The organism is Bacillus sp. L381 (assembly GCF_030284525.1).
GTDB lineage: Bacteria > Bacillota > Bacilli > Bacillales > Bacillaceae > Bacillus > Bacillus amyloliquefaciens.
In genome coordinates this window covers 1,495,210-1,725,895 of the sequence record NZ_CP127224.1, presented here as the reverse complement: position 1 = coordinate 1,725,895, position 230,686 = coordinate 1,495,210, and the positions used below count along the sequence as shown (strand labels likewise).

Genomic DNA, 230,686 nt, shown 5'->3' with positions numbered 1-230,686 from the left:
ACTCCGTTTCAGTTGCCCCCGGCTTTAATAATATAAACGGGCGGTGAATGATTTTTTGATATGTAAATACACCGTTTGTTACGTCTACAATTCCTTCAGATTCCATATGTAAGTCTTCTTTATCCAGACCGCTTCTTTCCATCATTGCCGCGAGCGTTATAATATAACAGGTCGCGGCTGCTCCAAGCAGCATTTCATCAGGGTTTGTGCCTTCTCCCGGTCCGTCCATTTCCTTAGGAATGGACACAGCCGTTTCCAGCCGGCCGCTTTTAATATCGCCGACGCCGTTCCGATTTCCGGGCCAATTTGCTTTTAAATAAAAATGATGTTTTGCCAAGGGGCAATCCTCCTTTTTTTTCAGTTTACTCAACTTTCACTGGTTTGTCTTATTTTAAGCTCAAGAATACTCTTGATTGATCACTCTTTTTATCGTACGGACAAACCGGTAAAATTCCTCCGTTTTTGTGAATTCTCTTTCACGGTAATCAAAATTATCAAAAAACGCTTCCCGTTGTTCTCTGCTGATCTCAAGCTGTATGCTCAGCCCGGTTTGGGTCTGGTTATTGATATTTTCGATGTCAACTCCGGACAGCCCGGTTCTTGAGGTTGCCAATTCTGCAGAAAATCCGTTTCGTTTAAGAGCTTTCACCAATTTTTTCGCCCGCTTCCGGTCACTTCCTCCGACAAGAGTGTTTTTCTCGTCGCTTTTATAACCGTGAACCGCGATAACATAACGGTGCTGTTTAATGCTTTTGACTGCTAAAGGCTCATCGAACTTGGTGCTCGTAATATGAAGGGTCTGGTTATCATGCGTTTTTAATCCCTCAAACAGGTAGGTTGAAAAATCATCTCTGAAAGAGCGGACGATCTCGCTCACCCCGCCCTCAATTCTGCCCCCGTGCGGCGACATGATCAATACCGAGCTCCCCTCTTGCTTATTGTACGATATATGATAATCATCGGGGTCTTCGTGTTCAGCCAGATCTTTAAAATCTGTGTATGTATCAGAGGAATTCGAGGGATCAGGGTCTGACGCATAATGAACACATCTTATTAGTAAGACCATTGCTACGATAATGATGACATTAAGTAAAATTCTCTTCATCAGTTCTCCTTTTGTTCTCCTTTCTGAAAAATGAAATGTTCATTATATGGGTTCTTGTCAATAGGTCTTATCTTAACATTCTATTCACATTATCATCAGTGAAAAACTTCCCGGTTTCGAAAAATCAATGGATTGTCACGGTTCAAGCCTTCAGATGCCGGGTATCAGTGAAAAAAGGTTGAGAGAAGGCAAAAAAAAAGGGAGGAATGCCCGAATTTTCAGGGACGGTAGATTGACAGAGGAAACGGAAAACATCAAGAATACGCTCTTAAAAATGCAGATCCGCCTCCCGAAGCAAATGCGCAGGACAGAATGGACTCCGTCAAAAAGGTTCTCATCTGCCTTTTTGTACAGCAGAATGCCTTCACAGCCCGCTCATCCCCTTTTTTAATAATAATGGTCCGTTTTGAAATCGAGCCGTCTTTTTTCATATATATAATATCAATTGGAAGCTGCTTTTCCAAGGAATGTCTCAATATCATGTTCATATTTATACCTCCTTCTGTCGGCTTCATTATAAACGAACAAATGTTCGATTTCAACTTATTCATTTCTTTTTCATCTGAAAAAGCCGCAAGTAACCAGCTCTCTGAAGGACAAACAAACTGACCGAACATACAGCCTGTTCATATGGTATAGAGAGAATCGCCAGAATGGGAGGAAAAGTATATATGTTTGGTTACTCAATGGTACAAATGGTGCGGTCAAATGCTCATAAGCTGGACTGGCCGCTCAGAGAAAACGTATTACAGTTATATAAACCTTTCAAATGGACGCCTTGCTTTTTGCACAGTTTTTTCGAAGAGAAGGTAAAAAACAGAAAGAAAATGTCAGTCATCATTGAATTCGAAGAGGGATGCCACGAATCAGGTTTTCACAGCACAGGACAGGTCCTATCAAATGAGAAACGCTGCACTATAAAAAAGCAGTTTCAAACATTTAATTGCTGCAGCGCGGAAGTCACCCCATCCGCCCTTCATATGCTTCTTTCTCAATGCCGGGATATCCGTAAAATCTATTTAAACCGTGAAGTAAAAGCACTTCTTGATACAGCAGCGGAATCTTCCCATGCAAAAGAAGTGACCCGAAACGGCACCGTATTAACAGGGAAAGGCGTAACCGTTGCCGTTATTGATACCGGAATCTATCAGCATCCCGATTTAGAAGGCAGAATTACCGGATTTGCCGACTTTGTAAACCAAAGGACAGAACCGTATGATGACAATGGCCACGGCACTCATTGCGCCGGTGATATCGCGAGCAGCGGCGCTTCCTCTTCCGGAAAATATCAGGGACCGGCGCCGGAAGCCAATCTGATCGGTGTCAAGGTATTAAACAAATCAGGATCAGGAACCTTGGCTGATATCATTGAAGGAGTGGAATGGTGTATACAATATAATAAAGAATACACCGAGAACCCGATCCGGATCATCAGCATGTCGCTGGGCGGAGAAGCGCTCAGATATGACAAAGAAACGGATGATCCGCTCGTCAAGGCCGTTGAAGAAGCATGGAACGCAGGAATCGTCGTCTGTGTCGCCGCGGGCAACTCCGGTCCCGAAGCACAAACGATTTCAAGCCCCGGCGTCAGTCAGAAGGTCATCACAGTAGGCGCCTATGATGACAATGATACTGTCAGCAATGAAGACGATACGATTGCTTCTTTCTCAAGCCGCGGCCCGACGGTATACGGAAAAGAAAAGCCTGATATTCTTGCACCCGGAGTCGATATCGTATCCCTTCGTTCTCCGCGTTCATATCTTGACAAATTACAAAAATCAAACCGTGTAGGATCCTTGTATTTCAGTTTGTCGGGCACATCCATGGCCACTCCGATCTGTGCGGGCATCGCCGCCTTAATCCTTCAGCAGAATCCGCAGCTTACGCCTGACGAAGTGAAAACACTGATCAAACAAAGTCCGGATAAATGGACAAATGAAGATCCGAACATTTACGGTGCGGGCGCAGTGAACGCAGAAAACGCCGTACCGAAAGAATAACCTTTTTTCTCATGAGAAAACGGGATCGTCTGTACCGGCAGATGACCCCGTTTTTCAGTAAACAGCTGAAACCATTATAATGAAGAAACTCGGAACTCTTCATATCCCGCTGTCCAGAATAAAAGATGAATGCAAGACAGTGTATTTCTGAAAAAATAGGGAATAAGTATGGTGTAGATAAAAGGAGGAATGACAATGGCACTCACAAACACCGAACTGTCTGAATGGCTGCAAAAGCAAATCGGACAAACGCTTGATATCAGAAAAGGAGAGCTGACAGACAGCCGGAATGAGATTTCTGATATGGATCAAATCATGCTTCACCTTGATGATGTTCTCGTCCGCCGAACAAATCATCCCGATGACTATGTAGCGGACGAAGAACTCGTCTTAAAAGGGCAAGGCACAACCTATACGGAGGAAGGCAACGTACCGCTCCCTCAAGATGCGTATGAAATCCCTTTGCTCGGCGACATTACTATCCAAAAGGAGCAAAACGGATTAAAGGTACATACAGATCGGGCCGTTTATACAATCGGGACCCGAAAAGAGCAATAAAACAAAAAAACGCCCTGAATCAGCGGCGTTTTTTTATTGGTTTTTTTCTTCCGAATGACCGTGGAACATCGTGAATGCGCAAAGCATAATACCTAAAATAATGATAATCGGGAGCCAGATAACAGCAAATTTATAATCCGGTTCAGCAAAGGCGCCGATAACCGCCCCGAAGCAATACAGCACCAAGGCAAGCGCGCGCAAAACAGCATCTCTCGTAAACTGCTTCCGCTTGTCCGATTTGTAAAACTTTGCGGTGAGATCTTCAAAAAAATTAGCAAGCGTTCCCGTTAATACGGTCGTGGAAATCCCGGCTACACCAAGTTTTCTCGCGGCTGTCGTCTGCATTCCCATTGCGAAGCTGAGCAGTATAATCAGCACATAAACAGAAATGCCCTCTGCAAAAAAGCAAGAGAACAGAGCAAACAGGAGCAAAACAGCTCCTTCAATAACCAAAACCGCAGTTACGGCAGGCGGCCAGAATGATTTCTTTTTATTGCCGACAAGCAAGGCGGCGGCAATAACGCCGGCAATAAATCCGATTAACGAGGTTAAAGATTTGAGTACGGCAAGGTGCCATGAGTTGCCGATCGCGAGGCCGAACAGAACGATGTTCCCCGTCATATTGGCGGTAAAGACATGCCCTAAACTTAAATAACCGATCACATCCACAATTCCCGCAGTTAAACAAAGAAGCAAAAGTGCAATATTTCGGTATGTAGTCACTGTCAATGTGATCCATCCTTTCTCATGCCGATTTCCAACATATAAGTTTACTCTTCGCGATTTCATATGTCCAGCCGGCACGCAAAGCAAAAAAACTCCGGCGAACCGGAGAAGGTTACTGAACGATAAATAATACTCTCGTGCCGTCGGAATATCCGCTCATTTGATTTCCAACCCATGAACCGGCTCCGCGATTATCTGAGGGGGTTACATATCTGATGTCAGCCCCTGCCCCGCCTTCCGTACAGACTGCCATCGGCCATTCATCACGGTCAAACCCGGGCTTTGTCGGAATGCCTTTCAATGATTCTTTCCTTCTATGCTCAGCTCCGCCGCGATCAATTGTACAAATGTCAGAATGCCCTGCCGAAATGGCGTCTTTTATATGATTTCCCGTCTCCGGATATTTTAACAGCGGGAAATACAGCACCTGATCGTATCGGGACGCAGCTTCAGCAGTATTCTCCGAATGGATGCCGGCGTCCATAAAGCCGAACTGTAGAGAGATCACCAAAAGCAGACTTGCCGTCCATTTCATAAACGCAGTCATTCACAGCCTCCTTAAGAAGTTGATATGAAGCGTAAATATGTATATTAGCCAGACTTAGCGCGCATGATGAAATGGAAAAAAAAGTATTCCATTTTGTTGATAATCAACGAAAATGGCGGCTTTGCGATTTGTCTGTTGAACCGGCTTCTGTTTCCTTATATAGTTTAGACATACTTATGAGCCGTTGTAATCAGGGTCTTCGGCGGATAATAGGAGGAATGCCGTCCGGTCGACAGGCACCGGATATTTGTTATGTCTTTTTCAAAAACATGAAGGCGGGGAAATCAAGATGGAAAAAATAATGTTTCACCCACACTCATCCGAGTTTCACGAAAACCCTTTTGCGGTACTAAGCAGATTCAGAGAGCAGGATCCTATACATAAATTCGAACTGCAGCGTTTCGGAGGCACCTTTCCGGCTTGGCTCATCACGCGTTATGATGATTGTATGGCGTTTTTAAAGGACGGAAGAATTACAAGAGATGTAAAACGGGTCATGCCGAAGGAGCTGATCGCGAAGCTGAATGTCAGTGAAGATATAGATTTTGTATCAGAGCATATGCTGGCAAAAGACCCTCCCGATCATTCACGCCTTCGATCTTTGGTGCATCAGGGATTCACTCCCCGGATGATTGAGCAGCTTCGCACCGGGATAGAACGGATCACAGAAGAGCTGCTTGATGAAATGGAAACAAAAGCAAATCCTGATATCATGAGAGATTTCGCCGCACCGCTTCCGTTTATCGTCATTTCCGAGCTGCTCGGCATTCCGAAAGAAGACCGTGCCAAATTTCAAGTGTGGACAAGCGCGATGGTCGACACGTCAGAAAGCGGACAAGATGCGACCAACCAGGCGCTCAGAGAGTTTAAACAATATATGAAAACACTGATCGAAGAAAAAAGAAACCACCCGGGTGAAGATCTGACAAGCAAGCTTATTTACGCAGAAGAAGACGGCCAGAAGCTGAGTGAATCAGAGCTGTATTCCATGCTGTTTTTGTTAGTCGTCGCCGGGCTTGAAACAACGGTTAACCTTCTCGGCTCCGGCACACTGGCGCTTCTTCTCCACAAAGACCAGCTGGAGAACATAAAGCGGCAGCCCGACATTATCCAGACGGCGGTCGAAGAGCTTTTGCGTTATACCTCTCCCGTCATCATGATGGCGAATCGATGGGCGATTGAAGATTTCACGTATAAAGATGTTTCCATTAAAAAAGGCGATATGATTTTTATCGGCATCGGTTCAGCCAATCGGGACCCGGAATATTTCGATGAACCCGATACATTAAATGTGGCGAGAACACCAAACCGTCATATCTCTTTCGGTTTCGGCATTCATTTCTGTCTGGGAGCCCCGCTCGCCCGGATGGAAGCATCCATTGCCTTTAACGCGCTTTTAAAACGGTTTCCGAATATAGAGCTGAACGGCGCGCCCGAGGATTTGGCATGGAGAAAAAATGTGTTTTTAAGAGGGCTTGAAACATTGCCTGTCAGATTTTGATATCCGCCCCCTTTTTGGGGGTTTTTTAAATATCTTATAAACAGGAAACATAAATTTATATAAATATTTAGTACATAGTAAATTTAGTTCTGGTTCAGGCAAAAAAGCTGCCGGATTGCTCCGGCAGCTTTCTCTATTACCGTTTTACCAACTCATTTGTTTCGTCCAGCTTTTTCCTGAACGATTTAAGAAAATTGGCGCTTATCGTTCCTTTATTTGCGTACAGCTTTTCGCAAAATGCCGTAATGGCGTTTTGCGGCTTTGTTTCCGACAGCATTGTAACATGATTGGAAGAGTGCACGTCCAGCAGGTGAAACTGTTTCATCTGCCGTTCCCATTCTTTCCAATACGCATCATGATCTAACGGAACCTGTTCTTCCTCTGCTGTGAGATAACGTTCAAGATCCCCGAGAAACAAACCGCTTTTATTTCGGAAATAGTAGCATTGCAGCGCTTCCGGATGAGGCAGCGGCTTCATGTCATACTCTTCCATTTTGTAAGCGAGCTGCGTCTTCATCATTTGCTCCAGCTGTATCCGGATCGCTTCTTCTGATTTTGGCAGGCCGCGCTCTTTGGCAAGTGTGATCAATTCTTTCATTACATCTTCTTCCTCAGCCTGAACGGTAATGTCTTCCCTGCTGATCAATGTCTCTTCAGGGTTTTCAGGCTTGAGGTATGCCGTAAGCATCGTATTGATCGTTTGCAGCATGACTGACTTGATAGATGGTTTTCTTTCTTTCCATTTTTCACTGTACGGGGTATCGATCATGACGGCGCTTTTCACCGTATGCCCTTTCTCCTGCAAGAGGCGCGCTGTTTCATATGCAAGCATGCCGCCCAAGGAATATCCTCCGAGGTCATATGGGCCTTTCGGCTGTACAGCTTGGATGATTCTCACATAAGAAGCGGCCATCTCTTCAATTCCTTGCAGCGGGTCTTTCCCTGTCAAACCCCTTGCCTGGATGCCGTAAAAAGGACGTTGGCTCTTTTTGGCAAAAGGCTGATACGCTTCAACGCCTCCCGTTCCTCCGTGAAACCAAAAAACAGGACGGCCTGTTTCCCTTTCATTTAGCTTGACGAGTTCGGGAAAATTCCCGCCCGCATCTTGCGATTGGTTCGTTTTTAACAGCACGCTGAGCTCCTGAAGAGTGCCGCAGTTCTGAAGAGCTTCCAGACTTATACGGCTGTCTGCGTCCTCAAGTTTTTTCAGCAGCTGAATACATGAGAATGAATCGAAGCCGTATTCAGTCAGCGGCTTATTTTGATCAATTTCCGCCGCATCCATCCCCAAAATGTCAGCCACAATGTCAGCCGCATCCCCGCGGCGGAACTGAGAGTTCTGTGAAACCGGCGGAAGGCTGATGTCTTCTGTCTGACCGCCTTTCCAATACTTGTGTTTTTCAAAAGGGTATGTCGGAAGCGGCACTCGTTGAACAGATTTACCTTGGTGGAGTCTGTCCCATGGAATGTCCGCGCCTTTAACCCAGCAAAACGCCAGCTTTTCCAGATTATTTTCTGCCAGAAGCGTCTCCGTGACGACTGTACCGAGTGTCCCTTCCAGTAAAACGCCGATATCTCCTGATCCAGAATGCTGACTGCCTGTAAAGAAGCTTTTCATTCCTTTGCTTTCTTCGAAAAACTCTCTGTAATCTGTCAGTTTTTCCAGCAGTTCATCTTGATTGCGGGCAACGAGTGCCAGGCGGCAACTCATCGCCTCACGCCCGATCTGAAGCGTATAAGCAATATCCCGCAATGACGGAATATCTTCAGTTTTTATGAAAGCAGCCAGCTGACCTGCGGCCGCCTTAAGCCGATCTTCGCTCTTAGCAGAAAGCACGATAAGCTGCGGTTCATGTGCAGATTCTGTGTCTTTCAGACGCGGGCTGTACTGTTCCAAGACGACATGCGCATTCATGCCGCCGAAGCCATAGCTGTTAATTGCGGCCCGGCGCGGAATCAGACTTCCCTTATCGTCGGTGAGCTGTGTCCATTCTTGATTATCTTCGGTGAAGCGGAAGCGGCTTTGCTGAATGGTCATTTGCTCATTTGCAGCTGTGAAGCCGGGAATGCCCGGGATAGTATGATGCTTCATGGCCATCGACACTTTCATAAGGGCTGCCAGTCCGGAAGCGAGTTCGCCATGGCCGATGCAAGGTTTCACAGTGCTGATATAACAAGGCGCGCTTTCCTCCTCATTCGCAAACTCGCCGTAGCCCGCTTTGATTGCATTGAACTCCAGCGCGTCTGCCATTTCGGAGGCAATGCCGTGTGCTTCAATGTATGTGACGGTTTGCGGATCGACATCGGTGCCCTCGTACGCTTTTTTCATCGCGGCCTTCATTCCCGCCGGGTTCGGCGCGTGAAGCGACATGCCCTTACCGCCATGAGACACCCCGGTTCCTTTAATGACCATGTGAATGTGATCACCGTCTTCAATTGCCGCCTCGAGCGGTTTTACGATGATGACGCCCGCCCCTTCACTTCTGACAAAACCATCGGCATCTTTTTGGAAAGATTTCGCCCGGCCGTTTTTGCTTAAATATCCCATTGAATCAAAACCGATAAAGCCCTTCGGCGACTGCAGAATATTGGCGGCGCCCACGACAGCCTGCTCACATTCGTTTTGACGGATCGATTGAACCGCCCTGTGCAATGCCACAAGCGTTGACGTGCAGGCAGCCTCGTAATATTCACTCGGCCCTTGTAAATTCAAGGCATATGATATCCTGTTCGGAATGATGGACGGAATGGCTGTTCCATTGTTTGGATCGCTATTGCCCGCGGCAACGAAAACGCCTGTCGGTCTGCTTGATAACGCCTTATTGGTCAGGCCCGCATCCTCCATTGCCTTCCACGTATGCATCAAAAGCAGAAACTGCTCAGGCCCCATTTGCGACGCTTCTTTAGGAGAAATTCCGAAAAAGAGCGGATCAAATTCTCCGACTCCGTCAATAAAACCGCCCCATCTGAGGCTTGTGTCATCCTCATCATCGGCGTAACGGCGCCAGTCCCAGCGCTCCGCCGGAATTTCTGAAATACAGTGATCTCCGTTTACGGTGTGTTCCCAAAAAGACTGAATATCCGGAGATTGCGGAAACTGGCCTGACATACCGATAATGGCGATTCCTTGCTTGATCTTACTGTTATCACAAGAGGGATGCTGTTCCTTCGGCAAAGTTTTCGCTTCTTCCGTTACCGAAGCCTCTGCTGTATGCTTATGAACGGCAAGCAATTGAGAAAATCTGCTCTCATGTGCTGACGCAAAGTAGCGGGTCAGCTCTTCCGCCGTAGGATACTCGAAAAATAATGTTGGATTCACATCGATTTCTGCCTCTTCGCCGATCTCTTTTGTCAGTCCGATCAGGCTCGCTGAATCAAGCCCCAATTCCATGATATTAGCATCAGAACGCAGGGATGGAGCAGATCCATCCATCATCTTGGCGAGCTTGCCAAGGATATAGCTGCGGATATGGTCTGTCAGACTTCCGGCAGAAATCGATTCTCCCGCGCTTTTCACAGTCGTTCGAGCCGGCTGATTCACCTGATCCGCTTCCGGGCGGAACCGTTTCAGGGCATAGCCTTCATAACACATAACCACTTCAGACCGGCTGTTGATTACATCTGCGTTAAACAGGATTATCTCCCCTGTTTGTCTGGCCAATTTGATGTGCAGCCAGCAATCAGTGAGATTTTCCGGGCTGCCGAAGGTGACGGAATTAATGCCGAACGGCAGATAGCTTTCTGCATCCGCTTGGTCCAATAAAGAAAGCGCGGACAAGTAAGCACTGTTGGCGATTAACGGATTTATGGCATAATTTTGTGAGTCGCCATTGTTCAGATTCAGCTTTGCTAACACGGCATCAGTGCCTTTGTATAGGCGGGTGATCGTTTTAAATTCTTCTCCCCACACGACGGTTCCCGTTCCGTCTCCGTACAACTCATCTACCCGTCCCACTTCACGGTAAGAGCGCTGAATGGCCGCCAGATCTGCGTGCCGCTTCTGAAACGGATACGGACTGCACTCGGCATACGCCGCTGCGCTCCAATCAGGAGATGTACGGCTGCGGTACATCATGCACAGTTCAAAAGCATCCCCGTTTTGTTTTGATTCTGTTTTCAGCTCAATGCGATCGTCTTTTTTTACGGTAATGGGATTAACGTAATTCAGTTTTTTAATTTGTCCTCCTTCTGCATCGGGAAAGAGATGATAAAACTGATCGGCCGCCAGACTTTTGTATGTAGCGCCGACGAGTACAGGTTCTCCGCTGAATTGATGCCCTTGCACATATGGATCATCATCACTGTATATCGCCTGAACGCCGGCCGCGTTGTCTGATTCACCGAAATGAAAAGAAGTCCGGCGGTCAAAAGCATAGGCCGGCAGATGAACGGCGTGCTCTTGCTGCACCTGGTCAAATGCGATATTCTCTCCTTTTTCCCATTGCCGCGCACGATAGGCGATAGCAGAATCGGAGAAATTGAGATTCGGCTGATCCAAGCGGTAAGCGGCCAGCTTTTTCACCAGTTCCTGAACGGTTGAAGCCGTAAATGCCGCCCGGTACTCCGAATGATGCGTTCTTTTTTGCAGCGCGGATGCAACAGCGGCCGGATGAAGAGATGGCGTTTTTTCTAAAAAGGCCGCAAGTCTGTCAAGATAGGCTTCAAAACTCCATTTCGTTTTCGCTGACACAGGGAAAATATATTCCTCGGAGCTGTTGAGGTTCTGATGGAAATCTGGACTGATATATTCTTCTACGATCAGATTCGCATATGCCCCGCCTGCCCCGAAGGAATTAATCATGCTTCTCCGCGGTATGATGTCTCCCGTCTCGGCATCCCTCATACGCTCCCAATGCTCGGTTTTTTCCTGCAGGTAAAAGGCTGTTTGTTCAAGCGCGATATTCGGATTTTGCGGTTTAGCGTTAATGGTCGGAACTAACGTTTCCCGCTCCATTTGCAATAGCACTTTTGCGAGCTGGGACATGCCGGAAGCCGCCTCTAAATGGCCGAGATTTGACTTAACGGATCCAAGCGCGCAAAAACGTTTTTTATCGGTATATTGCGAGAACGCGTTTGTCAGGGCAATGACCTCAATCGGATCTCCCAATACCGAGCCGTTTGCCGCTGATTCAACATAACTGATTGTTTCCGGATTTATTCCGGCCTTGCTGATGGAAGCCGCCATGAGCTTCGCCTGCTGTTTCGGATCCGGAGCCGTATACATCTGCCTTCCTCCGCTATGGCACAACGCGCTGCTTTTAATGACACCGTAAATATGGTCTTTGTCGGCAACCGCTTTGGAGAGCGGCTTCAAGAGCACCGCCCCGACCCCTTCGCCCGGCATCAGGCCCGTGCCTGTTCCGAAGCTTTTACTTTCACTTCCCTGTTCAAGCAAATTCGCCCGTTCGAGCGCATCATATTTAGACGGTTCAAGCGTGAGATTAACCCCTCCGGCAATCGCCATGGAACAGCTGTTAAGCTTCAGGCTTTCACAGGCGAGATGAATGGCGCTCAGTGAGCTGGAGCATGCGGTCGTCACGCCCATGCTCGGACCCGTTAAATTGAAAAAGTGAGAAATCCGGTTGGCGATGTGCCAATCCCCTCCGTTAGAGCTGAGTGCGGCTTTTTCCAATGACGGGATATTCCAAAAATATTGATTGTACATACTGCCCATAAAAACACCGATGCCGCTGTCTGATTCCTGCCATTTGTTTAATCTTTCTAACGAGTAGCCGCCGTTTTCAAATGTTTCCCATACAGTTTCAAGGCTTAACCGAAGCTCAGGCGTCATCTCCATTACATGGTCTTCCTTGATGTCAAACAGGTGGTGGTCAAAAGCGTCAATATGCTGCAGAAAGCCGCCGTATCGTGTTTTGCGGTCTTCTTTTCGTGTTTCTTTTGCCATTGTTTTCAGAAGACCCGACTTCCATCTGTTTTCCGGAGCTTCTGTAATACAGCTGTCTCCGGCTTTTAAATGCTCCCACAGCTCATCAAGTGTTTCGGACTCCGGGTAGCGGCCGCTGATGCCGATAATGGCGATGTCATCCCGATCAGAGCGATTATCGGCGGCGGTTTCTGTTTTCGGCTTGGGCGCTTCAGCCTCTTTGGATTCAGTGATAAATCGCCGTGTTTCCGTTACAAGCGGCACCGGTTTTTCTGTTACTGGTTCCAGCTGCTTCGTTTCAGGAGGCGCTTGTTCAGCTCCAAAGGCCTGTTGCAGCTTATCCGGGTAAGTGTCCAGCAGATACTCGGCAAGTTCTTTCGTATTCGTGTGTTCAAATAAGACCGTTTTCGGCAGCTCGCCCGTCAATGTTTCCAGTTCACGGATAAAATTCACCTGCAAAATGGAGTCGATGCCGTATTTTTCAAAGCTGGTTTCCGGCTGGATGCGCTCGGGCGCAAGCTTTATCGACTTGGCTAACGTTTCTTTTATGAATTGCACCGTCCGGTCTGTGACTGAGAAAGCCGGTGCTGTGAATTCAGCCGGCTCTTTGGAAGCCGCAGTTTCTTCAACCGCCTGCGCGTCCGGCTGCTTTTGCCTGATGACGCCGTCGCTTTCTGCCGCCACGATCTGCTGACCGAGCTGATGTGACGATTCCGCCATAAATGTAACGTACCGATATCCCTCGCTTTCCAGCACAGACTGCCACGCTTCAGGATAGAGCCCCGGACATCCGGGGATGCGCAGTTCGGCGTCCTCATAAAGCCACCAGCCTTCCAAAAGACCGAATGTCAGGTGAGAATAAACCGAATGGCTGCTGATCTCATTTAATAGCAAAATCCCGTTCTTTTTGAGCACGGCTTTGGCATTGCGAAGCGTCTGCCGAATATTTTTTGTCGCGTGAAGCACATTTGCCGCAATCACAACGTCATATGCGCCCGCGTCTACATCCTGCAAAGCCGGCGGCTCTTCCACATTAAACCGCTTATAGGTCAAATACGGATTGTCGGGACCGTATTCTTTTTCAGCATGCAGGAAAAAGGCCTTCGACAGATCGGTGTAGCAATATTCTTTTACATGATGCTTGTACTCTTTTAATCTTTTAAAAACGGTCGCGCTTGTCCCGCCCGTACCCGCTCCGATCTCTAATATCCGGATTTCTGCGTTCGGGTCTTCTTTCAGGCGTTCTTCAATAAAAGCTGTCAATGTGTCAGCGAGCACCTCATTAAAGTAGTCTGCCGTTTCATTATTTTTATAGATTCCCTCCACCAATTCCATTGAGGAATCAGGAAACAGAACATCAGTGGCAGAAACTCTGCCGGATAAAATATCCGGCAAAGCTCTGAGGGCTGTCTCCACCAATGTGATCATCGCCTGTTTGCTGCTGTCCTTGAGTAAAGGAGCTTTCTTTTCATCCCATTCTTGCCACAGCACGTCGGCATGCTCTATCGGCCCCGTTAACACATACATACTGCCTGACTGTTTTAAAAAGCCATTTTGCACCAAGATAGAGATGCTTTCTTCCAGCCACCTGCCGTAAAACCCCTGCAATACAGGCTGCGTCTTGTTTTCTGTAAAAAATCCGACAGATTTCAGCTGGCCTGCCAATAGTTTGTAAAGAAGATCTTCAGTGTTTTGCAAAGCCGTCCCCTCCTTAACTCAATTGTTGTACATGTCTTGTTACTTTAGGCTGATAGCTTCGCAGTTTTTGCATCGCCGAGCCGTGATGTTCAGGGTATACTTCTATCATTTCTTCCGGTTTTTCCACAGGCTCTTCTGCCTGTTTCATCATGACGAATTGATTCAATGGGCCGCCTAGCAACCGCTCAAGCGCCGCCATCGCTTCCGGTGCTTCAATCGATCCGACTCCTGCCTGTTTCATCCGTTCTTGATATTCAGCAGATGACACGATTCCGACACTGCCCCAGTAGCTCCAATTCATCACCGCCGCCGAATACGGACACACTTGAGCCAAATGAGCGGCAAAGGCATCTTTGAAGCTGCATCCGGCCGCATAATTGCTCTGTCCGGCCGCGCGTGCAAATGATTGAACAGACGAGAAGAATAAAGCAAAGTCCAGCGGCTCATTTCGGAAAACGCGGGCCATATTCACGCTGACATTGACTTTTGCAGCGAGCACACTTTTAAAACGGCTTTCCGGCATATTTGCCAGACTCTGATCCTCTAAAACGATTGCGGAATGGATGATTCCGTTAATATGCGGGTGCGTGCGTTTGATCGTTTCATATGCACGTGTGAGCTCATCCGGATTTGCCGCATCTGCTTCAATATAAATTGGCGCCGGCCCGAATTGGCTGAGTCTGTCGATTTTTTCCCGGATGGCGCTGTTATGTTTTCGTCTGCCGATCCAAACGACGCGTGCCTGATACGTTTTCACGGCATATTCGCTCCAAGCCTCGCCGATGCCGCCGGCGCCGCCGATGACGACGTAGACGCCGCCTTTTTTGTAAGCAGGCCGGCTTGACACCGGCTGCTGCACAGGAATGAGACGCTGTTTGTACCAGTGATTGTTCCGGTACGCCCATGTATTGCCTTGCTCATCAAACGGCGCTGAGAACAGCTCCGCCTTTGAAACATCTTCCGGGCTTCCGGCATCAATCAGCCTTGTTTGCCAGCTTGGATACTCTTTTGCGAGCGAGCCGACCAAACCGTGAATGCCTGCATGAGCCGGATCAATAGTGTCGTCCGGCTGTACGGACTGTGTTTGTATTGTGACTGCGGTCAGGCTGATCCGCTTGCCTCCATATCCTAAAGCAAGCATTGCCTTGATCACTCTGTAAATCTGGATGACGCCCGCATCCTGAGCTCTCACCATGTCACTGGCGGTGTGAAAAGGGGCGATCCATACGATATGGCTGAATGGCCCTCTGGCTTTCATTTCAGCCGCAACAGCCTCTATTTCATCCTCCGGAGTGATATGGAGCCTTTTTGCAGCAGGATGATGCATTTGAAAAGCCGCGCTCTCCTCATCTCCCGCGATAAAGACAACCTCTTCCGTCTCACATGCTGGGCTTTGGCCGCGGAATTCCGCGAGATCCCATACCGGGGCCAGAAGGTTTGCTCCATTTAATGATGTTTCCGGCGCAGGGCCTTCCATCATTCTGGAAGAAATCCCTTTAATCCTGACACAGACCCGGCCGTCCTCATCACATAAATCAATGTCCAGCCGCTGAATTTTTTCATCCGTTCCCCGGGAGCTGACATACGCCCACATACTTGTTGTGCATGGATTGAAAATGTCCAGTTCCTCAAGAGCGAACGGCAATGACAGCTGGTTATCATCTGCGTGCAGTTTCAGTCCGATTGTCGCTTGCAAAGCTGAATCAAGCATGCATGGGTGAAGAACATATTGATCTGCCGTTTCTTCGAGGAAGGAAGGCAGACGGAGCTCAGCCAATGCTTGATTGCTTCCGATGTGAATCTGCTTAATTCCTTGCTGTCCGGGACCGTAATCAATGCCGATTTTGCTGAATAAGCCGTAACACTGCTCAGAAGTCAGCATACTGTGGCCGCATTGAGCTTTCAGTGCGCCTATATTACGCTGCGGAGCCTTCCCGTCGGTGAGAATGCCGGCAGCCCCCTGACAGTGTATCTGTCTGCCGCCTGCTTCTGTTTGTGAAGCTGTGTAAATGTCATACACGATTTCTCCGTTTTCCCTCGGAACGAGGCTGATCTGCGCTTCAATCGGACGGCTCCCCGCTTCAATCGGACGAACCCAGACGATGTTTTTCAGGCGGATGGCAGACGGACGTTCCTTTTGTCCTTTTACTGCCTGAGTAACTGCCGCCCTGGCCATTTCCAAGTAAGCGACACCCGGCATGACCGGTTTGCCTTTAATCAGATGATCGGTGAAAATCGTCTCTTGCCCCGTAAATTCGGAGCGGAAACGCTGCTCTGTTAAATCCGATACGTTTTCGTGAAGAAGCGGATGCAGCACCCTGGCCGCAGCCACGGCGTGCGGTTTCTCGGCTTTTGGCCGGTTGTCCGTGATCCAATACCGCTCTTTTGCAAACGGATAAGTAGGGAGACTCATTCGACGGGGCTTGATATCAGCATACAGGCCGTCCCATTTGATATCCGTGCCTAGAACCCACAATTCCGCAAGCTTGTCATTCTCTCGGCGGCTGATCAGCTCTTCGATATCCGATTCGCCGTTTCCGCCTGCGGCACCGGCTTTCAGCGCGGTTTTACCCGCTTTGCCTTTATAAATACCCGCCGCGTCATAATGTCCTTTTGCACAGCTATTCAGCTTGTCCCGCAGCTCTTCAGCCGAGGAAGCGATGATGGCCGCTCTTTCTTCCATGGCATCACGTCCCTTCTGAAGCGTGTAAGCAATACCGGCAAGATCCTCATCCGTAAAAGGAGCTTGTGCCAGCTGCTGCGCCTGTTCTTGCAGACGTTCTTCTTCTTTGGCCGACAGCACAAAGATTTGAGGATGTTTGACAATGGCGGTTTTTCTTTCTTCCCTCGGGATATATTCTTCAATGACGACATGGGCGTTTACGCCGCCGATGCCGAAAGAACTGATTCCCGCGCGGCGCGGCAGGTGATTGCCGTTTTCGTCTTTCAATGCCGTCCATTCTCTTTTTTCCTGTACGATGTAAAACGGACTGTCCTTCAGTTTGATATACGGGTTGATGACCTCGCTGTGGAGGCTTTTTGCGAGTGTTTTATGCTTCATCTGCATCAGCACTTTGATCACACCCGCGACACCTGCTGCCAGCGATAGGTGTCCGATATTGGTTTTGGCCGAACCCAACCCGCAATGACTCGCGTAAACGGCGGAATCGCCGGTTTTTTCGTACAGCTTTTGAAAGGCGGATTTCAGGCCGTTGATTTCGACCGGATCGCCAAGCTCCGTCCCGGTTCCGTGCGCTTCAATATAAGTGACTGTTCTCGGATCAATACCTGCTTTGTCATAAGCCGTTCTGACGACTTCGGCCTGGGCTTTCGGGTTCGGTGTCGTCAAGGAGTTCGCGCGTCCGCCGTGATTAACCGCGCTGCCTTTGATGACGCCGTAGATATGATCGCCCGCTTTTTCTGCTTCTGACAGCTTTTTCAGGAAAAGAATCCCGGCACCTTCACTGACCGCAAATCCGTCCGCCCGGTCGGAGAACGTTTTACATTTCCCTTCTTTGCTCAGCGCGCCGGCTTTGTCATAAGCAATGTGGCCTTGCGGGGTGACGACGGTATTCACGCCGCCGGCGATAGCCATATCGCAGTTCCCGTTTTCAATGGCGCACACGGCGTGATGAATCGCGACCAGTGAGCTGGAGCAAGCCGTGTCGATCGGTTCACTCGGCCCGTGCAGATTGAGCATATAGCTGACACGGTTCGGCCCAGCTGACGGGCTCATATTTGCGGCTGACGCACCGCCGATATCCAAGTCCGAAAATAGTGAGCCGTATCCGGTATTCCCCGTGCCGATGTAAAGGCCCGTTTTCGTGCCGGAAAGGCTTTTAGCGGAATATCCCGCATCTTCTATCGCTTTCCACGCATACATCATTAACAGGCGCTGCTGCGGATCCATCTGTTCGGCTTCCAGCGGTGAAATTCCGAAGAACAGCGGATCAAAATCCGCAACTCCGTCAATAAATCCGCCCCACTTTACATTTGTTTTGTTGGCTTCATTAAGCGGGTCACCGTAATACTCCCGCCAGTCCCAGCGGTCCGCCGGCACTTCTGTTATGCAATCTCTTCCCTCTTCCAAATTACTCCAATACTCATCGATATTTGCGGCCTTCGGAAACACTCCGCTCATACCTACGATAGCGATCGGTTCCGGTTTATGTTCAACCGCTGTCTGAACAGGCTGTACGGCAGTTTTTGCAAAGCGTTTGTTTCCTGTCAGCCTGATGCCGCCGTCATCTGTTACGCGGCTTTGTTTTTCTTCTTTTTTCGGCTGTGTGCTGCCGGTAAATTGTGTTTGATAGTCTTCAGCTAAATGATGAGCCAAGGCTTGAATCGTCGCATATTCAAAAAACACGGTCGGTGTCAAATCAAGCTGATAAGAATCATTCAGCTTGTTGGCAAATTCCGTCAGCGTAATGGAATCAAATCCGTATTGATTGAATTCCAAATCGATATCTATTTCTTCAATATTTATTTTCAGAAGTCCGGAAACCTCTTTTGCCAGCAATTCCTGAAGTTTTGCCGTCAGGTCTTTCGGCGCAGGCGTTTCCTCCGTTTTCTTAACCGGTGAAAAAGCGGCTGCTGGCGTCTTTTGAAGCAGTTTTTCCCGCATAACGGCGCGGTTTCCTTCCATGACGAGCACACTTGTTTTCCCCGTGCTCCATGCTTTGTAAAGCGCTTCTATTCCGGTTTCAGTGCGCATCGGCACCACGCCGGTTCTTTTTTCGGTGAGCTTCGCCATTTCTTCATTGACTTGCATTCCGCCGTCTTTCCAAAGCGGCCAATTGATTGACAATGTGTGGCCGTGGCGGTACATTGCCGTAACCAGCGCGTTGCGGTATGCCGCATAGCTGTCCATAAACGCGTTTGCCGCGGCATAATCCGCCTGTCCCGCATTCCCGGTGACGCCGGAGATGGAGGAGAAAACGATGAAAAAGTCCAGCGCTAAATGCTCGGTTGCTTCATCAAGGTTGACAAATCCGTCGGTTTTAGGCGCTAATACACTGTGAAATTCTTCGGTTGTTTTCTTCGCGATATACTGATCCTTCATCACACCCGCGCTGTGAATGATGCCGTCAAGTCCGCCATATTCCGTTTCAATTGTTTTGACCAGATCCGCCGCAGTTTGAGCGTTTGTCACGTCAGCCTGTTTGTATTCCGCTTTCGCTCCGAGTGATTCAAGCGATTGCAGCTGCTGCCTCTGATTTGCGCTTAATGCGGAACGGCCTGTCAGAACCAGTGTCGGCTCTTTGACGTTACGGGCGATTTCTTTCGCGAAAATAAAGCCGAGGCCCCCGGCTCCTCCGGTAATAAGGTAAATGCCTCCGTCGTTCCAAGGAGTGCGTATTTTACTGCCGGACACGGCCGTTTCTTTTACATCAGCGCTGTATCGAATGCCGTTTTCATATTTGATATGGCCGTCATCAACACATGTTTTATTTTCTCTGATGATGTCTGTGATTCTGCCGTTTTCCGCCGGCTCTATTTCAATCAGCTGGGTTTTCAGCCTTTTATGTTCCAGGCCGGCTGTTTTTAACAGACCTGAAATCCCTGAGAGCAGCTGATGCTTATCTGTTTTAGAAAGAACCGCCTGGATGAGTACGTCTCCTTCCGTCTCTTCCTTCAGCTGTTTTTGCAGTGTCTCCAATATCTGCCCGGTATAATCACGGAAGCGCGCCGACGCTTTCTCATGCGGGGAGGTCATTTCAATGCACTCGGCTCCCGCAGTTTCAACGGCTTGTTTCAATCCGGTGTCTGTATCACAAAGCATCACGATATGCCGGGCAAAAACAGGTTCCGTTTGAGCGGCAGTTTCAGTGCTTTTGGTCCATACGGGCTCAAGCATAAGCGTTTCCGGGGCTTCTTCTTTTTTCTCAGGTTCTTTTTCAGCCGTTCTGAACGACAAACCTTTCAGCCTTACGCAAACCTTGCCGTTTTCATCACAAATATCAAGATCGCGTTTTTCAACCTGTCCGGCTTTATGGTCTTCAGAAAGTCTGGCGTATACCCACATCCCGGCAGTGCACGCGCTGAATACTTCGAGCTCCTGAACCGCAAACGGAAGCATCAGTTTTTCATCATTTGTTCCGGTCAATATGCTCGATGCCTGCAATGCAGAGTCCATTAAGCCCGGATGCATGACATACTGCCGTACCGTGTCCGCACAAGCCGGATCAAGCGACAGTCGGCCCAATACGAAATCATCACCTGTATAAATCGCTTTGACACCCCGGAAAGCCGGGCCGTAATCAAAACCGATTTTGCGGTACATATCGTACACTTCGTCTGCAGAAAACGGTGTCTCGGCGGATCGTGATTTCAGCTTTTGCAGATCAATAACCGGAGCCTCTGCGTCAGGACGGACTGATACTGCTCCTTGGCTGTAAACGGTCGGCTGATCTGTTTCAAGGCCGCTGTAAATGTCGAATTGAACGTCATTTGCAGTATCAGGAACGAGACGGATATTGACATGGATCGGCTCGTCTTCAATGGTGATCGGCCGCACCCAAACTGTATTCTTAAGCTTGACGCTTCCTTGTCCGGCCGGCACTTCAGATGCCTGTTCCATTGCTGCGCGCGCCATTTCAAGATGCGCCACTCCCGGTAAGATCGGCACGCCTTGTACAACATGGTCCGCAAGGTAAAATTCTTCGCCGGTATAGGTTGAAGTAAACCGCTGTTCGGCAAGGTTTGATGTATTTCTGTGCAGAAGCGGATGAAGCACGTCTTGCGTTCCGGCAGAAACAGTGCTTGTTTTTTCGTGTTTTCCGATGCGTTTTGCCGCCCAATAGCGGTCTTTTGCAAACGGATATGTCGGCAGGCTTATGCGTTTAGGCGGCCGGTCTCCGTACAGCTTCGCCCAATCGACGTTCAGCCCTTTCACCCATAATTCGAGCAGCTTCGCGTATTTGCCGCGTGCCATCCATTTTTCAACGGCTTCTTGAATTTCTTCATCATCTGTCAGCATTTGCAGCGTGCCTTTGTCTATTCTTCCTCTGTACAAGTCCGCGTTCTTATCTCCATTGACAAACTGTGACAGTTTTTCCTGCAGTTCTTCAGCGGATCCGGCAATAACGGCCAGGCGTTCTTCCATGGCGTCTCTTCCGATTTGGAGGGTATAAGCCATAGAGACAAGGCCGGATTGATCGAACCGCTTTTCTGTAAGCACACGTTTCAGCTGTTCGGCTTGTTCTTTCAAGCGTTTTTCATTTTTGGCGGATAGAACGAAAAGGCATGGATCGATATGAGAATGATCTGCTTCTGCTCTTTCTTGCGGAATGTATTCTTCGATGACGACGTGGGCATTTACCCCGCCGATGCCGAATGAGCTGATGCCCGCGCGGCGCGGCTGCTCGTTTCCTCGTTCGTCCGTCTGCGTCTTCCATTCCTTCGTGTCCCGCACCAGATAAAACGGGCTGTCTTCAAGCTGAATGTACGGATTTACCGTCTCACAGTGAAGACTTTTGACTAATGTTCGATGCCTCATCTGCAGCAAAATTTTAATGATTCCCGCTGCTCCCGCGGCAAGGGATAAATGGCCGATATTCGTTTTGACTGAGCCTAAGCCGCAATAGCCGGACGCTTTCTCTTTTCCGTCTGCAAACGAGCTGAACGCTTGTTTCAGGCCGTTAATTTCAACGGGATCCCCAAGTTCTGTACCGGTGCCGTGCGCTTCGATATAAGAGACTGTTTTCGGATCAATGCCCGCTTTTTTGTATGCGGCTTTAATGACTTCCGCCTGTTGTTTCGGGTTAGGCGTTGTTAAAGATGCCGCACGGCCGCCATGATTTACTGCGCTTCCTTTAATGACGCCGTAAATATGGTCTCCATCCGCCTCCGCCGCTGACAGTTTTTTCAGGAAAAAGAGTCCGGCCCCTTCACCATGGGCAAAACCGTCTGCTTGATCGGAGAACGTTTTGCATCGTCCTTCTTTGCTCAGCGCGCCCGCTTTGTCAAAGCTGATATACACATCCGGAAGAACAATCGTATTGATTCCCCCCGCTAAAGCCATGTCGCACGTCCCTTCTTCAATTGAAGAAACGGCATGGTGAATGGCAACAAGCGAGCTTGAGCAGGCCGTATCAATCGGTTCGCTCGGGCCGTGCAGATTGAGCGTATAGCTGACACGGTTCGGTCCGACAGACGGACTTGTATTCGCCGCGGATGACCCTTCAATCGTCACATCGGCATTGGCTAATAGAGAACCGTAGCCGGTATTTCCGGTCCCGATAAACACACCTGTTTTTGTGCCTGAGAGACTCTTTGACGCGTATCCGGCATCTTCAATCGCTTTCCACGCGTACGTCAGCAAAAGACGCTGCTGAGGGTCCATTTGCTCCGCTTCCCGGGGTGAAATCCCGAAAAATAACGGATCAAATTCAGCAATTCCATCAATAAATCCGCCTTGGTTGACATTTGTTTTATTAACTTCTTTTGCGGGATCCCCATAATAGTCCCGCCAGTCCCAGCGGTCTTTCGGAATCTCGGTCATGCAGTCTTTGCCTTCTTTCAGGTTTTTCCAGTAAGCTTCAATGTCTTCAGCCATCGGAAAAATCCCGCTGATGCCTACGATTGCAATCGGTTCCGCCTTCTGATCCCGCTGTACTGTCTGCGGAAGTGTCTCTGGCAGAGTGCGGCGGCGCTTAACGGCCGGGCGTGTATTTTGAGTCTCTTTTACCGGTTTTGACGATTGAACCGTTTTTGTATTTACCGCAAACCGTCCGGCGAATTCATCCTCATATTCACTGATTAAATGAACGGCAAATTCGTGGATCGTCGGATGATCAAAGAAAATCGTCGGCGTTAATCTAAGCCGGTACGTTTTGTTCAACTGATTCGTAAACTCGGTCATCGAGATAGAGTCAAGCCCGTATTTTGTCATTTCTTCATGAGCATCAATTTTGTCAAGTTTTACTTTTAACAGTGAGGCCGTCTGCTGTTTTAAGAGATGCTTCACTTTTTCAAGCAGGCTGTCAGCGTCAATCTCATGATGTACGCCGGTCTCAGCTTCTGGATGATCATTCTCTTTTCGGAACAGTTTTGCTTTCATGTTTTTCACGTCTCCTTCAAGAACCGTCACCCGGGCTGCCCCGCTCATCAGGCCTTGATATAAAGCCTTGATGCCAGCTTCTGTGCCGAGCGGTGCGACTCCCGCCTCCTGCATCAGCATATCTTCTGTCTGCTTTCCCGCCTGCATTCCGCCTTCTTTCCATAACGGCCAGCTGACAGAAAGCGTCTTTCCGTATCTTTGTCCTGCGGCTTGTAAAGAACTGCGGTACTCGGCATACATCTCCATAAAGACATTTGCAGACGCATAGTCAGCCTGGCCGACGCTTCCAAGCACACCTGATAAGGATGAAAAGACAATAAAGACATCTAATTTCTCATGCTGTGACGCTTCATCAAGATAGACAAGGCCCTTCACTTTCGGAGCGAGAACGTCTTGATATTCCTCTGCCGTCTTCTTCACCATGTAGTTGTCTTTTATAATGCCGGCACTGTGAACGATTCCGTCCAGCTTGCCGTGCCGTTTGCGGATATTGCGGATGAATCGGTATACTTCCGCTTCATCCGTGACATCAGTTTGCTCGTAGAAAACAGAAGCGCCGGCAGCACGTACTGTTTCCAGCAGGTCTTGCTGCTTTTCTCCGGGAGCGGATCGGCCGGTTAATATGATGACGGCGTCTTTTGTGCGGTTTGCGATCTCTTTTGCAAAGATCAGGCCTAAACCTCCGGCTCCCCCGGTAATGAGATAAACGCCTTCGTCTTTCCACGGAATGTCCGGCTCCGCTTGAGAAATGTCCACCTCTTCCCAATCAGCAGCAAAGCACTTGCCGTTTTCATATTTCACATGGACGCTTTCGGCATGCATACGGTTTTCGGACACTTTTTCCGCTATGCCTTTAGGACTTTCTTTCTCATCAGCTTCTATCATTTGACAGATCAGCTTGGAATGTTCAAGACATGCGGTTTTGAAAAGACCTGTAATGCCTGAGAACACCTGCTGTAATCCTGCTGAGCGCGTAACAGCCTGAAGAAGAATGCGGCCCTTCGGCTTGCCTTTCATTATGGTTTTAATATGATCAAACAGCTGACCCGCATAGGAATGATACCGCTCTGCAATAGATGCGGGACGCTCATCCAAAATAAAGACGCTTGCGTGTTCAAGCTTTGCTTCGATCGCTTGTTTAACGGCTTCATCGTACTCACAAAGGAAAATGATATGCTGTTCATACGAAGGCGCGTGATCCGCCGCCGGTTTCTGCCGCTCCTTCCAGACCGGTTCAGCCAGTAATGTATCCGTACGGCTGACAGGGACGCCGGCACCCGCGTTTTCTTCCATGATCCGCGTTGAGAATCCTCTCATCCGCACGCAAAGCCCGCCGTTATTGTCATATAAATCGATATCAGCTTTTTGGATAGAATCGCCGGCTTTATTGTTCGCGCTGAATGTGACGTACACCCACATGTCATCAGCACATGGCTTCAGTACGTCCAGCTCCTCTAAAGCAAACGGCAATGCGGCTTTGAATGGTTCCCCGCTTTCTGCAAGCAGCGCTCTTGTTACGTTCTGCAAATATTCGGCGGCCTGAAGCGCACCGTCCATCATACTCGGATGAAGGATATAATCAGCTTTTGTGTGAGAGACGGATTCAGGAAGCTTCAATTTAGCAAGCAGCCGGTCTTCGCCTTTGTATACAAGCTGCACACCTTTGTATCCGGGTCCGTAATCAGCTCCGATCATTCCTTTATAAAACGCTTCAGATTCGATTGTTCCCTGCGTGCACTGGCGCTTCATCTGCTCAAGATCCGCCGTTTCCTCCGGTCCCTTTCGGATGATTTCAGCGATGCCCTGATTATAAAGAGGAGCTGCTTCACTGCTTGAATCGTTCCCGCCGTACATTCTGTATTGAATCTGCCCGTCTTCTTCTTCATAAAGTCCGACATGGACACTGACAGTCTGCTGATCGGCTATCACCGGGCGGACCCACACGATATTCTTTAAGCGAAGGCCCCAAGATTCCTCTGATACCCCGCCGATACTTCTCTCTGCCGCGGCCCGTGCCATCTCAAGGGTAACGGCGGCAGGCACGATCGCCATTCCTTTAATGATATGCTCTGCAATAAAATACTCTTTTCCCGTGAATTCCGAGCTGAACCGCTGCTCCTGCAAAACGGATGTATTCTGATGGATCAGCGGATGCAAAAGCTTCGTATCCGTTTGCTTCACAGTTTCTTCCGGCCAGAAGCGCTCTTCGGCGAACGGGTAGGTCGGCGCACTGATTCGTTGCGGTGCGGAATCCTGATACAATAAGCCCCAATCGACACGCACCCCTTCTATCCAAAGCGCCGCGATTGCTTTCAGCTTTTCTTCCTGTGTCTGGCACGCCGCAAGCTTTTCCATCTCCTGAGGTGACGCTTCTTTATTTCTCACTTTTTCGCCCCGTAAGATGTTTTGATCATTGCCATTGATGAAATCCTGCAGCTGACGCTTCAAATCGTGACGATCGTTACTGATAAAGACGGCTCTCTCTTCCATCGCCTCACGTCCGGTCTGGTACGTAAATGCCAGATCATGCAAGGAAACATCGGTTTCGGCTTCATTCAGAAAGTCGGATAAACAAGCTGCATAGGCAGTCAGGCGCTGCTTATTTCTCGCTGACAGCGGAACGATATAAGGCGGCCGGCCGTCATTTGAGCTGCTGATCGTTTTGTTTTCATATTGTTCAAAAATGGCGTGTGCGTTTGTTCCTCCGAGTCCGAATGAGCTTAACGCTGCGCGGTGCGGCGTCTCTCTCTCCGGAAGCGGTTTTCTCTTGTCCGCCACATAAAACGGCGAACCGCTGAATGTGATATTCGGATTCGGTGACGTGTAATTAATGGTAGGCGCCAGCTCCCGATGATATAAACTCATCGCGACTTTGATGCACCCGGCAAGGCCCGCCGCTGTATCCAAATGTCCGATATTCGTTTTTACGGAGCCGATCCCGCAATACTGCTCCTGATCCGTGTAACGTTTATACACTTGCTGCAGCGCGGACATTTCAATCGGGTCACCCAATGTCGTTCCTGTGCCGTGCGCTTCGATATAGGAAACAGTCTCCGGGTGAACGTTCGTGCTGTCTAGAACTTGCTGGATGACGTCAGTCTGTCCCTTTACACTCGGTGCGTAAAAACCGACTTTATCCGCTCCGTCATTGTTCAGACCGATGCCTCTTAGCATAGCGTAAATGTGATCTCCGTCCTGAACGGCTTGTGACGCTTTTTTCAGAAGAATGACGGCCGCTCCTTCTCCGCCCGCCATACCGTCGGCTGAAGCGTCAAATGCCTTGACATGCCCGTCGCTTGAAAAATTCAATCCGGTTTGATGTACATAGCCGATACTGGTCGCAGCATGCAGAGTTGCTCCGCCGACGAGCGCGTAATCCGATTCTCCGCTCGTTATGCTTTGATAGGCTGAATAAAGACCGACTAATGATGACGAGCAATTTGAATGAACGAAATAGCTTGGCCCTTTTAATCCGAGCTTATGGGAAACCATCGTCGGAATCGTGCCGCTCTGCGCCAACACCCATGACACATAGCCGTCAGGAGATTCATGGCCTTCTGTCGTTTTTTCCGACAAAAGCGACCGATACGAATTATTGCTTGCCGACATATAAACGCTTGTCTTCGGAATCTCTTTGGATACATATCCCGCGTCCTCGACGGCTTTCCAAGAATGAAGCAGCAAAAGCCGAAGCTGAGGATCCATAAATTCTGCGTCTTTCGGCGAAATGTGAAAGAATTCAGGGTCAAAGAGATCTTTTCCTTCTATCGTCGATAATGCCGGCACATAATCGGGATTTTCGATCAAATCTTCCGGTACGCCTGCTTCCCGAAGTTCTTCTTCCGAGTAGAAACGGACGCTTTCTTTTCCTTCTCTTAACTGCTTCCAGAACTCATGATGATTTTTCGCGCCGGGGAATTGACAGGAAATCCCCACTACCGCTACGCTGTCTTCAAAGTAAGACGGCACTCCGTTTTGAGCCGTTTGTTCTCTTTCTCTCTCATCTTGGGCAGGCGCCTCTCTCTCAGCGGCCTGTTTTGTTTCAACAATAAATCGGCTGATCGCCTGAATGGTAGAGTGTTCGAATAAATCCGTGACGGTAAAATCACATTCCAGCTCCTGTTTAATGCGTTCTGCTGCGGCGACAGCCAGCAGCGAGTCGCCTCCCACATCGAAAAAGCCGTCTTCGGTTTTGATCCCCGCCGTATTCAGCAGGTCTTCCCATATTTCGGTCACTTTCGCTTCCGCCTCTGATAACGGCAGACTGCCCGTCTTTTCAGACCGGTGAACGATCACCTTGCGCTTTTCCAAGTCTTTGCGGTTCACTTTGCCGCTCGGTGTTAACGGCAGCGCATCCAGTCGGATAAAATGGGCAGGCACCATATAATCCGGCAGACCCGCTAAAAGATGTTTGCGGAGCGCTTTTTCATCTGCCGTATGACCGGAGCGGGCAGTATAATAAGCGGTCAGCTTTTTATGTCCGTTCTTTTCCTGAACAACAACCGCCTGATCAAAGATATCCGGATGTTCGCTCAATTTTGTTTCAATCGCTCCCAATTCGATGCGGAAGCCGCGGATTTTCACTTGACTGTCAATACGGCCGGCATATTCTATATTTCCGTCAGGCAGCCATCTAGCCAAATCGCCTGTTTTGTAAAGTTTTTCTCCTTCACTAAACGGATTATCAATAAATGATGCCGCCGTCAGCTCAGGCTGATTGTAATAGCCTCTGGCCAGACCGGCGCCGGCCACGCAAAGCTCGCCGGCCACACCGTCCGGGACGGGGCTGAGCTTTTCATCGACGATATAGAGCCGCGTGTTGTGGATCGGTTTTCCGATCGGCGTATTTCTGCTTGTGATTTCCTTATCGCCGCAGCTGTAGTAAGCGGCATAAATGGATGTTTCCGTCGGGCCGTATATGTTTTCAATTCTGGCCTTTTTGAAGATGGAAACTGACTTTTTGACCAAGTCTTTCGGAAACGCCTCTCCGGCCACCATCACATATTTCACAGGGCCTTCCTCTGTAAATGATGTATGCCGCTTTACCGTTTCCAGAAATACATTAAACACGGCAGGAGCAAAATTCAGATGCGTCACCTGGTGAGTTTGGATATATTCCATGCAAAGCTGCGGATTTTTTTCTGCACCGGGCGGCAAAATGACAAGCCGTCCGTTTCCGATAAACCAGCCGAATAATTCAGAAATCGAAACGTCAAACACGTAGTTCGTTTTTAACAGATAGGCATCCTCTTGCGCGACCGGATACTCGGCTTCCAAAAACTGCAGCGTGTTCATAATGGCCCTGTGCTCAACCATGACGCCTTTTGGTTTTCCCGTGCTTCCGGACGTATATAGGATATAAGCGAGGTGATGCGGTTTTGAACGCGGCGCCAATTTTGCCCCGCCGGCAGGGCGTCCGCTGTTTTCGATCTCCACCGTGCTCACACCGCCGATGGTTAACCGTTCAATCACGCCGCGTGTTTTTGCTTGTGTTAATACGATTGAAACGCCGCTGTCAATCAATACGTGCGACATCCGTTCGTTTGGAAAAGCCGGGTCCAACGGCACATACGCACCTCCCGCTTTTAAAATGGCGAGGATGCCGATGACCATCTCAAAAGAACGCTCCGCACAAATGCCGACCGGGCATTCCGGTGTGACTCCCTTTTCTTGCAGATACACAGCGAGCGCCGTGCTTCGTTCATCTAATTCGCGATATGTAAGGCTGTTTTCACCGAATGTGACGGCTTCTCTTTCAGGGTGCCGCCCGGCTTTTTCTGCAAACACTTCATGAATGCAGCGCTCATTCGGCTGATGGGATGTGCGGCTTTCATCCCGTTCCTGATTGAGCAGGCCGGAGCATGCTTCAAAAGCGATCTCCGGATCAGAAAGCACTTTTTCTGCCAGCTTCATATAATGCTCCGCCATCCGTTCGATGGCAGAGGGGCTGTAGACATCCGGATTGTACAGAAATTGCAGGACTGTTTCTTTTTCTTTTTTATAGACTTCAAGCGCAAGCTCAAATTCGCCTTCCTGATGAATGTCTTCTATCATTTCAATCCCGAGTGATTGATATTGTTCTGCCAGCTTTTCCGCTCCTTCTGTCCGGAAGAAGTTTTGATAGAAAAACGCGGTTTGAAAAACAGGTGAAACAGCAGGCGAGCGTTCTATCTTCAACTCTTTTACAAGCGCTGGAAACGGATACGCGGCATGGTCTAACCCTTCTGCAAGTGTCATCTGAAGTTCCTTCAAAAAGGCGGTAAAGGTTTTTGCGCCGGCCTCCCTGCTTCTGACCGCGATCATATTAATAAAGTATCCGATCACAGACTCAAATTGAGCCTCAGAACGCCCCATCGTCGGCATGCCGACGATGATATCTTCCTGATTCGTATATTGATAGAGCAAGCCTTTGAAAATAGCGAGATACACAACAGATTCATTGACATTATTTTTTTGGGCGCAAACTTTAATCTGCCGGTTCAGTTCATCAGGAAGCAAGCGCTGATACGCCTGCCCCCTGCAAGTTTGAACCGATGATCTCGGGAAATCCGACGGAAGCTCAAGCACCGGCAGCGGTCCTTCCAGCTGCTCTTTCCAATAAGAGAGATGCGTTTTTCCAGCTTCACTTTCCAGCAGTTCTTTTTCCCAGTTCACAAAGTCATGATAATCCGCGGCCTGCCGAAGCATTTCAGGTTCTTTGCCTTCGCCTGCTTTTACATAGGCGTCCAGCAGCGCCGACATAAACGTCATAAGAGACACGCCGTCAAAAATGATATGGTGAATGGTGATTAACACGATCGATTCCCGCTTCGCCCGCCGGAACACTTGAACGCGCAGGAGCGGACCGGTTTCAAACGCAAACGGTTCTTTTGCTTTTTCTTTAATAAACGTTAGAGCGTCACGCCCGCTTAATTCAGAAAGGTCCATTTCTTCAAGCGGAAAATTCATCTCCGAATCTTCAATCTGATACGGAAGGCCGTTTTCCTCTTTTATCACACTGGTCAAAATAGGGTGCTGGCGCTTCACAAACAAAAGGGCGTTTTTGAATGTCTCGATATCCAGCTTTTGAAATCGAAAGCATAACGGAATGTTATATGCGCTCATCTCCGGAAACATTTTCTGAAGCATCCACAAACCTTTCTGGCCTTCTGAAAGCGGACGTTTTGCAGTTGTCCGCTTGAAAGCCTGAAGCTCTTGTTCTACCTCAGCGATGGTGAGCGTTCCTGATCTGTAGGCATCGAGAAGTTCTTTATGATTCATAGGTCTTACTCCCTTCTATGATGTCTTGCACTCTTTTAAAATCTAATGTCCCCTCAGAGACCCGTTTCATCATGGCGATGATCTCCTGATCCGTATACTCCTTGCTTTCCGGAGCGGCGTCTTCTGTTTCGGTTTCTTCCGTCCTGTAAAACGTTTCGATCGTTTCTTTGTGTTCTGTCAGGTAGTAGTTCATGACGTCCCCGAGCGTAGCATAGCTGTAAAATAACGCCGGAGTGACTTCAATGCCGTAATGGCTCGACAAAAGAGCGGCAAATTTGGCTAAATAGATGGAATCAAATCCGAATTCCGCCCAGTTTTTATGCAGGACGAGCTTATCTTTGGATATTTTCAGCAGACTGTGTATCAGCTCTTTCAAATCCGCTTCGAGCTGTTTTTCCGTGCTTTCTGCCGGGATGCGGCGGCTCACGGTTTCCGGCAAAGCTTCCGGTTTTGATGACTCATCTTTCCGGATGCCTAAAAATCGTTCGGCACGGCTTCTTTTGCCGGCAATGACGAGGCACTGGGTGTTTTCTTGAGAAATGATGCGCTCAAACAGCTCAATGCCTTCATCTGTTTCTAACAGGCGCTGGCCGCTTGATTTCAGGTACATGCCTGTCGTCTCTTCACCGCCGACGGCCATTCCGCCGTTTTTCCAGACGGGCCAGTTTATAACAAAAGCGTTTCCGCTGTCTGATTGTTCGTTTTTATAGTGGGCGTACGCCATTTGGAACCTGTTCGCCACTGCGTAATCACAGCAGCCGAAATCCCCTAAAACAGCCGATGTGGATGAAAAGTAGCAGATGAAATCCGGCGTTTCGTTTTTCAGCCACTCGTCAAGAAGCAGGCTTCCGTTTATTTTCGGTTCAAGCGTACCGCGGAAATTCCCGATTTCATTTTCAAAGACGGATGTTCTGCTTTCGATGCCCGCCGCATGAATGACGCCGTGAATGGCTCCGAATCGTTCTTTCGCACGCTTAATGCAGTCGCCCATTCCGATTGGATCACAAACATCAGCTTCGGCGTAAAGAACACCCGCACCGAGATTTTCCAGTTCTTTCATTTTTTCTTTCTTTTCTTCATTGATCGGCGATCTCCCCGTGAGAATGACATTTGCGTGATAATTCCGGGCGAGGTGGCGGGCAAATAAGTAGCCGAGCCCTCCTAATCCGCCTGTAATGAGATAAGTTCCGCCGGTTCTGATCCTGCTGTTTTCTTTCGTTAATCCGGTTGGTTCAGTGTGATAGACATACCGTTTCCCCTCTTCCAAGAAAACGGTATGGTCTGTTTCAGCCTTCAGTTCGTCCAAAATGGTTCCCATCCAGTCTGTCATGGCCGCGCCGGCTTTTCTGAAGTGGCCGGTAATGCTTGTTTTCGGGAGAACAATGCCGAGCGAACGCTCAAAGCCGATCCATGATTCCAAGTAGCACTTTTCCAGACCGGATGCATATTCACCCGCCAATAACAATTTTTCCGGCAGCAGACCGGTCTCGGCCATTGCCTTGAGAATATAGACGATACATGAATAATCTTCTATGCAGCTTTTATCTTCAAGCGCCCATAAATACAAAATGGCAGAAACTTCACCGTACTCTTTTTGAATGTCCGCAAAAGCGTTCACATATGATTGCGGATCTTCCCGCACCACCTGACAGCGGCCGGAGGATAAAGCCTCATACCGGTCGCCCTGAGCGATAAATATAACGTCAGCTTCACTGTCATACGATCTGATCGCCGAGACGGCTTCCTGCTGCTTCTTCTGATCAGATAAGAAAGAAATCACCGTCTTGATTTTCTTTTCTCCAACAGCCGGCAGAGCCTGTTCTTTAAGAACTTCTCGGAAAGCCATCACTTCAAACTGTTCCGCCGGATCATTTTCATCGCCCGCCGCTTTAACGGGCGCTGCCTTACTTTGAGCAGGCTGCTGATGCCAGAAGCGCTCTTTCGCAAACGGATAAGCAGGCAGGCTGATGCGGGCCGGAAGGCGGTCTCCGTATAATTTCGCCCAATTGATATCTAATCCTTTTACCCAAAGCTCAAGCAGCTTAGAATATTTCCGTTTGCTGATCCAAGCGTCTAAGATTGTTTCCATATCATCATCCGCCGCAAATACGGCAAGCATCCGTTTGTTTTCTTCCGTACCGTCACGGTGCATTCCGGCGGTGTCTTTTCCGGAGATAAATCCAGTCAGTTTTTCTTCAAGTTCATGAAGTGAATGAACGATAAAGCCGAGACGCTCTTCCATCGGCACACGGCCCGTCTGGAGAGTATAGGCTATTCTCATAAGATCACGGCTGCTGTATCGTTTTTCACGGATGGCGGCTGTAAGCTGTTTTGCTTTTTCAGTGAGCCGTTCGCTGTTTTTCGCGGACAGGACGATAATAGCGGGCTGATCACCAGGCGATTCATCAGGCTCTTTATCTGCAATATATTCTTCTATGATGAGGTGGGCATTTGCTCCTCCTGCGCCGAAGCTGCTTAATCCGGCCCTTCTCGGAATCTCTTTGCCGCCGATGACGGGACGTTTCCACTCGCCGAGCTCCTGCTGAACGACAAACGGTGTATATGCGAACTCAATATTCGGGTTCAGCTGACCGGCATGCAGGGACGGCGCAATTTGGCGGTCTTTCAGCTGGAATAATATTTTTGTCAGACCGGCGATGCCCGCGGCGCTTTCACAATGGCCGATATTGGATTTTGCGGAGCCGATGGCGCAAAACTGTTTATCTGTTGTATCCTCTTCAAATGCTTTCGTTAATCCGGCGATTTCAATCGGGTCCCCTAATGCGGTCCCCGTGCCGTGGGCTTCAATATAACTGACGGTGCGCGCCGGGACGTTTGCCCTTTGAAAAGCCTCTTTTATTAAGGCGGCCTGCGCGTTCGGATTCGGAACGGTGTACCCGTTCGTTTTGCCCCCGCTGTTAATGGTGCTTCCTTTAATCACACCGTAAATGTGATCGTTGTCGGCAATCGCTTGGTCTAACGGCTTTAATACGACCGCGCCCACTCCTTCTCCGTCTACAAAACCGTCCGCGCGGTCTCCGAACGATTTGCACGTGTCGCTTGCGGAAAGCATGTTCATGACTGACAGATTCATATAATGGATCGGGTCGGTTACGATATTTACGCCCCCGGCAATCGCGCATTCACTTGAACCGCTGTATATGCTCTCAAGCGCCAGATGAATGGCCGTCAAAGAAGAAGAACAGGCTGTGTCAACGGCAATGCTCGGCCCTTGGAAATCAAAAAGGTAAGACACCCTGTTGGCAATGGACCAGTAGCCGTAGCCTGTCGGGTAGTTTTTGTTCATCGCTCCGGCAAAAACGCCGATTTTTCTGCTTTGGCACAGGTTGTCAGGCGTATAGCCGGCATCCTCGATACTCGCATACGCCGTTTCTAAAAATAATCGCTCCTGCGGGTCCATGCGCTCCGCTTCCAGAGGAGAAATCTGAAAGAACAGCGGATCAAACTTGTCCATATCCTCAATGAAGCCGCCCCATTTCGTATAAATAGAGCCCTCTTTACCTTTTTCTTCATCATAGTAATCCTGCCAATTCCAGCGTTCCTGCGGGATTTCTTCTATGCAGTTTTTTCCTTTTTTAATGTTAGCCCAAAGCTCAGCCGCTGTTTTTGCCTGCGGGTAGCGTCCTGAAACGCCGATGATGGCCACGTCGCGAACCGAACTTTGCCGGACGGCCTCTTTGGCTGCCCGTTTTTCTCTCCGCCGCCAGTCAGTGCGAAGCGGCTTAGCCGGCTGTACAGCCTGCGGTTCGGGTGCCGCCTCTGGTTCTTCATGAACAGGCGCTTGTCCCGTCAGTTTGATCATCGCGTCTTTTTTTGTTTTGATTAAGTGGCCGACGAGAGCCTCGATCGTCTGATATTCAAAAAATAAGGTGCTGCTGACTTGGTCTAACACATTTCGTAACGCATTTGTCAGCTGTACGACCACGATAGAATCAATTCCGTATTTTTCAAGCGGCGCTTTCGGGTCAATTTGAGCCGGCGGAATTTTTAACGTTTCTCCGATTAACGTTTTTAAGTACTCGGTGCTTTTTTCTGTTAAAGCTGTATCGCTTTTTTCGGCCGTTGTTTGCGGCTGAAGTTCCGGCGCTTGTACTGCTTTTGGCAGTCCGGTCTGTGTTCCGTCTCCTGCTTTAAGCGTTTTTTGGCGCACAATGCCGTTACTTTTTGCCGCTACAATCTGATGGCTTAAATCATGTGCCGCTTCTGCCGGGAAATAGACAGAATGCCAGCCTTCGCTTTCTAACACGCGCTTCCAGCTTTTTGGATACAAACCCGGGCATCCCGGAATACGAAGGTCAGAATCTTCATGCAGCCACCAGCCTTCAAGCAGCCCGAAAGTAATATGCGGGAACAGGCTGTTTCCCGCCATTTCGTTTAAGAGCAGCAGGCCGTTGTCTTTTAAAACGGCTTTGGCGTTTCTCAGCGTCTGGCGTATGTCTTTCGTCGCGTGGAGCACATTGGCCGCAACGACGATGTCATATGCGCCCGGCTCTATGTCCTGACCGGAAAGCGGCGCTTCCGCGTTAAAAAGTTTATAAGTCAGATAAGGATTCTGTTTGCCGTATTCTGTTTCCGCATGCACGAGAAAAGCTTTCGATACATCGGTGTAACAGTATTCTTTTATATGGTTTTGATACGGCTTAAGCTTTTCAAATATGCCTGCGCTTGTGCCGCCTGTGCCCGCTCCGATTTCCAGTATGCGGATGGCGGTTTTTGAGTTTTTACTGATGGTTTCTTTCACATAGGCCGTTAATGTATCTGACAGGGCGCCGTTAAAGTAATCCGCGACTTGATTGTGCTTATAAATTCCTTCAACAAGTTCCATGGAAGAGTGCGGGAACATGATATCCGTGGCCGGCACGTCTTCGCGCAGAATTTCCGGCAGTGCTTTAAGCATTGTCTCGGCTAAAACAGTCATCGCTTTTGTATCAGCGTTATTGAGCCATTCCGCTTTTTGCTGCTCCCATTTTCGCCATAGCGAGGCGGTTATGTTTTCGGCGCGGGCTGACAGTATAAATGAATCGGCATTCCCTTCCAGATAACCGTGTTCCAGAAGGAAGGTGATCGTTTGATTGAGCCATTTTTTAAAATATTCGTGTTCAGGCTCATACGCTTTAAGGCTTTGCGGCGTCAGCAAGTCTGCTTCTTTAAGCTGGGCTATCAAAAGCTGATACAGAAAATCATCAAGTTCCTGATGTTTAGCCTCTCTTACAAGACGCGCGCCGGGCGGAGCGGCCTTCGGCTGTTGTCCTGTTACAAGCGGCTGAGGCGGATAAACGGAAATCGTTTCTCGTTCATTCATCCCCTCTACTGCGACCGGTTTTGTCGTATGAATGAAAGCCGCTTGATCAACCGGCATCGTCATAAGTGTTTCAAGCGCCTCCATCGCAGCGTCCGGTTCGATCAATCCCAAGCCGATCTGATCCATCAGCTGAATAAAATTGCCGTCTTCAGCCGCTTCGCTGTTGCCCCAGTAGCCCCAATTCATGACTTTGACCGGGCAGTTCCATTTCTGAGCAAGTTCCTTCGCAAATGCGTCACTGAAGGCGCATCCTGCGGCATAATGGCTTTGTTTCACATTATGGATAAATGCCACAAGCGACGAGAAGAAGAGCGCAAAGTCAAGCGGCTCCCGTCCGAATACCTCCGCCATGGACACACTTACGTCAGCTTTTGCTCTCAGCACCGATTTGAACTCTTCTGTCTTCATATTATTTAAGCTTTGCTCAGACAGATCCATTGCCGAGTGAATAACGCCGTTAATTTTTGTGTGACGCTCTTTTATGAGATGATAAGCCCGCTCTAAGGAAACACTGTCAGCGGCATCGGCGGAAATATATTCAGGCGCCGGGCCGAATGCGCTGAGCCGGTCGAGTTTCGCCTGTATGGAGTCATTCAGTGTGCTTCTTCCAATCCAAATGACTCGTGCTTTGTAGCGGCGGATCATATATTCGCTCCATGCCTCGCCGAGATACCCGGCGCCTCCGATGACGGCATAAACCCCGCCTGTTTGGTATAGCGTGCCGTTTTTCGGCATATTGTCAAGCGGGATCAGCTGCCGCTCAAACAGCTGCTGATTGCGGTATGCCCAAACTTGGCCGTTTTTCCCGGCAGAAAGAGAAAGCGCCTCGCCCATCGGCCAGATGCCGTCCGTTTCTGTGTCAATCATGCGGACATTCCAATGCGGATATTCTTTCGCCATCGTCCCGGCAAGGCCGCTGACTGCGGCTTGTGACGGATCGGCGCTGTCTTGATCCGAAAACGGCTGGGCATTTGCTGTGACAAAGCACCAGTCCAGATGTCTTTCTCCGTACCCTGAGGCAAGCAATGCTTTCATCAGCTTAAACACATGAAAAACGTTGCGTTCCTGTTCCTTAAGGCTGTCAGCACTCTCTGCCTCAGGCGCGAGCCAAATGATTTGCTCCAGCTCTTTATGCCCTTCAAGCATGTGCGTAAGAGATGCGATATCATCCGTACCACTGATTGGATAATATGAAGCGTTTGGCAGATGCTCTTTTATGCGTGAATGCTGTCTGTCAGTTCCTCCGAAAACTGCGGTCTGCTTATTCACCGTATTCACTTTCTTCGTTTTTTCAAGTTCAACGGGCTCCCAAGCCGGAATCATCATCGTGTGGCCGACAGGCGCCTCCAAGGTTTCTCCTCCCGCTGTTTGGGTTGTGTCAAGCGCCCGGACAGACGCGCCTTTCATCCGTACATAAACCGTACCGGCATCATCACACATATCAATGTCAAATTTTCTTACGGTGTCATCCGCTTTGCTTCCTTCGCTGTACCGGATATATGACCAGACATGCTCAGGACACTTCCCGAACACCTCCACTTCCTGCATCGCAAACGGCAAAGAAAGCTCACGGCTTCCCGCATCGTCATGAATCGAACGGACAAGCAAACCGACGGAGGCGTGAAAAGCGGCGTCCATCATACTCGGGTGAAGCGCATACTGCTCTTTCGTGTCATATACGGCGGCCGGGAGTGAGATACGGGCCAGTAATCGGTCTTCACCGATCAGCAATTGCTGTACGCCCCTGTATGCCTCTCCATAATCCAAGCCGATCTTTTCAAAAGCCCCGTAGCATTCATCCGCAGTCACTGTCCCTAAATTGCAGGAAGCCTTGACAGACTCAATATCTAACTGAGCGCTGCCCGGTTCGGTAATGACCGCTTCACCTTGGCTGTGAATGACCGGATCTTCGCCGTTTTCTTCTGCCTCACTGTATATTTCATAGGTAATCTCACCGTTATCCTCTGGATAAAGGGCAATATGTATTTCCTTCGGTTTGTTTTCAACAATGACCGGCCTGACCCAAACGATCTGTCTGAGTATGACGCTATAGTCTTTGTCTGTCACGCTCGCGGCCTTTTTCACTGCTTCCCCGGCCATTTCCAAATAGGCGACGCCCGGCAGAATTTTTTGTCCGTTGACGACATGGTCAGACAGGAAAAATTCATCTCCCGTAAAAAGAGAAGTGAAGCGCTGCTGTGAAAAATCTGACGTATTTTCTTGTAAAAGCGGATGCAGTACAGTGCCTGACAGAGCTTTGTCCTGTTTTTTCTGCTGCGGAATCCAATAGCGCTCTTTTGCAAACGGATAAGTCGGAACGCTTGTTTTGCGCGGTTTATCCGGACCGTACAGCTTATTCCAATCCACTATTTTCCCTTCAGCCCATAACTCGGCAAGCCGCAGCGGATCATCCGTTTCCGGAGCGTTTTCGCTCAGTTCCGGCATCTCGGCTTGTCCGCGCCAAAAGCCGGGGATATTTTCGTTTCCTTTTACGAAATTGTTCAGTTTCCCCTTCAATTCACGTGTGTCATTTGCAAGGAAGACAGCTCTCTCCTCCATTGCTTCACGCCCTGTCTGAAGAGTGTAGGCCAGTTCAGACAGCACCGTCTTTTCAGAAAGTGCCCGGGCTATTTTTTCCGCATAGGCCAGCAGCCTGTCTTTATTTCTTGCGGACAGCGGGAAGATTTTGGCTGCTTCATTCTCAGCCGCAGGCGCTTTTTGTTCAGGCTGAATGTATTCTTCTAAAATGATATGGGCATTTGAACCTGATGCCCCGAAGGAACTGAGTCCGGCCCGGCGCGGATAATGCGTGACTTTTCCGTTTTCTTCGGCTGCCGGCTGCTTCCACGGAGCAGTCTGCTGCTGTACGTAAAAAGGAGATTTCTCAAATTTCACGTATGGATTTAATTCGCCGGAATGCAGAGATTTGACAAGCGTTTTGTAATGAAGCTGCAGCGCCGCTTTTGTTAATCCGCTGATGCCCGCCGCTGATTCTGCATGGCCGATATTTGATTTGACTGAACCGATGGAACAAAATTGCTGATCCTGCGTCCCTTGGCTGAACGCTTTTGACAGGCCTTCAATTTCAATCGGGTCTCCTAACGAAGTGCCTGTTCCATGGGCTTCCACATAGCTTACGGTCCGCGGGCTGATACCTGCTTTTTTCAGACATGCCTTAATGACTTCTGCCTGTGCAGCAGGGCTCGGGACGGTAATTCCGCTTACTTTCCCGACGTGGTTAACGGCACTTCCTTTAATGACCGCGTAAATCCGGTCGCCGTCTTGTTCGGCTTTTTCCAGCGGCTTAAGTAATACGGCACCCACTCCTTCTCCGGAAACGTAGCCGTCACCGCCCTCGCCGAATGTACGGCAGCGGCCGTCACTTGAGTGCATGCCGACGCTTCCGTAGCTGAGATATTTCGCCGGATGCAGCGACAGGTTCACCCCTCCCGCAAGCGCGGCCTCACATTCGCCGCGGCGGATGCTTTCAATGGCCAGGTGAACGGCGGTCAAAGAAGAAGAACAAACGGTATCCACCGCGATGCTCGGCCCGTGGAAGTCACAATAATAGGACACTCTGTTGGCGATCTGCGCATAATTCAGTGAAACCGGAAAAGGATCAGTCTCCGATAATTGTTCTGCGCCGATTAAGGAATAATCTTTATGCATGACCCCTGCAAAAACGCCGACAGGACGCTGTTTATTTTCTTTATTTCCAAGCGTTTGAGGCGTATACCCCGCATCTTCAATCGTCTCCCAGCAGGTTTGTAAAAACAGGCGCTCCTGCGGGTCCATCATTTCCGCCTCACGCGGTGAGATTCTGAAAAACTGCGGATCGAAGCAGTCGGCATCGTCGATGAAACCGCCCCATTTTGATACTGTTTTCCCTGATGGGGATGTTACGTTTTTATATGTTTTCCAATCCCAGCGGGACTTTGGAACTTCAGTGATGCAATCCGTGCCTGCCTTAAGGTTTTCCCAAAACTCCGCAACATTTTTCGCTTTCGGATACCGGCCCGCCATTCCGATAATCGCAATGTCTCCGGTGTTTTCATGCTGGTTTGGCACGCTTGGTGTTTCAGTTTCAAGTACTGATGGTTCGGCTGCATGATCTTCCCTTTCAAATGAAACGGTCTTTTTCAAATAGGCAGCCAGTTCTTTTATATTTGTATATTCAAAGAGAAGAGTGGGCGCGAGGGACGCACCCGCCTTTTTACTGATATCCTGAACAATCTCAAGCAAAGAAGATGAATCCAGCCCGAGCTCGTAGTAACCGGCAAGAATGTCAAGCGGCTCCCAAGGCTGCCCGAGCTTCTCAGCCAAAAGCTTCTTCAAAAACAGAATGATGTCTTTTTCATCTGCGCTTTCCGGCTCTTTTGCATCCTGTTTATCCTGCCCGGCTGTATTCCCGTCTTCTTCGGACCGCACCGCTTTTCCCGTAATGTTTTTAAGCTCCGCCACCTTCTGTCCGGATCGGCTGAAGTACTCGATTGTCATAGTGGTGAGTTCTTTTTCCTGACGGACGCCGGAAGCTGCGATACGCGCCGTACACTCTGATTGAAGCCTTTCAGCGGCCGTGAATGATTCATAATATAAAGGCAGGTGGAGCCGGTTTGTTTCAGAAAGCAAACCGCTCACCCCGATTCCGCTCGCATCCAAAAGGGCCGGGTGGAATAAAAAGAAATCCTTTCCTTCTTCACAAGAAAGCTCAGCCAGCATGCCGCCTTCTGTTTCGTACAATCGTCCGTTTGATTTCATCATGCCGGAATGAACCAAGTCATGATCCAGGCAGCGGTTATACATCTCATCAAGATCCAGAGATCGGACTGACTGCTTCACATCGCCGAAATCAAGGGTTTCATCAAATGTGACAGCGTCTCTTTTCACCATTTCAGCCGTCGCATACTGTATATTGTCTGACAGCTCGTCACCTTGCTGTTTCTGCCCGGAAAGGGAGATGAACCACTTTCCATCTCCGCTTTCAGAACATTGAATGGTCAGAATGATTGCAGCCGTTTCACTGACGGTTAAAGGCTGATAAATCGTGACGTGCTTCAGTTCGAGCTCATTGTATAAATAACCGTGTTCCTGAAAAACCTGATAAATCAAATCGATATAAGCAAGACCGGGCAATACCGCTTCACCAAAGACCATATGGCCCTTCATGATAGGATGATCCAGTGAGATATTGATTTTTTCCGATATCATTCCTTCCCACTCCTCTCTCAATTAAATGCTTTCCAGAACATTTTCGCAGGAAGCTCTTTTTTCACCTGTACGGCAGGTTCTTTTACCAGAGCCTTATGTCTTAATGACGGGACCGGCAGCGGCTTTCTTTTTAATCGGGTATCTTTTTCTTCCCAAGCTTCCAGAATGATGTGGGCGTTTGTTCCGCCGTCGGCAAAGCAGTTGATGGCTGCGCACGGTTTGGCTGCATTCCATTCGCCCGCTGTCTTTTGAAAATAAAAATCTGTCTTTGTTATATCAAAATGCGGCATCGGTTCATCTCCTGAGAGAAACGGAACCGTTTGTTTATGTTTCAGCATTAATACGACTTTAATGAAGCTTGCGATCCCTTCTGCGCAAAGCGGATGCCCGATGTTCGGCTTGATTGACCCAATTCCGAGCGGAACATGCTGATCAGAGCGGTATACGGATTGAATCGCCTTCAGCTCAAGTAAATCAGTCACCGCAGAACCCGATCCGTTCGCTTCGATATAAGTGATGTCTTCCGGCTTTTTGCCGCTTTTTAAAAGCGCGCTTTGCATGACGTCTTTTTGCGCCTGCATATTAGGGGCTGACGGTCCTGCCGTTCTGCCGTCATTGTTCATAGCTGCGGCCTTAATGACTGCGTGTATCGTGTCACCGTCTTTTTGCGCCTGGCTTACCGTTTTTAACAGCACCATGCCGACGCCTTCTCCGAGGACAACTCCGCCTGACCGCTTGTCAAATACATGAAAGGACGGTTTCTCGTTTAACAGCCCTCGCTCTTGGAACATCCGGTGCGCCGCATCCGTGTTCAGCAGGCTGACGCCGCCGACTACCGCTGCTTTGATATCGCCGCTTCTCAGTGCCTGAACGGCCATATTCATTCCTGTCAAAGCCGATGAACAAGCTGTATCAAGCACGATGCTCGGCCCGCGCAGATCAAAAAATTGCGAAACGTTTGCCGCTAAATAGTTCTGTCCGCCCGCAACGATCGGATTGCGCGTATTCGCAAGACTTTCAGGATCAGGCTGATGCTGGCTGCGGCCCCCGATGTACACACCGGCCTCCATGCCCTTGATTTCTTCACGGGTATAGCCGGCATGGCACCAAAGCTTCAGGCTCTCTTCCAACACGGCCAATGCCTGAGGATCCATCGCTTTCGCATCGTTTTCCGGGATGAAAAAGAATTCGGAATCAAAGTGATTCATACTTTCAATCAATCCCGCAACATATTGATTTGCATATCCGAATCGCTCCTTTGGCACAGAACCGATTGCGGACCTGCCGCGTCTCAGCAAATCCCAATATTGTTCTAACGATTCCGCTCCCGGAAAGCGGCAGCTCATTCCGACAACGGCAATGTCTTCACTTTCGGCAAAACGCTTTTGTTCAGTGTGAACCGTTTGTACGAAAGCAGAAACCGCGGGTTCTGTATTAGATTCCTTCTTTTCTGTAAACAGCGGCTGCCCGTTGGATACGAGCCATTCGGCAAACGCGTCAATCGTCGGATGTTCATATAAAACAGACGGGTCCAAGTCCTCTTTGAGAGCTTGATTCATTTGCTGCAGCAGCTGCGCTAAAATAATCGAATCAACTCCGTAATCCTGAAACGGTTCGTCTGTTTCCAGTTCATCCGGAGCGATTTTCAGCTCATCCGAAAACAATTTCACAAGCCACTCCTTCGTATCAAGAAGAAGGTCTGAGCCTGATTGTTTTACCTCGATTTGGCCGGTTGATTCGGCTTCAGCCTCTTTTTGCTTGTTCTTTTGACAGAGCAGCCTGTCAGGGTGCCATTCGCTTCGATCAACGATGGCCGGCAGAACGGCCGGGCGGATGTTTTCAGACAAAATGCGGTCCAGCAAGTCAAGCCCTTCTGCATTAGTCAGTCCTAACAGCCCGGTCTGCTTCAGGCTTTCTGTGCGGACTTCACCCAATCCGGTTTCCTTCCAATTCGGCCATTGAATGCTGACCATCGGATATTGATGCTGATGAGCAGAAGCGAAATAATCCATGTACCCATTTGCCATCGCATAATCCGACTGTCCCGCTGCAAGCACCGGAACAACAGCAGATACTGATGAAAATAAGACAAAGAATTGTAAAGGATCATTTGTAAAAAGGCTGCTTAATGTTTGAAGCCCGGCGACTTTCGGCTCAAGCACTTCTTGTATGTCATCGGCAGTCTTTCTGATAAACGCCGGATTTACTGAATTAACAGATCCCGCACAGTGAATGACGCCGCCGATCGGTCCCATCGTGCGCCGGATCGTTTCTATTTCCGCTGCTGCGGCAACACGGTCAGACAATTTCATACTGAGCACTGCCACTTGCACGCCTTTTGCTTCGAGCTCTTCAATCGCTCGAATTTTCTCTTTCATCCTTGTATGGACGGCTGATCGTTCATGACGTGGAGGAATCGGCTCCCTGCCTGTCAGCACTACTTTTTTCACGCCGTGTTTTTCTGTGAAATGGCGGGCGCATAAAAGACCGAGTCCTCTCGTCCCTCCGGTAATGAAAAGCACATGGTCTTCAGGGAACGTTACGGGCTTATGTTCTGATGGCTTCCGTTTTGGAATCTCCCTGAATAAAGCCCGGTATCTCTGTCCGTTTCGGCGGCAGACTTCCGGTTCTGTACTGTCCGCCGAATATTCATCTGCAATCTGTTTGGCAAGCGTCAGCTGATCCGTTTCGGTATCGGCGTCCATGTGTCTTGAGGTCACGTTTTGATACTCATTTTGCAGCATTCTGTACAGGCCGCTTTTTTCTGCTCCTGCAAGGTGAATCGTTTTCTGCTGAAACGGCTCCAAGCCTTTTGTTACATATAGCAGCGTCAGCGGCCTCGTTTGCCGGCGGCTTGTATCAATCAAAATCTGGAGACGGCTGAGCCCTTCTTGAGAAAGGTCTTCGTCACCGCATCCCGTCAGATCGATCGCGCCATCTATGTGATTCCAATCGGCCTCTCCGGTATCGGCGGAATCAATCGGGAGAATGAAAGAGTCAGCGAAATACTTCGCAGTCTCTTCGGCAAGCCCCATTGTCTTCACGTCAGCCAGAATCATGACCTTTTTACCGATGTTGCCGCCGGCCGACTCAATCTCACACGGAACCCACTGCTTTTCTAAAAGCACAGCCTCGCGCCGGTCTTCCGTCCCCTGCGATACGGCTTTCGGCTCAGGCAGCCAGTACGGCTCCTTTGCAAACGGGTAAGCCGGCAGACTGATTCTGCGGGGTTTTTCGTCCTGATAGAGCTTGTTCCAGTCCACCTGAAGCCCTTTGGCCCACAATTCCGCTAAATTGCCGTATTTTTTCTTATCGAACCATGATTTGACAAGCAGCTTCAGATCATCGTCCGTTTCAAATGCTTTGATTTCTTTTTTTGCCGTTTTGACGTGAGCTTCATATATCCCTTCACCCATTTTGCCGTTTACAAAATCGGTTAAACGGCTGATCAGCTCTTCTCTCGAATCCGCTGTAACCGCAAGACGGTAATCCATTGGATCACGTCCGGTTTGAAGTGTATACGCCATATCTGAAAGATGGATATCCTGATTGGCCTTTGCAAAATCGATCATCGACTCGGCATAGGCTTTTACCTGCGGCGCTTTTTTGGCCGACAGCACAAAAATGTTTGTCTCATCAGGCTTACGGCGGCCCCTGTCTTTCGGCTGATACTCTTCAATGACGAGATGAGCGTTTGTGCCGCTGTAGCCGAATGAGCTGACACAGGCCCGCCGCGGTGTTCCGCCGGATTCCCAAGGTTTCACTTCAGTATTGACAAATAAAGGCGAGTCATCGAAATCAAAATGTTCATTCGGCGTGCTGAAATGAAGAGTCGGCACAAGCTTCTGATGCTTCATTGACAGCAGAACTTTCTGCACACTCGCTACGCCTGCCGCCGCCGAGGTATGTCCGATATTTGATTTCACAGAACCGATGGCGCAAAATTGTTTGCGGTCCGTTTTTTCCTTGAATACAGAAGACAAGGCTTCTAATTCAATCGGATCCCCCTGCTTTGTGCCGGTGCCGTGCATTTCCGCATAGGTGATGCTCTCAGGGTGGATGTTGTGCGCTTCATACACTTGACGCTCTAAATCCATTTGGCTTTTCGCGCTCGGCGCGGTGATGCCGTTTGTTTTTCCGTCCTGGTTAATTCCGGATCCGATAATGACTCCGTAAATATGGTCTTGATCGGCTTCCGCATCTTGCAGCCGCTTCAGCACGAGCGCCCCCGCGCCCTCGCCAGGCACAAATCCGTTCGCACTGTTATCAAATGCTTTACATTGACCGTCAGGAGACAGCATTCCGGCTTCACACATGCTGATGTATGATTCAGGCGTTAGATACAAGGTCACACCGCCGACAAGCGCCATGTCAATTTCATGATTCAAGAGCGCCTGACGCGCCAAATGAGTTCCGACAAGAGAAGATGAACATGCCGTATCGATCGGAATGGCCGGCCCTTTCAAATTGAGATAATACGGCAGGCGGGCCGCCGCGATGCTGAAACTGTTGCCCGTGGCGCTTCCTCCTGTCTGATGTTTGTTTAACATCATGCCGTATTCATTGTTCATAATCCCCAAATAAACGCCGCAATTTTTCCCGTTTAATTCTTTTGAGCTGTAGCCCGCATCTTCAAAGGCTTTAAAGCCTTCCTGTAAAAATATCCGGTGCTGCGGGTCCATCAGTTCCGCTTCAGACGGAGAAATATTAAAGAACAGCGGATCAAATTCTTCAATGCCGTCAAGCATACCGATTGATCTGCAGTACACTTTGCCCTTCTTATTTAAGGCCGGATCATAGTACTTGTTTACATCCCAGCGGGAAAGCGGGATATCGCGAATGGCGTTTTTCGCACGGACTAAATTGTCCCAATACGTCGTAAGATCCGGCGCGTCCGGGTATTTGCCCGACATGCCGACGATGGCGATCGCGTCCGTCATAGGCTCCCGTTTGGCCCGCACCGGTTCAGGTTCCTTTTGAACCGTCAATCTGCCCGGCTCGGCAGATGATTTCTCCTGCGGGGCAGATTCCTGCTTCAGCGGCTTTGGACGTACAGGAACCGCCTGTTTTTTTCTGCCGCGGACGGACGGCTGCGTACGCAGAAAATCGGCAAATTGGCGGATTGTCGGGTAATCATACACCTTCGTTACGTTACAGTCCGTGCCGTACCGTTTATTGACGGCCTTTATCCATTCAAGACCGGTTATCGAATCCATGCCCAAATCAATAAAAGCCTCATCAATATCTACATCATGCTGCTCCATGTACAATACATCAGCCAGTGCTTTTGATAACTCTGCATACACCGCTTCAATCGGTTCTTCCGGCTCGGCGGAAGCGGCCGTTTCAGACATCGCCTCCAGAATATTCGCCTTTGCCTGTAACACCGGCTGCTTTTGAGCGGCTACAGGCTGTAGCAGTATGTTGGACGGTTTTTTCACCGCCTCTGTTTTCTGCGGTTCGGTTTCTTCCTCAAGGTTCGGTTCGGTTCCGAGCTCTTGCTGCAAGAAGGCCGCAAACTGGCGGATTGTCGGATAATCATATACTTTCGTCACCGTAAGGGACGTGCCGTACTTTTTATTCACGGCCTTTATCCATTCAAGACCGGTTATTGAATCCATACCGATATCAATAAATGTGTCGTCTGCGTCGATATCGTCAGCATCCATATATAAAACGTCTGCCAAACTTTCCGTTAATACGGCACTTATTTTTTCAGCGGAAACCGCCGGACTGTAAGCGGACAGTACGGTTCTTTTCGGTTCCGTGCCGCTCAAAGGCTGCAACATAATGTTTGTCGGTTTTTCTTTCGCAGTCTCCTCTTGAAGAGGTGCCGCTTCAATGACCGGTTCCGGGACGGCCGCCGGCACGATCGGCGCCGGCTGTGTTTCTGCCTGTCTTTTGACAGGTAAATCTGCTGATGTGTCGATCCAATAACGGTCCTTTGCAAACGGATAAGCCGGGAGACTGATTTTCCGCGGTCTCCCCATTTGATACAGCACATCCCAATTCAGCGGAAGACCCTTCACCCAAAGCTCTAATACCTTTGCGGCTTTGCCTTTTTCAAGCCATGCCTCGATGGTTTTTTCCATATCCTCATCAGCCGCAAAGAGCGCCATCGTGTCTTTATTCTGTTTGACTTGTCCGCGGTAGAGCTGGTCAATTGAATCCTTGCCGCCCGTAAATTCGTCAAGCTTTTCTTCAAGCTCGCGCAAATTGCTGACAATCAGGCCGAGACGCTCTTCCATCGCTTCACGTCCGGTTTGAAGCGTATAAGCGATCCGGCTCAGATCCGCTTCCCGGTAACGCCCGCTCCGCAGTGCATCAAGAAGCCGTTGCGCGCGTTTTTGAAGCCGATTCTCATTTTTCGCGGAAAGGACGATCATTGACGGATGAGGTGCGGCAAAAGCCGGCTCCTTATCCTCATCAACGGCATATTCTTCGATGACGATATGAGCGTTGACGCCGCCGGCTCCGAAAGAGGATAGCCCTGCGGTTCTCGGCAGTTCTTTATTTACTCCGTTCTCATTGATGACCGGTCTTTTCCACTCTTCAAGCGTCTGCTGCACTTTAAACGGCGTACTGAGAAAATCGATATTCGGATTAAGCGTCCGGGAATGCAGGGAGGGTGCGAGCTGCCTGTGTTTCATTTGCAGAAGCACCTTCGTCAGGCCCGCGATGCCCGCCGCGCTTTCACAATGCCCGATATTGGATTTCGCCGAGCCGATGGCACAAAACTGTCTATCTTGTGTCTGTTCCGAAAAGACTTTAGTCAGACCCGTGATTTCAATCGGATCGCCGAGTGAGGTTCCGGTGCCGTGGGCTTCGATGTAGCTGACCGCCCTCGGATCGGTTCCTGCATCTTGTAACGCCTGTTTGATCACTGCGGCTTGGGCGTTCGGATTCGGGACGGAATACCCGTTTGTTTTTCCATCATGGTTCACGGCCGTTCCTTTGATCAGACCGTAAATATGATCACCGTCCGCTTTCGCTTTAGAAAGCGGCTTAAGGAGTACAGCGCCCACTCCTTCACCGGGCACATAACCGTCTCCGCCTTCTCCGAAACTTTCACATCTGCCTTTACTAGATAAAAATCTGTTCTGGCCGAGCATCAAATATTTATTCGGATGGATGGATACATTGACGCCCCCGGCAAATGCTGCTTCGCATTCCCCGTTCCGCAAGCTTTGGCATGCCAGATGAATGGCTGTTAAAGAAGAAGAGCACATTGTATCAAGGGCCATGCTCGGGCCGTTAAAACCGAATACGTAGGAAGCCCTGTTCGCAATTGATGACGGATTTCCGGTCAGCGCAAGCGATTTTCCGCGCGCCTGTTCTTCTGCTCCGTAAAGCTGATATTCTTCATACATGACGCCGACGTAAACACCGACATTGGCACCCAGCAAGTCACCCGATTTTCCGGTCAGCTTACCGCGCGTATAACCGGCATCCTCCATCGTTTCGTAGACACATTGCAGAAATAACCGCTCCTGCGGATCCATCAATTTTGCATCCCGGGGCGAAATAGAGAAGAATTGCGGATCAAATTTGTCCACGTCTTTCAAAAATCCTCCCCATTTTCCGTACGTCTTGCCTTCTTTATCTTTATCAGCGTCGTAATAAAGACGGTGATCCCATCGATCGCTTGGAATTTCGGTTATGCAGTCAATGCCTTCACTCAAGTTCTTCCAAAATTCCTGAAGATTTTCGGCCTGCGGATAACGACCAGACAGACCGATAATCGCGATATCTTCACGCTCGGGCAGCTGGTGATTTTTCCGCGTGTCTGAGCGGACTGCCGCAAAGCCTTTTTTGCCTTCACCCCGATTGGAAACAGGTTTTACCTCTGTTTTCTCAAGGAGAGACGGTTTGGCTGCAGGGATTTCTTCCGTTTTCATCCCGGTCAGATCCAGCAGCGTATCGCGGTGTGCTTTCATAAAATATTGCGCCAGCGATTCGATATTCTGATATTCGAAAAACAATGTTTTTGATAATGAACCGAAGCTCTTTTCCAGCCGGCCCGTCAAATGCATAATCATAATAGAATCAATTCCGTAATCTTCCATAGGCGCCTTGGCGTCAATTTTGCCGACCGGAAGTTTGGTTACTTCCGAAAGCACATGTTTCAAGAAATGCTCTGTTTTTTCTGCAAGCATATTCTCTCCGCCTGATGAAAGGCCAGCCGGCGCTTCGGTGTCGCTTCCTGTTTCCTGTTGATCATCCGCTGATCTTTTCAGAAACGCCCGGATTTTTGCGGCGTAGCCTTCCGTCACCATGACTTGGGATGTTTTTGCCGCCCATCCGCGGTACAAAGCTTGAATGCCGTTTTCTGTTTTCATAGGGACCATGCCGCTTTCTTTTGTCAGCATTGCCTCCGTTTCGGCATCAACCGTCATGCCGCCGTCTTTCCAAAGCGGCCAGCAGATTGAAAGGGTGTGTCCATAGCGTTCATTTCGGGCTTTTTGCCGGTTTCTTTTTTCACTGAAGGCATTCATAAACGCATTGGCCATCGCATAATCCGCTTGACCCGCGCTTCCGGCGCTTCCCGCTCCAGAAGAGAAAAGAATCAGAAAATCAAGCTCAATGTCCTTAACCGCTTCGTCAAGATGAACCAATCCGGCGACTTTCGGCGCCAGCACATCACGGATTTCATCTTTGTGCTTTTTCAGAATATAGTTATCTTTTATCGTCCCGGCGCTGTGAATGATACCGTTTAAGCCGCCGTACTGCCGACAGATGTCCGCTGTGAGCGATCGAACTTCTTGTTTATCAGTCATATCCGTTTGTTTGTACACGGCTTGCGCACCAAGATCGGACAGCTCCTGAAGCTGGGCTTTTTTACGGTTATCCAGCACAGAGCGTCCCGTTAAAATAAGAACGGCGTTTTTTGCATGCCGAGCGATTTCTTTGGCGAACAAAAATCCGAGACCGCCCGCACCGCCTGTGATCAGATAAACACCATTATCCTTCCACGGCTTTTCGGCGCCGAACTGTTCAAGACCCGTTTCCTGCCATTGTACCGCATAGCGCTTGCCGTTTTCATAGCGAATATGCTTGTCATCAGGATGGGAGCCGCATTCTTTCAAATATCGGGTCAGCGTGTCCGCCTTGATGTCCGGCTCCAATTCGATCAGCTGGCCGGTCAGGTTCGGATTTTCCAGCGCCGCTGTTTTTAAAAGTCCCGTTAAGCCGCAAAGGAGCTGCGTATCAGCTTCTTGAGGCACGACAATCTGGATGAGCTCGCGGCCGCCGGATTTCGAAGCGAGGATTTTCTTCACTTCTTCAAAAGCCTGAAGCGCACAGGTTTCAAACCGTTCGTCTTCACTCTGATGCTGATCACAGAGCACGTTACAGCTGAAGTCTGTCTGTATGCTGTTCATTTGATTCGTAAACCGATCAGATATCATCACGTGATGGGCTTTGAAACTGATTGCCGTTTTTTCACGCAAAGCGGTCTTCTCTTCCCATACGTGTTCAAAAAATAGTGTATCTGTTTTATCCGTTTCAATTTCTCTCGCTGAATAACCAGTCATCTTCACACATACATGGCCATGTTCGTCACATAAAACAATATCCAGCTTCTGCACGGCATCTTCAGGCCTGCTTTCGCCGCTGTACGCAATGGAAACCCACATATTGCTTTCACAGCGTTTCAACACATCGATCTGTTCGAGAGCAAACGGCAGCATCGGCTTTATGTCAGTCCCGTCTTTGTCAAGCATTAAACCGATCGTCGCGTGAAATGCCGCATCCAAGAGACTCGGATGGAGGACAAATTGATCTTTTGTATGAGAAATAGATGACGGGAGTGAGAGCTTTGCGAGCACTTCGCCGTCTTTTGCATAGATTTCCGTGACCGCTTTATGAGCATTCCCGTATTCAATCCCCATCTGTTTGTATGCCTGATAGCATGCCTCAGGCGCGATCAGACGTCGCGATTCTCTCAATTTGTCAATCTCTATTTTGGCCGGTTCATCCGCTTTGACGAACGATGCGCTTCCTTGCGCATAGAGTACGGGCTCTTGTTCTGATGAAGCCGTTTCACCATAAACCGTAAATCCCATCTCCCCATTTTCTTCGTCATAAAGGCGGAGATACAATTCAGCGGTTTCATCCGCCGCTGTAAACGGACGCACCCATACGACATGTTTCAGGCGGAATGTTCCTTCTTCCTTCGTTTCTGCCGCATGTTCAGCAGCAGCTCGGACCATTTCCAGATAAGCGGCGCCCGGTAACGTTCGCTCATTTTTGACGACGTGATCTTTCAAGAAAAATTCTCCGCCGCTAAAGGCAGACCTGAAGCGGACGCCTGACATGTTTGATACATTTTCATGCAGGAGCGGGTGCAGCATGCCGGCATTTTTTTGAAGTACCGTTTCTCTTTTTTCCGCCTCAGGCACCCAATACCGTGTTTTTTCAAACGGATATGTCGGCAGGCTGATCCGATTCGGTTTGTTTTCTCCGTATAAGAGATTCCAATCCATCGTTCCTCCGCCGGCCCACTTTTCGGCAATCATCTCCAGACTTCCGCTAGAAAGCCATTTATGTATTAAGTCCGGAGCAAGCCCTGCCTGTTTGCCTTTATCTGCTCTGTTCCGCCAGCATCCGCTGACCGTGTGTCCATCCAGAAAGCCTTTCAGCCGTTCTTTGAGCTGCGCCATATTCTGAGCGGTGAACACAACCCGCTCCTCCATCTGCTCACGGCCGACCTGAAGCGTGTAAGCTAAATCCTTAAGCGGCAGATCGGGATGGATAAATGCAGCCAGCTTCGCCGCATATGCCTGAAGCCGTTCTTTATTTTTGGCGGAAACCGGGAAAATGAAAGTCTGTTCTTCCGCCGGTTCAGCATTTGCTCCGTTTGATTCTTCCGGGATAAATTCCTCAAGAATGAGATGCACGTTTGAACCCGTCGCCCCGAAAGAACTGATGCCCGCACGCCGCGGATACACTGTTTCGCTCCCGTTTTCCGTCACTGAAGGCTGATGCCATTCTTCGGTATGATGCTGGACGTAAAACGGTGATTGTTCAAAATCTAAATATGGATTCAGTTCTTCGGAATGAAGCGACGGCACTAAAGTTTTATGGTGTAGCTGCAGGGCAACCTTGGTTAAGCCGCTGATGCCCGCCGCCGATTCAGCATGGCCGATATTCGACTTCACTGATCCGATGGAACAGAACTGCTTGTCCTGTGTATACTGACGGAACGCCTTTACAAGGCCTTGAACCTCAATCGGATCGCCTAGAGAAGTTCCCGTCCCGTGCGCCTCAATATAACTGACCGTGCGCGGATCGATGCCCGCTTTATCCAGGCATTCCTCAATCAAATCGGCTTGAGCGACAGGACTCGGCACGGAAATCCCGCTCACTGTTCCCACGTGATTGACGGCACTGCCCTTTACAACCGCATAAATCCGGTCTCCGTCTTTTACCGCTTCCCTCAGCGGCTTTAATAAAACAGCACCGATTCCCTCAGCCGGGACATAGCCGTCTCCGTCTTTCCCGAACGTATGACAAACCCCGTCTGATGAAAACATATCCCATAAACCGTATGTTACATATTTATTGGGATGCAGCGATAAATTGACGCCGCCGGCAATCGCCGATTCACATTCCCCGCGCCGAATGCTTTCCGCAGCTAAGTGAACCGCAGTGAGCGAAGATGAACAGACCGTATCGACCGCCATGCTCGGTCCGTGAAAATTACAAAAATATGAAACTCTGTTTGCGATTTGCGCATAATTAAGAGAAAGCGGGAATACATGATCTTCAGAAGAAGCCTCCGCTCCGACCAATGTATAATCCTTGTGCATCACCCCGGCGAAGACGCCGACGCGCTGTCTTTTATTCCGTCCGCGCGCCTCTGCGAGCGACTTCGGCGTATATCCGGCATCCTCAATTGTTTCCCAGCATGTTTGTAAAAACAGCCGCTCCTGAGGATCCATTGTTTCAGCTTCCCGCGGCGTAATCCGGAAAAATTGAGGATCAAAGCAGTCCGGATCATCAATAAATCCGCCCCATTTTGAAATGGTCTTTCCGGAAGGCGACTTTACGTTTTCAAAGCGGCGCCAGTCCCAGCGAGATTCCGGAATTTCGGTGACACAGTTTTTTCCTTCTTTCAGATTTTCCCAGAATTCGTGAATATTTTCGGCCTGCGGATAGCGGCCGGCCATGCCGATAATGGCGATATCTTCATCTTGCGGAACGCTGATTTTCCGCCTTTTTTCTGTTTGCGTTACAACCGGCTTCTCCGTTTTTGGAGCAGCAGCGCTGAAATGGCTTCCGTACTGCTCAGTCAGAAAAGCCGCCAGCTCTGCTGCCGTCGTATATTCAAACAGCAAAGTCGGAGAAAGGGTTTCGCCGATTTTTTCACTGATCGTTTCCACAACGTCAAGCAGTCCGGACGATGTCAGCCCCATTTCATAGTAGCCGGCCTGAGAATCAATCTGTTCAAGCGGCTTGCCCATTTTTTCCGCCATCAGCTTCTTGACATACCGCTCTGCTTCCTCATGCGGGTGTTCGCCTTCAAATGATGCCGAAACTTCCGGCAGGCCCGCTTTTTCAGGAGACTTCTCAGCAGGCTTTCGGTCTGTATTGATCAGCTCGGCATCCCGCACGAGCTTGCTTGTGAAATCTTTCAGCTCAGCGACTTTCCGGCCGGATGCGTTAAAAAACTCCAGCGTAATGTAAATGAGCTCCTTTTCCTGCCGGAGCGATGAACGTTTGATTCTCGTGATGCAGCCGGCCTGCAAAGGTTCGGAAGCTGTAAAAGATTCATAGAAAAGAGGCAGAAACAGCCTCTTTTCCCCATTTAACAGCGACGAAATCAATAGGTTTGCGCCGACGCCGCTTCCGTCAAGGAGAGTCGGATGGAACAAAAACCCTTCGGCCTGTCCCATCGCGTCTTTTCCGAGCGATAAATCAAATGTGACGCCGTCCCGCTCCTCAAAGACATCTCCTTCTGCTTTCATATATCCGCTGTGAACCAATTCCTGGCTTCTGCATTGGGCATACAGCTCGTTTAAATCGATTGTGCGCTCCGCCTCACGCTTCACAGAGTCAAGATCCATCGTGTCACTGAATACCGCGGGAGCCGTCTCATGCATTTCCGCTTTGACGTAAATTCGTTCGTCCGGCTGCACGCGTCCGCCGCTGACCTCAGCTCCTTTTGCGGTAAGTTTCCAGCGCCCTTCTTTTACCTCTGTACATTCAACCGTAAGCTTGACCGCACTGTCTTCTTTCGCAATAAGCGGCTGATAAATGGATAAATGGCGCAGCTGAAGCCCGTTGTATGAATAGCCGCGCTCTTTGAAAATCTGATAAAACATATCAATATAAGCCAATCCCGGAAGGACTTTTTGTCCGTAAACGTCATGATTGAAAACAAACGGATTTTTTAGCGATAAAGTGATTTGCTTATTGAAGTTCTTCACGTTAAACCTCCACTTCATAGGTATCCCAGATGTTTGCCGCAGCTTTTTCGTTCGCTTCTTCTTTGCTGTCCGGCGAAATCAGCCGCTTATTTAATACTGGCGGTGTTAAAGGATGGCGCTTGATGCGGCGCCCTTCGTCTTTCTGCCACGCTTCCACAATGACGTGGGCGTTTGTACCGCCGTCGGCAAAGCAGTTTATTCCTGCCGCCGGTATTGGTGACGGCCAGTCTGCCAGAGTGCGGGTGAACTGGATATTGGCCTTTTCCCTGTCAAAGTGTGTATGTTCATGTTCACCTGATAAAAACGGGATAAAGCTTTTCTCTTTCAGCATGAGCACAACTTTTATGAAACTTGCAATTCCTTCCGCGCAAAGCGGGTGCCCGATGTTCGGCTTCACAGAGCCGATTCCGAGCGGGCCGGCGTCTGTTGAGCGGTAGACGGATTGGATGGCCTTCAGTTCTAACAAATCAGTAACGGCCGTACCTGAACCGTTCGCTTCAATATGAGTGATTTCTTCCGGCCGTTTTCCGCTTTTTTCAAGTGCCGTCTTCATGACGGCTTTTTGCGCTTCCAGACTCGGCGTAGCCGGTCCTGCCGTTCTTCCGTCATTATTGACAGAAGCCGCCTTCACTACGGCATAAATCGAATCTCCGTCTTCAATGGCCTGAGACACGGTTTTTAAAAGAACCATTCCGACACCCTCGCCCAGCACGACTCCATCGGCGCGTTGGTCAAACACATGGAACGACTGCGCTTTACTTAAAATGCCGCGCTGTTCAAACAATTTATGGGTTTCTTCAGATTCAAACAGGCTCACGCCGCCGACAACGGCCGCTTTTATTTCTCCTGTTACAAGGGCTTGCACGGCCATATTCATTCCGACTAAGGCAGAAGAGCAGGCTGTATCCAGAACAACACTCGGGCCGCGCATATCGAAGTATTGGGAGAGATTTGCGGCCAAATAGTTCTGCCCAAGCGCGACAATCGGATTTTTCGCGTCCAGCAGTTTCTCTTCACCCGGTCTGTGACGGCTCCGTCCGCCAAGATACACACCTATTGCATCCCCCTTGATCTCATCCGGCGTGTAGCCCGCGTGATACCACAGGTTAAGACATTCTTCCAGAACAGCCAGAGCTTGAGGATCCATTGCCTTTACATCCTCTTCAGCCAGTAAAAAGAAGTCCGGATCAAATTGATGAATTCCATCAAGCATTCCTGCGTAATAAGGCGTCTTAAAACCCCATCGCTCAGCCGGAACAGGACGGATGGCCGAACGGCCTTCAGCCAAAAGCGACCAGTACGCCTCTAAGGAAGCCGCCCCCGGAAACCGGCAGGACATGCCGACGACCGCAATATCTTCACCGTGGATCTGTTTTCCGGCCGACTCTACTTGCACCGAAACCGCTTGTGTTTCAATTGCCGGCTCAGCCGGCGCTTTTGAAACAGGATTGTCCGCCTTCAAATTAAACAGATCTGACAACACCTCTGTGTATCCCTCGAGAAGCCAATTTGCGAAAGATTGAATCGTCGGATATTCATACAGAATTGACGGGTCAAGAGTTGCCGAGAGATCCCGATTGATCCGCTGCAGCAGCTGGGCAAGGATAATAGAATCCACTCCGTACTCTTGGAATAATACATCTGCCTCAAGCTGATCCTGATCAATCCGCAATTCTTCAGAAAATAATCCTGTCAGCCATTCTTCTGTTTTTCTTGCTAATTGTGCGTTGTCTCCGGCAGTATCAGCGGGTTTTTCCGCCGGTTTTACCATAGCCGGACTTATTTGCTTATCCTGCCTGCTCCGCCGCATGAATTGCTCCGGTTTCCACAGCTTAGGATTCAGAACGGCCGGCATCACCGGGCCTCTTGCTGATTCCAGAAGTATGCCGTCAAGGAGCTGTAATCCTTCTGCGTTCGTGATGCTGTATAAGCCGCTCTCTTTATAAGCTTTGTTCGTCACTTCGCCCATTCCGGTTTCTTTCCAGTTCGGCCACTGAATGCTTACTATTGGCAATTGCTCTTTGAATGAGTTTGCAAAATAGTCCATATACGCATTGGCCATGGCATAATCGGCCTGTCCTGCTGAAAGCGGCGGTATCGCAGCTGACACGGAAGAAAACAGGACGAAAAACTCCAGCGGTTCACCGCTCAGCACACTGTATAACGCCTGAAGCCCGTCTACTTTCGGCTCAAGCACCCGCTGTATATCCTCATCGGTTTTTCTGATAAATGCGAGCGTCTCTTTATCTGTCACACCCGCGCAGTGGATAACGCCGCCGATGGGTCCGAGCGTCTGCTTTATCTGATTCAGTTCCTGTCTCAGCCCGGCTTCATCCGTTAACGAAACTGACAAGACATTCACTTGTACACCTTTGGATTCCAAGTCGAGAACAGCTTCTATTTTCGCTTTTACAGAAGCCGGCATCTTATTCAGGCTGCCCGTCCACTCATTTCGCGGCGGAAGTGTCTCTCGGCCTGTAAGCACCAATTTTTTCACGCCGTAATGTTCGGCAAAATGTCGTGCGCATAAAAGGCCGATACCCCTTGTGCCCCCGGTGATCAAAAGCACATGGTTTTGCGGAAATTCAATTCTCCCGCCTTTTATATCTATGTTTTCTGAGTCTCTCAATACGGCCCGGTAGCGCAAGCCGCCCCTCCGGCAAACCTCCGCGTCATCAGTGCGGGCATGAAACTCATCAGCAATTTGCTTCGCCAGTGTTTCATCCGGCAGCACTCCTTCAAGGTCGAGGTGCCTTGATGACAGATGACTGTACTCGCATGCCAGCATTCTGTACAGACCGGCCCGTTCTGATCCTGTTGTTTGATTGGCCTCTGTTCCTATTGACTCAAGGTCTTTCGTGACACAAAGCAGTGTCAGACCGTCTTTATGCCCATACTCAATCAATTGCTGAAGCCATTGGATACCGGTCATGCCTTCAGGATCTTCTTTCGCTGCAGCAAGGAGGTCGATGACTCCGTCAAACGCCTGCCAGTCATATTCACCAGTAAGGTCTGCTGTTGTGATGATCCGGTTGTTCGGCATATGCCTGGCGATCTCTTCTGCAAGGTTCATCGTGTCCCCGCCTGTCAAAATCGCAACAGGACGTGTGCACGGTTCACGCAGTTCAAGCGGGCTCAGCTCCCATTGTTTCGTCAGAATGCGTTTGATCCGCTCTTCTGTACGAGCCTGATTCTTTTCGGGATTCTCCGGCACCCAATACATGTCTTTGGCAAACGGATAAGACGGGAGACTGACTAGACGCGGCGTCCCTTTTTCATACAGCCGGTTCCAATTCAACACGCCGCCTTTTACCCATACCTCTGCCAGCTTGGCGAATTTTCCTTTTCTGATCCAGGCATCAATGACGATGTCCATATCTTCATCCGCCGTGAACAGGGCAAACGTATCTTTATTGCGGTGAGACTGGCCGGTATACAGCCCGGCGATGTTTTTCTCATTTTCCGTAAATGCTTCCAGCTTTGTTTCCAATTCCGTCATCGTCGCTGCGAGAATGGCCAAGCGCTCTTCCATTTCGTCCCTTCCGGTTTGCAGCGTATAAGCGACAGCCGCCAAGTCTTTATCTGTGTACGGCGTTTGGCGGATCGCTTTCAGCAGCTGCTGCGCCTGTTCAAACAGTTTTTCTTTTGATTTGGCGGAAAGAAGGATAATTGCCGGATTTTCCGGACTGTGCTCAGGCTGAGCGGTTTCTTGCGGGACATACTCTTCAATGACGATATGGGCGTTGACCCCGCCGATGCCAAATGAGCTGACCCCGGCCCGGCGCGGAATGGCATTTCCGTTTCTATCTTCCGCTGCCGTCCATTCCTGATTTTCCTGCACGATGTAGAAAGGACTGTCATCCAGCTGAATGTAAGGATTGATTATGTCGCAATGCAGGCTTTTAACCAGCGTTTTGTGCTTCATTTGCAAAAGCACTTTCATTACGCCTGATACTCCCGCGGCAAGCTCCAAATGGCCGATGTTGCTTTTGACCGAGCCGATGCCGCAGCGGTGATCGGTGACTTCAGGCTGCTGATTTGTTTTCGAAAGCTCGTGAAACGCCGCTTTCAAACCGTTTATTTCAATCGGATCACCCAATTCCGTTCCTGTACCGTGCGCTTCAATATACGTGATGGTGCTCGGATCCACTCCCGCTTTCCGATAAGCTTTCACCAATAAGTCAGCCTGCAGTTTCGGATTCGGCGAGGTTAACGTATTCGCCCGGCCGCCGTGATTTTCCGCCGTACCGCGGATCACGCCGTAAATCGGATTTCCGTCCCGTTCGGCATCTGTCAATTTCTTCAGCATCAGAATTCCCGCGCCTTCTCCTCTGACATACCCGTTGGCATCCTTGGAGAAGGTTTTGCATTTTCCGTCTTTGCTGAGCATGCCTGCTTTGCTGTAGCTGATGTGTGCTTCTTCCGTCAGAATCGTGTTGATCCCTCCGGTAATTGCCATGTCGCATTCTCCGTTTTCTATGGCGGATACCGCCCGGTGGATCGCCACAAGCGAGCTTGAACATGCTGTTTCAATCGGCTCGCTCGGCCCGTGAAGATTTAACAGATAGCTCAAACGGTTCGGCCCTATGGAAGGAATCATGCTGCCTGTCGCCACATGTCCTTCCGGCGCAAGACCCGCTCTTGTGAACAAATCTTTATAACCGGTATTTCCGGTGCCGATAAAGACGCCCGTATTTGTACCGGAAAGGCTCTCCGGCTTACAGCCCGCATCTTCTATCGCCCGCCATGCATAAGTCAATAACAGCCGCTGCTGCGGATCTAAATATTGGGCTTCCCGCGGTGAAATGCCAAAGAACAGCGGATCAAATTCAGCTATTCCGTCAATAAAGCCGCCCCACTTGATGTTCGTTTTGTTTCCTTCAAGATTCGGATCGCCATCAAACGTTTCCCAATCCCAGCGGTCTTTCGGGATGGTTGTGATAGAATCTTTTCCTTCTTTCAGATTGCGCCAAAATTCCTCTATATCCTTCGCGCCCGGGAATCGGCCGCTGATCCCGACAATGGCAACCGGATCGAATCGGCGCGGCTCTTTTGTCTCTGCCGCAGCGTTCATTACCGTCGCGAATCGCTTTCTTCGCTGCACTTTCGGCTTACTGGCTTTTGGCTGCTCTTCTTTCGGTGACACTTTCTTCTTTTCGCCGAAGCGGCCCGGATGTTCTTTTGCCAAATATCCGGCGAGATCGCTGACCGTCCCGTACTCAAAGAAAATCGTCGGTGCCAGCTCCAGCTGATACGCTTCATTTAATTGATTCGTAAAGACGGTAAATGATACGGAATCAAAACCGTATTCACTCAATTCCGTTTCTATATCAATGTCCTCACGGTCGACTTTTAAAATTTCGCTTACCATAGCTGTCAAAGCGGTATGAAGCGTTTGAAGAGATTCTTCCGCATCTTGTGTCTCTTCCGGCTGAGAAGGAAGCCCGCCTTCTGCCTCATCCGTCAAATACTCCGCTAAACTGCGGATCGTTCCGTGCTCGAAGAAAATCGTCGGCGCCAGCTCCAGCTGATAGGTTTCATTTAATTGATTCGTAAAGACGGTAAACGATACAGAATCAAAACCGTATTCACTCAGTTCCGTATCTATATCAATCTCTTCTTGGCCGACTTTTAATATTGCACTCACCATTTGGATAAGCGAATCGTGCCATTTGCCTGCAGAATCGGCGGATACAGGCTTGATCGTCTTATCCTGCGTTTTTTCAGATTCAGAAACGGATAGGAATGTCCGTTTCAATTTTGCTGCGTGCCCTTCGGCCGCTAATAGCTGCGGCTTTTCCTGAGCCATTCCTTCATAAAATGCAGCCAGGCCTGCTGCCTTCTGCAGCGGAACCATGCCGAAGGATTTTTTCATCATTCTCTCCGTCTCATCTCCCGCCTGCATGCCGCCGTCTTTCCACAGCGTCCAGTTAAAGGCGATCGTTTTTCCGTGCCGCAGGCCATTCTCCGTAAGGGATTGCCTGTAAGCGGCGTACGCATCCATAAACGCGTTGCCGGCGGCATAATCAGCCTGCCCGACATTGCCGAGAACACCGGAAACACTGGAGAACAATACGAAAAAGTCAAGGTTGCAGTCTTTGCTGGCTTCGTCTAAATAAGCGGTGCCGATCACTTTCGGAGCCAGCACTTCACTGAACTCTTCCTTCGTTTTCTGCAGCAGAAAGCGGTCTTGTATCACTCCCGCAGCATGAATAATTCCGTTAAGTTTCCCGAATTCCGCCGTCAGTTCTTTTATCAGCGCTTCGTTTTCCCGCCGGTCTGCCGCGTTCAGCTTTTTATAGACGACATTTGCGCCTGCCTGCCGAAGCATGGCGAGCTCGCGCTGTTTGGCTTCAGTCAGATTTGAGCGGCCGGTCAGAATGACATTCGGGTGTTTTACGCGACCTGCGATTTCTTGTGCGAACATCAAGCCCAGGCTTCCGGCGCCCCCGGTAATCAAATATACGCCTTCGTCCTTCCAGACGGTGCCGCTTCCTGCCGGATTCATTTCTTCCCAAGCCTTCACATATCGTTTTTCTCCTTTATAACGGATATGTTTATCATGCGGCCGATGACTGTCGTTTTTCAGTTTTTGAGCGACAGCAGGCATTTTGCCGATTGAGTCTATTTCGATGAGCTGGCAGTCAAGTTTTCCGTATTCCAGCTCGGCTGTTTTTAACAGACCTGTTAATCCGGCAAACAATTGCTGGCTGCCGTCTGCTGAAATAACGGTCTGAATCAGAATGCGGCCCTGCCTTTTTTCGCTGATGATCCGCTGGATGTGTTCAGCGATCGTCTGCGCATAGCTTTGGAAGCGTTCAGCGGCTGTTTCGCCCTCACTTTCAGCAAACAGCAGTTTGGCGTCTTTCAGGCCGGATGCCACTTTATCTTTTACATGACCGGCATCTTCACAAAGTATAATTAAATGCTCATCAGCATGGACCGAAGCTTCATCGGATACCGCAGCTTCTTTCCAGACCGGTTCAAATAAAACCTTTTCCGAGCCGGATGGCGACTGAGCCGATTCCGCATCGCCTTCAAGGACTCTCGTAGAGAAGCCTCTCACCTTCACGCAAAGCGCTCCTGTTTCATCAAACAGGTCAATGTCGGCTTTCTGCACGGAATCGCCGGCTTGATATCCTTCGCTGAAGCGTGCATGCGCCCGCATAGTCGGCGTGCATGCTTTGACGACTTCAAGGTATTCAAGCGCAAACGGCAGAATCAGCTTTTGTCCGGAAAACTCCTGCATAATGCAGATTGTCGCCGTCTGAATAGCCGAATCAATGATGCTCGGATGAAGTGTAAATTGCCCGTTCGTGTGAGAAACCGAAGCCGGAAGCTGTATGTCCGAAAGCACTTCTTTTTCGCCGATCAAGGCGGATTTAATGCCTTGGAAAGCTTTTCCGTGGAACATCCCCCTGCTTCTGCCTTCCCGATAAAAGGCCGCCGGATCAAGGATGTCAGCCGTACACCTATTTTGTATAGCGGAAAGGTCTGCCTCAGGCTCTTGTTCAGCCTTTATGATTTCGGCCCTTCCTTGGCTGTGCAGCACTTCTTCATCGTCAGCGTTTACGCTGTAAATGTCATACGAGATGATTCCGTCTTCTTCTGGAGACAGCGCAATATGGACTTGGCGCTCTTGTTCGTGAACAACGATCGGTTTCAGCCAGACCGTATGATGGAGCGTAATTCTGTCGCCGTCTTTTAATAAACCGCCAAGCGCCCGTTTTACCGCTTCATAAGACATCTCCAAATATGCCGCTCCCGGCAGCACCGCTTTTTCCCTGACCACATGATCCTTCAGGAAAAATTCTGAGCCTGTAAACAGTGAGCTGAACCGCTGAATGGCCAAGTCTGACGTGTTTTGCTGCACGAGCGGGTGTAAAACTGAGATTCCGTTGTGTGCGGCAGATGTTTTCTTTCCTGCTTTTTTCGGCCAGTACGGTTCCTTTGCAAACGGGTAGACCGGCACACTGATTCGCTTCGGATGCTTGTCTTTGTAAAGCTTGCGCCAATTGATAGCGACACCTTTACTCCACATCTCAGCGAGCTTCGATCCTTTTCCTTTCGCAAGCCATTTTTCGATAAGTTCAGCGCTGTCATCATCATCAGAAAGCCAGGCAATGTCTTTCGCCTGTTGTTTTTCTCCCGTATAGCAGCCTGTTACAGCCGGCTTCTCATTGATAAAATCCGTAAGCTGCTGCTTCAGCTCCGCAGTTCCGCTTGAAATAAAGGCCGCACGTTCCTCCATCGCTTCCCTTCCGACTTGGAAAGTGTAGGAAAGATCGGCGAGATCGGCATCCGTTTTTCCTTCCAGAAAAGCAAGCAGCTGTTTTGCGTATTCCTTCAGACGGTCTTTTTTTCTGGCAGACAACGGAATGATGAACGGACCGGTCCAGTCTCTTGCTTCAGATGCATCCGGATATTGCTCAAAAATCGCATGTGTGTTTGTTCCGCCAAGTCCGAATGAGCTCAAAGCCATGCGGTGTGCCGTGTTCTCCCGGCTTAACGCTTTCTTTCCTTCCGCAACGTAAAACGGAGAGTCTTCTAAGTGAAGATTCGGGTTCGGCTCTTTGTAATTGATGCTCGGCGCGATTTCCTGCTGGTATAAGCTCATGACAACCTTGATGCAGCCAGCCATTCCGGCCGCTGTATCCAAATGTCCGAGATTTGTTTTGACTGATCCGATACCGCAGTATTGTTTTTTATCTGTATATCGGCAGTACACTGATTGAAGAGCGGACAGTTCAATCGGGTCGCCGAGTTTCGTTCCTGTGCCGTGAGCTTCGACATATGCGATCGTTTCAGGATGGATGCCCGTCTGATCAATAACCTTCTGAATGACATCAGCTTGGCCTTTAACGCTCGGCGCGTAAAATCCGACCTTATCCGCTCCATCGTTATTGACCCCGATTCCGCGCAGCAGCGCATAAATATGGTCGCCATCCTTAACGGCATCCGAAGCTTTTTTCAAGAGTACGGCGCCGGCTCCTTCACCGCCGATCATACCGTCAGCAGCCGCATCAAACGCTTTAATATGCCCGTCGCTTGAAAAATTCAGCCCCGGCTGATGAATATACCCGGCATTTGATTCCGTATGAAGAGTCGCACCGCCGGCAAGAGCGTACTTGGCTTCCCCGGACTGCAGGCTTTGAAAAGCCGAATGGAGCCCGATTAAGGAAGATGAGCAGTTGGCATGAACAAAATAGCTCGGCCCTTTCAACCCGAGTTTATGGGAAATCATCGTCGGAATCGTCCCGCTTTGGGCAAGTACCCATGACACGTAGCCATCCGGCGTTTCCAGCTGTTCTGTCGTCTCCTCCGGCAGCAGGCTGCGGTAAGAGTTCGTGCTTGCAGACATATACACGCTTGTTTCCGGAATTTCTTTTGAAACGTATCCCGCATCCTCGATCGCCTTCCAGGAATGAAGCAAAAGCATTCTCATCTGAGGATCCATATATTCGGCATCTTTCGGTGAAAAGCCGAAGAAACCGGGATCAAACATTTCTTTCCCCTCTAAAACTGATTTCGCCGGAACGAAGCCGGGATGACTGGCCAGTTCCTCAGGAATACCGAATCGGCGGAGCTCCTCTTTTGAAAAGAATGTGATGCTTTCTTTGCCTTCTTTGATATTATTCCAAAATTCAAAATGATCCTTTGCTCCCGGAAACTCACAGGATATACCGATAACTGCCACGCTGTCTTCGTAATAATCAGGAAATTCCCCCGGCGGGATTTTCCGGTCTTCTGCATTCACTTGCTTTTGCGGCACAGAAGCAGAAATGACTTCTTTCGGTTTTTGTTCAGCGATAAACCGGCTGATGTCTTGTACCGTCGCGTATTCAAACAGCTCTGTCACACTGAATTCACAATCCAGTTCCTGCGTAATCCGGTCAGTTACAGTCACGGCAAGGAGCGAATCTCCCCCTGCATCAAAAAAGCGGTCATCAAGCTCTATGTCACTGCTTTTCAATACGTCCTGCCAAATGGCCAGCACCACCTGCTGAATATGAGATGAAGAACGTGTTTTTATTTCCTGCTGTTTTTCTGTCAGATCGCGCGCTGCAAGAAGCTTGCGGTCAACTTTTCCGTTTGGCGTGAGCGGAAGCTCTTCCAGGCGGATAAAGGAAACTGGCACCATATAGGCCGGCAGCGATTGTTTCAAATGATTGCGTAAATCCTTTGAAGACGGAAGCGGCTCTTCGTCTTTACGGGTATAAAACGCGCATAGCTTTTCATTTCCGGAATGATTGTTCACAACAACTACGCTTTCCTGAACGGCCGGATGGGCATTCAGTCTGCTCTCAATATCTCCGGGTTCAATACGGTAGCCGCGGATTTTGACTTGGCTGTCCATCCGTCCCATGTATTCAATACGGCCCCCGGGAAGAAAACGTGCCATATCGCCTGTTTTATAAAGCTTTGACCCCAGTTCGAGCCGGTGGCTGACGAAGGCTTTATCTGTCAGCTCAGGCTTGTTGAAATACCCTCTAGCCAATCCGTCTCCCGCAATACAAAGTTCTCCCGGCACCCCTTCTAAAACAGGATTTAGGCCGGAATCCATAATATACACACGGGTATTGGCGATCGGGCGTCCGATCGTAAGCGCACTCTCATTTTCCGTTATACGCTGCACGGCGGACCAGATTGTCGTCTCTGTCGGCCCGAACATATTCCAGGCCTCACTTTTCGTATCAAGGAATTGCTGCTTCAATTGTTCGCTAAGCGCCTCGCCGCCGCAAAGGATTTTCACTTTTTCTTCATTTGTCCATCCGGAATGAAAGAGCATTTTCCACGTAAACGGCGTCGCCTGCATGATTGTCGGTTTGTACTCCTTAATCAGCTCTTTCAGCTTCCGTGCGTCTTTAGCGGCTTCTGTCTTGCAGATATTGCACTCCGCTCCTTTCATTAAAGGAAGGTACAGCTCCAGCGCCGCGATATCAAAGCAATATGTCGTAACGGCAAGCAGTTTATCTTCGGACGAAAGACCCGGCTCATGCGCCATCGATATCAAGAAATTCGTCAGCGCCCGGTGCGGGATCATGACGCCTTTCGGTTTGCCCGTGCTGCCTGACGTGTAAATGACATACGCCAGGTCGTCAGGTGTTACCAGCCGCTTCAGCGACGTTCTTTCCGCCGCTGTCCGTTCAATGTCATGCCAATCGCGGTCAATGGCAGCTGTCTGCACGCCGTCCCAATTCAATGAATGCTCTAAATCAGCTGTCGTCAGGCACATTGAAATCCTGCTGTCAGCGATCATATATTCCAATCTGTCAGCGGGGTAAGAAGGATCGAGCGGCACATACGCTCCCCCGGCTTTTAAAATACCGAGAAGGCCGACAGCCATATGCGATGAGCGGTCTGTATAAATGCCGATCAGTTCGTCAGGCCCTGCGCCGTGCGCCTGCAAAAAGAGCGCCAGCTTCGTGCTTTTTTCATCCAGCTCGCGGTATGTCAGCTTTTGCTGTTCATATACAACCGCACAAGCATCAGGCGTTTCTGCCGCCTGACGTTCGAATAATTCATGGAAGCAGGCATCCGGATACTCATGGCTTGTCTCATTCCAAGTCTTAAGAATCATTTGCTCCTCTCTTTTTGTCATGAGAGAAACGTCCTCAAGCGGCATATCCGCATTTGCCGTCAAAGATTCAGCAGCCTGTACAAATTGGTTAAAAAGTCTGACTGCTCCTGCTTCATCGAATAATTCAGTGCTGTATTTAATCGTAAGGTCCATGCCGGATGCTTCTTCCCACATTTCAAATACAAGATCATATTCCCCTTCCTGATGAATGTCTTTTACAAACTCACAGGAGAATTCCTTGTATTCATCAAGCATCGATTGATAGCTTGAATCCTGCAGAAAGTTCTGATAGAAAAAGGCATTGGTGAAAATAGGCGAACCGGTCTGCCGGGGTTTTGCATGAATATCCCGAACCATTTTCGGAAACGGATAAAATGAGTGATCCAGTCCGTCCAAAACGGCATCCTGCACCTTTTGAACAAAGTCAGCAAACGTTTCTTTTCGTCCGGCTTTGCTTCGGATCGGAAGCATGTTGAGGAAATGGCCGATCACTCCGTCAAAGCGTTCTTCAGGTCTGACCATTGCAGGCATGCCTGCCACAATATCTTCCTTATCTGTATATTTCCCTAAAAGCATCATGTAGCAGCTCAGCATGACGGTGGACAAGTGAATCGAACGGGATGCGGCAAACGCCGTGACATTTTTTAGCAGCCGTTCAGGAAGGCGGCGTGTCAGCGTATCTTCTGTAAACTCCGGAGCACTGCTGTCTGTGCGCATCGGCGGAAGCTGGAGGTCGGGCAGATCGCCCCCGAGCTGTTTCATCCAGTATGCGCGGGAAGCTTTGCTTTCTTCACTTGCCAAGTACCGCTTTTCCCAAACCGCGTAATCGGGCTGAATACCGGAAGCAGCAGCCGTAAACTTTTCTTTTCCCTGCAGCAGCGCCTGATAGTGATCCAGCAGGCTGTGAATAAATGTAATGGATGAAATGCCGTCAAACACGATGTGGTGAATGACCGTCAAAACATAATGTTCCGCGTCGGATTTTGAAAGCAGCTGCACACGCAGCAAAGGTCCGCCTTCTTTGACAAACGGCTCTTTCACTTTTTTTCGTATCAGAGCGGGTATTTGTGATTCATTTACGTCAGAAATATCTTCTTCCATAAATACAAAAGGATCTGCCGATTCTATGAAATAAAGCCCGCCGTCTGTTTCTTTCACGGCGCTTTTGAGCATCGGGTGCTGTGTTAATACAAGCTGAAACGCCTGCTTCATTTTCTCTTTGTCGATTCCTGATGTGAATCGGAAACAGAGCGGGACATGGTATGCAGTCGTTTCAGGCGACATTTTCTGCAATGTCCACAGCCCTTTTTGCACTTCTGAAAGCGCTGGCGCCGTTTGCAGTTTCTCACGTTCTGCCGGCAGCTCGGCTTTGGCGTGCTGATTTTCAGCGGAGGTGCTTCCCGCTTTTTCAGCGGTATAAGCCGCTAAAGCGCCAATGGTCGGGTTCTTGTGCAGCTCTCGCGCCGTCAGCCGGATATGATACGTTTTTTCAATCGATCTGGCGAGTTTCATCATCTTGATGGAATTGACGCCAAGACTTTGAAGCAGTGTATGCGGATCAACGAGTTCATCCGCGATGGAAAGTTCCTCTTTCAGAAAACGGATAAAATCCCGTTCAATCTCTTTCTCCGCAGAAACCGATTCTGAGCGGCCGTCTTCTTGCTTGTTATTATGTAATGAATCAAATTGTCCTTGTTCGAATGAATGTTTCAGCTGAGTGCGCTGGATTTTCCCGATCGCCGTCTTAGGAATGTCTTCTTTTGCGACCGGAAGCAGATAATCAGGGGTGACGCCGATTTTCTGTGTCACATGCTGGTGAATGTGATGAAGAAGCTTCGTCATGCGGTTCTCATCCAACGGAACGGATGTCACAAAGAAAATCGCCAGCTCGTCTGTCGTGCTTTGATTCGGCCGGACGGCGCATGCCGCTGTATATGATGTTTCGATTTCCGGTAATTCCTCAACGGCTGATTCAATGGCGTGGCTGTAATAATTCACACCGTTGATTATGATGGCATCTTTCGTGCGGCCCGTTATCGTCAGGCGGCCTTCACGCAGAAAGCCGAGATCTCCCGTTTCAAACCAGCCGTCTTCTGTAAAGACACTCTCATTTAAGTCCGGGCGCTCATAATAACCGCTCGTTACAGTCAGACCCGACACTTGGAAACGGCCGATTTCTCCTTCTTCCACCACCTGATTGCGGTCATCCGCAATTCTCATATTAAACCCCGGAATCGGGAGACCGATCTCCACGAAACGATCATCATCACTCGTGTTTTCCAGCGTAAACTCATCTGAGAAAATAACGCCTGAAGACGTTTCGGACATTCCCCATGCGGGACGGATGGCATTAGCCGGCAGACCATGCGGCTCTAAAAGCTCCATAATTCTGCGCCCGACTTTCGCAACCGTGGCCTCCCCTCCGTTCAGCATGTAACGCATGGAGGATAAGTCCCATTTCCGGTTTTGAATGTCTTCTGCGAAATCGGCGAGCAGTCCGAAGGCAAAATTAGGCGCCCACGTGACCGAAGCGCGGTAATGATCAATCAGGTCAAGCCACTTTAAAGGATCCATCAGAATGGATTCGCTCGGTATATTGATTTCTTCACATCCGAGATAAACATCACGCAGATGAAGCATCCCGATGCCGCCGACATGGTCAAAAGGCATCCAGTTAAACGTGACATCCTCACTTGTATAGCCTTGCATCTGAATATTTCCTTTGACCATGCAGACGATGTTTTCATGGCTGAGCATCACGGCTTTCGGCTTGCCCGTGCTTCCCGAGGTCAAAAGCAGCATCGCCAGATCATCCGGACGGGGATGATGGCAGTCCTCAGCCATTTCCTCTGCTGAAAGATCTTCTGCCGCCAAAGCGCAGAACCCGGAAAGCTCCTGCTCCTTCGCCCATGCAGTCATCTCCGGCAGGACTTCACGGCTCGTGATGACATACGGCTGATTCAAAAGCGTCCAGGCGTCTTTCAGTTTTTGCGTCCCGCTGTTCATTTCTGTATAAGCCGGAGCGGCCGCAAGCGGAACCGGGATCGCTCCTAAAAAAACACAGCCCCAAAAAGCAGGAATCAGCTGAGAATTGTCACTTAGCTGTAAAATGACTTCATCCTGAGCCTTCACTCCTGATTGGCGGAGCCCTTTCACAATCGAAAGAGCGATCTTTTTCAAGCCGCTGTAAGTCTGATACACTTCGGTGCCGTCAGGCTGTATATATGTGATGCCCTTTTGATCTCCCGCTGCCGCGGCGGTTTTATGCAGGACTTCAGGAATCGTCATCGGCTGATCCGCTGAAAGCCGCAATGGTTTTCCATAGCTGACAGATGGCTTGAGTAACCCGCTTGCCGTCATATCACTTTTCATAGAGCTGCCTCCATTTCATCTGTATGTATGATGTATTTCTTATACTCCGTACATCGTCGTGATTCGTTTTTTCACTTCATCATCATGAAACGTCTGGTCGTGCATGATTAACTCCTTCTCAATGACGGCCGGAAGCTGCTCGCGAAACGGCGTCACCAAGTGCCTTTTCAATGTAATTAAAGAGTTTCTCGGTTTTTCTGCAAGCTCACGGGCCAATTCGTGCGCATAGCCTAATACTTCCTGCCGCGGAAGCACCGGAAAAGGCACTCCTCTTTTCTCCAGGTCACCGCCGCGGTAGTGGCCGCCGTTTAACAGCATTTCATGTCCGAGGCTTGCTCCAAGCTTCTTCGGAACGATAAAGGTAGCGCCCATCCCGGGGGTGAATCCGTATTTCATAAAGTTTGCGGTATACACGCTTTCTTTGCTTAAGATGACAAAATCACTGAACAGCCCCATGACAAACCCGCCTCCGATTCCGTGGCCCTGCATGGCGGAAATGACGGGAATATCACATTCAAGCGCCAAAGAGTACATGCGGTCTTCCGTAAATTTCGTGATGCCCTGCTGAATCCTGAGCAAGCCTTCCTGTGTGCCTCCTGAAGCAAAGTAATGGCCGTAGCCTGTTAAAATCACAGCTTTATAGACTGACGATTTTTTTATACGGGTGAAGGCCTCCATCAATCCATCCGTCAGCTCTTTAGAGAAGGCGTTTTTGTGGGCTTTATCCTGCATTGTCACTTGGATAATATCCGGTTCAATTTCGAGCAGTTCAACTGCGGCGTTCGGCATGATATCCTCCTAACTGTTCTCCGTTTCCCAAGGAAGCCGCCCCGTTTCTGCATAACGGATGATGGCTGATTGGTTATCCGGATCTGAAAACATCGCTTGATTTTCGGCTAAAGCAATGGATTTCGAACGATGAACAAGGTCGTTTAAGGAATCCATGTATTGTTTATAGCGGGTGACTGCTTTTTTCGACAGCGGGCGGAGGCGCAGCAAATGCTTTCTCAGCTCTGTTGCGCTGTCCGGGGCGCATACGTCACAAAGCCCCCATTCCAGCGCCTGAAGTGCCGGCACGGGCTTTGTCATAATCGTCATATAATGCGCCTTTTGAAAGCCGATTCTTTGAATTAAAAACGGCAGAACGCAGGCGGGATAAAGCCCGAATAACAGTTCAGATAAACTGAATGAAGCGCTCTCGTCTGCAATGACGATATCGCACGCTGCGGCAAATCCGACACCTCCCGCATTTGCTTTTCCGCGGACGCGGGCGATTGTGATGTACGGCCCGGATTTTAATGCCAGCCACAAACGGTAAAGCGGCTCCTGTGATTCCGCATTCTGCATCCCCTGCCTCATTTTCCCGTACATCTCATCGAAATCCGCCCCGAAACAAAATACCTCCGGCAGCCCTTCAAGCACCACGGAGGTCACGGAGTCTTCACATTCAGAAAGAACATGCAGACATTCCTCCACTAAACGTTCATTAATCGTATTGTTGGCTTCAGGCCGATTAAAGGTGATGAAACAGACATTTTGCTGAAAACGGACATTTATCGTCTCATAGGTCACGGGATCCACCTGTATTTCCGATGAAATTCTGTGATTTCTTCCAAATATAAACGAGGGCTTCCGGCATGATGGTCTAATATTTTCGGGATCATATTCATATCCAATTTGACATTCCGTGTTCCGAACTTTACCAAACCGCTGCCTTTAAACAGTTCTTCATACTCCTCCATGGACAGCCTGTATCTGTTGTTCAGGTGCTCTTCTATTTTGAAAGAATGCTGCCGTGCTTGTCCCTCAGGCGTCACAACGCCGCTGTAAAATTCCGAACAGCATCCCGACCCGTAGGAGAAACAGCCGATCCGCTTAGAAGTGTCGAATGCCCCTTGGTCAATTGTGCTGGCAAGGGCCAATAAAGAGGCTGCCCCCATAATGTTTCCGACTCTTTGGCAGTAGCGGAGCCCCGGTTCCACCCTGGTTTGAAAATCCTGTTCGATCTCAGCGTTTTTCGCTTTTGCAAGCTTGCGCATCATCGTCCGGTGGGCTCCTTTTACCATGCCGCCAAACGGTGTATGGAAAGCAAGATAGTGAAACGTTTCTTTGTAATCAGCGTCCGGCACACGGTTTTTATACTCGCGAAATGTCTGTTCGCAGCAATCGAGATAAGACATCAATGATAAATCGGCATCACCGGCTTCACTGTCCGGGATCGGACGGCATGTATCCATCACCTCATAGCCGTAGTAGCCGTTTGCGCCCGCATCCGCCTGAAATACGATCGGATTTTCACCGATCAATAAGGCAACCGCACCCGCCCCGGCGCTCGGTTCTGCGTAAGACCAATCCTCGCTTAACGCATCGCCGCCTTCGGCAATTAAAAACCGGGAAATATCCGTCGCAACGACAAGCGCTTTCGCTCCGGGGGAGGTCTGTGACAAAATAAAGTTAAGTGCCATCTGCAGGCCCGCCGTTCCTGAATAGCAGGCTTGCTTCAGCTCAAATAAACGGCAGTTCCGATTAAGACCTAAGTAATCATGAATATATGTACTGAGTGATTTTCCGAAGTCAATGCCGGACTCCGAGCAGGTAATCAGCAGCTCGATTCTGTCTCTTTCAGCCTCTGTCAATCGGTCGATAATCGGCTTTGCCGCGTTAACGCCGAATGTAACGGGGTCTTCATATGGGAGCGCCACCGCTTTTTCTTTCATCAGTAAATTCTCAAATCTGGCAGGGTCTAAGTTTCTGTACTCCGCCAGCTGCATGACATCAAGGTATGCCGTCCCGCCAAACACATTTATCGCTTCTATTCCGGCAGCAGCCATGAACTTCGCCTCCAATAAGAATTTTGAGCTTCCGATTTTCGCACCGTTTTATCAGACGGCCTGCGCCTTTTCATAAAGCTTTTCTGCCAGTTCGCCGATGTTTGACACTCCTGTCAGCTCAACACGCGGAATCTGCAAAGATAATTCTTCCAGCATCATCGTAATAATTTCAGCGCGATCCACCGAGTCCGCCCCAAGATCAACTAAACGGTCTTCATGCGAAAGCTGTTCGCCTTCTAAATCCGGCAAAACCTCGTAAATTGTGTTCTGCAGCAATTCAAAAACTCTTTCTTTACTCATTGTCAGTTCCTCCCTGTTTCATTCTTTTTATGAATATTCCATGTTTTCAATCTATCATTTCGTCTTGTCAACACGTTTGCAGAAACGAACCTAACTTCTGATTCAAAAGTGAGGCCGTCTCTTCCATAAGCCGCAGACCGATGCCATCGACATGGCGGTTTTTCCAGGGTTCCAGCTCCGTACCTTTCACCCATTGATTAAAAGCTCCTAATGCCGGGCCGCAATGAATCTGGTAATCTACCTTGGCATCCGGATCTCCTTTAATCGCTGAAGCAGAGCTTTGCCTGAAATACCATTTGAATATGAGCGCCATTTTCTGTTTCGGATTCCGTTCGGCTTTTGAAATGTCTTCACTCGAATAATGCGCCTTCACCTTTTCATAAATACTGCTTATACTTGCCTTGAAATACTTCTCTTCTATTTGTCTGATTGTCTTTTCATCAATTTCTTCGATTGAGCCGTGACGCTGATACAGTTCATGCAGCTTAGCGGCGCGGGTCGGGAAGAACAGCCCTTTCTTTAATACCTGCACCTTGCTGCCTGATTCAAACATATCGCCGGCCGGCGCGTAAGCCGTGTCCTGTACATTCATCTGCTGGAGCAGGTCCTTGACGAGGCCGCTTGTCGCCGCTTCAATGGTGCATTGGTTAATTGATCCGGTCACTATAAAATCAGCGCCGAGCATAAATGCGGCCATGGCTGCCTCAGGCGTCCCGATTCCCCCCGCGGCTCCGATACGGACGTTTTTGCCGTATCGATATTGTTTCATCATGTCATCTCTTAAACGGACGATCGCCGGCATGAGGCTGTAAGCAACTCCGCCGTCAGTGTGTCCGCCTGAATCCGCCTCCACGCAGATGTCATGCGCAACGGGTATTTCTCTCATCAGACTTGCTTCTTCAGTGGTAATTTTGTTTTCAGCTGCAAGCTTCTGCAGAATGTGATCAGGCGCCGGGCTGAGAAATGCTTCCGCTACTTCCGGACGGGACAGCTTGGCGATAATCCGCTGCCGCGCTATCACTTGTCCGTCGGCACCTCGCTTTAACCCCTTAGCGCGAAACCTGACTAAAGCGGGAGTAACCGTTAAAAACGCTGATGCTTCCAAATTCTGAACCCCATGCTTCAGTAAAAGATCAATCATTTTTTCTTCTGAATCTGTATGCTTCATATTATGTACAATATTTATGCCGAAGGCGCCGCCGTCACGAAGCTCATGCTGAATTGACAAAATGGCGTCCTCAACGTGCGCGATGTTCAAACCGCCCGTTCCGAAAAAGCCCATCATTCCTTTTTCGGCCAGTCTGATGACCATCTCCTTCGAAGCGATTCCGCGGTACATGCCGCCGGCCAAGTAGGCGTATTTCAATTGATAATCACGCTTAAACTCTTCATTTCCTAAAGATGCAGCCGTAATTAAGCTTTTTTCAGCCGCGGCCGGGACGTTGATTTCCTCTGTTATCGGCTCCGCTTCAGCTGTAATTCTTTGAATCAGCCCGGTCAGCACTTTTCCGGGACCGATTTCCTCAAAGCTCATGTTTTTTCTTCCCATTAAGAAGCGGATGCTGTCTGTCCAGTTCACCGACCCTGTTATTTGCGCTGCAAGTGTCTCTTTCAGCTCTGATTGGTTATAGGGCCTTGCCGTCACATTTGAAATGACCGGAATTGACAGCGGCTTGAAACGGAAAGATTCAATAAACCGGGTAAACTCTTCCTTCGCCTCCAGCATATATCTGGAATGAAAGGCGCCGCTGACATTTAAGCGGTGAACCATTTTTACGCCTTTTACAGCTTCAAATACGGATGCGGCCTTTTCAATATCTTCTTTATATCCGGAAATGACAATTTGCTGCGGTGTGTTCATGTTGGCGATATCAATCATATCTAAATGATATTCTCTTAAAACGTCCGTCACCTGCTCATGAGTCAGGCCGATCACCGCCGCCATGCCGCCGCCTTTTGCGCGGCTCATCAGCTCGCCCCTTTTTTTGACAAGCTGCAAGCCTTCTTCAAAATCAAAAGCTCCCGAGGCATATAACGCGTTATATTCTCCTAAACTGTGACCGGCGGTAAAATCCGGTGTCAAGCCGGTTTCTTCTGTTTTTTTCAAATAACTGAGAGCATTGACGATATAGAGTGCCGGCTGAGTGAATTGAGTCTGGTTGAGACGTTCTCCGTCCCTGCACAGCTCCTGAATGGAATATCCGAGAATATGATCGGCCTTTGCGGTTAATTCAGGATAGCGGCCGAAAAGGTCCTCTCCCATACCTATTCTTTGCGAACCTTGGCCGGGAAAAACAAAGCTGATCATCTTACAGTCTCCTTCCGGGCGATGATAAAATGATGTCTTCGATTTGCTGCAAATGTGTTTGTTCTTTATGAAACGGCGTCATAATGGTTCGGATGCGTTCTGCCGACCCTGCGGGAAGAATCTGTTTGGCAAATGCGGCCAATGTTCCGGACGGCCCGGCATCAATATACAAGCCTTTTTCGCGGCTTTCTGCGAATTGAAGCGCTTCTCGGAATCGAATCGGCTTTCTTACGATATCCCAGAAAAAGTCTGCTTGAATATCCGTCTCAGCCTCACCGGTCGCACTGGAAATGTACGGTACAAACGGAGTCCGGAATGATTTCCGGGCTAAAAAACGCTTGTACGGCAGCTCCGCCTGATCAACCAGCGCCGAGTGAAATCCGTATGATACCGGCAATAGCTGATGAGGAATCTGCTTTTCTCTCAGATCGTCCATGATTTTTTTGATGTGTTCCCGCTCTCCAGAGATGACAAAGTGAGAATGATAGTTTACAGCTGCCAATTCACTATGTTCGCTCAGCAGCGGATCATCTTGATATAATCTCGGATCACCCAGTACCGCAAGCATGCTGCCGCTACCGCATGTTTCCGTAATGATTTCGGCCTGCTCCAGTACGCAATCTAAAGCATCTTCAGCGCTAAGCACTCCCGACACTGCGGCCGCTGCATATTCTCCGAGGCTCGCTCCGATCACATAATCGGGGCGTATCCCTTTTTGCTCCAAAGCATACGCAAGCGCGTACTCAGCCATAAAAATCGCAGGATGGCTGAAAAGAAGGCGGTCAAATGGATCGGACAGACGATTGGCTGTATGATAAATCTCTTTAACGACAGAAAAACCGAAACGGCTGACAGCAAAATCGTCCAAGTCGAGCATTTTCCGCCGAAAAGCGGCGTTATGTGCAAACAGCTCTTTTCCCATTTGATAGTATTGGGAACCCTGTCCGGAAAACATGAAAACAATTGGCTGGCTCATTTGTTCTCCTTTTCACTGCTTATTTTTTTAAAATATTGATTTATGAGTTTTTCGTGATGTCATGTGAAGTGATGTGTAATGATTGGCAATGTTGTGTGAGATAAGAATTTCGTCTTGCAATCCGCTACATGGCGGGTGAAGCTTCAGTTTCTTTTTTAATGCGGTGAATAAGCCCTGTCAGCACATGGCCCGGTCCGACTTCTTCAAATTCCATCGGCCCTTTGTTCAGCAGATAGCGGATGCTGTCGTTCCATCGCACTGAATGGTCGATCTGATCGGCCAGAACGGAGTGGATTCCATCTTGTTCATAAGGTCTGGCATACACATTAGAAATGACAGGAATTGATATAGCAGAAAAATGAAATGACTGTAAAAATTTTTCGAACTCTTGTTTTGCTTCACCCATATATCTCGAGTGAAAAGCGCCGCTTACGTTCAACGGATGAAACATCGTAACATCTTTTATTCCTTCGAATACAGTCTTGGCTCGTTCAATGTCTTCTTTACGTCCGGATATGACAACTTGGTGAGGAGAATTCATATTGGCAATGTCAATCTTATGTAATCCGTGCGTTTGAAGGGCGTCTTCCGCTTGAGCCGGAGTTAATCCCATAACGGCGGCCATTTTTCCGTCGGTGGCCATACTCATTAATTCGCCTCTTTTACGGACAAGCTGCAGGCCTGTAATAAAATCAAAAGCGCCTGCGGCAAACAGCGCATTATATTCTCCCAAACTGTGGCCGGCCACATAATGCGGCTTTATGTCATTGTCTTGGATTTTTTTCAAATAGCTTAACGCGTTTACAACATATAAAGCAGGCTGAGTGAACTGCGTCTTGTGAAGGTTGGAATACGGATTTTCAAGACAAAGCCGTTTCATAGAATATCCGAGTGTTTCATCAGCCTGCTCAGTTAAGTCTTTAAATTCATCAAACAATGAACTTCCCATTCCCTGTTTTTGAGAACCTTGTCCGGGGAATAAGTATGTGATCATTTTCTCAGCCATCCTTTCTCGGATTCAGATAAGAAGCATGTTCAAATTGATAGTAACTTCACAAAAATACCATGTCAAGTTAATTTATCCTATGCGTACTCCTGAAGAATGCCTATTTAATCCTGCCCAGAAGGCGGATTCAGGTCTTTCGGAACTGGCATAAGACGAATGTCCCACCCGGCCCGTCCGGCGTTTTTTCAGGAAAACTCCCGTCACCCAGGTAATTATCACCAAAAATTAAGCTGTAACTATCATTCCATTTCAGTTGTTTCTAGTTCCGAAAGAAAAAGTAGATAAATAGAACTAATTATACGCTACTTAAAATGAAACAGCCCTTTTTGATTTTTTCTGTTGCGAAAATTCACAAAATGTTCTTTCTTGTCAATCTGAAAGTAAATATTGTTTTTCAGAAGACTCTCCATTTTTTGTCCCGGCTTCTCCCCGAAAGAGTGTCCCGGATATACACGCACATGCGGCGGAATGGAGGCTTTGATCCGCTGTATACTGTCAAACATATCCTCCGCCGAGCTGCCCCTGTCCTCACATATACCGCAACCCTCTGTAAACACGGTGTCACCGGTAAAAAGATGATCAGAAAGCAAATAGCACATTCCCCCGGCCGTATGTCCCGGGGTCAGTATACTTTTGATGATAAATCCCCCCGCGGCAAAGGTCTGACCGTCTTCAAGCGCTATTAAGTTTCTGCACCGGAATTGATAGAAATCGATTTCAGCCGACGACATGTATATATCAGAATGATAGATTTGCTGAAGCGGCTCCGCCAAGTTTACATGGTCATAATGTGAATGTGTTAATAAAACAGCTGATAAATCAACATCCAACTCATACAGTTTATCGGTTATTTTGCCGATTTCCCAAGACGGGTCCACCGCTATCGCAGAATTTCTGGCACGGTCTGCGATAATATAACAATAGTTGGACCACATCTGATGATACGTTTTGATTTGATGCACTTCATATGTATGATCCATTGTCACCATTCCCATTTAAAAGATCCGGGCAGACTGCTGCCGCCGCCCAGCCGACTGTAAACCACTTTACCAGATGACACCACGATTTTCCATGGATTTTCCGGTAAAGTTAAAAAAACTTTCTGCTCCCGTCGAAGGCACTAGACTGGGCCTTTTTCACAAATTGCTATGCTGATATATAAGGAAATCAGAATATTCATGTAGATGAATTCTTTAGGGATATTTATTCAGTAAAGCTGAAACATTTATACGGGTTTCCGGCAGAAGAAAAACGAAAAGTAAGCCAAAACTATAGAACTAGTTATTTAGACCTGATTCTTTTTTGTTTCAATTATCAAAATGTTTCAACGTTAATATCAGCATAGTATTCAGTTGGTCTTTAAAAGTAAAAACATCAGACTCTCAAAAAAACGAAAAAGGAACACCGGACTGTTCATCCAGTGTCCTTTCTTTTCATCTTAAACGTTCTACATCACACGTTTAAACATCTTTTCCATCTCATACGTGCTGTTATTTTGAGTTTTTTCATAATAATTCATATTGATTCAAACACTTGACGTTCAAGGCATTCGTTTTAAACAATGAGAGATTTTTTTAAGTGAATTAGCATAGTTAAATATAAAATGTGGGCAAATTGTGGGCAAAACAAGGAAGCTTAGTAAAAAAGGTCTTTCATTATATCGAGAGGTCTTTTTTCCTGGTTGATTCAATAACCGCATACGTAAGAAATGAACGTGTTTGTTCCCTTTCTAATCACCAAAATAATCATTTGAACCTTGAACATTATTGGAAACGTTATAACAAGTTTAAATCTTGGTTCCCCCTGATGTTACTCATATATCCCTTGTATCCTTTTAAGAAAACCACTTGCTAGTGATCTTTCCAATAAGTTCTTTTGACGTTTTTCTTCATTATAATATCCCGGATAAATTATATCATTCTTAAAGATATTCATTTTACTCCGAGCTTCAACGTGGTAAAATTTTGAATAACATTTTATCGCGAAAGGATATGATCATGAAAATCTTGGAAGCAACCACCCTGCTTTCTGCCGCCAAACAACGTGCAAACGAATACAAAGAGCTGCGCAGCCAAATGATGAACCTGAAAAATGCGTTCCAAGGCATGGCAGATCTGGGCGACAGCGATTTTTCGGGCAAAGGCGCCGATAACATCAAAGCTTTATTTCAAGATCACGCTGGCGTCACAGATGAATGGCTGGAATTGATTGATATGAAAATTGCGTTTCTCACAAGCATAGAAGCTATGATTGAAGATGCCGGCCTTTCAGACTCTTATGTGGAATAATCTTTCCTTGAACATGAATTGACAAATGCACTTGATAAATCAAAAGCGATTATGCAAGAGCAGCGTAATGAAATGAAAGGTATTCTTGATGAAATCGCAGATATACTGCCGCTCGATCTCTTTTCAACCGATAACGTGGATCAAAAATTAGATGATTCTGATACAACAAAAAGAGAAACAATACAAAAAATTGGTGAGCTGGATAACAACCTTTCAAATGAATATGGGCTATCAGAAGCTAATGAGGCGTTTATTATGGCGGATTTTCAGGCATTACAAGATGCGACAGGTAAAGGCAAAAACGCCACCCCGCTCAACTATAATGCCAAGGCGTATCGGGAAAGTGAAATCCACCAGATGCAAGCAGGATTACATAAGCAGTCATCCGAATATCTTTCGTTCAAAAAGCAGCAGGCTGAAGAGCGAAAAATCGCCAAGGACAGGAAGAGCTTGCAAATAGACCCTGGTACGAAAAAACGTGGAACGTTGTATGTGATTTTACAGGTGAGGTTACCGGATATTATGATTATAAAAGGGCCGCTGATGGAGTTGACCCCGTCACAGGTGAAAAACTCACTACCGGTCAGCGAGTCGCAGCAGGAGGAATGGCTGCCGCTGGTTATGTTCCTATTGTCGGCTGGGCCGGCCGTATCTTTAAAGGTGGAAAGGCAATCTATTCAACTGGAAAAGCAATTTACAAAGCAGATAAAGCGCTCGAAATATATAAAACTCCAAAAACCTTCCAAGCTCTTCAGCATTCGGAAAAAGGACTATACGGGCTTGCGTCGGCTAATGGATTCAGTGAGGCAGTAACTGGCCGCGATATGTTTGGGAATAAGATTTCTGAGGAGAGACGTGAAAACAGCTTAAACAGTGCGCTTGCCTCAATTGCTCAAATAGGAATGATTGGTGCAGGTAAAGCATTAAAAATAAATTCTGGCGTAGGTAAACCCTCCAACTTATTCAGAGGAGAAGATTTCCCTTATGAAACAAAAAGACCAAATGGTATCGGTAAATCTCATATTTCACCTGAGACTGGGAACCTTGTCCCCGCAAACAAAAGTGGAATGTATCAAGGCCGTCAGGTAACTGTTACGGAACATATTTTAGGAGGATATAGGAAAGGTGGAAAATCCAATAGTCCATATACCAGTTTTACAATTAACAAAAAGATCACAAAAGGTTACGGGGAATATACTATTGAATTAAATATTTCAGCTCTACGAAAAGCCATACGTTCTGGAGAACTAAAAGGAGTTGCTATCCTGAATCCAAAACAAATTGAGAGACTTATAAAAAACGACACGAGACAAACAGAAAACTGGAAGAAAAAAGCTCTAAAATGGACTAGTAGAGATACAGAGTATTCTGTTAAGGGTGAGATACCAAAAGAATACTTCAAAATGTTTCCTAAGGAGTGAAGAGTATGTTTCTTTATTATCAAAATGAATGCTTAGGTGAAATAGATGGAGCAACAATAGAAGGACCTTGGGCTTATGGAAAAATCAAACCTAATGAGAATATGGAAAAATTCAAAGATTTTTTCAGAGCAGTGGTGAATGAAGATGATCCCTCTGCAATCGAGAAGTTTGACGATGCTCTACTAGATGATGATAATTGGTTTATCATCGATAATGAGCAAAAAAGAGTAGGGATTTCTTTACCAGGAATCTACGAAGAAGATAACCAAATAAATTGGAGATGGAGATAAAAACAAACAGGGCCCCCTTATAAAGAGGAAGGGCCCTTTTTAGGGATGCTTCATTGCATCTTGAATAGTTCGCTCAAAGTTCAAATAAAAATTTAAATTAAGTCCTTTGTTGTATATATTAATTTTAAGAAAAGGAGGGATTTGTGATTTTTTATTATGAAGTAATTTGTATAAGTTGCAGGAAAAAATTTAGAGTATATGAAGGCACATTGAAATATAAGCAAGTTAAAGAAAACATGAAAGGAAAATATACTTGTGAAGAATGTGGTCATAACATACGTTTAGAGGCTATAAAAAACTTTTTTAGATAACATTTTTTAAGAATTTCTGATAATTCACAGTATGTTAACTAGAAAACTGCAAAAGCCTGGTTTAATAGCCTTTCTTTTTTTGCATAAAACACCCGGTTTCAGCACAGAATAAGAAAGATGTTTGCTTTGCGTCGTAACATGAAAAAGGAATCAGTTGGGCGCTGTAAGTATTCGCTCCATTAATTCCACAGCAGGCCCCTCCCCTTCTTCTAGGGCAAAGGCCAACCGGTAAAACGCTTTTGCTTTTGTCCGGTAGTAACTGCGCTGGCTGATTCTCATTTCTGCATAGACTTCATAATCATACATCTCTTCATTCTGCATGTAGAGCATGACAAGGATTTGCCGCTCCTTTTGGGAAAGCCGGTTAACCGCTCTTTGCATTCTCTTTAAAAACCGTTCTCTTTCAATCTCCCAATCCATGCGTTTTAATGCTGCATCTTCTGTGGAGGAATGAAATTCATTCGAAAAGCTGGGCGGAACAAGGCTATATGTTGCGGTCACTTTCGGCAAAAAATCCTCCGGCACTTGTAGCAAGTACATGCGATATTGTTCGAGCAGCTGTTCTGCCTTCATTTTCGTTGCTTCTTCGTCAATTTGAGGTATGTTCAGTGTCAATTGATTCATTAAAAATCCCTCCCGTTATTATTTCTGTCTAAATGCTCCGCCACGGTCTCTTTTATATGTAGGCCTGTTTATACCCATGAGGTTCTCCAAATCTCTCTCAGCAAGCTTCTGCGGCTTTTTTTCGATACTTTTGCGTGACGATGGCTGTTTCTCTTTAAAAACAACATTCAGCGAACCGTTTTTCTTAGCTTTCATGCCTTCCCTCCGTTCAAATAAAAAACGGACACCAATCAAAGCACAGATTTCTCTGTACAATGATCAGTGTGCAGGCTTTCCGTCTTGGACCTATATATTTCTCTTGTAGACATATAAAAATCATAAGGTAAGTTAACAAACGCTTACTCTTAATCTTGCCAGTCAAAAAATTATATCATTTTATATATTTCAATAAGATTATTATCTGGATCTCTGAAATGAGCAACTCGTGCACGCCATTCCTGACGATCATGTGGTTCATTCACGCATTTAATCCCTTGCTTTTGTAGATAGTCATACGTTTTATCAACATCTTCTACCTTAAACTGAAGCAAAAATCTTGATTGGGCATCACCTTCTAAAGATTTTTTTTCATCTCCAACTATTTCAGCCATATTTTCTCGAGACAAAAGCTCTATTTTCGTTTCTCCATTATCGAAAAGTGCATATTCCATTTCCTTCTCTAACCAACTTATTGGAAGTCCTAATGAATCTTTGTAAAACTCGACGCTTTTCTTAAAATCATTAACCAATAGTCTAATTTGTAACAACTTCATATCGAACGCCTCCTTTAATTTTACTGGCCATTCATTTTAATCATACAATAGGAACCTTACAGCATTATGTCAAGTTTCCATAAATAATTTTCCCTGCTACACCCACATTTTAGATGAAAGCATTCGGAGGTTTATGAAACTGCGTTTGATCAATTCACATTCTTAGTTTGAATTCTCCTTCACTCCGACTACTTTAGCCGTCCCCCGTTTAAATAAAAAGACACCAAACCAACAGCGTAAATGCTGTTGGTTTGGTGTCCGCAGGCTTTCCCGTCTTGGACATAGTTCAATTTTCAAGAAAATATTGTTGATTATATTGATTCTTTCTCAAATTCAAATAACTCTTTTCGCAACATTGGATATATAAGTTTGTAAAAGGCATATCCCACGGCAATACCTAAAGTATTCAATATTAGATCATCCACATCAAAAGTTCGATATGTAGCCCCAATTATACTTGAGATTGTTAATTGTGATATTTCAATAAGAAGAGACACACAAAATCCTACTATTATCAAACGTTTTAATTTACAAAATTTCTTTGATAAAACAGGTAGAAATACTCCTAGCGGCGACAAAAGAATTAAGTTTCCACCGAGTGTACGAGTAATTATAAATAAACTTCCAAGACTAAAAGTTGAAGCCATGCTTTTGAAAGGAACAAAGTTATTATGTTCACCCATGTTTTTAGTTTCTTGTATATCAACACTACTGATTGGCAAAGGGAACAATGTAACAGCTATTAATGCTCCAAAATAAATGAATGTCGCGAAAACAATGATATGCTTTTCAAAATCCCACTTATTTTTCTTCAAGACTAGACGAGCTATTACTCTGTAAATGAGAAAGAGCAAATAAGCAACGACCGACAAAAATAAAGGTAAGGTTCCACGAATCACAAATAATCCCCACTTTTCAAATTATTTGTTCTTAGTTTCTCATATCTACCCAACCTTGTGTAGGGATTCCATTATTGGTTTTTGTGAATTTCAAAAAATACTTTCCACTTTTGTTGTTTTTATAAGTTTCAGTTGATGTAGCATTCCCGGGGAAAGACTTTGTACCAATTGATTCATCACTAAACCACCCTGTAACTCTTCGAACATTTATTTTAAAAGTAATTGATTTTCCTCCTGTTTGAGCATGTGATGTCAGCTTAATATTAGAAGCACCCATACTATAATTTGGAGTAGTAAATTGGTGATAAAAATCGAACCGCGGACTATAGCTTGCAGCTAATGCCCCAATTGGAATCAATAGAATAGCACTAAAGACTACAGCAAAAATACTTTTTCTTACTTTCAACATATAAATCTCCCCTTTCATTTTCCATATTATTGTAACATTCGTCCCGAAAAAATCAACTGAATTTGTAAAATTATCAATAATTTGTAAAATCATTTGGGGAAATGATTCATTTTACTCGCAACAATTGGGCTTATTGATTTTTGATTACTTCACGTAGAATTTTGCTGATTGAAATGTTCCGATATAGTTCCACTTGCTGGAATCAGAATAGCAGTCCAACTGAATGACATAGGTTCCTTTCCCGGTCTTATTCCGGATCGTTTTCACGTTGAATGATTTCAAAGGCGTTGCCGTTTTGAAGCTGCCCCGCTGTAATAAATTCGTATCAGTCAGCCCGCCGCCGCTGCGCTTCTTGTATACGCCGGCCGTGTAATAAAGAGTTCTTGATCCTTTTTTCTCGGCTTTCCAGTCCACCGTTGAGGCGCCGGCCGTGTATGTCGCGGTATCCGTAAACACCCGGCCGCTGTACCCGGATTCGTTTTGCCAGCCAGACCATGCAGCGGAAGCAAACGGCGCAACGGCCGCCGCTCCCGTAAGTAATGCAGCTGATATAATGATTGATTTGAATAGTTTTTTCATTATTTTCCCCTTCCGTTTCAAAAGACCTCTTACAAGGTCTTTCTTTGTTCATAAATTATTAACATTTATTTACAAGGTTATTTTTAACCCAGGACGAATTCTTTAGGTGTATCAAAAAAACTAAAGGAGTGTTGATAATGAATTTCAAAAAGTTTGTAACGACTACATTATTAGCTTCAGCAATTTTAGGATCAGGCTCGATTGCAAGTGCTGCAAGTTTAGAAAGTAAGGGAGAAATTGCACCACTTACAAACACACCAAAAGTGAGTTCGATTTTTAATACAGATGAAAAAGCATCTATAAAAGCATCCGTTGTATATGTGGGGGGCAGGCTGGAAGCTAAAGGATCAAAAAACGACTTTATTGATTCTGGTGTGTTTACCCTCACAAACAATACTGGAACAACATACAAAGGCTGGCAAGAATCTGAAAGAGCTAATTCAGTTGCTTGGCTTCAAATGGATTTAATGGATGCGTCTACGAATCTTCCGGTATCTTCGATCAGTTACTATGGCGAGGTTAAACAAAATGACGGACGCACTTGGCCAGCATTATCTTTTACTAATGCAAATATAAAAGTTACCAATAATTATTATGTTAGGGTTACCAACCTTGGTAGTTATCCCGTGAATTTCGCTGCTAATGTTTACAACTAATTAATTCATGAAAAAAGCAATCTTTTTTAGGTTGCTTTTTTCATTTTACAAGCAGGCATCTGCGCAGATTTCTAAATCAAGTTTGGCGTAATCGTGTCCGGGCAATGGTATTCGATCATGGCCGGGCCTCTAAACTGAACAATGATTGCTGAAAGTAACTTTGTTCTGCAGCAACCGGGTTCACCCATAAAACCTCTTCACGCTTTGCACCCGCTTCGGCCGATACTTGCCGCACTTCCCTTTTCCAGTGCCTGAGTCGTTCATCATATATTGGATGTGCATACCCTGAGAGAAGAACAGGACCAGGGTGCTTGTCCAAAGTCTCAAGCAACTCAACATGATCATCAATCGTCATTTCGTGTTTGTAATGCCGCTTTGTCCGCGTTTCGATGATGTAAGACGGGTCTGCGTAAACAAGCACTTCTTTCCGTTTATATCTTTCAAGCAGCTGGACAGCTGGCTGGTGTTCAATTTGTGCTTCTTTCAGTCGCTTGGCGACTAACAATATCTTTGCCGACAGTTTGCCCCACTCTTTAGCCGTGTCAGGGCCGTTACTACTGATCAAGCTCCGCCAGCCTGTCCGGTCACTTGTTTTTGCTCCTATGGCCTGCCAGCAACGAATAAGAAAACGACGGGCGTCCTCTAATTCATTGCCTGATTCAGAAATCATAGGAGGCGTAATATTCCTCTCTGGATAACGGCGTCCATTCAATTAATCTCGCAAGCTCTTCCGGCTGATCCCGAATGACTTTGAAAAGATTGACCACGCTACTATCCAAATCATTGATTGTTTCGATGGTCGAGGGCTGTTTGTTAAAAAACAATGCTCCGGATCCAAAGAAAGGTTCAACGTATGTTTTATGCTCGGGCATATGGCTGATGATCCAGTCTGTCATGGACCATTTACTGCCCGGATAGTGTAAAATCCGCGGAAACCCCATCCCTTAACCCCCGATCAAATTCGGCAGCACGGAGACAGCGAAGAAGAAAAGCCCCACGCATGCCCCGACCAGCCATATAATGGGTATTTGTAAATAGAAGTGGAGGAAAAAAGCAATGGCGAGTTTTAGGAAGCGTGGAGATAATTGGGAATATAGAATTATTTATAAAGATCCCATCACGAATAAGAGACGCGAAAAAACACAAAAGGGCTTTCGTACAAAAAAAGAGGCACAAGTAATTGCAGCCGAAATTGAAAGGAATTTATTTTTAGGAAAACACAGCTTAATTCATAACAAAGAGAGGCTTGTAAAAGACTGGTTAGAGGAATGGTTGCAGATTTATGGTTCACAATGTGAGCAAAAAACTTTGATTAACAGAAAGTTATATATACATAAAAATGTTATTCCTCGTATAGGAAATTTTAAATTGAATGAACTCACTAGAGTAGAGTATCAAAAATTCATTAATGAGTTAAGCGAAAAATTCGCAAGGAAGACTGTGCAAACGATACATGCAATCTTCTGTTCTGCCATCAACAAGGCTGTGGAACATGAGATTGTTTCACACAATAATTATCAAAACATTTCTATAAAAAAAGATTCGGATTATAGAATGCTTAAAGACAATTACCTGAACAAGGAACAAGTATCTGTCTTTATGGAGGCAGCAAAAACTTCTAAATATCGTCATTACATGATCGCTTTAACTCTTTTAAGGACCGGCTTAAGAAAAGGTGAACTCATTGCTTTATATTGGTCCGATATTGACTTTAATAACAAAACTTTAAGGATTACTAAATCTAAGAACGAGTTTGGAATCAAAGCACCTAAAACCCAGAAAAGTGTTAGAACTATAAGCATCGATGACACATTAATTAAAGAGATGAAAAAGTTTAAGGAATGGCAAGAAGAAAATAAAATAAAACACGGTGATAATTATAACCAGTCTCCCTTTTTTATTACCAACCATAAGGGAGATGACATTGGACCGTTTGGAATTAATAAAGTCATAGATTCCTTGCTTAAGAAAACTGATCTGCACCACATTACTCCACACGGTTTAAGACACACACACGCCATTATGCTGCTAGAAAGTGGTGCAGATATCAAATTTGTGAGTGAACGACTCGGTCATACGGATGTGAAAATGACAGCTGATGTCTATATCCATATTACGCAGAATCACAATCAAAAAAGCATTAACCAGTTTGACGAATACTTAAACAGCTAAAATTAGTGGGCAAAATGTGGGCACGAGGGATAAATCCCTCACAGAACCCTTCTACATCACACGTTTAAACATCTTTTCCATCTCATACGTACTATGGTGAATAATGATCGGCCGGCCGTGCGGGCATGTGAACGGGTCTGCCGTTCGGCGCAGATCGTCCAAGAGCGCTTTGATTTCGTCGTTGCGCAAATGACGGTTCGCTTTGATCGAGCCTTTGCAGCTCATCATTATGGCGGCTTCCTCCCGAAGTTTTTTAATGTCGATCTGTTTGGCGTCAAGCACCTGCTGAATAATTTCTTCAATCAGTTCAGCTTCTTCCCCTTTTGGAAACCAGGCCGGATGGCAGCGGACGATATAGCTGTTAGTGCCGAATGCTTCTAAAAATACCCCTACACTTTCAAGCTCACGCTGATGCTGTTCAATGATAAGCGCTTCATTTGCCGCATAGTGAAAGGTGAGCGGCACGATCATATCCTGCACTTCAGGCTCAACCTGCCCGACTTTTTCCCGGAAATATTCGTATTTAATCCGCTCTTGGGCCGCATGCTGGTCAATGATATACAGGCCGTTTTCGTTTTGGGCTAAAATATATGTCCCGTGCATTTGGCCGATCGGATACATGACCGGAACTCTTTCTTCCTGTATTTCTTCGGAGACAGCTTCCTCTTCCGGCGCCGGAATATCGAAAACAGGCGCAGCGGTTTCCGGCACGCTCGTCTCCGGCGGCACTTCATGATCCGTTTCATTTGGGTGAAACGCTTCTTCTGTTATCGGCGCCGGCTCTTTTACGACCGAACTCAGCTTCATTGGCGAGTAAGACGGCTCAGGCGTTTTTTCAGGCAGTTTCCGCTCAGGCGCACTTTCACCGAACGTCATAAATTGCTGTTCATTTTTGACCGGTGCCGGCGCTGATTTTTTCGGAAGCTGGGCGCTCGGAATAAGCCGCTGCTTTTGAAAGACTTCCTTTATGCCGTCACGGATCAGCTCATGCAGTTCCGTCTCTTTGCTGAGGCGGACTTCAAGCTTCGACGGATGGACATTGACATCGACCAAAATCGGATCCATCGTAATTTCGATAAACGTAATCGGATGGCGGCCGATCGGCAGAAGTGTGTGATAGCCTTCATGCACAGCTTTTACAAGCGGGAAATTCTTAATGTATCTTCCGTTAATGACAGATGACATGTAGTTTCTGGATGCACGCGTGATTTCCGGCAGCGCAATGTAGCCCTTGACTTCAAAATCAAGTGAGCTGACATGGAGCGGTATCATTTTTTTCGCAACCGCCGTCCCGTAAATTGCGGCCAGCACATGGCGCACGTCACCGTTTCCGTTTGTCTGCAGCAGGTTTTTCCCCTGATGGCGGAGGCGGATCGATACTTCCGGATGCGCAAGGGCGATCCGGTTGACGACATCCGTAATATTGCCGAGCTCCGTATGCACGGTTTTCATATATTTTAATCTGGCGGGTGTATTGAAAAACAGGTTAGTGACGATAATCTCCGTCCCTTTTCTGCTGGAAGATCTTTGTTCAGAAATCATATTCCCGCCCTGAAGAATGAGATGAGTTCCCGCTCCCTCGCCGATGCTCGTTTTGATTTCCAGATGAGAAACAGACGCGATACTTGGCAAAGCTTCTCCGCGGAAACCGAGTGTTCTCACCCGGAACAGGTCATTTTCATCTTTGATTTTACTGGTCGCGTGGCGGCGGAAAGCCCGCTTGCAATCCTCGGTTTCCATACCTTCGCCGTTGTCGAGCACCCGAATCGACGAAAGCCCCGCTTCCTCTATATCGATTTCAATGACTGTGCTGTTTGCGTCGATAGCGTTTTCCACCAATTCTTTAACGACAGAGGCAGGCCGTTCCACAACCTCACCGGCCGCTATTTTATTTGAAAGCTCATCTGACAGCTGGATGACTTTTGCCAAGTCCGTCACCTCTTTCTATTTTAATTTTTTTTGCAGCTTGTACATTTCATTCATCGCCTCAAGAGGCGTCATATCAAGAATATTGATCGACTTAAATGCTTCAAGCACTTGTTTTTCTTTATGAGAAACAGCCGGTGCTTTCTGTTCTTTTTCACCGTCTGCAAAAAAGGACAGCTGTGCCGGTTCTTCCTTGACGGCGGGCTTTTTCTCAGGTGCCGCCGGAAGCTCCGGTTTATCTCCTGACTGCTCAAGCTGTTTCAGAATCTCCTGCGCGCGGCTGATCAGATCACCCGGGAGCTCAGCAAGCTGGGCGACATGAATGCCGTAACTTTTATCGGCGGCTCCTTCTTTGATTTGATGGAGAAACACGACCTTTCCGTTATATTCCTCGGCGCGCACATGAACGTTTTTCAGCTGAGGAAGCTTATCTTCAAGCACCGTCAGTTCATGATAGTGCGTGCTGAACAGTGTTTTAGCGCCGATATGATCATGGACATATTCAATGATTGCCTGTGCCAGCGCCATTCCGTCATACGTTGATGTCCCGCGTCCGATTTCATCGAACAGGATCAGGCTGTCTTTTGTGGCGTTTACAATCGCGTTTTTCGCTTCCAGCATTTCCACCATAAAGGTGCTTTGTCCGGAAATCAAATCGTCCGCAGCCCCGATTCTCGTAAAGATTTGATCAAAAATCGGCAGAACCGCTTCTTTTGCGGGCACAAAACAGCCGATCTGGGCCATGATTGATAAAAGTGCGATCTGTCTCATGTACGTGCTTTTACCTGACATATTCGGACCCGTAATCAGGAGCATTTCCCGTGATTCGCCCATCAGGCAATTGTTCGGCACGTATTCTTGACTGTCCATCACCTTTTCAACGACAGGATGTCTGCCTTCAATGACTTTTACCTCATTATCGGAAAAGACGGGCTTTGTGTAATGCCTGTTTTCACTGATCGTTGCAAAGCATTGCAGTGCGTCCAGCTCACTCATTTGCTTGGCTAGACGCTGCAGGCGCGGAATAAATTGCTTAACCTTTTCACGCAGTCCGGCAAAAAGCTCATATTCCAGCTCGCAAATGTTGTTTTCCGCTTCTAAAATAAGCGCTTCTTTTTCCTTTAATTCCGGCGTAATGTACCGTTCAGCGTTTGTGAGCGTCTGCTTCCGCTCATACCGCCCGTCCTCAAGGAGATGAAGGTTTGCTTTTGTGACTTCAATATAATAGCCGAACACTTTATTAAAGCCAACCTTTAATGAACGGATGCCCGTATACGCACGCTCCTGCTGCTCCAGTCTGGCAATCCAGTCTTTGCCGTTTTTGCTGGCGTCACGGTACTCATCGAGTTTCTGATGATAGCCGTCTTTTATTAAGTTGCCTTCCTTTAAAGATAACGGCGGGTTTTCATGCAGCGCATCTTCTAACAGGTCAAGCAGATCTCCGCACGGGTCAATCAAGCCGGCGCGTTCTTTTGCTTTTTTATGGTTAAGAGACCCTACAAGCTCTTTAATGCTCGGCACCTGTTTTAACGATTCTTTCAGCTGGATTAAATCCCTTGCATTGACGTTTCCGAATGCGACCCGGCCCGCAAGACGCTCCAAATCATACACTTCTTTCAAGCGTTCGCGCAAATCTTCACGCTCAAACAGATGATTGATCAGCGTCTCGACCATTTCCTGACGTTCTTCGATTTGGGATGCCCTGATCAGCGGGCGGTCAATCCATTGTTTGAGGAGCCTGCCGCCCATTGCTGTTTTCGTCTCGTCCAAAAGCCAGAGCAGTGATCCTTTTTTGCTTTTCGAACGGATCGTTTCCGTCAGTTCAAGATTCCGTTTTGAATACAGATCAATTTTCATCGCTTCTTCCAATTCATATACTTGAACCGGCTGCAGGTGATCCAGGCTCCGTTTTTGCGTTTTCTGCAAATACGTATATAAACGCATAAACGTCTCTGTCAGCTCTTCGCCAGGCAAGTGCTTTGCGATTTCAATCCGTTCTGTCATTTTCCCGTCTTCGATGGAAATCGTTGCGCCGCACCGTTCTTTCAGCTGGGCCGCTGTATTTTCATTAAACTTGCTTGATACGACAATTTCCTTTGCGCCGACTGAATAAATTTCTGACATGACATCTTCAATCCGTTCAATAAATACGGCCAGGTTTTCTCCAGTCGTTAAGTCTGATAAAGCGAGGCCGTATCCGCCAGGAAATGCGGAAACGGAAGCGATAAAATTGTTTTCCGACTCATGAATGCCTTTTCCGTCCATCACGGTTCCCGGTGTGATCAGCTGGACGACTTCTCTTTTGACAACGCCTTTGGCCGCCTTCGGATCTTCGGTCTGTTCACAGATCGCCACTTTATAGCCCTTTTTAATCAGCTGTTCAATATAAGCCGCCGCGGAATGATACGGCACGCCGCACATCGGAATTTTATCAGCCGATCCTCCGTCCCTGCTTGTCAGTGTAATTTCAAGCTCTTGTGACGCTTTTTTTGCATCTTCAAAAAACATTTCATAAAAGTCACCAAGCCGAAAAAATAAAAAGGCATCTTGGTATTCTGCCTTTATCTTCAAGTATTGCTGTATCATAGGCGTGTAACTAGCCATCATTTAATCCCTCACTATGTATCTTCTTTTCCGCATCCCATTATAACATAAACAAAAGAGTGATATCTTTATATATAAAAAAGAGACTTGGGGTGTTATCTCCCCTAGCCTCTGCTTATTCTTCAGGATCTCCGACTAAAAATTCAGGGTTAATGTCCTCTAATTCTTCGTCAAGATCGTCTTCCCAATCATCATCATCGTCTTCTTCCCAATCAGAATTTACTTCTACGACTACTTTCGTTTCCCCGACCACTTCCGCTAAAAACTCCCGCTCGGCCTGAACAACGATTTTATTTCCGTTAGGAGAAATGGTGACTTCAAGACAATTCGGCTGCTGCAGTACTTTGGCAATGACTTCGTGCTCGTCATCTAAGTAATTTGTATCTCTGTATCTGAGTTTAATGACGTCAACATACTTCACTCTCTCGGTTACAACTTCCGTTTTTGTATTATCGGCGTAAGAGTACCAGACGTTTATATCATAATACCCTTCAATTTCTACCGTTTTCCCAATCTTTTCGGCATCATATTTGTGATTGATAATCCAGCCGCCCAATATGCTCGACGGTTTTTCATCAGGTGAGATCGTGTTGGTGCATTGGGTGAATTTTCTTCCTTTCGCAACTACCGCTTTCGTAATAATTTCCCTGTATTCAGACATTCCCGTAGGCCTCCTTGTTCTTCTTCGTGTTATCTTATGCTGGGCATTTGTCTCATGTGCATTTTTATAATAAAAATATAAAAATACAAAGTTTCTGTTTCATTGTATGCAGCCCTGCCCAGAAACTTTACTTTTAAGTCTGATAAAACTTTTACGGGAAGATCAGGTGAAACGATAAAATAGTGAATATTTAGTACATGATATAATTAGTTCTTTCAGAACAAAAAAACACGGGCCGATGAAGGCCCGTGTTTAAAAAGAACAGCTGTTATTCGAATGTTTTACTTTTGAACCGGTTTCTCCCGTCAGCAGGTTGCCGCCGGTAGACGTAATGATTTCGTTTGTCACCTGATTGGAAATCGTATGAGCGACAAGCTGAAGAAGGTCATTAACCTCAGTCTGGGAATCTCTGAATTCCTGAATGATCGGGATCCCTTCAAGCTCTTCCTGCAGGGCGTCAATTTTACTTTCCACTTGTTTCAAAGCTTCAAGCTTTTCGTAATGCTTCAGGTTAACGGCTTGCTTTTGCAGGGCTTTAATCTGATTAATAATCACAGAGACTTTTTCATTTTCATTAATCTGCGCCTCGGCGCGTTTGAAAAAATCAACTTCTTCTGTTTCAGAAATCATTTTCGCAAGGTTCCTGGCCTGCTGTACAATGTCTTTCTTAGAGTAAAGCGTCATTATTATTTCACCTCGATTGCTTCTCCTGCCATCACACCGTCAAGCGACCATGTTTTCGCCTGTTCGATTTTGACGCGTACAATCTTGCCGATGGCGTCTTTCGGCCCTCTGAAGTTGACGAGCTTGCTTTTTTCCGTATAGCCGGCAAGAATGTCAGGGTTATTTTTGCTTTCTCCCTCAACTAATACTTCGACAGTCCGGCCTTCATATTCCTTCATTTTTTTGGCGGAAATTTCTTTCACCAAATCATTGAGGCGCTGAAGACGTTCTTTCTTGACCCTCATTGGAACGTTGTCTTTCATCTTCGCTGCAGGCGTGCCTTCACGAGGAGAGTAAATAAACGTATACGCGCTGTCAAATTCCACTTCACGATATAAAGAAAGTGTTTCTTCAAACTGTTCATCGGTTTCATTCGGGAAACCGACAATGATATCGGTAGTGAGTGAAGCGTTCGGCATCGCTGCTTTAATTTTTCCGACAAGCTCCAGATAGCGTTCTCTGTCATATTTGCGCGCCATCATTTTTAACATGGCCGAGCTTCCTGATTGAACCGGAAGATGGATATGGTCAAGCAGGTTGCCGCCTTTGGCGAGCACTTTGATCAGATGGTCGTCAAAGTCACGCGGGTGGCTCGTCGTGAAACGGATTCTCGGAATATCAATTTTACGCAGTTCGTCCATTAAATCACCGAGTCCGTACGTTATGTCCTCAAAATCTTTTCCGTACGCATTAACGTTTTGACCGAGCAGCGTGATTTCTTTATAACCTTCGCTTGCAAGTCTTCTGACTTCCTGGATAATTTCTTCAGGACGGCGGCTTCGTTCTTTTCCGCGGGTATACGGCACGATGCAGTATGTGCAGAATTTATCACAGCCGTACATGATGTTGACCCAGCCTTTAATTTTACCGTTGCGGACCTTCGGAAGGTTTTCAATGACATCCCCTTCCTTCGACCACACTTCAATCACCATCTCTTTTGATAAGTATGCCTCTGATAACAGTTCCGGCAGACGGTGAATGTTATGCGTGCCGAAAATCATATCGACAAACGGGTGCTTCTTAAGGATGCGGTTTACGACTGATTCTTCTTGTGACATACAGCCGCATACGCCCAGAATCAGGTCCGGGTTATTTTTTTTGAGCGCTTTTAAATGGCCGAGCTCGCCGAACACTTTGTTTTCAGCATTTTCCCGGATGGCGCAGGTGTTTAATAAAATGACATTCGCATCATCAACCGAATTTGTCGCTTCATATCCGAGCGCCATAAAAATACCTGCCATGACTTCCGTATCATGCTCATTCATTTGACACCCGTACGTGCGGATATAAAACTTCCGGCCTTCCCCGAGGCCTTTAAATTCTTCTGAGATTTTAAAATCGTTATGATATTGAACGGATTCTTTGCCCCGTTTTTTCGCATCTTTTAAAGAAGGCGGAATATATACGGCTTCGAAATACTTGCTGTAATCCTTTTCGGATTTTTTGTCCGCTGGATTTACTTGTCCGCTTTCCTGCTTTTGCTTTTCATTCATGTTCGAATGTCTCCTTTCAACCGAAACTTCCACCCTCAAGTATACTGGTTAAAAGCATTTGGCACAACTGCCAGCCTATTATTGTACACCTTATTGAGAATAAGAATCAATAAGAAATAAAAAAGAGGGAATCATTTCCCTCTTACACAAGCTGCAGCTCTTTTGCGGCTGAACGGATTACTTCAAGCGCCCGGTCAAGCTCCTCTTTTGTATGCTCCGCCGTAATGATGGTGCGGATTCTCGCTTTTCCTTGGGCGACAGTCGGATACACGATGCTTTGAGCAAAAACGCCGCGGGTCAATAAAAGGTCTGATAATGCCTGGGCTTTTTCTTCCTCACCTATTAATATCGGCACAATCGGTGTTTCGCTTTTTGTAAGGGTCAGCCCCATTTGAACCAGTTTGTCTTTGAAATACGCCGTGTTGTCCCAAAGCTTTTCCATATGCTCCGGCTCTTCCAGCAGGACGTCAATGGCTTCTATGCATGCGGCCGTCACCGCAGGCGGATGGGATGTGCTGAATAAGAAAGGACGTCCTTTATGGCGCAGGTAATCGATCAGAACCTTGGAACCAGCGGCATATCCGCCAAGCACTCCGATGGCTTTGCTTAATGTGCCCACCTGAATATGGACTCTTCCGTCAAGCCCGAAGTGATTAACCGTTCCTCTCCCGTTTTTTCCGAGTACGCCGGAAGCATGCGCATCGTCGACCATTACAAAAGCATCGTACGCCTCTGCAAGTTTGACGATGTCAGGAAGAGGAGCGATGTTGCCGTCCATTGAGAAAACGCCGTCCGTGACGATCAGGCGCATACGGTAATTCATTGATTTTTTCAGCACCCTTTCCAGATCGTCCATATCGACATGGCGATACACCTTCTTATCTGCTTTTGTCAGCCTGATCCCGTCAATGATGGAAGCGTGGTTCAGTTCGTCAGATATAACGATATCCTCTTTTGTCAGAATGCTTGATAGGACGCCTTGATTCGTTGTAAAACCCGATTGAAACACAAGTGCCGCTTCTGTTTTTTTAAAGTTTGCCAGTTTTTTCTCCAGCTCATTGTGCATCGTAAATGTTCCGGCGATTGTCCGGACGGACCCCGTACCCGCTCCGAATTCCTCCGCAGCGCGTTTTGCCGCTTCGACAAGCCTTGGGTGCGACGTCAAACCGAGATAATTGTTCGATGAAAGCTGAATAACGTTTTCCCCTTTGACTGCCACCGTCGGCCCCTGCTTCGTTTCAATTTGTTTCATTTGCTGCCATGTTTTATTTTCTTTCATTTTATCAAGCTCTGCTTTTAGATATTCAAATTCTTTCATCGTAGAACCCCCCCTTATGGAATCAGAATGACTTTGCCGCACATGCCCTTTCTCATCAGGTCAAACCCTTTTTCAAAGTCTTCAAGCGGAAACTGATGGGTGATCACCGGCGTCAGATCAACAAGGCCGGATTCAAGCAGATGCGATACCTGCCGCCATGTTTCAAACATTTTTCTGCCTGTGATGCCTTGGACAGTGAGCCCTTTAAACACCACGTCATTTGTCAGGTCAATCGTCACCGGCTGTTCCGGCAGACTCAGCATATGGAATCTTCCCCCGTTGGCCGCCATCTTTAATCCTTGTGTTATGGCTGCCGGGTGGCCTGACATTTCGCAGACAAGGTCTATCCCTTCTCCGCCCGTTAAGGTATCAATGACTTCAAGCGGATCTTCTTTGTCAGCTGAAATGGTGATTGTGGCTCCCAATTTCTTTGCAAGAGCCAGCCTGTAATCATTTTTATCAATGGCCGCAATGCGGGATGCGCCGGCTGCCTTAGCCACCGCCACCGCCATCAGTCCGATCGGTCCGCAGCCGATAATTGCGGCGGAACCGCCTGCCAGATGGCTGCTTTCCAGCACCGTGTGAACAGCGTTGCCAAGCGGCTCTTGAACAGAGGCGACGGCAGGGTCCATGTCAGCGGGGTTTTTCCAAATGTTTTGAGCCGGCACTTTGACATATTCAGCGAATGACCCGGCTGTATCTACGCCAAGGATCTTTGTATGAGTGCACACATGATGTTTTCCTGTTAAACAGGGGACACAAGTTCCGCAGACGAAGTGGGTTTCAGCCGATACATAGTCACCTATTTTGACATTTGTGACGTGCTTACCCGTTTCTGCTACGATACCGCTGAATTCATGTCCGAATACTTGAGGTGTTTTGATTCGCTCCTGCGCCCATTGGTCCCAATTATAAATGTGAACATCTGTCCCGCATATAGATGCGGCCTGTACTTTAATGAGAACTTCATTCTCATTAATGGAAGGTATGGAAATTTCTTTCAGAGTTGCTCCGAAAGCGTTTTCATTTTTAACGATAGCTTTCATCTTTCCTCCCAACATGTACACTCCTCCTCAAAAAAACACTGTAATAACTGGATTGTAACATGGTATCAGAAGGAGGTAAATACCAGTGTCCACATGAGAAAAACAATTGCTTCCGTCTGAAAAAATGGGCGGGATTTTTTTTGAATATTATATGAATAAAGCCGCTTATCATCTCTTCGTACTATTAATATAATATTGTGAGAAAATCTGACAGTAATAAAAACAACCTGCTCGCCTTACGCAAGCAGGTTGAGAATGTACATATTTTGTTTTAACGGGGTTCGACGATTAACTTAATCGCCGTTCTTTCTTCTCCGTCAATCTGTATATCTGTAAAAGCCGGAATACAAATCAAATCTACGCCGCTTGGCGCGACAAAGCCTCTGGCAATCGCCACCGCTTTAACAGCCTGGTTTAAGGCACCCGCCCCAATTGCTTGAATTTCGGCGGCTCCGCGTTCCCTCAATACACCGGCAAGCGCGCCTGCTACTGAATTTGGACTTGATTTTGCTGAAACTTTTAAGATTTCCATTTCTGCTCCCCCTTAGTTTTACAATGGATAAGTGAGTGTTCATTAGAACAATCATTATTAGATGTTGCTATCCAAAAAGCCATCCCCACAATGCTTTTCAAAAATAGCGGGCTACCTTCCATTTCTACTATATTCACTAAGAAGTTGCTATATTCCTGCTTTTCCTTTTAATATTTTTATAAAATAAACACATGATCACCTATTCAAAGAACATATGGTCATCATTGATTAAAATCCGTTCGATATTTACGGCTTTTTTCGTCTGATCGTCGATGTCGATGAGCACCCCGCTCAGCGTTGTTTTCCCTTCCGCAACGGTAAAACGGACCGGAAGATTGGTTTTAAACCGCTTAATGACCGTTTCTCTGTCCATACCGAGAATTCCATCGTACGGACCCGTCATGCCTACATCAGTAATATATGCCGTTCCTTTCGGCAAAATGCGGTTATCTGCCGTTTGTACGTGTGTATGCGTGCCTACCACGGCTGAGGCTCTTCCGTCTGTGTACCAGCCGAGCGCAATTTTTTCGCTTGTCGCTTCGGCGTGAAAATCAATAAAAATGTATGGCGTGCGTTTTTTCGCTTCTTCTATTAGTTCATCCGCTTTAGCAAACGGATCATCAAGCGGCGGAAGAAACGTCCGCCCCTGTAAATTAATGACGGCAAGCTCTTTTCCGTTCGATTTAATATAAGTAATGCCTTTGCCCGGTGTGCCTTCCGGGAAGTTCGCCGGCCGGACAAGATGCGGCACATCATCAATAAAGTCAAAGATCTCTTTTTTATCCCACGTATGGTTTCCCATAGTAATGGCATCGGCTCCCGCTTCCATCAGGCTGTGGTAGATCTTTTCCGTCAGTCCTTTTCCGTGTGCTGCATTTTCTCCGTTAATAATCGTAAAATGCGGCTTATGTTTTGCTTTCAATTTGGGGACATATTCTTTTACCATATCGCGGCCCGGGGAACCGACAACATCGCCGATAAATAAAATTCTCATAAATTCCATTCCTTTCTTTTCTGGGGACTCAAAAAAATAAAGTGATGCGCTAAGCATCACTTTATTTTGCATACTCTACGGCCCGAGTTTCTCTTATCACGGTCACTTTGATGTGGCCCGGATAATCAAGCTCGTCCTCAATTCGTTTACGGATATCACGCGCCAAACGATGGGCTTCCAAATCATTAATGGAATCCGGTTTCACCATGATGCGAACTTCACGGCCGGCCTGAATTGCAAATGATTTTTCAACACCTTCGTAAGACTCGGAGATTTCTTCAAGCTTTTCAAGTCTGCGGATATAGTTTTCGAGCGTTTCACTTCTCGCACCCGGTCTTGCGGCTGACAGTGCATCAGCTGCAGCGACCAGAACGGCGATAATGGAAGTCGGCTCTTCGTCTCCGTGGTGTGACGCAATACTGTTAATGACGACTGGATGCTCTTTATATTTGGTCGCAAGCTCCACTCCGATTTCCACGTGGCTTCCTTCCACTTCATGGTCAATTGCTTTTCCGATGTCATGCAGAAGACCGGCCCGCTTGGCAAGCTTTGCATCTTCTCCTAGCTCGGAAGCCATTAAACCGGCTAAAAACGCAACTTCCATTGAATGTTTCAGTACGTTCTGCCCATAGCTTGTACGGAATTTCAACCGGCCGAGAATCTTGATCAGATCCGGATGGAGTCCGTGAACGCCGACTTCAAATGTCGTCTGCTCACCCATTTCCCGGATATAGTCATCAACCTCGCGGCGGGATTTTTCAACCATTTCTTCAATACGAGCCGGGTGAATACGGCCATCCTGAACGAGTTTATCAAGAGCGATTCTTGCCGTCTCCCGTCTGATCGGATCAAATCCGGAAAGAATGACTGCTTCAGGTGTGTCATCAATAATCAGGTCAATACCTGTAAGCGTTTCAAGCGTACGGATGTTACGCCCTTCACGGCCGATGATACGTCCTTTCATCTCATCATTCGGAAGATTGACGACCGATACCGTCGTTTCGGCAACATGATCTGCTGCACAGCGCTGCAGAGCAAGCGACAAAATGTTTTTCGCCTTTTTGTCTGCCTCTTCTTTCGCACGGTTTTCGGTTTCTTTTGTCATGATGGCGATATCATGTGAAAGCTCATTTTCAACCCGGTCAAGAATGATTTGTTTCGCTTCATCCCGTGTCAGGCTCGAAATGCGTTCGAGTTCTGACTGCTGCATACGAATCATCTCATCCACTTTGCTTTCCATCTCTTCAATATGTTGTTGTCGTTCATTCAGAGAATGATCTTTCTTCTCCAACATCGCTTCCCGTTTATCAATTCCTTCATGTTTACGGTCAAGATTTTCTTCTTTTTGAAGTAAACGGTTTTCTTGTTTTTGAAGCTCATTTCGTCTTTCACGAACTTCCTGTTCAGCATCTATTCGAAGTGTATGGATTTCGTCCTTTGCTTCAAGCAGAGCTTCTTTTTTCAGTGCTTCAGCATCACGCTTTGCATCTTCAAGGATTTGCTCGGCAGCACCGCGTGCGCCCGCAATCTTTGCTTCGGCAATGGTTTTACGAACATAGTAGCCAACAACTAAACCGAGCAGAGTCAGCAAAATGGAGATGAGAACCGTCATTGGGGTCATACTTTCACCTCCTCTTGCTATGAACTTGGTTGTTGCTTAAATAAGTGCCGGCATGTACATTGTCTGATTTTCTCAACATACAGAACCTTCACAGGGAATGAGTCTTTCATACCCTTGTCAAGTTTAAATGGTTTAACAATCATGTTAAAAAACAAATGTTACAACTTCATTGTAATTGTGTCGGAAATACTTGTCAAGCTTGCCAGCTTAACGATTCGCCTTCATCTCGGAATCTACGCCATGTATATATCATACCATACCTTCAGCTGCTTTTCGTGAATGGCGGCTCGTTAGTTCGCCTGGTTAAGCAATTGGTAAATTCTGTTGTTCACCTGTCCTAATTTGGCGTTATTCTGAATATTTGACAATAAAATGACATATTTGCTTGCCGAATGGCTGAAGCTGTTCAAGATGTTGTAACCGGGCATTACGCCGTGATTGGAGTAGCTTCCCGGATCAATGTAAAATCCCATGCCGTAAGCGGAACTGCTTCCTGCTGTGAACATTTTTGTAAAGCTTTCTTTTGAAAGGAGCGTGCCGTTTACGACCGCTTTATCAAATTTGTAAAGATCTTCAGCGCTCATATACATATCGCCCGCCCCGTAGAGCTGCGATAAGTCTAAAAGGTGAGGCGTGACAAGCCGGCCGCTCTCATCAACTTTGTAGCCGACAGCCGGATATTTGGCTTCAGCAAAAGATTTGTAAAATCCGGCATGCTTCATTCCGGCCGGTTTAAACACATGGTCTTTAATATATTGTTCGTATGACTCCCCGCTGACTTGAGATACGATATAGGCGAGCACTGAATAATTGGAATCCCTGTACTCCCAAACCCCAGGCTGCCGTTTAATTCCGCGGTATTCTATATCTTTGATTAAATCAATAGGAGAAATCGGTCCCTGTCCCTCAATATGTCCGTTTATTCCTGACGTATGATTGAGCAGATTTTTCAGTGTAATGCGCGTGCCGTTAGGAAAATTCGGCAAGTATGTACTGACGGTGTCACTCGTCTGAAGCAGCCCTTTTTCTTCAAGCTGTAAGACAGCCGTCGCGATTAACGCTTTTTGTGAAGAACCGACATAATATGATGTCTCCGGATTGTTCTTAATTTTTTGTTTTCGGTCCGCATAGCCAAAACCTTTTTTCAGCACAACCTTTCCATCTTTTACGACCATTGCTGTGCCGCTGAACCCGATCTGTTGCAAGTAATTGCTGATCTGTTTATTGTGATCGATTGATTTAGGTGTTTTCTCTTTTTGCGTCTTTTCTTTTTTTTGTTGAGTCTGGTCTTTTGAAGAATCAGATTGAGCAGCGGGAGCGCTTTTAACGGATTCCTTCTCCCGGTGATGCGCTGTGACGGTCCAGATCATAATAAAAACAGTGACAAGCAGCAGAAAAAGAAACAGCCCTCCCGTTTTCATCAGCTTCTTCTTTCTATGTTTATTAATTCTTGTGCGGCGGGGGCTCGTCATCTTTTTTCCTCCTCAGATATAATTTCAACTTTCGCCATGATGTTAGACGAGTGAAGGGTGAAAAAAGTTGTAACATTTCAGATAAAATTTTCCGAAACAGCCAGTGTTTTTTGAAACACACAAAAAAGAGCGGAAATTGCTTATTCCGCTCTTTTTATCGTGCTTTTATTCTTCGAATTCAAGCTCTTCCTGAACTTCTTCCGCTTTTTCCGTAACACCGTTATTGTCCAAACCGTAATGTTCACGGATTTGTTCCTGAATCATCAGCATGATGTCTTTATTTTCTTTTAAGAACTGCTTGGCGTTTTCACGGCCCTGTCCGAGGCGTTCTTCTTCATAAGAATACCATGAGCCGCTTTTCTGCACGATATCAAGTTCAGTTCCAAGGTCGATGATTTCCCCTTCTTTGGAGATTCCTTCACCGTACATAATGTCCACTTCAGCCGTACGGAACGGAGGAGCGACTTTGTTTTTTACGACTTTAATTCTCGTCTTATTCCCCATGACGTCGTTGCCCTGCTTTAATTGCTCGGCACGGCGCACTTCAAGACGCACGGAAGAATAGAATTTCAGCGCGCGGCCGCCCGGTGTCGTCTCCGGATTTCCGAACATAACGCCGACTTTTTCACGAATCTGGTTAATAAAGATTGCGATTGTTTTAGATTTATTGATGGCGCCGGAAAGCTTACGGAGCGCCTGAGACATGAGACGCGCCTGTAAACCGACGTGTGAATCACCCATGTCACCTTCAATTTCAGCTTTTGGAACAAGCGCCGCAACAGAGTCAACGACTACGATATCGACAGCTCCGCTTCGCACCAGCGCTTCAGCAATCTCCAGCGCCTGCTCTCCCGTATCCGGCTGAGAAAGCAGCAGCTCTTCAATATTGACACCGAGCTTTTGCGCGTAAACAGGATCAAGAGCATGCTCGGCATCAATAAATGCTGCCTGTCCGCCTTTTTCCTGAACCTCAGCGATTGCGTGAAGCGCTACAGTCGTTTTACCTGAGCTTTCAGGTCCGTATACTTCAATAATCCGTCCGCGCGGGTATCCGCCTATTCCGAGAGCGGTATCAAGTGCAAGGGAACCGCTCGGCACCGTTGAAATTCTTGTATCCGTTTTTTCTCCGAGCTTCATGATGGAACCTTTGCCGAATTGTTTTTCTATTTGCTTAAGAGCCATATCTAAGGCTGCCTGACGATCACTCATTTATTTTTTTCCTCCTTTATCTTGCCACTACATATACTATACCTTGTTTACTGACATTTGCCAAGAAAAAAGCGAACGCATATTCGGATTTTTTCCGCGTTCGCTTTTCTTAAAAAGAGCATTATTCCCCTTGTAAAACTTAAAAATCAGAGAAACCCACTCTTTAAAACTTTATTTTTGATCCAGCATTTTCAAAATAAGATGGCAGCCGTATTTAGCGGCGCGCTTTCTGATTCCGGTTCTTGAGCCGGCAAAGTTAAATTCGTGCACCTCTTCTTTCCCTTCCGCGGAAATACCGATAAAGACGCGGCCCGGGGCATGCCCTTCCTGCGGATCGGGGCCCGCAACTCCGGTAAAGCTGATGCCGATATCGCTTCCGGTCAGCTTTCTTACACCGGCGGCAAGCTCTTTCGCGCACTCTTTGCTGACCGCTCCGCTTTCTGCGAGCGTTTCAGCTTTCACGCCGAGCACATTCTGTTTCACGCTGTCGGAATAGCAGACAACGCCCCCCGCAAATAGTTGAGACGCACCGCTTAAATCAGTCACCCACTCTGAAAACAGGCCTCCGGTAAAGCTTTCGGCAGAGGAAATCGTGATTCCGTTTTGTCTGCATGCTTTTGAAAGCTCCTTCACCAGCGACGTATCATCATATCCGTAGAAAAATTCACCGGCACGTTCCAAAATGGCGGCTTCCGTTTCTTTTAAAAGCCGCTCTGTTTCTTTTTCGTCGGCATGTTTCGCCGTTAAACGCAGCGTGACCTCGCCGTCGGCAGCAAGCGGCGCAATCGTCGGGTTCGTCTGCGCATCAATGATATCTTCTAAATCAGCTTCAAGCTGCGATTCACCGATTCCGAAAAACCGCAGCACGGTTGAAACGATCTTCTCATTTGTACCGAGCTTTTTAAGAAGCAGCGGCTTCGCTTCATTTTCAAACATCGGACGCAGCTCGCTCGGCGGCCCAGGGAGCAGCATATAAAGTCTTGAGCCGTGCTCTGCAAGCATTCCCGGCGCCATGCCGAAGTGATTCGCCAAAACGTCTGAGCCTTCAATGACGAGCGCCTGTTTGCGGTTATTCGGCGACATTGTCCGTTTTGTTTTCGCGAAATACTCTTCAATCGACCGGAACGCTTCGTCATTCAGAACGAGCGGGCGCCCCAAAGTGTTTGCAATGGTTTCTTTTGTTAAATCGTCCTTGGTCGGTCCGAGGCCGCCAGAAAAAATAATCAGGTCTGAGCGCTCTTCCGCAATGCGGATGACTTGCTTAAGCCGCTCCGGATTGTCTCCGACAGCGGTATGATAAAACACATTTACGCCGATTTCCGCCAGCTCTTTACTGATAAACTGCGCATTCGTATTGGCGATCTGGCCGAGCAGAAGCTCTGAGCCGACTGCAATGATTTCCGCTTTTTTTGCTATTTCCATCTTTACGTCCTTCTTTCTCAGTTAGATGTTTTTAACGCATCCCAGTTCTTCGCAAAATAATCCCAGCCGGAAATGACTGTGAAGAGCACGGCCACCCATAAAGCGATATCGCCGAACGGGAAAGAAACGAGCTCAAACGGGAGATTATGAAGCAAAAGCGCGGCAACAGCGATGATCTGGGCCCATGTTTTAATTTTCCCCAGCATATTGGCGGCTACGACTTCTCCCGTTCCTGCCAGGACAAGTCTTAACCCCGTTACGGCAAATTCGCGGCTGATGATGACGATGACCATCCACGCCGGCGCAAGGTCAAACTGCACAAGCGTAATTAATGCCGCGGACACCAGCAGTTTGTCAGCCAGCGGATCTAAAAATTTCCCGAAGTTTGTCACGAGGTTCAGCTTTCTGGCGTAGTAGCCATCCACCCAGTCAGTCGTTGATGCGATAATGAACAAAACAGCTCCCGTAAGATGTGCGACCGGAATCGATTCATCCCCTATATGAAGGCTTCCCCATTGAAAAGGAACAAGCATGATAATCATAAATACTGGAATTAAAGCGATTCTTGCCAGTGTGATTTTATTCGGTAAGTTAAACATAAAGCCCCTCCAATATATGTACTCGGACGTGAAGAAAAAGTCATCTTAATCGTTCAGATGACTTTTTTCCCCTTTTATTTTTTCATCTTGATTGTGATTGTCTGCGCCATCACATCATGCGGATTGAGTTCATAGGACAGAACCTCTCCGTTGATTTTAATTTTCAGGTTAGGGGCATAGCCCGTGCGTATTTCAATCTGCTTTTGATCCGTGATGTCTTTTTTATAGGTTTCGCCTTTTTGCAGCGTTCCTTCTTTTAAAGAACCGCCGCTGTCATCACGGACGCGGATCCATGCGTTATCTGAAGCAATCAGTTCAAGCTTATACTTATCAGCCCCGGAAACGTCGTATGATGAAGCGGATCCTTCCGTTCCGGCCGCTTTGATCTCTGTTTTTTCACTGCTTTTTTCTTTCTTTTTCTGCTCTGACTCTTTTGTGTCCTTTTTGCTGTCAGTTTGCGCGTCATTTGTATTGCCGTCATTTTTCAGCGCAGAATCCTTAGGAATCTCATACTTGCTCTCGCTTTGGGTGGCGGCCTTATCCCCGTCTGTCTGCCCGGACTTGCTCATTCCGAGCTGAATAATCGCATACACGATCGCAATGACGATAATGACACCGATGACTATAAGGACGGTCGGCAGCCATTCTGCCGCCTTTGAAGCGGACTTAGGCAGCTCCCTTTGCATGGCGAGGCCGGAGATTTTTTCCGACACATCGTCATGGTACGTGTTTGGGATGTCTTTTTTATATTCTTCAAATAATTGGTCTGAATCAAGCCCGACAGCCTCAGCGTATTGCTTGATAAACGCCCGCACATAAAAATTGCCGGGAATGACGTCATAAGAGCCTTCTTCCAGAGCGGTTAAGTATCTTTTCTGAATTTTCGTCGCCGCTTGGAGTTCATCCAATGACATCCCTTTTTCCTCTCTGGCTTCTTTAAGCCGGATTGCTAATTCTGTCACAACAAACACCTTCCAATATTAAAAATCAAAGCTTGAAAAACCGGTCTGATCAAACATTTGCGGTTCTTCTGCATGTTCATATGTAATGACTTCATCAGGATCATTTCTGAGTTCGATAATATAATCGAAATCATCGAGCGTATACTCCGTATTCTGGACAAAAATATCGGGGTGCTCCACGACCTTTGTCGCCGGAAGCCTCATAATTTCACTGACGAGCTGAAGATGGCGCTCAGATCCGCGTCTTGTCGAAACGATGCCATCAAGGATAAACACGTTTTCCGTGCTGTATTCATCAGCAACCAGCTGGCTCCGGATCGTTTGTTTTAAAAGCGTTGATGATACGAAAAGCCATCTTTTGCTGGCACAGACGCTTGACGCAACGATGGACTCCGTTTTTCCGACCCGCGGCATTCCCCGGATTCCGATCAGTTTGTGTCCTTCTTTTTTAAACAGCTCGGCCATAAAGTCAACCAAAAGACCAAGCTCGTCCCTTTCAAAACGGAAGGTTTTTTTGTCATCGGCATCACGCTGAATGTATCTTCCGTGGCGGACTGCGAGACGGTCGCGAAGCCTCGGTTCTCTCAGCTTCGTTACTTTAATGGTCTCCATTGTTTTTAAAATTGATTCCAATCGTTTAATTTGATCTATATGCCGGCATCTGAGCAGCATTCCCCTTCTGGAAAGGTCGACACCGTTAATTGTGACAATATTAATTGACAGCATCCCGAGAAGAGATGAAATATCCCCGAGCAGGCCGGGGCGGTTCACTTGAATTTCATATTCAAAATACCATTCGAGCTTTGCCAAATGATATACCCCCTCCATTGTGGCAAATTTTTACCTTCCTTTATCATAAAACATTTTTCTCTAATTAGAAAGAAGAATGTTGCTCTATAGAGGAAAACATAAAAAAAGAGAGGAGAAATCCCCCCCTCTTAATGAGTGCTGTTATTTTCAACAAGCTTCACCATCATATTTGCGATGGCGCGCTGTTCATCTTCAGAAGCAACGCTCCAAAGATCAGCAAGCACTTTTTCCTGATGGTTTTTCGAGTCGACTTCGTTTGCAAGGTAACCGCCGATTTCTGTAGCGAGGTCAGTGATCGTTTCATCACTCATCCCTTTTTCCTGTGCATAGTTCAATCTGTCGCCAAGGAAATTCTTCCAATTATCCCAGTTTTCTAATACTGACATGTTGGCTTCCTCCATTTCATCTGTTGTTACAAAATTATTTTGTCCGAGCAGATGTAAACTATACACACATTTTTTTCAGCAGTGCCAGCCGCCGTTTACGGATAATATATGCCCCGTAATATAGGAAGCTTTGTCCGATAACAAAAAAGCCGCCGCTTCGGCGATTTCCTCCGGCCTTGCCAGCCTGCCCGCGGGAATTTCCTCTGCTAATGCTTCTTTTTCATCAGACGTGAACTGATCAAGCATATTCGTATCAACGGCGCCCGGTGAGACTGCATTCACCCGGACGCCGCTCGGAGCAAGCTCCTTGGCAAGCGCTTTGACGAACGAATGCTGCGCTCCTTTGACCATGCTGTATAATACTTCGCACGACGCGCCTGTTTCTCCCCAGACGGAGCCGATCGCGACGATGCCCCCGCTTTTTTTCCGGATCATGCCGGGCACCAGATTACGCGCCAGAAGAAACGGGCTCGTCACATGCAGCTGCACCATCTCCCGCGCCGTGTCATCCGTAACGTCCGTAATCAGGCCGAAATGACTTTTGCCGCTGTTTAATATCAGAGCGTCCACAGGCTGCTTGACGGAGCGGCTGAGTGTTTCCGCGCCGTCTGGTGAGGACAGATCCGCCTGAATAACGGAAGCTTTTACCCCGAATGATGCGCTCAGTCTTTCCGCAAGCCTGGCTGCGGTTTCTTTATTAGAATGATAATGCAAAAGCACGTCATATCCGTTTTTTGCGAGGACTTCACTTATACTTTGTCCGATTCCGCCGCTTGCTCCGGTTACAAGCGCTGTCTGTTTCATCAATCAACATTCCTTCTTTCCCCAGAAAAACATCCCTCAGGGCACGAGGGATGTTTTGTTATGATTTCGGCACGACTTTACAGACTGTCAGCCTGTCTTCTGATATTTCTTCTTTGATGACCCGCTCCACGTCTTCCGGCGTAATCTGCTCCAGTACGGTTACGACATCAAACAGACTCATGTCTAAAAAGGCGTAGCGTGTGAATTGGTTGGCGATATATTCAGGCGAATTCAGCGCTTTTAAAAATGACCCGATCTTCTTTTTTCTCGCCAGGTCAAGTTTTTCCGCGGTCACGGCAGATCCTGCATCAAGCAGCATCCGTTTTAATTCGTCAGCGAGCTTATCCGGCTCCGGTGTATCTCCTCCGACAGACGCAAAACCGAATCCGTATTCAGCCGTATAATCAAAGCTGAAGGTTTCATCAATGTAGCCTTTGTCGTATAGGTCGCCGTAATGCGGTGAGCTTTTTCCGAAGAGACACTCAAGCATGAGGTTCATGCTGAGCTCGTGCTTCAATAGCTCCCGTCCCGTTTTATAAGGGTCTTTCGCCTTTAGGCCGACCAGACATTTTGAGCCTTGGACGTTCATTTTTAATTCTTGCTCCCGGCGGAAAACCGCTTCCTGTTCCCGAACTTCTTCACGTTTGATTTCAGGCTGATCTGTAAACGGCTTTTTCTCCTGGTTTTTCCGCACCTGGCTGATGATCGCTTCAGGATCTACAGGGCCGACGATAAAGAGCAGCATATTGCTCGGATGATAAAACGTTTCGTAGCACTCATACAGAAGATCTTTCGTAATATGAGAGATGCTTTCCACCGTTCCGGCAATGTCAATTTTCACAGGGTGGTCTTTATACATATTCTCGATGAGGCCGAAAAACAGCCGCCAATCCGGATTATCATCATACATGTTAATTTCTTGGCCGATGATGCCTTTTTCTTTTTCCACTGATTTTTCCGTGAAATACGGGTCCTGGACAAAATCCACGAGCGTTTCCAGGTTTTGCTCTACATTTGAGGTACTAGAGAACAGATAAGCGGTTCGTGTAAATGACGTAAAGGCATTTGCCGATGCCCCCTGCTTGCTGAAGTCCTGAAACACGTCGCCGTCCGCTTTTTCAAACAGTTTATGCTCAAGAAAATGCGCAATTCCGTCAGGGACGTGAACCATTTCTTCCTTTTTTAAAGGAACGAATTGATTGTCAATGGAACCGTACTTAGTCGTAAACACGGCGTATGTTTTATTAAACCCCTGTTTCGGCAGCACATAGACATCAAGGCCGTTTGCCATTTTTTCATGATACAGCGTTTCTTGAAGCTGTTCGAAGTTTATCGGTTTAGTCAAGATGCTCCCCCCGTCCCTTTTAAGAAATAAGTCGTATCCAGCTTAATGTTCTTTCCGACATTGACAATGTCCTCTTTTGTCACTTTCTCAATATTGTCAAGGAATGTTTCGATCGGTATCTCCACTTGGGCTGAGGCCTGCTGGTACAGAAATTCCGCTAATCCGTATGCCGTATCGATCGTTTCTAATACTTGGTTTTTAATAACGGCTTTCGTCTGGGCGATATCGTCTTCTGAAAAATCACCGTTCTGCATCGCCTGAAACTGTTCTTCAATAATGGTGACGGCCTGCTTGTAATTTTTCACTTCAATACCCGACATGACCATCAAGAGCCCTTTGAAGCTTTCTACCCTTGAGGCCGCATAATATGCGAGACTCGCTTTTTCACGGACATTCATAAACAGTTTTGAATGAGAGAAACCTCCAAAGAGTCCGTTAAACACTTGCAATGCCGGATAGGCCGGGTCTGTGTATGTCGTATTGGTCCGGAACCCGATATTCAGCTTGCCTTGTTTGACGTCCTCTTCATCAATGACTTCCTTCGGGTCAGGCTGTTCATTCGCCGTGCTTCTTTCTAAAGGCTGCTGCGCCCGTTCGTCCGTTTTAAAATACGTATCAACGGCTGTTTTCACCTGATCTGTGTCAACGTCGCCGATGACATACAGGTCCAGCTGATCTTCGCGTATGGCTTTTTGATAGGCTTCATACAGGTCTTCCGGAGTAATGTGTTCAACATCATCGAACTCACCGTTGACGTGAAGGGCATACGGTTCACTTTTGCACATTTCCTGAACGAGACGAAGATTAGAATATCTCATCTTATCGTCATATACGGCTTGAATCCGCTGTTTCAGGGTCCGTTTTTCCTGCGTGACATAAAGGGGCATGAAGGCGCCGTTTTCCAAAGCAGGCGAAAAGACAAGCTCTGATAAAAGCTGAAGACCTTTTTCCAATAATGGTGTGCGGTCCTTCAGATACTTTTCATTTGGAATCTCAAGCCGGAACGTAATAACATGACGTTCGCCCTTTTTTGTCAAATCGGCGGAAACGGATGTGCCGTACAGTTCATCAAAATAAGAACGCAAATCAGCGGTTTTCGGCCGGCTTTCTGTCCCGCGGAGAAGCACATGCGGAAACAGCGCCCTTTTTGTTACAAGCTCTTTCGTTAAAGGAGCCAGCATTTTAAACGTCAGTGAAACGGTTTTAAATTTTTCAGTCTTTACGATGTGGGCGGTGATTCCGCCGTGTTTTGACTTCATTTCATTTACGTAAGTCATGTGAAACCTCCTTCGTTCATTCTTTCATATTATGTATTATGACCAAATTTCAGCATTCGCAAAAAAGAGTGCGCAGATGTAATTATATCAACTGGAGGATTTATAAGGAAACAAAAAACCTCTGCCCGAAAACCAGGCAGAGGCATTGTACGTTATTTTTTCAAATTGAAAGGCCACCAGTTGGCTCTTCCGAATATTTTCACCATGACCGGTACAAAAAACGGAAGGACAACAATTGCGTACATGAGAAGGCCGGTTAATACCACGGTTGCGATCTGCAAAAGGGAAAGAACGCCCGACGGCAGCATGGCCGCAAAGGTTCCCGCTAAAATAATTGCCGCAGAAATGATGACTGAGCCCATATTTTTCATACTGCTGATCATTGCCGCTTCCGTTCCTTCTTTTTTCAGCTCATTAAAACGGTCCATCAGGAAGATGGAATAATCCACGCCCAGAGCCATCAGAATGACAAAGCCGAAGAACGGCACGGCCCAGTTCACGCCCGGATACCCGAAGAAGTGTGTAAAGATGTACTCCGTCACGCCTATAGATGCGAAATACGTCAGGACGAGCGAAGCCACTAAATAAACAGGCATAATGAGGGAACGCAACATGACGATAAGAATCAGAAAAATGCCCGCCAGCATAAACATCGCCGTCCGTTTGAAGTCTGAATCTGATACTTCTTTTAAATCGGCATTCATGCTCGAGACCCCGGAGACGCCGAAAGAGGCATTCTTCAAATCCGTATTCGGAATGACCCTTTTCACGCTCGCTTTGATCGCTTGAATATCTTGAATGGCCGTATTTGAATAAGGATTGTTATCAAGAACGACGGTCAATTCTGTCGTTTTTCTGTCATCTGACATGTACGTATTAAACACGCTTTTGAAATCACTGCTTTTCAATGCGTCTTGCGGCACGAACCAGCCCGTCATTTCTTTGTCTGACGCCTTATGGAGCTCACCCAGGTAATCATTCGCCCCCATCATGCCGCTTGATACCTTCTTAAGCCCTTTTACACTATCGTTAAGCCCGGAAGAAAGATCGCTGAGCTGGGAAGAAAAATCACCAAGGCCGCTCTGCATTTTTTTCTGGCCCTCCGCAAGCTGTCCTGCCGCCGATTCAAGACGCGGCATTTGTCCGACGAGAGCCCCCTGTCCGTCTGATACTTGCTGCAGGCCATTTTCAATTCTGGTCAGGCCGTTGATCATTGCATTAATTTGAGTGTCAATCTTCTTCTGAGCGGCTGACAGCCGGGCAAATTGTTTTTCCGCTTGCTGCAGATTATCCTTTTGACTGTCGACCTGTTTAGAAAACGCTGCTGCGTCTGCATTTGCTTTGGAAACGGCTGACTGAACACCTGTAAAAGCCGATTTGATCTCTTTATAGGAGGGATCGGCCTTTACTGCCGGTACCGACGCTTCTAATTTTGCAAACGGCAGCCGGGCAAGCTGTTTGTTCAAATCGGCAAGCTGCCTGCTGGCTTCATTTTTCATCGGCAGAACGGTTTTTACCAGTTTTAAAGCATTTTGCGTTTCTGAAGCGAGACCGCTGTTTTGACTGAGCTGCGCAGACAGCAATTGTTTCTGCTCTTCAATCTGCTTTCTCATTTGAGCGACACCGGCTTTATTCTCGTTCACGCCAGCTTGCAGCTTATTCAGGTTTTCTCCTATATCAGAAAGCCCGGATTTCAGAGACAATGTGCCGTCAATAAGCTGATTGACGCTTTTTCCCGACTCTTCGATCTGCGGCTGTGAATCAGCTAACGACTTTGCGGCATCTCCTAAACCGTCCGTTATTTTTTCAAGCCCTATATTGCCTTTGCCTAGACCTTCTTGGAGCTGTTTTGCCTGATTTGTGACAAATAATTGATTCAATCCGTTCCCTGTAGGGCGCGTGGCGCTTCTGACCGTTTTCACACCCTCTGTCTTTTCAAGTTCCCTGCTGATTTTTTCGATATCAATCAGGTGTTTTTCGGTATTTAATGACTCGTCATTTTTTATGACGACTGTTGCCGGAAGAAGTTCTCCCGGTCCGAATGCATCTGAAATCGTATTGAATGCGCGGACGGATTCATATTTATCCCCGATCTCGTCAAGGCTGTTGTAAGATAGCGCGCCTTTGTAAAGAAGGATAGGCAGGACGGTAAACACCGCGACGATTGCCAGACTGATGAGCGGCCGCTTAAACGAAAACGTTCCTGCTGTTTCCCATGCTTTGCTTTGAGGATGGGAAATATCGCCTCTGACAGGCCAAAACAGTCTTTTTCCTAAAACAGCCATAAAAAACGGCACAATCGTCATGAGTGCAAGCAGCAGCACTGCGACACCGACCGCAACGGCGGCTGCCGACTGATACAGCTTGAATGTCGCAAATCCGATGCAGGCAAATCCGATCAGCACCGCTCCGCCGCTGTACAAAACCGTCTTTCCGGCCGTTTTGTAGGTCACAACGATCGCTTCTCTAATATCAGCGCCGTGAGACAGTTCTTCTTTAAAACGGCTGAGAAGCAGAATGCAGTAGTCTGTGCCGATTCCGAACATAATCGCAACCATAAAAATCTGAGTAAAGGTTGAAAGCGGAAAATCCAGCTGATCGACTAAAAAAGCGACAATGGATTGGCTGACTAAATAAGAGATTAATACCGATAATAGCGGCACAAACGGCGCGACCACTGACCGGAATACAAGGATCAGCACGATCAGGATAAAGGCAACCGTTATATATTCGGTCTTTTTCAAGCCGTCCTGAGAGCTTTTTAACACATCTTCGTCAATCAGCGACTGGCCTGTAATGCCGTATGATACGCCGTACGGTTTCAGCTCTTTATCAATTTTATTTTTTATTGCAATGATATTGTTTTTTGATGTATCAAGCTGCAGCTGAACAAGCATCGTTTGTCTGTCTTTTGACAGCAGCTGTTTTTTGATGTCGTCATTTTTTTCCCCGAAGTATGAGGTCACCGTTTTAATATGAAGCGCTTCTTTATGTTCAGACAAAGTGCCGACGGCTTTCTGTAAACGATCTTTTTTGTCTGTCATTAAGCCTTTTTCGTGAAATACGATGACGGCGGAAGAAGACGGTGCATCTGAATCAGACATGTCATCAATCAGTTTGCGGGCGTCTGAAGAGGAATATCCGTCCGGTACGGAAATCTGGCCTTTCTCCCGTGTCAATTCAGCCATATCAGGCGCTGTAAGCATAAATATCACCGTTGCGGCGATCCATGCCGCGGCGATGATCCAGCGGGCTTGGATAATTTTGTTCATTATGTCTGCTGATCCTCCTCTGTCATCATCAATCTGTATAATTTTTCGTATGTATTAACGAACATTTCCGCCTCGTCTTCATCAAAATACATAATATATGAACGGACGAGTTCCTCAATCCGCCGCTCCACACGGTGAAATACTTCCGTCCCCTTTTCCGTGACGTTTAACAGTATGCTCCGGCGGTCGCTTTGGCTGCGTTCCCGTTTGATGTATCCTTTTTCATGCAGGCGGTTCGTCATAGAGGTAATGGCGCTTTTGTTGACGTGGCACACGGCGGCAAGTTCAATTGATTTACAATCGGGGTTGAGCATAATATAGCGGAGTATGTAATATTGATCCAATGTCAGCTCTTTGTTCACTTTTTCGGCGATAATGCTGTCAATTTTTTTTAAGACGTGCAGGTATACATCAGAATAACGCTGAATCAGCTGTTTTACTTTTTCTTCGTGCACCTTTTTCCCCTCCTTTAATAGTTAATATGTTTAACTATTAAAGGATAACGAGCAGACGGTATCATGTCAATATTCAAAATAAAATAAAAAAAGACAGTGCAGATTACACCGTCTTTAATGATTCCTTTTTTTCTTTTGCTTGAGAAGAGATATTTAACAGCGCTAAGAATACTGATACAATGCCGCAAAAAGCGGATAAAATAAAAATCAGCCAGCCCGCATTTGACATCAGCGCAGCAAATATCGGCGGTCCCGCCGCTACTCCGATAAACCGCATGCTGTTATAAAATGAGGTAATGGTTCCCGATTCTTCGTTGTTTACACCTTCTGTGATGACAGCATCTAAAGCCGGTAACGCCATTCCGATTCCGATACCGCTGACACACAAGAAGATAAATAATAAATAAAAACTGTGATTCCACCACAGGCCGATAAATGACAGTGTCACGGCACTCATTCCGAAAACGATGCAAAACTTCATTTTGCCTTGGTCTTTCCCGATTTTTCTGCCTGATATATATGAACTGACGGATAGAAATAAAAGCGGGATTGCCAAAAGCGCTCCTTTGGCCACACCGTCAATTCCGTATTTCTTCTCCAGCGAGTCTGATAAGTAAAACAGAACCCCGAACAGCAAAAACATAATCACGCAGCCGATGATAAACACCGTAAAGAGCCAGCGTCCGTCACGCTTAAATATGCCGCCCACATTTTTCACAAATTCAGAAATAGAAGGCGCTTCTTTTTGTTCCTCCGGCTTTGCCACCAAAAACAAAACGAGAAAAAAACTGATGAGCGAAAAAAACGGAATGAACCAAAATGGCATAAACCAAAACCAAGCGGCCAAGAGCGACCCGATAATCGGGCTTAATACTTTCCCGGCGGTGTTAGACGTCTCAATGTCGCCGAGCCCCGCGGTAATCCGCTCATCATCCCCCTTGAACAAATCACCGATAAACGGCATCACCACAGGAGCCGCCCCTGCCGAACCGATTCCCTGAAGCACCCGTCCCGCCAAGATAATGGGATATGGATGCTTGAACGCGGTGGAAGCTATCGCGGCAAGCGCACCGCCCGCACCGGCTATGAGAAGACAAGGCAGAAGGACCTTTTTTCTTCCGAATTTATCGGACAGATATCCGGCAATCGGAATACAAATAATCGCCACAATCGAATAGACCGTTATAATTAACGATACTTGAAAAGACGATATGGACAGCTTCTTTTCAATCATCGGAAGCACGGGAATCAGCATGGAATTCCCGAGTGTCATGACGAGCGGTACAGAAGCCAAAGCAATGATATTTTTCGTTCCATTTTTCTTCTTACTCAACTTATTCACCCATTCATTATACTTGGTTGTTTCCTGTTTTATTGTGCCTTGCGGCAAACAAAGTATGTACGAACGGCGCAAATAAAAAAACAGACACATGACGCGTCTGTTTTAAAAACGTTTTCTTACAACATGAAAACGGAACTTATCAGCACGGAAATAATTTAATGAATATAATACAGGTTCATCATGCTGATTATAGTGGGTTTGTTTCAATAATAAAAGCGTCGTCTCCGGCTCACATTCCAAAACAGGTGAAATCGTATCGTGATATCCGATCGGTTCAATGTCAGCAACGGCATAGCTGATCACCGATCCGGAGTTTTTTTCCAAGAGATCAAAAATGGACTCCTGTTCATGACAGAAAGAATTCGGCAGAATGTCCATCGGAATCGTATCTAAACAGTAAACGACCGGAGTGCCGCTTGCCGTTCTTACGCGCTCCAAATAAAAAAGCTCCTGCTCAGGCTCAAGCCGGAATCTTGCAATATCTTCATCAGACGGTGTAATGACCTGGGACGACAAAAAAATCGTACCCGGCACCATGTTCGCTTGCTGAATCATTTTCGTCACGCTGTTGAGCTGTTCAATACCTGAAAGAAACAGCGGTTTTGTATGGACGAAAGTGCCCACACCGTGCCTTCTGATAATCACATGCTCCTCTTCAAGGATACGTAAAGCCTCACGCAGAGTCGCCCGGCTGACACCCATCGATTTTGAAAGTTCAAATTCAGAAGGAAGCTTTTCCTTTTCGGTGTAAATTCCGTTTTGTATATCCTCTTTGATTTGCTCAATCACTTTTAAATACAAGTGACGATTGTCAGCTTTTGTAGACATGTTTCCCCTCCGTAAACCACTTTCTTAAATTATTGAACAATTGGGACAACTATATCATGTTTTGATAAAAAAATAAACAGGGATGATTTTGGCAGTATTATTTTAAGTGAAAGCCCTCTTCTTTTTAAGAAGAGAGCTCATCATATTGTTCTTTTGATAATAGTACTTCCCTCGGTTTGCTTCCTTCATACGGCCCGACGACGCCCCGTTCCTCCATTGCGTCAATCAGACGGGCAGCCCTTGTGTAACCGATTCTGAACCGTCTTTGAAGCATAGAGACAGAAGCCGTCTGCATGCCGATAATTAAATCGACCGCTTCATCATACAGATCATCCGTCACTTCACTGTGTGTTTCCGCAGTTTCTTCCGGAATCATTTCTTCTTGATACTGCGCTTTTTGCTGTGTGATGACATGATCTACGACATGCTCAACCTCTTCATCCGATAAGAATGCCCCCTGCACCCGAACCGGCTTATTCGCGCCTACGGGCAGAAACAGCATATCTCCGCGCCCCAGAAGCTTTTCAGCGCCGCCCATGTCTAAAATCGTCCGTGAATCGGTCTGAGATGAGACACTGAAGGCAATTCTCGACGGGATGTTGGCTTTAATCACTCCGGTAATGACGTCGACTGAAGGCCGCTGTGTCGCGATAATCAAATGAATGCCTGCCGCCCGCGCCATCTGGGAAAGTCTCGTAATCGAATCTTCCACGTCGGAAGAAGCGACCATCATCAGATCGGCAAGCTCGTCAACGATGACGACGATGTACGGCAGCTCAGGCTGCTTTACTTCTTCTGAGGCATTTGACCGCTTGATATGATCATTATAGCCTTCTATATTTCTCGTGCCCGTATGGGAGAACAGCTCATAGCGGCGCTCCATCTCATTGACGACCTTTTTCAAAGCCTGTGAGGCCTTTTTCGGATCTGTCACGACCGGTGCAAGCAGATGAGGAATGCCGTTATATACATTCAGCTCAACCATTTTCGGGTCAATCATCATCATTTTCACTTCATGCGGTTTGGCTCTCATCAGGATGCTCGTAATAATGCCATTGACACATACGCTTTTCCCGCTTCCCGTTGCCCCCGCTACGAGCAGATGGGGCATTTTGTTCAGTTCGGCAAGCACGGCTTCTCCGGAAATATTTCGTCCCAAGCCGATCAGAAGCTTCGCATCCGGCTTGTCGTTAAGCTTGGATTCAAGCACTTCTTTTAGGGAAACCATCGCAACTTCAGCATTCGGCACCTCGATTCCGATTGCTGATTTGCCCGGAATCGGCGCTTCTATCCGGATATCCTTCGCGGCCAGCGCGAGCGCGAGGTCATCGCTCAGATTCACGATTTTACTGACTTTGACCCCCACGTCCGGATATACTTCATATTTTGTGACGGCCGGACCGAGATGAACCTGCGTCACTTTCGCCTTTACGCCGAAGCTTTGAAAGGTGCGCTCGAGTTTTCTTGCATTCTCGTAAATGTTTTTCTTATCGGTCTGCTGGCCGGTATGTTTCGGGTCAGCCAAAATGTCCAATGAAGGCATTTGATAATCCTTATTTTCAAGCTCTGTAAACGTCATCGGCGGAGCCGCGGGCGTTTCGTCACTGTCTTGGACGCCGCCGGAAGGCTCTTCTTGTGCCGCTTGTGCCATCTCCTGCGTCTTTTCAGGAATCAGCGGCTCGTCGCGCTGCTCCTGACGGTCTGAAAAGCTTGAAATAATCGGCTCTGAATGGATGATCGGCGAAATGATTTCCTCATCCTCTTCCTCCGGTTCAGGCTCTTCTTTTTTCTTTTGAACACGTTTTTGTTTTTTGCCTGATTTTGTTTTCGTTTTCGGCGAAGACATATTCGTTCTGACTGTTTTCATATCTTCAAGAAATGCCTGCCATTGTCCGCGGATAAACCCGCCGACGGGGCTCGTCCACTTTTTGAGCGTTTCCTGCAGAGAACGGCCCGTTACAAGAATCAGTCCCATTAAGATCAGCACGATCGCCATAATCTGTGAACCCGTTGATGCAAATAAAAAGTGGGCAGCTGCAAACAGAACCGCGCCAATCATACCGCCCCCCAAGTCAGGTGAGGCAGCCTGCTGTTTCATATCGATCATAAACAGCTCCCACGTGTTGCCGATGACACTTGCCGACTGAATCGACCCGTGATGAGACAGATTTTTAAAGAGCTGCACGTGAGACAGCAGCAAAATACTGGCGATAATACAGTACAATCCCGCCTTTCTTCTCGTTAAAAGACTCGGACTCTTCTTTTTCCAAAACAGCGAAATTCCCAGAAGGAACAGCGCCAGTAAACATAAAATAAACCACTCTCCGGCAAAAAAACGGAACAGGTACACAAATGTCTGTCCCACAACGCCGAGCTGCAAAACGGCAATAATCGAGATTGCAACACAGAGCAGTCCGCTTAGCTCGTATTTTATATTGAGCTTACTCTCTTGTTTCTTTTTAGATTTCCGTTTTTTCTTTGCCACACTCATCACCTTACTGCGTTAAAAAATGTAAAACCATACATCATGAAGAAAAGCAGCCTTTTACCGGCTGCATTTTTCTGTAGGATTCCCCTATTATAGCATATTTTGCCCTTCGAGAAACGGACTGAATGCCGGTTAGATTTTCAACTTAATTTTTTGTCCCGGAGCGATGTCCGGATTCAGAAAATCCATCGGGTTCGTACTTAGAATCTGTACGACTTCAGCTTCATTTCCCTTCATTTCAACTAACAGCGGCACACCGGCGTAATCTACCTGTTCATGCACGCTTTGTTCTGCTTCATGACCGTAAACGACTTCTTGGGGCATGACGGTATAAAGGATCATTGAATCATCCTTCCTTCCTCGCCCTTTCGTTCCTCAATCAGCTGATTCAGCTTTTTTATCGCCTGTCCGACGCCGCCGACGGCATCAATTAAGCCGTAATCAGCCGCATCTTTGCCGACTACGTTCGTTCCGATGTCCCGGGTAAGGTTTCCTTTTGAAAACATCAGTTCTTTGAATTTTTCTTCGGAAATATTGGAATGATTGGTCACAAAGTTGACGACCCGCTCCTGCATTTTGTCCAAGTATTCAAACGTTTGCGGGACGCCGATAACCAGACCTGTTAGCCGAACGGGGTGAATGGTCATTGTCGCTGTTTCCGCGATAAAACTATGATCACATGACACGGCGATCGGCACACCTATCGAGTGGCCTCCGCCGAGTACGATTGAGACGGTGGGTTTTGACAAGGATGCGAGCATTTCCGCAATCGCAAGACCTGCTTCCACATCGCCGCCGACGGTGTTTAAGATGATCAGAAGGCCTTCAATTTTCGGATTTTGCTCAATGGCGACGATTTGCGGAATGACGTGTTCATATTTGGTTGTTTTATTTTGCGGCGGGAGCTGGACATGCCCCTCAATTTGGCCGATGATTGTCAGGCAGTGAATATTGGTATCCTGAGACATTTGCGGCAGAGATGTCTCTCCCAGCTGCTGAATTTTGCTCATAATGTTGTCTTTCGCATCTGATTTTTCGGGCTGCTGTTCTTCGGTGTTTTCCATACGATGATCCATTTTATTTTTCACCCTTTCCGAATGTCTCTTTGTATTATGAACAAAGATGCGGATTTCCATCCGGAGATGAACAAAAACAAAAGCCGCAGCATCATGTGCTCCGGCTTTTGTGTACATTATACTTCCATAATGATCGGAATGATCATCGGCTTGCGTTTTGTTTTTTCGTAAAGGAATTGGTTCAGCGCATCGCGCATGGCTTGTTTCAGCGTGGACCATTCCACTGCAGATGTTTCCGTCGCTTCAGTCACGATGGAGCGGACGAGCTCAGTAGCTTGTACAATTAAACCTTCTGATTCTCTGACATATACGAAACCGCGCGTAATGATTTCAGGACCCGATACGAGGTTCTTTTTCTGCTTATCAAGCGTAATCACGACGATGAGAATGCCGTCTTGTGACAGCAGGCGGCGGTCTCTCAGCACGATGTTGCCGATGTCGCCGACACCGAGGCCGTCAATCAGGACGTTTCCGTATGTGACCTTATCCCCGATTTTCACATTCTGGCCGCGGAATTCAACGACGTCGCCTTTTTCAATTAAGAAAATGTCGCTGCGTTTCATGCCGATTTCTTCAGCGATTTTGGAATGCGCTTTTTGCATTCTGAATTCACCGTTAACCGGAATTAAATATTTCGGTTTTAATAAATTAAGCATTAGTTTTAATTCTTCCTGCGAACCGTGGCCGGACACATGCACGCGTTTTTGGGCGAAAATGACTTGAGCGCCGGCGCGGACAAGCTGGTTGACGGTTTTGGAATATACCAATTCATGCCCCGGGATCGGTGTTGATGCAATGACAACGGTATCTCCTTCTTCAATGTTAAGCTGCTTGTGCGCCTGCTTGGCCATCCGCGTAAGAGCGGCTAACGGCTCACCATGGCTTCCTGCTGTAACAATTGCCACTTCCCGCTTCGGATATTTTTTCACATCCTGCACCGGAATAAACAGTTCATCATCGGCTTCAATATAGCCGAGCTTTCGTGCAAGCTGAAGCACGTTTTGCAGATTTTTTCCGGCGATTGCAAGTTTGCGGCCGTTCTGTGCGGCAGCCTGAATCACTTGCTGGATCCGGTTGATATTAGACGCGAATACGGCAACGATGACGCGATTTTCTGAATTGTACATTGCATCGGAAATTTCACCGCTTACATACGCTTCTGACGGAGTGTATCCCGGGCGCTCCGCATTGGCGCTGTCAGAAAGCAGGGCAAGCACGCCGCTGTTTCCGATTTTAGCGATTTCGCCAATATCACATGATTGGTGATATGCAGGCGTCTGGTCAAATTTGAAGTCTCCCGTGCATACAATAGAGCCAAGTGATGTTTTGAAGCTGACTCCTACTGAATCCGGAATGCTGTGAATCGTTTTAAAGAACGATACTTTTGTTGATTCAAATGTAATGACTGATTTAGAATGAACTTCACGTAAATCAGCTTTGCGATTATGCCCGTACTGCTTGAGTTTTTCTCTCAGCAAAGCAAGCGTAAGCTTCGTTCCGTATACCGGTACTGACAGCTTGTTCAATAAATAAAAGACGCCTCCGATGTTTTCATCGTGTCCGTGTGTCAGAAAGATGGCCTTCACGCGGTCAGCCCGTTCTACTAAGTAGGAAATATCCGGAATGACGACATCAATACCGAGCATTTCATTTTCAGGGTGCATCAGCCCTGCATCTACTACAAATATGTCCGAGTCAATTTCAATGACATATAGGTTCTTCCCAATTTCTCCGACACCGCCAAGGGCGATAATTCTGACGTTTTCTGTATTTTTCTTTTTCAAAATCTGTATCCTCCTAGTCTCATACCCGTCCATCATCACTTGTTCCTATTATAACTGATATCAATTTTAGAAAACAAGAAGAAGCGGAAGGTTTAGGGAAAACCAATATGTAGACAAAACGGTCAAACTCACGATAAAAATGAGAATGACCGCGTATTTTAACTGTATAAATTTTTTCTTACAGTTCGCTGATGACGCTGCTCAGGCTCAGACGTTCATCTTCATTCAGCGGGATAAGAGGAAGACGCACAGATCCGACATCAAGTCCCTTCAGCTGAAGCGCCGTTTTGACCGGAGCCGGGTTCGGCGCTTTAAAGAGCTCCTTCATGATCGGCAGAAGCTTCTGATGAATCAGTGCCGCGGTTGCCGTCTGCCCGTTCGTATAGTTTTTAATCATCTGCTGCATGTCAGAACCTACGATATGGCTGGCCACTGACACGACCCCTCTTCCGCCGACTGCGAGAATAGGAAGCGTTAACCCGTCATCACCTGAATATACATAAAAATCTTCCGGCGTTTCGGCAATGATTTTCGTAATGGCATCAAGATCGCCGCTCGCTTCTTTAATCGCAGAGATATTCGGAATCTCCGCAAGTCTGATGGCCGTTTCCGGCGCAAGTGAAGCGACCGTTCTGCCCGGCACGTTGTAAAGCATAACAGGAAGAGACGTTTCTTCAGCTATCGCTTTAAAATGACGGTACATGCCCTCTTGTGAAGGCTTATTATAATACGGCGTGACAAGCATCACACAATCAACGCCGGCTTCTTCAGCTTTTTTTGTCAGTTTGATGGAGTCTTTCGTATTGTTGCTTCCCGTACCCGCAATAACAGGCACGCGTCCGTTCACTTCTTTGACTGTAAATTCAAAGAGTGCAATTTTTTCTTCCGTTGAAAGTGTCGGAGATTCGCCGGTCGTTCCTGCGACGACTAAAGAATCCGTGCCGTTTTTCAACAAATAGTCGATTAATGTAGACAGTTTTTGAAAGTCTACATTCCCTTTACTGTCAAAGGGGGTAATCATCGCTGTAGATATATTTCCGACATTCATTTTTTTCACCTCATCATGATTCAATCACATTTACTTTGAAAGTTCAAACACTTCATGCAGCGCATTTACGGCCGTTACCATATCTTTTTCATGAACGAGCACCCAGATCGTCGTATGGCTGTCGGCAGATTGCAGAATCGGAATGCCTTTATCCGAAAGTGCTGAGACGATTTTTGACGTCACGCCCGGCACACCCATTATTCCGGCACCGACCGCTGACACTTTCGCACAGCTTTCCGTCACTGTCGGCTCATAGCCTAATTCGGCCAAAATGCCGCGCGCGGCTTCCGTTTTACTGCCGGCTACGGTATATACGATTTCACTCGGCGTAATGTTAAAGAAATCCACGCTGATGCCGGCATTCGCCATTGCTTTAAAGACTTCAGTCTGAACATTGTATTGCCCCATTTTGGCGGGAACCTTAAATTGCGTCACATCTTTTACATGGGCGATCCCCGTGATCAGCCGTTCGAATACATCGCTGCCGACCTTGGACGAATGATGGGACGTCACCAAAGTGCCTTTGTCTTTTGAATAAGTGGAACGCACGCGGATCGGCACCTTTGCCTGCATGGCGATTTCCACCGCGCGCGGATGAATGACTTTCGCTCCTTGATAGGCAAGATTGCAGATTTCCGTATATGTGACATTCGGAAGCGGTTTAGCATTTTCCACGATTCTCGGGTCGGCCGTCATGACGCCTTCCACGTCCGTAAAAATGTCGATAAATTCAGCATCAACCGCCGCGCCGATCGCTGCTGCTGATGTATCGCTTCCTCCTCTGCCGATCGTCGTCGTGTCGCCTTTTTCAGTCGCTCCCTGAAATCCTGCGACAACGACGGCATCATGGCTGGCGAGTGTCTCGAACAGCCGCTCTGTTTTCATTTCTATAATTTTGGCGTCAGTATGCTGGGCATTTGTTAAAAACCCTGCCTGGGCTCCTGTTAAAGCTGCGGCTTTTATGCCGTTTTCCTTCAGCATGCTGGTAAAAACAACAGACGAAATCGTTTCTCCGCAAGACAAAAGCATATCCTGCTCTCTCGGAGAAATATCGGACTGGCTGCCGTAAAGAAGCCCGATCAACGAATCTGTCGCGTACGGGTCTCCTTTTCTTCCCATCGCTGATACGACAACGATAACTTTATAACCTTCACTGATGGCATCTTTAATGTGTGCTAACGCAAGCTTGCGGCCTTTGTCATCTTTTACGGATGTTCCGCCGAATTTTTGAACAATGATCTTCACTATTTTCACTCCAAATTAGTCTGACGTAACAGAAGAGAGCAGGCAGAGCCTTACTCTCTTCTGTTCGCCTATAGAAAATACGTTTGTTTTATACGAGGTTCAGTTTTTGCAGGCTTTCCGCAATTTGAACTGAGTTCCAAGCGGCGCCTTTTAACAGGTTATCAGAAACAACCCACAAATGAAAACCGTTTGCTCTGTCCAAATCTTTACGGATTCTTCCTACAAATACATCACGTTTACCGACGCAATCAGCAGGCATCGGGTAAAGCTGCTCCGCCGGCTCATCCTGAAGTGTAACACCCGGAGCCTCTTTTAAAAGCTGTTTAATATCTTCAACGGTTGCGTCATCACGGTCAAGCTCAATGTAAACAGATTCTGAGTGACCTGTTTCAATCGGCAGTCTGACACATGTCGCGGCCACTTCAAGCTTTGGCATATGCATGATTTTTTTCGTTTCATTAATCATTTTCATTTCCTCAAACGTATAGCCGTTATCTTGCAATTTATCAATTTGCGGAATGGCGTTAAAAGCGATTTGATAGTGCTTTTTGTCCCCTTTAACCGGCATAATGGACGGTTCTATAGGTTCATTGTTTAAAATCGCCTTTGTCTGGCTGTACAGTTCTTTCGCCGCTTCATTGCCGGCCCCGGACACAGCTTGGTAAGTAGATACAATGACTTTTTTCAAACCGTATGCTTTGCGGATCGGTTCAATCGCCGCCACCATCTGAATCGTTGAACAGTTAGGGTTGGCGATAATGCCGTTATGTTTATGCAGATCAGCTTCGTTCACCTCAGGCACTACAAGCGGTGTATTTTCGTCCATGCGGAATGCGCTGGTATTGTCAATCACGATGGCTCCCCGTTTTACAGCCTCGGGCGCCAGGCTTTGTGATACGCTGCCGCCGGCGCTGAATAACGCGATATGAACGCCTTCGAAGCTTTCCGGAACAGCTTCCTGCACTGTATATTCTTCGTCTTTAAACGTTACTTTCGTACCAGCAGAACGCTTTGAGGATAGTAGTGTGAGTGTTTCGATTTCAAAGTTTCTGTCTTCCAATGTTTTCAGCATTTGCTGTCCTACGGCTCCCGTCGCTCCGACAACTGCTACGTGTAATCCTCTTCCCATCTGTAAAACTCCTTCCGCCAATTAAGCATCATTTGTTGAATTGACTTTGCATTTTACGTTTTATTTTACCATAGAATAGTCACGGATTGACCGAATTTTTTTATTCCGGAATGATTTTCTCTATCATGTTTTTTATTCTTGATGCTGTACGAGCACCGGCTGAACCTGCTGATGCAAAAGAGCTTTTTCCACCGTAATCGGAAGGAGATCCATTCTGGCGACAAGTGATGTCGGTTTTTTCACATGGTCATCCTGGCCGAACGGGATGAAAAATATGTGTTTTGCGGACATCAGCCTCATTAAATTCGTTCCGTTTAAACCAAGACCGTCATTTGTCGAAATTCCGAGCACGACCGGTCGGCTGTTGCGGATCGTGGCTTTCGCCGCCATAAGGACAGGGCTGTCAGTCATCGCATTTGCAAGCTTGCTCATTGAGTTTCCGGTTAAGGGGGCGATGACCATGCAGTCGAGCGGAAGTTTCGGCCCGAGAGGCTCCGCTTTTACGATGGAATCAATCACCTCAAAACCTGTTGCTTCTTCAATTTTTCTGATCCAATCTCCCCCCTCTCCAAAGCGCGTATCGGTCGATTGGACCGTCGACGTCACAATCGGCCGGACTTCAGCCCCCTGACTGACAAGCGCTTCTATTTGCGGAAAAACCTCTTCATAAGTGCAATGCGAGCCGGTTAATCCGAATCCGATTCTTTTCCCTTTCAAAGACATGGCTATCTCCCCTCTTTCTTTAAGTCTGCCAAAAGCTTGCTCAATACGTTCGCTATAATCTGTCCTGCTGTTTTCGGAGCCACAATCCCCGGAAGCCCCGGAGCAAGCAGCGCTTTAATGCCTTGCTTTTCAGCATATTTGAAATCCGTTCCGCCCGGACGGGATGCTAAATCCAAAATCAAGGTCCTCGGCGTCATACGCGATAAAACCCGTTGATTCAGAATCAGGCTCGGTACGGTGTTAATGCAGATATCAATATCATTTACATGATCAGTAATCTCTTCAATTTGAAAAGGAGAAAGCCCCATTTCCGATATACGGGCCAAATGAGCCGAACTCCGCGCTCCCACTTTTACCTTCGCCCCTAACGCTGCAAACGTCCGGGCGATTGTCATACCGGTGCGCCCCATGCCGAGAACGGCGACGTTTGACCCGTGAATGGTATAATCCGTATGCTGAATCGCCATCATGATTGTACCTTCGACAGTGGGAATCGAGTTGAATATCGCGATGTCGTCCCGCTCAAATAATTTAACAAGCTTGCGGCCGGCTTCGCTGGCGATGCCCTCGAGGTATGCGTTAGAGATGCCTGAATAAATAACACAATGCTCCGGTGTCTGCTCGAGATAACTTTGCTTTAATACCACTTCTTCATTTGAAAAAACCGTGGAGACAACGCCTTCTCCGGTCGTTGCCGATACAGGCAGGATGATACTGTCTATTTTCGGAAATGGAATCTCATCAATTTTGCATTTGACGGTTCCCGTAAAACCGTCATCCAATTGGTCAAACCCTGCAAGATAAATATCGGCATGCTGTTCTGTCAGTTTTCTTATAATCTCAAGCTGTCTTGCGTCACCGCCAATGATCGCAATTGTCAATCCGGTTAACATTTGAAACGTTCACCTTCTTTACAGTTACTGGATCTTATAAGTGTCATCCTCCTCTTCATCGTATGTGCGAAGAGAAAGGGCGGTGAATGTACAGCGTTTTTTTCATAAAAAAAGCACCGGCTGTTTGAGCCGGTGCTTGCAAAAAATGAATACGGTCTACTCTTCGGGAGGAGTGATCTCCCCGGGAACATCTAAAATGATCATGTCTGACCCGATTTTTTGAATATGATTCCAGGGAACACGGATGTCGTGGCCTTGTTTTCTCAACCCGAACCATTTTACCGTCGGTATCAACAGCGCGGTAATTTGTCCGTCCTGTTCATTAATTTCCAAATCGGTCTGACCGAGCACGCCGAGTCGCTCTGCCCGTTTAATGTCTACAATTTCTTTACCTGACAGTTCACTGAGCCTCATGATAGCCACCCCCTTGTACTATATGACCCGGAGCAAAAAAAAATGCCTGCCCCGTACAGAGGCAGACTTCCCGCTTAAGATGAGGACGGCATATTGCCGGTCGGACTGATGAGCGATAATGCGTAATCATCCGTAAATAAGCGGCGGCTCAGGCCGTTGACGCTCTCCAGGCTGACTGCATTTAATTCAGCGATAATTTCATCCATCGTCTTATGCTTTCCGAGCAGGAGTTCGTTTTTCCCGTTCCGGCTCATTTTGCTGTTTGTGCTTTCTAAGCTGAGCATTAAACTTCCCTTCATTTGCTCTTTGCTGTTTTCCAGTTCTTTCGGGGTAATGCCGTCACGTTTTAGAACCGATAACGTTTCTTGAATGGTTTCAGACAGAAGCCCGAGCTGATTAGCGCCGGTGCCTCCGTAAATCGTCAGCATACCGCTGTCTTCATAGGAACTGTGATAGCTGTAGACAGAATAGGCCAGTCCTTTATCTTCACGCACATCCTGGAAAAGACGGCTGCTCATGCTTCCGCCCAGCACGTTGTTTAAGACGATTAAATCGTAGATGTCCGGGTCTCCGACTTTCAGGCCTTTAAAACCGAGGCAGAGATGCGCCTGTTCGGTGTCTTTTTTTCTGGTCAGCTTTTCATAATGAAACTCAGGCTCGCTGATACTGCCTGCCTTGCCCTTTGCTTCGTATGTACCGAACCATTTCTCCACGTCTTTAATGAATTGTTCTGTTACATTTCCGGCGACAGAAATGACGACGCGGTCCGGTGTGTAAAAGTTATCCATATGCTGTCTGAGAGAATCGCCGTTAAAAGCAGAAAGCGTTTCCTCCGTCCCAAGTATCGGGTAGCCGAGCGAATGATTGCCGTATGTCGCTTTGCTCAGCAGATCGTGGACAATGTCATCCGGCGCGTCTTCATACATCTTAATTTCTTCATATACGACGTTCTTTTCTTTTTTGAGTTCATCTTCATCAAAAGCAGAATGAAAGAACATATCGGCCAGCACGTCAAGTGCGTAGTTTGCATGTTCATCCAGCACTTTGGCGTAATAGCACGTATATTCTTTTGAAGTGAAGGCATTCACTTGACCGCCTATCCGATCGAAGGATTCTGCGATTTCCCGTGCGGATCTCGTATTTGTTCCTTTAAAAAACATATGCTCAAGAAAGTGCGAAATACCGTTTGTATCCGGCGTTTCATGGCGTGATCCCGTTCCGATCCAGACGCCGATTGCCACGGACCGCACCGTTGGATTATTTTCAAGCACAACTCTTACACCGTTTTGGCATGTATAGCGTTTTATCAAGTTTGTTCCTCCTATTCAAAGACAGGCAAACTGCCGCCTGCTACTTCATCAGCCTGTTTTCATCCATTAAGTCAGACACTGAGCCGAGCGCATAGCCTTTTTCTTTGATTTTTGTAATCAGCGTTTCCAGGCTTTTCGCAGTCGGATCAGTCGGATGCATTAAAATCATGGCTCCGTTATGTATTTTGCTCAACACCCTTGTTTGTAAAACAGCCGGAGACGGTTTTTGCCAGTCAATGGTGTCAACGGTCCACATGATGGTGCCCATTCCTTTTTCCGCCGCAAGGTCGACCACGGCTTTTCTGAAGCTGCCGCTTGGCGGCGCAAACCATTTCGGCTTCATGCCGAGCGTCTCGCTGATTTGTGCATTGGTTTTGTCAAGCTGTTCGGAAATGCTTCCTGATGTCAGTTTGCTCATATCAGGGTGATTGTATGAATGATTTCCGATTTCATGTCCGTCTGCCGCTATTTTTTTCCCAAGTTCCTGATTGTTTTTCAGCCATTTCCCTTCAAGAAAGAAAGTTGCTTTGACCTGATGCTGCTTCAGAATAGGCAGCATTTGCTCCACGTACTCATTTCCCCAGGCTACATTTATCAGGAAAGCGACCATCGGTTTATCAGGGTTTCCTTTATAAATGGGTTCGGGCGCAAGAGAATCGAGATGGACTTTCGGTTTTACCTGTTCATAGACAAGGTCTTCCTCGTGAAATTCTCCGTCCTTTTTCATTTGCTTATAGGATTTTTCCACATTGACCTTTAAACCGTTATAACCGGGTATCGCCTTCCATATTTTATCAACCCTCGCATCTTGCGGCTTCACTTCATACTCCGGCGCTTTTTGGAGCAATTCCTCATAAAGCGGATCTTTTGATGCTGACACAGTCACTGCGTCTTTTTTTATTGCGTCTATGTAATCAACTGTATACGGGTTTTTTAACATCTCAAACGAAACAAAAAAAAGAAATAAAAAAACGGCAAACGGCACGAATTTTTTCAACATGTCCTTCCCCCCTCATCACACATTATGTATGAGGAGGACAAGGTAGAACCCGCTGTTGTCTTTCTCAAAATAAAGAAGCCGGGTCTCCCAGGCTCCTTGTTAGGTTTTCATTTAAGATTGTTGTTGTTCTTGTTCTTGTTCTTTCTCTTCGCGCAGCACTGCTTTACGCGACAGGTTGACTCGTCCCTGTTTGTCGATTTCAGTTACCTTCACAAGGATTTCGTCACCGATTTTCACAACATCCTCAACTTTGCCGACCCGTTCGAGCGCAAGTTCAGAGATGTGAACGAGACCGTCTTTTCCGCTGAAGATTTCAACGAAAGCGCCGAATTTCTCAATCCGTTTGACTTTACCGAGGTAAAGCTGGCCGACTTCGACTTCTCTGACAAGGTCTTCGATGATTTTTTTCGCTTTTTGGTTGTTGCTTTCATCAGTAGAAGAAATAAAGATGGTGCCGTCTTGTTCAATGTCAATTTTAACACCGGTATCTTCAATGATTTTGTTGATTTGTTTACCGCTCGGCCCGATAACGTCACGGATTTTATCCGGATTAATTGTCATCGTTAAGATTTTTGGCGCATATTGAGAAAGTTCTTTTCTTGATTCACCAAGCGTGCTGAGCATGCTGTTCAAGATTTCCATTCTTCCTTTTTTCGCCTGCTGAAGCGCTTCTTCAAGAATTTCTCTTGAAAGGCCTTCAATTTTAATGTCCATTTGCAGCGCTGTCACGCCTTTTTCCGTGCCCGCTACTTTAAAGTCCATGTCACCGAGGGCGTCTTCCATCCCTTGAATATCCGTTAACACCGTATAGTACTCGCCTGATTTCACAAGCCCCATCGCGATACCCGCAACAGGCGCTTTAATCGGAACACCGGCGTCCATCATGGCAAGCGTGCTCGCGCAAATGCTGGCCTGTGAAGTGGAACCGTTTGATTCAAGCACTTCAGATACGAGACGAACCGTATACGGGAAGTCTTTTTCATTCGGAATGACCGGCTCAAGCGCACGCTCTCCAAGAGCCCCGTGACCGATCTCACGGCGTCCCGGTCCGCGCATCGGGCCTGTCTCCCCTACGCTGAATTGCGGGAAGTTATAATGATGCATAAACCGTTTTGATTCTTCCACGCCTAAACCGTCAAGAATCTGAACGTCGCCAAGAGCGCCTAATGTACAAACGCTGAGCGCCTGCGTCTGTCCTCTCGTAAACAGCCCGGAGCCATGCGTTCTCGGCAGAAGGCCGACTTCTGAAGAAAGCGGGCGTATTTGATCGACACCGCGGCCGTCAGGACGGACTTTTTCTTCTGTGATCAAACGGCGCACTTCATTTTTCACAAGTTTAGACAGTGTCTGTTTCACTTTTTTGATCGTATCTTCATCGTGCTCTTCTTCTTCAAATTTTGCGACGACTGCATCTTTCACTTTATTGATCGCATCTTCACGCGCATGCTTTTCGTGAACCTGAATGGCGCTGAGAAGATCCGGCTCCGCAAGACTTTTTACTTTTTCGCTGAGCTCTGCATCAATTTCATACAGTTCAATTTCGGTTTTTTCTTTACCGACTGCCGCGACAATTTCTTCTTGGAATGCGATCAGGCGCTTAATTTCTTCGTGGCCGAACATTATCGCCTCAAGCATGATTTCCTCAGGAACTTCATCCGCTCCCGCTTCCACCATGTTGATGGCGTCTTTTGTGCCTGCAACGATGAGGTTGATATCACTTTTTTCAAGCTGGTCAACCGTCGGATTGATGATGAACTGTCCGTCAATGCGGCCTACCGTCACACCCGCAATCGGGCCTTCAAACGGAATATCGGAAACGCAAAGAGCAAGTGATGAACCGAACATTGCAGCCATTTCAGATGAGCAGTTCTGATCAACACTCATGACAATACTGATAACCTGTACTTCGTTACGGAATCCGTCTGCGAAAAGCGGGCGGATCGGACGGTCGATCAGACGGCTGGCTAATACGGCCTTTTCACTCGGACGGCCTTCTCTTTTAATAAAGCCGCCCGGAATTTTACCTACTGCATATAATCTTTCTTCGTAATTAACGGTAAGCGGGAAAAAATCTAGCGGTTTCGGTTCTTTTGATGCGGTTGCTGTGCTGAGCACTGCGGTATCGCCGTAGCGGACCATAACAGCGCCGTTTGCCTGTTTGGCAAGCTGGCCGGTTTCTACTGTAAGCTGTCTGCCGGCCCAATCTATGGTAAAGACATGTTTCTCTTGTCCCATTCGATTACGAGCTCCTCTCTTAATGTGTGAAATAATCAATTACTCCTATTATGAACGAAATGAATTGAACATATCAATGTCAAAGTAGTATGTAAAAGGATTTCATTGTTTTTTTATCATTATTTTTTCGCTTTAATACGATAAAAAAGCGGGAATCCTCCCGCTTTTTACGATTATCGACGTAAGCCTAGTTTGTTAATTAACTCACGGTAACGAGTTACGTCTTTATTACGCAGATACGTAAGAAGATTACGACGTTTACCTACCATTTTAAGAAGACCGCGACGTGAGTGGTGATCTTTCTTGTGAGTACGCAAATGCTCGTTCAAGTTGTTAATTGAGTCTGTTAGGATAGCGATCTGAACTTCTGGAGATCCAGTATCAGATTCGTGTGTTTTGAACTCGCTGATGAGTTGGTTTTTACGCTCTTGAGTAATTGCCATCCTGTTTCACCTCCATATCATAATTAGCCCCAGTTACCTAGCAACCGTCGGTGACTTCGGATTGCCAAGCAATGGTTTTAAGACTACGAAACATATGATACTAAAAATCGCGCCCATATGCAAATCTTTTAGAATAAAATTTGTGTACTTTTGATGTTTTTTCCGTTATTTGCTGAAAAAACGGATCGCTTCTTGTTTGTCTTTCTCGATCTGGGCCGTCAGTTCAGCGATGCCGTTAAACTTCTGTTCGCTGCGGATGCGTTTGTACCACTCGATTTTAAAGTCTTCCCCGTACACATCCTGTTGAAAATCAAATAAATGAACTTCAATTGACGGCTGATCGGGACGCTTTTCATAAAAGGTAGGTTTATAGCCGATATTGCAGACGCCTTCATACTTCTCGCCTTTTATTTCGGCTTTCACGGCATAAACGCCTGTCGGCGGCACGATATAACTGTTGTTGAGGCCGATATTCGCCGTCGGAAAGCCGATGGTTCGGCCTCTTTTGTCTCCGTGAATCACAGTGCCCCGGATAAAATACGGCTGGCCGAGGAGAGTGTGTGCCAGCTCAACGTCACCATCCTGCAGTGCCGACCTGATGTAAGTGGAGCTGATCTTTCTGTCCTGCTCGGTCTGTTTTTCGACAGTCGTGCATTCAGCCTTGCCGTTTAAATCGTCCGGCAGTGTGGCCATCGTGCCTTTTCCGTATTTTCCATACGTAAAATCAAAGCCTCCCACAGCATGCTGAGCGTTTAATCCTAAAATATACTCCTCGGCAAACTGTTTTGGAGACAGAGCCGCAAACGCTTCATCAAACTTTACGATATACAGCACATCGGCGCCTAAACGCCCGATCTGGCTGATTTTATCTTCAAGCGGCGTAATCAGATCCTTTGGCTCTCTGTCCCTGCCCAAAACATGGGAAGGGTGGGGATGAAACGTCATGACGGCCAGCGAAAGGCCTTTTTCTTCGGCAATTTGTCTGGCTGTACCGATTACTTTCCGGTGCCCTAAATGAACGCCGTCAAAGTAGCCGAGCGCCATAACAGACGCCGGCTGCTCTTCTTTTTGTAAATGATGCGGATGAGAAATATGTATCGTCTTCACAGAACGGTCACCTTTTTTCTTATTGTTCGCTTTTTTGCATCAGCACTTTAGCCGGTTTCAGCAGTCCTTTTTTTGAAGGGTGCGGCATATAAATGGCCACACATTCTCCGGCTTCGGTACAGACCGCTATACGGGCGTCAGCTGTCATTGCAGAAAATTCAGCCGGGATGTCAAACACTGACCCGTTTTCAGCTTTCTTAGCTAATGTATCACTTATGACCCATTTCGGCAAATGATTGAGCGCTCTTTCAATCGGCACCGCATGCTCTGCAACCGTGCCGCCTGAAACCTGCTGCTCAAGCTCCTCAAACGTGAAACACTCATCAAGGCTGAAATCGCCGGAAGCCGTCCGGATAAGATGCGACATATGCGCGGGATAGCCGAGCTTTTCACCGATTGTCACTGCCAATGTTCTGACGTAAGTGCCTTTTGAGCACGTTACTGTGAAGCGGAATGACGCTGTATCATCCGTATAAGTGACAGGTGAAGTGAGGGCGATATCTTCAATCGTGATATTTCGCTTCGGCCGCTCCACTTCAATACCCGCTCTGGCGTATTCATAAAGCTTTTTCCCGTTGACCTTCACTGCGGAATACATCGGCGGCACTTGCTCCAGCGGTCCCTTCAGTTCGTCTAAAACGGCTTTGATGTCCGTTTCATTTATCGGCTCCTTGACAGGTTTTACGCTGATGGTTTCCCCCGTCTGATCTTCAGTCGATGTGGAGAAGCCGAGAGTGATCTCAGCATCGTACGTTTTTGACTTGTCGGTGACGTACTCAACGATCTTTGTGGCTCGTCCGACACAGATCGGCAGTACGCCTGACACTTCCGGATCAAGTGTGCCCGTATGACCGACTTTCTTTGTTTTTAACAGTTTTCTTATTTTCATTACACAGTCGTGAGAAGTCATGCCGACCGGTTTATGTAAAAGGAGAACTCCGTTAACCATCTGTTTTCCGCTCCTTTGTTATCTTTTGTATCCCGTAAAACGCAGAAAAGAGGACAGACGACAACGCCCATCCTCTTTTCCCGTTATTCAGACGGTTTATCTGAATGCAGTTCGTGAATCAATGTTTCAATACGGTTGCCGTATTCAATTGATTCATCAAATTCAAATTCAAGCTCAGGCGTTTTACGGAGTCTGATTCGGCTGCCGATTTCGGAACGGATAAATCCCTTCGCTTTCTCAAGGCCTTTCAGCGCCTCCTCTTTCTTTTTCTCTCCGCCGAGAACGGAGATATACACCTTCGCTATTTGCAAATCACCTGAAACACGTACGTCTGTTACAGTCAGAAATCCGATTCTCGGGTCTTTCAGCTTTCGGCTGATAATATCCCCAAGCTCTTTTTTCATCTGCTCGCCGACACGGTTTGCTCTCATACTCAATTCAATCACCTCTAAGTTAAAACCACTCTGTTCTAGTGATCGTCCGTTCTATTTCGGGAAAGGAGTCAATAAACGCGAGTACGCGCTGAATCTCCCTTTCCGCCTGAACGTGAGAGGAGGAGACGACGGCGATTCCGAAGCTGGTCCGCTGCCAAGTGTCCTGATAGCCGATTTCTGCTGCCGACACGTTGAACTTATTCTGAACCCTTGTGATAATCCGCTTCAGAACGGCCCGTTTCTCCTTTAATGATCCCGCATCGTAAATGATGCATTCACATTCCGCAAATCCGATCACTTTCTTTCAATTTCCTGCATGACATACGCTTCAAGGATGTCACCTTCACGAATGTCATTGTATTTCTTAATCGTAATACCACATTCATATCCTTGTGAAACTTCTTTCACATCATCTTTGAAGCGTTTCAGAACATCTACTTCCCCTTCGAAGATTACTACGCCGTCACGGATCAAGCGGAGTCCGCTGTCACGTGTAATGTGGCCGTCTGTTACATATCCGCCGGCAATCGTGCCGATTTTCGACACTTTGAATGTTTGGCGCACTTCAACCTGACCGATGACTTTTTCTTCGTATTCAGGATCAAGCATTCCTTTCATCGCCGCTTCAATTTCTTCGATGACTTTGTAAATGATACGGTGAAGGCGGATATCTACATTTTCAGCTTCAGCCGTGCTCTTAGCATTTCCGTCTGGGCGCACATTAAACCCGATAACGATTGCATTTGAAGCAGATGCGAGAATGATGTCTGATTCCGTAATCGCACCGACGCCTGTGTGAATGATTTTCACTTTTACGCCTTCTACTTCAATTTTTTGAAGAGCGGCCGTTAACGCTTCGGCAGAACCTTGAACGTCCGCTTTTACGATTAAGTTGATATCTTTGACATCGCCTTGTTTAATTTGCTCAAACAGATCATCAAGGCTCAGCTTCGCTTTGTCGCTGCGCTGTTCTTCCAATTGCTTGGAAGCGCGCGCTTCACCGACAGAACGGGCTGTTTTTTCGTCTTTAAAGACGAGGAATTGATCGCCAGCCTGCGGTACGTCGTTTAAGCCCGTGATTTCCACAGGTGTGGACGGTCCGGCTGTTTTCACGCGGCGGCCGAGATCATTGACCATGGCCCGCACGCGGCCGAATGTATTTCCGACAACGATCGGATCTCCGACATGCAATGTTCCCGTTTGAACGAGAAGTGTCGCAACAGATCCTCTTCCTTTATCGAGCTCAGCTTCAATAACCGTTCCTTTTGCCTGACGGTTCGGATTGGCTTTCAGCTCTTCTACTTCACTGACAAGCAGAATCATTTCGACAAGCTCGTCAATTCCCTTGCCTGTAAGAGCGGACAGAGGAACGAAAATCGTTTCTCCTCCCCATGCTTCCGGAACGAGTCCGTATTCAGTCAGTTCCTGCATAACACGGTCCGGGTTCGCGCTTTCTTTATCCACTTTATTCACGGCAACGATAATCGGAACCTCAGCCGCTTTCGCATGGTTGATGGCTTCGACTGTTTGCGGCATAACGCCGTCATCAGCCGCTACGACTAAAATGGTAATATCGGTTACTTCCGCTCCGCGTGCGCGCATCGTTGTGAACGCCGCGTGTCCGGGTGTATCAAGGAAAGTGATTTTTTTGCCGTTTTCTTCGATCTGGTAAGCCCCGATATGCTGGGTGATTCCGCCGGCTTCTCCTTCAACAACTTTAGTCTTTCTGATGCTGTCAAGAAGGGTCGTTTTCCCGTGGTCAACGTGGCCCATGATCGTTACGACAGGCGGACGGATTTGAAGATCTTCTTCTTTGTCAGCCTCTTCATATTTTTCAAGCTCAGTTTCTTCAAGCACAATCACTTCTTCTGTTTCCACACCGTATTCAGATGCGATCAGTTCGATTGTATCTTTGTCAAGCTCCTGGTTAATCGTAGCCATTACGCCCAGAAGCATCAGCTTTTTAATGAGTTCAGACGGTTCTTTGCCCAGTTCTTCGGCTAAGGCTCCGACTGTTAAAGAGCCGGAAAACGTAATTTTCTCAGGAAGCTCTTTTTTCGGCTTCAGCGGTTTTTGCTGATGCTGATTTTTGTTGTTATGATTGCGTTTGTTTTTGTTTTTGTTGTTGTTGTTATTCTTCTTGTTTTTGTTAAATTGATTATTCTGCACGTCATTCTTCTTTCCGTCTCGAATTTTGTTTGGTTGATTCCCAGCAGGCTGCTGATTAACCCCTTGCGGCTGCTTGTTTTTGTTCGTTTCCGCAGGCTTTTGAGATTTAACGCCGGCGCCGCCTTTTTTAAATTTCGCATCAAGCTGCTTAATGGTCTTTTCTTCAAGCGTTGCCATATGGTTATTTACTACTATATCCATGTTTTTCAGCGCAGTCAAAATTTCCTTACTTGAAACATTGATGGCTTTTGCATATTCGTATACTCTCATTTTAGCCATTCGTTCACCCCCAAAAATATTAATCGAGCAAGCTGATCAGCTTATTCGCAAAACCTTGGTCAGTGACGGCGACAACGACACGTGATTCCTTGCCGATAGAACGGCCGAGATCCGCGCGGCTTTCGACTTTTTTATAAGGTACTTTATAATAATTGCATTTATCGGATACTTTTTTTGCAGTATTCGCAGATGCATCTTCTGTCAGCAGAACAAGTTTTGCACGCGCATTTCTAATTTCTTTTATAACCAAGTCCTCGCCCGACACGACCTTACGAGCTCGATTGGCCAGACCCAGCAAGGGAAACCATTCCATTCCAGACATGTTATTTTTTCACCTTTTCCGCCAGTTCCAGCAATTCTTCGAAAATCTGGTCATCGATTTGTGTTTGAAATTGATTTTGCAATGTGTTTTTCTTTTTCGCAGCTAAGATGCATTCTTTCTCAAGGGTGATATAGGCACCCCGCCCGTTCTTCTTGCCTGTCGGATCGACTGAAATCTCTCCTTCTTTTGAACGGACTATTCGGATCAGTTCCTTTTTAGGCTTCATTTCCCCCGTTACCACACATTTGCGCAGAGGAATTTTTTTTCGCTTATTCACCTAAAGTCACCTCTTATTCATCCGATTCGGCTGTTTCAGGCTCCATAAAGAGCGGCTCTAAATCGTCATCTTCTTCATGCTCTCTCGGATAGATGCCAATGTCTCTTGCATCCGTTTCACTTTTGATATCAATTTTCCAGCCTGTCAGTTTCGCGGCTAAGCGGGCGTTTTGCCCTCTCTTTCCGATTGCCAGAGAAAGCTGGTAATCAGGAACGATGACAGTCGTGGCTTTTTCTTCTTCGTTGACGATGACATCCAGCACTTTAGATGGGCTGAGCGCATTGGCAACAAATTCAACCGGATCGTCAGACCAGTTGACGATATCAATTTTTTCGCCTTTCAGTTCATTGACGATCGCCTGTACGCGCTGGCCTTTAGGGCCGACGCATGAACCGACAGGATCGACGTCAGGATCATCAGTGCGGACGGAGATTTTAGAGCGGTCGCCCGCTTCTCTGGCAACGGATTTCAGCTCGACCGTTCCGTCATAAATTTCCGGCACTTCGATTTCAAAAAGACGCTTCAAAAGACCGGGATGTGTTCTTGATACATAGATTTGCGGCCCTTTTGTCGTTTTTTCGACTTTTGTAATGAATACTTTAATCCGATCGTGAGGTTTATAGCTCTCATTCGGCATTTGTTCATTAACGGGCAGCAGCGCTTCAATCTTGCCGAGAGACACGTAAATAAATTTGCTGTCTAAACGCTGTACAATTCCCGTCATGATGTCTTCTTCACGATCGATAAATTCTGAGTAAATCACGCCGCGCTCAGCTTCACGGACACGCTGCGTCACCACTTGTTTTGCTGTCTGCGCAGCAATGCGGCCGAAGTCTTTCGGCGTTACTTCTATTTCAACGACATCTCCGACAAGGTAGTTCGGATGGATGTGCTGAGCGTCGTCAAGCGAGATTTCAAGCCTTGAATCGTATACCTCGTCTACGACATCTTTTCTTGCGAACACGCGGATGGTGCCCGTCTCACGGTTCAGATCGACCCGTACGTTTTGTGCCTGGTTAAAATTTCGCTTATACGCAGAAATTAAGGCAGCTTCAATTGCTTCGATGATAATGTCTTTACTGATGCCTTTTTCTTTTTCAAGAATCGTGAGGGCATCTAATAGTTCACTGCTCATGTTAGCGGTCTCCCCCCTTAAACACTAATACTTCATTCATTAAAAAGTTACAGCTAATCTTGCGTTAGCTATTTTTTCATACGGAATATTGACCCGTTTCTTCCTTGTTTTGACCGTCATCTCTATTGTAGCAGTTTGTCCATCAAATTCAGCCAATTTGCCTTCAAACACTTTTAAACCGTCAATCGGTTCGTACGTTTTCATGTACACATTTTTGCCCAGTGATTTTTCGAAGTCGGCTTTTTTCTTTAATGGACGCTCGGCTCCTGGAGAAGATACTTCAAGAAAGTAGTTTTGAGTGATCGGATCGGCCTCATCCAGCTTTTCGCTTAACGCTTCGCTGACTTTGGCGCACTCCTCAATATCAACACCGTTATCGGAATCAATAAACACGCGAAGGAACCAGTTTTGACCCTCTTTGACAAATTCAATGTCTACGAGTTCAAGCTGAAGGTCATCTAGTATGGGCTGAGCCATTTCTTGAACGGTATCAGTCACTTTTTTGCTCATGTTTTTCCTCCTTGTGCTGTCGATATCATATCAGCCGTTCCTCTGCATAAAAACCCTGCTTCTAAAGAGCAGGGGCTTTGAGAAAACGATGGACATGTCGAGGCAAAATTGCCTGTTCAATACAAAAGAGCGGGTTTCCCCACTCTTTGGCCTCGGTAATCGTTAGCATTTCCAATAAAACTATACCATAACCATATATTTAATGCAAATCAAACTCCGCCTAAAAGGCTTGCTGCCAAAGCTTAAAACAGTGACAGCTGGTTTTGGTCCGGAAGCGACTCCAGACAGCCGTGGCGGTCTAAATACTCTAAAATGGTTTTTGACACTTTTCCGCGTTTTTGAAGGTCTTCTTTTGAAAGGAACTCTCCTTCTTCCCGCGCTTTTACAATATTGAGAGCGGCGTTGGTTCCGAGTCCCGGAATTGAGTTGAACGGCGGGATCAGACTGTTGCCGTCAATAATAAATTCCGAAGCGCTTGAACGGTATAGGTCGACCTTCTGGAAGGAATAGCCGCGTTCACACATTTCAAGCGCAAGCTCTAACACGGTAAGGAGGTTTTTTTCCTTCGGCGAAGCATCCAGCCCTTTGGAACTGATCTCATCCATCACCGCCCTGATGGCAGTCGAGCCTTTAATCATCGTATCAATGTCAAAGTCATCTGCGCGCACGGTAAAATAAGCAGCATAGTATAAAAGCGCGTGATGCACTTTAAAGTATGCAATCCGCACCGCCATTAACACGTATGCGGCGGCGTGGGCTTTCGGGAACATGTATTTGATTTTTTTGCATGAATCAATATACCAGTTCGGCACATTGTTCTTTTTCATTTCTTCTTCCCATTCCGGCGTCAGGCCTTTGCCTTTACGGACAAATTCCATAATTTTAAAGGCCAGTGAAGGCTCAAGGCCCTGATAGATCAAATAAACCATTATGTCATCACGGCAGCCGATCACTTCGCTCAGTTCACACGTATTGTTGTGTATCAGTTCCTGCGCATTGCCGAGCCATACGTCGGTCCCGTGGGAAAGCCCGGAAATCTGAACAAGCTCAGAGAACGTCGTCGGCTTAGTATCTTCGAGCATCTGCCGCACAAATCGCGTCCCGAATTCAGGAATGCCGAGCGTCCCCGTTTTGCAGCCGATCTGCTCTTCAGTGACGCCGAGCGATTCTGTGCCTTGGAAAATCTTCATAACTTCAGGATCATCCGTCGGAATCGTCTTCGGATCAATTCCGCTTAAATCCTGGAGCATCCGGATGACTGTCGGATCATCGTGTCCCAATATATCAAGCTTCAGCAGGTTGTCATGAATGGAGTGGAAGTCAAAGTGGGTCGTTTTCCATTCAGAACCCGTCGCATCAGCCGGGAATTGAATCGGTGAAAAATCGTAAATATCCATGTAATCCGGTACAACGATAATACCCCCCGGGTGCTGGCCGGTCGTTCTCTTAACGCCGGTACAGCCCTGTACGAGGCGGTCGATTTCTGCGCCGCGCATGTGAAGGTTGTGGTCGCCCGCATAGCCCTTCACATATCCGTAAGCCGTCTTTTCCGCAACGGTGCCGATCGTTCCCGCACGGTAAACGTTATCTTCACCGAACAGCACTTTCGTGTAGTTATGGGCATGCGGCTGATACTCACCTGAGAAGTTCAAGTCAATATCGGGTACTTTATCACCTTTGAAACCTAAGAACGTTTCAAACGGGATATCGTGTCCGTCCTTTTTCAAAGGAGTGCCGCAAGACGGGCAGCTTTTATCCGGAAGGTCAAAACCGGAACCGACGGATCCGTCATTAAAGAATTCGGAATACCGGCAGCTCGGGCACACATAGTGCGGAGCGAGCGGGTTCACTTCAGTGATTTCCGTTAAAGTCGCCACAAGTGATGAACCGACGGATCCCCGGGAGCCGACGAGATAGCCGTCATCCAGAGACCGTTTTACAAGCTTATGAGAAATGAGATATATAACGGCGAATCCATGGCCGATGATGCTTTTTAATTCTTTCTCTATTCTCGCTTCAACAATTTCAGGAAGCTCTTCACCGTAAATGCTTCTCGCGCGCTGATAGCTCATTTCACGGATTTCTTCATCGGCTCCGTCAATTTTCGGCGTATACAGGTCGTCTTTAATCGGTTTGATCTCTTCGATCATGGAAGCGACTTTTTGTGTATTCTCAACCACGATTTCTTTCGCTTTTTCCGCACCCAGAAAGGAGAAAGCATCCAGCATTTCATCTGTCGTTCTAAAGTGCACTTTAGGCAGTTCATGTCTGTTTAACGGGTTGGCGCCGCCTTGAGAAGAAATTAAGATCTTCCGGTAAATTTTATCCTCATCGTTTAAATAGTGGACATTTCCTGTCGCAACGACCGGTTTATTCAATTTTTCCCCGAGCTTCGTAATGTTTGTGATGATTTCTTTCAGCGCTTTTTCATCCCGGACGAGCTCAAGCTGCAGAAGGTGCCTGTATACTTCCGGCGGCTGCACTTCAAGATAGTCATAGAAAGATGCGATATCTTCAACCTCTTCAGGTGATTTTTGCATCATGCCTTCAAAGACCTCTCCCCTGTCACATGCAGAACCGATTAACAGGCCTTCTCTGTATTTATCAAGCTGCGACCTCGGAATGCGCGGCACTCTGTAGAAATATTGAATATGAGAAATGGAGACGAGCTTAAACAGATTTTTCAGGCCGGTCTCATTCACGGCAAGCAATGTAGCGTGATAAGGCCTTGATCTTTGGTAAGCATTGGATTGTCCCATATTCTCATTCAGCTGATCATGATAAAAAATGTCTTTTTCAGCCGCGTCTTTGAGCATTTTTAACAGCAGATATCCTGTTGCTTCAGCGTCAAAGACCGCTCGGTGATGCTGGGTTAATTCGATATCAAACTTCTTACATAACGTATTTAAGCGGTGATTTTTAAATTCAGGATACAGGAAACGCGCGAGTTCCAGCGTATCAATGACCGGATTTTTCGCTTTTTCGGTTTTCAAAAGGCGCTTGTACGCCACATTTAAAAATCCCATATCAAAGCTGGCGTTGTGAGCCACTAACACATCATCGCCGATCCATTCTTTAAAATCCCTGACAACGTCAACGACATCGGGCGCGTCGCGCACCATGTCATCCGTAATTCCGGTAAGCTCTATCGTCGTTGCCGACAGAGGGTGGTGCGGATTGGCGAACGCTTCGAATTTATCAATGATTTCTCCGCCTCTTATTTTGACTGCCGCAAGCTCAATGATAGTGTCATACACTGCTGACAGACCTGTCGTTTCAACGTCAAAGACGACATATGTGTCCTCTTCCAGGAGACGGTGAGCGGGATTGTATGCGATCGGAACGCCGTCATCTACGATATTGGCTTCCATTCCGTAAATCATTTTAATACCGTGCTTTTTCGCGGCGGAATAAGCATCCGGGAAGGACTGCACGACGGCATGATCAGTTAACGCAATCGCTTCGTGTCCCCATTTTTTCGCCTGTTCGACAAGCTTCCCGATGCCCGTTACGGCGTCCATTTGGCTCATCGGAGAATGCAGATGAAGCTCTACCCGTTTTTCACCTTCAGGAGCGGTATCTTCCCGGGTTTTGGCTTTTACTTCATTCACGTCATTTGCAATCATGACGAGGTCTCTGACGAATGTATCGTTTTGGATGCTTCCCCGCGCTTTCACCCACATGCCCTTTTTCAGCGTTTTCATGAGGGCGGCGTCTTCTTTTTCTCTTGCAAACATTTTTACTAGAATACTGTTTGTATAATCCGTAATTTTGAAAATACAGAGCGTCCGTCCGCTTTTCAGCTCGCGTGTTTCAGCATCAAACACATAGCCCTGCACCGTGATTCTTCTTTCTTCATCCATGATGCTGTCGAGAGTCCGGATTTCTTCGTTCTCTTTAATTTGATAGCCGATGACAAGCGGCCCGGACGGCGTCTGATCGTCATCGCCCTCTTTTTCCTTCTTCTCCATTTCGATAAGCGCCTGCATCGCCCGCTCCTGATCTTCAGCAAGCTTTTGCTCGCGGAATTTCTGAATTTCTTGATCAGACACGAAAATTTCCGTATCCAGCTGCAGTTCCGGAAAGCCGAATTGGCGATAGCTGTGCTGAATCAGTGCGCTGTATTTATTTTTGAGCGCCGATGCTTCTGTATCCGTCTTTGTTTTCACGATCAGCTTGTTTCCCTTGAGCTTCGGCTTCTGCTGATTCAAAAGGGCCACCATCGGCGGCGAGGTTCCTTCAAGCTCTTCGATACAGCGTGTCCAATAATCCTGTACAAGCTCCTCTGACACACTAGGGTCAATGACTTGAATGGACGACGTGACACGGGCGATGTGAGCAAACGATTGTGTTAACCTCATCATGAATGAATCATATATTTGATACGGCAAAAGAGCCTTAAAGCGAAATTGGAAATGCCAGGCCTTTTCTGCTTTATGGATTGTCAGTTTATCAATCTCTCCATCTTCAAAGTATGTCATGAAGGTATCATCTGTCATATTAAGCTGCTGCAGAAGAATCTGAAACTGTCTTCTGTTTACTGATAACTGTTCCATTCAGACAGTATCCCTCCCTTAAAACATCATAAGTGAAGGTACCTCCGCAGGTGATGAGGTACCTTCTTTTTTCTCTATTTTAACATGATTTTGTACGATTCGTTATGGCGATTACTTCGTCTTAATAAATTCAGAAAGCTCATCCACTGAAACTTCGGCAGATTCACCGGTTTTGCGGATTTTCACTTCTACGATGCCTTCATCGGCACGTTTACCGACAGTGATGCGGATCGGAAGGCCGATCAGGTCAGAATCAGCAAATTTCACGCCTGCGCGTTCTGCGCGGTCATCGTATAACACCTCATAACCTTCCGCTTGGAATTTGCCGTAAAGCTGCTCAGCAAGCTCTTTTTGCGCCTCGTTTTTCATATTCAGCGCCAAAATATGAAGATCATACGGAGCAACGCTTTTCGGCCAGATCAGGCCTTTTTCGTCGTGATGCTGTTCAGCGATTGCTGAAAGGGTTCTGGACACGCCGATTCCGTAACATCCCATCAGCATCGGCTGCGCCCGCCCGTTTTCATCAAGGTATGTCGCATTCATAGCTTCAGAATAACGCGTGCCGAGTTTAAAGACTTGTCCGACTTCAATTCCCTCAGCGAAACGGATCGTGCCTTTTCCGTCAGGTGACGGATCGCCTTCCTGAATAATTCGAAGATCGGCATATGCTTTTACAGACGCATCGCGTTCGATGTTTACGTTTCGGTAATGGCGGTCTTTTTCATTCGCGCCGCTTACTGCGTTTACCATCACTTTGACAGCCTGGTCGGCATAAATTTCAATGTCGCCGGCAGCGCCGATCGGCCCCGCAAATCCCGGCTCCGTGCCAAGCTTCTCCGCTACTTCTTCACGAGACGCAAGCTCAACCACTTCCGCGTTCAGAAGGTTTTTCACTTTTACGTCATTGACCTCATGATCGCCTCTTACTAACACGAGAACAAATCGGTCATCCGCTTTAAACAGCATTGATTTGATGCAGGCGCTCGGCTCGATCTGCAAGAAAGAAGCCAGCTCTTCAATGCTTTTAACATTCGGCGTATCAATTTTTTCCAGCGCCTCAGGTTTTTCATCTGACGGCTCGGCGTTCATGACAACTTCCGCCATTTCCGTGTTGGCTGCGTAAGAGGATCCGTCGGAATATGCGATGGTATCTTCCCCAATTTCGGAAAGAGCCATAAATTCATGCGTGTCTTTTCCGCCCATTGCGCCTGAGTCGGCAATAACGGGACGGACATTTAATTCGCAGCGTGCGAAAATGCTGCTGTATGCGCCGTACATGTTTTGATACGTTTCTTCCAGACTTTCTTCAGAGGCATGGAAAGAGTACGCATCTTTCATGATGAATTCGCGTCCCCGCAATAACCCGAAACGCGGGCGTTTTTCATCTCTGAATTTAGACTGGATCTGGTAAAGAGTGAGCGGCAGACGCTTATAAGATTTCACCTCATCGCGCACGAGAGAAGTAATGACTTCTTCATGTGTCGCGCCTAAAGCAAATTCGCGGCCGTGACGGTCTTTCAGACGCATCAATTCAGGCCCGTACGTATACCATCTGCCTGATTCCTGCCAAGTTTCAGCCTGCTGAAGGGCCGGCATCAGCATTTCCACCGCGTTGATTTTTTCCATTTCTTCACGCACGATCTTCTGAATGTTTTGAATGACCCTGTAAGCCAGGGGCATATAGCTGTAAACCCCGCTCGTATTTTGTCTGATAAATCCCGCTCTCAGCAGAAGCTTATGGCTTTTTGCTTCAGCATCGGCCGGCACTTCTCTCAGGGTCGGAATAAGCGTCAAACTTTGTCTCATGTCTTCGCACCTCTGATTTTTTTACTAGTCAATTATAAGAATAAACGCTGGATATCGTTCCATGTGACAACCAGCATAAGAAGCATTAAGAAAGCGACGCCGATAAATACGACAAATGCTTCCTTGTCACGGTTAATCGGCTTACCGCGGATTGCTTCAATGAATAAAAACAGCAGTCTTCCGCCGTCAAGCGCCGGGATCGGCAGCAGGTTGACGATTCCAAGGTTGATGCTTAAAAACGCCGCAAACTGGAATAGGTTGATAATGCCGGTTTTTGCAACCTGATCCGTCATATCATAAATTCCGACAGGGCCCGAAAGCATATCAAGCTTAAACTGGCCTGTCACGATTTTGCTCAGATTGGTCAGGATCGCCTTTGTGACATCAACCGTAGAAGTCGCGCCGTAAGCGATCGCAGCAAACGCGCCTTTTTCAGTCGGCGCATAAGAGCCGAAGCGGCCGATTGTTTTTTTGTTTTCATCTTTTACGGCTTCAGGGGTAACCGAGATATGAAACGATTTGCCGTCACGTTTCACGGCGACATCGATTTTTTTCCCGGGATTGTCTTTTACCGCTGTCACGATGTCAGTCCATGACCGCATTTTTTCACCGTTAATGCTCTGGATATAGTCGCCTTCTTTTAAACCGGCAGCCGCTGCGCGTCCATTGTCTGTCAGTTTTCCGAGCTCAGGCTGATTCGAAGGCACGCCTTGAATGAATCCAAGCATGACGAGAATGACATACGCTAAGATGAAGTTCATAATCGGACCGGCAGCAATCGCCTTAATCCGCTGCCATACAGGTTTTGACCCGAATTGGCGGTTGTAAGGCGCAATCTGCACTTCTTCTCCGTCTACGATGAAAAAAGAGGTCTGACTGACAGTAAAGCCCGACAGTTCATCTTCTTTCCCCTGCTCATACCCTGTAATCTTCATTTCGTGCTCAAGGTCAGCCGTCTCCACCTCGACAATTAAAGCGTCGGGGTATTTTTCCTTTTGATTAATGATGACTTTTTCCACTTCGTCGTCTTTATTAAAAAGAAGCCCGACGGTATAACCGGGTTTGACTTCAATCATTTCCGGATCTTCACCGGCCATGCGGACGAACCCGCCGACCGGAAGGAGCCTGATCGTATACACGGTTTCATTCTTTTTAAATGAAAAGATTTTGGGTCCGAACCCGATCGCAAATTCACGGCAAAGGATTCCCGCTCTTTGGGCGAGCAGTAAATGCCCCAGCTCATGGAAAAAAACGAGCGTTCCGAAAATAATAATAAACGCGATAACTGTATTCACGAACATACCACCTTATGTGAGTATTGAATTAACGTATCCCCGGGTGTCTTTGTCCACTTCTTGGATATCCGCAAGACTCGGATCCTGAATTACGCTGTGGCGGTTCAATGCTTTTTCTATCAGATCCTCAATCGATAAGAACGAAATCCGTCCGGCAAGAAAAGCGGCGACGGCTTCTTCATTGGCCGCATTTAAAACCGTCGGCATCGTTCCCCCTATTTTACCTGATTCAAAGGCAAATTGTAAGCAGCGGAACCTTTCAAAGTCAGCTTTCGCAAAATGAAGGCTTCCGATCTCCCATAATTCAAGCCTTTTTGTATCATGCAGAGGCAGCCGGTCCGGATATGTCAGCGCGTATTGAATCGGCACCCTCATGTCCGGATTTCCGAGCTGGGCAATGACGCTTCTGTCGTGAAATTCAACCATCGAATGAATGATGCTCTCCTTATGTAAAACAACGTCAATCTGTTCATACGGAATGTCAAACAGCCAGTGCGCTTCAATGACTTCAAGCCCTTTATTCATCATTGTAGCCGAATCAATCGTAATCTTTGCACCCATCGACCAGTTCGGGTGGTTAAGGGCGTCGGCAATCGTTACAGACTCAAGCTCCTGCCGTGTTTTATCCCTGAAACTGCCGCCTGATGCCGTAATGATCAGACGCTCGATATTTTTGCTCTGTTCTCCTTGCAGCGCCTGAAAAATAGCGGAATGTTCGCTGTCGACCGGAAGAAGGGGCACGCCGTATTGTTTTGCGTGTCCTTTCACTATATGCCCGGCAGTGACAAGAGTTTCCTTATTTGCAAGCGCAATTGTTTTTTTCTGTTCAATCGCTTTCAAAGTCGGGATTAAACCGACGCTTCCGAGCAGCGCATTGACCACGATATCCACTTCATCCATGACCGCCGCTTCGATCAGGCCTTCTTCTCCGATGCCGATTTGACACTCATGAGAAAAAGACGCTTCTTTCACTTTTCGATATGTATCCATGTCGCCGACTGCTACATACTTCGGCTGAAACGTTCTGATCAACGGGATTGCTTTTTCGGCGTTTTTACCGAAAGTCATTGAGACGAGACGGAATTGGTCTTGATGCATGCGCAATACATCCAATGTCTGCTCCCCTATTGATCCCGTTGCTCCTAAAAGACAAATATTCTTCAAAATGCCACTCCCATTCTATGCGTCCAGATCGGTCTTATTTTCATATTAGCCTTTCTCATGAAAAAAGCGCAAGCAGAAAGTATAAGAACGGCATGACAAACAAAAAGCTGTCAAATCGATCTAAAATGCCGCCGTGCCCCGGAAGGATTTTCCCCGAATCCTTCACATCATAGTGCCGTTTCAGCGCTGATTCCACCAAATCCCCGATCTGTCCGAAAACAGACAGAACAAGTGTGATGACCAAAAGAAACGGGTATGAAATCGGAAGACCGGCAAACAGCTGAAAAACAGCCGTGAAAATAAGGGCGATGACAATACCGCCGAGAAACCCTTCCACCGTTTTGTTAGGGCTGATTTCAGGCCACAGCTTCCGCTTCCCGAGCGACTTTCCTACAAAATATGCGCCCGAATCCGTTGACCATATGACAACGCAGGCATAAAAAATATACAAAAGCCCGTTTGTTTCAATGTTTCTGATTTCAATAAAATAATGAAAACACAGTCCGATATATACCGTCGCCAGGACGATAAATCCGACTTCATCAAACGTAAAGGTGTTTTTCACAAGCACCGTATAGCTGAGCAATATCAAAACGGCGAAAATCGTTACTTCCATTTTCGCGTCAAAAAAATGATATTTGTCCGGCATCATATACAGCCATAATAGCAGGAGGCTGATCAGTCCCGGAAAAGAAAAAAACTTGAGCTTTTTCATCCGCAAAAGCTCAAAAAGCGCTATACTGCCCATCACATAAACAAATACGGTGAACGGCAATCCTCCGAAAATAACCAAAAATAAAAATAGTGCCGCTGCCAGAACACCCGTTAACAATCTTTGTTTCATTTCCACCATCCTCTAAATTCCGCCAAACCTCCGGCCCCGCTGCTGAAATTCTCCCACTGCCTTCAGAAAGTGATCTTCCTTAAAATCGGGCCACAGGACATCTGTAAAAACAAATTCACTGTAAGCCACCTGCCAAAGCATAAAGTTGCTCAGTCTGATTTCTCCGCTCGTTCTGATGAGCAGCTCCGGGTCCTGGATTGATTCTGTCATTAAATGCTTGGAAAAGAGCGCTTCATCAATGTCTTCGATATTCAGCGTACCGCTTTTCACCTGTTCGGCCAATGCTTTTGCCGCATTGACGATTTCCGTGCGTCCGCCGTAGTTCAAAGCGAAATTGAGAATCAGCCCGTCATTTTGTTCTGTATCTTTTACGGCCTTCTCAATCGCCTTATACGTATGAGAAGGGAGCGCGGATTCATCTCCGATTATTTTCACACGTACATTCTCCTCTATCAATTCAGGAAGATACGTATTCAGGAACTCTTCCGGAAGCTTCATCAAAAAGTCTACTTCCATCTTCGGGCGCTTCCAGTTCTCCGTGGAAAACGCGTAAAGAGTCAGAACTTTGACGCCGAGCTGATTTGCGAGCTTTGTCACTCTTTTTACCACTTTCATTCCTTCATGATGTCCGGCAATCCGCGGAAGTGAACGCTTCTTCGCCCAGCGTCCGTTACCGTCCATAATAATGGCGATGTGTGCGGGAATTTCACCCTTCAGTATGTCTTCTTTTGTATACCGTTCTAAGTTGGAAGCCGCATTCTGCTGATTCTTCCAATTTTTGAGTATGTTGAGCATGAGATTCCTCCGTCACCCAAAAAGGTTGCGTTGCTGATGATCAATGTAATCAACAGTATTAACAAAAAAACCCCCTGTAAACATGAGAGGGTCTTTTCACATTATCTATTGTACATAGTTTTTCATTAAACTTCCATGATTTCTTTTTCTTTGTCCTTTGTAACACTGTCAATTTTTGACACAAATTCATCTGTCAGCTTTTGAACGTCTTCACTGGAAGCACGAAGCTCGTCTTCTGTAATGTCTCCGTTTTTCTCAAGCTTTTTGAGTTCATCGTTGCTGTCACGGCGGACATTACGGACTGCCACTTTCGCTTCTTCCGCGTATTTTTTCACGACTTTGACAAGTTCTTTACGTCTTTCTTCCGTCAGAGCAGGGATCGCGATGCGGATAATTGTGCCGTCACTTGTCGGAGTTACGCCAAGATCAGCTTTCAGAATCGCTTTTTCAATATCGCCGATTGCTGTTTTGTCATACGGTGTGACAACAAGCATACGCGCTTCAGGCACATTGATAGAAGACAGCTGGTTTAAAGGTGTTTGGGCACCGTAGTATTCTACTGTCACTTTATCCAATAGAGACGGGTTGGCACGTCCCGCACGGACTGACGCCAATTCGCGTGAATAAGCGGCAACCGCTTTTTCCATGCGTTCTTTTGTTTGAGTTAATACTTCGTTTGACAACGTTATTTCCCCCTTACGATCGTTCCGATTGATTCGCCGATTACGGCACGCTTAATATTTCCTTCTTCCATAATAGAAAAGACGATCAGCGGAATATCATTATCCATACATAGTGAAGAAGCCGTAGAATCCATGACTTCCAGCCCGTCTTTTAACACATCGAGATAAGATAATTTTTCGTATTTAACGGCTGACTCATCTTTTCTCGGATCAGCATTATACACACCGTCGACATTATTTTTCGCCATTAAGATCACATCCGCTTCGATTTCAGCGGCACGCAGCGCTGCGGTTGTGTCCGTAGAGAAATAAGGGTTTCCCGTTCCTGCGGCAAAAATCACAACGCGTTTTTTCTCCAAGTGGCGGATGGCTTTTCTTCTGATGTAAGGCTCAGCGACCTGACGCATTTCAATTGATGTCTGCACTCTGGACTGAATTCCGAGAGTTTCAAGGCTGTCCTGCAGGGCAAGTGAGTTCATGACAGTAGCAAGCATGCCCATATAATCGGCCGTCGCACGGTCCATTCCTAAGTCACTGCCTGTTTTTCCGCGCCATAAGTTGCCGCCGCCTACGACTACGGCCACTTCGACGTCAAGCTCAGCGATTTCTTTTACCTGTTTAGCGATGGATTGGATGACAGTCGGATTAATGCCGTTTCCCTGCTCTCCTGCCAGTGCTTCTCCGCTAAGCTTTAAAACGATACGATTGTATTTTGGTTTTTCCATAATAACCTCCAAGTGTAAACATTGCCGTTTCCTATTATGCAAGAGAAAAAAAGGTTTGTAAATATAGTTTTAAAAATAGGGAACACAAGTAGTGTCCCCTATACTGCCTGAAAAGCCGCGAAAGATTCGCCAAGGCTTTCCGCCATTATTTTTTCACTTGGTTCATAACTTCTTCAGCAAAGTTTTCTTGGCGTTTTTCAATACCTTCTCCAACTTCGTAGCGGACGTAAGTTTTAACAGATGCGTTTTTCGCAGCCACAACTTGTTTCACTTTTTCGTCTGGGTTTTTAACGAAAGCTTGGTCTAATAAGCAAATTTCTTCGAAGAATTTGTTCAGACGGCCTTCAACCATTTTAGCTACGATGTTTTCCGGTTTGCCTTCTTGAAGAGCTTGCTGAGTCAGGATCTGACGCTCATGGTTTGCTTCTTCTTCTGACACTTGGTCACGTGAAATGTAACGAGGATTTACCGCTGCAACATGCATCGCGATGTCTTTTGCAAGATCTTCGTCAGTTGTTCCGCTAAGAACAGATAATACGCCGATGCGGCCTCCCATGTGAAGGTAAGCACCGAACGCTTCGCTGTCTTCTTTTGTAATAACAGCAAAACGGCGAAGAGTGATTTTCTCTCCGATTTTAGCAACGTTGCTTGTGATGTATTCTTCAACAGTAGAACCGTTTTCCATCTTTTGACCCATTGCTTCTTCAAGATCAGCAGGAGCGTTTGCAAGAAGGTGGTCAGCAAGTGTGTTCAGAAGCTCTTTGAAACCTTCGTTTTTCGCAACGAAATCAGTTTCAGAGTTTACTTCTAGGATAACGCCTTTGTTGCCGTCAGTTTTAATAAGAGTAGAACCTTCAGCAGCGATACGGTCAGCTTTTTTAGCCGCTTTCGCAATCCCTTTTTCTCTTAGAAGGTCGATTGCTTTGTCCATATCTCCGTCAGTTTCAGTCAACGCTTTTTTACAGTCCATCATACCAGCGCCTGTTTTTTGACGCAGTTCTTTTACCTGCTGTGCAGTAATAGCCATTTGAATTCCTCCTTATATGTGTAAACAAGATATGTATAGATACATTTTTCTTGAAAAAAGGTGATAAAAGGCAGTCCCTCTTATCACCTTTTGATTAGGTTACGCAGTTGTCGTTTCTGTTTCAGGTGCAGTCTCTTCAGCAGCTTCCGCTTCTTCTTCGCCTTGCTTCGCTTCAAGAATAGCATCTGCCATTTTAGAAGTAAGAAGTTTGACAGCGCGGATTGCGTCATCGTTTGCAGGGATTACGACATCAATTTCATCAGGATCACAGTTTGTATCTACAATTCCGATGATAGGAATGTTCAATTTGCGAGCTTCCGCAACAGCGATGCGCTCTTTGCGAGGATCGATGATGAATAATGCATCAGGAAGATCCTTCATGTCTTTAATTCCGCCTAGGAATTTTTCAAGACGCTCTAATTCTTTTTTCAATTGAACAACTTCTTTTTTCGGAAGTACTTCAAACGTACCGTTTTCTTGCATTTTTTCGATGTCTTTCAGACGCTTAATGCGTTTTTGGATTGTTTCGAAGTTTGTCAGTGTACCGCCCAACCAGCGTTGGTTGACATAGTACATGCCAGAGCGTACAGCTTCTTCTTTAACAGAATCCTGAGCTTGTTTTTTTGTGCCGACGAAAAGGATTTTTCCGCCTTCAGCAGCAAGGTTTTTCGTGAAGTTGTAAGCTTCCTCTACTTTTTTCACTGTTTTTTGAAGGTCAATGATGTAGATTCCGTTACGCTCCGTGAAAATGTAACGCTTCATTTTTGGGTTCCAGCGGCGTGTTTGGTGGCCGAAGTGAACACCAGCTTCAAGCAATTGTTTCATAGAAATAACTGACATGTGATTTCCTCCTAATAAAATGGTTTTTTTCCTCCGCTTAGGTCATTTTTGTGCAGAACTGCCGCCTGCAGCACCCTCTGCATAAATCGTTAAGCGTGTGTATTTAACACCAAGACATAATATAACACAGCTTTATGCGACAATCAAGAATCCTTTACAGCTTTGCCGCGAAATTTTAAAAACAGCTCGATTTCGGTCTTTCCGCTCTTCATCCGTCTGGCGATTTCCGCGGGGGTAAGCCCCTGTTCATATAATTCCGAAACACGTTCTTCAAACGAAGGCGCGCCGCTGTTTTCCTCGCTTTCAGCCCGTTCCGTTGCACTGATGAGCTTTTCCATGTGGTCCGGAATATCAGGCTCTTTTTGCGGTTCGGCTGGCCGGGGCCGTGCGTCTTCTGCACCTGAGTCTTGATCAGCCCGGCTTTTTGTATCTTCAAGTCTTTCATTTTCTTCTTTTAATTCAAGCAGAAACGCAGCAAGGGTGTTTTCCGTCTCTTCAAGAATCTTCTTCTGCTGACGCTCCGCCTCCTTGAGGGCTGAAAACCTCGTGTACAGAATAATGACGGCATAAAGCAGTACGCCGTGAAGCACAAAGCTTAAAAGCCATAATAGTGTTGACATGTTTTTCACTCGCTAACCATGAGTTCATTATTGAATTACTTTTTCAAGCAGATGCTTTAATTTAAACAGCGCCTTTGAATGAATCTGCGAAATCCGCGAGGTCGAAAGGTTCAGAACTTGTCCGATTTCGGTCAGAGTCAGTTCTTCTTTATAAAATAAACTGACGACAAGCTGTTCTTTTTCAGAAAGCTCGTGGATTTTCCCTGCAAGCTGAGCGATCAGCTCGTCCTTCATAATTTTTTCTTCCGGCGGCACATTTTTGTCATCTCTGATCATCACTTGAATATTCTCACCGTCATCCTGGTCGTGAAGCTTTTCATCAATTGATAAGAGATTGGCAAAAAAACCTTCATTCATCGTTGATACTACGTCCTGCTCCGTCATCCCCAGCTCTTCGGCGATCTCTGAAGGCGTCACATTCCGAAGGTAGCGCTGTTCAAGTTTTTCGATCGCCGCTTCGACTTTTTTTGTCTTCTCCCGTGAAGTTCTGGGCAGCCAATCTTCTTTACGCAGCCCGTCGATGATTGCACCGCGAATTCTAAACGAGGCATAGGTATCAAACTTTAAATCCCGGCCGGGGTCGAATTTTTCTAGGGCATCGTATAAACCGAGCATACCAAGGCTCATTAGATCGTCTTTATGCACCGATTTCGGCAGTCCGACGGAAATTCTGCCGACATGATATGTGACCAGCGGCATGTAACGGCGCATTAAATCATCACCGGCTTTAGGATCTTTCCACTCTTTCCAGCGCGACCACAGCACCTGATCTTCATAATTCAAGGATTGCATCGTTATCCCCCTACCTCATACCTTTATTAAATCGTTGTTTCACCTTGTTTAACAGTTCGGATGTGCAGCATGCAGGACTTTGGCTCAAATTCAATCGTCCGGCCGCTTGAGCCGCCGGTATCTTCACTGATGACCGGGATGCTATATAATGAAAGCTGCTCTTTGATGGCCGCTACGTTCCTTGGGCCGATTTTCATCAGATCGTTTGTCATTTTGAACTTAAACATCTCCGCTCCCCCGGCGAGTTTTGCCTTCAGGGCAAACTTGCGGCATCCGGCTTTCAAAAGCATGTCAATCGTCGTCTTAACGGCGGTGTCTGCGTATTTTGCACGGTTAAGCTCCGCCGTTTTCGATAAACCGGAGTCCGGCAGCATGACGTGAACAAGTCCTGCCGTTTGTTTGTCTTTATCGTATAAAACCAGCCCCACACATGAACCGAGTCCCGAAGTCCGGATTTTATCCGGGTAACGCGCGACTTGAACATCCGCAATCCCCACTTTAACGACTGCGGCTTCCGCACGGCTCATAAAGCCGCACCCAATGAGACGAAGAGCTTTTCAAAAGAATCATAGTCCGGGAGCATAAACATATGGGCTTTGAGCTCCTGCCGGCTGCCCTGATCAAAAATAGAAGTATCCACGACAATGGCATGTTCTCCGACTTGGCTGAGCTCCATCAGTCCTTCGCTGATAACCGCACCGAACATATCAAGCGAGATTTCCGGCACGCTCGGGTAAATCTCAAGCTTCGTCAAATCAGCCAATGCCGTTAGATAGGAACCTGCTAAAATATTGCCGAACTCATGTAAAGCAGAAGAACTCAAATGATCTTCGCCCAACTGGTCAATATCAAAATTCGGATTCCCGATCAGCTCTCTGATAAACTGTTCCGCTTGATGAAAAGGCATGATGAGAAAGATAGAACCGGTCATGTCGCCTTCCATTCTTAAAAAGATACTGGCGACCGGCGTTTCGGCACCGCCGAAAAAATCAGCAAGCTCATCAAATGTCAATAAAGTCGCAAACGGCACTTCCATATCAATCTTTCTGTTCAGCAGCTGAGCCATGGCAGAAGCTGAATGACCAGCCCCGATATTTCCGACTTCCCGCAAAATATCCATCTGCTCTTCTTTGATGGCTTCAAACTTACTCATGTTGTCTTATCCCCTTTAAGCATTCGGCTCTCCAGACGCAGATGCCGAAGCACCTTTATCCAGCACCGCATGCGCATCGATAATATTGAGGAGCCTGTTATCTTGCTTTACGATCTGTTTAATCCACACATCCGCTTCCTTTGTCTGGCTTTCAGGCGCGGATTCGATTTCATTTTCATGCACGGTGATGACGTCATTGGCCTCATCCACGACCCAGCCGACATCGGCGTCACGGTAAGAAATGATGATTATCCGTGTCTCTTCTGTGATGTCCTGTTCAGGCTGGTTCAAACGTTTTCTTAAATCAAGAACCGGCGTAATCACCCCGCGCAGGTTGATAACACCGCGGATATAAGATTCCACTCCCGGGACTCTCGTCGGTTTTTGCCACTTTTCAATTGATTTTACCTGGGAAACTGAAATAGCGTATTCTTTTCCGTTTATCATAAACACAATCATTTTTTCACCTGTTTTGATTTCAGCAGTCATGCGGGCACCTCCTCGTGTCGTTTTAGTAGATCAGCGCATTGCAATCAATAATCAGCGCCACTTCTCCGTTTCCAAGAATCGTAGCGCCGGAAATCGCAAAGACGTTCGTTAAATAGTCACCGAGTGATTTCAGTACAACTTCCTGCTGGCCGATAAAAGAGTCCACGACAAAAGCAGTAGATTTATCGCCCTTTTTCACCACGATCATATGGAACTGATCCGCATCCTGTTTTGAATCCGTAATGCCGAATTCTTTTTTCAGATAGACGATCGGGACGATTTGCCCTCTGAAATCAATCACTTCTCTGTCATGCGTCTGCAGGATATCTTTCTTATCAATAACAGCCGTCTCTATAATAGAAGAAATCGGGATCGCAAAAGTCTCTTCTTCAAGTTTAATGAGAAGGACGGATATAATTGAAAGTGTCAGCGGAAGCTGAATACTGAAAAGAGAACCTTGCCCTTCCGCGGATTTGACACTGACAGAGCCGCCGAGGGACTCGAGTTTATTTTTCACAACATCCAGGCCGACACCCCGCCCTGAAATGTCAGAAATTTGATCGGCAGTCGAAAAGCCCGGTGCAAAAATAAGCTCGTAAATCTCATTATCTTCAAGCGTTTCAGCATCACGTTCAGTGATTACATTCCGTTCGAGCGCTTTTTCAAGAATTTTCTTTCTGTTCAGGCCTGCCCCGTCATCTTCAACCTCAATAAAGACGTGGTTGCCGCTGTGATATGCTTTAAGCACAACATGACCTGATTCCGGTTTTCCTTTATTCACCCGCACTTCAGGTGATTCAATGCCGTGATCGATGCTGTTTCTGATTAAATGGACAAGCGGATCGCCGATTTCATCAATCACCGTGCGGTCCAGTTCCGTTTCAGCGCCGATGATGGACAATTCAATTTTCTTGTTTAATTCCTTTTGAAGCTGGCGGATCATTCTCGGGAACCGGTTAAAGACTGTTTCTACCGGCACCATCCGCATATTAAGAATAATAGACTGAAGGTCCCCGGAGATTCTTGTCAGGCGTTCAACAGTTTCAGTCAGTTCATTGTGTTCAAGCTCTTTGGCGATCTGCTCAAGGCGTCCGCGGTCAATGACAAGTTCTTCAAAAAGGTTCATCGAAGAATCCAGTCTCTCAATGTTGACACGAATCGTTTTCGATCCGCTGTGGTGCTTCGGCTGTTCTTCCGCTTTCGCTTGCGGCTTTGGCTGTTTCTCGGCTGTTTTAGCCGGAACTTCTTTCACCGGTTCAGGCGCTTGCGGTTTTTCGGCCGTTTTTAACGGCGCGCCGACAGAAAGCTCGACATTTTCCACTTCTGAAATGCCGCTGATAAGCTCTTTAATTTCTTCAGCAGGCTGCTTCGTCAGGAAACACACCTGAAAATCCGTTCCGAAATCTTCCGTCTCAAGCACTTCCGCGGCAGGTATCGTTTTTGCGACTTCACCGGCTTCATTCAGCTTTTCAAATATCATATACACGCGCACGGCTTTGAGCATACAGCTTTCATTCAGGGAAACCGTTATTTCATAGCGGCTGAACCCCTGCTCTTCTGCCTCTTCAATGACAGTCCGTTCGAACTCATCATAATTCCATTCAGCTGAAGCCTGTTGCGTTGAAACCGGCCGTTCTGCCGTTTCAGCTGAAGCGGCAGTCTCATGCACCGCGTTTACGTCGAGCTTCGCGCTCACTTCAGAAATGTCGCGCTTGCCGTCTCCTCCGTCAATAATGGACTGCACCATCTCTTCAAGATGATCAAGCGCTTCAAACAGCACATCCAGCCAGTCTGATGTAACCGGCATTTCTCCGTTGCGGATGGCGTCCAGCACATTTTCCATCAGGTGGGTTAAATGCGCCAGATCTGTATATCCCATCGTTGCGCTCATGCCTTTCAGCGTATGGGCGGCTCTGAAGATGTCATGCACAATCTGAAGGTCTGACGGATCTTTTTCCAACAGCAGCAGCTTTTCGTTACATGTCTGTAAGTGCTCTTTACTTTCATCAATAAAGACATCTAAATATTGATTCATATCCAATTGATTCACACCCTCTCTTTTTTCACACATCCGGTGATGGATGCCGCGATTTCTTCCACATGTTTAATCTCATGAATGAGGCCCGCTTTTATCGCTGACTTCGGCATTCCGAACACAACACAGGATTCGTCAGACTCCGCAATTGTTTTAACGCCGCCTGTTCTGAGCATTTCTTTTACGCCTTCGGTTCCGTCACTGCCCATGCCGGTCATAATGACGGCTACCTTTTCATAATCAGACAATCGGCTTGCCGAACGAAACAAATAATCGGCTGACGGTTTATGCCGGCTTTCCGTCTCATGAACGTCTAGAATGATGCGGAGTGTTCCGCTGTCCTCTGCAACCGTCATATTCTTTCCGCCGGGCGCGATGTACACCCATCCGTCTTTAGCCTCTTCACCGTTTTCCGCTTCCTTCACCTGAATATCCGACAAATGGTTCAGCCTGTCTGCAAGTGAAGCGGTAAAGCCTTCAGGCATGTGCTGCACGACAAAGACAGGCGCTTTTAAATCTTTCGGCAGCTTCGGAATCACCTTTTGCAGAGCCCGCGGTCCGCCTGTAGAAGTCGCAATAAATACGGCCTGCTTATCGGATTTTGCTTTCGGCCTCTCAAATCCCGCCGCAGCCGGACGTTCCGGGGTGAGAGGCTCTTTTACTGCCGCCTCAGTTTTTTTTGCGCGGGACAGTCCGGCGGCAATCACCCTTTCAATCAGCTGTTCTTTAATTTTATAAAGATCAAGTGAAATCGCTCCAGAAGGCTTGGTGATAAAATCAAAAGCGCCCATTTCTAGGCAATTGATCGTTCGGTCTTTTCCTTGCTGCGTCTGGCTCGATACCATGATTACGGGAAGTTTATATATGCTGATGATTTTCCGCAATGTATCCGTTCCGTTCATGACCGGCATTTCAATATCAAGCGTGACAACATCCGGCTTAAGAAGCTCTATTTTTTTCAGCGCCTCTTCTCCGTTTCTGGCTGTCCCGATGACTTCTATCTGCCCTTCCGCAGCCAGAAAATCTGTAATCATCTTTCTCATAAAAGCTGAGTCATCAACGACAAGCACACGAATCACTGTAAAGTCCTCCTCATTAAAAAAGAAGATAATCTCTCAATAAATGCCGGTTTCTCTTCTCTTGGTTTGTTTTCTTCCGTTTGAAACAAGACATCCGTCAAAAGACGGACGGACCTGCTGGCTTTTGCTTGAGGACTTTTTATTAAAAAAGGCACCTGGTCAATGACAGCTTGACTTACTAGCGGATCATCGGGTATGGAGCCGGCGAAACGCACCTCCGCGCCTAAAAACGTATGAATCGCGTGAGAAAGGCGGGTGTACGTGTCCAGCGCATGTTTTTGGGCGCGGGCGCGATTGACGGCAATATTTACGGTCAGCCGCTCATCCGCGAGAAAGAGATGTTTGATCGCGCTGTAGGCATCCATAATTGCCGTCGGCTCAGGCGTTGTCACGGCGAGAATATCTTCCGCCGATAAAATAAACGGCAGCTGTTCTTTTGAAAGTCCCGCTCCCATATCAAACAGGACGTAATCAAAATCGCTTAATACAGCGGAAAGACCGTTCATAAAAGCCGACCACTTCTCTCTGTCAGCTTGGTAGATCGCCTCAAGCCCTGTTCCTCCGGATATGTAGCGAAGGCCTTTCGGACCGGAGGACAGTGATTGAGCCAGCGCGTACCGATTCTCCATCACATCAATAATGGTGCGGGAAGAAGCAGCGCCGATCAGCACATCAATGTTGCCCATTCCGATGTCAAGATCAATGATGAGTGCTTTTTTCCCTTTTTCCTGCAGGGCAACTGCCATGTTTAATGTTAAATTAGATTTTCCGACGCCGCCTTTACCGCTGATGACGGCCAATGTCTTCGCTTTTTTTTCATAAAGCTCCGGCTTGATCAATTGCCGCTGCCTCATTTTCCTTCTTAATGACTCTGCCTGATCGGGTTTCATGTCAAAAGCATCCTTACAAACTCTTTTGGTGAAACCGAAAGGATGTCTTCAGGCACATCCTGTCCATTTGTCAGATAGGCCGCACCGATTCTTGATTCCGACAGCACTTGAAACACGGAACCGAGTGAGGCGGTTTCATCCGTTTTCGTAAAAATGAATTGATTGACCGGCACACCGGAAAACTGTTTCAGCACCTGTTTCATATCTTCATATTTTGCAGATGCCGATAATACGAGAAAGGATTGTAAACCTGAGTCAAACGGAATCATCTCCTGTAATTCCGTAATATACTGCTCTTCTTTGAAATTTCTTCCTGCTGTATCAATGAAAACATGGTCATATTCAGCGAATTTTTCCTGCGCCTTCAGACATTCTTCTTTTGAATAACATACTTCAAGAGGAGCCTGAAGCAGCTCAGCATATGTCTTCAGCTGTTCAACCGCGGCAATCCGGTAAGTATCCGTCGTCATAAATGCAATTTTTTTGTGCTCTGTCAGCATTGATGAGGCTGCGAGTTTTGCAAGTGTAGTCGTTTTGCCGGCTCCGGTTGAACCGAAAAGCACGACGTATTTTGATTGAATTCCTTCCTGCCACCTGTCTGCTGAAGGGAGTTTTTTCACTAACAAATCCTGCAGTTTCGAGTTGACATTTTCTTCAGTTAAATCGCCGGAAGCAATTGAAGAACGGAGCAATTCACTCAGCACGGTGTTTTGCGTACGATCAGGAAGCCCGGCTTGCTTCAATAGTCTCTCGGCTTTTTTTAATGGTTCAGGAAGCACCTCTTTGTAATGCGCCAGATCGCCTGAAGTGCTGTGATCAGAAAGACGCGGCGGCTGAACGGGCTCAGCTTTCTCCGCCTTTTCCGTCTTTTTCATTTCTTCACCGCCAGCAGGCGGAGTTTTTCTCGTTTCCCTGACGTCACGATCTAAAACGGCTATCACTTCAACGGCCTGCTGTGACCGCAGCCCCAGCCATTTTCGTTTCTTTACTTGTTTTGAATGTAAAATAACGGCATCGTTGCCGAGTTCCTTTTTGATTTGCTTCGCGGCATCCTGCATTGAAGCGGCTGTAAATTTTTTTATCTTCATTAAATATCCACCACTCCAATGCTCTGTACTTCAACGTTTGCTTCCAGCTCATTATAAGAAAGAACCGGCAGATCAGGGAAATAGCGTTCTAACAGCTGTTTTACATACATTCTGACAGCAGGCGAGCAAAGAAGAATCGCCGTCTCCTGCCGGATGGAAAGCTGCTCGGCCTCTTTAGCGACAGAACGGATGATACTGTCTGAAACCTCGGGATCGAGCGACAAGTAATTGCCCTGTTCAGTCTGCTGAACCCCGTCTGCAATTGCTTTTTCCACCCGGCCTGAGCATGTCATGACTTTCAGCGTTTCATGCTCTCTCGCATATTGAGCCGTGATTTGTTTGGCAAGCGACTGTCTCGCGTATTCTGTCAAAAGGTCTGAATCTGTCGTTAATCTTCCGTAATCGGCAAGTGTTTCAAAAATGGTCACCAAGTTTCTGATTGAAACTTTTTCTCTCAGCAATTTGGCAAGCACTTTTTGAATATCGCCGACAGAAAGAGGATTTGGCGTGACTTCCTCAACAAGCACAGGATAATTTTCCTTCAGATGATCGATCAGCTGCTTTGTTTCCTGTCTGCCGACCAGTTCATGGGCATGCTGCTTAATCTTTTCTGTAATATGCGTGGATACGACAGACGCCGGATCAACAACGGTATACCCCAGCATGTCGGCTTCATCCTTCGCTGCTTCACTGATCCATTTTGCAGGCAGTCCAAACGACGGCTCAATCGTTTCAATTCCTTCAATGACATCATCTTCAGGCGTCGGCGACATCGCTAAGTAATGATCAAGCAGAAGCTCTCCTTTAGCGACTTCGTTGCCTTTAATTTTCAATCGGTATTCATTCGGCTGAAGCGCGATGTTATCCCTGATACGCACAACCGGAATGACAAGCCCCAATTCAAGCGCAAGCTGACGTCTGATCATGACGATCCGGTCAAGAAGATCACCGCCCTGCCCCGCGTCTGCAAGCGGCACAAGCCCGTATCCGAACTCAAATTCGATCGGATCAATATGTAAAAGCTGCACAACGCTTTCCGGGCTTTTCAGTTCATCCGCCTGAGCCTCTTCTTCAAGAATTTCTTCCTCTTCTTCGCTCGGCTTATCCGTTTTGGACAGCGTGTAGGCGCCGAATGCAAGCAGACCGGCAATCGGCCCCGTCAGCAGAATGCCGATCGGTGTAAGAAGACCAAGCAAAAGAACAGTTCCCGCGGCTACATACAAGAGCTTCGGATAAGCGAACAGCTGGCCTGTAATATCATGACCGAGGTTTCCTTCAGATGCCGCTCTCGTCACGACAATCCCCGTAGCCGTAGAAATGAGCAAGGCCGGCATTTGAGAAACGATACCGTCACCGACCGTCAGCATTGTAAAGTGAGAAGCAGCTTCTTGTATGCTCATCCCCTGCTGCAGCATGCCGATTACGATCCCGAAAATAATATTGATCATCACGATGATGATACCCGCGATGGCATCCCCTTTGACGAATTTGCTCGCACCATCCATGGCGCCGTAAAAATCCGCTTCCCGGGCGACTTTTTCACGTCTGTGCTTTGCGTCCTGCTCCGTAATCATGCCGGCGTTTAAATCCGCGTCAATACTCATTTGTTTTCCGGGCATCGCATCGAGCGTAAATCTCGCCGCGACTTCTGATACTCTCTCGGCGCCTTTTGTAATGACGATAAACTGAATAATAATCAAGATAATGAAGACAACAAGCCCTACCAGCACATTTCCGCCGACAACGAAATTCCCGAATGTCTCAACAACCTTTCCCCCTTCTCCATGAGAAAGAATCGAACGTGTCGTCGACACATTGAGCGCAAGGCGAAAAAGCGTCAATAACAGCAGCAATGACGGAAAGATCGAGAATTGCAGCGGTTCTTGCATATTCATTGTGGTGAGAAGCACGATCAACGCAAGAGAGATATTAATGATGATCAAAATACTTAACAACCATGGAGGGAATGGAATCACCAGCATTGCCACAATGAGGACAACACTTATTAAAACCGATAAATCTCTTGTTGACATGCTGTTTTTCTCTCCTTTTGAATCTGAAATTCACTATACTTTTTGTTTCGTTTTATATACATAAGCTAAAATTTCCGCGATGACTTTGAAAAACTCTTCCGGCACGGCCTGGTCAATGTCCACCTGATCATATAACGCACGCGCGAGCGGCCTGTTTTCAATCGTCATGACATCGTGCTCTTTGGCGATCTGCCTGATTTTTAATGCGAGATGATCGACCCCTTTAGCAACAATGTAAGGGGCATCCATTTTCTTTTCATCATATTTTAAAGCAATCGCATAGTGGGTCGGGTTGGTAATGATGACGTCGGCTTTCGGCACTTCCTGCATCATTCGCCTCATTGCCATTTCTCGCTGCTTCTGCTTAATTTTGGACTTGATAATCGGATCACCCTCCGATTTTTTATATTCATCTTTTATATCCTGCTTTGACATTCTGATATTTTTCTCATAGTCAAAACGCTGGTATAAGTAATCAAGCCCGGCCAGCAGCATTAAAGCCCCCGAGCCCGCAAGCCCCATCCAAAGAGTGAGTTTAGAAACGAAAGTGAGCACTTCCGCAGGCGTTAAAAGCGGAAGGCGGAGAATATCGCCATAATGCAGCCAGAGCACCATAAAAGCGGCAAAACCGACCACGGTAATCTTCAAAATGGATTTGACCAGTTCAACTATCGCCCTCATGCTGTAAATCCGCTTAAATCCTTTCAAGGGGCTGAGCTTGTTCAGGTCAGGCTTGAGGACTTCCGCGGAAAACAGAAAACCCACCTGCATGTAATTGGACACGATACCTGCCAAAAGTGCGACCAGCATAATCGGCGCAAGAATGAAGCTGATATCTTTCACTGTATCCACAAAAAGCTCATGTACGTTAGATTCTGACAATTCTAATGCTATCGATTTCGTATAAAACGTTTTAATAAAGGACAGCAGCCTGTCCCGCATATAAGGTCCGAGCGCGATCAGCGAAAGAAAGATAATCAGTAAAGAAACGGCTGTATTCACATCCGTACTTTTCGCGACCTGCCCTTTCTTTCTTGTATCCTTCCGTTTTTTCGGGGTGGCTTTTTCCGTTTTTTCACCGGCAAAGAATTGCAGATTCAGTCTGAGTCTCATCATGTCACACCGACCAATGCCAATAGATTCCGCATTGTTTCAACGGTGAGGCTGAAGATATTGCGGACGATGACAAACATCACCGCCATACAAACGATCAGCATAATAAAGCTCACGGCTATTTTCAGGGGAAGCCCGACCACGAAAACGTTCAGCTGCGGCACCGTTCGCGCCACAATGCCGAGCGCCAAATCAACTAAAAACAGACTGGCCACAACCGGCGCAGACATTTGAAAAGCGATAATGAACATGGCATTGAAGCTTTTTGCGATAAAAAGTCCAAAGTGGTCATTTCCAAACGACGGAAATGCCTGATCAAGCGGGATATACTGAAAGCTGTAATAAATCCCGTCCAATAAAAGATAATGGGCGTTTACACTGAGCATAAATAACAGCGCCAGCGTATAAACGAATTGGCCGATCAGCGGGCTTTGCGTGCCTGATTGCGGATCAATTACATTGGCGATGGAAAAGCCCATTTGAAAATCAATAAAGGAACCTGCTATCTGGATCGCTGCCATCATCATGAAAGCAATCAGCCCGAGGCTCAAGCCCACAACGGCCTCTTTTATGACAAGCAGCATATACTGTTCCCCTATGTCAATTGCCGGCGCATGTTTCAGTGTGCTGAAACAGATCACTGAAAGAAAAAAAGCAAAGCCGATTCGGTGAACCGCCGGCAGATTCCGGTGCCCGAACACCGGCACCGTTACAAAAAAAGCAGAAATTCTGATAAAAACCAATAAAAAAGCGGGAAATAAATCAATGATGGAATTCATTTGATTCTACCCTGCAAATCGGTTCAGATGAGAGAACAGATCAGTTGTAAACGAAAGAATCGTCGACAGCATCCAAGGACCGAAAAAGATCAATCCGAGCATCACCGCCACGATTTTCGGAATGAACGCAAGCGTCTGTTCCTGGATTTGAGTTGTCGCTTGAAAGATACTGACGAGCAAACCGACGATCAGCGCGATCGCAAGCAGCGGCCCGCAGATCATAAGTGTTACATATACGGCTTTTTCCGCCATGGAAATTACAAATTCTGAACTCACAATTAGCACCTACCCTAAAAGCTGTCAAGCAAAGATTTCACGATTAAATACCATCCATCGACCAAAACGAAAAGCAATATTTTAAAGGGCAGAGAGATCATAACCGGCGGAAGCATCATCATTCCCATTGACATTAAGACGCTCGCCACAACCATATCGATAATTAAAAACGGAATAAAAATCATAAAGCCCATTTGAAAAGCGGTTTTGAGTTCTGAGATCGCATAAGCGGGCACCATCGTCGTCAAAGGAATGTCCTGAATCGATTCGGGTTTTTTCATTTTGGCATAGTTCATAAACAGCGCCAGATCCTTCTGCCTCGTATGCTTGCTCATATACTCTTTAATCGGTTTCTCGGCTTTTGTATATGCTTCATCGAGACTGATTTTGTTGTTCATCAACGGCGTTAAGGCATCCTTATTAATCTCTGAAAAAGTCGGAGCCATAATAAAAAACGTCAAGAACAGCGCAAGACCGATTAAAACCTGATTCGGAGGCATGTTCTGCGTCGCCAGTGAAGTTCTCACAAAGGACAGGACGATGACGATTCTCGTAAAGCAGGTCATCAAAATCAGAATCCCTGGCGCCACTGAAAAGACAGTCAAAAGCAGCAGTAATTTAACAGTGGAGCTGACTTCGGTCGGACTGCTTGAATTAAAAAGATTAATGAATTCATTCATGATGATACGGGCCTTTCTTCTTTCCTTCAGAACGGCTTTGTTTCAGCTCGTTCAGCTGTTCTTTCAGCGCTTTTGAAAACGACGGAAGCATCGTTTGCGGCTTCTTTTCTCCATCCTTACGCGGATTTACGAGTTTGGTCCATTCCACTTTTGAGGACATCGCCTCTTCGTATTGGCTCAGAATCGCCTCGCGCTCTTTTTCATCTTCAATTTCTTTTAAAAGCTGTATCGTCTCGCCGACACCGACTACGAGAACACTGTTTCCCACTTTAATCAGCTGCACGGAGCGGTTTTGGCCGACTGACGTTCCGCCGATATTTTCTACATATTGAAACGGCTTCAGAAGGCGGTTTCTTTTATTCATCAGTTTGACAACTCCGTAGATCAGCAGAATGACAAATAATAACGCCCCAATCATCTTTACAAAATCAAAAGCGGAGACAGAAGATGCAGAAGCATCCCCTATCTCTTGATCAGCCGTTTGTTTCGATGTATCGCTTTTTTTCTCTGTTTTGTTTGTTGATTGTTTGTCAAACCATTCATTTACAGTGGAATTGTCAGACTCCGCCGCAAAAGCAGGGAACGGATGTACATTGAGTAAAACGAAACAACAAATCAAAGCTAGTAAACCATGACTCTTTTTCAACAGTCGTACACCCTTTAGCTTAATGTTTTATTAATGGCTTCAAGCACGCGGTCTGCTTGGAATGGCTTCACGATAAAGTCTTTTGCGCCGGCTTGAATCGCGTCAATAACCATTGACTGCTGCCCCATAGCCGAACACATGATGATTTTCGCCTGCGGATCGATTTGTTTAATTTCCTTTAATGCGGTAATCCCGTCCATTTCAGGCATTGTAATATCCATTGTCACAAGGTCAGGCGAATGCTCTTTGAATTTTTCGACAGCCTGTGCTCCGTCCGAAGCTTCAGCAACAACGTCAAAACCGTTCTTCACTAAAATATCCTTGATCATCATTCTCATAAATGCTGCATCGTCTACAATTAAAATTCTATGTGCCATAATCTGTTTCTCTCCTCTATGTTCGCTTATTTTAAATTGTTAAGGCGGTCTGCCTGACTTAAAATATCAGTGACTCTCACGCCGAAATTTTCTTCTATGACAACGACCTCGCCCTTTGCTACGATCCGCTGATTGACCAGGATGTCAACGGGCTCACCCGCCAGCTTGTCAAGCTCAATAATGCTTCCCGCAGAAAGTTCCAGGATTTCTTTAACGCTTCTCTTCGTTCTGCCGAGCTCGACCGTAACGGAAAGCGGGATATCCATCAGCATATCAAGGTTATTCCTTGAACCGTGCCCCTCCGCTGCGTTTTGATCAAACGCCTGGAACTCCACCGGAGCGACTTGAACAGGGGCAGCTTTTTTAGCAGTTCCCTGTCTCTTCGGAAGCTCGGGTTTTGCCTGCGGCTCCTGCTGAATGGCAGGTTCCGGCTGCGGCGTTTCGTATGTTTCCCGCGGTTCTGATACGGTTTCATCGGCATCGGCCTCAGGCTGATCTGTATCCATCAGCTCTGCGATCAGATCTTTCGCAAATGTGATCGGATAAAGCTGCATGATGCTTGAATCGATTAGTTCACCGACTTTCAAACGGAATGAAACTTTTACGAGCAGGTCATCCTCAGGTATTCTGTCTGTCCCTTTTTCTTCCGTCACATCCAGAAGTTCAACCCTTGGCGGAGAAATGTCAATCTTTTTACTGAATACGGTCGACATTGACGTAGCAGCCGAGCCCATCATTTGATTCATTGCTTCCTGCACGGCGCTCAGGTGGATCTCACCGAGTGACGGATCGGCGCCTTGGCCGTCTCCCCCGATCATCAAATCCGCGATGATGGCCGCGTCGCTTTGTTCTACGACGAGCAAATTGCTGCCGTCAAATCCTTCTGTGTAGTTCACTTCAATGGCAACATACGGATGAGGAAATTCATCACTGATTTTGCTTTTTGAAATGACGGTCACACTCGGCGTCGTAATATCCACTTTTTGATTTAAAAGAGTGGACAGCGCCGTAGCCGAGCTGCCGAACGAAATATTCCCGATTTCTCCGATCGCATCACGCTCAAGTTCAGACAAGTTCGCTTCTTGAGGCTGTTCTGTATCCTCTGAGTGACTGCCTGTGCCATTAAGAAGAGCATCGATTTCATCTTGAGATAATCTATTGTTCATCTTGTTCACCTCTTATGTCGTGATCTAAAATTTGCACTGCCTGTCTTCGATTCACCCGGCCGGCCTGCCCTAAAAACTTCGGTTTGTTTCCGACCAATACAGTAAGAGGATCAGTCACTGATTTGTCCAGAGTTATACAGTCCCCGACTTCCAAACTTAAAAATTCTTCTATTGTCAGTTCAGAAGCGCCCAAGAGAGCCACAACGGGAATTTCAGCCGTCATGATGCGCTTTTCAAGCGACTTCGTTTCTTCGGGCTTCGCTTCATTCCGGTCTGATTGCATCCAATAGTGTACGGAAAGCTTAGGGATAATCGGCTCAAGCACGACATGGGGAATACAAAGATTAATGACACCGCTGATTTCACCGATCTGCGTATTGAGAGAAATGACCACGACTGTTTCATTTGGCGAAACCATCTGTACAAACTGAGGATTCACTTCAAATTCAGTCATTTCAGGGTCAATATCAGCAATGGATTGCCAAGCTTCTTTGTAGTTGCCCAGTGCATTTTCAAATAAGTTAGAAATAATGTTTGTTTCAATTTCCGTAAGATTGTCAGCTTTGTTATGCGTGATGCCGATGCCTCCCATGACGCGGTCAAGCATGGCGTATGCGATGGTGGGATTAACCTCAAGCATGATTCTGCCTTCCATCGGATGAACATCGAATAAATTCAGGATCGTCATGTTCGGTATGGAACGGATAAATTCTTCATACGGCACCTGGTCGACTGAGCTGACAGATATATGAATATACGTTCTGAGCTTGGCGGAAAAATGTGTTGTGAGAAGCCTCGCAAAGTTATCATGTATCCGGGTTAAACTTCGTATCTGATCTTTCGAAAACCTGAGCGCCCGTTTAAAATCGTATACCTTTACTTTTTTCTCTTTAACTTCCTTTTTCAGCTCTTCCGCATCCGCCTCACCCGTCGAAATGGCGGAAAGCAGTGCGTCTATTTCATTTTGGGAGAGAACTTCTCCTGACATCTTCTTCACCTCCGTATTCTGTCAAATTTGTTTTTATTGCAGATTAAAGGAGGTAATGTACACTTTCTGAACTTTTCCTTCTTGGAGATAGCTGTTTACTTTTTCTTTTAATGATTGTTTAAACGCTTCTCTTCCTTTATCTCCCTCAATCTCTCCGGCGCTTGTATCGGCTAAAATGGAAATAATGTTGTCTTTCACCTGAAAATCGCGTTTTTCAAGTTCTTCCTTCGCTTTAGCCGAGTCGGTCTCAAGCTTGATGCCGATGCGGATGATGCTGTCAGACTTTAGGTTTGTCGTGATATCGTCGACAGACACAGTGGCTGCAACGACTTCGTCGATTGTCGGCTTTTTGTCTTTATTGGAATTTCCGCTGACGACAAAATACGCTGCCATTCCGAGGCCCGCGATGACAATTAAAATAATCAGCATAATGATGACTAATTTTTTCTTCATTCTTCTTCCTCTATTCCCTGATCCAGTGAAAATATTTGTATGCTATGGTAAAACGATATGACTTTTTCGAGAACTGCTTCTTCCGGTTCTTTCACCACGAACTTTTTGCCGTTTGACAGTGTAATCGTCGTGTCGGGGAAGCACTCAATCTGTTCGATAAACAGCGCGTTCAGCGTAAAAGGCTGGCCGTTTAAACGGGTGACTTGAATCATGCTATCCGGAGAAGCGGCCTAGCCGCTTCTCCTCCCTCCTTACCGTTTCAGATTAACCAGCTCCTGAAGGATTTCATCTGAAGTCGTAATGATTTTTGAGTTTGATTGGAAACCGCGCTGTGCAACGATCATTTCGGTGAATTCATCTGTCAGATCAACGTTTGACATTTCAAGATAGCCAGCCAAAAGCTTACCCGTGCCATTTTCGCCCGGAGTGGTAACAGCGCTCGCAGCTCCTGAACTTAACGATTCTCTGTAAAGGTTTCCTCCGATTTTTTCCAGACCGGAGCTGTTAGGGAACGTGACCAGACCGATTTGCCCGGCATTATGAACCGCATCCCCCGCATCAGTGTATGTAACGGTTCCGTCCGCACCGATACTGTAATCTTTCGCATCAGTCGGAATGTTGATTTTGCCGCCGCCGATTTTTTCAAGGTAGTATCCGTCAGTTGTAACAAGGTTGCCTTTATTGTCTTTTCCGAAATTCCCAGCCCGTGTGTAAACGATTCCCGAACCTGTATTAATCTGAAAATAGCCGTCTCCGTCAATGGCAAGGTCGCTTTTATTCTGTGTAGCCTGCGGCGCGCCGGTAGAATGAACGACATCAATGGAAGAAGTCGCGGCACCCAAGCCGATTTGTTTTGAATTGGTCACGTTTGAACCGCCGGCGACTGTCTGGCTGATCATATCTTTAAACGTAACGCGGCTTTTCTTAAATCCCACTGTGTTGACATTGGCGATGTTATTGCCGATTACATCTAGTTTTGTCTGAAAGTTTTTCATGCCGCTGATACCGGAATATAATGAACGTAACATGTTAAATTCCCCCTGGGTTTCTTTTTATTTAGATGTGTCGCTGACTGCCGTCACATTCCACGGACTGACTTCTTTGCCGTTTTCAAGCACGAGCACATAATTGCCGTTTGAGTGTTTTACTGAATTGACGGGACTTGTCTGATCCTTCCCGTCGCTGTCGCTGAATGTGACGTTTTTGCCGATCCAGTTCACATACATTGTAAACGGATCTTGATTTTCGACATATTTTGTCATCGTCGTATTTAGGTTCATCATTTGTTCCAATGAAGAAAATGTCGCCATCTGGCTGATGAATTCTTTGTCATCAACCGGATTGAGCGGGTCCTGGTTCTGAACCTGCGTCATTAAGATCTTCAGAAATTCGTCTTTTCCTAAATTCGTGCTGCTGTTCACGGCGGCGGTGCTCTTCGTGCTTGAAGCACCCGCCGCGGCATAGTCCGAGTTTACTGATGTCAACTATTCTTCCTCCATTTCATTGAGAGAAAGCTCCTCCAGCATGTCTCCGAAATCGCCTGACTGCTGCTGGTTCTTCTGCTCTCTCTGTCCCTGATGCTGCTGTTTATTTTGGTCGGCCGTCTGCCCGTAAACCGGCTGCTGATCCCCGCTTTGAAGCGGGACGGTAAAACGGTCGATCTGAACCGACATATTCGGAAGCGACTGTTTCAGCTGAGGAAGATGCTGTTCCAGCAGCTCTTTCGCAGACTGGCTTGATGCGATGATTTTGCTTTGAAACATCCCGTTTTCGTTTGTCACCTTAATTGTGACAAACCCGAGGTTCTCGGGATTAAGACGAATCGTAAAGCTTCCGGTTGTTTTCCCGAAAGGCGTGTATTTCATCTGTTTCCAGCCGCTGATGACCTGCTCCGTTAACGGTTTATTTTCTGCCGGCTGCTGTTCAGCTCCTGCGGACGCTTGCTGAATACCGGCAATGCTTCTCGTTCCCGAAAACAGAATATGCGCAGACAATTTGCTGTCAGTCTCCTTTACGTGAGAAACTGTGCCGCCGTTTTGCTGATCGGTTTTCACGGCTGACTCTTGGGATGATTCAGATGATTGAGATAACACAAAAGCTTTCAGCTCAGTTTCAGCCATATTCCATTCCTTTGTCCCTTTTTGAGAAAGGCCCGCAAGCTGCTTAGCGACGCTTTGAAAGCTCTTCAGCTCAGCGGCCGACATGGAGTAAAGCTTAGATGCAGATTCGTTTTTCGGAAATAGCGTCTGCCGCAGGTCTTGAATCACACGGTCCGGTACGCCTTGTTTTTTCAACGCATCTAATAAACGGGTGCCTTCCTGGTAAACTGCCTTTGCCTGTGCGCTGTCCGGCAGCTCCTCTTGATGCGTGAAGAGCCGGGCTACAGCTTCTTGAATGAATAGAAGGCCCGTCTCCAGCGCATCGCGGGCGGAATTCTCATCCTTTGCGGAAGAATTCGGCTCATTTTTTTCAGGCTTCACCCCATGCCGTTTGCCGGCTAACATGTCTTCGACAGATTCAGCAAGCTGTTTCAACAAAGGAAGAGCTGTTTCAGTCGTTTGCTTTCCTTCAAGAGCTTTTACCGCCTCAAGCAGCTGTTTCAGCTGCAGTTCTTGATCTTCGGGACCGGCCTTCAGCCAATCACCGATTTTCGAAAGAGCTTCATTCAGCTTTGCATCACTTGTTTTTGCTTCATCTCCGGGCTGCTGTTGAGAAGTGATTTCCGACAGAAGCCAGTTCTGAAATAGGCCTAAGCTGTTTACATTCATCTTCACATTGCTGTTTTGCGCAGTCTGCGTACGATTCCCCGTTATTTCAAGCAGCTTCAACTTACATCACTCCTTATTTCCGTCAGCGGATAGTTTTTCTGTATATTTAGCCGCTTGTTCAGGAGTCATTTTCGTCAAGATGTCAGCAAGCTGCTTTTTACTTAATCCGTTTAAAATATCGAGGGCTTCTTTTTCTTTCAGCTTTACGATAATGCTTGCCGCTTTACCGCTATCCATACTTTTATAAATGTTGATCATTTTATCTTTTCCGGCTGAATCCGAAGCGGCTTTTTTCGTATCATCCGTTTTCTGCTGCTGTTCAGCTTCCTGTTTCAGTGAACGGATTTTCTGATTCAGATTGTCGATTTCGGATTTGCTTGTGTCCAAATCTTTATTCAAAATGTTAATTTCACTTTTTTGTTCCTTTATGGTCTTTTCAAGAGAAGCCGTTCTGTCTTCCTTCTGCTTTTCCGCCGCACTTTTCGTTTCTTTCGTTTCAGGAACCAATTCTTTTAAAACAGGCGTTTTAGCGGCTGTTTCCTGAATCGGCTTCATCACATCTACGCCGGCAGCCCAAAGGACGATGCTTGCGACGATGATCAGAAAAATCAGCGGGATAATGATAAAAAGCAGGATTGAACCGAACTTTCCAGATCCCTTTTCTTTATCGGCCATTTCATTCGCTCCTAATGCCCTTGAATCATAAACTGCTTGATTGAAATATCGTCCATTTCTCTCATTTCTGCAGCTTTGTCTTCAAGTGCGAACATGTTAAATTGTTTTTCCCGCATTTTTTCGAATTTCTTTACTTCGATGTTTTTTTCGGTGAGCTGTTCCTGCTTCTCATTCATTTCATTTCGTTTCATGATGACAAGCTTTTGATAATGATAGATGGTGTTCTCAAGATTGGAAACGAATTGCTGATAATGTCTCATTTCCTGAACGCTCATCCCGCATTTCAGCTTTGATTCTTTGTCTTTTTCGAGCAATTCTTTTTTGCTCATATTTTCATATAGTTTTTCAGCCACTGTTTCAAATTCGGAAACTGACTGTCTGTATTCAGTCAATGTCTGATCTTTTTCATTTTCTTTTAATTCCAGCAGCTTTTGAAATCTGAATTGATACGCCACGATGTTATTCCTCTTTTCCTGTCAGACTCGTCAATGCCGCAATACTATTTTCCAATTGAGCGGGTTCTTCCGTTCCTTGTTTTAAAAATTGAATAAGCTGCGGATAAAACTGAATCGCTTCATCAATTTCTCTCGATGACCCTCTTTTGTAAGCTCCGATATTAATGAGATCTTCAGAGTTTTGATAAGTTGACAGAAGATCGCGGAATTTGTTGGCCGCCTTTATATGGGCAGTGTCTGAAATATTAGACATGACCCTGCTGATGCTTTTCAGAATATTCACCGCCGGGAACTGTCCTTTGTTGGCAAGCGCCCGATCGAGAACGATATGTCCGTCTAATATTCCGCGCACCGTATCGGCAATCGGTTCGTTCATATCGTCTCCGTCAACGAGAACGGTATAAAAAGCTGTTATCGTCCCTTGTTCATTCGCACCCGTTCTTTCTAGTAAACGGGGTAAAATAGCGAACACAGAAGGTGTATATCCTTTTGTTGTCGGCGGTTCACCCGCTGCCAGCCCTATTTCCCGCTGGGCCATCGCGACCCTCGTGACGGAGTCCATCATGAACATGACATTCCGGCCTTTATCACGGAAATATTCCGCAATGGCGGTGGCCGTATACGCCGCTTTCAAGCGCATTAAGGCTGGCTGATCAGAGGTCGCGACTACGACAATCGAGCGTTTCAGGCCTTCTTCGCCTAAATCCTTCTCAATGAATTCCCGTACCTCGCGCCCCCGTTCGCCGACCAGTGCGATAATGTTTAAATCGGCCTCGGTCTGCTTTGCGATCATGCCCATCAAGGTGCTTTTCCCGACTCCGCTTCCGGCAAAAATTCCGATTCTCTGCCCTTTTCCCACTGTCAGCAGACTGTCAATCGATCTGACACCGACACCCATCTTTTCCCGTATCGGCGGCCGTTTCATCGGGTTTGGCGGCGGCTGTTCCGTCGAAACGGGAGACAAGCCCTTCGGAAGCGCCCGGCCGTCAAGCGGTTCGCCGAACGCGTCGACAACTTGTCCGATTAAACCTGCGCCTACTTTGATGCGGAGTGACTCGCCAGTGGCCTCCACTATGCTGCCCGGTGCGATGCTCGCCGCTTCCAGATAAGGCATTAAGAGAATGTTTTCATCCTGGAAGCCTACAACCTCAGCTTTAATTGCTTTTTTCGCATGGCCTTTCGGATAAATGAGACAAACATCTCCGATCGAGCTTTCGGGCCCTTTTGATTCAATCATCAGCCCGATGACACGCTTAACCTTGCCGTAGCGTTTGTACGGATCGGCTGTTTCAATCGAGTCTATTAAATACTGTGTCTTCATTGCTCCGCTCCCGCCTCAAGCGCCGTTAAAAGCTTTTGTTTTAATTGCATCAGCTGGGTGTCTATGCCAGCATCTACGCGGCCGAACGGAGTTTCTATCGAGCACGTTCCCCTTGCAGCTTTTTCATCGGCATATAAGCTTAACCTGCATTCTTTGTATAACAGCTGCTGAATTTCGTCCATATGCTGATGAACCGTTTCATAATATTCAGGATCCACATAGATGGAGATGTCATCATAATCTTTCACTTCGGCTATTACCTGTTTGACCAGCAGAAGGAAAGCTTCTTTATCATCGCTTTTTTGCTGCCATACTTTTTTGGCGAGCGCAACGGAAAGCTCAATGATTTCTTCCTCAGCGCTTTCCAGTTTTTCCTCGACTGACTGTCTCGCCATTTCCGTAACAGCATTGGCGCGGCTGATGAGATTTGCGTATTCGGCTTGAGCCTCGGCTTTTCCCAAAGCCATGCCTTCTTGATAACCTTCTGCCTTTGCTTCTTCCATCAATCTTTGTTTTTCTTCCGCCCAGCGGCTTTTCTCTTCTTCAATCTGCAGAAGAGTATACTCCAATTGATGTTTCGCTTCTTCAGACACCCGGTCGGCTTCGGCCTTGGCAGAAGCCATGAGAGCCTCAGGATTTTCGGCTTTCTCCCGGTCAAACTGGGAATGCGTATTCCTGACTTCCTGCAAGGAAAGCTTACGCCGTTTCTGTTCAGGAGAAAATGATGATTGCTGTTTAATGACATTAGACAATAATATCGTCTCCTCCGCCTCGCGCGATTACAATTTCACCGGCTTCTTCAAGCTTGCGGATGACGCCCACGATTCTTGATTGCGCCTCTTCCACATCACGCAAACGCACAGGCCCCATAATTTCCATTTCCTCTTTAAACGTTTCAACCATACGCTGTGACATATTGCTGAAGACGATCTCCTTGACTTCCTCGCTCGCAACCTTCAATGAAAGCAGAAGGTCGTCGTTTTCAACGTCCCTGATCACGCGCTGAATCGCACGGTTATCAAGGGTGACAATATCTTCAAAGACAAACATCCGTTTTTTGATTTCATCCGCCAATTCAGGATCCTGTATTTCTAATGAATCGAGGATCGTTTTTTCCGTTCCTCTGTCTACGCCGTTTAATACTTCAACAACGGCTTCTATGCCGCCGGTCTGCGTATAATCCTGCGTAAAGGAGGAGGACAGCTTTTGTTCAAGGACCCGCTCCACTTCATTTATGATTTCAGGAGACGTCCTGTCCATAACCGCAATCCTTCTTGCCACCTCAGCCTGAACGTCCGGGTTCAGCTCAGACAAAATTTGTCCGGCCTGCACCGGGTCAAGGTAGGATAAAATCAGCGCCATCGTTTGCGGATGTTCCTGCTGAATGAAATTTAAAATCTGTTCGGGCTCCGCTTTTCTCGCGAAGTCAAACGGCTTTACCTGCAAAGAAGAGGTCAGCCTGTTTAAAATGCTTACCGCTTTGTCTTCTCCGAGCGCTTTTTCAAGCACTTGGCGGGCGTAATTTAAACCGCCTTGAGAAATATAGTCCTGAGCGATTGCGATATTATGAAATTCTTCAATGATTTCATCTTTTCTCTGATGATCGACGCTTCTGACTCCCGAAATCTCAAGTGTCAATCTTTCAATTTCTTCTTCAGACAAATGCTTGTATACAGAGGCTGATACATCAAGGCCTAAGGAAATCATGAGGATGGCTGCTTTTTGTTTTCCTGTAAGCTTGTTCTGATCACGTTTCGCCATTTTCCATTCCCCCTAATCCTCGTCCAGCCAGCTTCGAAGCAATTTTGCAAAGTCTTCCGGTTTTTCTTTAGCCATTTTTTCAAGCTGTTTTCGTCTGACTGTTTCTTCCGTTTCATTTTTCTCTTCGTTAATATCAGGCAATCGAACCGGCTCCGGCGGTGTTTCATATTCGTATTCTTCATACTCATCTTCTTGTGAGCGTTTCTTTCTGATGAGAAGAATAATAAGCAGAATAATAGCCGCAAGCAGTACGCCGCCTGTAATGTAAACCCAGATCGGGAGACCTGATGAGTTTGCCGACGCAGTATTCGTGCTGACTTTTCCGTCAAACGGCTGAACGGAAATGACGATTTTGTTGTTGATATCATTGTTCGTCAGTTTTTGATTTTGCACCTCATTTTTATCAAGAGACGTTCTGACGACAGTTCCTAAAATCTTTTGAATATCAGCCTGTCTTTGAGCCGTTAAAGACGCGGCATTTTTCGGATTCGGCGGCTCCACCATGACCTGAATGCCTAAATCACGCACTTTATATGGGCTTTCCGCGATTTCTTTATGAATGCGGTTGACTTCATAGTTGATTTTATTACTGCTTTTTTCGTAGTCTCCGCTGTTTGAACCGCCGTTGGCCGCTGCATAGTTTGCGGTGTCATTGCTCCCCGTTCCGGCCGTGCCGCCGTTAGCCGCACCGTCGCCTTTATACGTTTCCGCAACTTTTTCGGCGCTTATCGCTATGCCTTCCATGTTATCTTTATCGACAGGCTCGACAATGTCTTCAGTGCGTTTTTCCTTCGTGAAGTCAATATCAGCCGTAACGGATACAACGACTTTATCCTGCCCCATCATTGTGCCGAGCAGTGACTGAACATGTTTTTGAATGTCCTTTTCGACCTGCGACTTAATACCTTGCTGAGAAGCATAACTGTCAGAAACGGACCCTGCACCGCTGTCACTTTTGTCATAGTATGTAGAATTTTGATCCATTATGACGATATTATCTTCTTTTAAGTTCGGGACGCTTTTAGAAACAAGATGGTACAGCCCGTTGATCTGGCTTTGATCAAGTGAGTAGCCCGGTTTTATCTGCAAAACGATCGATGCGGACGCTTCCGGCTGATCTTCACCGACAAACACGGCTTCTTTCGGCATATTGATCATGACTTTCGAGCTTTTAATACCGTCCATTTCATTTATCAGGTTTGACAATTCAGTCTGAGTCGCATCAACCTTTAAAACGTCAAACTCATTATCTGTCAGGCCGAAGCCTGCATTCTGTCCGAAAAACGAATAATCAATTGATCCCGTTTTCGGCAGGCCTTCCGCGGCAAGCTGGACTTTAAGCGAATCCACTTGGCTCTCAGGAACCTTAATGACCGTGCCGCCGTCTGCAAGTTCAGAGGACACCTTTTTCGTATCGAGCTCTTCTTTAATCTGCCCCGCTTCTTCAGCGGACAAATCTTTATAAAGAGGCACCATCTTTTCAGACGAAGTAAAAATAATAACGACGATGAGTAAAATTATGAATGCGGCCAAGCCGCCTACCATGAGTATCTTCTGTGTTTTTGATCTGTTATTCCAAAACGCTGCCGTTTTGGTTTTCATTTGCATTAGAGTACGATTCATGTTAACCCCCGGTCATTCCAGTCATTCTCTTCAATCTGACCACTACATCTGCATTCTCATGATTTCCTGATAGGCTTCCACGGCTTTATTGCGGAATTCGGTAGCGACCGTCAGAGAAATATTTGCTTTTTGGGCAGCGATCATGACCTCGTCAAGGTTTACATCCTTTCCTGCAGCCAGTTCGTTCGTTATTTGGTCAGATTTTACTTGTGACTCATTTAACGAATCAATAGAGTTTTTTAAAAGCTCCGAAAAGCTTGTTTGGTTTGAAGAATCAGTTTTTTGAGTTTGGTTTAATTGATTCGTTACGTTTTGAGTGTTTTGCGTTTGTTGAAGCTGAAAAGGAGTAATAGCGTTAACCACTTACATCACCTTACTTTCCGATTTCTAAAGCCTTCAAAAGCATGCCTTTGGAGGCGTTCAATGCCGTCACGTTTGCTTCATATGATCTTGTGCTGCTGACAAGATCCACCATTTCCTTTAATGGGTCTACATTTGGTTTTTGTACATATCCGTCTTTATTCGCATCCGGATTTTCCGGATCGTAAACAAGATTAAAAGCGGATGGGTCTTCCGTAACCGCGGATACTTTTACGCCATTTCCCGCGCTTCCGATTCCGTTCATCTTGGAATTTAAAAGGGACGAAAATGATTCGCCTCCGGATTGGAGAGATACGAGCTTTCTTCTGTAAGGCACCCACTCGCCATTTACCTGCTTCGCTCTCGTTGTATCCATATTGGCCAGGTTGGACGATACGACGTCCATCCGGACACGCTGTGCGGTTAAAGCGGAGCCGGAAATATTTAAGCTTTGAAAGCCACTCATTATTTTCCTCCTGTCAAGACGGTTTTCAGAGAATTGAATTTGCCGCTCATTCTTTCAACCAAAGCCTGATAATTAATTTGGTTTTCGGCTAAATCTGTCATTTCTTTGTCTATATCCACATTGTTTCCGTTTTGCTGGTACGATGTATCACCGCTGGACACAATGGAATAATCGGCCCCCGAATCCGTAAAGTCAACGTGCCGATAGTCGGTTTTTACAGCCTCAAGATTAGATGTTTCCTGATCTAACAAATTTCGGAAAGAGACTTTTTTTGCCTTATAGTTCGGTGTATCTATATTGGCGATATTGTTAGTTATGACTTTTTGCTTAATGTCCGCTCTCCCCAAGGCATTCTCAAGATTTTGTATAGTTCCAGAAAATAAGTCCAAATCCACTTACCTCCATTTCAGATATTTTTCTCCTAAAAATCCTTGTCGAGAATTGTAAAACCATATGCTTATTGTAAGAAATAACAGGCTTAAAGTCTATGAAGTTAGGCTAAAAAAAAGTGCTCAATTATATCTATTTTGCAAGTGGGTATTAAGTCCTAGAGTATTTGTACTACAAGGATTTGTTTAATATAAGACTGAAAATAGCTCAATTTCTGTATTTTCTCCTTTTTTTCACACAGCAAGATGGATTATCTCAAATCAGATTCCAATAATCAACTTTAAATTGCAACTTTTCACCTATTGTTCATAAAAAAAGCAGAACCCCCATTTTCAGGGGATCCTGCTTTTGGTTTAATGTGATTTAAGGTTTTCCAATTCAATAAGGAATTTGTTGTTCAGAACTTTAATGTAAGTCCCCTTCATTCCCAGTGATCTGGATTCAATGACGCCGGCGCTTTCCAGCTTTCTCAGCGCGTTAACGATTACTGAACGCGTAATGCCCACACGGTCCGCAATTTTACTTGCAACAAGCAAGCCTTCGTTTCCGTCAAGTTCTTCAAAGATATGCTCAATCGCTTCAAGTTCACTGTAAGACAGAGAACTGATTGCCATTTGAACCACTGCTTTGCTTCGCGCTTCTTCTTCGATTTCTTCCGCTTTTTCTCTTAAAATCTCCATTCCTACAACGGTTGCTCCGTATTCAGCAAGAATGAGATCATCATCTTCAAATTGATCCTGCAGACGGGACAGAATCAATGTGCCCAGACGCTCGCCTCCGCCGATAATCGGGACAATCGTCGTTAAGCCCGCTTGGAACAGGTCTCTGTTTTCAACAGGAAATGCCGTGTATTCGCTGTTGATATCAAGGTTTGAAGACGTCTCCGGAACGTTGAACAGATTTTTCGTGTACTCTTCCGGGAACTGGCGGTCTTCCAGCATTTTTTTCATGCGGTCATTTTCGATCTGCTGATTAATAGAGTAGCCCAAAAGCTTTCCTCTGCGGCTGACGACGAAAATATTAGAATCAATGACGTCACGAAGCGTTTCAGCCATTTCTTTAAAGTTTACGGGTTTGCCTGCCGCAGCCTGCAGCATGCTGTTAATAATTCGTGTTTTTTGTAGTAAAGCCATGTTAAATAATCCTCCTAGAATTCCTCTTATTAAATTTTCACAATATAAATTGACTTAGATCTTTGTTGTTTGCAATCGTTCCGAGCTTTTCTTCAACGTATTGCGGCGTGATGGCGACTTTTTCCATCGTCACGTCCGGCGCTTCAAACGACAGGTCTTCCAACAGCCTTTCCAATATCGTGTGAAGCCTTCTCGCTCCGATGTTGTCCGTATCCTGATTCACATGATAAGCCACTTCGGCGATCTTACGAATAGCTTCGTCAGAAAATTCAAGAGATATACCTTCTGTCTGCAATAAAGCCTGATATTGTTTTAACAGCGCGTTATCGGGTTCGACGAGAATCTTCACAAAATCATCCACCGTCAGCTTGCTCAATTCTACACGAATCGGAAAGCGGCCCTGCAGCTCCGGAATCAGGTCGGACGGTTTGGCCATATGGAATGCTCCGGCGGCTATAAACAGCACGTGATCTGTTTTGACGGAACCGTATTTCGTGACGACGGTAGAACCTTCGACAATCGGGAGGATATCCCTTTGCACACCCTCTCTCGATACATCGGCTGAGGAAGAAGCTCCTCCGTTTTTAGCGATTTTATCTATTTCGTCAATAAAGATAATGCCGCCTTCTTCAGCTCTTAACACAGCCTCCTGGCTGACTTCATCCATATCGATCAATTTGCTTGCCTCTTCATTGGTCAGAACCTTCCTTGCCTCTCTGACCGTCATTTTACGGCGCTTTTTCTTTTTGGGCACCAGATTGCTCAGCGCATCCTGCATATTCATGCCCATCTGCTCCATACCCGAGCCTTGCAGCATGTCAAACATCGACGGCTGCTGCTCTTCCACCTCTACGGAAACGTAATGGTCTTCGAGCTCTCCCAATGCGAGCTGATGCGCCATGCGTTTTCTTTTTTCTTCAAGACTTGCTTCTTCCTGCTGATCGGCTTCATCATCGTTTGCCGGCTGGCTTCCTCCGAAAAGCATTTCAAACGGGTTTTTCACTCCCGCTTGTTTTTTCTTTCCCGGTACGAGAAGCCGCACAATACGTTTGTTTGCATTTTCTTCAGCCTGTTCTTTTACTTCGCTGATTTTTTCTTCTTTAATGAGCCGTACGGATGTCTCAACGAGGTCTCTGACCATTGATTCGACATCTCTGCCTACATAGCCGACTTCTGTAAATTTTGTCGCTTCAATTTTTATAAATGGCGCACCGGTAAGCTTGGCGATCCGTCTGGCGATCTCTGTTTTCCCCACCCCGGTCGGGCCCATCATCAGAATGTTTTTGGGAACGATCTCATCTCTCAGTTTTTCATCAAGAAGACTTCTGCGATAGCGGTTTCTTAATGCCACGGCGACAGCTTTTTTCGCATCCTGCTGTCCTACAATGTATTGATCCAACCGATCTACGATTTGTCTCGGTGTTAACGGTTTGTTTTCCATGCGCCTCAAGTCCTTTCTATTCAAGTTCTTCCAAAATGATCTGATCGTTTGTGTACACACAAATCTCGCCCGCGATTTTCAATGCGGCATGTGCAATATCTTTGGCGGACAGGTTCTCTCCGGCATAGGTTTTCAGCGCTCTTCCTGCTGACAGGGCGTAGTTTCCGCCGGAGCCGATTGCCATAATGCCGTCATCCGGCTCAATCACTTCACCTGTTCCCGATACGAGAAGCAAGGTATCCTGGTTCATGACAATCAGCATGGCTTCCAGCTTGCGCAGCACTTTATCGCTGCGCCATTCTTTCGCAAGCTCAACAGACGCACGTTTTAAATTGCCGTTGTATTCTTCAAGCTTCGCCTCAAACATTTCAAAAAGTGTGAAAGCGTCTGCAACAGATCCTGCAAAGCCGGCCAGAACTTTTCCGTTAAACAGCTTTCTCACTTTTCTGGCAGTATGCTTCATGACTACAGCCTGACCGAATGTGACCTGGCCGTCTCCTGACATAGCACTTTTTCCTTTATGCTGGACGGCAAAAATCGTTGTCGCATGAAAAGATGACATGAGAAGGGCCTCCTTTTAATTTTCTTTAAAAGCTCTCGGATGGTGGGACATATATGTGTTTCTCAGCATTTCCTTCGATACATGCGTGTATATCTGTGTAGAAGACAGATTGGAATGGCCCAGAAGTTCCTGAACGCTTCTTAAATCAGCCCCTTCATTCAGCAGATGGGTCGCAAACGTGTGCCGAAGCATATGCGGGTGTATATGTAAAGTGCCGGATGCCTTTTTTACAAGCCCGCTTAAAATATACCGGATTCCTCTGGCGGTAAGCGGACCGCCTCTTTGATTGACAAACAGCACATCATGAGGCTCTTTTGCTTTTTCAAGAAGGCACTGTCTGCCGCTGTTGATATACAGCTCCAGAGCATCACGGGCATATGAGCCGAACGGGATGTAGCGCTGCTTCCTGCCTTTCCCGTGAACGAGCACCGTATCCATGAACAGGTCAAGATCACTGACTGTGAGCGTACAGCACTCACTGACCCTCATTCCGGTCGCATAAAGAAGCTCAAGCAAGGCCTGATCGCGCATCCCCGACGGCTGACTTCTGTCTGAAACAGCGAATAGTTCCTCAAGTTCTTTTTCATAAAGAAACTTCGGAATCCGTTTCTCTTGTTTCGGCAGATGAACAAGCTGAAACGGATTCTCTTCAACAAGCTTTTCCCTCATTAAAAATTTATAGAAGCTTCTCAAAGCTGAAATTTTCTTGCTGATTGTTTTTCTTGACAGGCCTTTTTCATAAGCTTCTGTCAAAAATATTCTCACATCATGATATGCAGCTTCATTCAATCCATTTATATTTTGAGCATGCAGAAACATCCCAAATTCTTCAATCGAATTAACATAATTCACAATAGTATATTGTGAATAATTTTTTTCAATTTGTAAATATTCAACGAATAACTTTAAAAAAAAGTTAACATTCTCAGCCATTATGAAGACCTCCCTCTCCGAAGGGCTTTTAAATGGTATCATATTATGCATTGAAGTTGCAATGAAAAGCTATATCGTTTTCGAAATAGTTTGAATAGTCTCAATTGCGCGTTTAGCGTATTCTTCGTTTCGTTCTTTTTTGTTTTTAATTTTAACAGGCAATTCTTTTAATAAGCCGAAGTTTGCATTCATCGGCTGGAAGTTCTTCTGGTTTGTCGTTGTAATGTAGTGAGCCATGCTTCCGATCGCCGTCTCCTGCGGGAATGTCACAAGATCCTGACCGAGAACAAGTTTGGCCGCATTAATTCCCGCTACAAGACCTGACGCAGCAGATTCAACATAACCCTCTACGCCGGTCATTTGGCCCGCGAAAAACAGGTCGTTCCGCTGTTTAAATTGATATGTCGGGTTCAAGAGGCTCGGCGAGTTGATAAATGTGTTTCTGTGCATGACGCCGTATCTGACGATGTCAACATTTTCAAGGCCCGGGATCAGTTTAAGCACTTCTTTTTGATCTCCCCATTTTAAATGTGTCTGAAAACCTACAATATTATAAAGCGTTCCCGCCGCGTCGTCCTGTCTAAGCTGAACGACTGCATAAGGCCGCTTGCCTGTTTTAGGATCTTCCAGTCCGACCGGTTTCATCGGTCCGAACAGCATCGTTTTCTTGCCTCTTTTCGCCATGACTTCAATCGGCATGCAGCCTTCAAAGAAGATTTCTTTCTCGAATTCTTTTAACGGAACTGTCTCAGCCGTCGTCAGCGCTTCATGGAAACGGTCAAACTCTTCCTCAGTCATCGGACAGTTTAAGTATGCCGCTTCTCCCTTGTCATAACGGGATTTTAAGTACACTTTATCCATATCAAGGCTGTCTTTTTCAACAATCGGCGCCGCCGCATCATAAAAATACAGATACTCTTCTCCTGTGAGCTCTTTCAGCTGCTGTGAAAGCGATTCTGACGTAAGCGGACCGGTCGCGATAACTGTCGGGCCTTCCGGAATCTCAGTTACTTCCTCGTGAAGAACCGTTACGTTCGGATGGTTTTTCACAAGATCCGTCACGCTTTGCGCAAATTCATGGCGGTCAACGGCAAGCGCTCCCCCTGCCGGAACCGAGCACTTATCAGCAGATTGTATGATTGCTGAGTCAAGCGCCCTCATTTCTTCTTTTAATACGCCTACCGCATTGGCGAGCGTATTTGAACGCAATGAGTTGCTGCATACCAGTTCGGCGAATTTGTCAGTATGATGGGCTGCCGTCTGCTTTACGGGCCGCATTTCATATAGCTTTACTTGAATTCCTCGTTTTGCAAGCTGCCATGCCGCTTCACTTCCGGCAAGGCCCGCTCCGATTACATTTACTGTTTGCTGGTTCATTTCTTTTCATCTCCTGTTGTTTGTCCCTTCCACACAAAGAAGGTGAGCAAGGCTCTGCTCACCGCTACTTCTGTGGTTCTTCCTTATAATCGCATTCGACGCATTGGACTTGTATGCCTTTTTTAAGCTTTTTCTCGACAAGCATATTTTCACATTTCGGGCATTTTCGTTCAATCGGTTTGTCCCAAGATACGAAGTCGCATTCTGGATAACGGTCACAGCCGTAAAAGACGCGTTTCTTTTTTGATTTTCGTTCGACAATATTTCCTTCATGGCATTTAGGGCATTTAACGCCGATTTGTTTGACTATCGGTTTGGTATTCCGGCAGTCAGGGAAGTTGGAGCACGCCATAAATTTGCCGTACCGGCCCATTTTGTAAACCATCCGGGAGCCGCACAACTCACAATCTTCATCAGCGTATTCAGGTTCAATTTCCACTTCTTTCATTTCGGCTTCCGCTTTTTTCACGCGCTTTTCAAAGTCGGTATAGAAGCTGTCAATGATTTGAACCCATTCTGTCTCGCCGTCTTCAACATGGTCAAGATCTCTTTCCATTTTTGCCGTGAATTCAACGTTTATGATTTCCGGGAAAAACTCCATGATGAGATCCAGCACGATCTGCCCAAGCTCAGTCGGAACAAACCGTTTATTGTCTAGTGCCACGTAACCGCGGCGCTGGATGGTGTCAAGAGTCGGCGCATATGTGGAAGGACGGCCGATACCCAGTTCTTCAAGGGTTTTAACCAAGCGCGCCTCTGTGTAACGCGGAGGCGGCTGAGTAAAGTGCTGCTCAGGCTCAATATCTTTCGATAAAACCGTGTCTCCCTCTTTAAGGTCCGGAAGCATACGGTCTTTTTCTTCCAGCTGATCGTCTTTACCCTCTACATAGACTTTCATGAAGCCGGCGAATTTGACTTTACTGCCGTTTGCCCGGAATGTCAATCCGTTATTGCTGAGATCAACACTCATCGTGTCCAGAACGGCTGGCGCCATCTGACTTGCAACAAAGCGCTCCCAAATCAGCTTGTATAATCTGAGCTGGTCTCTTCCAAGCACCGCTTTTAACTCGGCAGGTTTTCTGAGTACTGACGTCGGGCGGATCGCTTCGTGGGCATCTTGTGCGTTTTCATTTTTCTTTGGCGCTTTCCGTTTTCCCGCTAAGTACTCTTTTCCGTATGCCTGATCAATAAAAGCTGACGCTTCCTCAACGGCTGTGTTGGAAATCCGCGTTGAGTCCGTTCTCATATACGTGATGAGCCCGACTGTTCCTTCTTTGCCAAGATCAATTCCTTCATATAACTGCTGAGCGATCATCATCGTTTTCTTCGCTCTGAAATTCAGTTTCCTTGCAGCCTCCTGCTGCAGGGTGGACGTTGTAAACGGCAGGGCGGGATTTCGTTTACGTTCTTTTTTCGTAACCTTGTCTACCGTATACTTATTGCCTTTCAGCTCAGCAAGAACAGCTTTCACGTCTTCTTCGCTTTTTAAAGGAAGCTTTTTGCCGTTTTTTCCGAAAAAGCCGGCTTCAAACGTCTCTTTTCCTTTTAAAAATGAGCCGGTAATCGTCCAGTACTCTTCAGGTTTAAAGTCGTTGATTTCCTTTTCCCGGTCGATGATCAGCCGGAGCGCAACGGATTGCACGCGGCCCGCACTGAGGCCTTTTTTTACTTTTTTCCAAAGAATCGGACTGATTTTGTATCCGACGAGTCTGTCTAATATGCGGCGCGCCTGCTGCGCATCGACAAGATCCATATTAATCATGCGCGGATGTTTAAATGATTCTTTAATGGCGTCTTTTGTTATTTCATTAAAGACGACCCGGCAGTCCGAGCTTAGATCCAGATCAAGGCTGTGCGCGAGATGCCATGCAATCGCTTCCCCTTCTCTGTCGGGGTCGGCCGCGAGATAGACTTTTTTTGCTTTCTTGGCCGCTGTTTTTAATTCTTTTAAAACAGGGCCTTTCCCGCGGATCGTAATATATTTCGGTTCAAAGTTCTGTTCGATGTCAACTCCCATTTGACTTTTTGGAAGATCCCGGACATGTCCCATTGAAGCTTTGACTTTATATTTTTTCCCTAAATAACGTTCAATCGTTTTCGCCTTTGCCGGCGATTCCACGATGACTAGATAATCAGACATTTTCATCCCCCTCAAGAGGTGTTCTCTCTCTTTTCAAGTATCAATTCATTTTAGAGCTGCCTTTTTATGGCTTTCAACATTTCATTCTTTATGATGAACGTCATTTTATACATGAAAATAATGTGCAACTTTAAATCCTCACTATTATTAAATATTACAATACCGTTTGTCAAACGATATTTCAAAAGGGTTCCGTATACTGAACGCCTCGGGCGGTCAGCTCTCCGTCAATATCCTCTGCGCATAATACCGCTTTCGCCCCTTCTTGAATGAGTTTTATAGGTCCTCCGGAATATGGATTAAATATGGAACCGGGAACGGCAAATACCTCTCTCCCTTGATCAAGGGCTTGATAAGCCGTGATTAATGAACCGCTTTTTTCTTTTCCCTGCACAACTACAATTCCTTCACTTAATCCGCTGATTATGCGGTTTCTCATCGGAAAATGCCACTTTTTCGGCTTTGTTTCAGGAGGATGTTCTGAGAGTAGGAGGTGATGTTCAGCCATGTATTCTGCTAACAGGAGATTTTCCCGGGGATAGATATGGTGGAATCCGCCGGCTATTACGCCGATCGTAAGCCCTTTTGCCCTGATGCTCGCCTTATGAGACAATCCGTCTATGCCGGATGCCAGCCCGCTTACTATGACCCAGCCTTTTTTTGAGAGTTCAGCGGTAAGATGCCCAACCGCTTTTATTCCGTCATCCGTCGGTTTCCGCGTTCCTACAATCCCTATTTTTCTGCCTTTTTCAAGAAGTGACGTGTGCCCTTTTGCAAACAAGACAGCCGGCGGATCATAAATTGTTTTAAGCCATGAAGGATAGCGGCTTGATGAAATCGGAATGACAGTAATGCCTTCGCGGCGGTAATCGGACAGAACTTTATCAAGTTCCGGTTCCTTGCGCTCTATTTCTCGAAAAATTGCTTTCGGAGCTGTTTTCCCTTCTGACAAAACAGTTAATGGATGCGGATCTCGTAAAAAAGACAGAGAGTGATCAGCTTTCCACCATTTTAATAGAAGAGACGGGGAAATGATTTGATTGATACTGCAGACCATTAAACAGCGCGACGCTTGATCCAAATCTGGCAACCTCCTCTTTTTGTACAGCAAAAACAGGAACAGCCGTTACGGCTGCCCCTGCTTTGATCAGTGAGTTTTGCACGTTTCAAATAAGCCTTTTTCTTTCAACACCTTAATCAGTGTTTCACCCATTACAGAAGGGGTTTCCGCCACTTCAATCCCGCAGGCGTTCATCGTTTTGACTTTTTCTTCTGCTGTGCCTTTTCCTCCGGAGATGATGGCGCCCGCATGACCCATGCGTTTTCCAGGAGGGGCAGTTTTACCGCCGATAAAGCCGACAACAGGCTTTGTCATGTTCGCTTTCACCCACTCAGCCGCTTCCTCTTCAGCTGTGCCGCCGATTTCTCCGATCATGATAACGGCGTGTGTTTCAGGATCTTCATTGAACGCTTTTAACACGTCAATAAAGTTCGTGCCGTTGACCGGGTCGCCGCCGATCCCTACAGCGGTAGATTGGCCTACGCCGGCTTCTGAAAGCTGATGGACAGCCTCGTATGTCAATGTTCCTGAACGGGATACAACGCCTACATGCCCCTTCTTATGAATGTATCCCGGCATAATGCCGATCTTACATTCTTCAGGCGTAATAACACCCGGGCAGTTCGGCCCTATTAATCTCGTTTTCTTGCCTTCCATAAAGCGTTTCACTTTCACCATGTCCAAAACCGGAATGTGCTCAGTGATACAAATGACAAGATCAATTTCCGCGTCAACCGCTTCCATAATTGCGTCTGCCGCAAACGGAGCCGGCACATAAATGACTGACGCATCAGCGCCCGTTGTATGAACCGCTTCTGCGACCGTATTGAATACCGGCACGCCTTCCGCTTCAGTTCCGCCTTTTCCAGGTGTTACACCGCCAACGATATTTGTGCCGTATTCCAGCATCTGCTTTGTATGAAATAAAGCGGTAGAACCTGTAATCCCCTGTACAATAACTCTTGTATCTTTATTGATAAAAACACTCATTATCTGGTCCCCTGCCTTTCATTCTTTCCTAAACTAAGGATACGATTTTCTGCGCGCCGTCTGCCATTGATTCCGCAGATGTGATATTTAAGCCTGATTCATTCAGGATTTTCTTTCCTAAATCTACGTTTGTCCCTTCAAGGCGCACAACCAGCGGCAATGTCAATCCGACTTGTCTCGTCGCTTCAACAACGCCTTCGGCAATGACGTCACACTTCATGATGCCGCCGAAAATATTAACGAAAATTCCTTTTACGTTTTGATCGGAAAGAATGATTTTAAAAGCTTCCGTAACTTTTTCAGCGGTTGCGCCGCCCCCGACATCCAGGAAGTTTGCAGGTTCTCCGCCATAGTGTTTAATGATATCCATTGTAGACATTGCAAGACCCGCGCCGTTTACCATACAGCCGATATTTCCCTCAAGGGAAATGTAGCTTAAATCGTATTTTGAGGCTTCGATTTCTTTCGGATCTTCTTCATCTAAATCTCTGTATTCCATAATGTCTTTTTGTCTGTATAACGCATTACTGTCGAAGTTCAGCTTAGCATCAAGCGCCATGACGTTTCCGTCTCCCGTGACGACGAGAGGGTTGATCTCGGCGATGGAGCAGTCCTTCTCCACAAATGCTTTATATAGTCCGAGCATAAATTTAGCAGCTTTGCCGACAAGCTCTTTCGGGATGTTAATTGCGAATGCAATTTCCCTCGCCTGATAGCCCTGAAGGCCGACAGCCGGATCAATAACTGCTTTTTTAATTTTTTCAGGTGTTTTTTCCGCTACTTCTTCAATCTCCGTTCCGCCTTCTTCAGACGCCATTAAAACGATTCTTGAAGTGGCGCGGTCAAGTACAAGCCCGACGTAGTATTCCTTTTTAATATCGCAGCCTTCTTCAATAAGTAAGCGTTTTATTACTTGTCCGTCCGGACCCGTTTGATGTGTGACGAGCGTCTTGCCTAACAGTTCTTCGGCATACTCCTTCACTTCATCCGTTGTTTTTGCAATCTTTACCCCACCAGCTTTGCCGCGGCCGCCAGCATGGATTTGCGCCTTTACGACATAAACCGAGCTTGACAGGCTCTCTGCTTTTTCAACTGCTTCCTCTGCTGTAAAAGCCACTTTACCTTCAGGAACAGACACCCCGTATTTTCTGAGGACTTCTTTTCCCTGGTACTCATGGATATTCATTTCCCATCCTCCTAACTTATGTAGCAAAACTAAAAATAGACTGCGCTTTCATTCTATATAATACTGGAAGAATTGTCTAGGGTTCAAAACAAAATCTTTATATCCTTCCAAACATTCTAACTTTTATTTTATTGAAAATATAAATTTAAACGGAGTCCGGGAAATGATTGATCCTTATTTTTCGTTTTTCAGGCTTTCATCCAGTCGGTAAACAAATGAAAAAATTTCGGCTACGGTTTCATAAAGCGCCTCCGGTATCTGATCGTCGACCGTCAAATGTCGCATTAATTCGACAAGGGTCCTGTCTTCCTGAATCGGAACCCCCGCCTTCTCAGCTTCTTTTATGATATTTTCCGCCACATGCCCCCTGCCTGTTGCGATAACCTTCGGGGCTTGATCTTTCTGCCGGTCATAATGCAGGGCGACAGCTCTTCTTAACGGAGTTTGCTCTTTCATACTTTCACATCCACTTTTCGTCCGCCGTCTTTTTCCATAAACCCATCCACAAGGGCGCTCTGGTCTTTCGGACGCCGTTTTTTTGCCGTGACGCCTGACAGGCTGAAGCCCGTTTCTTTTACGGCTTCTTTCAAAGCCGGCACGAGAGGGTCGATGGCCGCCTGAAGTTCAAAATCGGACTCAACTGTAATGGTCATTACATTTTGCTGAATCATACAGTCCACAACGGTTTCTTGCAGCGTTTCAAGATGCAGTAAAAACAGGAGCCTGCAATGTGATGGATCGAGTTTTCCGTCCGGCTTCTTCCGTCCTTTAAAAAGAACTGTGATGTCATTCTCATATGCGGACGCTCCCAACGGAAATGACAGCACCATCTGCGTAAAAGAAGGGTTATGCTGCTCAATGAACAGTTGGCCGTTTAATTTATGAATAAGCGGTTCTGCCTCTTGTTTAACGGCTTGGGGCGCTTCTTGAAGCGTCCGGACAGCCTGGAGGGCCGCTTTCAGCGCTTGTTTCTCCGGCTGGGGAGACACTCCTTTTTCAAGCGCTGTAATGAATGATAATTCATCACGGGTGCCCAGCCCTTTTTTGATTCTCTGCAAAAGGCTTAATACATCATGTTTTTCCGCATATTTCAGTTCAGTGAGCTGTACGGCTTTTTCGAAAACAGCCTTCTCCTGTTCCGTTAGATGTGCGTTTTGAAGAACAGGTGCTGTTTTGGATGTTTTTTCTTGCGAAATAAAAGCCTTGATGATGTCCGACGTTTCTTTTACGGGGCGGTTTTCATTCTTTTCAGCTGATGCCATTAATTTTTCGATAATCTGTTTTGCCTCTTTTTCAGGCAGTTCCGTATCAGTCCGGGCATTCGGAAGAGAAGGCTGGCTCGGGGCTGTCTTTCCGTTTTCACGAGTCACTCGGACAAATGGTGATTGTTTTAATTCCGTCCGTTCTCCTTCTTCTGTCAGCCCGGTTTCTGAAATCGGCATGCGTGCGGCCGAAGCAAGCTTCTTCAAGAGACGTTCTGCATGAAGATCTGTTTCCGCGTCTAACACGGCAGAAACCGCCTCTTTAAGCACAGACAGCTCTTTTGCCGATTGCGGAGCCTGATTGATTGCCTGAAGCAGTCCTGATAGAAGCCGGCGGGTCGGAAACGGGTATTTGACGGCATGAATGGCTGACAAAACTTCCGGATGCGCGGGCAGTTCCCGTTTAAGTGCAAACACAATTGTTTCTGCCGCTTTTTTCAATTCGGCTGCCGGAAGCGATTCAGCCCAGCGGATACAGGCTTTGAGACTGTTTTCCGTCATCGGCAGTTTCTGCCGCATAAACGTTTCGGCAATGTGCTGAGACACCGGTCCCTGTTTGACGGAAAGGGCGTTCAGCAGGCTTCCCGCCGCTTCTTGAACGGTTTTCGGGCTTCCTTCGAATTGGTCAACGACATGAAGCCGGCCCGTTTTTTCAGCCGGTTGCTTTTCATAAGAAAACCAGTAATACGCCTGCGGCCGGAGAGCGGTTTCAAGCTTTCCCTGCATCGTCCGGCCGCCGATTTGGATAAGGGCGCTTTGATCATCCAACAAGCGGAGAACCCTCCCTAACAGCAGCCTTTGGGCGCCGCTGTCTTTGCCGCCGTCTTGCCTTTCCGGAGAGGTTTCTGTCATCAGCTGTCTGAAAGCCGCTTGGATTTCGCCGCTTATGTTCATGTCTTACGCCTCTTTTCTAACAATAAGATTGAACGGGAGCAAACGTTTTTCGGTGAATATTTGTCGGTCCGTATGCCTGAAGAGCTTCAAGATGTTCTTTCGTTCCGTAGCCTTTATTTTTTTCAAAGCCATACATGGGATAGGTTTTGGCGTATTCAGCCATGAGACGGTCCCGCGTTACTTTTGCTATGCAGGCTCCGGCGGCAATTGATACGCTTTTGGCATCCCCTTTTATGACAGATGACTGCGGAATGTCAAGCGGAAGCGTCATGGCATCTGCAAGCAGATAATCTGGTGTTTTCGCTAAAGCATTGACCGCTTTTACCATCGCCAGTCTTGCCGCCTCATAAATGTTGATTCGGTCAATGACATCCGCATGGACAATGCCGACTCCTATAGCTGCCGCTTCTTCCGTGATCCGGCTGTAATACTCCTCGAGCTTCTTTTCCGATAATTTCTTCGAGTCCGTGAGACCGAGAATTTCGCATTGTGCCGGCAAAATGACAACGCCGGCGACAACCGGTCCGGCAAGCGGCCCTCTTCCCGCTTCGTCAACACCAGCAATCAGGCGGAAGCCCTTTTTGTATGCCAGTCTTTCGTATGCCGTCATGTTCAGCCACTGCTCTTTAAGAGCTTTTTCCTTCGCATGCTTTTTCAGCCATTGCTCTAAAAGCGTCTGTACGCTTTTTCTCGGATCTTTTTCACATTGGGCAAGGAAAGGGTCGCTTTCGTCCCTGACCTCTTGCAGGCGTTCTTTTACGCTTTTTACGGTTAATGTATTCACGTTCTCTTCTCCCTTACATTATGTATATCGGTATTCCGCGGAAAAAATAAAGACCCGCATCGCTGCGCGTCTTTATTCTGATGGTGTTTCAAATGAAATCCTGCCGAATTTTTCCGTCCGGATGTCCCGAATGATGACTTCTGTGGTTTTATCATAGTCAACCAGCCCGCCGCCCATCAAACAGCCGCGTTTTTCACCGATCGCGTCAAATAGGGCGGCAATGTCTTCAGGGATTTCCTGAAGTCCGTAGCGCTCCTTTAAGCGGTCAGGATAATGCTCTTCCAGAAAGCGCAGCCCGAAGACGGCCACATCCTGCAGGTTGATAATAGTATCTTTAATCGCCCCGGTAATCGCCAGGCGCAAGCCGACAAGCTCATCTTCAAATTTAGGCCATAAAATTCCCGGTGTATCGAGCAGCTCTAATTCCTTGCCTACCTTTACCCACTGCTGTGAAGTGGTAATGCCGGGCCTGTCTCCCGTCTTGGCAATGTTTTTTTTGGCCAGCCGGTTGATGAGCGTAGATTTCCCGACGTTCGGAATACCGATGATTAACGCGCGGATTGCTCTTGGCCTAATGCCTTTTGCTTTCATTTTATCGAACTTATCTTTCAGCAGCTCTTTCGAGGACGGGACGATTTGATGCAGTCCCTGCCCGTTAACGGAGTTTATTGAAAGAGAGGGAATGCCCTGTGCCTGAAAGTGGTCCTTCCACTGGGCAGTGACAGCCGCATCCGCCTTATCTGCTTTGTTTAAAAGCATAATGCGCGGCTTGTCTTTTAAAATCTCCTCAATCATCGGATTTCTCGATGACATCGGTATTCTCGCATCCACCAATTCGTATACGATATCAATTAATTTCAGTTTTTCTGTTACTTCCCGTCTCGCTTTAGCCATATGGCCCGGGAACCATTGAATGGTCATGTGACTTCGACACCTGCCTTATTTGCCGGAACCGTATGTTCCGGTGATCTCTTATGTATTTTACGTTGCTTGTTCTGCTTTTACAAATTTCATATAAAAAAAGAGCCTGTTACGGGTAACAAGCTCTTTTCGTTCGTTATCATTATCGTCTGATTTCTTTAATACGAGCCGCTTTTCCGCGAAGTTCACGCAGGTAGTAAAGCTTAGCGCGACGTACTTTACCGTAACGTACAACTTCGATTTTCGCGATTTTTGGTGTGTGTACAGGGAATGTACGTTCAACGCCAACACCGTAAGAAATCTTACGAACTGTGAACGTTTCGCTGATTCCACCACCACGACGCTTGATCACAACACCTTCGAAGATCTGGATACGCTCACGGTTACCCTCAACAACTTTTACGTGTACACGTAAAGTGTCACCAGGACGGAACGCAGGAAGATCAGTGCGAAGCTGTTCTTTTGTGATATCTTGAATTAGTTTTTGCATCGTTTTCAACTCCTTCCAACAGATGCTCTTAGCCACAACTGCAAGGCACAGCGGAACATCGTTTTCAAGCTTTTGAAGGATAAGCCCTCTTAAGCCACAAGTAGTATCTTATCATATCTTCACTGCCTGCGCAATAGAATCTATTCGTTTTCCCACTCAGAAATCCATTTTCTTTGCTCATCGGTAAGAGGATAGTTTTCAAGAAGATCCGGACGTCTTAAAAAGGTTCTTCTGATTGATTCTTTATTGCGCCATTCGTTTATTTTGGCATGGTTTCCGGACAAAAGTGTCTCAGGCACTTTTAAGCCTTTATAATCTGCCGGCCTTGTATAATGCGGGTGCTCTAAAAGCCCCGTGCTGAAGGAATCCTCCATGTGAGATGCTTCTTTTCCGAGGACGCCCGGCAAAAGCCTGACAACGCTGTCGGCAATCATCATCGCGGGGAGCTCTCCCCCGGTCAGCACAAAATCCCCGATGGAGATTTCATCAGTGACAAGGTGTTCCCGGATCCGTTCATCATACCCTTCGTAATGTCCGCAGATAAACATCAAATGTTCCTCTTCCGCCAGCTCCTCGGCTTTCTTCTGAGTAAAACGTTCACCCTGCGGGCAGACGAGAATAATGCGCGGCTTGGCGTCCGTATCGGCTGTCAGCTTTTCAACGGCATCAAATACGGGCTGCGGCTTTAACACCATCCCGGCTCCCCCGCCGTACGGGTAATCATCAACAGTTTGGTGTTTATTATCCGAAAAAGCGCGGAAATTGATGACGTTAAAACGAACCGCCTCTTTTTCCTGTGCTTTTTGCAGGATGGATGAGCCGAGCACCCCTTGAAACATTTCGGGAAACAGTGTTAAAAAGTCGATTTTCATTCGTCTATTAACCCTTCCATTACATGAATCTTAATTTTCTTCTCATTTATATTAATATCCTTTACCACAGAAGCAATATACGGAATGAGCGCATCTTTTTTTCCTTTTCTCGCAACTACCCATACGTCATTAGCCCCGGGCGTCAAGATTTCCTTCACTGTGCCGATCAGTTCCCCGTCCTCTGATACAACTTTGCAGCCGATGATTTCATGAAAATAAAATTCGTCTTCTTCAAGCTCTCCCAAGTCTTCTTCAGGAACTTTGATGATCATGTTTCTTAGGTGCTCGACTTCATTGAGGCTCGGCATTTCTTTGAATTGCAGCAGATGAAACTGTTTGTGAAGCCTGTGGGTGCTGACCGTTACTTTAACAGGCTTCGCGGCTCCTTCCGCAAACAAATAGAGCGTATTGCCGGGCTTGTACCGTTCTTCGGCAAAGTCCGTTTTAGAAATGACCCGCACTTCGCCTTTAATGCCGTGGGTATTTACAATTTTACCTACATTAAACCATCTGTTTGTCATATTATCACCTCGGGCGAATTTCAATTACTACCCCGTCTTTTATGACGATGGTATTTGCCGCTGTTTTTTCATGCCAGTTATCACCGACGTCAATTGAAAGCAGCGCATCGATCTCCTTTTCCTTCACTTCGCTTCCGAGCGGGAGCGAGTGTGTCTGGCTTATTTGGAAATCGATCATTTTGATTTTGTCTTGTCTCTTTTCAATGGCTTTTTTAAAAGATTCCGCCACATCGGGATTCTGCTGATCTTTTTCATGTTTTCTAAGCTGAAAATAGAGCTGGCTGCATTCTCGTTCAAGCGTTTGCTTTTTTTCTGCAAAAGAGGCCAAAAGCTTTTCCTTACTTTGCTCGGTCAGAACCTGCATAACGGTTACCCTGTGAATAATCTGCATAGCACCAGACTCCCCACTCTTCCAACATATTTCTGTTCATTTGCTTTTTTTACGTGTAAAAAAAGGGGAGGTGCCGGCCCTCTCCCTTTCAGTCAAATATTTCAAATTGAACTTTCTTAGAAGACTGTGCGCCAGCTGCAAAAACGACGGTTCGAATCGCTCTTGCAGTCCGGCCTTGCTTTCCGATAATTTTACCGGTATCTGACTTATTGACAGATAAGCGCAGCGCAATCTTTTGATCGGTCTCTTCTTTTGTGACCGTTATGTCTTCCGGATGGTCGACAAGCGGAGCCACAATGCTGACAATCAAATCTTCCAAGTTCTGATCAGTCATTACTTGCCTTGTTTAGCGTTGTGGAATTTTTCCATAATTCCTTGGCTTGAGAACAAGTTGCGGACTGTATCAGAAGGTTTAGCTCCTGTTTGCAGCCATTTAAGAGCAAGCTCTTCGTTGATTTTCACTTCAGCCGGCTTTGCAACCGGGTTGTATGTGCCGACTGTTTCGATGAAACGGCCGTCACGCGGTGAACGAGAATCTGCTACAACAATACGATAGAAAGGAGATTTTTTTGCTCCCATACGTTTTAAACGAATTTTTACTGCCATTTTACTAGCACCTCCGAAAATATTTCAACAAGATAGTATATTAACAATGATAAAAGTGTTTGTAAAGTGTTTTTTCTTAACAACGGTTTTATCATGTATAACCGATTACATAAAAGGTAATTTAAAGCCTTTTTTCTTTCCTTTTGACATGTTTGTCATCTGCTTCATCATTTTTTTCATTTCCTCGAACTGCTTTAAAAGACGGTTGACTTCCTGAACGGATGTTCCGCTTCCTTTGGCAATCCGCTTCCGACGGCTGGCGTTGATGATATCCGGCTGTTCTTTTTCAAGAACAGTCATTGATTTAATAATCGCTTCCACATGATTCAGCTGTTTTTCATCCACTTGGATGTTTTTTAAGCCTTTCATTTTGCCTGCGCCGGGCATCATTTGCAGCAGTTCGTCAAGAGGTCCCATGTTTCGGACCTGACCGAGCTGCTCCAGAAAATCATCCAATGTGAAGCTCATCGTTCTCATTTTCTGCTCAAGCTCTTTGGCTTTGTCTTCATCAACGGTCGCCTGAGCTTTTTCAATCAAGGTTAACACATCACCCATTCCGAGAATCCGGGATGCCATCCGCTCAGGATGGAACGCTTCTAAAGCGTCGAGTTTTTCTCCCATTCCGGCGAATTTAATCGGCGTTTCGGTGACTGCGCGGATAGAAAGCGCAGCACCTCCGCGGGTATCCCCGTCAAGCTTTGTTAAAATGACACCCGTTAAACCGAGCTGGTCATTAAAGCTTTTGGCGACGTTTACCGCATCCTGACCGGTCATTGAGTCGACGACAAGGAAAATTTCCTCAGGATTTGCGACTTCTTTTACGCCGGAGAGCTCATCCATCAGTTCATGATCGATGTGCAGCCGTCCGGCGGTATCTAAAATCACGTAATCATGATGCTCTTCCTTCGCTTTTTCAATCGCCTGTCTGGCGATTTCCACCGGACTGATCTGATCGCCAAGTGAAAAGACCGGCATATCAAGCTGTTTCCCCAGTGTTTCCAGCTGCTTAATCGCAGCGGGGCGGTAAATATCCGCAGCCACGAGCAGCGGTTTTCGGTTATGTTTTTTGCGCAGCAGGTTGGCAAGCTTCCCCGTGGTTGTCGTTTTACCGGCACCTTGGAGCCCGACCATCATAATAACGGTCGGCGGGCGTTTGGCGACGGCAATTTTGCTTTCTTCGCCGCCCATCAGCTCGGTAAGCTCTTCTTTTACGACTTTAATAACCTGCTGGCCGGGTGTCAGACTCTTCATGACTTCCTGTCCGACAGCCCGTTCACTTACTTTTTTCACAAAATCCTTTACGACTTTAAAGTTAACGTCAGCCTCAAGAAGCGCAAGACGAACTTCACGCATCATCTCTTTTACGTCTTGTTCGCTGACTTTTCCTTTTCCGCGGATTTTTGAAATCGTCTTTTGCAGTCGGTCGGCTAATCCTTCAAATGCCATTTGTTTGCCGCCTCCTAATCTAATTTCTCAAGCGCTTCAATCAGAGCCGTCATTTTTTCCTCTTCCTGCAAGCCGGAAGCAAGCTCTTTCAGCTTTGTAAACATTTCTTTACGCTCCTGAAACTTTTTAAAAAGGAGCAGTTTTTCTTCATATTGTTCAAGCATCGCTTCTGTCCGTTTGATATTATCATAAACGGCTTGCCTTGAAACGTCATACTCTTCGGCTATTTCACCAAGGGAGAAATCGTCCAGATAATAAAGCGACATATAGCTCTTTTGTTTTGACGTCAGCAACGACTGATAGAAGTCAAACAAATAGTTCATTCTCGTCGTTTTTTCGAGCGACATTGGAGCTCTCCCCTTTGTTAAGTCAAATCCCTTTACAAAAACATAGTTTACATGGTTTCAGAGCGTCTGTCAAGTTTTTATCTTGTCAATGAATGCAGGTAATCGCCCTGTCTGTTTGCTGGTGATTTCCGCCGCTTTTATAAGCGAACAGCCGGAGCGCTTTTTTTGCGCCCGGCTGAAACAGACTGTCTATTCTTCGGCTTTTTCCACTAAATCCGAAAAGAGACCGTATACGTAAGATTCTGCATCAAACCGCTGCAGATCGTCAACCTTTTCTCCGAGGCCGACCAGTTTTACGGGAATATGAAGCTCATTGCGGATCGCCAAAACAATTCCGCCTTTTGCGGTGCCGTCAAGCTTCGTTAACGCGATACCCGTCACATTCGTCGCTTTGGAGAATTCTTTCGCCTGCGCCATCGCGTTCTGGCCTGTCGTCGCGTCGAGAGCGAGCAGAACCTCATGCGGAGCCTCAGGGACTTCACGTTCGATGACGCGTTTGACCTTTTCAAGCTCTTTCATTAAGTTTACTTTATTCTGAAGGCGGCCGGCCGTATCACAAATCAGCACATCCGCGCCTCTTGCTTTAGCCGCGTGTACGGCATCGTAAATAACCGCCGCAGGGTCGCTTCCGGCAGCCTGCTTAATGACAGGCACGCCTGTACGCTCTCCCCACACTTCAAGCTGTTCAATCGCTCCGGCTCTGAAGGTGTCTCCGGCAGCGAGCACAACGGATTTGCCTTCATTCTTCAGCTTATGGGCAAGTTTTCCGATCGTTGTCGTTTTTCCGACACCGTTTACGCCGACAAGCAGAATAACGTTTAAGCGCCCGTCCTGAATATTCAATTCAGAAATCTCCTCGTTGCCGCTGTTATAAATTTCGACGAGCTTTTCAGAAATGACGGACTGCACTTCCTGAGGGTCCTGGATGTTTTTCAGCTTCACTTCTTTTTTGAGCTCGTCAATCAGCTCCATGACCGTTGTAAAACCGACGTCAGCGCCAATCAGCACTTCCTCAAGCTCTTCGAAGAAATCTTCGTCGACTTTTCGGTAGCGGGAGACGAGTTCGTTCACTCTATTTGAGAAGGAATTTCTTGTTTTTTCAAGGCCATCTTTAAATTTTTCAGAGACGGAGTCTGTCTGTTTCGTGATTTTCTCTTTTAATTTTTTAAAAAAGCTCATCTTTCAACCTCTTTCCTCGTTACTGAACGAATTCTTTTGTTTCTTCCAGTTTGACCGAAACCATTCGGGAAACGCCGGATTCCTGCATTGTAACACCGTAGAGGACATCCGCTTCCTCCATGGTGCCTTTTCTGTGGGTGATGACGATAAACTGGCTGTCGCCGCTGTATTTTTTTAAGTATTGCGCAAACCTGAATACATTGGCTTCATCAAGCGCAGCTTCCACTTCATCAAGCACGCAGAACGGCACGGGCCTTACTTTTAAAATGGAGAATAAAAGGGCAATGGCAGTCAGCGCCCGTTCTCCCCCTGACAAAAGATTTAAGTTTTGCAGTTTTTTGCCCGGAGGCTGCGCGATAATGTCCACTCCGGAGTTGAGAAGGTCATTCGGGTCGGTCAGCTTCAATTCAGCGCGCCCTCCTCCGAACAGGGAACGGAACACGTCGTTGAATTGAGAACGGATCTGGATAAACGTTTCATGGAATCGCTTCGACATTTCAGAATCCATTTCTTCAATGACTTGAAACAGTGTATTTTTCGCTTCCGTCAGATCATTTTTCTGCTCTGTTAAAAACTGATACCGTTCGTTCACTCTTTCAAATTCATCGATGCTGCCGAGATTGACCGCGCCAAGCTCTTCAATTGAAAGTTTGATCAGTTTGACCCGTTTTCTCGCCTCTTCAGGCTCGATTTCGAGCTGATATTTTTCTTTCGCCCCTTCAAAAGATAAGCTGTACTCCTCGCGTAAATATTGCAGCAGATTATCAAGCTCAACTTCCATCCGGCCGAGTTTTACCTCTTCATCTTTCAGAATTTCTGTTTTTTGCTTGTATAGCCGTTTCATCTCTTTCAGCTCAAGCTCATTCGTATCAAGAGCCCGCTGGAGCTTTACGCGCTGGTCGCGGCGGCTGGCAATCAATTCGATCGTTCTCGTTTTATCGTGAAGCTTGTGTTGAGCCGCTTCTTCAAGCTGCTCCTCGCCGCTTGTGCTGGACGTCATCTCTGAGGTCAGCAGGCTTAAATCATCCCGTGTTTCTTTCAGAGCGAGCTGCGTTTCTTCAAGCTCTTTTTTCAGCCTCTTGAGATTGTCTTCTTCACTCGAGCACGCCTGTTCTTTTTTCGCTGCGGCAATTTTACATTCTGTCAGTTCATGAGAGAGCGTTTCTTTTGTTGAGGATAGGGTCTGCTTTTGTTTTGTCAGCCTGTCCATCTCTTCCTCAAGATCTTTCAGCTGGCCGGATGCCTCACGCAGCTGTTCTTCCAGCGCTGATTTACGCGTCTCTTTGTCCCGGCTGCTTTCCGTCAGTGATGCTTTCTCCTGATCGTAAAGCTCCAGATGGGTATTGATGTTCTTTTCGGCGACTTCAAGTTCATACAGCCTGCCTTTTACATCCTGCTGCTTTGTTCTGAAAGCTTCACCGTCTTCCCGGAGACCGCTCAGCGTATGTTCAAGCTCTTGAATGGCCTGTTTCAGTGTTTTGACCTCTTTTTCAAGCAGAGCTGTTTTTTCTTCCATTTCAGCAAGCCGCGCAGTTACCGTCTCAAGCTCACGGCTTCTGCCGAGCAGAGAATTGTTTTTCTTTTTGACTGCGCCGCCCGTCATTGATCCGCCGGGATTGACGACATCGCCCTCAAGCGTCACGATGCGGTAGCGGTGGCCGAGAAGCTTGGCCAGCTCATTCGCGCCTTTTAAATCTTCAGTGATCAGCACGGTGCCGAGAAGGTTTTGAATGACATTTCGATATGCCGCATCATACGTGACAAGCCCGCTCGCTGTTCCGAGAAAAGAAGGATGCTTCGAAGCCGTCTGTTCATCACGGGTTTGGAGCTGGCGCGGCTTCATGACCGTAAGCGGCAGGAACGTCGCGCGGCCGAAGGAATTCTGTTTTAAATATTGAATCGCTTTCCGCGCCGCCTGCTCATCGTCTGTGACAACGTGCTGTGCCGCTGCGCCGAGTGCAATTTCGATCGCCGTTTCATATTTTTGTTCGGTAGAAATCAGTTCGAGAACGGCGCCGCGGATGCCGCCGAGCTGCTCTTTCTGTTTCAGCACTTCTTTTACGCCTTGGTAAAACCCTGAAAAATCGCCTTGCATCGTTTCAAGCATATCTTTTTTGGATCTGGCCTGCTGTACAAATTGATATGCCTGATACAGCGCTGATTCTTTCTTTTCATACTGGCGTTTTTTCTGCTCATATGCGGTCTGGACTTCGCGGTAGCGGCCGACCTGATTGTGAATGTCCGCTTCAACAGCGGCCAATTCTTCTTCGCACGCCGCTTTGCGGACGGAAATATCATTTCGTTCCTGAAGATATTTTTCATTGTTTGCGGTCAGTCTCGCCTGCTGAACGGCAGATTGGGACATCTGGTCATCTAAAAGCTGCAGCTCATTGCGGATCGACGCCTGGCTGTTTAACAATTCAAAGTAATCGCTTTTTAATTGTTCGATTTTCTCTTCTACGTTTTCATTATGCAGACTGAGAGCCTGCTGCTTTTCTTTCACCTGGGCATTTAACCGCTTCACTTCCGCACGCAGCTTATCAAAGACGGCAGACTGTTTTTCAATGTCCGCTTTCAGTTCGGCTTCTTTGTTCGTGTAATGTGTAACGGATTCCTCAAGCTGTTCCCGGTTTTGCGCGGCGTTTTTTTTACGCTCTTTCAGCACTTCTTTCCGGCCTTCCAGCTTTTCAAGCTCTTCACTGGTCACAAGCAGAACCTGCTGCAGCTCGTTGACGGATTCATCAAGCGCGTGAATTTTATCTCTCGTCTCTTCTATCATCGCTTCTTTAGCAGATATCGCCGATGATTCCGCCAATTCTTCTTCTTTTGCCGCCTGCACCTTTTCTTTTAAACCCGACCATCTGCCGTGCAGTTCTTCGATATCAAAAGCGGTAAGGGCGATTTCGACATGCTCAAGCTCTTTCTTTTTTTCTAAGTAGTCTTTGGCGATTGATGCCTGGATTTTAAGCGGTTCGACCTGATCTTCAAGCTCGTGGAGAATATCTTCCACCCTGTTTAAGTTATCCTGCGTCTCAAACAGCTTGTTTTCCGCTTTTTTCTTTCTTGTTTTATATTTCAGCACGCCGGCCGCTTCTTCAAAAATACTGCGGCGGTCTTCCGCTTTGCTGCTGAGAATCTCTTCGACTTTCCCCTGGCTGATAATAGAAAACGCTTCTTTTCCGAGCCCGGAGTCCATAAATAAGTCAATGATGTCTTTCAGTCGGCACTGCTGATTGTTGATGAGAAATTCACTTTCTCCGGAACGGTAGACCCGTCTCGTCACGCTGACTTCGTGATAATCGATCGGGAGAAAATGATCTTCATTATCAAGTGTTAAAGTGACTTCGGCAAGATTCAGCCGTTTGCGTGAGTCACTTCCGGCAAAAATGATATCTTCCATTTTTCCGCCCCGAAGCGAGCGGGCTGATTGTTCGCCGAGCACCCAGCGGATGGCTTCGGTAATGTTGCTTTTTCCGCTGCCGTTTGGCCCGACAACTGCCGTGACGCCTTTTACAAAGTCAACGGATATCCGTTCTGCAAATGATTTAAATCCTATAACGTCTAAACGTTTGAGGAACATCCCAGATCCTCCTTATCGTATAAGTATCTCAATATTATCATAATCCCCCGCTTATATCAGGCGCAGACATATTGAAATCCCCCTAGGGATACAGGGGGATTTATTGTTTCGTATGGTGTTTTTGCAATTTTGCAAGAGCTTCCTGTGCCGCATGCTGCTCGGCTTCTTTTTTGGAACGTCCGTTCCCGATACCGAGCGCCTCACCTTTAAGAGAGACAAGCGCCTCGAATTCCCGGTTGTGGGCGGGCCCTTTTTCATTGAGAATTTTGTACTCAAGCGATCCTTTTCCGTCCCGCTGTACAAATTCTTGAAGCTGGCTTTTGAAATCCATCACATGAGAAAAAGCACCATCGTTTATTTTAGGGAACACGTACACTTTCAGGAATTGCTGAACCGGCTCAAGGCCCTGATCCAGATACAGTGCGCCGATAAACGCTTCAAACACATCCGCTAAAAGCGCAGGACGCTTTCTGCCGCCCGTCATTTCTTCTCCTTTACCCAAGAGAACAAGATCGCCGAATGACAATTCGTGGGCAAGGGAGACGAGTGACGGCTCGCATACGATAGCGGCTCTCAGCTTCGTCAAATCTCCTTCACTCATGGCCGGATATTTGGCAAATAAGAATTGGGAGATCGTCAGTTCCAAAACAGCGTCACCTAAAAATTCAAGCCTTTCATTGTCTTCATACGGCTTTTTCCGATGCTCATTCACATAAGATGAATGTGTAAATGCTTGATACAAAAGTTTCTCGTTTTGAAAATGAACCGAAATCCGTTCTTGGAACTCTTTAAATTGCTCTATTTTTTTATAGAACTTTTTTTTATCTTTAAAATGTGAGTGTTTTGACATAGTAACCTCCATAGGCACATCAGGTTCACCGCGCTCCCCGCCGTAAACGGAATCGGCAGCGCGTACAGCGTCAGACGCCGGTAACCGCACGATTAAAGGGCTAAAGCCCCGCTGTCAGGCGGGACTTTTAGCATCAGCTTATTGCTGGTTTTGTATGTAGTTCACAGCGTCGCCGACTGTTGCAATCTTTTCAGCATCTTCGTCAGAAATCTCCATATCAAACTCGTCTTCAAGTTCCATAACAAGCTCAACTACATCTAGGGAATCAGCACCTAAGTCTTCCTTGAAAGAAGCTTCAAGTTTGACGTCAGCTTCATCAACGCCAAGGCGGTCTACGATGATTTTCGTTACACGCTCTAATGTATCTGCCATAGCAATTCACCTCCCCTCAAGTATTATAGTGGATTCGTTTTTAAAAAACTAGAGAAACTAGGATGAAATTTTAAAAACAAATCTTTACATCACCATTCCGCCGTCAATATGAAGGGTTTGGCCCGTCATATAACGCGATCCTTCAGAAGCAAGGAACGTGACAACGCTGCTGATATCGGAAGGTTCCCCGAAACGCGCGAGCGGAATCTGCTTCAGCATTTCATCTTGGACTTCTTTAGAAAGCTTGTCCGTCATATCCGTGGAAATAAAGCCCGGAGCAATCGCATTGACCGTAATATTGCGGCTTGCAAGCTCTTTGGCTGACGACTTTGTCAAGCCGATCACACCGGCTTTGGCCGCCACATAGTTCGCCTGTCCGGGGTTTCCGCTGACGCCGACGATTGATGATACGTTGATAATCCGGCCGAAGCGCTGTTTCATCATCTGTCTTGTCACGGCTTTCGTGCAGTTGAAAACACCTTTCAGGTTAATGTTGATGACGTCATCCCATTCATTTTCTTTCATTCTCATGAGAAGATTGTCTTTTGTAATCCCCGCATTGTTGACGAGAATGTCGATTGAAGAAAATTCAGCGACAGCCTCTTTCATCATGTTTTGTACTTCTTCGGAATTTGATACATCGGCTTTTACCGCAATCGCGTTTCGGCCCAAAGATTTGATCTCATCTACGACTTCGTTCGCTTTCGCTTCATTTCCGGAATAGTTGACTACTACGTTACAGCCGTTTTTCGCAAGATCAAGCGCGATCGCCCGCCCGATTCCGCGGGACGCTCCCGTTACCACTGCTGTTTTTTCATTAAGCATCCTGATTCTCCTCCTTCAGCGTTTGAATCGCCAGTTCAATGGTTTCTTGGTCAGAAACCGCGATTGTTTTAAGGCGGCGGTTCACTTTTTTCACAAGGCCTGAAAGCACTTTTCCGGGCCCGATTTCAACAAATGTCGTGACGCCTTCATCAATCAGTTTGTTAATCGTTTCTTCAAAGCGTACAGGTGAGTACAGCTGTTCAATCAGTTTCTTCTTGATATCGTCTTTGTCTGTCATGACGTCAGCCGAAACGTTTGAAATAACGGGAACAGCCGCATTTTTCACATCACAGGCACTGAGCACGTCTTCAAGTTTTTGCGCCGCGGGCTTCATTAATTCAGAATGGAACGGTCCGCTTACTTCTAATGGGATCGCCCGTTTTGCGCCGTTGTTCTTCGCTTCTTCTGAAGCCAGCTCCACGCCTTTTGCCGTTCCGGAAATCACGATCTGGCCGGGACAGTTCAGATTTGCAAGCTGTACGAGATGGCCGTTTTCCGTCACTTGATCCGTCACCTTTTTCAAGGACTCCGCATCCATCCCCAGAATAGCAGCCATTGCGCCTTCTCCCGCAGGCACGGCTTCATTCATGAATTCTCCCCGTTTTCTTACCGTGTAAACGGCATCTTTAAATGTCATCGCTCCCGCCGCAACAAGCGCCGAATATTCTCCGAGACTGTGTCCGGCTGTGAAATCCGGCGTGATGCCGGATTCTTTAAACTTTTCCAATACGGCAATACTTGTTGTCAACAGCGCGGGCTGCGCATTGTATGTAAGGGTTAATACCTCAGCGTCGCCTTCAAAAATGAGCGAGCTCAGCTTTGTTTCAAGCGTTTCATCCGCTTCATCAAAAATACGTTTTGACGCTTCTTCACGTTCGTACAGGTCTTTTCCCATACCGATATATTGTGATCCCTGTCCGGGAAATAAAAATGCAATCTTACTCATGATGCGGTAACCTCCAGACTACTCATCTGTTTTTTCTTCTTTTACTTCTTCTTTTACTTCTTCTTCTATAAATGCGGCCACGTTTTGGCTCACCATTTCTCTCGCCTGGCGCACCGCGTGGTAAACAGCGCGTGCGTCAGAAGAGCCGTGCGCTTTAATCACAGGCGCTTTCAGTCCGAAAAGACTCGCTCCGCCGTACTCAGAATAGTCCATTTTCAGTTTCATTTCCATCAGCTTCGGCTTCAGCACTCCCGCTGCCAGCTTAGAAACAAAACTTGACGTCAATGTATCTTTCAGCATTTTGAAAATCGATAACGCTGAACCTTCCAATGTTTTCAGAGTGACGTTGCCCGTAAAGCCGTCTGTGACTATGACGTCAGCAGCGCCTTCCAGCAAGTCTCTCGCCTCAACGTTTCCGACAAAATGCACGTTTGTTTCTTTTAATAATTCAAACGTCTTTTTTGTCAGGTCGTTTCCTTTCTTTTCTTCCGTGCCGACATTTAACAAGCCGACGCGGGGCGAGCTGATTCCGAGAACCTGCCGTGCATATACAGATCCCATAATTCCGTACTGGACAAGGTGTTCCGGTTTGGCATCGACATTGGCTCCCACGTCCAAAAGAAGGAAACCGTCCCCTGATACGGTCGGAAGCGTCGGCGCAAGAGCCGGCCGGTCGATTCCTTTAATTCTGCCGACGATAAACAGTCCCGCTGTCATGAGGGCGCCCGTATTCCCCGCTGAGATGCAGGCGTCCGCTCTGTTTTCAGCCACTTCCTGCGCCATCAGCACCATAGAAGAGTTTTTCTTTCTGCGTACGGCGCGGACCGGTTCATCCGTCGGTTCAATCACTTCATCGGCGTGCAATACGGTGATGCGGTCTGATGTTGTTGGCAAGTGTGATTCTATCGTTGTCTTGTCACCGACCAGCGTAATATGAAGATCATCAAAAGCCTCAATACTCTTCATTACTCCGTCAATAACAGCTTTGGGTGCGTTGTCGCCTCCCATTGCATCTACAGCTATTCTCATGCATGCTCCACCTTTATGATTGTTTTGAACGGTACATGTCAAAGATGCCGGAGAACACGACCTCTTCTCCCACATAGCTGTTGACTTCAACTACCGTTCTGCCTTTTTCTTTTTCGACTGCCGTCACTTTGGCTTTCGCAACGACGCGCTCGCCTTCTTTCACCTGTCTTGTAAAGCGGATATTTGCGCTTGCGGTCAGCGCCAGCTCATCATCAATGACGGCTACGGCGAGTGAGTTCGCCTGCGCAAACAAATGATGCCCCCGCGCAATTTGATTGCGGCTGAAAACATGTTCGCGTCTTACTTCTAATATAGAAATGGCCTGGCCGTCAAGCTCCAGATCAATGATTTCACCGATCACTTCATCTAACGACAGTGATTTTACTTCATCATCAAGCGTTTGTTCTGCCACGTTTTTAATTCTTTCTCTCAGCTCCGGTATTGAGAGCTCTAAGCGGTCTAAACGGATCGTCTGAATGCTGACGCCGAAATTCCCCGCTAATTCTTCATCTGTGATGAAGGGTGTCGATTTGATCGTCTGCTGCAATAATTTTTGGCGTTCTTTCTTGCTTCTTCTCATCTGTAAACACCATCCGGACAATTAAGACTAGGTACTAATAGTAGTATATAATTTCATAGATTGGAATGCAATGATTGTTTTTTGAAAGCCGCCGAATTTTGCAGATCAGCTTAATTTCTCCCCTTCTAAGACACCGCTTGAGAGCAGTTGAGCGCGGAGCATGCGGTACTCGTCATCTTTCCAAAAAGCCTCTGATGACACCAGATTGGCCGCATCCTGGCGGGCCGTTTCCAAAGCTCTGTAGTCATGAACCATATCCGCCACCTTGAACTCGGGCATACCGCTCTGTTTTTTCCCGAAGAAATCGCCGGGACCGCGCAGCTCAAGATCCTTTTCAGACAGTTCAAAGCCGTCGTTTGTCTCCGACATGATTCTCATCCGTTCTTTCCCGGTTTCGGATTTCGGATCGGCCATCAAGATACAGAAAGACTGGTGGTCTCCCCGTCCGACCCGGCCGCGGAGCTGATGGAGCTGAGACAGCCCGAAACGGTCGGCGTCATAGATGACCATAATCGTCGCATTCGGAACGTTCACCCCGACTTCTACGACAGTTGTTGACACAAGAACCTGACATTGATTGGCGCTGAATTCTCTCATCACCTGATCTTTCTCATCAGAATGGAGCTTCCCGTGCATCAGGCCGACATTCCATTTGCCGCGGTAAACCTCAGACAGCATGTTATATACGTCAATCGCATTCTGAACATCCAGCTTATCCGACTCTTCAATGAGCGGGCAGATAATGTAGGCCTGCCTTCCCTGCTTCAGCTCTTTTTCAATAAAAGCCAAAATCCGCTCCAGCATGTCGTGTTTCACCCAATACGTTTCGATTTGCTTTCGCCCCGCGGGCATTTCATCTATAACGGAAACATCCATTTCTCCGAAGACGGTAATGGCTAATGTTCTCGGTATCGGGGTGGCTGTCATAAACAGCACATCCGGATCCTGGCCTTTATTCCTGAGTTTTTTGCGCTGTTCGACTCCGAACCGGTGCTGCTCGTCCGTAATGACAAGGCTCAGCGCTCTAAATTCCACTTCATCCTGGATTAAGGCATGGGTCCCTACTAAAATATCAATTTCTCCGAGAGCAAGCCGCTCCAAAAGCTCCCTGCGCCGCTTTCCTTTAACAGAACTCGTCAAAAGCGCGATATTCACATCTTTATTTGCAAATAACGATACGAGAGAGTCGGCATGCTGTTCGGCCAGAATTTCAGTCGGCACCATTAAAGCCCCCTGATACCCCGACAGAATCGCAGCGTACAAAGCGATGGCGGCGACGGCCGTTTTCCCTGAACCGACATCGCCTTGCAGCAGACGGTTCATACGGTAAGGAGATGTCAAATCAGCGGTAATTTCACGGAGCACGCGCATCTGTGCGTTTGTGAGCGAAAACGGAAGGCTGTCCGTAAAAGCGGCGAGCTTTTCAGCCGGAAACACATGGCTGATGCCTTTTGACTGTTCTCTTTCCGCTTTACGGAACGCCTGCATTTTCAGCTGAAATAATAAGAATTCTTCGTAAACAAACCTGCGTCTTGCCTGCTGTAACGATTCCCTCGTTTCCGGCTGGTGCATCGTCTGGAGGGCTTGTTTGTAATCAGGCAGCTTGTAACTGATTCTCAATTTTTCAGGAAGCGGATCGACAATACTGTCCGAATGGTGCTTCAAAGCTTCCTTAATAAACCGCCTCATCATTTTAACAGTGACGTTTTCTTTAACGGAATAAACAGGCTCAATGCTTTTATCTTCTTGATGAGGACCGTTTTTTAATTCCTGCACAGAAACGGTCTGTCTGTGTTTATCCCATTTCCCGGATATCGTGACGACAGAACCGAGCGTCAGTTTCTTTTTTAAGTACGGACGGTTAAAGCAGACCGCGGTAATTAAATAATTGCCGACAAGCACTCTGAATGTCAGCCTGTTTCGTTTTTTGCCGTAATAGGTAAGAGAAGGTTCAGAATGAACCTTCCCTTCTACTGTAACTCTTTCTTCATGTTTAACTTCTTCCAAATCCCTCAGCTCATAGTCATCATAACGGTAAGGGAAATAATTCAGAAGATCAGAAATGTCATAGATACCCAGTTCCTGCAATGTTTTTTCTGTTTCCGGCCCAATGCCCTTAATCTCCGCTATACTAGTTTGCTGATGGTGTTTCACTTGATTTCAGCGCTCCTCCGAAAATTTTCTTCTCTAATTCTCTTCCCGTCGGTGTCGCGGCTAAACCGCCTTGTCCCGTTTCACGCAATGCTGTCGGCATCGTCTGGCCGATTTTGTACATCGCGTCAATGACTTCATCGCAAGGAATGCGGCTTGTAATTCCCGCCAGCGCCATATCTGCCGCGATCATTGCGTTGGATGCTCCCATTGCGTTTCGTTTGACACACGGCACTTCTACCAAGCCGGCGACCGGATCACATACGAGACCGAGCATATTTTTAAGCGTAATCGCCATTGCTTCCGCTGATTGCTGAGGCGTTCCGCCCGCCATTTCCACAATCGCAGCGGCTGCCATACCTGATGCTGATCCGACTTCCGCCTGACAGCCTCCTGCCGCTCCTGAAATACTCGCATTATTTGCCACCACAAAACCGAACGCTCCGGCCGTAAACAGAAAACGGATCATTTGTTCCGTTGTGGGGTTCAGCTTATGCTTTACGGCGAATAACGTTCCCGGCACAACCCCGGCAGAACCGGCAGTCGGCGTGGCGCAGATCGTTCCCATCGCCGCATTGACTTCATTTGTCGCCACAGCTTTAGAAACGGCGTCTAAAATCAGATTGCCTGACAGGCTTTTACCCGATTGGATGTATGCCTGAAGTTTCACGGCGTCTCCGCCTGTTAAACCGGTCTGGCTTTTGACGCCCTTCAGCCCTTTTTCTACCGCGGCTTCCATGACGGAGAGATTGCGCTCCATTCCTTGAAAGATTTCTTCCCGTGTTTTTTGCGTCACTTCCATCTCTTGAGTGATCATTACTTCTGAAATCGGAATTTGTTTTTCTTGAGTGATTTCTATTAATTCTTTTACATTACGAAACATGTCATTTTCCTCCTGACTTTTTAGTCAGCTATCTTAGTAACCTGTATAATATTCGGAAGTGTTGAAAGTTCGTCCAGCACTTCTTCTTCAATATTCTGATCGACTTCAATCGTCATCAGCGCAAGCTGTCCGACATCCTTGCGCGCCACTTCCATATGTCCGACATTGATGGAGAATTTCGCAAGCACATTGGCAACGCCTGCAATCGTGCCGAATTTATCATTATGAACGACTAAAATAGCTGGATGGTTTCCGGAAAGACGCAGCTCAAAGCCGTTAAGCTCCGTAATTTCAATTTTTCCGCCGCCGATTGAAATACCGGTAAGGGCAAGCTCCCCTTCATCATCAGAAATGACGATACGCGCCGTATTCGGATGAACGGGCACAGCATCCTCTGTGCGGAACTCTATATATATGCCCTTGTCTTCAGCAATTTGAATCGCTGTTTTAATCCGCTCATCAAATGTATCAAAATCAAGCAGGCCGCCGATAATCGCGACATCAGTGCCGTGGCCCTTATACGTTTCTGCAAATGATCCGTAAAAAGACACAACAATCCGGCGGGGCTCCCGCCTGAATAAGCTTCTGGCCACTCTGCCGATACGGGCAGCGCCTGCGGTATGTGAACTGGACGGACCGATCATTACCGGGCCGATAATATCAAAAACGCTTCTATATTTCATGCTGGTTTGTTCCTCCTTAACATCACTTCATTCAGCGCTTTTTCTTTAGACTAATTGAACATTTATAAATTGGCAAGCAGACGCACTGCCGCACTGCCGCAGGTAAATAAAGGCATAAGAATAGAAGGGCCTGATAAGCCCTTCTATTCTGCCGCAATTATATATGGGTACAGAGGCTGTCTGCCGTTATGGATTTCAACCTCGATATCTTCACAGACGCTTGTAATATACTCGGCGAGTTTCTCAGCTTCTTCTTCCGGCGCGTCTTCTCCGTACAGGATGGTGACGATTTCATCTTCTTCCCCGATCATTTCATCCAGCAGCAATTTCGCCGCACTTATCCGATCTTCGGCGCTGCCGATAATCGAACTATTTAAAATGCCGATAAAATCACCTTTTTTAATATCCTTGCCGTCAATATGAGTGTCTCTGACTGAATATGTCACCTGTCCGCTTTTCACATTCCGGATGGCCTCAAGCATATTGGCTTCATTTACATCAGCCGGCTGGTCAGGGTTAAACGCAAGCAGGGCGGTCATTCCTTGCGGCACCGTTTTTGCCGGAATGACAATTACATTTTCTTCAGCCACACTCGCCGCTTGATTGGCAGCCATCACAATATTTGAATTGTTCGGAAGAATGAAAACCGTTTCCGCATTGACAGACTGAACGGCTTCAACAATATCTTCCGTGCTCGGATTCATTGTCTGGCCGCCTTCAATTACGTGTGAAGCGCCGATGCTCGTAAACAGTTCAGAAATGCCTTCTCCCATTGCCACGGTTACGATTCCAAAAGGCTTGCGGGCTTCTTTCATAACGCCGGCCGGCTTTTTTTCATCATGTTCTTGGCTGATGATGGAAGTATGCTGTTCCCTCATGTTTTCAATTTTGATTTTAATTAAATCGCCGTAACGCTGTGCAAGATTGAGCACGTTCCCGGGTTCTTCGGCATGAATGTGAACTTTCGCCAGCGTATCATCAGCTACAACCAGCAATGAATCGCCGTAACGGCTCAGTTCGTTTCTGAACGTTTCTTCCTTGAACGTCCGTTTATCTTGATCCAGCCTTACCATCACTTCCGTACAAAATCCGAATTCAATGTCTTCTGTACTCAGCATGCTCTGCGCGCTTTTATGATGCTCGGCATTCACCATATCATCCAGGGCCGGAAGAACCGCTTTTTTCGGTACGGACTCTCCTTTTAAGGAGGCCAAAAAGCCTTCATATACACAAAGCAGGCCTTTTCCGCCGCTGTCAACGACACCGACGTCCTTTAAAACAGGCAGCAGGTCCGGCGTGCGGTTCAGCGACGCTTCCGCTTCCTCAATAACGGTCTCCATGACCGCAATGATATCGGTTTCTTCTTTGGCCGAGGCGACCGCTTTTTTAGCCGCATCCTTCGCCACGGTTAAAATCGTTCCTTCAACCGGTTTCATGACCGCCTTATATGCCATATCCACTCCCGCTTGGAGTGCTGCGGCAAATTCTTGGGCGTTTATTTCTTTTTTGTTTTCAATGCTCTTTGTGAAGCCTCTGAATAATTGGGACAAGATCACCCCTGAGTTTCCTCTTGCTCCCATAAGCAGGCCTTTTGACAGGGCGATGCCGACTTTGCCGATGTCAGGTGAGTCAAGGTGCTCTACCTCTCTTGCACCTGATGACATCGATAAATTCATGTTTGTTCCGGTATCGCCGTCCGGCACGGGAAACACATTCAGCGCATCCACCGCGGATGCGTTTTGAGACAATGTCTCAGCCCCCGCCAGAATCATTGCCGCAAAAGCTCTCCCATCTAAGTTTCGTCTAGACAATACTCATCCTCCTCACTACGGGTTCGTTACTCGTACGCCTTGGACATAGATATTTACAGAATCAACTGCAAGTCCGATTGTTTGATTTACTGTGTATTTTACCTTCGTCTGAACATTGTGGGCTACTTCGGATATTTTAGTGCCGTAGCTGACAATAATGTACATGTCGATATGTATTTGTTCTGCTTCCTGACGGACATGTACACCTCTTGCGAAGTTCTCTTTCCGGAGGATTTCAGACAAACCGTCTTTAATCTGGTTTTTGGAGGCCATCCCCACTATTCCGTAACAGTCAATGGCAGCGCCTCCGGCAACCATTGCGATGACTTCGTTGGATATATCAATCTGGCCGTATTTTGTCTTCATTTCAATGGACACACAGGTTCCTCCTTCAGGTGCATAGAGTTATCATTATTCTACTATATGTATCCCATTATGAAAAGAAAAGATACAGAAGCATCGCTTCAGCGCGGGAAATGTGATTGGTTTTACATGTCAAGTGATTTTTCTTGAAAGTAAGGGAAACAATAGTTGCAAACGGTTTTTAGCTGTGGTAAATTATTTAAAGTATTGTATAACGAAAGCATCTGAGACACTATGTTTGAAAAGATGTTTCGCGCAGTTAGGAGGGAAACAAATGGCACGTAAATGTTTTATTACAGGTAAAAAAACAAAAGCCGGAAACAACCGTTCTCACGCAATGAACGCTTCTAAGCGTACTTGGGGCGCCAACCTTCAAAAGGTCCGCATCCTCGTTGACGGCAAACCTAAAAAAGTGTATGTATCTGCCCGGGCTTTAAAATCCGGTAAAGTTGAGCGTGTATAAGCAAAAATGAACGCCTGCCCTTTTATGCGGCAGGCGTTTTTTATGCGTTCAAAGAGGGCAATTCAGCTTCTTGGGCTTACTCTTTTCTAAATGAGCCCAGCATCGCCCGGACAATTCCTCCTAAAAACTTCGGCAATTTAATGGTATAAAATTTCATTTTGTCCCCTCCTATAAGTCCCGTATCCGCTGCGTTCATCACTTTAGGATTCATGGTTTTTTCCGCATATGGCAGAAGCCGCTTTTCTAATCCGCGCTCCTTACCATTATTAATATGCCTTTTGCAAACGAAAAAGTACCTCGTGAATGAATGAGTTCGTTACTAATACATAGTGTGGAACCCAGGGGAATATGACAATTATCCAGGGGATATTTAAAACCGATGAGTGTCAGGCCGTCTGCCGCTTCCGAAAACGGAATAAAAGAAATATAGCGTCTGCGCACTTTTTCTTCAATTGTATAGCGGCCGGGTTCGAACATCTGAATGTCATTCTGCCGATCAATCAGCTTGACATCGGTATCCTTTTTTAAGGCTTTATACAAAAGCTGAATGTTCCCTAAAAAGTGATCTGCTCTTCCGCCCGTCACACCGAATATCCGAATGTTCTCCGGTTCTTTTTGTAAAGCCCAGTCAAGGGCGAGTTCCAGATCGGTATAATCTTTTTCCGCCTGATACACATGGAGGGCCGGCGCCGCTTTTTGAATCATCAGGAGCTCTTCTTCCGTAATGCTGTCAAAATCACCGAAAGCTTCCTGCGGAACGATTCCGGCCTCTAAAAGAGCGATCGTCCCTTTATCCACTCCGACCCACGTCGTATCTCCGTCTGTGTACTCGGACAGATCGGGAATAAACTCCCGAGGACCGCCCGCAACGATATTGATTGTCTTCATATGTTTTCCTTTCCCTCTCAGACGCGAAAAGAGCCGGCGGCTTTCACCGGGCTCTTTATCAGCGTGTTTATTCTGCGTTTCGGATTTCAGCGATGGCTTTTTTCCGATCCGGCTGATTATATACGGCGGACCCGGCAACAAGCAGATTGGCGCCCGCTTCAGCGCATAAAGGAGCTGTTTCTTTATTAACGCCCCCGTCCACCTCAATTAAAAGTTCAGAGAGGCCTTTCTCCTCTGCCATCTGTTTGACCTGACGGATTTTCGGAAGAACCGAATGAATAAAGCGCTGTCCTCCAAAACCGGGGTTCACCGTCATTAACAGTACAAGGTCCAGCTCATCGATCACATGTTCAATAATTTGAACGGGCGTATGCGGATTGAGCACAACTCCCGCTTTTATCCCCTGCTCTTTTATCAATTGAATGGTTCGGTGAAGATGCGGACACGCCTCAGCGTGGACGGAAAGGATGTCCGCACCGGCTTTTGCAAATGCCGGGATGTAGCGGTCCGGGTTTTCAATCATAAGATGAACATCCAGCGGCAGATCAGTCACCGGACGGACGGCTTCAACGATAAGCGGTCCGATTGTAATGTTAGGGACGAAATGGCCATCCATGACATCAATATGGATATAGTCCGCTCCTCCTTTTTCCACGTCTTTAATTTCCTCGCCCAGTGAAGCAAAATCGGCGGAAAGAATTGATGGCGCAACCTTAATCATATTAATACCTCGGCTTTCTCTCTTTTATTTCCTGCATAAATTCTTTGTAGTGCTCATAGCGGTACGGCTGAATGTCTCCTTCTTCCACCGCTTGCTTTACCGCGCATTTCGGCTCCTTCAAATGCAGACAGCCTCTGAATTTGCACGAGGCGCTTATTTCTCTGATCTCAGGGAACGTGCTGCCCAGCTCTTCTTCCTCAATGCCGGTGAATTCAAGTGAACTGAACCCCGGAGTATCCGCCACAAGTCCGCCTGATGTATGAATGAGCTCTACATGGCGTGTCGTATGTTTCCCGCGTCCTAAATGTGCGGAAATCTCGTTTGTTTTCAGCTCAAGCTCCGGGCTGATCGCATTTAAAAGCGAAGATTTACCGACTCCGGACTGCCCGGCAAACACCGTGGTTTTATTCACGAAGTGTTTCACAATGTCTGTTAAGCCGCTGTTTTCTTTTGACGACGTCACATATACGTCATAACCGATCGCCTGATAGTCTTTCACGTAAGATAAAATCTTCTCTTTCGATTCCCCGTCTGAAGCTAAGTCCATTTTGGTTATGCAGATGATCGGGTGAATGCCGTTGGCTTCCACAAGAACGAGAAAACGGTCCAATAAGGACGTGCTGAACGCCGGCTGAACGGCGGAAAAGACGAGAACGGCCTGGTCCACATTTGATATCGGCGGTCTGACCAGCTCGTTTGTTCGTTCTTTGATTTCCAGCAGGTAGCCTTCTTTATCATTTTCAGCCTGATAAACGGCATAATCGCCGACCAGAGGCGTTATTTTATTCTTTCTGAAAATGCCCCGGCCTCTGCATTGAATGATCTTGTCCTGTGATTCATCCAGGACATAATAGAATCCGCTTAACGCTTTAATAATTTTGCCCTCAGGCATACGGTCCCTCCTTGTCAGTCATTATTTCGGGTATTCAATTGTTTTGTAACTGACGACTTTATGATCGACCATCACTTGATAATACCCCTTCTGTCCCTGATCAATCTTCAGTTCAATTGTTTTTTCAGTCGGCTCTTTTATTTTAAACGAGTCATACGTATCAGAGATGCTGTGGTCTTTATCATCGATGGCGATTTGCACTTCAAGCTCGTCCCCTTCATGTTCGGGTTCGTAGGGGATGCTGATTTTTTCTTTTACCGTTTTCGCCGGTTTTTCTTCAGGCCCGAGCGAAAACGTCACTTCAACATCACTTCCCGGCTTAACTGCAGTGCCGGCTGCCGGCTCTTGCTTCATGACCTGTCCCTCAGGCACGTCATCTGAGTGAGCTTCCTTTTCAACAAGCTGCAGACCGTTATCTTCAAGATACCCGGAAGCCGCTTCTTTGCTGTATGTTTTTAAGTCTCTCAGCGTAACGTCCGCCGGTCCGAGGCTGACCGTTAAGCTGACTTCATCATCGCTTGCGACCATGTCGGTGCCGGCTGATGGGTTCTGATCAATTACGGTGCCAGCCGCACTGTCATCGTTCTCTTCTTTTACATTGACATGTTTGAAGCCTTTATCCTTAAGCGTTTTTTTCGCATCGTCGATCGGCCGGCCTTTCACGTCAATCAGCTGGGTTTTCGGTTTCCCGATGCTTTTGTACAGTTTTACAGAAGAGCCTTCTTTAACGGCAGAACCCGCTTTCGGATCAGTTTTGACCATTAATCCTTCTTCGATTTTTTCATCTTCAATGTCCGTCATATCAGGATCCGCTTGGAGGCCGTTCTTTTCAAGCAGGGCTTCCGCTTTTTCGTACTTCATGCCCCGTACATCGGGGACGCTTACCTCTTTTGGCATAAATAAAGACGGGAACACGGTGACTGCAAGAACAGCCGCCATTATGAAAATAAAGCAGACGGCCAGCAAAACCCACGGCCATTTCCGTTTCTTCTTTTTGGTTGCCGGCTGTTCTTTATCATCCGTCTCTGCCGGCGTTTCCGCCTGCGGCGCGGCTATCGCATCGTCAGTAATAACGGGAATCGCTTTCGTCATTTCCTCATCATCCTGCACGGAGAATTTTTGTTCATTCAGCCTGCCGGCGTCAAAAGCCGTTCTGATGTCCGCTTCCATGTCCTCTGCGCTTTCATAGCGGTGAAACGGGTCTTTGGCGGTTGCCTTTAAAATAATGTTTTCCACGCTCTGCGGAATGGAAGGGTTCCACTTTCTGGCGGAAGGCGTTTCTGTTTGCAGGTGCTTTAACGCAATGCTGACGGCTGATTCTCCGTCAAAAGGCATTTTGCCTGTTAAAAGCTCAAACAGCACGATGCCCAGCGCGTAAATATCCGATTTTTTCGTTGCCAGACCGCCTCTCGCCTGCTCCGGAGACAAATAATGAACCGAGCCGAGCACAGAATTCGTATGGGTGATTGTCGTCGAAGTGAGGGCTGTGGCGATGCCGAAATCCGTCACCTTGATATGTCCTAAATGATCTATCAAAATATTGTGCGGTTTGATATCCCGGTGCACGATATGGTTATGATGGGCATGGGCGATGGCTGAGACGATCTGCTCCATAACAGACAGCGCTTCTTTCGGATGAAGCGGTCCCTGTGCGGTTATGTATTCCTTTAACGTCATGCCTTCCACATATTCCATGACAATATAATAAATGTCGCCTTCCTCCCCGATATCGTAAATACTGACGATATTCGGATGATCAAGGCTTGATGCCGACTGTGCTTCTCTTCTGAAACGCCTGATAAAATCAATGTCATTCACAAAGTCAAACCGCAGGATTTTAATTGCGACTTCACGTTCGAGAATGATGTCCTCAGCTAAAAAAACGTTTGCCATTCCGCCGCCGCCAATGGGCCGGAGGATATGATAACGCCCGCTGATCCGCTTGCCGGTTAGCACTTGTCTTCACCCTCTTTTGCATCTGCGGAAAGCTCAATCAATACAGCCGTGATGTTGTCCTCGCCACCGTTTTGATTCGCTTTGCTGATGAGAAGGTCTACCTTTTCCTGAGGCGCAGATTCGGCTTGAAGCATTTGTTTGATCTCGTGGTCTTCTATTTTATTTGACAGTCCGTCAGAGCATAAAAGCAGCTGATCGCCGTCAGAAAGCTCAAACGAACGGGCGTCGGGGCTGATGGTTTCATCAGTCCCCAGCGCTCTCGTCAGTACATTTTTCCGAGGATGATGCTCGGCGTCCTCTTTTGAAATTTCTCCCGTCTTGACCAGCTCATTCACAAGCGAATGGTCTTCAGTCAGCTGAGTGAATTCATTCTCTTGGAGCAGGTAGCACCGGCTGTCTCCGATATGGGCGACAGTGACAAATTTCCCTGTGAATAAGGCGCAGACAACAGTTGTGCCCATTCCCCGGCATTCTTCATTTGCTTTAGCGTGGTTATATACCTTGGCATTCGCCTCATGAATCCGCTCTTTCAGCCACACCTCGCAATCAGACGGCAGTGAAGGAACCGTTTCAGCTTGGTTCCACTGCTCTTCCATCGCCGCAACCGCCATCCTGCTCGCCACATCTCCGGCAAGATGACCGCCCATGCCGTCGGCGACAACCGCAAGCACCGCTTCTTCTTTTGTGAAAATGCCCGCCGCATCTTCATTATGCTGGCGGACTTTACCTGTATCTGTTTTCAAGGCTGTAATCAACCTCTTCACCTCGTCTCGTCTTGACGCTCCTTCGCGCGAAGCTGACCGCAGGCCGCGTCAATGTCATGGCCTTGCTCTCTTCTGATCGTGACATTTACACCGCGGGATTTTAACGTTTTTTCGAATGCGAAAATCTGATCTCTCGGTGTGCGGACGTAATCCCGTTCAGGCACATAGTTTACAGGAATTAAGTTGACATGGCATTTAACGCCTTTTAACAGTTCTGCAAGCTCTTCTGCGTGTTCGACCTGATCATTTACGCCTCCGAACAAGCCGTATTCAAAGCTGATCCGTCTGCCTGTTTTCTCAATATAATATTTGACGGCTTCCATAAGGTCAGGAAGCTTATAGGCTTTGTTAATCGGCATCAGGCGGCTTCTGATCTCCGTATTTGGGGCATGCAGAGAAATCGCGAAATTGATCTGCATTTTTTGATCGGCGAAATCGTAAATCTTCGGAATGATGCCGCTTGTGGAAACCGTAATATGACGCGCACCGATGTTCAGCCCTTTATCATGGTTAATGATTTTTAAGAAAGCGAGCATTTCATTGAAATTATCAAACGGCTCTCCGATACCCATGATAACGACTGAGCTGACGCGTTCATCCGTTTCATCAAGCGCCTTTTGCACTTTCACGACTTGAGCGACGATTTCTCCCGCTTCAAGATTCCGTTTCAATCCGCCAAGCGTTGACGCGCAAAATGTGCAGCCGATCCGGCAGCCGACCTGTGTCGTTACACATACAGAATTGCCATACTCATGTCTCATTAAAACCGTTTCAATTGTATAACCGTCATGGAGCTCAAATAAAAATTTCATTGTGCCGTCTTGTGACGTCTGCTTTACAGCCGTTTTCAGCGTTGTCATCACAAAATTGCTCTCGAGTTTTTCACGCAGGCTTTTTGAAAGGTTTGTCATTTCATCAAATGAAGACACCCGTTTTTCATACAGCCATTCAAAAATCTGTGCTGCGCGGAACGGTTTTTCGCCATTCTCGGTCAGCCATTGTTTGATTTCATCTAATTCAAAAGAGTAAATGGACGGCTGCTCAGTCCGCAGCTCTTTCCGTACGCTTGTCTTTTTTAATTGTGTCATTTTTTATCCCTTCTTTCTCATGCTGCTAATAAAGAAACCGTCTGTTCCGAAATAATGCGGAAGAATTTGAAGGCTTCCATCCTGAACAAAGGCTCTCGCCTTTTCAGGCAGCCGCTTTTCAAGAGACAAATCGGGTTCAAACTCAGGGTGTTCTTGTATAAACGCATGCATAACTTCTTCATTTTCTGTCCGATCCATTGTACACGTACTGTATACGAGTGTGCCACCTTTTTTTACTAATGGGGCGATTTCCCTTAAAATGCCGAGCTGGATCTCTGACAGCCGTCTGCTGTCCTCCGGCGTCTTCGTATATTTCATATCGGGTTTTCTTCTGATAACTCCGAAGCCTGAGCACGGGGCATCAACGAGAATCCGGTCAAACCGTTCTGCGCCAAAAGCGTCCCCCGCTTTTCTTGCATCCATCGTTTGCGCATTGATGATCGTAAGTCCGAGCCGTTCTGCGCCCTCTTGGATCAGCTTCACTTTATGGCGGTGAAGATCAAGTGACGTCAGGCTGCCTTCGTTCTGCATCAGTTCCGCGATGTGAGCCGACTTTCCTCCGGGTGCGGCGCATGCGTCAAGCACGGTTTCTCCCGGTTTCGGATCCAGCGCCCGCGCGACAAGCATTGAGCTCTCATCCTGAATGGATACCTGCCCGTTTTGGAAAAATTCCGTGCTCGCGATGCTTCCTTTTAAAAGCTTAATCGCATCAGGAGAAAGGTCTCCGGCTTCCGCTTCCAGACCAGCATTCTCCATCTCATTCAGCAGCGTTTCCTTGTCAGCCTTGATCCGGTTGACACGGAGCGTCTGTTTCGGCGGAACGAGATGAATCCGGCAGATCTTTTCAGCCGCCTCAAAGCCGTACGCTTCGACCCACTCTTTTACGAGCCATTCAGGATGGCTTGTCTCTGTTGATAGACGGAGAACCGGGTCTTCAATTTCAGCGAATGACGGCGCCCCCTCACGCTGCAGGGAGCGGAGGATGCCGTTGACAAAGGACGCGATGCCTTTATGCCCGCGTTTTTTTGCGATTTCAACCGCTTCATGGATGGCGGCGCGGTCCGGAATTTTTTCTAAATACTCCATTTGATATGCGGACAGACGCAGCAGCTGAATCACCCATGGCTTCACCTTATTCGGCTTGCGGATAAAAGGCTTCAGCATATAGTCTAAAGCGATTTTATTTTGCAGTGTTCCGTAGACAAGCTCTGTCAGCAGTCCTCTGTCCTGATCGCTGAGCGTGTTCGTTTTGATAACCGATGTAAGAAGCAGGTTGCTGTATGCCTGATTTTGCTCAAGCTTTTCAAGCGCTTCAAGGGCAAGCTCCCGGACATTAATTTTCTTCATCTGCTGCTCCTAACACGTCACCGGACTGTACATTTTTGCCTCTTACAAAATCCTCGCCCTTCATCCGTTTTTTTCCCGCCGGCTGCAGCTCTGTGATCAAAAGGGCGGTGCCGTTTCCTGATGCGACGACAATGCCGTTTTGCTCCGCGCGGATGACTGTTCCCGGCGCTGCCTCAGTATTTGCCGCAACTTTTTCAGATGCCCACACTTTGATGTTTTGTCCGTTCAACGTTGTATAGGCGACAGGCCAAGGGTTTAAGCCTCTGATCTGGTTGTAAATGTCTTCTCCGGGCTTTGTCCAATCAATCCGCTCCTGCTCGCGCTTTATGTTAGGCGCGTAAGTCGCTTTTGATTCGTCCTGCCTGATCGGTTTAATATTTCCGGAAATGACGTTCGGAACGGTCTCTGACAAAAGCTTCGCCCCCGCTACGCTTAATTTGTCGTGGAGCGTGCCGACGTTATCTGTTTCATCAATTTCCACTTCGATTTTAGAAATCATATCGCCTGCATCAAGCTTTTCAACCATATACATGATCGTCACGCCCGTTTTCTTTTTGCCTTGAAGAATCGAATAATGTATCGGCGCTCCGCCTCTTAATTCAGGCAGAAGTGACGCGTGCACGTTGATACAGCCGTATTTCGGGCCGTCCAGCAGCTGTTTGGGCAAAATCTGTCCGAATGCCGCTGTAACAATCAGGTCCGGCTTCAGGCTGAGCACTTTTTCTATTTCTTCTTCAAGCCTTACTTTTTCGGGCTGAAGCACGGGAATGCCGTGGCGTTCAGCTTCAGCCTTTACAGGAGGAGGCGTCATGATTTTTTTTCTGCCTTTCGGGCGGTCAGGCTGTGTAACGACCCCTGCCACTTCATATCCGTCTTCAATAAGTGTGCGCAGCACGGGAACTGAAAAGTCGGGCGTTCCCATAAAAACGATCCTTGTCATCCAATCATCCTTCCATTTCTGCCAGTTCTTCTTCAGTGTAGTAAGCCGTAATTTTTGATGTGAATAAAATACCGTCTAAATGATCCATTTCATGCTGGATGGCTCTGGCTAAAAAACCTTCCGCTTCTACAATAAACGGTTTTCCTTTACGGTCATAAGCTTTCACCTTTACGTAATCGGGGCGGGTGACATCACCGTATACTCCCGGAAAGCTTAAGCAGCCCTCGACTCCGGTCTGTTCACCGCTCTTTTCAAGAATGACCGGATTTACAAGATCGATCCGGCCGCTTTCTTCACCGATATCCACGACGGCCGCTCTTTTTAAAATGCCGATTTGCGGCGCGGCAAGGCCGACGCCATCCATTTCGAGCATCGTATCATACATGTCATCAAGCAGTTTTTTTAATTTTTTATCAAACACTGTCACCTCTTCGGCAGGTGTTTCCAGAACCTCCGACGGGTGTGTGACGATTTTTTTCACAGCCAAAATTTTGCCCTCCAAAACTAATGTTACATCAGCATGTACGGATTCATATCAATTGAAATCATTACATGCTTTTGCGCAATGTCGCGTTTATAATGCTCAAGTATTTTTTTTAACTGAACCTGCAACTCGTTTTCCTGTCTGTATTTTATCACGCATTGATAGCGATATCTATCTTTGATCCTGGCAATCGGGGAAGCTGCCGGTCCAAGAATTTTCGTGTCCGGTCCGCATCCCGCTCTTAAATAGTTTGTAATCTTTTCTGCGGTGACCGCGGCTTTTGCCGCTTCTTCATGAGAAACGGTCACCAGCGCCACGTAATAATAAGGCGGATATGACTGAGCCCGCCTGTGCGCCATCTCCTGCTGAAAGAAAGTTTCATAGTCATGCGTTTTCGTCAGCTGAATGCTGTAATGAGACGGTGTATACGTTTGTATGACTACCGTCCCCGGCTTTTCATGCCGTCCGGCCCGTCCGCTTACCTGCGTCAACAGCTGGAATGTCTTCTCAGCCGCCCTGAAATCAGGGATGTGAAGCGTCGTATCTGCGCTTAATACTCCGACGAGCGTCACGTTCGGAAAATCAAGCCCTTTTGCGATCATTTGCGTACCGAGCAGGATATCCGCTTTTCCTTCACCGAAAGCTGACAATAGCTTTTCATGAGCACCTTTTCTTGAGGTGGTGTCCACATCCATCCTGATCACGCGCGCCTGAGGCAGCACTTTGGTAAGCTCCTCCTCCACACGCTGCGTTCCCGTGCCGAAAAAGCGGATATGCTCGCTGCCGCATTCCGGGCACGTTCCAGGTACAGGCTCCTCATGGCCGCAGTAATGGCATTTCAGCCTTTGTCCGTAGCGGTGATAGGTCATTGAAATGTCGCAATGCGGACATTGGGGCACATAACCGCAGTCCCGGCACATCACAAATGAAGAATATCCCCGTTTATTCAGAAAGAGAACGGCCTGCTCTTTTTTCGCAAGCTTCTCCTCCAGCTGTTCCATCAGCTCTTTTGAAAACATCGACCTGTTTCCGTTTCTCAGTTCTTCTCTCATATCAACGAGAGATACATCCGGCATGAGCTGGCGATTTACGCGGTGTTTTAACGGAAGCAGCTCATAAACGCCTTTTTTCGCCCGTGCGAATGACTCCAATGTCGGCGTGGCGCTCCCGAGGACGACCGGACAGCTGTGATGCTCGGCCCTGCGGATGGCTACGTCTTTTGCATGGTACCGCGGCATTTCCTCCTGCTTATAGGAGGATTCGTGCTCTTCATCAATAATGATCATGCCGAGATTTTCAAATGGGGCAAAGATAGCCGATCTGGCTCCGACGACAAGCTTTACTTCCTTACGCTGAATTTTCCGCCATTCATCGTATTTTTCACCTGTGGATAATCCGCTGTGCATGACCGCAACCTGTGAACCGAAGCGGCCTTTAAAACGATTCACCATTTGCGGCGTCAATGAGATTTCCGGAACGAGCACGATGGCTTCTTTTCCTTTAGCCAGCACCTTTTCAATAGACTGCAGGTAAATTTCCGTTTTGCCGCTCCCTGTCACACCGTGAAGCAGAAAGACGTGATGAACATGATCGGCTACGGCCTTCTTAATCGGCTCAAAAGCGGCCTGCTGCTCTTCAGTAAGAGAGAGAGGCTCTGTTTTTTTGAACATTCTGTCCTGATAAGGATCGCGGTAAACCTCCTCAAAGCTTTCCGTAAGAAGCCCCTTTTTAAGAAGCGTTTTCAGCGTCGCTGAACTGGAATCGGTCTTTTGACAAAGCTCGGCCGCGGAAATTTTTGCTCCCCCGTCAATAAAATAAGTAAGCACAGCAAGCTGTTTAAAAGCCTGTTTTGTCAATGAATCTGCGTGCCGGGCGAGTTCTTCTTTGTCTGCCCCCGCCTCGATCATGCGGATCATTTTTTTATTCGTTTTCTGGGCGACTTTATAGGTGACATCAATGCTTCCTTTGCGTACGAATTTTTGCAGTGCCGAAAGAATGCGGTCATCGGTAATATCTGAGTACAGAAGGCTCTTCTGATTTCTGAAAAGCTGCCTGATGTCCGGTGTCAGCGCTTCTTCATCAACGACTTTCAGCTCTTTCTCGTACTTCGCCTTCAGCGCGGCCGGCAGCATTGCCTGAAGCGCCGTGATTTTAAACGACAGCGTTTTGTCAGAAAGCCATGAAGACAGCTGCATCAGCTCTTCCGTCAAAACGGGTGTCAAATCAAGAAGCTTCTCGACTTCCTTCATTTGCCCGCCGTTTAATTCAGACGAATCTTTCAAACCGGTCACGAACCCTTGAAGCTTGCGCGGGCCAAACGGGACAATCACCCGCATGCCGACTTCGATCATCCCTCTTAAATGATCGGGAATTTTGTAATCAAAGGGCCTGTCAATGTTTTTGGAGCTGACATCGACAATGACTTCTGCTACATTCATACGGGTTTTTGGTCCTCTGCTTTCAAAGCGGTCGTTTCCTTCAGCATTTCAAAGGAAACGTCAAGTTTAGACATAAGCGCAAGCTCCCGTTTTCTTCCGTCCCGGAAATAGAAGGTGACGACATTCGTATCTGTGCCAAACCCCGCTCCTTCGGCTTTCACGTCATTCGCAACGATCATATCAAGGTTTTTCTGTTCGAGTTTTCTGCGCGCATAGCGTTCGACGTCTTGCGTTTCAGCTGCGAATCCGACCAGAATCTGGTGTGTTTTCCGTTCGCCCAGTTCTTTCAGTATGTCTGCCGTACGGTTGAATTCGATCACGAGTGAACCGTCTTTCTTCTTCATTTTGTGATCAGAAACAGACGCCGGCGTAAAATCAGCCACGGCCGCCGTCTTAATCACGATGTCGCATGAATCAAACACAGAAAGCACGGCTTCTCTCATATCTGCTGCTGATTGCACCGGAAGAAACCGATACAGCCCCCGAGGCGGCTCTAATGACACCGGACCTGAAATCAGCGTCACCCGCGCACCGAGACGGACGGCAGCTTCGGCAGCGGCATAGCCCATTTTGCCGGTGGATTTATTTGTGAAAAAGCGGACGGGGTCCACTGCTTCGCGCGTCGGACCGGCCGTAATGACAATATGTTTTCCTTTCAGCGGCGCATCGTCTTCAGGTTCCTTAAAATGCTCTCTGACACGCTCAACAATAAGCTCCGGCTCCTCTAACCTTCCTTTGCCGATATATCCGCATGCCAAATAGCCTTCACTCGGCTCGATAAAGCGGACGCCGTCCTGATAAAGCACGGAGATGTTCCGCTTCACCGCCGGATGGTCATACATATGGACATTCATCGCAGGCGCCACCCAGACCGGGGCCTCCGCTGCCAGCACCGTCGTTGTGAGCATGTCGTCGGCAATTCCGTTGGCAAGCTTGCCGATGACATTTGCCGTAGCGGGCGCGACAATAATTAAATCCGCCCAGTCAGCGGCATCTATATGAGAAATAACCTTCGGATTTTGTTCTTTAAATGTATCTGTATACACTTCATTCCGGCTCAGCGCCTGAAATGTCAGCGGAGAAACAAACTCACGCGCGGACTCAGTCATAATCACTTTTACGTTCGCACCGGCCTGAACCAGTTTGCTCGTAAGCGCAGAAGCTTTATAAACGGCAATCCCTCCGCTGACACATAGCAGAATGTTTCGGTTTTTCATGAAGTCTTCTCCCCTTTATGAAAGCATTGGACAAATTCCAAACGGAAAAAAATAACAACCTATGTAGAGATAGGTTGCTACGTGTGCTGGTTATTCGCTGTCTTCTCTTTCAAACGAAAGCAGGCCCGCGTCAATTTCTTCCAAAGCTTTGCCTACATATTTGTGAGAAATAGTATGTTCAATCTGCTGGTCTTTTTTGATCTGCATTTCGCGCGCGCGTCTTGCAGACACAGTCACCAGCGTATATTTAGAATCTAATTTATTCATTAAAGAGTCAATTGACGGATCTAACATAAGTTATTCTACCTCCAGCATTTTCTTATATCTCGGAGCAACGCGTTCACGTTTTAAGTGCTCGGCGAGAACAATTGCGTTAATCTTATCACAAGCCGTTTGGATATCATCGTTTTCCACGACATAATCATACGCGTCCATCATTTCGATTTCAGCTTTGGCGGCCTTCATTCTGTTTTCAATTAAATCGTCGGTTTCAGTTCCTCTTGTCACGATTCTGTTTTTCAGCTCAGAAAGACTTGGCGGCGCTAAGAAGATAAACAGGCCTTCCGGAAATGCATTCCGCACTTGGAGCGCGCCCTGCACTTCAATCTCTAAGAAGACGTCTTTTCCTTCTTGAAGCGTCTGTTCGACATAATCGACGGGCGTTCCGTAATAGTTGCCGACATATTCCGCCCACTCAAGCAGTTTGTTGTTTTCAATCATGCGTTCGAATTCATCTCTTGATTTAAAGAAATAATCGACGCCGTCGACCTCGCCCTCTCTCGGGTTTCTCGTCGTGACTGAAATTGAGTATTCAAATTTCGTGTCTTCTTGTGAAAATATTGCTTGCCGAACCGTTCCTTTTCCAACTCCTGAGGGACCTGAGAGAACGATTAATAACCCTCTTTCTTTCATGCGGCAATTACCCCTGCCCTTCATCCATAATTTCTTCTTTCACAGAAAGTCTGTGTGCAACTGTCTCAGGCTGGACGGCAGATAAGATAATGTGATCACTATCCATGACGACAACTGCACGGGTTCTTCGTCCGTATGTAGCGTCTATTAGCATTCCGCGGTCTCTTGCATCCTGAATCATTCGCTTTATTGGCGCAGACTCCGGGCTGACAATCGAAATCATCCGATTGGCGGAGATGATATTGCCAAATCCGATATTAATCAGTTTAATCGTCATCTTCTACGTTCCCCCTGTAAAATAGACGTCTCTAGTGTAACCCGAAGAGACCGTCTGTAAACAATACGCACAGTCGCTATTCTATATTTTGCACTTGTTCCTTCAATTTTTCAATAGAACTTTTCATTTCCACGACAAGCTTTGTGATTTGATGATCATTGGCTTTTGAGCCGATCGTGTTCGCTTCGCGGTTAAGCTCCTGCACGAGGAAATCAAGTTTGCGTCCGACTGCCCCGCCTTCTTTTAATATATCACGGAATTGAACAAAATGGCTCTTCAATCTGGTAATTTCTTCCGTAATATCAGAACGGTCGGCGAAAATGGCGCATTCCGTGACCAGCCTGCTTTCGTCGAGTGCGTCCTCCGTCCATTCCTTCATGCGGGCGTAAAGGCGCTCGCGGTAATGAATAACAACGGCCGAAGCGCGGTCTTTCACCTGTTCGGACAGCGTCTCAAGCCGCCCAATGTGCAGAAAGCAGTCTTCCGCCAAAAGCCGGCCTTCTTTTTCCCTCATGTCACAAAGTTCCTTTACCGCAAGTTCAGCGGCTTCCCTGATGACTTCTTCAAGCTTGTCATCACGCATCTGCTCTTCGTGAATCTGCGCAATATGTTCAAATGTAAAGAAATCCATTGCATCGGGTTCTGCGGCCAGACTGTAGCGCTCTTTCATGACACGTGCGGCGCTCACATATTCATCAAGGAGCTCCCAATCAATTTTCAGGCTTCTTTTTATAAGCGCGTCACTGTTTACAGTGAGAAACAGCTCTACTCTTCCGCGCTGTATATGCTGCAATATCATTTGTTTCAGCTTATCCTCTACATATAGCAAAGGCCGTGGCAGACGGGCGTTCACTTCTTTGAACCGGTAATTGACGGATTTCAATTCAACGGTTGCCGAGAGATCGCCTTTTGTGCTGCTTGCGCTGCCGAAGCCTGTCATACTCCGTATCATATGAAACACCCAATTCTTTCCCGTTATCAAAATAAAAGGGCAATAGACATGCTATTACCCCTAAGATTATATCATATGGAATTATTTTTTTCTTGTCAAAAGTGAACCCGCCAGCAAAAAAGTAGGTATGCCCGACATGCCGACAATAAGCATCCAATCGCCCGGCGTAATCGGCACTGTTTTGAAAATAGGCTGAAGCGGCGGATAATAGATGACGATGACCATCAGGAAAATAGAAGAAACGATGGCGCCGAGCAGATAGATATTTTCAAACGGATTCCGGGAAAAAACAGATGTTTCGCTCCGGCAGTCAAACACGTGTATAAGCTGAGCCAGGACAAGAGTCGCGAATGCGACGGTCTGTGCATACGGCAGGTTTTCAGGGTTGCGGTGATAGACGATGATAAACGCTAAAATGGTTGCGGCCCCGATCAAAAACCCTCTTGAGACGACTTTCCAGCCCAGTTTTCTCGCAAATACCCCTTCTTTCGGATGCCTCGGCTTCCGCCTCATCAGGTCATCTTCCGGCTGATCCATACCGAGCGCCATCGCCGGCAGCCCGTCCGTCACTAAGTTCACCCACAAGATCTGAATCGGAACGAGCGGCAGCGGAAGGGCGAGAAGCATCGCAAACAGCATGACTAAAATTTCGCCGACGTTGGAGGCGAGCAAATACCGGACGAATTTTCTTATATTTTCATAGATATTTCTCCCCTCTTTTATGGCTGATTTAATTGTGGCGAAGTTATCATCTACAAGAATGAGAGAGGAGGCTTCCTTCGCCACATCCGTTCCCGTCACGCCCATGGCAACGCCGATATCAGCCTGCTTTATGGCCGGCGCGTCATTTACCCCGTCACCCGTCATAGCGACGACGTGTCCGTTTTCCTGGAACGCTTTGACGATTTTCAATTTATGTTCAGGTGACACGCGGGCGAATACGTAGACATCATCGACCGTCTCGATAAGCTCTTTCTCCGAAAGCTTATTCAGCGTCTTCCCGTCCATCACACGCCCTTTTTTTGGAAGAAGCCGCAAATCTTTTGCAATGGCCTTTGCCGTTTCAACGTGATCACCTGTAATCATCACCGTTTTAATACCTGCTTCACGGCATTCTTTAATGGCCTGTCTGACCTCCGGACGCGGCGGATCAATCATGCCTGACAAACCGAGCATCGTTAGATTTTTTTCCGCCTGCTCCATTGTCGGCTTTTCGCCGGACTTAAGCGGTTTATAAGCAATCGCGATCGTCCGGAGGGCTTGCGATGCCAGCTCTTTCAAGATCGTTTCTGTTTCTGTTTTCATTTCTCCTGAAAAAGTCGCGCTTCTGCCGCCGTGCATCATATGTGACGAACGGTCAATCAGCACATCGGGCGCTCCT

General features: G+C 47.0%; 171 protein-coding genes and 2 pseudogenes (2 of these 173 running past the window's edge). 8 read left to right on the top strand and 165 right to left on the bottom strand.

All coding sequences use genetic code 11. The features are described from left to right. The 3 genes from QRX25_RS08480 to QRX25_RS08470 form a co-directional block, all read right to left on the bottom strand. On the bottom strand, positions 1-337 hold the 5' portion of the coding sequence (locus tag QRX25_RS08480; protein WP_212101435.1) for an OsmC family protein. The gene continues 116 nt to the left of window position 1, outside the view; 337 of the gene's 453 nt are visible here — the first part of the coding sequence; the start codon lies at positions 335-337; its stop codon lies beyond the left edge, outside the window. 60 nt (positions 338-397) lie between these two features. Next, positions 398-1,105 (bottom strand): poly-gamma-glutamate hydrolase family protein, encoded by a 708-nt coding sequence (locus tag QRX25_RS08475; protein ID WP_212101432.1) that lies wholly within the window; start codon positions 1,103-1,105, stop codon positions 398-400. 254 nt (positions 1,106-1,359) lie between these two features. Next, positions 1,360-1,593 carry a hypothetical protein gene (locus QRX25_RS08470; RefSeq protein ID WP_014471844.1) on the bottom strand — a complete coding sequence of 78 codons (234 nt, stop codon included), beginning with the start codon at positions 1,591-1,593 and terminating at the stop codon, positions 1,360-1,362. 183 nt (positions 1,594-1,776) lie between these two features. Here QRX25_RS08470 and aprX point away from each other — a divergent pair, with 183 nt between their 5' ends. Further along, complete coding sequence (aprX, locus tag QRX25_RS08465) at positions 1,777-3,105, top strand: serine protease AprX (protein ID WP_115997271.1); 1,329 nt, start codon at positions 1,777-1,779, stop codon at positions 3,103-3,105. A gap of 195 nt (positions 3,106-3,300) precedes the next feature. Continuing rightward, positions 3,301-3,663, top strand: a complete 363-nt coding sequence (ymzB, locus tag QRX25_RS08460; protein ID WP_065981515.1) for a protein YmzB — start codon at positions 3,301-3,303, stop codon at positions 3,661-3,663. 33 nt (positions 3,664-3,696) lie between these two features. Here the strand turns inward: ymzB and QRX25_RS08455 are convergent, their stop codons facing one another. Further along, positions 3,697-4,452, bottom strand: coding sequence for a YoaK family protein (locus QRX25_RS08455; RefSeq protein ID WP_212101429.1), 756 nt, complete (start codon positions 4,450-4,452; stop codon positions 3,697-3,699). Positions 4,453-4,501: 49 nt separating this feature from the next. Further along, positions 4,502-4,873: a NucA/NucB deoxyribonuclease domain-containing protein gene (locus tag QRX25_RS08450; RefSeq protein ID WP_249199327.1), complete on the bottom strand. Its 372-nt coding sequence runs from the start codon at positions 4,871-4,873 to the stop codon at positions 4,502-4,504. 352 nt (positions 4,874-5,225) lie between these two features. Here QRX25_RS08450 and QRX25_RS08445 point away from each other — a divergent pair, with 352 nt between their 5' ends. Then, positions 5,226-6,437 (top strand): cytochrome P450 family protein, encoded by a 1,212-nt coding sequence (locus QRX25_RS08445; RefSeq protein ID WP_212101423.1) that lies wholly within the window; start codon positions 5,226-5,228, stop codon positions 6,435-6,437. A 136-nt stretch (positions 6,438-6,573) separates the two neighbouring features. Here QRX25_RS08445 and QRX25_RS08440 read toward each other — a convergent pair whose 3' ends face one another. From QRX25_RS08440 to QRX25_RS08380, 13 genes are all read right to left on the bottom strand, one after another. Further along, positions 6,574-14,019, bottom strand: a complete 7,446-nt coding sequence (locus QRX25_RS08440; protein WP_212101420.1) for a beta-ketoacyl synthase N-terminal-like domain-containing protein — start codon at positions 14,017-14,019, stop codon at positions 6,574-6,576. A gap of 13 nt (positions 14,020-14,032) precedes the next feature. Beyond that, a complete protein-coding gene (locus QRX25_RS08435; protein ID WP_212101417.1) occupies positions 14,033-30,340 on the bottom strand; it encodes a non-ribosomal peptide synthetase in 16,308 nt (5,435 codons plus the stop codon). Beyond that, positions 30,330-40,871 (bottom strand): SDR family NAD(P)-dependent oxidoreductase, encoded by a 10,542-nt coding sequence (locus QRX25_RS08430; RefSeq protein ID WP_212101413.1) that lies wholly within the window; start codon positions 40,869-40,871, stop codon positions 30,330-30,332. Before QRX25_RS08430 ends, QRX25_RS08435 begins: the two co-directional genes overlap by 11 nt. A gap of 17 nt (positions 40,872-40,888) precedes the next feature. After that, a complete protein-coding gene (locus tag QRX25_RS08425) occupies positions 40,889-54,301 on the bottom strand; it encodes a type I polyketide synthase (RefSeq protein ID WP_283092432.1) in 13,413 nt (4,470 codons plus the stop codon). A gap of 1 nt (position 54,302) precedes the next feature. Further along, positions 54,303-69,254, bottom strand: a complete 14,952-nt coding sequence (locus QRX25_RS08420) for a non-ribosomal peptide synthetase (protein WP_212101407.1) — start codon at positions 69,252-69,254, stop codon at positions 54,303-54,305. A gap of 39 nt (positions 69,255-69,293) precedes the next feature. Further along, positions 69,294-70,043, bottom strand: coding sequence for a polyketide synthase (locus QRX25_RS08415; protein ID WP_065981508.1), 750 nt, complete (start codon positions 70,041-70,043; stop codon positions 69,294-69,296). A gap of 9 nt (positions 70,044-70,052) precedes the next feature. After that, entirely contained in the window at positions 70,053-70,826 is a 774-nt protein-coding gene (locus tag QRX25_RS08410; protein WP_065981507.1) for an enoyl-CoA hydratase/isomerase, read from the bottom strand. Further along, the gene (locus QRX25_RS08405) at positions 70,823-72,085 is read right to left on the bottom strand and encodes a hydroxymethylglutaryl-CoA synthase family protein (protein WP_065981506.1); all 1,263 of its coding nucleotides are present in this window, start codon (positions 72,083-72,085) and stop codon (positions 70,823-70,825) included. The genes QRX25_RS08410 and QRX25_RS08405 overlap by 4 nt, the downstream gene beginning before the upstream one ends. Before the next feature lie 51 nt (positions 72,086-72,136). After that, complete coding sequence (locus QRX25_RS08400) at positions 72,137-72,385, bottom strand: acyl carrier protein (protein WP_065981505.1); 249 nt, start codon at positions 72,383-72,385, stop codon at positions 72,137-72,139. 67 nt (positions 72,386-72,452) lie between these two features. Then, entirely contained in the window at positions 72,453-74,693 is a 2,241-nt protein-coding gene (gene fabD, locus QRX25_RS08395; RefSeq protein ID WP_065981504.1) for an ACP S-malonyltransferase, read from the bottom strand. Position 74,694: 1 nt separating this feature from the next. Further along, the gene (locus tag QRX25_RS08390; protein WP_065981503.1) at positions 74,695-75,669 is read right to left on the bottom strand and encodes an acyltransferase domain-containing protein; all 975 of its coding nucleotides are present in this window, start codon (positions 75,667-75,669) and stop codon (positions 74,695-74,697) included. A 124-nt stretch (positions 75,670-75,793) separates the two neighbouring features. Next, on the bottom strand, positions 75,794-76,663 hold the full coding sequence (gene fabD, locus QRX25_RS08385; RefSeq protein ID WP_065981502.1) for an ACP S-malonyltransferase: 870 nt from the start codon (positions 76,661-76,663) through the stop codon (positions 75,794-75,796). A gap of 314 nt (positions 76,664-76,977) precedes the next feature. Continuing rightward, entirely contained in the window at positions 76,978-77,655 is a 678-nt protein-coding gene (locus QRX25_RS08380; RefSeq protein ID WP_065981501.1) for an MBL fold metallo-hydrolase, read from the bottom strand. A 1,017-nt stretch (positions 77,656-78,672) separates the two neighbouring features. On the opposite strand from QRX25_RS08380, the pseudogene QRX25_RS19765 reads away from it, so the two are divergent. Continuing rightward, positions 78,673-80,384 (top strand): annotated as a pseudogene (locus QRX25_RS19765) (ribonuclease YeeF family protein). 5 nt (positions 80,385-80,389) lie between these two features. After that, positions 80,390-80,674, top strand: coding sequence for a hypothetical protein (locus QRX25_RS08360; protein ID WP_065981498.1), 285 nt, complete (start codon positions 80,390-80,392; stop codon positions 80,672-80,674). A 461-nt stretch (positions 80,675-81,135) separates the two neighbouring features. Here the strand turns inward: QRX25_RS08360 and QRX25_RS08355 are convergent, their stop codons facing one another. The 6 genes from QRX25_RS08355 to yqgA form a co-directional block, all read right to left on the bottom strand. Further along, a complete protein-coding gene (locus tag QRX25_RS08355; protein WP_065981497.1) occupies positions 81,136-81,609 on the bottom strand; it encodes an ArpU family phage packaging/lysis transcriptional regulator in 474 nt (157 codons plus the stop codon). A gap of 18 nt (positions 81,610-81,627) precedes the next feature. Beyond that, positions 81,628-81,804: a hypothetical protein gene (locus QRX25_RS08350; protein ID WP_193551599.1), complete on the bottom strand. Its 177-nt coding sequence runs from the start codon at positions 81,802-81,804 to the stop codon at positions 81,628-81,630. Between the two features lie 170 nt (positions 81,805-81,974). Next, the gene (locus QRX25_RS08345; RefSeq protein ID WP_071346778.1) at positions 81,975-82,361 is read right to left on the bottom strand and encodes a VOC family protein; all 387 of its coding nucleotides are present in this window, start codon (positions 82,359-82,361) and stop codon (positions 81,975-81,977) included. A gap of 311 nt (positions 82,362-82,672) precedes the next feature. Then, positions 82,673-83,260, bottom strand: a complete 588-nt coding sequence (locus tag QRX25_RS08340; RefSeq protein ID WP_044051884.1) for a VanZ family protein — start codon at positions 83,258-83,260, stop codon at positions 82,673-82,675. 31 nt (positions 83,261-83,291) lie between these two features. Continuing rightward, the gene (locus tag QRX25_RS08335; RefSeq protein WP_222891157.1) at positions 83,292-83,762 is read right to left on the bottom strand and encodes a hypothetical protein; all 471 of its coding nucleotides are present in this window, start codon (positions 83,760-83,762) and stop codon (positions 83,292-83,294) included. 51 nt (positions 83,763-83,813) lie between these two features. Continuing rightward, on the bottom strand, positions 83,814-84,248 hold the full coding sequence (yqgA, locus tag QRX25_RS08330) for a cell wall-binding protein YqgA (RefSeq protein ID WP_065981494.1): 435 nt from the start codon (positions 84,246-84,248) through the stop codon (positions 83,814-83,816). Between the two features lie 137 nt (positions 84,249-84,385). On the opposite strand from yqgA, the gene QRX25_RS08325 reads away from it, so the two are divergent. Then, positions 84,386-84,904 (top strand): hypothetical protein, encoded by a 519-nt coding sequence (locus QRX25_RS08325; RefSeq protein WP_065981493.1) that lies wholly within the window; start codon positions 84,386-84,388, stop codon positions 84,902-84,904. Positions 84,905-85,019: 115 nt separating this feature from the next. Here QRX25_RS08325 and QRX25_RS08320 read toward each other — a convergent pair. Then, a pseudogene (locus QRX25_RS08320) lies at positions 85,020-85,845 on the bottom strand (DNA adenine methylase). A 115-nt stretch (positions 85,846-85,960) separates the two neighbouring features. Between QRX25_RS08320 and QRX25_RS08315 the strand changes: the two are divergent. Beyond that, complete coding sequence (locus QRX25_RS08315) at positions 85,961-87,076, top strand: site-specific integrase (RefSeq protein WP_212101404.1); 1,116 nt, start codon at positions 85,961-85,963, stop codon at positions 87,074-87,076. A gap of 51 nt (positions 87,077-87,127) precedes the next feature. On the opposite strand, the gene mutL is transcribed toward QRX25_RS08315, so the two are convergent. The 123 genes from mutL to QRX25_RS07700 all read right to left on the bottom strand — a co-directional run bounded on the left by mutL (position 87,128) and on the right by QRX25_RS07700 (position 213,981). Next, a complete protein-coding gene (gene mutL / locus QRX25_RS08310) occupies positions 87,128-89,005 on the bottom strand; it encodes a DNA mismatch repair endonuclease MutL (RefSeq protein WP_115997262.1) in 1,878 nt (625 codons plus the stop codon). Positions 89,006-89,020: 15 nt separating this feature from the next. Continuing rightward, a complete protein-coding gene (mutS, locus tag QRX25_RS08305; RefSeq protein WP_115997807.1) occupies positions 89,021-91,606 on the bottom strand; it encodes a DNA mismatch repair protein MutS in 2,586 nt (861 codons plus the stop codon). A gap of 115 nt (positions 91,607-91,721) precedes the next feature. Next, positions 91,722-92,267 (bottom strand): outer spore coat protein CotE, encoded by a 546-nt coding sequence (gene cotE / locus QRX25_RS08300; protein ID WP_065981490.1) that lies wholly within the window; start codon positions 92,265-92,267, stop codon positions 91,722-91,724. A 252-nt stretch (positions 92,268-92,519) separates the two neighbouring features. Then, positions 92,520-92,951: a regulatory iron-sulfur-containing complex subunit RicA gene (gene ricA / locus QRX25_RS08295; RefSeq protein ID WP_065981489.1), complete on the bottom strand. Its 432-nt coding sequence runs from the start codon at positions 92,949-92,951 to the stop codon at positions 92,520-92,522. A gap of 2 nt (positions 92,952-92,953) precedes the next feature. Beyond that, entirely contained in the window at positions 92,954-94,483 is a 1,530-nt protein-coding gene (gene miaB / locus QRX25_RS08290; protein WP_065981488.1) for a tRNA (N6-isopentenyl adenosine(37)-C2)-methylthiotransferase MiaB, read from the bottom strand. 142 nt (positions 94,484-94,625) lie between these two features. Further along, a complete protein-coding gene (locus QRX25_RS08285) occupies positions 94,626-95,801 on the bottom strand; it encodes a glycine C-acetyltransferase (protein ID WP_065981487.1) in 1,176 nt (391 codons plus the stop codon). 14 nt (positions 95,802-95,815) lie between these two features. After that, a complete protein-coding gene (tdh, locus tag QRX25_RS08280) occupies positions 95,816-96,862 on the bottom strand; it encodes an L-threonine 3-dehydrogenase (RefSeq protein WP_115997261.1) in 1,047 nt (348 codons plus the stop codon). A 256-nt stretch (positions 96,863-97,118) separates the two neighbouring features. Continuing rightward, positions 97,119-97,379, bottom strand: a complete 261-nt coding sequence (gene spoVS / locus QRX25_RS08275; protein ID WP_003154135.1) for a stage V sporulation protein SpoVS — start codon at positions 97,377-97,379, stop codon at positions 97,119-97,121. Positions 97,380-97,578: 199 nt separating this feature from the next. Beyond that, entirely contained in the window at positions 97,579-98,373 is a 795-nt protein-coding gene (gene ymdB, locus QRX25_RS08270) for a 2',3'-cyclic-nucleotide 2'-phosphodiesterase (protein ID WP_013352320.1), read from the bottom strand. A 61-nt stretch (positions 98,374-98,434) separates the two neighbouring features. Beyond that, positions 98,435-99,994, bottom strand: coding sequence for a ribonuclease Y (gene rny, locus QRX25_RS08265; RefSeq protein ID WP_003154140.1), 1,560 nt, complete (start codon positions 99,992-99,994; stop codon positions 98,435-98,437). Positions 99,995-100,284: 290 nt separating this feature from the next. Continuing rightward, positions 100,285-101,466 (bottom strand): serine hydrolase domain-containing protein, encoded by a 1,182-nt coding sequence (locus QRX25_RS08260; RefSeq protein WP_212101403.1) that lies wholly within the window; start codon positions 101,464-101,466, stop codon positions 100,285-100,287. A gap of 165 nt (positions 101,467-101,631) precedes the next feature. Next, complete coding sequence (recA, locus tag QRX25_RS08255) at positions 101,632-102,675, bottom strand: recombinase RecA (RefSeq protein ID WP_013352318.1); 1,044 nt, start codon at positions 102,673-102,675, stop codon at positions 101,632-101,634. A 171-nt stretch (positions 102,676-102,846) separates the two neighbouring features. Beyond that, on the bottom strand, positions 102,847-104,097 hold the full coding sequence (locus QRX25_RS08250) for a competence/damage-inducible protein A (RefSeq protein ID WP_115997260.1): 1,251 nt from the start codon (positions 104,095-104,097) through the stop codon (positions 102,847-102,849). Positions 104,098-104,114: 17 nt separating this feature from the next. Beyond that, positions 104,115-104,696: a CDP-diacylglycerol--glycerol-3-phosphate 3-phosphatidyltransferase gene (gene pgsA / locus QRX25_RS08245; protein ID WP_016936065.1), complete on the bottom strand. Its 582-nt coding sequence runs from the start codon at positions 104,694-104,696 to the stop codon at positions 104,115-104,117. Positions 104,697-104,770: 74 nt separating this feature from the next. Then, entirely contained in the window at positions 104,771-105,658 is an 888-nt protein-coding gene (locus QRX25_RS08240) for a helix-turn-helix domain-containing protein (RefSeq protein WP_065981483.1), read from the bottom strand. 18 nt (positions 105,659-105,676) lie between these two features. After that, positions 105,677-106,468: a DUF3388 domain-containing protein gene (locus QRX25_RS08235; protein ID WP_065521268.1), complete on the bottom strand. Its 792-nt coding sequence runs from the start codon at positions 106,466-106,468 to the stop codon at positions 105,677-105,679. Positions 106,469-106,596: 128 nt separating this feature from the next. Further along, a complete protein-coding gene (locus tag QRX25_RS08230) occupies positions 106,597-106,854 on the bottom strand; it encodes a DUF3243 domain-containing protein (RefSeq protein WP_003154150.1) in 258 nt (85 codons plus the stop codon). Positions 106,855-106,929: 75 nt separating this feature from the next. Then, entirely contained in the window at positions 106,930-107,658 is a 729-nt protein-coding gene (gene ymfI / locus QRX25_RS08225; protein ID WP_212101670.1) for an elongation factor P 5-aminopentanone reductase, read from the bottom strand. A 58-nt stretch (positions 107,659-107,716) separates the two neighbouring features. Continuing rightward, positions 107,717-109,003, bottom strand: a complete 1,287-nt coding sequence (gene yfmH / locus QRX25_RS08220; RefSeq protein WP_065981482.1) for an EF-P 5-aminopentanol modification-associated protein YfmH — start codon at positions 109,001-109,003, stop codon at positions 107,717-107,719. Beyond that, the gene (yfmF, locus tag QRX25_RS08215; protein ID WP_065981481.1) at positions 109,000-110,280 is read right to left on the bottom strand and encodes an EF-P 5-aminopentanol modification-associated protein YfmF; all 1,281 of its coding nucleotides are present in this window, start codon (positions 110,278-110,280) and stop codon (positions 109,000-109,002) included. The genes yfmH and yfmF overlap by 4 nt, the downstream gene beginning before the upstream one ends. Positions 110,281-110,432: 152 nt before the next feature. Then, complete coding sequence (locus tag QRX25_RS08210; protein WP_212101400.1) at positions 110,433-113,552, bottom strand: MMPL family transporter; 3,120 nt, start codon at positions 113,550-113,552, stop codon at positions 110,433-110,435. Then, a complete protein-coding gene (locus tag QRX25_RS08205) occupies positions 113,552-114,007 on the bottom strand; it encodes a MarR family winged helix-turn-helix transcriptional regulator (RefSeq protein ID WP_115997256.1) in 456 nt (151 codons plus the stop codon). Before QRX25_RS08205 ends, QRX25_RS08210 begins: the two co-directional genes overlap by 1 nt. Before the next feature lie 103 nt (positions 114,008-114,110). After that, a complete protein-coding gene (gene bcbE, locus QRX25_RS08200; RefSeq protein ID WP_065981478.1) occupies positions 114,111-115,340 on the bottom strand; it encodes a bacillibactin exporter BcbE in 1,230 nt (409 codons plus the stop codon). A gap of 111 nt (positions 115,341-115,451) precedes the next feature. Then, positions 115,452-116,177, bottom strand: a complete 726-nt coding sequence (locus QRX25_RS08195) for a GntR family transcriptional regulator (RefSeq protein WP_212101398.1) — start codon at positions 116,175-116,177, stop codon at positions 115,452-115,454. 124 nt (positions 116,178-116,301) lie between these two features. Then, positions 116,302-118,662: an FtsK/SpoIIIE family DNA translocase gene (locus tag QRX25_RS08190; protein ID WP_065981476.1), complete on the bottom strand. Its 2,361-nt coding sequence runs from the start codon at positions 118,660-118,662 to the stop codon at positions 116,302-116,304. 135 nt (positions 118,663-118,797) lie between these two features. Beyond that, on the bottom strand, positions 118,798-119,007 hold the full coding sequence (locus tag QRX25_RS08185; protein ID WP_013352305.1) for a YlzJ-like family protein: 210 nt from the start codon (positions 119,005-119,007) through the stop codon (positions 118,798-118,800). After that, positions 119,004-119,741 (bottom strand): ClpP family protease, encoded by a 738-nt coding sequence (locus tag QRX25_RS08180; RefSeq protein ID WP_212101395.1) that lies wholly within the window; start codon positions 119,739-119,741, stop codon positions 119,004-119,006. Before QRX25_RS08180 ends, QRX25_RS08185 begins: the two co-directional genes overlap by 4 nt. Before the next feature lie 116 nt (positions 119,742-119,857). Next, positions 119,858-121,525, bottom strand: coding sequence for a ribonuclease J2 (rnjB, locus tag QRX25_RS08175; RefSeq protein WP_065981475.1), 1,668 nt, complete (start codon positions 121,523-121,525; stop codon positions 119,858-119,860). Between the two features lie 178 nt (positions 121,526-121,703). Continuing rightward, positions 121,704-122,573 carry a 4-hydroxy-tetrahydrodipicolinate synthase gene (gene dapA, locus QRX25_RS08170; protein ID WP_003154166.1) on the bottom strand — a complete coding sequence of 290 codons (870 nt, stop codon included), beginning with the start codon at positions 122,571-122,573 and terminating at the stop codon, positions 121,704-121,706. Between the two features lie 30 nt (positions 122,574-122,603). After that, the gene (dapG, locus tag QRX25_RS08165) at positions 122,604-123,818 is read right to left on the bottom strand and encodes an aspartate kinase (RefSeq protein ID WP_014470390.1); all 1,215 of its coding nucleotides are present in this window, start codon (positions 123,816-123,818) and stop codon (positions 122,604-122,606) included. A gap of 88 nt (positions 123,819-123,906) precedes the next feature. Then, on the bottom strand, positions 123,907-124,947 hold the full coding sequence (gene asd / locus QRX25_RS08160) for an aspartate-semialdehyde dehydrogenase (protein WP_212101393.1): 1,041 nt from the start codon (positions 124,945-124,947) through the stop codon (positions 123,907-123,909). A gap of 132 nt (positions 124,948-125,079) precedes the next feature. Beyond that, positions 125,080-125,670, bottom strand: a complete 591-nt coding sequence (gene dpaB, locus QRX25_RS08155; RefSeq protein ID WP_065981473.1) for a dipicolinate synthase subunit B — start codon at positions 125,668-125,670, stop codon at positions 125,080-125,082. 2 nt (positions 125,671-125,672) lie between these two features. Next, on the bottom strand, positions 125,673-126,563 hold the full coding sequence (gene dpaA, locus QRX25_RS08150) for a dipicolinic acid synthetase subunit A (RefSeq protein ID WP_061573895.1): 891 nt from the start codon (positions 126,561-126,563) through the stop codon (positions 125,673-125,675). A 156-nt stretch (positions 126,564-126,719) separates the two neighbouring features. Beyond that, positions 126,720-126,977, bottom strand: a complete 258-nt coding sequence (locus QRX25_RS08145) for a YlmC/YmxH family sporulation protein (protein ID WP_003154176.1) — start codon at positions 126,975-126,977, stop codon at positions 126,720-126,722. Between the two features lie 74 nt (positions 126,978-127,051). Then, on the bottom strand, positions 127,052-128,287 hold the full coding sequence (locus tag QRX25_RS08140) for a M16 family metallopeptidase (RefSeq protein ID WP_061573894.1): 1,236 nt from the start codon (positions 128,285-128,287) through the stop codon (positions 127,052-127,054). A gap of 40 nt (positions 128,288-128,327) precedes the next feature. Continuing rightward, positions 128,328-129,287, bottom strand: a complete 960-nt coding sequence (locus QRX25_RS08135) for a polysaccharide deacetylase family protein (RefSeq protein ID WP_212101391.1) — start codon at positions 129,285-129,287, stop codon at positions 128,328-128,330. 111 nt (positions 129,288-129,398) lie between these two features. Continuing rightward, positions 129,399-131,522: a polyribonucleotide nucleotidyltransferase gene (pnp, locus tag QRX25_RS08130; protein ID WP_212101390.1), complete on the bottom strand. Its 2,124-nt coding sequence runs from the start codon at positions 131,520-131,522 to the stop codon at positions 129,399-129,401. Positions 131,523-131,695: 173 nt separating this feature from the next. Further along, positions 131,696-131,965 carry a 30S ribosomal protein S15 gene (gene rpsO, locus QRX25_RS08125; RefSeq protein ID WP_003154182.1) on the bottom strand — a complete coding sequence of 90 codons (270 nt, stop codon included), beginning with the start codon at positions 131,963-131,965 and terminating at the stop codon, positions 131,696-131,698. A 165-nt stretch (positions 131,966-132,130) separates the two neighbouring features. After that, a complete protein-coding gene (ribF, locus tag QRX25_RS08120) occupies positions 132,131-133,072 on the bottom strand; it encodes a bifunctional riboflavin kinase/FAD synthetase (protein WP_212101388.1) in 942 nt (313 codons plus the stop codon). A 19-nt stretch (positions 133,073-133,091) separates the two neighbouring features. Then, positions 133,092-134,021, bottom strand: a complete 930-nt coding sequence (gene truB / locus QRX25_RS08115; protein WP_212101386.1) for a tRNA pseudouridine(55) synthase TruB — start codon at positions 134,019-134,021, stop codon at positions 133,092-133,094. Positions 134,022-134,104: 83 nt separating this feature from the next. Beyond that, complete coding sequence (gene rbfA, locus QRX25_RS08110) at positions 134,105-134,458, bottom strand: 30S ribosome-binding factor RbfA (protein WP_003154185.1); 354 nt, start codon at positions 134,456-134,458, stop codon at positions 134,105-134,107. A gap of 16 nt (positions 134,459-134,474) precedes the next feature. Further along, positions 134,475-134,753, bottom strand: a complete 279-nt coding sequence (locus QRX25_RS08105) for a DUF503 domain-containing protein (protein WP_065981468.1) — start codon at positions 134,751-134,753, stop codon at positions 134,475-134,477. Continuing rightward, on the bottom strand, positions 134,750-136,903 hold the full coding sequence (gene infB, locus QRX25_RS08100) for a translation initiation factor IF-2 (RefSeq protein WP_212101384.1): 2,154 nt from the start codon (positions 136,901-136,903) through the stop codon (positions 134,750-134,752). The genes QRX25_RS08105 and infB overlap by 4 nt, the downstream gene beginning before the upstream one ends. A gap of 19 nt (positions 136,904-136,922) precedes the next feature. After that, positions 136,923-137,225 carry a YlxQ family RNA-binding protein gene (locus QRX25_RS08095; protein ID WP_003154192.1) on the bottom strand — a complete coding sequence of 101 codons (303 nt, stop codon included), beginning with the start codon at positions 137,223-137,225 and terminating at the stop codon, positions 136,923-136,925. Position 137,226: 1 nt separating this feature from the next. After that, positions 137,227-137,502 (bottom strand): RNase P modulator RnpM, encoded by a 276-nt coding sequence (gene rnpM / locus QRX25_RS08090; RefSeq protein WP_065981466.1) that lies wholly within the window; start codon positions 137,500-137,502, stop codon positions 137,227-137,229. A gap of 13 nt (positions 137,503-137,515) precedes the next feature. Next, a complete protein-coding gene (nusA, locus tag QRX25_RS08085) occupies positions 137,516-138,637 on the bottom strand; it encodes a transcription termination factor NusA (RefSeq protein ID WP_045506141.1) in 1,122 nt (373 codons plus the stop codon). 39 nt (positions 138,638-138,676) lie between these two features. Further along, complete coding sequence (rimP, locus tag QRX25_RS08080; RefSeq protein ID WP_065981465.1) at positions 138,677-139,147, bottom strand: ribosome maturation factor RimP; 471 nt, start codon at positions 139,145-139,147, stop codon at positions 138,677-138,679. Positions 139,148-139,389: 242 nt separating this feature from the next. After that, a complete protein-coding gene (locus QRX25_RS08075; protein WP_212101382.1) occupies positions 139,390-143,703 on the bottom strand; it encodes a PolC-type DNA polymerase III in 4,314 nt (1,437 codons plus the stop codon). 111 nt (positions 143,704-143,814) lie between these two features. Further along, positions 143,815-145,509: a proline--tRNA ligase gene (locus tag QRX25_RS08070; protein WP_212101380.1), complete on the bottom strand. Its 1,695-nt coding sequence runs from the start codon at positions 145,507-145,509 to the stop codon at positions 143,815-143,817. Positions 145,510-145,541: 32 nt separating this feature from the next. Next, positions 145,542-146,810: an RIP metalloprotease RseP gene (rseP, locus tag QRX25_RS08065; protein WP_088612811.1), complete on the bottom strand. Its 1,269-nt coding sequence runs from the start codon at positions 146,808-146,810 to the stop codon at positions 145,542-145,544. A gap of 6 nt (positions 146,811-146,816) precedes the next feature. Continuing rightward, positions 146,817-147,968, bottom strand: a complete 1,152-nt coding sequence (gene dxr, locus QRX25_RS08060; protein WP_212101378.1) for a 1-deoxy-D-xylulose-5-phosphate reductoisomerase — start codon at positions 147,966-147,968, stop codon at positions 146,817-146,819. Positions 147,969-148,023: 55 nt separating this feature from the next. Next, on the bottom strand, positions 148,024-148,821 hold the full coding sequence (locus QRX25_RS08055) for a phosphatidate cytidylyltransferase (RefSeq protein ID WP_155759167.1): 798 nt from the start codon (positions 148,819-148,821) through the stop codon (positions 148,024-148,026). Between the two features lie 3 nt (positions 148,822-148,824). Beyond that, a complete protein-coding gene (uppS, locus tag QRX25_RS08050; RefSeq protein WP_013352284.1) occupies positions 148,825-149,607 on the bottom strand; it encodes an undecaprenyl pyrophosphate synthase in 783 nt (260 codons plus the stop codon). A 125-nt stretch (positions 149,608-149,732) separates the two neighbouring features. Next, entirely contained in the window at positions 149,733-150,290 is a 558-nt protein-coding gene (gene frr, locus QRX25_RS08045) for a ribosome recycling factor (protein WP_013352283.1), read from the bottom strand. A 2-nt stretch (positions 150,291-150,292) separates the two neighbouring features. Next, entirely contained in the window at positions 150,293-151,015 is a 723-nt protein-coding gene (gene pyrH, locus QRX25_RS08040; RefSeq protein WP_003154213.1) for a UMP kinase, read from the bottom strand. 145 nt (positions 151,016-151,160) lie between these two features. After that, positions 151,161-152,042 (bottom strand): translation elongation factor Ts, encoded by an 882-nt coding sequence (gene tsf, locus QRX25_RS08035; protein ID WP_007409794.1) that lies wholly within the window; start codon positions 152,040-152,042, stop codon positions 151,161-151,163. A 99-nt stretch (positions 152,043-152,141) separates the two neighbouring features. After that, positions 152,142-152,882 carry a 30S ribosomal protein S2 gene (gene rpsB, locus QRX25_RS08030; protein ID WP_003154215.1) on the bottom strand — a complete coding sequence of 247 codons (741 nt, stop codon included), beginning with the start codon at positions 152,880-152,882 and terminating at the stop codon, positions 152,142-152,144. Positions 152,883-153,025: 143 nt separating this feature from the next. Then, positions 153,026-153,502 (bottom strand): DUF6115 domain-containing protein, encoded by a 477-nt coding sequence (locus QRX25_RS08025; RefSeq protein ID WP_212101376.1) that lies wholly within the window; start codon positions 153,500-153,502, stop codon positions 153,026-153,028. Positions 153,503-153,529: 27 nt separating this feature from the next. Next, entirely contained in the window at positions 153,530-154,294 is a 765-nt protein-coding gene (sigD, locus tag QRX25_RS08020; protein ID WP_003154217.1) for an RNA polymerase sigma-28 factor SigD, read from the bottom strand. Between the two features lie 26 nt (positions 154,295-154,320). Beyond that, positions 154,321-154,821 (bottom strand): chemoreceptor glutamine deamidase CheD, encoded by a 501-nt coding sequence (gene cheD, locus QRX25_RS08015; protein ID WP_065981460.1) that lies wholly within the window; start codon positions 154,819-154,821, stop codon positions 154,321-154,323. After that, positions 154,818-155,447, bottom strand: coding sequence for a CheY-P phosphatase CheC (gene cheC, locus QRX25_RS08010; protein ID WP_013352279.1), 630 nt, complete (start codon positions 155,445-155,447; stop codon positions 154,818-154,820). The genes cheD and cheC overlap by 4 nt, the downstream gene beginning before the upstream one ends. A gap of 15 nt (positions 155,448-155,462) precedes the next feature. Continuing rightward, positions 155,463-155,936: a chemotaxis protein CheW gene (cheW, locus tag QRX25_RS08005; protein WP_013352278.1), complete on the bottom strand. Its 474-nt coding sequence runs from the start codon at positions 155,934-155,936 to the stop codon at positions 155,463-155,465. A gap of 22 nt (positions 155,937-155,958) precedes the next feature. Next, complete coding sequence (cheA, locus tag QRX25_RS08000) at positions 155,959-157,977, bottom strand: chemotaxis protein CheA (RefSeq protein WP_212101373.1); 2,019 nt, start codon at positions 157,975-157,977, stop codon at positions 155,959-155,961. A 5-nt stretch (positions 157,978-157,982) separates the two neighbouring features. Then, entirely contained in the window at positions 157,983-159,050 is a 1,068-nt protein-coding gene (locus tag QRX25_RS07995) for a protein-glutamate methylesterase/protein-glutamine glutaminase (protein WP_212101370.1), read from the bottom strand. Continuing rightward, positions 159,047-159,940 (bottom strand): MinD/ParA family protein, encoded by an 894-nt coding sequence (locus QRX25_RS07990; protein ID WP_065981456.1) that lies wholly within the window; start codon positions 159,938-159,940, stop codon positions 159,047-159,049. The genes QRX25_RS07995 and QRX25_RS07990 overlap by 4 nt, the downstream gene beginning before the upstream one ends. Next, positions 159,937-161,028 (bottom strand): flagellar biosynthesis GTPase FlhF, encoded by a 1,092-nt coding sequence (gene flhF / locus QRX25_RS07985; protein ID WP_212101367.1) that lies wholly within the window; start codon positions 161,026-161,028, stop codon positions 159,937-159,939. Before flhF ends, QRX25_RS07990 begins: the two co-directional genes overlap by 4 nt. Next, positions 161,028-163,061 (bottom strand): flagellar biosynthesis protein FlhA, encoded by a 2,034-nt coding sequence (gene flhA, locus QRX25_RS07980; protein ID WP_014470398.1) that lies wholly within the window; start codon positions 163,059-163,061, stop codon positions 161,028-161,030. Before flhA ends, flhF begins: the two co-directional genes overlap by 1 nt. 33 nt (positions 163,062-163,094) lie before the next feature. Next, positions 163,095-164,174 carry a flagellar biosynthesis protein FlhB gene (flhB, locus tag QRX25_RS07975; RefSeq protein WP_212101667.1) on the bottom strand — a complete coding sequence of 360 codons (1,080 nt, stop codon included), beginning with the start codon at positions 164,172-164,174 and terminating at the stop codon, positions 163,095-163,097. Continuing rightward, positions 164,174-164,953 carry a flagellar biosynthetic protein FliR gene (gene fliR, locus QRX25_RS07970; RefSeq protein ID WP_045506167.1) on the bottom strand — a complete coding sequence of 260 codons (780 nt, stop codon included), beginning with the start codon at positions 164,951-164,953 and terminating at the stop codon, positions 164,174-164,176. The genes flhB and fliR overlap by 1 nt, the downstream gene beginning before the upstream one ends. 6 nt (positions 164,954-164,959) lie before the next feature. After that, entirely contained in the window at positions 164,960-165,229 is a 270-nt protein-coding gene (gene fliQ, locus QRX25_RS07965; RefSeq protein WP_013352270.1) for a flagellar biosynthesis protein FliQ, read from the bottom strand. 14 nt (positions 165,230-165,243) lie between these two features. Then, on the bottom strand, positions 165,244-165,909 hold the full coding sequence (fliP, locus tag QRX25_RS07960; RefSeq protein WP_016936111.1) for a flagellar type III secretion system pore protein FliP: 666 nt from the start codon (positions 165,907-165,909) through the stop codon (positions 165,244-165,246). Continuing rightward, positions 165,902-166,555, bottom strand: coding sequence for a flagella biosynthesis regulatory protein FliZ (gene fliZ / locus QRX25_RS07955; protein WP_013352268.1), 654 nt, complete (start codon positions 166,553-166,555; stop codon positions 165,902-165,904). The genes fliP and fliZ overlap by 8 nt, the downstream gene beginning before the upstream one ends. Before the next feature lie 14 nt (positions 166,556-166,569). Next, positions 166,570-166,932: a chemotaxis protein CheY gene (gene cheY / locus QRX25_RS07950; protein ID WP_003154238.1), complete on the bottom strand. Its 363-nt coding sequence runs from the start codon at positions 166,930-166,932 to the stop codon at positions 166,570-166,572. Between the two features lie 26 nt (positions 166,933-166,958). Next, the gene (fliY, locus tag QRX25_RS07945; protein WP_115997240.1) at positions 166,959-168,098 is read right to left on the bottom strand and encodes a flagellar motor switch phosphatase FliY; all 1,140 of its coding nucleotides are present in this window, start codon (positions 168,096-168,098) and stop codon (positions 166,959-166,961) included. Next, positions 168,088-169,086 carry a flagellar motor switch protein FliM gene (gene fliM, locus QRX25_RS07940; protein WP_065981451.1) on the bottom strand — a complete coding sequence of 333 codons (999 nt, stop codon included), beginning with the start codon at positions 169,084-169,086 and terminating at the stop codon, positions 168,088-168,090. Before fliM ends, fliY begins: the two co-directional genes overlap by 11 nt. Before the next feature lie 33 nt (positions 169,087-169,119). Further along, the gene (fliL, locus tag QRX25_RS07935; protein ID WP_212101364.1) at positions 169,120-169,539 is read right to left on the bottom strand and encodes a flagellar basal body-associated protein FliL; all 420 of its coding nucleotides are present in this window, start codon (positions 169,537-169,539) and stop codon (positions 169,120-169,122) included. Next, a complete protein-coding gene (swrD, locus tag QRX25_RS07930) occupies positions 169,536-169,751 on the bottom strand; it encodes a swarming motility protein SwrD (RefSeq protein ID WP_013352264.1) in 216 nt (71 codons plus the stop codon). Before swrD ends, fliL begins: the two co-directional genes overlap by 4 nt. Before the next feature lie 39 nt (positions 169,752-169,790). Then, positions 169,791-170,567 carry a flagellar basal body rod protein FlgG gene (flgG, locus tag QRX25_RS07925; protein ID WP_013352263.1) on the bottom strand — a complete coding sequence of 259 codons (777 nt, stop codon included), beginning with the start codon at positions 170,565-170,567 and terminating at the stop codon, positions 169,791-169,793. A gap of 24 nt (positions 170,568-170,591) precedes the next feature. Next, the gene (flgD, locus tag QRX25_RS07920; protein ID WP_065981449.1) at positions 170,592-171,023 is read right to left on the bottom strand and encodes a flagellar hook assembly protein FlgD; all 432 of its coding nucleotides are present in this window, start codon (positions 171,021-171,023) and stop codon (positions 170,592-170,594) included. Beyond that, complete coding sequence (locus tag QRX25_RS07915) at positions 171,024-172,367, bottom strand: flagellar hook-length control protein FliK (RefSeq protein WP_212101361.1); 1,344 nt, start codon at positions 172,365-172,367, stop codon at positions 171,024-171,026. It abuts the gene before it with no gap. Positions 172,368-172,373: 6 nt separating this feature from the next. Further along, positions 172,374-172,982: a MotE family protein gene (locus QRX25_RS07910; RefSeq protein WP_065981447.1), complete on the bottom strand. Its 609-nt coding sequence runs from the start codon at positions 172,980-172,982 to the stop codon at positions 172,374-172,376. 11 nt (positions 172,983-172,993) lie between these two features. Beyond that, entirely contained in the window at positions 172,994-173,437 is a 444-nt protein-coding gene (gene fliJ / locus QRX25_RS07905) for a flagellar export protein FliJ (protein ID WP_003154253.1), read from the bottom strand. Positions 173,438-173,441: 4 nt separating this feature from the next. Next, the gene (gene fliI / locus QRX25_RS07900) at positions 173,442-174,758 is read right to left on the bottom strand and encodes a flagellar protein export ATPase FliI (protein WP_065981446.1); all 1,317 of its coding nucleotides are present in this window, start codon (positions 174,756-174,758) and stop codon (positions 173,442-173,444) included. Beyond that, entirely contained in the window at positions 174,755-175,510 is a 756-nt protein-coding gene (gene fliH / locus QRX25_RS07895; protein ID WP_212101358.1) for a flagellar assembly protein FliH, read from the bottom strand. The genes fliI and fliH overlap by 4 nt, the downstream gene beginning before the upstream one ends. Next, a complete protein-coding gene (gene fliG / locus QRX25_RS07890; RefSeq protein ID WP_013352256.1) occupies positions 175,503-176,519 on the bottom strand; it encodes a flagellar motor switch protein FliG in 1,017 nt (338 codons plus the stop codon). The genes fliH and fliG overlap by 8 nt, the downstream gene beginning before the upstream one ends. Positions 176,520-176,531: 12 nt before the next feature. Then, positions 176,532-178,142 carry a flagellar basal-body MS-ring/collar protein FliF gene (gene fliF, locus QRX25_RS07885; RefSeq protein WP_212101355.1) on the bottom strand — a complete coding sequence of 537 codons (1,611 nt, stop codon included), beginning with the start codon at positions 178,140-178,142 and terminating at the stop codon, positions 176,532-176,534. A 42-nt stretch (positions 178,143-178,184) separates the two neighbouring features. Next, positions 178,185-178,505: a flagellar hook-basal body complex protein FliE gene (gene fliE, locus QRX25_RS07880; RefSeq protein ID WP_212101352.1), complete on the bottom strand. Its 321-nt coding sequence runs from the start codon at positions 178,503-178,505 to the stop codon at positions 178,185-178,187. 10 nt (positions 178,506-178,515) lie between these two features. Then, positions 178,516-178,968 (bottom strand): flagellar basal body rod protein FlgC, encoded by a 453-nt coding sequence (gene flgC / locus QRX25_RS07875; protein WP_013352254.1) that lies wholly within the window; start codon positions 178,966-178,968, stop codon positions 178,516-178,518. Continuing rightward, positions 178,968-179,357, bottom strand: a complete 390-nt coding sequence (gene flgB, locus QRX25_RS07870) for a flagellar basal body rod protein FlgB (protein WP_013352253.1) — start codon at positions 179,355-179,357, stop codon at positions 178,968-178,970. The genes flgC and flgB overlap by 1 nt, the downstream gene beginning before the upstream one ends. Positions 179,358-179,711: 354 nt before the next feature. After that, a complete protein-coding gene (codY, locus tag QRX25_RS07865; RefSeq protein WP_013352252.1) occupies positions 179,712-180,491 on the bottom strand; it encodes a GTP-sensing pleiotropic transcriptional regulator CodY in 780 nt (259 codons plus the stop codon). A gap of 37 nt (positions 180,492-180,528) precedes the next feature. Further along, positions 180,529-181,932, bottom strand: a complete 1,404-nt coding sequence (gene hslU / locus QRX25_RS07860; protein WP_065981442.1) for an ATP-dependent protease ATPase subunit HslU — start codon at positions 181,930-181,932, stop codon at positions 180,529-180,531. A gap of 16 nt (positions 181,933-181,948) precedes the next feature. Continuing rightward, positions 181,949-182,494 (bottom strand): ATP-dependent protease subunit HslV, encoded by a 546-nt coding sequence (hslV, locus tag QRX25_RS07855; protein ID WP_013352250.1) that lies wholly within the window; start codon positions 182,492-182,494, stop codon positions 181,949-181,951. 15 nt (positions 182,495-182,509) lie between these two features. After that, positions 182,510-183,427, bottom strand: coding sequence for a tyrosine recombinase XerC (xerC, locus tag QRX25_RS07850; RefSeq protein WP_013352249.1), 918 nt, complete (start codon positions 183,425-183,427; stop codon positions 182,510-182,512). A 69-nt stretch (positions 183,428-183,496) separates the two neighbouring features. Then, on the bottom strand, positions 183,497-184,804 hold the full coding sequence (trmFO, locus tag QRX25_RS07845) for an FADH(2)-oxidizing methylenetetrahydrofolate--tRNA-(uracil(54)-C(5))-methyltransferase TrmFO (protein ID WP_013352248.1): 1,308 nt from the start codon (positions 184,802-184,804) through the stop codon (positions 183,497-183,499). Between the two features lie 64 nt (positions 184,805-184,868). After that, complete coding sequence (topA, locus tag QRX25_RS07840; RefSeq protein ID WP_013352247.1) at positions 184,869-186,944, bottom strand: type I DNA topoisomerase; 2,076 nt, start codon at positions 186,942-186,944, stop codon at positions 184,869-184,871. 181 nt (positions 186,945-187,125) lie between these two features. After that, positions 187,126-188,025, bottom strand: a complete 900-nt coding sequence (gene dprA, locus QRX25_RS07835; RefSeq protein WP_115997236.1) for a DNA-processing protein DprA — start codon at positions 188,023-188,025, stop codon at positions 187,126-187,128. A 66-nt stretch (positions 188,026-188,091) separates the two neighbouring features. After that, on the bottom strand, positions 188,092-188,994 hold the full coding sequence (gene sucD, locus QRX25_RS07830) for a succinate--CoA ligase subunit alpha (RefSeq protein WP_003154281.1): 903 nt from the start codon (positions 188,992-188,994) through the stop codon (positions 188,092-188,094). A 28-nt stretch (positions 188,995-189,022) separates the two neighbouring features. Continuing rightward, positions 189,023-190,180 carry an ADP-forming succinate--CoA ligase subunit beta gene (gene sucC, locus QRX25_RS07825; RefSeq protein ID WP_212101350.1) on the bottom strand — a complete coding sequence of 386 codons (1,158 nt, stop codon included), beginning with the start codon at positions 190,178-190,180 and terminating at the stop codon, positions 189,023-189,025. A gap of 174 nt (positions 190,181-190,354) precedes the next feature. Then, a complete protein-coding gene (locus QRX25_RS07820; protein ID WP_045506187.1) occupies positions 190,355-190,636 on the bottom strand; it encodes a FlhB-like flagellar biosynthesis protein in 282 nt (93 codons plus the stop codon). Next, positions 190,633-192,336: a glycosyl transferase gene (locus QRX25_RS07815; protein WP_212101348.1), complete on the bottom strand. Its 1,704-nt coding sequence runs from the start codon at positions 192,334-192,336 to the stop codon at positions 190,633-190,635. Before QRX25_RS07815 ends, QRX25_RS07820 begins: the two co-directional genes overlap by 4 nt. Positions 192,337-192,352: 16 nt before the next feature. Beyond that, a complete protein-coding gene (gene rnhB / locus QRX25_RS07810; RefSeq protein WP_212101346.1) occupies positions 192,353-193,120 on the bottom strand; it encodes a ribonuclease HII in 768 nt (255 codons plus the stop codon). A 72-nt stretch (positions 193,121-193,192) separates the two neighbouring features. Further along, positions 193,193-194,041, bottom strand: coding sequence for a ribosome biogenesis GTPase YlqF (gene ylqF, locus QRX25_RS07805; protein WP_115997232.1), 849 nt, complete (start codon positions 194,039-194,041; stop codon positions 193,193-193,195). A gap of 142 nt (positions 194,042-194,183) precedes the next feature. After that, a complete protein-coding gene (gene rplS / locus QRX25_RS07800; protein WP_003154288.1) occupies positions 194,184-194,531 on the bottom strand; it encodes a 50S ribosomal protein L19 in 348 nt (115 codons plus the stop codon). A gap of 140 nt (positions 194,532-194,671) precedes the next feature. Further along, the gene (trmD, locus tag QRX25_RS07795) at positions 194,672-195,403 is read right to left on the bottom strand and encodes a tRNA (guanosine(37)-N1)-methyltransferase TrmD (protein WP_212101344.1); all 732 of its coding nucleotides are present in this window, start codon (positions 195,401-195,403) and stop codon (positions 194,672-194,674) included. Further along, positions 195,400-195,924 carry a ribosome maturation factor RimM gene (rimM, locus tag QRX25_RS07790; protein ID WP_212101342.1) on the bottom strand — a complete coding sequence of 175 codons (525 nt, stop codon included), beginning with the start codon at positions 195,922-195,924 and terminating at the stop codon, positions 195,400-195,402. Before rimM ends, trmD begins: the two co-directional genes overlap by 4 nt. A gap of 4 nt (positions 195,925-195,928) precedes the next feature. Continuing rightward, a complete protein-coding gene (locus tag QRX25_RS07785; RefSeq protein WP_013352237.1) occupies positions 195,929-196,315 on the bottom strand; it encodes a YlqD family protein in 387 nt (128 codons plus the stop codon). Positions 196,316-196,403: 88 nt separating this feature from the next. Beyond that, the gene (locus QRX25_RS07780; protein WP_007611392.1) at positions 196,404-196,649 is read right to left on the bottom strand and encodes a KH domain-containing protein; all 246 of its coding nucleotides are present in this window, start codon (positions 196,647-196,649) and stop codon (positions 196,404-196,406) included. Beyond that, positions 196,649-196,921 carry a 30S ribosomal protein S16 gene (gene rpsP, locus QRX25_RS07775; protein ID WP_003154296.1) on the bottom strand — a complete coding sequence of 91 codons (273 nt, stop codon included), beginning with the start codon at positions 196,919-196,921 and terminating at the stop codon, positions 196,649-196,651. Before rpsP ends, QRX25_RS07780 begins: the two co-directional genes overlap by 1 nt. A gap of 105 nt (positions 196,922-197,026) precedes the next feature. Continuing rightward, positions 197,027-198,367 (bottom strand): signal recognition particle protein, encoded by a 1,341-nt coding sequence (gene ffh, locus QRX25_RS07770; protein ID WP_212101340.1) that lies wholly within the window; start codon positions 198,365-198,367, stop codon positions 197,027-197,029. 14 nt (positions 198,368-198,381) lie between these two features. Further along, entirely contained in the window at positions 198,382-198,714 is a 333-nt protein-coding gene (locus QRX25_RS07765) for a putative DNA-binding protein (protein ID WP_003154299.1), read from the bottom strand. A gap of 189 nt (positions 198,715-198,903) precedes the next feature. After that, positions 198,904-199,893, bottom strand: a complete 990-nt coding sequence (gene ftsY / locus QRX25_RS07760; protein ID WP_013352235.1) for a signal recognition particle-docking protein FtsY — start codon at positions 199,891-199,893, stop codon at positions 198,904-198,906. A gap of 19 nt (positions 199,894-199,912) precedes the next feature. Next, positions 199,913-203,473, bottom strand: a complete 3,561-nt coding sequence (smc, locus tag QRX25_RS07755; protein WP_212101338.1) for a chromosome segregation protein SMC — start codon at positions 203,471-203,473, stop codon at positions 199,913-199,915. A 100-nt stretch (positions 203,474-203,573) separates the two neighbouring features. After that, a complete protein-coding gene (gene rncS, locus QRX25_RS07750) occupies positions 203,574-204,323 on the bottom strand; it encodes a ribonuclease III (RefSeq protein WP_013352233.1) in 750 nt (249 codons plus the stop codon). 138 nt (positions 204,324-204,461) lie between these two features. Further along, positions 204,462-204,695 (bottom strand): acyl carrier protein, encoded by a 234-nt coding sequence (gene acpP, locus QRX25_RS07745; RefSeq protein WP_003154310.1) that lies wholly within the window; start codon positions 204,693-204,695, stop codon positions 204,462-204,464. An 84-nt stretch (positions 204,696-204,779) separates the two neighbouring features. Further along, entirely contained in the window at positions 204,780-205,520 is a 741-nt protein-coding gene (fabG, locus tag QRX25_RS07740; RefSeq protein ID WP_212101335.1) for a 3-oxoacyl-[acyl-carrier-protein] reductase, read from the bottom strand. Continuing rightward, the gene (gene fabD / locus QRX25_RS07735) at positions 205,513-206,466 is read right to left on the bottom strand and encodes an ACP S-malonyltransferase (RefSeq protein WP_212101332.1); all 954 of its coding nucleotides are present in this window, start codon (positions 206,464-206,466) and stop codon (positions 205,513-205,515) included. The genes fabG and fabD (QRX25_RS07735) overlap by 8 nt, the downstream gene beginning before the upstream one ends. Positions 206,467-206,484: 18 nt before the next feature. Then, positions 206,485-207,495, bottom strand: a complete 1,011-nt coding sequence (gene plsX, locus QRX25_RS07730) for a phosphate acyltransferase PlsX (protein ID WP_065981432.1) — start codon at positions 207,493-207,495, stop codon at positions 206,485-206,487. Positions 207,496-207,508: 13 nt separating this feature from the next. Next, positions 207,509-208,075 carry a transcription factor FapR gene (fapR, locus tag QRX25_RS07725; protein ID WP_013352229.1) on the bottom strand — a complete coding sequence of 189 codons (567 nt, stop codon included), beginning with the start codon at positions 208,073-208,075 and terminating at the stop codon, positions 207,509-207,511. Positions 208,076-208,180: 105 nt separating this feature from the next. Continuing rightward, a complete protein-coding gene (gene recG / locus QRX25_RS07720) occupies positions 208,181-210,229 on the bottom strand; it encodes an ATP-dependent DNA helicase RecG (protein WP_289707644.1) in 2,049 nt (682 codons plus the stop codon). Further along, a complete protein-coding gene (gene sdaAA / locus QRX25_RS07715) occupies positions 210,207-211,109 on the bottom strand; it encodes an L-serine ammonia-lyase, iron-sulfur-dependent, subunit alpha (protein ID WP_071346829.1) in 903 nt (300 codons plus the stop codon). Before sdaAA ends, recG begins: the two co-directional genes overlap by 23 nt. Positions 211,110-211,129: 20 nt before the next feature. Beyond that, on the bottom strand, positions 211,130-211,792 hold the full coding sequence (gene sdaAB, locus QRX25_RS07710) for an L-serine ammonia-lyase, iron-sulfur-dependent subunit beta (protein WP_013352226.1): 663 nt from the start codon (positions 211,790-211,792) through the stop codon (positions 211,130-211,132). Between the two features lie 143 nt (positions 211,793-211,935). Beyond that, positions 211,936-213,603: a DAK2 domain-containing protein gene (locus QRX25_RS07705; protein WP_013352225.1), complete on the bottom strand. Its 1,668-nt coding sequence runs from the start codon at positions 213,601-213,603 to the stop codon at positions 211,936-211,938. Between the two features lie 15 nt (positions 213,604-213,618). Next, entirely contained in the window at positions 213,619-213,981 is a 363-nt protein-coding gene (locus QRX25_RS07700) for an Asp23/Gls24 family envelope stress response protein (protein ID WP_065521305.1), read from the bottom strand. 259 nt (positions 213,982-214,240) lie between these two features. On the opposite strand from QRX25_RS07700, the gene rpmB reads away from it, so the two are divergent. Continuing rightward, positions 214,241-214,429: a 50S ribosomal protein L28 gene (gene rpmB / locus QRX25_RS07695; protein ID WP_003154328.1), complete on the top strand. Its 189-nt coding sequence runs from the start codon at positions 214,241-214,243 to the stop codon at positions 214,427-214,429. Positions 214,430-214,505: 76 nt separating this feature from the next. Here rpmB and spoVM read toward each other — a convergent pair whose 3' ends face one another. The 17 genes from spoVM to QRX25_RS07610 all read right to left on the bottom strand — a co-directional run. Beyond that, positions 214,506-214,586, bottom strand: coding sequence for a stage V sporulation protein SpoVM (gene spoVM, locus QRX25_RS07690; RefSeq protein WP_003154329.1), 81 nt, complete (start codon positions 214,584-214,586; stop codon positions 214,506-214,508). 86 nt (positions 214,587-214,672) lie between these two features. Further along, positions 214,673-215,317, bottom strand: a complete 645-nt coding sequence (locus QRX25_RS07685) for a thiamine diphosphokinase (RefSeq protein WP_212101329.1) — start codon at positions 215,315-215,317, stop codon at positions 214,673-214,675. Positions 215,318-215,384: 67 nt separating this feature from the next. Then, positions 215,385-216,038 carry a ribulose-phosphate 3-epimerase gene (gene rpe / locus QRX25_RS07680; protein WP_014470407.1) on the bottom strand — a complete coding sequence of 218 codons (654 nt, stop codon included), beginning with the start codon at positions 216,036-216,038 and terminating at the stop codon, positions 215,385-215,387. A 1-nt stretch (position 216,039) separates the two neighbouring features. Continuing rightward, positions 216,040-216,930 carry a ribosome small subunit-dependent GTPase A gene (gene rsgA / locus QRX25_RS07675; RefSeq protein WP_115997228.1) on the bottom strand — a complete coding sequence of 297 codons (891 nt, stop codon included), beginning with the start codon at positions 216,928-216,930 and terminating at the stop codon, positions 216,040-216,042. Between the two features lie 21 nt (positions 216,931-216,951). Continuing rightward, complete coding sequence (gene pknB, locus QRX25_RS07670) at positions 216,952-218,886, bottom strand: Stk1 family PASTA domain-containing Ser/Thr kinase (RefSeq protein WP_212101326.1); 1,935 nt, start codon at positions 218,884-218,886, stop codon at positions 216,952-216,954. Continuing rightward, entirely contained in the window at positions 218,880-219,641 is a 762-nt protein-coding gene (gene prpC / locus QRX25_RS07665) for a protein-serine/threonine phosphatase PrpC (RefSeq protein ID WP_212101323.1), read from the bottom strand. Before prpC ends, pknB begins: the two co-directional genes overlap by 7 nt. 5 nt (positions 219,642-219,646) lie before the next feature. Then, the gene (gene rlmN, locus QRX25_RS07660) at positions 219,647-220,738 is read right to left on the bottom strand and encodes a dual-specificity RNA methyltransferase RlmN (protein WP_014470411.1); all 1,092 of its coding nucleotides are present in this window, start codon (positions 220,736-220,738) and stop codon (positions 219,647-219,649) included. Between the two features lie 3 nt (positions 220,739-220,741). After that, positions 220,742-222,085, bottom strand: coding sequence for a 16S rRNA (cytosine(967)-C(5))-methyltransferase RsmB (rsmB, locus tag QRX25_RS07655; protein ID WP_115997225.1), 1,344 nt, complete (start codon positions 222,083-222,085; stop codon positions 220,742-220,744). After that, positions 222,072-223,025: a methionyl-tRNA formyltransferase gene (fmt, locus tag QRX25_RS07650; RefSeq protein WP_013352216.1), complete on the bottom strand. Its 954-nt coding sequence runs from the start codon at positions 223,023-223,025 to the stop codon at positions 222,072-222,074. The genes rsmB and fmt overlap by 14 nt, the downstream gene beginning before the upstream one ends. A 4-nt stretch (positions 223,026-223,029) precedes the next feature. Then, positions 223,030-223,512: a peptide deformylase gene (gene def, locus QRX25_RS07645; RefSeq protein ID WP_212101320.1), complete on the bottom strand. Its 483-nt coding sequence runs from the start codon at positions 223,510-223,512 to the stop codon at positions 223,030-223,032. Between the two features lie 23 nt (positions 223,513-223,535). Next, the gene (gene priA, locus QRX25_RS07640) at positions 223,536-225,947 is read right to left on the bottom strand and encodes a primosomal protein N' (protein ID WP_212101318.1); all 2,412 of its coding nucleotides are present in this window, start codon (positions 225,945-225,947) and stop codon (positions 223,536-223,538) included. Next, positions 225,944-227,164, bottom strand: a complete 1,221-nt coding sequence (gene coaBC, locus QRX25_RS07635; RefSeq protein ID WP_212101315.1) for a bifunctional phosphopantothenoylcysteine decarboxylase/phosphopantothenate--cysteine ligase CoaBC — start codon at positions 227,162-227,164, stop codon at positions 225,944-225,946. The genes priA and coaBC overlap by 4 nt, the downstream gene beginning before the upstream one ends. A 90-nt stretch (positions 227,165-227,254) precedes the next feature. Next, the gene (gene rpoZ, locus QRX25_RS07630; RefSeq protein WP_003154346.1) at positions 227,255-227,458 is read right to left on the bottom strand and encodes a DNA-directed RNA polymerase subunit omega; all 204 of its coding nucleotides are present in this window, start codon (positions 227,456-227,458) and stop codon (positions 227,255-227,257) included. 3 nt (positions 227,459-227,461) lie between these two features. Further along, complete coding sequence (gene gmk, locus QRX25_RS07625) at positions 227,462-228,076, bottom strand: guanylate kinase (protein WP_013352212.1); 615 nt, start codon at positions 228,074-228,076, stop codon at positions 227,462-227,464. A gap of 7 nt (positions 228,077-228,083) precedes the next feature. Then, positions 228,084-228,353 carry an extracellular matrix/biofilm regulator RemA gene (gene remA, locus QRX25_RS07620; protein WP_003154355.1) on the bottom strand — a complete coding sequence of 90 codons (270 nt, stop codon included), beginning with the start codon at positions 228,351-228,353 and terminating at the stop codon, positions 228,084-228,086. Positions 228,354-228,429: 76 nt separating this feature from the next. After that, a complete protein-coding gene (locus QRX25_RS07615; protein WP_013352211.1) occupies positions 228,430-229,305 on the bottom strand; it encodes a YicC/YloC family endoribonuclease in 876 nt (291 codons plus the stop codon). Positions 229,306-229,386: 81 nt separating this feature from the next. Then, a protein-coding gene (locus QRX25_RS07610) for a calcium-translocating P-type ATPase, SERCA-type (RefSeq protein ID WP_212101312.1) crosses the window boundary here: on the bottom strand, positions 229,387-230,686 show its 3' portion. The gene runs 1,373 nt beyond the window's last position; only the last 1,300 of its 2,673 coding nucleotides appear in the window; its start codon lies off the right edge, out of view — the gene reads right to left on this strand; the stop codon is at positions 229,387-229,389.

What these genes read in the sequence shown, in the direction of transcription:
- remA (WP_003154355.1), bottom strand. Translation starts at nt 228,353, where the DNA reads ATGACGATTAAACTGATTAATATCGGATTTGGCAATATCATCTCCGCC.
- QRX25_RS08180 (WP_212101395.1), bottom strand. Translation starts at nt 119,741, where the DNA reads ATGGATCATCGTATGGAAAACACCGAAGAACAGCAGCCCGAAAAATCA.
- cheY (WP_003154238.1), bottom strand. Translation starts at nt 166,932, where the DNA reads ATGGCACATAGAATTTTAATTGTAGACGATGCAGCATTTATGAGAATG.
- truB (WP_212101386.1), bottom strand. Translation starts at nt 134,021, where the DNA reads ATGGTTAACGGAGTTCTCCTTTTACATAAACCGGTCGGCATGACTTCT.
- fliP (WP_016936111.1), bottom strand. Translation starts at nt 165,909, where the DNA reads ATGAATGAATTCATTAATCTTTTTAATTCAAGCAGTCCGACCGAAGTC.
- spoVS (WP_003154135.1), bottom strand. Translation starts at nt 97,379, where the DNA reads ATGGAAATCTTAAAAGTTTCAGCAAAATCAAGTCCAAATTCAGTAGCA.
- infB (WP_212101384.1), bottom strand. Translation starts at nt 136,903, where the DNA reads ATGGCTAAAATGAGAGTATACGAATATGCAAAAGCCATCAATGTTTCA.
- fliR (WP_045506167.1), bottom strand. Translation starts at nt 164,953, where the DNA reads ATGAATTCCATCATTGATTTATTTCCCGCTTTTTTATTGGTTTTTATC.
- fmt (WP_013352216.1), bottom strand. Translation starts at nt 223,025, where the DNA reads ATGACAAGGATCGTTTTTATGGGAACGCCCGACTTTTCAGTTCCCGTG.
- hslU (WP_065981442.1), bottom strand. Translation starts at nt 181,932, where the DNA reads ATGGAAAACAAACCGTTAACACCGAGACAAATCGTAGATCGGTTGGAT.
- sdaAB (WP_013352226.1), bottom strand. Translation starts at nt 211,792, where the DNA reads ATGAAATATAGAAGCGTTTTTGATATTATCGGCCCGGTAATGATCGGT.
- rpsP (WP_003154296.1), bottom strand. Translation starts at nt 196,921, where the DNA reads ATGGCAGTAAAAATTCGTTTAAAACGTATGGGAGCAAAAAAATCTCCT.
- QRX25_RS07815 (WP_212101348.1), bottom strand. Translation starts at nt 192,336, where the DNA reads ATGAACATAAGCGGCGAAATCCAAGCGGCTTTCAGACAGCTGATGACA.
- QRX25_RS08025 (WP_212101376.1), bottom strand. Translation starts at nt 153,502, where the DNA reads ATGTCAACACTATTATGGCTTTTAAGCTTTGTGCTTCACGGCGTACTG.
- tdh (WP_115997261.1), bottom strand. Translation starts at nt 96,862, where the DNA reads ATGTTGGGAGGAAAGATGAAAGCTATCGTTAAAAATGAAAACGCTTTC.
- QRX25_RS08075 (WP_212101382.1), bottom strand. Translation starts at nt 143,703, where the DNA reads ATGGAACAGTTATCAGTAAACAGAAGACAGTTTCAGATTCTTCTGCAG.
- flhB (WP_212101667.1), bottom strand. Translation starts at nt 164,174, where the DNA reads ATGAGACTCAGACTGAATCTGCAATTCTTTGCCGGTGAAAAAACGGAA.
- rsmB (WP_115997225.1), bottom strand. Translation starts at nt 222,085, where the DNA reads ATGAAGAAAATTAATGTCCGGGAGCTTGCCCTTGAAGCGCTTGAAAAG.
- topA (WP_013352247.1), bottom strand. Translation starts at nt 186,944, where the DNA reads ATGTCTGATTATCTAGTCATCGTGGAATCGCCGGCAAAGGCGAAAACG.
- asd (WP_212101393.1), bottom strand. Translation starts at nt 124,947, where the DNA reads ATGGGAAGAGGATTACACGTAGCAGTTGTCGGAGCGACGGGAGCCGTA.
- rpmB (WP_003154328.1), top strand. Translation starts at nt 214,241, where the DNA reads ATGGCACGTAAATGTTTTATTACAGGTAAAAAAACAAAAGCCGGAAAC.
- QRX25_RS07910 (WP_065981447.1), bottom strand. Translation starts at nt 172,982, where the DNA reads ATGGCCGATAAAGAAAAGGGATCTGGAAAGTTCGGTTCAATCCTGCTT.
- QRX25_RS08470 (WP_014471844.1), bottom strand. Translation starts at nt 1,593, where the DNA reads ATGAACATGATATTGAGACATTCCTTGGAAAAGCAGCTTCCAATTGAT.
- coaBC (WP_212101315.1), bottom strand. Translation starts at nt 227,164, where the DNA reads ATGAAAAACCGAAACATTCTGCTATGTGTCAGCGGAGGGATTGCCGTT.
- QRX25_RS07990 (WP_065981456.1), bottom strand. Translation starts at nt 159,940, where the DNA reads ATGAAACCCGATCAGGCAGAGTCATTAAGAAGGAAAATGAGGCAGCGG.
- QRX25_RS08195 (WP_212101398.1), bottom strand. Translation starts at nt 116,177, where the DNA reads ATGTCTACAAAAGCTGACAATCGTCACTTGTATTTAAAAGTGATTGAG.
- fabG (WP_212101335.1), bottom strand. Translation starts at nt 205,520, where the DNA reads ATGCTTAATGAAAAAACAGCAGTGGTAACGGGAGCGTCCCGCGGAATC.
- fliL (WP_212101364.1), bottom strand. Translation starts at nt 169,539, where the DNA reads ATGAAGAAAAAATTAGTCATCATTATGCTGATTATTTTAATTGTCATC.
- uppS (WP_013352284.1), bottom strand. Translation starts at nt 149,607, where the DNA reads ATGCTCAACATACTCAAAAATTGGAAGAATCAGCAGAATGCGGCTTCC.
- rseP (WP_088612811.1), bottom strand. Translation starts at nt 146,810, where the DNA reads ATGTTCGTGAATACAGTTATCGCGTTTATTATTATTTTCGGAACGCTC.
- cotE (WP_065981490.1), bottom strand. Translation starts at nt 92,267, where the DNA reads ATGTCTGAATACAGGGAAATTATTACGAAAGCGGTAGTTGCGAAAGGA.
- QRX25_RS07820 (WP_045506187.1), bottom strand. Translation starts at nt 190,636, where the DNA reads ATGAAAGAGCAAACTCCGTTAAGAAGAGCTGTCGCCCTGCATTATGAC.
- QRX25_RS07765 (WP_003154299.1), bottom strand. Translation starts at nt 198,714, where the DNA reads ATGTCGCTCGAAAAAACGACGAGAATGAACTATTTGTTTGACTTCTAT.
- QRX25_RS08390 (WP_065981503.1), bottom strand. Translation starts at nt 75,669, where the DNA reads ATGAGCCAGCCAATTGTTTTCATGTTTTCCGGACAGGGTTCCCAATAC.
- sucC (WP_212101350.1), bottom strand. Translation starts at nt 190,180, where the DNA reads ATGAATATCCATGAGTACCAGGGAAAAGAAGTCCTCAGAAAATACGGG.
- QRX25_RS08055 (WP_155759167.1), bottom strand. Translation starts at nt 148,821, where the DNA reads ATGGTGGAAATGAAACAAAGATTGTTAACGGGTGTTCTGGCAGCGGCA.
- dpaB (WP_065981473.1), bottom strand. Translation starts at nt 125,670, where the DNA reads ATGTCTTTGAAAGGGAAAAGAATCGGATTCGGATTAACCGGCTCGCAT.
- fliM (WP_065981451.1), bottom strand. Translation starts at nt 169,086, where the DNA reads ATGTCAGGAGAAGTTCTCTCCCAAAATGAAATAGACGCACTGCTTTCC.
- fliI (WP_065981446.1), bottom strand. Translation starts at nt 174,758, where the DNA reads ATGAAGACACAGTATTTAATAGACTCGATTGAAACAGCCGATCCGTAC.
- dapA (WP_003154166.1), bottom strand. Translation starts at nt 122,573, where the DNA reads ATGAATGTCGGAAATATATCTACAGCGATGATTACCCCCTTTGACAGT.
- QRX25_RS08315 (WP_212101404.1), top strand. Translation starts at nt 85,961, where the DNA reads ATGGCGAGTTTTAGGAAGCGTGGAGATAATTGGGAATATAGAATTATT.
- QRX25_RS08400 (WP_065981505.1), bottom strand. Translation starts at nt 72,385, where the DNA reads ATGAGTAAAGAAAGAGTTTTTGAATTGCTGCAGAACACAATTTACGAG.
- pgsA (WP_016936065.1), bottom strand. Translation starts at nt 104,696, where the DNA reads ATGTTTAACTTACCGAATAAAATCACACTGGCAAGAATCGCTTTAATT.
- pyrH (WP_003154213.1), bottom strand. Translation starts at nt 151,015, where the DNA reads ATGGAAAAACCAAAATACAATCGTATCGTTTTAAAGCTTAGCGGAGAA.
- sdaAA (WP_071346829.1), bottom strand. Translation starts at nt 211,109, where the DNA reads ATGTTTCGTAATGTAAAAGAATTAATAGAAATCACTCAAGAAAAACAA.
- QRX25_RS07780 (WP_007611392.1), bottom strand. Translation starts at nt 196,649, where the DNA reads ATGACTGATCAGAACTTGGAAGATTTGATTGTCAGCATTGTGGCTCCG.
- cheW (WP_013352278.1), bottom strand. Translation starts at nt 155,936, where the DNA reads ATGACTGCTGAAATCAAAACAGGTGAAAAAATGATTGTGTTTATGATA.
- acpP (WP_003154310.1), bottom strand. Translation starts at nt 204,695, where the DNA reads ATGGCAGATACATTAGAGCGTGTAACGAAAATCATCGTAGACCGCCTT.
- yqgA (WP_065981494.1), bottom strand. Translation starts at nt 84,248, where the DNA reads ATGAAAAAACTATTCAAATCAATCATTATATCAGCTGCATTACTTACG.
- QRX25_RS07615 (WP_013352211.1), bottom strand. Translation starts at nt 229,305, where the DNA reads ATGATACGGAGTATGACAGGCTTCGGCAGCGCAAGCAGCACAAAAGGC.
- rncS (WP_013352233.1), bottom strand. Translation starts at nt 204,323, where the DNA reads ATGTCAAAACACTCACATTTTAAAGATAAAAAAAAGTTCTATAAAAAA.
- fliF (WP_212101355.1), bottom strand. Translation starts at nt 178,142, where the DNA reads ATGAATCGTACTCTAATGCAAATGAAAACCAAAACGGCAGCGTTTTGG.
- QRX25_RS08285 (WP_065981487.1), bottom strand. Translation starts at nt 95,801, where the DNA reads ATGAAAGAATTTGAATATCTAAAAGCAGAGCTTGATAAAATGAAAGAA.
- tsf (WP_007409794.1), bottom strand. Translation starts at nt 152,042, where the DNA reads ATGGCTATTACTGCACAGCAGGTAAAAGAACTGCGTCAAAAAACAGGC.
- fapR (WP_013352229.1), bottom strand. Translation starts at nt 208,075, where the DNA reads ATGAGAAGAAGCAAGAAAGAACGCCAAAAATTATTGCAGCAGACGATC.
- QRX25_RS08185 (WP_013352305.1), bottom strand. Translation starts at nt 119,007, where the DNA reads ATGATCCTTTATACCGTCATGCCCCAAGAAGTCGTTTACGGTCATGAA.
- QRX25_RS08350 (WP_193551599.1), bottom strand. Translation starts at nt 81,804, where the DNA reads ATGAAAGCTAAGAAAAACGGTTCGCTGAATGTTGTTTTTAAAGAGAAA.
- miaB (WP_065981488.1), bottom strand. Translation starts at nt 94,483, where the DNA reads ATGAATGAAAAGCAAAAGCAGGAAAGCGGACAAGTAAATCCAGCGGAC.
- QRX25_RS08345 (WP_071346778.1), bottom strand. Translation starts at nt 82,361, where the DNA reads ATGAAGTTGTTACAAATTAGACTATTGGTTAATGATTTTAAGAAAAGC.
- pnp (WP_212101390.1), bottom strand. Translation starts at nt 131,522, where the DNA reads ATGGGACAAGAGAAACATGTCTTTACCATAGATTGGGCCGGCAGACAG.
- priA (WP_212101318.1), bottom strand. Translation starts at nt 225,947, where the DNA reads ATGAATGTAGCAGAAGTCATTGTCGATGTCAGCTCCAAAAACATTGAC.
- spoVM (WP_003154329.1), bottom strand. Translation starts at nt 214,586, where the DNA reads ATGAAATTTTATACCATTAAATTGCCGAAGTTTTTAGGAGGAATTGTC.
- fliG (WP_013352256.1), bottom strand. Translation starts at nt 176,519, where the DNA reads ATGGCGAAACGTGATCAGAACAAGCTTACAGGAAAACAAAAAGCAGCC.
- QRX25_RS07785 (WP_013352237.1), bottom strand. Translation starts at nt 196,315, where the DNA reads ATGCAGATTATTCACAGGGTAACCGTTATGCAGGTTCTGACCGAGCAA.
- rplS (WP_003154288.1), bottom strand. Translation starts at nt 194,531, where the DNA reads ATGCAAAAACTAATTCAAGATATCACAAAAGAACAGCTTCGCACTGAT.
- nusA (WP_045506141.1), bottom strand. Translation starts at nt 138,637, where the DNA reads ATGAGCAGTGAACTATTAGATGCCCTCACGATTCTTGAAAAAGAAAAA.
- dpaA (WP_061573895.1), bottom strand. Translation starts at nt 126,563, where the DNA reads ATGTTAACCGGATTGACAATTGCGATCATTGGCGGTGACGCAAGACAG.
- QRX25_RS08070 (WP_212101380.1), bottom strand. Translation starts at nt 145,509, where the DNA reads ATGAGACAAAGTTTGACGCTTATTCCGACCCTGAGAGAAGTGCCGGCC.
- QRX25_RS08135 (WP_212101391.1), bottom strand. Translation starts at nt 129,287, where the DNA reads ATGTTGAAAAAATTCGTGCCGTTTGCCGTTTTTTTATTTCTTTTTTTT.
- rimM (WP_212101342.1), bottom strand. Translation starts at nt 195,924, where the DNA reads ATGACAAACAGATGGTTTAATGTAGGTAAAATTGTAAATACCCACGGC.
- ymzB (WP_065981515.1), top strand. Translation starts at nt 3,301, where the DNA reads ATGGCACTCACAAACACCGAACTGTCTGAATGGCTGCAAAAGCAAATC.
- QRX25_RS08230 (WP_003154150.1), bottom strand. Translation starts at nt 106,854, where the DNA reads ATGTCAGTATTAGAAAACTGGGATAATTGGAAGAATTTCCTTGGCGAC.
- flgG (WP_013352263.1), bottom strand. Translation starts at nt 170,567, where the DNA reads ATGTTACGTTCATTATATTCCGGTATCAGCGGCATGAAAAACTTTCAG.
- QRX25_RS08430 (WP_212101413.1), bottom strand. Translation starts at nt 40,871, where the DNA reads ATGATATCGGAAAAAATCAATATCTCACTGGATCATCCTATCATGAAG.
- rpsB (WP_003154215.1), bottom strand. Translation starts at nt 152,882, where the DNA reads ATGTCAGTTATTTCTATGAAACAATTGCTTGAAGCTGGTGTTCACTTC.
- codY (WP_013352252.1), bottom strand. Translation starts at nt 180,491, where the DNA reads ATGGCTTTACTACAAAAAACACGAATTATTAACAGCATGCTGCAGGCT.
- fabD (WP_065981504.1), bottom strand. Translation starts at nt 74,693, where the DNA reads ATGATCAGCTTTGTTTTTCCCGGCCAAGGTTCGCAAAGAATAGGTATG.
- QRX25_RS08405 (WP_065981506.1), bottom strand. Translation starts at nt 72,085, where the DNA reads ATGGCTGCTGCCGGAATAGAAGCGATAAATGTGTTTGGCGGGACGGCA.
- cheD (WP_065981460.1), bottom strand. Translation starts at nt 154,821, where the DNA reads ATGAGCCGTGCGGAAGCCGCAGTCGTTAAAGTGGGGATTGCGGATGTT.
- QRX25_RS08095 (WP_003154192.1), bottom strand. Translation starts at nt 137,225, where the DNA reads ATGTCTGGAATGGAATGGTTTCCCTTGCTGGGTCTGGCCAATCGAGCT.
- QRX25_RS08475 (WP_212101432.1), bottom strand. Translation starts at nt 1,105, where the DNA reads ATGAAGAGAATTTTACTTAATGTCATCATTATCGTAGCAATGGTCTTA.
- flhA (WP_014470398.1), bottom strand. Translation starts at nt 163,061, where the DNA reads ATGTCAACAAGAGATTTATCGGTTTTAATAAGTGTTGTCCTCATTGTG.
- QRX25_RS08360 (WP_065981498.1), top strand. Translation starts at nt 80,390, where the DNA reads ATGTTTCTTTATTATCAAAATGAATGCTTAGGTGAAATAGATGGAGCA.
- recA (WP_013352318.1), bottom strand. Translation starts at nt 102,675, where the DNA reads ATGAGTGATCGTCAGGCAGCCTTAGATATGGCTCTTAAGCAAATAGAA.
- fliY (WP_115997240.1), bottom strand. Translation starts at nt 168,098, where the DNA reads ATGAACAATAGATTATCTCAAGATGAAATCGATGCTCTTCTTAATGGC.
- aprX (WP_115997271.1), top strand. Translation starts at nt 1,777, where the DNA reads ATGTTTGGTTACTCAATGGTACAAATGGTGCGGTCAAATGCTCATAAG.
- mutS (WP_115997807.1), bottom strand. Translation starts at nt 91,606, where the DNA reads ATGGCTAGTTACACGCCTATGATACAGCAATACTTGAAGATAAAGGCA.
- ricA (WP_065981489.1), bottom strand. Translation starts at nt 92,951, where the DNA reads ATGACGCTTTACTCTAAGAAAGACATTGTACAGCAGGCCAGGAACCTT.
- QRX25_RS08415 (WP_065981508.1), bottom strand. Translation starts at nt 70,043, where the DNA reads ATGCCGAACGCCGCAGTTGAACTGCTCGAAATTGAACCGGATATTATC.
- QRX25_RS08325 (WP_065981493.1), top strand. Translation starts at nt 84,386, where the DNA reads ATGAATTTCAAAAAGTTTGTAACGACTACATTATTAGCTTCAGCAATT.
- trmD (WP_212101344.1), bottom strand. Translation starts at nt 195,403, where the DNA reads ATGAAAATCGACTTTTTAACACTGTTTCCCGAAATGTTTCAAGGGGTG.
- rpsO (WP_003154182.1), bottom strand. Translation starts at nt 131,965, where the DNA reads ATGGCAATTACTCAAGAGCGTAAAAACCAACTCATCAGCGAGTTCAAA.
- rpe (WP_014470407.1), bottom strand. Translation starts at nt 216,038, where the DNA reads ATGATTAAGGTTGCGCCATCAATTCTTTCCGCCGATTTTGCTTCACTG.
- cheC (WP_013352279.1), bottom strand. Translation starts at nt 155,447, where the DNA reads ATGAGTAAGTTTGAAGCCATCAAAGAAGAGCAGATGGATATTTTGCGG.
- QRX25_RS08445 (WP_212101423.1), top strand. Translation starts at nt 5,226, where the DNA reads ATGGAAAAAATAATGTTTCACCCACACTCATCCGAGTTTCACGAAAAC.
- yfmF (WP_065981481.1), bottom strand. Translation starts at nt 110,280, where the DNA reads ATGACTTACGTAAATGAAATGAAGTCAAAACACGGCGGAATCACCGCC.
- QRX25_RS08210 (WP_212101400.1), bottom strand. Translation starts at nt 113,552, where the DNA reads ATGAACAAAATTATCCAAGCCCGCTGGATCATCGCCGCGGCATGGATC.
- swrD (WP_013352264.1), bottom strand. Translation starts at nt 169,751, where the DNA reads ATGATTCAAGTCACCCGTTTAAACGGCCAGCCTTTTACGCTGAACGCG.
- QRX25_RS08145 (WP_003154176.1), bottom strand. Translation starts at nt 126,977, where the DNA reads ATGAGGCTCAGTGAACTGTCAGGTAAAGAAATTGTAGACATTAAACGG.
- gmk (WP_013352212.1), bottom strand. Translation starts at nt 228,076, where the DNA reads ATGAAAGAAAGAGGGTTATTAATCGTTCTCTCAGGTCCCTCAGGAGTT.
- QRX25_RS08435 (WP_212101417.1), bottom strand. Translation starts at nt 30,340, where the DNA reads ATGAATCATAAAGAACTTCTCGATGCCTACAGATCAGGAACGCTCACC.
- smc (WP_212101338.1), bottom strand. Translation starts at nt 203,473, where the DNA reads ATGTTCCTCAAACGTTTAGACGTTATAGGATTTAAATCATTTGCAGAA.
- QRX25_RS07685 (WP_212101329.1), bottom strand. Translation starts at nt 215,317, where the DNA reads ATGAAGACAATCAATATCGTTGCGGGCGGTCCTCGGGAGTTTATTCCC.
- ffh (WP_212101340.1), bottom strand. Translation starts at nt 198,367, where the DNA reads ATGGCATTTGAAGGATTAGCCGACCGACTGCAAAAGACGATTTCAAAA.
- QRX25_RS08355 (WP_065981497.1), bottom strand. Translation starts at nt 81,609, where the DNA reads ATGAATCAATTGACACTGAACATACCTCAAATTGACGAAGAAGCAACG.
- sigD (WP_003154217.1), bottom strand. Translation starts at nt 154,294, where the DNA reads ATGCAATCCTTGAATTATGAAGATCAGGTGCTGTGGTCGCGCTGGAAA.
- ylqF (WP_115997232.1), bottom strand. Translation starts at nt 194,041, where the DNA reads ATGACCATTCAATGGTTCCCGGGCCATATGGCTAAAGCGAGACGGGAA.
- trmFO (WP_013352248.1), bottom strand. Translation starts at nt 184,804, where the DNA reads ATGAACCAGCAAACAGTAAATGTAATCGGAGCGGGCCTTGCCGGAAGT.
- QRX25_RS08420 (WP_212101407.1), bottom strand. Translation starts at nt 69,254, where the DNA reads ATGAAAAGTGATATGACGGCAAGCGGGTTACTCAAGCCATCTGTCAGC.
- xerC (WP_013352249.1), bottom strand. Translation starts at nt 183,427, where the DNA reads ATGGCTGAGAATGTTAACTTTTTTTTAAAGTTATTCGTTGAATATTTA.
- rny (WP_003154140.1), bottom strand. Translation starts at nt 99,994, where the DNA reads ATGACCCCAATGACGGTTCTCATCTCCATTTTGCTGACTCTGCTCGGT.
- ymdB (WP_013352320.1), bottom strand. Translation starts at nt 98,373, where the DNA reads ATGAGAATTTTATTTATCGGCGATGTTGTCGGTTCCCCGGGCCGCGAT.
- rimP (WP_065981465.1), bottom strand. Translation starts at nt 139,147, where the DNA reads ATGAGCAAAAAAGTGACTGATACCGTTCAAGAAATGGCTCAGCCCATA.
- sucD (WP_003154281.1), bottom strand. Translation starts at nt 188,994, where the DNA reads ATGAGTGTTTTTATCAATAAAGATACAAGAGTTATTGTACAGGGGATT.
- QRX25_RS08380 (WP_065981501.1), bottom strand. Translation starts at nt 77,655, where the DNA reads ATGGATCATACATATGAAGTGCATCAAATCAAAACGTATCATCAGATG.
- QRX25_RS08250 (WP_115997260.1), bottom strand. Translation starts at nt 104,097, where the DNA reads ATGGAAATAGCAAAAAAAGCGGAAATCATTGCAGTCGGCTCAGAGCTT.
- rsgA (WP_115997228.1), bottom strand. Translation starts at nt 216,930, where the DNA reads ATGCCTGAGGGCAAAATTATTAAAGCGTTAAGCGGATTCTATTATGTC.
- plsX (WP_065981432.1), bottom strand. Translation starts at nt 207,495, where the DNA reads ATGAGAATAGCTGTAGATGCAATGGGAGGCGACAACGCACCCAAAGCT.
- QRX25_RS08450 (WP_249199327.1), bottom strand. Translation starts at nt 4,873, where the DNA reads ATGGACGCCGGCATCCATTCGGAGAATACTGCTGAAGCTGCGTCCCGA.
- rlmN (WP_014470411.1), bottom strand. Translation starts at nt 220,738, where the DNA reads ATGACACAATTAAAAAAGACAAGCGTACGGAAAGAGCTGCGGACTGAG.
- fabD (WP_065981502.1), bottom strand. Translation starts at nt 76,663, where the DNA reads ATGATCACATACTTATTCCCCGGACAAGGTTCTCAAAAACAGGGAATG.
- QRX25_RS08335 (WP_222891157.1), bottom strand. Translation starts at nt 83,762, where the DNA reads ATGATTTTACAAATTATTGATAATTTTACAAATTCAGTTGATTTTTTC.
- ymfI (WP_212101670.1), bottom strand. Translation starts at nt 107,658, where the DNA reads ATGAAACAGACAGCGCTTGTAACCGGAGCAAGCGGCGGAATCGGACAA.
- flhF (WP_212101367.1), bottom strand. Translation starts at nt 161,028, where the DNA reads ATGAAGATAAAAAAATTTACAGCCGCTTCAATGCAGGATGCCGCGAAG.
- rpoZ (WP_003154346.1), bottom strand. Translation starts at nt 227,458, where the DNA reads ATGTTAGATCCGTCAATTGACTCTTTAATGAATAAATTAGATTCTAAA.
- ftsY (WP_013352235.1), bottom strand. Translation starts at nt 199,893, where the DNA reads ATGAGCTTTTTTAAAAAATTAAAAGAGAAAATCACGAAACAGACAGAC.
- hslV (WP_013352250.1), bottom strand. Translation starts at nt 182,494, where the DNA reads ATGTCATCTTTTCATGCGACAACGATTTTTGCCGTCCAGCATAAAGGA.
- fabD (WP_212101332.1), bottom strand. Translation starts at nt 206,466, where the DNA reads ATGAGTAAGATTGCATTTTTATTTCCCGGACAGGGATCACAATATATC.
- flgC (WP_013352254.1), bottom strand. Translation starts at nt 178,968, where the DNA reads ATGAGTGGCTTTCAAAGCTTAAATATTTCCGGCTCCGCTTTAACCGCA.
- QRX25_RS08455 (WP_212101429.1), bottom strand. Translation starts at nt 4,452, where the DNA reads ATGAAATCGCGAAGAGTAAACTTATATGTTGGAAATCGGCATGAGAAA.
- QRX25_RS08260 (WP_212101403.1), bottom strand. Translation starts at nt 101,466, where the DNA reads ATGACGAGCCCCCGCCGCACAAGAATTAATAAACATAGAAAGAAGAAG.